This window comes from Janibacter melonis (assembly GCF_020567375.1).
In the GTDB taxonomy this organism is placed as follows: Bacteria; Actinomycetota; Actinomycetes; order Actinomycetales; family Dermatophilaceae; genus Marihabitans; species Marihabitans melonis.
Genome location: NZ_JAJBZM010000001.1, coordinates 104580 through 331005, shown reverse-complemented (window position 1 = coordinate 331005; position 226426 = coordinate 104580). Strand labels below are relative to the sequence as shown.

Sequence of the window (226426 nt, the reverse complement as noted above, 5' to 3'; positions counted from 1 at the left end):
GACGGTCCTGCGCTGGCCCAGGTGTGCGAGGCGCTCGCCGCCCCGTACCGCGACGCAGGGATCACGACGGTCGTCGGGCTGGAGGCGCGGGGCTTCATCTTCGGCACCGCGGTCGCCCTGGCCCTCGGCGCGGGTTTCGTGCCGGTGCGCAAGGCGGGCAAGCTGCCCGGCGCGACGGTGAGCCTCGACTACGCCCTCGAGTACGGCACCGCCCGGATCGAGGTCCACGAGGACTGCGTCACGCCGGGGGAGCGGGTCCTCGTCGTCGACGACGTGCTCGCGACCGGCGGCACCGCCGCTGCGGCGGCCGAGCTGCTCGAGCAGGTGGGGGCCGAGGTCGTGGCGATCGAGGTCGTCGTCGAGCTCGCGGCGCTCGCCGGCCGCTCCCGTCTGGAGGGGCGTGAGGTCGGGGCCCTGCTGACGGTCTAGGCTCTGCGCATGAGCGAGCCGAGAGCGTCGTCGGGGTCTGCCGGAGGGGGCTTCTCCCCGCGTCAGCTCGCGCGCGCCTCGCTCGCCCGGATCGGCACCCGCTCGCAGCCGACGAGCACCCCCGAGCTCGAGCCGCTGCTCCAGGTCGTGCGCTCCACGCACCCGAAGGCCGATCTGTCGATCATCGAGCAGGCCTACCAGGTCGCCGCGCGCGCCCACGAGGGCCAGCGCCGCAAGAGCGGCGACCCCTACATCACCCACCCGCTCGCGGTGACGACGATCCTCGCCGAGCTCGGCATGACGCCGGTGACGCTCGCCGCGGCCCTGCTCCACGACACCGTCGAGGACACCTCGTACTCGCTCGAGGCGCTCGAGGAGGACTTCGGCTCCGAGATCGCCAAGCTCGTCGACGGGGTGACCAAGCTCGACAAGGTCACCTATGGTGACGCCGCGCAGGCCGAGACGGTGCGCAAGATGGTCGTCGCGATGGCCCGCGACATCCGCGTCCTCGTCATCAAGCTCGCCGATCGGCTCCACAACGCCCGCACGTGGAAGTACGTCTCGCCTGGCTCGGCGCAGCGCAAGGCGCAGGAGACCCTCGAGATCTACGCGCCGCTGGCCCACCGCCTCGGCATGAACACCATCAAGTGGGAGCTCGAGGACCTCTCCTTCGCCACGCTCTACCCGAAGGTGTACGACGAGATCGTGCGCCTCGTCGCCGAGCGCGCCCCCGCCCGCGAGGAGTACCTCGCGACCGTGCGCGCCCAGGTCGTCCTCGACCTGCGCGAGGCCCGGATCAACGCGACCGTCACCGGCCGCCCGAAGCACTACTACTCCGTGTACCAGAAGATGATCGTCGGCGGTCGCGAGTTCGGCGAGATCTACGACCTCGTCGCCGTGCGCGTGCTCGTCGACACGGTCCGCGACTGCTACGCCGCGCTCGGTGCGCTGCACGCCCGGTGGAACCCCCTGCCGGGGCGCTTCAAGGACTACATCTCGCTGCCGAAGTTCAACATGTACCAGTCGTTGCACACGACGGTGATCGGGCCGCAGGGCAAGCCGGTCGAGATCCAGATCCGCACCCACGCGATGCACCGCCGCGCCGAGTACGGCGTCGCCGCGCACTGGAAGTACAAGGACGACCCGACCGCCCGCGCCGGCGCCGCCGGCAGCGAGGACACCGGGGCCGTCTCGGAGATGGCGTGGCTGCGCCAGCTGCTCGACTGGCAGCGCGAGACCGCCGACCCCGGCGAGTTCCTCGACTCGCTGCGCTACGAGATCAACGCCCGCGAGGTCTACGTCTTCACGCCGAAGGGGCAGGTCATCGCCCTGCCGGCCGGCTCGACGCCCGTCGACTTCGCCTACGCGGTCCACACCGAGGTCGGGCACCGCACGATCGGTGGACGGGTCAACGGCCGTCTCGTGCCCCTGGACTCCACGCTCGAGACCGGTGACGTCGTCGAGGTGCTCACGAGCAAGGCTGAGGGTGCCGGGCCGTCGCGTGACTGGCTGAGCTTCGTGCGCTCGCCGCGCGCCCGCAACAAGATCCGGCACTGGTTCTCGCGCGAGCGCAAGGAGGAGATGGCCGAGGCCGGCAAGGAGTCGATCGCCCGGGTCATCCGCAAGCAGAACCTGCCGCTCCAGCGCCTGCTCACCCACGAGAGCCTCGCGAGCGTCGCCGACGAGCTGCGCCACCCCGACGTCGACGGCCTGTACGCCGCGGTCGGGGAGGGCCACGTCTCGGCCCAGCACGTCGTCTCGCGGCTCATCGCGTCGGCGGGCGGCCGCGAGGGCGCTACCGAGGACCTCGCCGAGGCGACCATGCCCGGCCCGATCGCGACGCGGCGCCGCAGCTCCGGCGACCCCGGGGTCGTCGTGAAGGGCATGGACGACGTGTGGGTCAAGCTCGCGCGCTGCTGCACGCCCGTGCCCGGCGACGAGATCATGGGCTTCATCACCCGCGGCAACGGCGTCTCGGTCCACCGGACCGACTGCACGAACGCCGGCTCGCTGCGCCGCGAGGCCGAGCGCCTCATCGACGTCGAGTGGACGTCGAGCAGCAACAACCTCTTCCTCGTGCAGATCCAGGTCGAGGCGCTGGACCGCAGCCGGCTGCTCTCCGACGTCACCCGGGTGCTCTCCGACAGCTCGGTGAACATCCTCTCGGCGACGGTGCACACGAGCCGTGACCGCGTGGCCAAGCTGCGCTTCGCCTTCGAGATGGGCGACCCCACCCACCTGGCCCATGTGCTGGGCCAGGTGAAGCGGATCGACGGCGTCTTCGACGCCTACCGGCTGACCGGCGGTCGCCCGGGCGTCGAGGAGGAGTAGCCCCCTCAGCCCCCGAGCTCGTCGGCGCCGGCCTGGGCCATGGCGAGCAGCGAGCGGCTCGACTCGAGCTCGCCCTCGAGCCGGCGGCGGCGACCGGCGTCGTCGGTCGCGGCGACCTGCTCCTCGAGCTCGGCGATCTTGGCCTGGAGCTGGCTGACGAGGCTGTTCGCGCGGGCGGACAGCTCGGGGTTGCTCTTCTTCCAGCGGGTGTCCTCGGCGTCGCGCACGGACTGCTCGACGGCGCGCAGGCCCTTCTCCATCCGGTCGACGTCGCCGCGGGGCACCTTGCCGGCGGCCTCCCAGCGCTCCTGGATCGAGCGCAGCGCCCCCTTCGTCGCGCCGAGGTCCTTGATCGGCAGGAGGGCCTGGGCCTCGACGAGGAGCCGCTCCTTGACCTCGAGGTTCCCGCGGAAGCTCTCGTCCTCGCGGGCCTGCTCCTCGTCCTTGGCGGTGAAGAAGGCGTCCTGGGCGGCGCGGAAGCGCTCCCACAGGGCGTCGTCGTCCTTGCGGCCGGCGCGGCCGGCGTGACGCCACTGGTCCATGAGGCGCTTGTAGGCGCCGGCGGTCTGGCCCCAGTCGGTGCTCGTCGACAGGCGCTCGGCCTCGGCGACGAGCGCCTCCTTGGTCGCCTTGACCTCGCCGCGGCTCGACTCGAGCTCGGCGAAGTGGTGGCGGCGGCCCTTGTCGAAGGAGTTACGGGCCTTCGAGAAGCGCTGCCACAGCGCCGACTCGACGTCCTTGTCCAGGCGCACGCCGGACTTCTGGTGGGTCTTCCACGTGTCGAGCAGCTCGCGCATGCGGGCGGTCGAGGACTTCCACTGGATGCGCTCGACGGGCTGGGCGGCGATGGACTCGGCCTCGGCGACGATCGCCTCGCGCTCGGCGGCGGCGGCCTTCTTGGCCTCGGCGCGCTGGGCGCTCTCGCGGGAGCGCTTGTCGGCCAGCCCGGTCTCGACCTCCGCGACGAGGGCGGCCAGCGCCGGCAGGTCGCCGACGACGTCGGCACCCTCGGCGTGGGTCTTCAGGGCGCCCAGGCCGTCGGCGATCTCCTTGGCGGTGACCTCCGGGGCGTCGAGACGCTGGCGCAGCAGGGTGGCGGAGGCGTGCAGCTCGTCGTACTTGCGGGCGAAGTAGAGCAGCGCCTGCTCCGGCGTCGCGCCCGGGTAGGAGCCGACGGCGCGCTCGCCGTCGCCCTCGCGGACGTAGACCGTGCCCTCGTCGTCGACGCGGCCGAAGGCGGCCGACGCCGAGTGGTCCGTCTCGATCACCGGGGGGACCGGGACCGCGGCGGGTCGACGGGGCGCCATCCGTGCCATCGCGGCGGGGGAGGGGGCCGAAGGGGTGGGGCTGGGGGCGTCGTGCACCTCGGGCGTGGTGTCCGGGGCGTCAGTCGGCTCAGGGGTCTGCTCGCTCACGAGACGCGAGCCTAGCCGCACGACGCGCGCTGGGTAGGCTCACTCCTCGTGCTGACCGTGACCTTCCCTGCAGCCGCCTTCGGCACCAACTGCTACGTCGTCGCCCCGGGGCCCGGCGAGGAGTGCGTGATCGTCGACCCGGGCATCGGTGTCGAGGAGACCCTGCGCGAGGTGCTCGCCGAGCACCGGCTGCGTCCCGCGGCCGTCCTGCTCACCCACGGGCACGTCGACCACGTGTACTCCGTGACCCCGGTGTGCGGGGGCGAGCTCGCCGCCTACATCCACTCCGAGGACCGCTACCGCCTCGTCGACCCGCTCGGCGGCAGCTCGCTCGGCCCGGGCCTGCTGGGGATGCTCGAGCAGCAGTTCGGCACCCAGGCGGCGTGGCGCGAGCCGGAGCGGGTCGTCGAGGTGCACGACGCGGAGCGGGTGAGCGTCGCCGGGCTCGAGCTCGACGTCGTCCACGCGCCCGGTCATACCGAGGGCTCGGTGATGTTCGCCCTCGACGGCGTGCCCGTCGGCGTGCCCGACGAGGCGCAGGTCGACCGCACGCTCATCACCGGTGACGTCCTCTTCGCCGGCTCCATCGGGCGCACGGACCTGCCCGGCGGCAGCCACGAGGCGATGATGCGCAGCCTGCGGGACGCCGTCGCGCCGCGCGCCGACTCCAGCCTCGTCCTGCCGGGCCACGGCCCGGCGACCACCCTCGGCCGTGAGAAGGCCACCAACCCCTACCTGCAGGACATCGCGTGAGCACCTCTGGCCCCACCGCACGAGCCACCAAGATCACCCCGCTGTCGGGCTTCCCGGAGCACCTGCCCCAGGACCGGGTGGTCGAGCAGCACTTCATCGACGTCATCCGCTCGACCTTCGAGCTGCACGGCTTCCCGGGCATCGAGACCCGGGCGGTCGAGCCGGTCGAGCGGCTGCTCGGCAAGGGCGGTGACGCCGACAAGGAGATCTACGCGGTCTCGCGCCTCGCCGGCGAGCCGGGGGAGCGCGGCGACGCCGAGCTCGGTCTGCACTTCGACCTCACCGTCCCCTTCGCCCGTTACGTCGTCGAGCACGCGGGCCGGCTGAACTTCCCCTTCCGCCGCCACCAGATCCAGAAGGTGTGGCGCGGGGAGCGGCCCCAGGAGGGCCGCTTCCGCGAGTTCACGCAGTGCGACATCGACGTCGTCGACGTCGGCGAGCTCGCGCCCCACTTCGAGGCCGAGGTGCCGCTCGTCATGGCGGAGATCTTCGCCGCGCTGCCCGTCCCGCCGATGGTCATCCAGGTGAACAACCGGATGATCCCCGAGGGCTTCTACCGCGGGCTGGGCATCGAGGACGTCGCGGGCACGCTGCGCGTCGTGGACAAGCTCGACAAGATCGGCCCGGCGAAGGTCGCCGCCCTGCTCGTCGACGCCGGGCTCTCCCAGGAGCAGGCCGACGCCGTGCTGCGCCTGGCCCAGATCCGCACCGAGGACGCCTCCTTCGTCGAGCAGGTGCGCGCGCTCGGTGTCGAGCACCCCGTCCTCGACGAGGGCCTGGCGGCGCTGCGGGCCGTCATCGAGACCGGGATGGCCAACGCCCCCGGCGCGATGGTCGCCGACCTGCGGATCGCGCGCGGCCTCGACTACTACACGGGCACGGTCTACGAGACCCAGGTCGTCGGCCACGAGGACTGGGGCAGCTTCTGCTCCGGGGGGCGCTACGACACCCTCGCCACCGACGGGCGCACGACCTACCCAGGGGTGGGGATCTCCATCGGCCTGTCCCGCCTGCTCGCGCTGCTCCTGCGCGAGGGGCTCGTCACGGCCACCCGCATGTCTCCGGCGGCCGTCCTCGTCGCGGTCCTCGACGAGGAGTCACGCCCCGCCTCCGTCGCCGTCGCCACCGCCCTGCGCTCGCGCGGCATCGCCTGCGAGGTCGCCCCCTCGGCGGCCAAGCTCGGCAAGCAGATCCGGCACGCCGAGCGGCGGGGCATCCCCTTCGTGTGGTTCGTCGGCGCCGGCGAGGGCGGCGACCAGGTCAAGGACATCCGCTCGGGCGAGCAGGTCGACGCCGACCCCCTCACCTGGCAGTGCCCGCCCGAGGACCTGCGTCCCCGCGTCGTCGCCGCCGGCTGACGACCACCGCGCCGTAGTCGTCACGCTGCACGACGACGTCGGCGCTCGGCGGGGGTCGGCGGCCACGGACGTCGAGCGCGAGGAGGTCGACGTACCCCCAACGAGCGCCGTCCGCGTGGCTCGTACCGCCGGTGGGCACGACGAGCAGGTGGTGCTCGCACCGCAGCAGCACGTCGACGACGGCGGCAAGGCGCATCCGGCCGGCGTCCGACTCGACCCGGGCGACGGCCGACTTGCTCCACCCGATCTCGGCGGCGAGCTCACGCTGGCTCCAGCCCTGCGCGCCCCGGTGGTCGCGCAGGACCAGGCCGACGACGTCGCTGATGCTTAGGTTGCCTCGCGCCTCGAGGAGCTCGTCGTGGCGCAGCGGGACCTGTGGGCCCGCTCGCACCACGCGCGGGCCCAGGGGGCGCGGCTCGTCGACGACGCCCGGGCCGTAGAGGCAGTCCAGGCAGTCGTCGCACTCGCCCGGTGCGGGGCAGCGCTCGCAGTCGAACGGGCAGGGATCGAGCGCCTGCTCCGGCTCTCGCCCCGGGTGGCCCCGACCGGCGAGCGACGCCACGAGATCGATGTCCATCGACCCATCGTGGGGTGCCCATCGACCCTCGGTCGCCGCCCCGGGCCGTCTGTGGACGAGCGCCATCACGCGCAGCCGGCTGTGGAGGGCCGTGACCGCACCACCTCCCAGGGGTGCGCACCAGGTCGGACGGCTGCGTGGCTAGGGCGCTGCCCCGTCCGTACGGGGCAGCGCCCTAGTCAGCCGACGACCTCCTGCGAGTGCAGCGACAGGACGACCCGCGGCGCGGGCGGGGCGAAGGGGGCAGGCAGGGGGGAGGGCAGCGGGTTCAGCTCACGGAGTCGGTGCCGGTGGGGCGGGGCGGGCGCAGGCCTGCGTCGCGCAGCTCGAGCAGGGCGAGGGCTCGCACGACGTCGGGGTCACGGCGGCGCCAGGCGCCGACGGGGTCGGGCGAGATGGCGGCGAGCCGCGGCATCGGCTGGCCGGCCATCGCCCGCAGGGCGAAGAGGTCGAGGTCGGCGTCGGAGTCCATGAAGCGCTGGGCCGCCGTCGCGTGCCGCACGAAGCGGTAGCGCAGGGTGCCCCACACGAGCAGGACGAGGACGATCGGCACGACGGCGGTGACGAGCCCGAGCGCGGTGGAGAGGCGCTCGACGGCGTCGACGAGGTCGCGTCCCGCGGACTCGATGTCCGTGCCGGCGCCGGCCGCCTCGCGGAAGGGCGTGGCGACCTTGTCGTCGACGAGCGGCAGGTCGTCGACGCCGTTGCCGGCGCTCGTCATCTTCTCGCGGAAGCCCGAGCCGGCGCCCTCGAGCCGTCGTCCGGGCTCCGCGAGACGCATCGTCACGTCGTGCACGGTGCGGCCGGCCCAGACCCAGCCCCACACCCACGCGATCATCAGCAGGTCGGAGACGACCTGGGCGGTGCGGCGGGCCGGCAGGTCGGCGTAGAGCTTCATCGGGGCTCCCGGGGCGGGTGGGGGGCGAAGGGGGACGAGGAGCGTCGGGCCGTGCACGGAGCACCGCGCGCCGTGCATAGAATCCCACCCTGCGGCCACGGCCGCGCCGGCGGACAACGGCGTCCTGCCGGCTTCACCGACGACGAAGGGCTCACATCCCGTGAAGATCGGCATCCCCCGCGAGGTCAAGAACAACGAGTACCGGGTGGGGATCACCCCGGTCGGCGTCCACGAGCTGGTTGCGGCAGGGCACGAGGTGCTCGTCGAGTCCGGTGCGGGGCTCGGGTCGGGGCTGCCCGACGAGGACTACGTCGCGCAGGGCGCGACGATCATCGCCGACGCGGACGAGCTCTGGGGCGCCTCCGACATGGTGATGAAGGTCAAGGAGCCCGTTGCCGAGGAGTACCACCGCCTGCGCGAGGGCCTGCTGCTCTTCACCTACCTCCACCTCGCGGCCGACCAGCCGCTCACCGACGAGCTCGTCGCGAAGGGGGTCACCGCCGTCGCCTACGAGACCGTCCAGCTGCGCTCGGGGATGCTGCCCCTGCTGTACCCGATGTCCGAGGTCGCCGGCTGCCTCGCCCCGCAGGTCGGGGCCTCGGCCCTCATGCGCGCCCACGGCGGCCGCGGGGTCCTGCTCGGCGGCGTCGGCGGCGTCGCCAACGCCAAGGTCGTCGTCCTCGGTGCCGGTGTCGCCGGCCAGAACGCCGCGAACATCGCGCTGGGCATGGGGGCCGACGTCACCCTGCTCGACACCGACCTCGACAAGCTGCGGATGAGCTTCTGGCGCTACGACAACCGCGTCCACCAGATCGCCTCCTCGGCGCTCAGCGTGCGCGAGCAGGTGCTCGGGGCCGACCTCGTCATCGGCACGGTGCTCATCCCCGGGGCGAAGGCCCCCAAGCTCGTCACCGACGAGATGGTCAGCCAGATGAAGCCCGGCTCGGTCCTCGTCGACGTCGCGATCGACCAGGGCGGGTGCTTCGAGGGCAGCCGCCCGACGACCCACGCCGACCCCACCTTCGAGGTCCACGACTCGCTGTACTACTGCGTGGCCAACATGCCCGGTGCCGTCCCCTCGACGTCGACCTGGGCGCTGACCAACGCGACCCTGTCCTACGCCGCCGCGCTCGCCGACCACGGCTGGCGCGACGCGATGCGGGCCGACCCGGCGCTCGCGGCCGGCCTCAACACCCACGCAGGTGCCGTGACCTACCAGGGCGTCGCCGACGCCTTCGACATGGCGTGCACCCCCGTCTCGGAGGTCCTCGCCTGACCCAGTCGTCGGCACCGCCCGCGGCCACCGCGATGGCCCGGGCGGTGCGCACCTGGCTGACCCACCTCGACGTCGAGCGCGGGGTCAGTCGGCACACCCTCGCCGCGTACCGCCGCGACGCGCAGCGCTACGTGCGCCATCTCGAGGCGGCGGGCGTCACCGCACCCGACGAGGTACGCGAGGAGCACGTCGCGTCCTTCCTCGCCGACCTGCGCCGGGGGAGCGAGGAGCACCCGCCGCTCGCGGCGACCTCGGCGGCACGCACCCTCGTGGCCGTGCGCGGGCTGCACCGCTTCCTCGCGCTCGAGGGGCTCGCCGCGGACGACCCGGCCGCCGACGTCGCGCCGCCGCGGCCCCCGTCGCGTCTGCCGAAGGCCATCTCCGTCGCCGAGGTCTCGGCACTCATCGACGCCACCGGACCGGGGGACAGCTCGTCCTCGCTGCGCGACCGCGCCCTGCTCGAGGTGCTCTACGGCAGCGGTGCGCGGATCTCCGAGGCGGTCGGGCTCGACGTCGACGACGTCGACCTCGACGCCGGGGCGGTCCGGCTCTTCGGCAAGGGGAGCAAGGAGCGCGTCGTGCCGCTCGGCAGCTACGCCACCGAGGCGGTCTCGGCGTGGCTCGTCCGCGGGCGTCCCGAGATGCTGGCGAAAGGGCGCGGTGGCCCCGCCCTCTTCCTCAACCGCCGCGGCACCCGGCTGTCGCGGCAGAGCGCGTGGGCGATCATCAGCGCGACCGCCGGCCGGGCCCGGCTGCGAGGCGAGATCTCGCCGCACACCCTGCGCCACTCCTTCGCCACCCACCTGCTCGACGGGGGCGCCGACGTCCGGGTCGTCCAGGAGCTGCTCGGCCACGCCTCGGTGACGACGACCCAGATCTACACGATGGTCACGGTGCAGCAGCTCCGCGAGGTCTACGCGCAGAGCCACCCCCGCGCCCGGTGACACGCAGCGCTCCCGCGCCGGAGCGGACGGAGGGCCCCGGCGCTCGCCGACCAGGAGACCCACCGGCGCCGCTGGTAGGGTCGCCTCGATCAGCGTGAGGCTGACCGACGTACGGCGATGGAGTGATCAGCACGTGGCACCAGAGGTGACGCCGCCGCTCGAGCTCGAGCACGGCACGGTCCAGGTCGGCCCCACGGGTCGACCTCTCCCCGACTTCCCGGAGCCCGCTCCGCTGACCGCGCACGGCCCGGCGCGCATCATCGCGATGTGCAACCAGAAGGGCGGCGTCGGCAAGACGACGACGACGATCAACCTCGGCGCCGCGCTCGCCGAGCTCGGTCGCAAGGTCCTCCTCGTCGACTTCGACCCCCAGGGCGCGCTCTCCGTGGGTCTCGGCGTGCCGACCCACACCCTCGACGTGACGATCTACAACCTCCTCGTCGAGCGCCGTCACGACATCCGCGAGGTCATCCAGCGCACGAACGTCCAGGGCCTGGACGTCGTCCCGGCGAACATCGACCTCTCCGCGGCCGAGGTGCAGCTCGTCGGCGAGGTCGCCCGCGAGCAGATCCTCGCCCGGGTCCTGCGCCCCGTCCTCGACGACTACGACGTCGTGCTCATCGACTGCCAGCCCAGCCTCGGGCTGCTCACCGTCAACGCCCTCACGGCGGCGCACGGCGTCATCATCCCGCTCGAGACCGAGTACTTCGCGATGCGCGGGGTCGCCCTGCTCGTCGAGACCATCGAGAAGATCCAGGACCGGCTCAACCCGCGCCTGGAGATCGACGGCATCCTCGCGACGATGTACGACGGCCGGACCCTGCACAGCCGCGAGGTCGTCAGCAGCGTCGTCGACCACTTCAGCGAGCGCGTCTTCCACACCGTCATCTCGCGCACCGTGAAGTTCCCCGACGCCACGCTCGCCGCGGAGCCGATCACGACGTACGCGACGGCGCACAACGGCGCCAACGCCTACCGCCAGCTCGCCCGCGAGCTCATCGCCCGCGGTGGGGCTGCCTGAGCCGATGACCGAGCTCCCGGCATTCGACCCGGCGCTGCTCGACCCGCCCGCGGCGGTCCCCGCCGAGACCGAGGCCGTCCCGGGGGGAGTGATCACCCGGCGGGCCGCCTCGCAGGCCTTCACCGTCCACCTCGAGAACTACGAGGGTCCCTTCGACCTCCTCCTCGGGCTCATCAGCAAGCACCAGCTCGACATCACCGAGATCGCGCTGGCCAAGGTCACCGACGAGTTCATGGTGCACCTGCGGGCGATCCGCGAGAGCCAGGCCGAGCTCGACCTCGGCCAGACCTCGGAGTTCCTCCTCGTCGCCGCGACCCTGCTCGACCTCAAGGCCGCCCGGCTGCTGCCGACGAGCCGCGAGGACGACGAGGAGGACCTCGCCCTCATCGAGGCCCGCGACCTGCTCTTCGCCCGGCTGCTGCAGTACCGCGCCTTCAAGGAGGTCGCCGGTCGCTTCGCCGCCGAGCTGAGCCGCAGCGCCCGGATGACGCCCCGTCAGGCCGGGCTGGAGCCCCAGCTCGCCAGCCTGCTGCCCGAGCTCGTCATCACGATCACCCCCGAGCAACTGGCGATGATCGCCGCCCGTGCGCTCACCCCGCGCGAGGAGCCGACGGTCGGCCTGGCCCACCTCCACGCGCCGACGGTGAGCGTCGTCGAGCAGGCGGGCATCGTCGCCGAGCGGCTGCGAGAGCACGGGTCGGCGTCCTTCCGCACCCTCGTGCGCGACGCCGACTCCACGCTCGTCGTCGTCGCCCGCTTCCTCGCCCTGCTCGAGCTCTTCCGCGAGCAGGCGGTGACCTTCGAGCAGCCCGAGGCCCTCGGCGAGCTCACGGTGCGCTGGGTCGGCGCCCAGGACGGCGACGTGCAGGTGAGCGACGAGTTCGACGAGGCCGACCTCGAGCGGTCCGCCGCGCAGGAGATCCCGGCCGCTGCGACCGCCGAGGAGACCCCGGCGGGCGCGACCCCCGAGCAGGACGACGCCGGCCCTCGGCCCGTCGAGGCAGGAGACCCGCGATGAGCACGACCGACGAGATCGCCCCGGACGCACCCGACGAGGGCGGCCAGCTCGCCCTCGACGTCGACGAGCTGCCCGGTGGGGCGAAGGGGGCCGTCGAGGCGGTCCTCATGGTCGTCGAGGAGCCGGTGAGCGAGGTCGCCCTCGCCTCCGCCCTCGAGGTCACCGTCGAGACGGTGCGCGACGCCCTCGCCGAGATCGAGGCCGAGCTCGCCGACGGCACCCGCGGGTGGACCATCCGCTCCGTCGCCGGCGGCTGGCGCCTGTACTCGCACCCCGCGTACGCATCGGTCGTCGAGCGCTTCGTGCTCGACGGGCAGCAGGCCCGGCTCACCCAGGCCTCGCTGGAGACGCTCGCTGTCATCGCCTACCGCCAGCCCATCTCCCGGGCCCGGATCAGCGCGGTGCGCGGGGTGAGCGTCGACGGCGTCGTGCGCACCCTGCTCACCCGTGGGCTCATCACCGAGGTCAGCCACGACGGCGAGTCCGGCTCGACCCTGTACGGCACCACCGACTCATTCCTCGAGCGGATGGGGCTGCAGTCGCTCGACGACCTGCCGCCCATCGCTCCCTACCTGCCGGAGGCAGACATGATCGACGAGCTCGCAGAGCAGGGCCGGGCATGAGCCCCGCCGACGGACAGCGCCGCGGCGGCGGAGGCGGCGGCCGACGTCAGGGGGGTCCCGGAGGTTCCCGACCGGGTGGTCAGGGGGGCTCGCGCCAGGGCGGCGGCCCGCGCCGTGGCCGCCCCGACGGCGGCAACCGCGGCACGACCGGGCGCTCACGCCAGGGCCAGCCGACGATCGCCCCGCAGCCTCGATCTGCACCTGAGGTCGACGTCCATGCGCCCGACGGCGTGCGCCTGCAGAAGCTGCTCGCCGGGGCGGGCGTCGGCTCGCGGCGCGCCTGCGAGGAGCTCATCGCGGCGGGCCGGGTACAGGTGGACGGCCAGGTCGTCACCGAGCTCGGCATCCGCGTCGACCCCTCGAGCCAGACCGTCCACGTCGACGGGGAGCGGGTCCAGCTCGACGAGAGCCGGGTCTACCTCGCCTTCAACAAGCCCCTCGGCGTCGTCACGACGATGTCGGACGACCTCGGCCGTCCGTCGGTGGGCGACTACGTCGCGGAGCGCCCCGAGCGCCTCTTCCACGTCGGCCGGCTCGACGCCGACACCGAGGGCCTGCTGCTCCTCACCAACGACGGCGACCTCGCCCACCGCCTGCAGCACCCCCGCTACGGGGTGCTCAAGACCTACGTCGCCCAGGTCTCCGGCCCGGTGCCGCGCGACCTCGGCAAGACGCTGCGCGCCGGCGTCCAGCTCGAGGACGGACCGGTGAAGGTCGACTCCTTCTCCGTCGTCGCCTCGACCCCGGGCAAGGCGGTCGTCGAGATCGTCCTGCACGAGGGCCGCAACCACATTGTGCGCCGGCTCATGGAGGAGGTCGGGCACCCCGTGCTCACCCTCACCCGGGTGCAGGTCGGCCCCGTCGAGCTCGGGCAGACGAAGTCCGGCCGCTGGCGGGCGCTCAGCCGGCGCGAGATCGGCCAGCTGTACAAGGCGGTCGGCTTGTGAGCAGCGGCGCCGAGGCGCTCCCGCAGGTCTGGATCATCGGCACCGGTCTCATCGGCGCGTCGATCGGTCTCGCCCTGCGCCGGGCCGGCGCCGAGCCGGTCCTGCAGGACCAGTCGGTGACGGCGATGACCCTCGCCCGGGATCTCGGCGCGGGCCGGCTCGGGCCGCGCCTGGGCTACGACGACGACGGCCACCCGGAGCCCGACCTCGTCGTCGTCGCGACCCCGCCGGACATCACCCCGACGGTGGTCGCCGACGCCCTGCGCCGCTGGCCGGGGGCGACGGTCACCGACGTCGCCTCCGTCAAGGGGGTCATCCGGCACGACCTCGTGCGTCTGGGCGCACCCCTGGAGCGCTACGTCGGCTCGCACCCGATGGCCGGGCGCGAGCGCAGCGGGGCCATCGCCGCGCGACCCGACCTCTTCGAGGGTCGCGCCTGGGTCGTCTGCGCCGACGAGGGCACCGATCCCGCCGCGGTGAAGCGCGTCGAGCGCGTCGCCCGGGCCGTCGGGTCCGTCGTCAGCCGGCTCACGCCCGACGAGCACGACGCCGCCGTCGCCGCCGTCTCGCACGTGCCCCAGCTCGCCGCGAGCCTCGTAGCCGCACGCCTCGAGCCGCTGAGCGAGCACGCGGTCGGCCTGGCCGGCCAGGGCGTGCGCGACGTCACCCGGATCGCGGCGAGCGACCCCGGGCTGTGGACCCAGATCCTCGCCGGCAACGCCGGCTCCGTGCGGGCCGTGCTCACCAGCCTGCGCGACGAGCTCGACGGCGTCATCGGCGCGCTCGGAGACCTCGAGCACGGCCTCGACGAGGACGCGCCGGGGGCCCGGGCCGTCCTCGCCCGCGCCATCGCCGACGGCAACGCCGGGCACTCCCGGATCCCGGGCAAGCACGGCGCCGCGCCCACGGCCTACACGATCGTCAGCGTCGTCGTCGACGACCGGCCCGGCGAGCTCGCCCGGCTCTTCGCCGACATCGGCGAGGCCGGCATCAACCTCGAGGACCTGCGCCTCGACCACGGCCTGGGCCTGCCCTTCGGCGTCGCGGAGGTCTCCGTCGTGCCGGCCGCCGCCGGCCCGCTCGAGGACGCCCTGCTGGCCCGGGGCTGGCAGCTGCACTCCTGAGCCCCGCCTAGGATCGACACCCATGAGCGCCCCCTTCGTCGTCGCCGTCGACGGTCCCTCCGGGTCCGGCAAGTCCAGCGTCTCCCGGGCCGTCGCCGCCCACCTCGGGGGCGGCTACCTCGACACCGGGGCGATGTACCGCGCCCTCACGTGGTGGTGCCTCGAGTCCGGGGTCGACCTCACCGACCTCGACGCCGTCGCCGCGGCCGCACGGGACCTGCCGCTCGCGATGAGCGCCGACCCGGCCGAGCCCGGGGTCCTCGTCGGCGACGAGGACGTCACCGAGGCGATCCGTACCTCGCAGATCAGCGCGCAGGTCTCTGCCGTCGCCACCAACCCCGGGGTCCGCGTCGCCCTCCAGGAGCAGCAGCGCGATCTCATCACCGTCATCGGCGACGAGCAGGGCAGCGTCGTCGCCGAGGGGCGTGACGTGACGACCGTCGTCGCCCCCGACGCCGACGTGCGTCTGCTCCTCACCGCGAGCGAGGAGGCCCGACTGCGCCGGCGCACCGTCGAGCTGCACGGCGGCGCCGACGAGCAGACGCTGGAGGCGACCCGCGACGAGGTCGTGCGTCGTGACCGCGACGACTCGACGGTCTCGCAGTTCCTCGTCGCCGCCGACGGGGTGCTCACGCTCGACACCTCCGAGATGACCTTCGAGGAGAGCGTGGCGGCCGCCATCGCCGCCGTCGACGCGGTGCGTCCCGCGGGCTGACCGGGCACCGACGCGCCCGAGGGGACCGCCGAGGTCCGCGGGGCTGCGACAATGGGGGTGGACACGCGCCGACCCGGCCGGTCCGCCCCCTTCGCCTCGACCCGCCAGGAGAGACCCGTGGACAGCCAGAGCCCGAAGCCCGCCGACCTCGGCGCCGCCGACGACGAGGGCGTCGAGCGCGTGCTGCGTGCGGGGCTCGAGGACTTCGAGCTCACGCCCGAGGACCAGGCGCTCGTCGACGGATTCCAGGAGCAGCCCGACGAGCTCTACGAGGGCGAGCTGCCCGTCGTCGCGATCGTCGGCCGCCCGAACGTCGGCAAGTCGACCCTCGTCAACCGCATCCTGCGCCGCCGCGAGGCCGTCGTCGAGGACGTGCCCGGCGTCACCCGCGACCGGGTCGCCTACGAGGGCGAGTGGTCCGGGCGCCGCTTCACGATGATCGACACCGGCGGCTGGGAGGCCACCGCCACGGGCATCCACCTCAAGGTCGCCGAGCAGGCCGAGGTCGCCATCGACATGGCCGACGTCGTCCTCTTCGTCGTCGACGCGACCGTCGGCGCGACCGACGACGACGAGGCCGTCGTGCGCCTGCTGCGCCGCGCCGGCAAGCCCGTCGTCCTCGTCGCCAACAAGGTCGACGACATGCGCATGGAGGGCGAGGCGGCCGCGCTGTGGAACCTCGGCCTCGGTCAGCCCTGGCCCGTCTCCGCCCTGCACGGCCGCGGCAGCGGTGACGCCCTCGACGCCGTCCTCGAGGTGCTCCCGGACCGCTCGATGGTCGCCGAGCCGATGCCGGTCGGCGGTCCCCGGCGCGTCGCCCTCGTCGGCCGCCCGAACGTCGGCAAGTCCTCGCTGCTCAACAAGCTCGCCGGCGAGGAGCGCGTCGTCGTCGACAACGTCGCGGGCACGACCCGCGACCCGGTCGACGAGCTCGTCGAGCTCGGCGGGCGCACCTGGCGCTTCGTCGACACCGCCGGCATCCGACGCCGCGTCCACCAGACGAAGGGCGCCGACTTCTACGCCTCGCTGCGCACGCAGACCGCGCTCGAGAAGGCCGAGGTCGCCGTCGTGCTCATCGACGCCGAGGAGGCCATCGCCGAGCAGGACCTGCGCGTCATCAGCCAGGTCGTCGAGACCGGCCGAGCCCTCGTCATCGCCTACAACAAGTGGGACCTGCTCGACGAGGAGCGGCGCTACTACCTCGAGCGCGAGATCGAGCGCGAGCTCGTCCAGGTGCAGTGGGCGCCGCGCGTCAACCTCTCGGCGCGCACCGGCCGCCACGTCGACAAGCTCGTGCCGGCCCTCGACGTCGCGCTGACGTCGTGGGACACCCGCGTGCCGACCGGTCGGCTCAACGCCGTCATGGGCGAGATCGTCTCCGGGCACCCGCACCCGGTGCGCGGGGGCAAGCAGCCCCGCATCCTCTTCGCGACGCAGGCCTCGACCCGTCCGCCGCGCTTCGTCGTCTTCGCGTCCGGCTTCATCGAGGCCGGGTACCGCCGCTTCCTCGAGCGCCGGCTGCGCGAGGAGTTCGGCTTCGAGGGCACGCCCGTCGAGATCTCCGTGCGGGTGCGCGAGCGTCGTCGTCGCGAGCGCTGAGCCGGTCCGCGGCCCCCGTCGTCTCGGGCGAAGGGGGCCGGCCCGCGGCCCGACCCGGGCCGATTACGAAGACGCGGGACGGCTGAGTTAGAGTGACTTCGCTCCGGCGACGGGGCGGCTTCACAGCACACCGGGATGTGGCGCAGCTTGGTAGCGCACTTGACTGGGGGTCAAGGGGTCGCAGGTTCAAATCCTGTCATCCCGACGGCGTGCAGAGCACGAGACGAGGCCCGGTGGACCACATGGTCCACCGGGCCTCGTCGTGTCCCCGGGCGCGATCTCAGGACGTCCGCGGCGGCGCGAGGGCGCCGATGAGCCCGACCCCGGCGGCCACGAGGACGGCGGTGCGCAGCCCCGTGCCCGAGGCGAGCGCGCCGAGGGCGAGCGAGCCGGCCGCCTGGCCGAGCGCGAGCACGAGGAAGGCGATGCCGACGCCCGCGGACGGCTCGTCGGAGTACACCCGAGTGCCGCCCAGGAGGAGCAGGCCGGACATCGCGATGTAGGAGCCCCCGAAGACGGCGGCGGCGGGGTGGGTGAGTGCGGGCGTGCCGGGGGCGAGCGCGAGGACGGCGGTGGCGCCCGCCAGCGCGACCGTCGTCGTGGTCCACGCCCTCGCCGGGCCCAGCCGGGCCTCGAGGTCGCCGGCGGCCGCGCCGAGCACCCCGAGGACGCCGAGCAGCACCCAGGCGAGACGGGCGGTCGTCGGGCCCGTGCCGCCCTCAGTCACGAGGAGGTCGAGCCCGAAGGCCCACACCGCCGCGCTCGCCAGGCCCATGACGGCAGCGCCGAGGAGCAGTCGTCCGGCCCCGACCGGCAGGAGCGGGCGGGGGAGGAGGGAGGGCACCGACGCGCCGTCGTCGCGCGCCGGCGGGACGACCCGGGCCGCCCAGAAGGTCGTCGCCGCGGCGAGGAGGGCGAAGACCGCCCACGCAGCCCGCCAGCTGTCCTGCGCGACGAGCGCGACGGGGCCGGCCACGGCGACACCCAGCCCCGTGCCGGCGTTGACGACCGCCTGCGTGCGATCGCGCCGCGCCGCGCGGACGGTGCGGGCGACGGCGTGGGCCAGCGGGGGAGAGGCGACGCCCGTGCTCGCGCCGGCGAGCAGCACCCCGGCGCCGAGGACCGCCGAGGTCGGGGCCAGCGCGACGAGTGCCGTCCCAGCCGTGGCGACCGTCCCGGCGGCCACGGCCACCCTGCGGGCACCGAGGCGCGGGGTGAGCACCGTCGCGGCGACCACGGCGAGGCAGTACGCGACGTAGGAGCCGGACGCGACGGCTCCGGTGGCCGTGGGTCCGAGGTCGAAGTCCTCGCGGAAGGCCGGCACGAAGAGCCCGTAGGCGAAGCGGGCCAACCCGTAGCAGACCCCGACGAGGCACATCCCCACCGCCGCGAGCCGGATCGCCGACGGGGCATCGGGCGCGGTGCGGTGCGCCTCGTCGGTGGGTGACTTCACAGATCGGTGAACCATTGCCCCGACGCTACACCGGTCTGTGAGATGGTGGTGCGGAGGAGAGGACGGTCGGCTGGCCGTCGAGCGACGAAGGGGGAGCGATGCCACCCACGACGAGCGCGGGCGCGGATCTCACACCGGGTGCCCGCCGGATCCTCGAGACCGCCTCCGAGCTCTTCTACCGGCGCGGGATCCACGCCGTCGGGGTCGACACGATCGCCGCGGAGTCAGGCGTCACCAAGCGCACCCTCTACGACCGATTCGGGTCCAAGGACGCGCTCGTCGTCGCCTACCTCCGGGGTCGCCACGAGCAGTGGTGGGGGCGCCTGCAGGAGCGGCTGGCCGATGCCGACGCCCCCCGGGTGCTCGCCGTCGTCGAGGCCTACGCGCACGACCCGCTCCCGGTTGACCGCGGCTGCGGGTTCCTCAACGCCGCGGCCGAGCTTCCCACAAACCACGCCGGTCTCGACGTCGTGCGCGAGCACAAGCGGGCCGTGCGCGACCTCCTCGAGCGGCTGCTGCGCGAGGACGGCCTCGGCGGGGACGACCCGGCCGGTCTGGCCGAGCACGTCTTCCTCCTGCTCGAAGGGGGAGTGGCTCACCGCGGGGTGGACCCGCGGGTGCAGGAGCGGGCCGGCGAGCTCGTCCGCGCCCTCGTCGAGCCCGCCGGCTGAGTGCACCGGCTGCGTCCACCGGCTGAGTCCGCCGCCTGAGTCCGCCGGCCCCCGCGTCCCTGGCGTCGGCGCACCGGCTGCGAGGATCGCCCGATGACCGCCGCCGTGCTCGCTGCGATGTGCGCCGCCGTGATCGCCGGCGCCGCGCTGCAACGGATCTCCGGCATGGGCCTGGGGCTCGTGGTCGCCCCGAGCCTGACCCTGCTCGTCGGGCCGGCGGTCGGGGTCACCCTGAGCAACGTCGTCGCCGTCGTCACCGCGGTGCTCGTCCTCGTCGCGATGCGTGGTGACGTCGACTGGCGGCGATGGGGTCGGCTGGCCCCGCTCGTCGTCGTCGGGTCGTGCGTCGGGGCAGCCGCCGTCGGTGCCTTCCGCGAGGCCTGGCTCGACGTCGTCGTCGGCTCGAGCGTGCTGCTCGCGATGGCCGCCAGCGCGGTGCTCGCACGGCGACGTCGTCTCGACGGGCCCGGGGCAGGCGTGGCGGCCGGGCTGGCCGCCGGCTTCATGAACACGACCTCCGGTGTCGCCGGCCCGGCGATGACCGCCTACGCGCTCGCGACGAGGTGGGAGCAGCGATCCTTCGCCGCGACCCTCCAGCCGGTCTACCTCGCCGCCAACGCGACCTCCCTCCTCGTCAAGGCGAGCTCCGGCGCGGTTCCGCTGGGCGCCCTGCCCTCCGTCTGGGTGTGCGGGCTCGTCGTGGCCGCGGCACCGGTCGGGGTGGTCCTCGGCCGGGTGCTCGCCGCACGGGTCCCCGCCACGGCGGCCCGACGGCTGGCCGTCGGGGTCGCCGCAGCGGGAGGGGCGCTCGCCTGCCTGAGAGGCCTGCTCGCCCTGTGACCCCCCTCGGGCCTAGATCGTGATCCCGAGGAACCAGGTGAAGAGGGTGTAGGTGAAGCCCGTGACGAGGACGATCGCGATGAGGTTGAGCCAGAGCCCGCCCTTGATCATCGACCCGATCGTCACGTAGCCGCTGCCGTAGGCCACGGCGTTGGGCGGTGTCGCCACCGGCAGCATGAAGGCGCAGGTGGCCGACAGCGCGACCGGCACGGCGAGCAGCATCGGGTCCAGGCCGGTGCCCAGGGCGATGCCACCCGCCACCGGGAGGAAGGTGGCGGCCGTCGCCGTGTTGCTCGTGATCTCGGTGAGGAAGAGGATCGCGGTGGTCACCAGGGCGACGAGGAGCAGCGTCGGGATCCACCCGAGACCGCCGGCCTGCTGGCCGATCCACTCCGTCAGGCCGCTGGAGCTGAACTGCCCGGAGAGCGCCAGGCCCCCGCCGAAGAGCAGCAGGACGCCCCAGGGCAGCTCGAGCGCGCTCTCCCAGTCGAGCAGCCGGACCCCGGGCTCGGCCCCGGCCGGCAGGACGAAGAGCAGCAGCCCGACGACCATGGCGATGCCGGCGTCGCTGATCGGTGCGGACTCGGCGCCGAGCCAGTCGGAGACGAGCGGCACGAAGACCCAGGACAGGGCGGCGAGGACGAAGATCACGGTCACCCGGATCTCGCCGCGCGACATCGGCCCGAGGGCCTCGAGCTCGTCCCGGATGAGCTCTCGACCGCCCGGGATGTCGTCGATCTCGGGACGGAAGAAGACCTTCGTCAGCAGCACCCAGGTGATGGTGAGGAAGATGACCGCGAGCGGGAGCCCCGCGAGCATCCACTGGCCGAAGCCGATGGAGATGTCGTGGGCGTCCTCGAGGTAGCCGACGAGCAGGGTGTTCGGCGGCGTGCCGATGATCGTCGCGAGCGACCCGATGGACGCGGCGTAGGCGATGCCGAGCACGAGCGCGGTGCCGAAGGGGCTGCTGCGCACCGCCGCGCCGTCCTCGCCCGGGTCCTCGACGTCGTCGGAGAGCGTGGCGACGAGGGCGAGCACGGAGACGCCGATGGGCAGCATCATCACCGCGGTCGCGGTGTTCGACACCCACATCGACAGGAAGCCGGTGGCGATCATGAAGCCGGCGACGACCATCGCAGGGCGGGTGCCCATGAGCGACACCGTGCGCAGCGCGATGCGACGGTGGAGGTTCCAGCGCTGCATCGCCAGCGCGAGCAGGAAGCCGCCCATGAAGAGGAAGATGATGTTGTTGCCGTACGACGCCCCGACGTCGTCGACCGAGACGTCGCTCCCGAGCGTGGGGAAGACGACGAGGGGCAGCAGGGCCGTCGCCGGGATGGGGATCGCCTCGGTCATCCACCACACGCCCATGACGACGGCGACCGCGGCCGTGAGACGCGCCGGGTGGCCCGCGTCCCCGGGGATCGCCAGGTAGACGAGCAGCCCGAGCGCGACACCGGCACCCAGGCCCACCCACTGCCGACGTCGGCGGCCCTGTGGCACCCCTTCGGCTCTCTCGCCCGCCGATCTCTGCTCGATCTCAGCGCTCCGGTCGTGGGTCGTCACCGGTCCGCCGTGCCCGGCCTCGTCGCTCGGGTGCGTCATCGGGGGCCTCCTCAGCGCGGCGTGGCGGCGCGCACGGTCGGGGGACCGGCGCTCTCGTCGGTGCTCAGGGCGTCGATCTCGGCGACGAGCCGCTCGAGCTCTGCGGGCTCGACCTCGACCTGCGCCTCGTCGAGGCCCTCGCGCAGCTTGTCGGCGATCTTCGTCTCGCCGGCGCTGTAGTCCCAGGAGGTCGCGGTGTCCACGGCGTTCTGGGCGGCCTCGCGTGCGGCGTCGAGCTCTTCCGCGCTGTACTCACTCACGTCTGTCTCCTTCGGGTCGGGTGCCCCGGTGGCCCCGGGGCTGCCGACCTTACGGTCGCGCGGCGGCGCAGCGGGGCGTCAGGGGGGACCCCGGACCCGTGCTCAGCCGTCGAGCTCGAGGCGGTACCCCATGCCGGCCTCGGTGAGCAGGTGGCGCGGGTGCGCGGGGTCGGGCTCGAGCTTCTTGCGCAGCTGCGAGACGTACAGGCGCAGGTATCCGGTGTCGGCGACGTGCTCGCTGCCCCAGATGCTCGTCAGCAGGGTCTGCCGGGTGACGAGGCGGCCGGGGTTGCGCACGAGGATCTCGAGGACCTGCCACTCGGTGGGGGTGAGGCGGACGTGCTGACGGCCGCCCTCCCCTTCGCGTACGACGCTGCGGGCCGCGAGGTCGACCGTCACCTCGCCGAGGCGCACCGCCGGGGTCTCGGCGGCCTGGGGGACGCGCCGGGTGAGGGCGCGCACCCGGGCGAGCAGCTCGTCGACGGCGAAGGGCTTGGTGACGTAGTCGTCGGCGCCCGCGTCGAGCGCCTCGACCTTGTCGGCCGAGCCGGCCCGGCCGGAGACGACGAGGATCGGGGCCTGCGACCAGCCCCGGATGGCGTGGATGACCTCGACGCCGTCGAGCCGGGGCATCCCGAGGTCGAGCAGGACGAGGTCGGGCTGCTGGTCGACGGCCGCGGCGACCGCCTGGGCGCCGTCGAGCGCGGTGACGACGTCGTACCCCTTCGCCGTGAGGGTGATACGCAGCGCGCGCAGGATCTGCGGGTCGTCGTCGGCGACGAGGATCTTCACCGGGCCTCCTGCGAGGGGTCGTGGACGGGGAGCGAGACGACCATGGTGAGGCCTCCGCCGGGCGTGTCCTCCGGCGTGAGCCGGCCGTGCATGCCCTCGACGAAGCCGCGCGAGAGCGCCAGACCGAGCCCGAGACCCGTCGTGTTGTCGGTGTCGCCGAGCCGCTGGAAGGGCAGGAAGACCTCGTCGCGCCGGTCCTGCGCGATGCCCGGGCCGCGGTCGGCGACGCGGATCTCCAGCCGCCCGCCGAAGGTGCTCGTCGATACGAGCACGGGCTCGTCCGGCGGTGAGTGCCGCACCGCGTTGGTGAGGAGGTTGACGACGACCCGCTGGAGGAGCACCGGGTCGGCGAGCACCTCGACCTCGTCGTGGGCGAGCGCGAGTCGCACCTGCGCGGGGCCGAGGCCGAGCTCGTCGAGCGCCGGCGCGATCGCCTCGGCCGGGTCGGTCGGCGTCGTCGCGATGGTGAGCACGCCCGAGCTGAGCCGGCTGACGTCGAGCAGGTCGGACATGAGGGCCGAAAGCGCGGCCAGGCTCTCCTCGGCGGTGTCGAGCAGCTCGCGGCGGTCCTCCTCGCGCAGGTCCGGCCCCGCCGCCCGCACCCCGCCGACCGCGGCGGTGGCCGCCGCGAGCGGGCGGCGCAGGTCGTGGCTGAGGGCCGACAGCAGGGCGCCGCGGACCCGGTCCGAGGCGGCGATGGGCTCGATCTCGCGGGCGGTCTCGGTGAGGCGCTGGTGCTCGAGGGCCGCGGTGAGCTGGGCGGCGACGACGCCGAGCAGGCGGCGCTCGCTCGCGGCCACCTCGCCGGTGAGCTCGAGGGTCGTGCCCGGCGCGAGGTCGAGGGTGCTCACGGGCGCGGAGCCGGCGAGGTCGACCTCTCCGGCGCTCGCGAGCACCTCCTCGCCCGCGAGGACCCGGGCCCCGCGCAGGTGGAGCGCCTCGCGGGTCTGGTCGACGAGGGCCTGGACCGCGTCGTCGCCGCGCACGACGCTGCCGGCGACGGTCTGGACGAGCTCGGACTCCGCCGCCGCCCGTCGCGCCGTGCGCGAGCGTCGGGCGGCGCGGTCGACGACGACGCTCACGAGCGCCGCGATGGTCACGTAGAGGAGCAGCGCGAGGAGGTGCAGCGGGTCGGCGATCGTCACCGTGTAGAGCGGGTCGATGAAGAAGAAGTCGAGCGTGACCGCCGAGAGCACCGCGGCGAAGAGCGCGGGCCACAGCCCTCCGACGAGCGCGACGACGACGACGAGCAGCTGGTAGCTGAGGACGTCGCTCGTGATCGACTCCGGGCTGCGCAGCGCGACGAGCAGCCAGGTGAGCAGCGGGCCGCCCAGGAGCGCGAGGAGCATCCCGAGGGCCCGTCGGCGCAGGCTGAGCGCGCCCCCGACCGGCGGCAGCGCGAAGCGACCACCTGCCGCCGAGTGCGTGACGATGTGGACGTCGATGTCGCCGGACTCGCGCACCACCGTCGCGCCGATGCCCGGGCCGGTGAGCGCAGCGGCGAGCCGGCCCCGGCGGCTCACCCCGATGACGAGCTGGGTGGCGTCGACCGACCGGGCGAAGTCGACGAGCGCAGCCGGCACGTCGTCGCCCACGACCTGGTGGTAGCTGCCGCCGAGCTGCTCGACGAGGGCCCGCTGCTGCACGAGCGCCGCGGGGTCCGGGGCCCGCAGCCCGTCCTGGGCCGTGACGTGGACCGCGTGCAGCCCCCCGCCGGACGACCGTGCGGCGATCCGTGCACCGCGTCGCAGGAGCGTCTCGCCCTCCGGCCCTCCGGTGAGCGCGACGACGACGCGCTCGCGGGCCTGCCAGGTCGCGTCGATGTCGTGCTCGTCGCGGTAGCGGCGCAGCGCCTCGTCGACCTCGTCGGCCAGCCACAGCAGGGCGAGCTCGCGCAGCGCGATGAGGTTGCCGAGCCGGAAGTAGTTCGACAGCGCGGCGTCCACCCGCTCGGCCGGGTAGACGACCCCGCCGAGGAGCCGGTCGCGCAGCGCCTGCGGGGCGAGGTCGACGACCTCGACCTGGTCGGCCCGGCGCAAGAAGGCGTCGGGCGTCGTCTCGGACTGCGGCACGCCGGTGATCTGCTCGACGACGTCGTGGAGCGACTCGATGTGCTGGATGTTCACCGTCGTGATGACGTCGACCCCGGCGTCGAGCAGGGCGTCGACGTCCTGCCAGCGCTTCGCGTGGTGCGAGCCCGGGGCGTTCGTGTGCGCGAGCTCGTCGACGAGGGCGACCTGGGGGGCGCGGGCGAGCACCCCCTCGAGATCCATCTCGGCGAGCTCGAGCCCCCGGTGGGTGACGAGGGTGCGCGGCACGACCTCGAGGCCCTCGACCATCGCGGCGGTCGCCGCGCGTCCGTGCGTCTCGACGAGCCCGACGACGACGTCGCGCCCGTCGGCGCGCAGCCGGCGCCCCTCCTCGAGCATCGTGCACGTCTTGCCGACGCCGGGGGCGGCGCCGAGCAGCACCCGCAGCCGTCCCCGGGTCATCTCACTCCTCCAGCTCGTCGAGGGACAGGTTAAGCGCGAGCACGTCGACGGCGGGGTCGCCGAGATATCCGAGGTCGCGCCCGCGGGTGTGCTCGGCGACGAGCCGGCGCACCTCGGCCTGCGGCAGACCGCGCTCGCGCGCCACCCGCGGGACCTGGATCTGCGCGTACCGAGGGCTGATGTGCGGGTCGAGGCCCGAGGCGGACGCGGTGACGGCGTCGGCCGGGACGGCCGAGGGCGACACCCCTTCGCGCTCGGCGACCTCCGCACGCCGCTCGCGGATCGTCGCGACGAGACCCGGGTCCTGTGGCCCGAGGTTGGAGCCGCCGGAGGCTCTCCCGTCGTAGCCGTCACCGGCGGCCGACGGCCGCGACTGGAAGTACCCGGGCAGGGCGACGCCCCTCGCGTCGGTGAAGGACTGGCCGAGCAGGGAGGAGCCGACGACACGGCCGTCGCGGTCGTGCACGAGCGAGCCGTCGGCGCGGCCGGGCACGACGAGCTGGGCGGCCGCGGTGACGGCGCCGGTGTAGCCCAGGCCGAGGACGAGGGTGAGCAGGAGCAGGGCGCGGGTCGCGACCCACAGGGTGCGGGCGGTGCCGCGGGCGAGGAGGGGCATGAGGGGTTCCTTGGGTCTCAGAAGCCGGGCAGGAGGCGGACGAGCTGGTCGACGAGCCAGATGCCGACGAAGGGGGTGAAGACCCCGCCGATCCCGTAGACGGCGAGGTTGCGGCCGAGGACCTCGGCCGCGGGACGCGGTCGGTAGCGCACCCCGCGCAGGGCGAGGGGCACGAGCGCGACGATGACGACGGCGTTGAAGATCACCGCGGAGAGCACGGCGGAGGCGGGGGAGTGCAGGTGCAGGACGTCAAGTGCCTCGAGGCCGGGGAAGACCCCGGCGAACATCGCCGGGATGATCGCGAAGTACTTCGCGACGTCGTTGGCGATCGAGAAGGTCGTCAGGGCACCGCGGGTGAGGAGCAGCTGCTTGCCGATGGCGACGATCTCGATGAGCTTCGTTGGGTCGGAGTCGAGGTCGACCATGTTGCCGGCCTCCTTGGCCGCCGACGTGCCCGACGCCATGGCCACGCCGACGTCGGCCTGCGCGAGCGCGGGCGCGTCGTTCGTGCCGTCCCCCGTCATCGCGACGAGCTGGCCGCCCTCCTGCTCTCGGCGGATGTAGGCGAGCTTGTCCTCGGGCGTGGCCTCGGCGAGCACGTCGTCGACGCCCGCCTCGGCCGCGATCGCGGCGGCGGTGAGGGGGTTGTCGCCGGTGATCATCACCGTGCGGATGCCCATCGCCCGCAGCTCGGCGAAGCGCTCCACGAGGCCGTCCTTGACGACGTCCTTGAGGTGCACCACCCCGAGGACGCGGCCCGCACCCTGGGGCGCGAGGGTCGCGACGACGAGGGGTGTCCCGCCCGATCCCGAGATCCGCTCGACGTGGGCGTCGAGCTCGGCCCGTGCCGGCCCGACCGGGGCGGAGCCGGCCGCGTCGAGCCAGGCGAGGACCGCGCTCGCCGCGCCCTTGCGCACCTGGGTGCCGTCGGGCAGGTCCAGCCCCGACATGCGGGTCTGCGCCGTGAAGGGGACGACCTCGCCGCCGGGGACGAGGGCGGGGTCGACCCCGTCCGCGCGGGCGAGGTCGAGGATCGACGCGCCCTCGGGGGTCGGGTCGCCGCCGGAGGAGAGCACCGCGGCCTCGACGAGCGCTCCGGGCGGCACGCCGTCGAGCGCGACGAAGGCGCTCGCGCGGCGGTTGCCGTAGGTGATGGTGCCGGTCTTGTCCAGGAGCAGGGTCGTCACGTCGCCCGCTGCCTCGACGGCCCGCCCGCTCATCGCGAGGACCCCGCGCTGGACGAGCCGGTCCATGCCGGCGATGCCGATCGCCGACAGCAGCCCGCCGATGGTCGTCGGGATGAGGCAGACGAGCAGGGCGACGAGCACGGCGACGCTGGCCGGCTCGGCGACGAGGGAGGCGACGGGGTTGAGCGTCAGCACGACGACGACGAAGACGATCGACAGCGAGGCGAGGAGGATGTTCAGCGCGATCTCGTTCGGCGTGCGCTGACGTGAGGAGCCCTCGACGAGCGCGATCATCCGGTCGACGAAGGTCTCGCCCGGGCGCGAGGTGATCTGCACGACGACCCGGTCGGACAGCACGCGCGTGCCCCCGGTCACCGCGGACCGGTCGCCGCCGGACTCGCGCACGACCGGCGCCGACTCGCCGGTGATCGCCGACTCGTCGACGCTGGCGATGCCGTGGATGACGTCGCCATCACCGGGCACGAGCTCGCCGGCGCTCACGACGACGACGTCGCCGACGGTGAGGTCGGCCGAGGACACCTCGCGGGTGGCGGTGCGCTCGGCCCCGGGGTCGGCCGGGTGGTAGCCGGTGACGAGGTGGGCCGTCGTGCTCGTGCGGGTGGCCCGCAGCGAGTCCGCCTGGGCCTTGCCGCGGCCCTCCGCGACCGACTCGGCGAGCCCGGCGAAGAGAACGGTGAGCCACAGCCACAGGGCGACGAGTGCCGCGAAGGACCCGGGCATCGACGAGCCGCCGGAGCTGGCCGGTCCGCCGGTGAGCGGCTCGACGACCGCGGTGAGGGTCGTCAGCGCGGCACCGACCCATACGACGAGGATGACCGGCGTGTGCCACAGCGTCCGCGGGTCGAGCCGGCGCACCGCGCCGGGCAGGGCGGCGCGCAGCTGGGCCGGGGTGAGGGTGCGCCGAGGGGCGGGCCGTGCCGCGGGGGCGGCCGGGGCGGGGGTGCGGGTCGTGGTGGACATCAGAGCAGTCCTTCTGCGAGGGGCCCGAGGGTGAGGACGGGGAAGAAGACGAGGGCGGTGACGAGCACCGCCGTGCCGACGAGCAGTCCGACGAAGAGCGGCCGGTGCGTCGGCAGGGTGCCCGCGGTCGCCGGGACGGGGCGCTGCGCGCCGAGGGAGCCGGCGAGGGCGAGGACGAGGACGACCGGCACGAAGCGGCCGAGCAGCATCGCGACGCCGAGGGCGCCGGTGAGCCACGGCGTGCTCGCCGTGAGCCCGGCGAAGGCGGAGCCGTTGTTGTTCGCCGCCGAGGCGTAGGCGTAGACGAGCTCGGAGAGCCCGTGCGGGCCGCTGTTGGCCATCGACGCCGTGACGCTCTCGCGCGCGGCGGGGATGGCCAGGCTGAGGGCGAGACCGCCGAGGACGAGCACCGGCATGACGAGGATGTACAGGCTCGCCAGCGTCATCTCGCGCGGCCCGATCTTCTTGCCGAGGTACTCCGGCGTGCGCCCGACGAGCAGCCCGGCGACGAAGACGGCGATGACGGCGACGACGAGCATCCCGTACAGCCCCGACCCGACGCCGCCCGGCGCGATCTCGCCGAGGAGCATGTTGACCATCGGCACCATGCCGCCGAGCGCGGTGTAGCTGTCGTGCATCGAGCTCACCGCACCGGTCGAGGTGAGCGTCGTCGAGCCCGCGTAGAGGACCGACTGGGCGAGCCCGAAGCGCACCTCCTTGCCCTCCATCGGGGCGCCGGCCAGCTGCGGAGCGGCGCCGCGACCGCTCAGCTCGAGGTAGCCCAGGGCGCAGATCGAGACGGCGAAGAGGGTGGCCATCGCGGCGAGGATCGCGCGCCCCTGGCGCACGTCCCCGACCATCCGCCCGAAGGCGCGCGGCAACGAGAAGGGGATGAGCAGGATCATGAGGGCCTGCAGCATCGAGACCCAGCCGCTGGGGTTCTCGAAGGGGTGGGCCGAGTTCGCGTTGTAGTACCCACCGCCGTTGGTGCCGAGGAGCTTGATCGCCTCCTGCGAGGCGACCGGGCCGCCGGGGACGGACTGCGTGCCCCCGACCAGCGTCGTCACGTCGGTGTAGCCCGCGAGGTTCTGCACCACCCCGCCGGCGACGAGGACGAGGGCCCCGACGACGGCCAGCGGGAGCAGCACCCGCAGGCAGGAGCGCACGAGGTCGACCCAGAAGTTGCCGACGGTGCTGGCCCGGTCGCCGGCCAGGCCGCGCACGAGCGCGACCGCGACGGCGATGCCCGTGGCGGCGGAGACGAAGTTCTGCACGACGAGGCCGAGCAGCTGGACCGTCGGCGAGAGCGTCTCGCCCGAGTAGGCCTGCCAGTTCGTGTTCGTCACGAAGGAGATCGCCGTGCTCATCGCGACGGCGGGGTCGAGGGTCGTCGCCCCCTGCGAGAGCGGCAGCCACTGCTGCGAGCGCAGCAGCAGGTGCAGGCCGAGGACCCCGACGAGCGAGAAGGCGAGGACGGCGCGCAGGTAGGCCTGCCAGGTCTGCCCCTGCCGGGGGTCGACGCCGAGGACCCGGTAGACCGCCCGCTCGACGCGCCAGTCGTGCTCGCTCGTGTACGTGCGGGCGAGGTGGTCGCCGACGGGGCGGTGGAGGAGGCCGAGGACGACGACGAGGGTCGCGACGGAGGCGAGGAGGAGCCAGCCCTGCATCAGAAGCGCTCCGGTGCGAGCAGGGCGAGCAGGAGGTAGCCGAGCGCGGCGACCCCGAGCACGACGGCGAGCAGCTCGACGACGATCACAGCCGCTCCACCGCCCGGGCGAGCAGGCCCACGAGGGCGAAGAGGGCGACCGCGGCCGCCAGGTAGATGAGGTCGAGCACCGTGAGGACTCCGATGGCGAAGGGAGACCGCTCGCCGGGGGCGGGCGGGCGCCGGTCGGGCGCACCTGCGATGCAACGCCTGCGGGCCGCCCCCGCGCGCCCGTCCTCACGACATCCATACGGCTCGGGGCGATGGACCCCGGGCCGTGCTCACGGCCTGCTCACACCACCGGCGTCAGCCCGCGGACGCCGCCCGACCCATCCGCTCGACCGCCTCGACGAGGATCTCTGGCGAGGTGGCGAGGTTGAGCCGCACGTGGTCGGCGCTGTCCTGCCCGAAGTCGCGGCCACGGTTGAGCGCCACCCGGCCCTGCTCGAGGAAGACGCGCGAGGGGTCGGGCCAGCCGAGCGCCGAGCAGTCGAGCCACGCGAGGTAGGTCGCCTCCATCGGGCGCCACGTCACCTGCGGGAGGTGCTGCGCGAGCAGGTCGCCGAGCAGCGTGCGGTTGGCGTCGAGGTCGCCGACGAGCGCGGCGAGCCAGTCCTGGCCGTCGTCGAGGGCGGCGACGTGGGCGAGGACGGCGACGTGGCTGGCCTGATAGCCCGCCGAGGCCGGCAGCCGGCGCAGGACGTCGCGCACGTCCTCGCCGGCGACGAGGACGGCCGCCTTGTACCCGGCGAGGTTCCACCCCTTCGCCGCCGAGGTGACGACAAGGGCGCGGGAGCCGCCCGGTACCGCGAGGACGGAGGTGAAGCCGACGCCCGGCAGCACGAGGGGGGCGTGGATCTCGTCGCTCACGACGTGGCCGTCGTGCTCGGCGGCGAGGGCGAGGAGGGCCTCGAGCTCGGCGGGGGAGTGCACGACGCCCGTCGGGTTGTGGGGGTTCGACAGCAGCACGCTCGAGCCGGGCCCGCCCTCGACGAGCGCGGCGCGGACCGTCTCGAGGTCGAGCCGGCCGTCCGCGTCGAGCGGCGCCTCGACGCGGCGCGCGCCGACGTCGCCGACGACGCTGTGGAAGGGCGGGTAGACCGGGGTGGTGATGACGACGGCGGCGCCGGGCGCGGTGACCGCCCGCAGCGCGTGCGCCACACCGGTCATGACGTCGGCGACGAGCTGCGACGCGCCCGGGTCGACGGCGACCCCGAAGGAGCGGTCGTACCACCGCGCCACCGCCTCGGGGTAGGCCGGGCCCCACGGGTAGCCGTGGTCGCCGGTCTCGGCGACCCGGGCGAGCGCCCGCACGACCGCGGGTGCTGGCATGACGTCCATCTCGGCGACCCACAGCGGCAGCACGTCGGGGTCGTAGGCGCGCCACTTCGCCGAGGTCCGGGCGCGCAGGGTGCGAAGGGGGACGTCGAGGACGGATCGGGCCATGCCTGCACTGTGCCAGCCGGGGCACCGCCTACCCTGGCCAGGTGACGACGGATCCCAGCCCGAGCGCCGCCACCCGCGGCAGCGACGTCTGGACCCTCCCCAACGCCCTGTCGGCGATGCGGCTCGTCGGCGTCCCGATCTTCTTGTGGGCGATCCTCACCCGGCACGACGGCATCGCCCTCGCGACGCTCATGCTCTCGGGGATCACCGACTACCTCGACGGCAAGATCGCGCGGCACTTCGACCTCACGTCTCGCCTCGGCGCCGTCCTCGACCCCGTGGCCGACCGGCTCTACATCTTCACGACGGTGCTCGGTCTGGCCTACCGCGACATCATCCCGTGGTGGCTCGTCGCGATCCTCGTCGGCCGCGACCTCGTCCTCGCACTCGCCGTCATCGGCGTGCGCGACGAGGCCGCCCGTGGCCTGCCGGTGCACTTCGTCGGCAAGGCGGCGACCTTCAACCTCCTCTACGCCTTCCCGCTGCTGCTGCTCGCGGTCGGCGACGGCACGCTCGCGCAGCTCGCCCGGCCGGTGGGCTGGGCCTTCGCGTGGTGGGGCGTCGGCCTCTACCTCGTCTCCGCGGCCGTCTACCTCCTCGAGGTCTGGACGCTCGCGTCGAGGAGGTCCCGTGCCGCCTAGGACCCCCCGCGCCCCGCGCACGCCGCCGCCGGGCCCCGAGGGCTCGCGTCGCCCGGACGCCTCGATGACGCTCATCACCTCGATGCTCGAGCGCCCGCTCGACCCCGGGTACCAGGCCGCGGCGGACGCGCGCGCTGCCGAGGGGCTGCCGCCGAGCACCGGCTGGCGCACCCCGGTCCTCGTCGTCTACCTGCTCATCATCGGTCTCGTCGTCGGCATCGCCGCAGCCGACCTGCGCTCGCGCGAGACGACGCGCACGCAGACCCGCGCCGAGCTCGTCGAGCGCATCCAGGCCCGCCAGGAGGTCGTCGACGAGCGCACCCGCACGGCCCGCGCGCTTCAGGCGGAGGTCGACGCCGCGACCACCTCCGTCGACCCCGACCTCGTCCAGCAGCGCACCGCCCAGGTCGAGCGGCTGCGGGTCGCCGACGGCGGCGTCGCGGTGACCGGCCCCGGGCTGCGCGTCGTCGTCGACGACGCCGAGGGGACCGGTGCCGACGGCGACGGCGACGCCCGCTCGCAGACCTCCGACGACGGCCGGGTGCAGAGTCGCGACCTCCAGGTGCTCGTCAACGCGCTGTGGGCCTCGGGCGCCGAAGCCGTGGCGGTCAACGGCCAGCGCCTCACGAGCCGCTCGGCGATCCGCTTCGCCGGCGACGCGATCCTCGTCAACTTCCGCCCGCTGACCCGGCCGTACACGATCGAGGCCGTCGGCGACCCCCAGGCGATGCAGTCCCGCTTCGCCGCCGGCCCCGGTGGGGCCTATCTCACCGGTCTGCAGCAGAACTTCGGCATCGCCACGAGCAGCGGCACCGTCGACTCGATGACCTTGCCGAGCGTCGTGTCGACGACGCTGCGCAACGCCCGGCCCGCCACCGGCGGGCAGTCCACGAAGGAGACCCCATGATCCCCGCCCTCGGGCTCGTCGCCGGGCTGGTCATCGGGCTGGTGCTGCAGCCCGACGTCCCCCTCGGCCTGCAGCCCTACCTGCCCATCGCCGTCATCGCGGCGCTCGACGCCGTCTTCGGCGCGGTGCGCGCGACCCTCGACGGCATCTTCAACGACAAGGTCTTCGTCGTCTCCTTCCTCTCCAACGTCGTCGTCGCGGCCTTCATCGTCTTCCTCGGCGACCAGCTCGGCGTCGGCTCTCAGCTCTCCACCGGTGTCGTCGTCGTCCTCGGCGTGCGGATCTTCTCCAACGTCGCCTCGATCCGCCGGCACCTCTTCAGCGCATGAGCGAGCGCCCCGGAGACGTCGAGCCCGACGAGCCGCAGGAGCCCGCCGTGGAGGAGGCACCCGTGGAGGAGGCCGCCGCGCAGAAGGCCGCCGAGCCGCAGGAGCAGACCCGCAGCCCGTGGCGTCGCGTCTACCTCATGGCGCGCCCCCGGCCGACCCGGGCCAACCTCTTCGCGCTGCTGCTCGCCGCCCTGCTCGGCTTCGCCATCGCCACCCAGGTCAGCGAGACCCAGGAGCAGGGGCTCGAGGACCTGCGCCAGGACGAGCTCGTGCGGATCCTCGACGACGTCTCGCAGAACGGCGAGCGTCTCGACACCGAGATCGCCGAGCTCGAGTCCAGCCGTGACCAGCTGCGCAGCGAAGGGGGGTCCGTCGAGGCCGTCCGCAGCGCCCAGGAGCGGCTCGACGCCCTGGGCATCCTCGCCGGCACCGTCCCCGCGACCGGCCCGGGCGTCACCGTGACGCTCGACGGCGACGGTGACGCGATCTCGGCGACGGTCCTGCTCGACGCGATGCAGGAGCTGCGCGACGCGGGCGCCGAGGCGATGCAGGTCGACGACGTGCGGCTCGTCGCGGGCAGCTACTTCACCGACGCCGACGGCTCGATCCAGGCCGACGGGCAGACCCTGACCCGCCCGTACACCTTCACCGTCATCGGCGACGCGCAGACGCTCAGCTCGGCGATGGAGATCCCCGGCGGCATCACCGAGTCGGTGCGCGGGCGCGGGGGGCAGGTCACCGTCACCGAGCAGGACGAGGTGTCCGTCGACGCGTTGCACCGTGTCTCGAGCCCTCGTTACGCTCGCCCCGTCCCCGAGCCCTCGGCCTCCCGGTAGGGTCACGGCACGAGCGGCCCGCCGCGTCAGCGCCACCGGACGACGACCAGCCCCGCACACGAGCACGCCCCACCACGAGCACCGAGGAGAGCCATGAGCGAGTACCCCGACGACCTGCGCTACACCACCGACCACGAGTGGGTGCGCGAGACCGCCGAGGGCGTGCGCATCGGCATCACCGGCTACGCCCAGGAGGCCCTCGGCGACGTCGTCTTCGTCAGCCTGCCGACGGTCGGCGACGAGGTGAGCAAGGGCGACTCGTGCGGCGAGGTCGAGTCCACGAAGTCGGTCTCCGACCTCTACGCCCCGCTCACGGGCACCGTGACCGCCGTCAACGAGGCGCTCGAGGGCACCCCCGAGCTCGTCAACTCCGACCCCTACGGCGACGGGTGGATGTACGAGATCACCCTCGGCGACGGCGCCGACACCAGCGAGCTCATGGACGCCGAGGCGTACCAGCAGCAGCTCGGCTGAGCCCCGCACCCCCTTCGCCCGGGCGACCGACCGCACCCGCGGTCGGTCGTCTAGGCTGACCCCACGCAACGAGCAGCCAAGGAGGACTCTCGATGACCGGCTCCGACGAGCAGGTGCCCCAGCACCGTCAGGACCCCGTCACCCAGCAGTTCACGGGTGTCGACGCGGTCGCGCCCGAGGCGCACGACCAGGTCGACCACCTGCTGAGCCGCGAGGAGCAGGCGACGGTCGAGGCGCTGCGCGCCGGCACGGCGCTGCTCATCGTGCTGCGCGGCCCCAACACGGGGGCCCGCTTCCTCCTCGACGACGCCGAGGTCACCTCCGGCCGTGGTCCGAGCAGCGACATCTTCCTCGACGACGTCACCGTCTCGCGCAAGCACGCGGTCTTCAGCCGCGGCGAGCAGGGCTTCTCGGTGCGCGACGTCGGCTCGCTCAACGGCACGTACGTCAACCGCGAGCGGATCGACGACGCGCTGCTGCGCACGGGTGACGAGGTCCAGATCGGCAAGTTCCGGCTCGTCTTCTACGCAGGCACCGCGTAGGTGACGTCCGGCCGCACCGTCGGGATCGGGGCGGTCCTCGCGGCGCTGGGCGAGACCTTCCCCGACATCTCGATCTCGAAGATCCGCTACCTCGAGGCGCAGGGGCTCATCACCCCCCAGCGCACGCCGAAGGGCTCGCGCCGCTACAGCGACGCCGACGTCGAGCGGCTGCGCTTCGTCCTCTCCGCGCAGCGCGACCGCTTCTGGCCGCTCAAGGTGATCCGCGAGCACCTCGACGCGCTCGACCGTGGCCTCGTCGTCGACGAGGCCACCGGGCAGGCCCGGGCCGCGGCGCCGCCGGCGGGGGAGCGCACCGACCCCGACGTCCTCGCGCCGCGCGCCCCCCTTCGCCTCACGGCGTCCGAGCTCGCCGAGGCGGCCGGCATCGACGGGTCGACGCTGCGCGACCTCGTGAGCTACGGCCTCGTGCGCCCGGCCGGGGAGCACCACGGGCAGGACGACCTCGACGTCGCGCGCGCCGCCGCCGTCCTCGTCGCCGCGGGCATCGAGGTGCGTCACCTGCGCCCCTTCCGCACCGCCGCCGAGCGCGAGGTCGGCCTCGTCGAGCACGTGCGCGCCCAGCGCTCGGTGCACGGGCGCGGTCCGGTCGAGCCGGACCCCGGCGCACAGGCGCGGACCGTCGCGGCCGCGTGCCTCGACCTGCACACGGCGCTCGTCCGCGCGCAGCTGCAGCACCTCGACGACTGATCGAGGTCACCCCGTCGCCCACCCCGCGCGGTCACAGGTCGGCGGACTACGGTGGTCTCGTGATTGCACTCGATGTCCTCGGCGTCAGGGTCGAGATGCCGACCTCCCAGCCCATCGTCCTGCTCCGCGAGCGCGACGGCTCGCGCTACCTGCCGATCTGGATCGGCGCCGCCGAGGCGACGTCGATCGCCTACGCGCAGGAGGGCGTCGAGCCCCCGCGCCCGCTGACGCACGACCTGCTCGTCGACGTCGTCGAGGCGGTCGGGCGCCGGATCACCTCCGTCGAGATCGTCACCCTCGACGAGGGGGTCTTCTACGCCAACCTCGTCCTCGACGACGGCACCCGGGTCGACTCGCGCTCCTCCGACGCGATCGCCGTCGCGCTGCGCTGCGGCGCCGACGTCCTCGCGACCGAAGAGCTCGTCGCCCAGGCCGGGGTCGAGTCCTCGGAGGAGGAGGACGAGGTCGAGCGCTTCAAGGAGTTCCTCGAGGACATCAGCCCCGAGGACTTCGAGACGCCCGCCGGCGAGGGCGAGGGCGACGGGGGAGCCGACGCCGGGCCTGGCGCCGGTCCCGAGCCCGGGCGCTGAGGCCCGCGGCGGTCATCGCCGACACCGTTTCGTGACCGACACGCCCGGGTGCGGGGACGGCTCGGTCGTTGACCCCCTCCCGGGCCCGCCGTACCGTGGAGGAGTCGCACCACAGCGGTGTGATTCCCTCGGCGGGCCCGCAGGGGCCCGTCACGCGCAGGAGGCACGGTGGACACCACGTCCCAGGACGACAAGCCGCAGCCCTCCGTGCGCGCGCAGGGCGTCCTCTTCGATGACGACCTGCCGGACCTCAGCGAGGACATCGGCTACCGCGGTCCGGCTGCGTGCAAGGCCGCCGGCATCACCTACCGCCAGCTCGACTACTGGGCCCGCACCGGGCTCGTCGAGCCCTCCGTGCGCGGGGCGCACGGCTCGGGCAGCCAGCGGCTCTACGGCTTCCGCGACATCCTCGTGCTCAAGGTCGTCAAGCGCCTGCTCGACACCGGTGTCTCGCTCCAGCAGATCCGGGTCGCCATCCAGCACCTGCGCGAGCGCGGGGTCGAGGACCTCGCTCAGATCACCCTCATGAGCGACGGGGCGAGCGTGTACGAGTGCACCTCCGCCGACGAGGTCATCGACCTCGTCCAGGGCGGTCAGGGCGTCTTCGGCATCGCCGTCGGCCGGGTGTGGCGCGAGGTCGAGGGCTCGCTCATGGAGCTGCCCTCCGAGCGCTACGACGACGTGACCGGCGAGCTCGCCGAGGTCGCCGGTGACGAGCTCGGCGCGCGCCGCCGCGCGAAGCTCGCCTGACCGGCTCGCCCGTGACCCGGGCCGGGAGCCCGCCCGTCCGCGGGGGATCTCCTGCCTCGTCGCACCGCTGGTAGTCTGCGAGGCGCTGCTCACCCCGCGGGGGAGAGTCCCCGTCCACGTCGACGGGGCGCCGAAGGGGCAAACTCCCCGGAACCTCTCAGGCGCCAGGACCCCGCGGATCAGGCACCTCTGGAAGCGCCGTTGCGCGTGACAGATGGGGAGGCTGACCTGCCGTGCCTGACCACCGAGGGAGCCTTCGATGAGCGCACCGTCCCTGCCCGATTTCGCCGCCCGTCACATCGGACCGCGTGAGAGCGACGTCGCGGAGATGCTCTCCGTCGTCGGTCGCCCGAGTCTCGACGCCCTGTGCGACGCCGCTGTGCCGGGGGCCATCCGGATGACCGGTGCCCTCGACGTCGAGGCCGCGACGAGCGAGCTCGCCGTCCTCGAGGAGCTGCGCGAGCTCGCCGGGCGCAACCAGGTCCTCACCTCGATGATCGGCCTGGGCTACTACGGCACGATCACCCCGCCGGTCATCCAGCGCAACGTCCTCGAGAGCCCGGCCTGGTACACGGCGTACACGCCCTACCAGCCCGAGATCTCGCAGGGTCGGCTCGAGGCGCTGCTCAACTTCCAGACGATGGTGAGCGACCTCACCGCCCTCAGCGTCTCCGGCGCGTCGTTGCTCGACGAGGCCACGGCGGCCGCCGAGGCGATGACGCTCATGCGTCGCACGAGCAAGGCTCCCGACGGGGCCGTCGTCGTCCTCGACGAGGCGCTCTTCCCCCAGACCCGCGCGGTCATCGAGACCCGCGCCCGGCCGCTCGGGATCGCCGTCGCCGTCGCCGACCTCACCCAGGTGAGCACCGCGCAGGAGCTGCGCGCCGCCGCGGGCGACCGCGACGTCTTCGGCGTCGTCGTCCAGTACCCCGCGGCCGACGGACTCATCCACGACTGGAGCGCCCTGGCCACGGCCGCGCACGACGCCGGCGCCCTCGTCACCGCTGCCGCCGACCTGCTCGCCCTCACCTTGCTCACGCCTCCGGGGGAGTGGGGCGCCGATGTCGCCGTCGGCACCACGCAGCGCTTCGGCGTCCCCATGGCCTTCGGCGGCCCGCACGCCGGCTACATGGCGGTGCGCACCGGTCTCGAGCGCTCGCTGCCGGGTCGTCTCGTCGGCGTCTCCGTCGACTCCGCCGGCGCCCAGGCCTACCGCCTGGCCCTGCAGACCCGCGAGCAGCACATCCGCCGCGACCGCGCGACGAGCAACATCTGCACCGCGCAGGTGCTCCTGGCCGTCATGGCCTCGATGTACGCCGTCTACCACGGTCCCGACGGGCTGCGCCGGATCGCCGGACGTGTCCACGCGACCGCCCGTGACCTCGCCGAGCAGCTCGCCGCGCGCGGTGCCGAGGTCGCGGAGGGTCACTGGTTCGACACCCTGCGCGTCAGCGTGCCGGGTCGCGCCGACGACGTCGTCGCCGCCGCCGTCGAGGCCGGGGTCAACATCTGGCGTCACGACGCCGACACCGTCCTCGTGAGCGTCGACGAGACGACCGACCCGGGCGAGGTCGCCGCCGTCGCGTCCGCCTTCGGGCCGGGCTCGACCGACGGCCAGGAGGGTGTCGTCGACAGCTCGACGACCGCGCCGGCCGAGCCGAGCTGGCCCGAGGCGCTCGTGCGCACGAGCGAGTACCTCACCCACCCGGTCTTCCACGCCCACCGCAGCGAGACCGCGATGCTGCGCTACCTGCGCCGGCTCAGCGACCGCGACTTCGCGCTCGACCGCGGCATGATCCCGCTGGGCTCGTGCACGATGAAGCTCAACGCGACGACCGAGATGGCCGCGATCACCTGGCCCGAGTTCGCCGGGCTGCACCCCTTCGCCCCGGACGACCAGACCGAGGGCATCCGTGACCTGGTCGCCCAGCTGAGCGACTGGCTGTGCGAGATCACCGGCTACGACGCCGTCTCGCTGCAGCCCAACGCCGGCTCGCAGGGCGAGCTCGCCGGTCTGCTCGCCATCCGCGGGTACCACGACGCGCGCGGTGACCACGAGCGCACGATCTGCCTCATCCCCTCGAGCGCGCACGGCACGAACGCCGCCTCCGCGGTCATGGCGGGCATGAAGGTCGTCGTCGTCAAGACCGACAGCATCACCGGCAACGTCGACATGGACGACCTCAAGCACAAGATCGTCGAGCACGAGGAGCGTCTCGCCGCGATCATGGTCACCTACCCCTCGACTCACGGGGTGTACGAGGACACGATCAGCGACCTGTGCGCGATGGTCCACGGCGCGGGTGGTCAGGTCTACGTCGACGGCGCGAATCTCAACGCGCTCGTCGGGCTGGCCCAGCCGGGCCGTTTCGGCGCCGACGTCAGCCACCTCAACCTCCACAAGACCTTCTGCATCCCTCACGGCGGCGGTGGTCCCGGTGTCGGCCCGGTGTCGGTGCGCGAGCACCTCGCCCCGCACCTGCCCAACCACCCGCTCGCTCCGGCGGCGGGCCCCGAGTCGGGTGTCGGCCCGGTGAGCGCCGCGCCGTACGGCTCGGCGGGCATCCTGCCGATCTCGTGGGCGTACGTGCGGCTCATGGGCGGTGCGGGTCTGGCCCGGGCCACCCAGGTCGCCGTGCTCAACGCCAACTACGTCGCCGCGCGGCTGCGCGACCACTACCCGGTGCTCTACTCCGGGCACGACGGGATCGTCGCGCACGAGTGCATCCTCGACCTGCGCCAGCTGACGAAGGACACCGGTGTCAGCGTCGACGACGTCGCCAAGCGGCTCATCGACTACGGCTTCCACGCCCCGACGATGTCCTTCCCCGTCGCCGGAACGCTCATGGTCGAGCCGACCGAGAGCGAGGACAAGGGCGAGATCGACCGCTTCTGCGACGCGATGATCGCCATCCGCCGCGAGATCGACGAGGCGGTCGCCGGTGACGGCGTCGAGTCCAGCGTGCTGCGCCACGCCCCGCACACGTCCGCGACGCTCGTCGGCGAGTGGGACCGCTCCTACGACCGCGCCTCCGCCGTCTTCCCGGGCGACGTCGAGTCGGCCGACAAGTACTGGCCCCCGGTCGGTCGCATCGACGGCGCCTACGGCGACCGCAACCTCGTGTGCTCCTGCCCCTCGCCCGAGGAGCTCGCCGCCCTCTAGCCCCTTCGTCTCACCTGCCCCGAGTTTCTCGGGTCACCCGATAAACCCCGGCTTCGCATGAGCAAGAAACTCGTGCGGAGCCGGGGTTTGTCTTGCTGAGCGGTCGTCGTGAGCCTGCGGGGTCCGGCGAAGGGGGACCAGGGCGAAGGGGCAGCAGGCGCGCTCAGCGGGGCGTTCGGCTCGTCCTGGGTCGAGACGGGCGAAGGGGGAGCCTCGGTACCGGGAGGGGTGGTCGCCTGCACTCCGACCGCTGCAGCCCCCGTCTCGTCGTGCCCGTGGCCGGCGGTGCGCAGATCAGGCCGCGTCGGCGTCCTCGACGACGGAGACGCTCGACCCGTCGACCCGGCGGGTGACGGTGAGCTGGGTGGGGATGCGGTGGCGCATGTCCGCGACGTGCGAGATGACACCGACGGCCCGGCCCCCGGCGCGCAGCTCGTCGAGGACGGCCATGACCTCCTCGAGCGCGTCGTCGTCGAGCGAGCCGAAGCCCTCGTCGACGAAGAGCGTCTCGAGCTCGCTGCCACCGGACTCCTCGCGCACGGCGTCGGCGGTGCCGAGCGCCAGGGCGAGGGACACCATGAAGGTCTCGCCCCCGGACAGGGTCGTCGCCGCGCGCGTCTCGCCGCTCCACCGGTCGTGGACGAGGAGACCGAGGCCGCCGCGCCGACGGCGGTCGCCGCCACGCCCGTGGTCGACGGCGAGCTCGTAGCGGCCGGTGACCATCGCGTCGAGGCGTTCGTTGGCGATGGAGACGATGCGCTCGAGGCGGGCGGCCAGGACGTACGTCGTCAGCGAGACGCCGTCGGGGTTGTGCGGGCCGCGACCGGAGGTCAGGTCGGCGACGCTCGTCACGAGGTCGCGCCGGGAGGCCAGGTCGCCCGATGTCTGCGCGAGGGCGCGCGCACGTCGGGCTGCGGAGCGCAGCGCGCCGACCACCTGGGAGAGCTCGGCGGTGCGGTGCGTCGCCTCGGTCCACCGGGACCGGGCGTGCTGGGCCTGCTCGTCGACGGCCTCGACGTCGGGCCGGGCAGAGGCGAGGGCGGCCACGACTTCGGGCTCGTCGAGGACGGCGCGGGCCGCGGCGAGACGGGAGGCGTAGGAGGCGACGGCCCGCTCGAGCCCCGCCACCTGCTCCGCCTGGAGGAGATGGCTGTGAGCCTCGTCGACGTCCGTCAGGCCCTCGGCCTCGAGCGCTCTCGCGAGCTCCGCGGCCGCGCTGTCGTGACGCCCCGTCGCGGCGTCGTGCGCGTCGAGTGCCGACAGCAGGCGCTCGCCCGCCCGCAGGTGGCGCTCGTGCTCCTGCGCGACCTGGACGGCCGCGCGGACCGTGGTCTCGACCCGATGGACGAGCAGGTCGTCCAGGACGAGGTCACCGGCTCGCTCGGCGGCGGCGTCCACCCCGCTCGAGGAGCCCGCCGGCGACACCGCACCGCACGGGCACCCCGCGGCATGGGCCGCGAGCGAGGAGACGACGTCGTCGTGAGAGGCGACGAGGGCGGCCAGTCCGGTGTCATGACGGGTGGTCGCGGCGGTGAGGGCCTGCACGAGACGGTCCTCCTCGCCCGCGAGACGCTCCAGGCGCGTGACGAGGCCGGTGACGGCACGGCCCAGCCGCTCGGCCTCGCGGGCATGCTCGGAGCACGCCCGGGCGGCCGGCTCGGTCTGCTCGAGATCGACGGCGATCTTGTCGGCCTCGCGCACCTCCTCACCGAGCGTGGCGACGAGTGCCGCGACCTCGACCTCGACCTCGGTCTGGCGTCCCTGCGCCTCGGCGAGGGCGTCGGCGGCCAGCGTGCTCGCGGTGAGCGCGCGCTCGACGGCGACCGGCTCGACGAGCTCTCCGGTCGCGGCCGGGGCGGGGTGGGCCGTCGAGCCGCAGACGGCGCACGGCGCGTCCTCGACGAGCGCGGCGGCGAGCTCGCCCGCCATGCCGTCGAGCCGGGCCTGGAAGAGGTCGAGGTAGCGCTGCCGGGCGTCCTGCGCCCGGTCGCGCGCGTCGCGGACCACGTCCGCCGCGGCAGGCAGCGCACGCCCCCGCACGTCGTCGAGGCGCCGCCGCACGTCGAGCGCGCGACGCAGCCGAGCCGCCCGGGTGGTGATGGTCTCGAGCTCGGCGGCAGCCGCAGCGGCCGCGTCCCGGGACTGCTGGGCCGCCTCGAGCTCGGCGTGCAGCGCGTCTCGTGCCGGGGCGACCGCCGCCAGGTCGGCGGCAGCACGCTCCCGCTCGTCGACCAGCCCCGGCTGACGGTCCAGCCGTCCGACGAGCGACCGGGCCTCGTGCTGGGCGCTCGCGACGTCGGCCGAGGCGCCGGCGACGTCAGCGACCCAGCGCTCGAGATCGCCGCGGGCCGCCGGGGCGAGCGGTGGAAGCGCCGCGCGTGCGGTGCTGGTCTGCTCGTGCGCCCGGCGCAGGTCTTCCTGAGCCCGGGTCAGCGCCGGGAGGGCCCCGAGAGCGCGACGGGCCGCCGCGGAGCGCGCGAGCGACCGGGACGCGGCGTCGTGCTCGTCGGCGCGGGCGAGCAGCTCGTCGCGGGTCACGGCGGCCTGGGTCCCGCGGTCGTGGCTGGCGGCCTGCTGGTGGGCCAGGCGGGCCTGGTGCTCGTGCTGCCGCAGCGCGGCCTCGGCGAGCTCGACCGCTGCCGCGGACTCGACGTGCTCGCCCTCGGCGGCCTGCTGCGTGCGGGCGAGGAGGTCGGCGAGCCCCGCGGCGTCGAGCTGCGAGAGCGTCCCGTCGGCGGCCGCGGCGCCGGCGGGCTCGGGGTGGTCGGCCGGGGCCCCCACGGCCGGCTCGTCGCCGTCACCGGGCCCGCTCGCGAGCAGGGGGACGGCCTCCTCGCGCAGCCGGTCGAGGTCGCGAGCCGCGTCGCGGTCGACCTGCTCGACGCGGCGCCGCTCCTCGAGGAGCCAGTCCTGCACGCCGGCGTAGGTCTCGACGTCGAAGAGCCGCCGCAGCAGGTCGCCGCGGTCGTCGCTGCTCGCGTGGAGGAAGGAGGCGAAGTCGCCCTGGGGGAGCACGACGACGCGGTGGAACTGCTCGCGGGTCATCCCGAGCGCGTCCTCCATGACGCGGCCGGCCTCGTCGAGGCGCTGCGTGAGCGTCGTCCACCGCCCGCCGAGGTGCTCGTCGAGGACGATCGCGGCCTGGACCGGCGTCTTGCGGCCCGGCCGCTCGAAGGCGGGCCGCCGGGTGATCCGCAGCCGTCGCCTGGAGAGGGTGACCTCGAGGACGACCTCGGGCGGGGTGCTCGGGTCGGCGTGCTGGCTGTGCAGGGCCTTCGCCCCGCGCACCCCCGGCAGCTGACCGAAGAGCGCGAAGGAGATGGCGTCGAGCAGGCTCGTCTTGCCCGACCCGGTCGGCCCGGTGATGAGGAAGAGCCCGGTCTGGCCGAGCGCGTCGAAGTCGACGACCTGCCGTGACGCGAAGGGGCCGAAGGCCTCGACCTCGAGACGGTGCAGCCTCACGCGACGCCCCGCTCACGGGTCGTCGCGCTGCCCTCGTCGTCGTGCGCCCGCTGCACGGCCTCGACGGCCTCGCGCAGGAGCGTGCGCTCGTCGTCACCGACGGTGCCGCCGGGACGCACGTCCGCGACGAAGTCGGTGCACACCTCGACCGCGGCCCGACCGGCCACCTGGCTGGGGCGCCGGTGCTCGCGCACGACGCCGCCCCGGGGGTCGAGGACGAGCGAGAGGGTGTGCGGGAAGCGGGTGCGCAGCTGCTCCATCGCCCGTCGCGGGGCGAGGGTGTCGGTGAGGGTGGCCTGCACCCACGCGTCCCGCGCGTCCTCGAGCGTCGGGTCGGCGAGGAGGTCCTCGAGGTCGCCGCGCAGGGTGGCCAGGCGTCGGGTCACCGGGGCCGCGACCCGCTCGACGTGCGCCGTGCCGGTCTCGTCGACCTCGACGAGCAGCGAGCACTTCGTGTGCCCCGCCTCGGAGAAGGACATGGCGACGGGAGACCCGCTGTACCAGGCCCGCTCGCCGACCTGCTGCGCCCCATGGAGGTGGCCGAGGGCGACGTAGGAGACCCCGTCGAAGACCGAGGTCGGCACGGCCGAGACACCGCCGCAGGCGATGTCTCGCTCGGAGTCGCTGCTCGCCCCGCCCACGGCGAAGCAGTGCGCGGCGACGACGGTGCGCGGTCCTCGGGTCGCCGCGTCCGCGCGCACCCGGTCCATCGCGGCGGAGATGACGGCGGCGTGGCTGCGGGTGCTCACCTCGAGGGCGTCGGTGACGCTCACCGATGCGGGGTCGAGGTAGGGCAGCGCGTAGATCGCGCCGTCGCCGACGAGCACCGGCCGGGCGAGGTCGTCGACGCTCGTGCGGATGTGGACCCCGGCGTGCTCGAGCAGCCCGGACCCGAAGCCCAGCCGGCGTGCCGAGTCGTGGTTGCCGGGGGAGAGGACCACCTGGGTCCCCACCGCCTGCAGCCGGTGGAGCACGTCGGAGAGCAGCTCGACCGCGTCGGGGGCGGGGATGGCCCGGTCGTAGACGTCGCCGGCGACGACGACCGCGTCGACGCGCTCGGAGCGGGCCGTCTCGACGAGGTGGTCGAGGTAGGCGGCCTGCGCGTCGAGCAGCCGGACGCCGTGGAAGGCGCGTCCGAGGTGCCAGTCGGAGGTGTGGATCAGCCGCATGGCACGACCGTACGAGCCCGCGCCGACAACGCCCCGGACCTCGTGGGGCGTGCCGCCGCCGACCTGGCACGAGCGGCCCCGACCGACCCCCGCGCTCGCCCGTCGTGGCGCGGGTCTGACGTCTAGCCTGGGCACCCAGGTCGCGACCGCGGCGGACCGACCCCAGGAGGCCGGAGTGGGCAAGGAAGTATCGGCGCAGAGCTACTCGCGAGAGGAGCGTCAGCGCTACCGGGAGAAGGTCCACCAGGACCTCGACGTCTTCGAGCGGATGCTCGCGCAGTCGAGCTTCGAGGCCGAGCGGCCCCTCACCGGGCTCGAGATCGAGCTCAACCTCCTCGACGAGGCGGCCGATCCCGCCTTCGCCAACGCCGAGGTCCTCGCCGCCATCGACGACCCCGGCTACCAGACCGAGCTCGCTCAGTACAACATCGAGCTCAACGTCGCCCCCCGCCCGCTGCCCGGCGACGCCGCCCTCGCCCTCGAGCAGGACCTGCGCGCCTCTCTCGACGCCGCCGACGAGCGCGCGCGGGCGGTCGGCGCGCGCATCGTGCCCATCGGGATCCTGCCGACGATCCGCCCGGAGCACTTCCAGGGCGAGTGGATCAGCCGCAACAACCGCTACACCGCGCTCAACGACTCGATCTTCGAGGCGCGCGGCGAGGACATCGTCATCGACATCGAGGGGCCGACGGGGGAGCGGCTGGAGACCTTCGCCGACTCCATCGCACCCGAGTCGGCGTGCACCTCGGTCCAGCTGCACCTCCAGGTGAGCCCCTCCGACTTCGCCGACCACTGGAACGCCGCGCAGGCGGTGAGCGCCCCCCAGGTCGCGCTCGCCGCGAACTCGCCCTTCTTCTTCGGCCGCCGGCTGCACGCGGAGACCCGCATCGAGCTCTTCGCGCAGGCCACGGACACGCGCCCCATCGAGCTGAAGAACCAGGGTGTTCGCCCGCGCGTCTTCTTCGGCGAGCGCTGGATCACCTCGATCTTCGACCTCTTCGAGGAGAACGTGCGCTACTTCCCGGCGCTGCTCGCGGAGTCGACCGACGAGGACCCCGTGGCCGTCCTCGAGGAGCACGGCACCCCCGCCCTCACCGAGCTCAACCTCCACAACGGCACCGTCTACCGGTGGAACCGCCCGATCTACGACATCGCCGACGGCAAGCCCCACGTGCGGGTCGAGAACCGCGTCCTGCCCGCGGGCCCGACGATCGTCGACGTCATGGCCAACGCCGCCTTCTACTACGGGCTCGTGCGCACGCTGGCCACCGAGGAGCGTCCCGTGTGGACCCGGCTGTCCTTCGCGGCGGCGCGGGCCAACTTCGAGGCCGCGGCGCGCGGCGGCATGGACGCCCGGCTCTACTGGCCGGGCCAGGGGGAGGTCGGGGTCGACGAGCTCACCCTGCGCCACCTGCTGCCGGTCGCGGCCCGTGGGCTCGAGGACTGGGGCGTCTCACCGGCCGTGAGCGACCGCTACCTCTCCGTCATCGAGGGACGCTGCACGACGGGCCAGAACGGCGCCGTGTGGCAGACCGAGGCGGTCCGCCGGCTCGAGGAGCGCGGGGCCGACCGGGCGAGCGCCCTGTCGCAGATGCTCGAGCTGTACGTCGAGCACATGCACACCAACGAGCCGGTGCACACCTGGCCGCTGCCGTAGCGGCCCCGCCGCTGGTGGTGAGACCCACGACCGGCGAAGGGGGCGAAGGGGTGCCGGGCGAAGGGGGTCAGACGAGGGCGTCGAGACCGGTGGCGGGCACGTTCCACGCGACGACCGACGCGTCCTCGCGGTAGCGGCCGAGCAGGCTGAGCGAGCCGGGGGAGAGCTCGAGCTGGGCGGCCAGGCGGGGCGAGTGCCCGAGCCAGACCGCGGTGAGGATGCGCAGGGCGTGCCCGTGCCCGACGAGGCAGACGTCGGCCGGGGCCGCGTGCTCGCCCTCGAGCACCGGCCGCACCCGGGCGAGGACGCGCGAGGCGCGCGCGGCGACCTCCTCGACGGTCTCGCCGGGGGTCTGCCCCGGCGGCACGCCGTCGAAGACGGTCCACCGACCCCCTTCGTCCTCTCGGACCTGCTCGGTCGTGCGGCCCTCGGCCCCGCCGTAGTCCCACTCGCGCAGGTCCGGGTCGACCTCGGGCGTGAGCCCCGCGAGCTCGGCCGTGCGCAGCGCCCGCCCGAGGTCGGAGGACAGGACGACAGCGAGGTCGAGGCGGGCGAGGTACGGGCGAAGGGAGGCAGCGTCGGCCTCGCCCTCGGGCAGCAGCGGCAGGTCGGTGAGCCCGGTGTGCCGCCCGTCGCGGCTCCACTGCGTCTGGCCGTGACGGACGAGGACGAGGCGGCCGTGGCCGTGGGAGGTCATGACGCCACCGTAGGACGATCCCAGCCCTGGTCACCGGGTGGCGTGGGCGACCCGCTCTGACGAAGATGGGACGCGCACCCCGATCTCCCCTCGACCCCAGGAGCGCGATGAGCCAGCAGGACGACGCCGAGACGACCGGCGGGACCGGACCAGGGCATCGTGAGGTCTCGCTGTCTCGCACCGGGCTGGGGCGCTACGAGGCGCGCAACGCGCGTGGCGGCAGCATCGCCCTGGGCAGCGGCGAGGACGACGACTTCACGCCCGTCGAGCTGCTCCTCGCGGCCATCGCCGGGTGCAGCGCCGTCGACGTCGACCACATCACGAGCCGCCGGGCCGAGCCCGAGCACTTCGAGGTGGTCGCGAGCGGCACGAAGACCTCGACGCCGCAGGACGGCAACCACATGGTCGACCTCGACGTCACCTTCACCCTGCGCTTCCCCGCGGGCGAGGACGGCGACCGGGCCCGCGAGATGCTGCCGCGTGCCGTCGCCCAGTCGCGCGACCGGCTGTGCACGGTCTCCCGCACCGTCCAGCGCGGGACGCCGATCCGCATGCAGGAGCAGGCGCCGGAGACGGATGGCTGACCGCGCCGACGTCGTCGTCGTCGGCGGGGGCCAGGCCGGGCTGGCCACGAGCTACTGGCTGCGCCGGCACGGCGTCGACCACGTCGTGCTCGACGAGCAGGAGGAGCCCGGCGGCGCGTGGCGGCGCACGTGGCCCTCGCTGCGCCTCTTCTCCCCGTCGGGATACTCCTCGCTGCCCGGGTGGATGATGCCCGAGCACCCCGACGTCTTCCCGCCCGTCGACCACGTGCTGGCCTACCTCGCCGCCTACGAGGAGCGCTACGACGTGCCGGTCCGCCGAGGCGTCCACGTGAGCGACGTGCGTGCGGACGACGACGGCCTCGACGTCGTCACCGGCGAGGGGAGCGTGCGCGCCCGGTACGTCGTGAGCGCGACGGGGACGTGGCGGGCCCCCTTCGTCCCGCTCGTCGAGGGGGCCACCTGCTTCGAGGGCACGCAGGTGCACTCCGCCCACTACCGCGGGCCCGAGCCCTTCGTGGGGCAGCAGGTCGCCGTCGTCGGCGGCGGCAACTCCGGCGTGCAGATCACCGCCGACCTGCTCGGGCACGCCGACCGCGTGCACCTCGCCTCCCTCGGTCGGCTGCGCTTCCTGCCCGACGACGTCGACGGGCGCTACCTCTTCGAGCGGGCGAGCGCCCGGATCACCGGTGACGCCCGCGACCTCGAGTCCGAGCTCGCGGGGACGATCGTCGCGATGCCCAGCGTGCGCGAGGCCCGCGCGAAGGGGGCGCTGCGCCTGCGGGCGATGTTCGACCGGATGGACGCGACCGGGGCGGTCATCGGGCGCGAGCACGTCGACCTCGACGCGGTCGTGTGGGCGACCGGCTTCCGCCCGGCGCTGCGGCACCTGCGCTCCCTGCGCCTGCGCACCCGCGACGGCATCCCCGTCGTCGACGGGGCCCGCTCGGTCACGGACCCGCGGGTGGCCTTCGTCGGCTACGGCGACTGGACCGGCCCGGCGTCGGCGACCCTCATCGGCGTGGGGCGGCCCGCCCGTGCCCTCGCGACGACGCTCGCGCAGGAGCTGGCCCGCGACTGATCCGGTGGCGCCCCGTGCGTCCTACCCTGGCCCCATGGCCACCTTCGTCGAAGTGCACCCGGACAACCCCCAGCCGCGCACGATCGGTCAGGTCGTCGCGCGCATCCGCGAGGGCGCCCTCGTCGCCTTCCCCACCGACTCCGGCTACGCGCTCGGCGGGCGGCTCGACGACCAGAGCATCAAGGACCGCATCCGTGACATCCGGCGGCTCGACGACAAGCACCACTACACGCTGCTGTGCCGCGACTTCGCCCAGCTCGGCCAGCTCGTCCACGTCGACAACCACGTCTTCCGCACCGTGCGGGCGACGACGCCCGGGCCGTACACCTTCATCCTCCCGGCGACGAAGGAGGTGCCCCGACGCCTGCTCCACGCGAAGAAGAAGACGGTCGGCGTGCGCATCCCCGACAACCCGGTCGTCCAGGCGCTGCTCGCCGAGCTCGGCGAGCCGATGCTCTCGAGCACCCTGCTCCTGCCCGGTCAGGAGGAGACCCCGGTCTTCGGGTGGGACGTCAAGGAGGAGCTCGACCACGCCGTCGACGTCGTCATCGACGCGGGCGAGGTGAGCACCGCGCCGACGACGGTCGTCGACTACAGCTCGGGCACCGCCGAGATCGCCCGCCAGGGCGCCGGTGACGCCCACCCCTTCGTCGAGGGCTGACCGGGACGCCCCTTCGGGAAACAAGCTTCGACCTCGGGAAGGAAAGGTTCCTTCCCGAGGTCGAGCTTTCCCGCCCTGGGCGGGAAAATGGGAGTCAGGCGGCGGTGACGTCCTCGCGGGCCTGGACGAAGGCGGCGACGCACGCCCGCACGTCGTCCTCGCTGTGCGCGGCGGAGAGCTGGACGCGGATGCGGGCCTGCCCCTTCGGCACGACGGGGTAGGAGAAGGCGATGACGTAGATGCCGAGCTCGAGCATGCGGTCGGCGACCAGGCCGGCCTGGCGCGCGCCGTCCTCGCCGGGGAACATCACCGGGACGATCGCGTGCTCGCCGGGCAGCAGCTCGAAGCCGGCCTCGCCCATGAGCGCACGGAAGAGCTCGGCGTTGCGGCGCAGCACCTGGCGCGGCTCGTCGGAGTCGCGCGCGATCTCCAGCGCCCGCAGCGAGCCGGCGACGACGGCCGGCGCGACGGCGTTGGAGAAGAGGTAGGGCCGGGCGCGCTGCTTGAGCAGGTCGACGACGCCCTGACGGGCCGCGACGTAGCCGCCGCTGCCGCCGCCCAGCGCCTTGCCGAGCGTGCCGGTCATGATGTCGACGCGGTCCATGACGCCGCACGCCTCGTGCGAGCCACGGCCGCCCTCGCCGACGAAGCCGGTGGCGTGCGAGTCGTCGACCATGACGAGCGCGCCGAACTCGTCGGCGAGGTCGCAGATCTGCTCCAGCGGGGCGAGGTAGCCGTCCATGGAGAAGGCGCCGTCGGTGACGACGAGGACGCGGCGGGCCCCCTTCGCCTCCTCGAGCTGGGTGCGCAGGTCGGCCATGTCGCGGTTGGCGTAGCGGCGGCGCTGGGCCTTGCTCAGGCGCACGCCGTCGATGATCGACGCGTGGTTGAGCGCGTCGGAGATGATGACGTCCTCGGGCCCGAGCAGCACCTCGAAGATGCCGCCGTTCGCGTCGAAGCACGACGGGAAGAGGATCGCGTCCTGCGTGCCGACGAAGTCCGCGATCGCCCGCTCGAGCTCGCGGTGCCCGGTCTGGGTGCCGCAGATGAAGCGCACGCTCGCCATGCCGAAACCGGACTCGTCGAGCGCTCGGTGGGCGGCGGCGACGATCTCGGGGTGGTTGGCCAGGCCGAGGTAGTTGTTGGCGCAGAAGTTCAGCGCCTCGCCCCGCGAGGTCGCGATGTGCGCCGACTGGGCGGTCGTGATGAGCCGCTCGTGCTTGGTGAGCCCGGCGGCCTCGATCTCGGCGAGCTCGGCGGCCAGGTCGTCCTCGATGGTGTACATGCGATCAGCTCCAGTCCATGACGACCTTGCCGCACCGGCCCGATCGGGCGGTGTCGAAGGCCGTCTGCCAGTCGGTGGCGGGGTAGCGGTGGGTGATGACGGAGGTGACCGCATCACGAAGGGGGCGAGACGTCGAGAGCATCGCGCTCATGGCGTACCAGGTGTCGTACATCTCGCGGCCGTAGATGCCCTTGATGGTGATCATGTGGGTGATGACCTTGCCCCAGTCCACGGGGTAGGGCTCGCCGGGCAGCCCGAGCATCGCGATCCGCCCGCCGTGGTTCATGTGGTCGATCATCGACGCGACGGCCGGGGGAGCGCCGCTCATCTCCAGCCCGACGTCGAAGCCCTCGCGCATCCCGAGGTCGCGCATCACCTGGCTGAGGTCGGTCTGGGCCGGGTTGACGCAGATGTCGGCGCCGGCGGCACGGGCGAGCTCGAGACGCTCGTCGGAGAGGTCGGTCACCGCGATGTAGCGGGCGCCGACGTGCCGGGCGATGGCCACCGACATCACGCCGATGGGCCCGGCGCCGGTGACGACGACGTCCTCGCCGGCGAGCGGGAAGGACAGGGTCGTGTGGGTCGCGTTGCCCAGCGGGTCGAAGACCGCGGCGAGGTCGGGGTCGAAGTCCTCGGGCTGGACCCAGACGTTGGTCGCCGGGATGACGACGTAGTCGGCGAAGGCGCCGTCGCGGTTGACGCCGACGCTCGAGGTGTTGATGCACAGGTGACGGCGGCCGGCCCGGCAGCTGCGGCAGCGGCCGCACACGACGTGGCCCTCGCCCGAGACGAGCGCCCCGACCTCGACGTCGGTGACGTCGGAGCCGACCTCGGCGACGACGCCGCTGAACTCGTGGCCGAGGACGAGGGGGGTCGTGACCGTCGAGGCGGCCCAGCGGTCCCAGTCGTGCAGGTGCAGGTCGGTGCCGCACAGACCGGCGCGCAGCACGCGGATCTTGACGTCGCGCGGCCCGGGCGTCGGCTCGGGCACGTCGACCAGCTCCAGACCTGGTCCGGGACGGGTCTTGACCAGCGCACGCATCGTCGATCTCCTGACGGGTCGGGGGAGGTCTCCGCGTCGAGACCGAGGTCACGGTAGCGCGGCCGGGGGAGATCTCCCCATCGTCGCCCTGACGGCCCCCGCGTAGGGTGCGGGCATGACGCAGGAGAGCAGGGGCGACGACGTCGAGCAGGGGCCGGTCACCGGTCCGGCGGGGGCCGGCACCACGACCGAGATCCCCGCGTCACGGAGCACTCAGCCGGCACCGCAGCAGCAGGTGCCGGGTGCCGCGGCCGGCCCGTGGGCACCGCACCCCTTCCCGCAGATGGCGCAGATGCCGCCCGACCACCCCCAGGCGGTGACGATCCTCGTGCTCGGCATCGTCGGCATCATGGGGGTGTGGGTCACCTCGCCGATCGCGTGGTACCTCGGCAACCAGGCCCTGCGGGAGATCGACGCGAGCCCGGGACGCTACGGTCACCGCGACTTCGTCTCGATCGGGCGCATCCTCGGCATCGTCGGCACGGTGCTCCTCGGCGTCGGCGTCGCCGTCGTCGCGATCTTCGTCCTCTTCTACGTCGGGCTCTTCGCCGCGATGGTCGCCGGGTCCTGACCCGTCACGTCGAGGGGCGGCTGGCGTCGCCCGTCGCCGTCGTCGCCCGCAGGTACTCGGCGAAGCCAGGCATCGTGAAGCGGAGCCGGCCGTGGCCGGCCGGCTCGACGATGCCCTTGTCGATGAGCCGCTCGCGGGGCATGCCGAGCGACTGGGTCGAGCGGCCCATGCCCGCCGCGATCTCGGCGCGGGTCACGCTCGCGCTGCCCGCGTGCGCCATGACGGTCAGCAGGTGCTGCTCGAGCGGGGTGGCCGCACCCCACCGGGCGGCGAACATGGCGTCGAGCTGTGCCTCGACGAGGGGCAGCCCGGCGCGGACGTCGGCGACCCCGAGCCGGTCGCCGGCCACCGGCGAGGCGCTCTGCCAGGCCGCGTGGGCGAGCACCTGGAGCAGGTAGGGGAAGCCCTGGGCGCGCTCGACGACCTCCGTGAGCGCCGGGCCGGTCCAGCCGACGCCGAGCTCCTCGGCGGGCTCGCCCACCGCCTGGGCCGCGGCCTCGGGCGCGAGCGGCGGCAGGGTGACGAAGGTGCTGCGCTCCGCGAAGGTCGCCGCCCGGGTGAGGACGGAGACGCTCGAGGGGAGGCCGGCGCAGACGAGGGCGAAGGGGGAGTCCTCCCGCCCGCCCGTGAGGTTCTGCATCGCGTTGAGCAGGACCGCGAGGTCGGTCCGGCTCGGGGCGTGGAGCTCGTCGACGAGCACGAGCAGGCCGGACCCGCCGCGCTCGCGCACCCGGGTCGCCGTGCCGTGGAGGAGGTCCTCGAGAGCCGAGACCCGGGCGCCCGTCTCGGCGCCGTCCCCCTCGTCGGGGGCAGCCCGGGCGGAGACCTTGACCCCGGTCGGGACGCCGATCTCGACGGCGATCTCGTCGAGGCGCAGGGAGCGGCGGTCCCCCTTCGCCACGACGTCCGCCGCCCGCAGGGCGTGGTCGACCCGGCTGACGAGGTCGGGCAGGAAGGGGGCGCCGTGGTGGCAGGAGACCCAGACGGTGAGGAAACCGTGCTCGTCGGCGTCGCGCTGCGCCTCGCGCAGCAAGGAGGTCTTGCCGACGCCGCGCGGGCCGAGGAAGACGACGGGCGGGCCGCCGGTCTCGCCGTAGGCGCTCACCCGGCTGAGGACACCGCGGATGCGGTGCTGCTGGTCCTCGCGCCCGGCGAGGACGCGGGGCAGCTCACCGGGCGTGTACGGGTTGCGCATCGTCGCGTCCTCCTGTGACACCTTGTTACACATCGACCAGATGTCATCGACTGTAGGGGAGGGGTACGACACCCCCGCTGCTTTGCCCCGCTGAGGGCGCGCCTGGTTTAATGTGCAACCACGAGGGGAGTACTTCCCAGCGTGTCGCCGGTCATTCCGCGGGGTCCATGCCCCGCCCGGTGCACGGCCCGGCGTCGGGCGAAGGAGACCTCGCACCGCTCGACGATGCGAGGTCCTTGCTGTGTCTTCCTTGTCCTCGGCCGCCTCGGCCGCTCCCGGTATCGAGTCCATCGCGGACGCCACCTTGTGGTGGGTGACGATCGCCGGCGTCCTGGCGCTCGTCGCCCTCGACTTCCTGCTCACCCGGCGCCCGCACGAGGTCTCCATGAAGGAGGCCGTCGGCTGGTCGGCCTTCTACATCGCCCTGCCCCTCGCCTTCGGGCTGTGGGTGTGGAACCAGCACGGCTCCCAGATCGGCGTCGAGTACTACACGGGCTACCTCGTGGAGAAGTCGCTCTCCGTCGACAACCTCTTCATCTTCATCCTCATCCTCACGAGCTTCGCGGTGCCGCGGGTGCTGCAGCAGCGCGTCCTGCTCATCGGCATCGTCGGGGCCCTCGTCATGCGGGGTGCCTTCATCGCCGTCGGCGCGGCGCTCATCGCGCGCTTCTCGTGGATGTTCCTCCTCTTCGGCGCGATCCTGCTCTTCACCGCGTGGACCGTCCTGCGCGACGCCCGCTCCGGCGAGCACAGCGTCGACGTCGACGAGCTGAAGATCGTGCGCCTCGCCCGTCGCCTCTACCCGGTGACCGACGACTACCGGGGCACGAAGATGGTCGTCGGTGAGCGCGGTCGCAAGGCGCTGACCCCGCTCGCGCTCGTCGTCCTCGCCATCCTCGGCACCGACCTCATCTTCGCGATCGACTCCGTGCCCGCCGTGTACGGCATCACCGGCGACCCCTACCTCGTCTTCGTCACCAACGCCTTCGCCCTGCTCGGCCTGCGCGCCCTGTACTTCGTCCTCGAGGGGATGATCGGCAAGCTGCGCCACCTCGGCTACGGTCTCGCGGCGATCCTCGCCTTCATCTCCGTCAAGCTCATCCTCCACTGGGCGCACGGGGTGTGGGAGTCGGTCCCGACGATCCCGACGCTCGCCTCTCTCGGCGTGATCGTCGGCGCGCTGACGATCACGACGATCACGAGCCTCATGGCCAACCGTCGCGACGCCCGGGACGAGGAGCCGACGACGCAGGAGGCCGGCAGCTCGCACTGACCGCCTCTACCCACCCGGTGCCGGCCGAGCCGCCAGCACCGATGCCCGTCCCCGTCGCACCTGCCCGTGCGGCGGGGCCGGGCTAGCGTGGCGGGCATGGAGCAGCGCGCGAACTTCGTCACCCTGGCCGTCGCCGACGTCGGGCGGTCGCACGACTTCTACGTCGACGGGCTCGGCTGGGAGCCGGTCCTCCACGAGCCGGGGGAGGTGCTCTTCCTGCCCCTCGCCCACGGCCTCGTCCTCTCGCTGTGGGACCGCGCGGGCTTCGTCGCCGAGGTCGGCGAGCCGGCCGAGGGGATCGCGCCGATCACCCTCGCGCACAACGTCACCGACGCCGACCAGGTCGACGCGGTGCTCGCCGACGCGGCCGCGGCCGGTGCGCAGGTCACCGCGGGGCAGCGCCGGGAGTGGGGCGGGTACTCGGGCTACTTCGCCGACCCGGACGGCTACCGCTGGGAGGTTGCCCACAACCCGACGCCGCTCGGTGACTCTCTCGTCGAGGCGAGCCGGCGCTGGCTGGGCACCCGGCGGGCCGAGGTCGACGGCACCGCTGCCGCCACGGCCGACGAGGGACCGGCTGTCCAGGACCACTACCCCGCCGACGCGGCCCACTGCTACGGCTGCGGGGCGCGCAACCCCTTCGGGCACCACCTGAAGACCCGGTGGGCCGACGGGTCGCGCACCGAGACGATCACCCGATTCACCCCTGGCCCCGAGCAGACGGCGATGCCGGGCTACGTCTACGGAGGGCTCGTCGCCTCGATCCTTGACTGCTCGGGCACGGGGTCGGCCGCGCTCGCCGGGACGCACGCCGCCGGTCTCGACCTCGAGGGCGACGGGTCGCTGCGCTACGTCACCGGCACGCTCGAGGTGCGCTACCAGCGCCCCACCCCGATGGGCGTCGAGCTCGTCGTCCGCGGGCGGGTCGAGGAGGTCAAGGGCCGCAAGGTCACCGTCGCGCTGACGATGACCGCCGGTGAGGACGAGGTCGCGTCGGGGCGGGTCGTCGCCCTGCAGCTGCCCGACGAGATGAGGTCGTCGTGAGCCGCGACCGCGACGACGAGGGCCGCCCGCGCCAGTCCCGCCCGCGCGACGCCCTCGGACGTCCGCTGCCGTACGGCGCGACCGGGGTCGAGCCGGTGAGCGAGGACCCCCTGCCGCCGCTGGAGACGGTCGAGGAGGCCCGTCGGCTGCTGCGCGAGGGGCGCCCCTTCTCGGCGCACGAGGTGCTCGAGGCGAGGTGGAAGGCCGCCCCGTCGTCGGAGCGCGACCTCTGGCAGGGGCTGGCGCAGGTCTGCGTCGGCGTCACCCATCTCGCCCGGGGCAACGAGACCGGCGGGCGGCGGCTCGTCGAGCGTGGGGGCGAGCGGGTCGAGGCCTACCAGCACGCCGGCGGGCCCACCTACGGGCTGGACCTCGACGAGGTGCTCGCGTGGGCCCGGGGGCCGCACCCGGGCCCGCCGGCCGGCTAGTCGTCCCCGTGCGGCCGGGAGCGGGCGCGCTTGGTCGACGAGCGCTCCCGCTTGGCCGCCAGCCGGCGCTCCTGCGAGCCACGGGTGCGCCGGGTCGCCCGCCGTGGCGGCGGGGGAGGGGCGAGCGCCTCGCGCAGCAGGGCCGCGAGGCGGTCGCGTGCCGCCGACCTGTTCTGGCGCTGCGAGCGGTGCTCGGAGGCGTCGACCGTGAGCACCCCGTCGACGAGCCGGCCGGAGAGCCGGTCGAGCAGCCGGCGACGCTGCGACGCGGTCAGAGCCGTCGTCGTGGACACGTCGAAGGAGAGCTGCGTGCGCGAGTCGGTCGTGTTGACGCCCTGCCCTCCCGGTCCGGAGCTGCGCGAGAAGCGCTCGCGCAGCTCGCCGCCGGGGATGACGAGACCGCCGGGGATCCCAGGCCCCGGCGGCACCCGCAGGTCGGCGTCGCTCACGCCTGCATCATCTCCGACCCGTGCGGTGCCCCGCGTCCGCCGTCAGCTCTTGCGCCGCCGCGGCCTCGGGGTCGGGCGCACGACAAGGACCGGGCACGGCGCCGACGCCTGCACACGGGCCGCGGTGCTGCCGATGAGGATGCTCTCGCTCAGCCCGCGGTTGCCGTTGGCGAGCACGACGAGGCCGACGTCGGCGAGCTTGGCCGCCCGGATGATCTCCGTCGACGGGGTGCCGCTGCGCACGCTGCGCTTGACCGTCGTGCCCTCCCAGTCGTCGAACTCGGCGGCGACGACCTTGACCGCCGCCTCGGCCTCGGCGCGGAAGGACGCCTCGGCCATCGGCTTGGGCCGGCGCGCGTCGGGCGAGATCTCGTCGTGGAAGGACAGCGCCGCGAGGGGGCGGGTGACGGCGAGGACGGTGATCGTGTCGATCTTCGCGGGGTCGGCGAAGGTCTTGAGGTGGCGGGCGGCCCGCAGCGACTGCTTCGAGCCGTCGGTGGCGATGAGGACGTGCATCTCGGGGGCTCCTCGGTGAGGTGGGTGGCGGGATCGCGCGAGCACCAGCGCGGGGCGACCCGTCCTGCATGTCCCACGTCAGCGTAGCGGCGCCGACGGCCCGGGCGCCGGTCAGCCGCCGCCCTGCTCGGTCGCGCCGCCGGGGAAGGTCGCGCGGTGCTCCGGCACTCCGCCCAGCCGGTCCAGGAGCGCGACGGCGTCGTGGGGCGCGTGACCTCGCGCGTCGTTGTCGAGGTAGACGTGCACGTCGCCCCCCTGGTCGTGCCACTCGCGGCACAGCTCGGCCCAGCGGTCCAGCGAGCTCGGCGGGTACGCGCTCGTGTAGAGCTCGGTCTCGCCGTGCAGGCGCACGTAGTGCAGGTCGGTCGTCGAGTCCTCCATGCGCGGCCACCGACCGGCGCTGTCGGCGACGACCATGGCGACGTCGTGGGCTCGCAGCAGCTCACGGGCCTCGTCGGTGTCGAAGCTCGGGTGCCGCGGCTCGAGGGCGTGCCGGACCCTCCGGCGCCCGTCGAGGCCGTCGGGCAGGTCGACGAGCGCGTGACCCTCGGCGAGCTTGTCGTCGTGCCCGCGGGCGAGCCGCGCGGTCTCGTCGACGGTGCGGGGGAGCATCGCGAGGAAGTCCCCGACGCGGCCCGGCTCGAAGGTCGTCCGCGCGGGCAGCTGCCACAGCACCGGTCCGAGCTTGCGGCCGAGCGCGAGCACCCCGGACGCGAAGAAGTTCGCCAGCGGCGTCTCGACGTCGCGCAGCTTCTTCATGTGCGTGATGAAGCGCCCGCCCTTGACGGCGAAGACGAAGTCGTCGGGCGTCTCGTCGTGCCAGGACGCGAACGACGACGGGCGCTGCAGGGAGTAGAAGGAGCCGTTGATCTCCGCCGAGGTCATCCGCTGCGCGACGTACTCGAGCTCGCGGCGCTGGACGAGCCCCTTCGGGTAGAAGTCGCCCCGCCACGCGCGGTAGCGCCACCCGGACACCCCGACGTAGTACGTCATGGCTACGGCACCAGCGAGATCGTCCGGCCGCGCTCGACGACCCGCAGGTCGCCGGGCAGCGCGTCGCGGGCGAAGCGGGCGACGAAGTCCTCGCGCGGCGACCGGAAGACCCGGTAGTCGTCGAAGTGCACCGGCACGGTGACCTTCGGGCGGATCGTCTGCACGAGACGGGCGCCCTGCTCGTCGTCCATCGTCACGAGCAGGCCGAGCACGCGGGTGCCCCCGAGGTGGACGACCATGGCGTCGACCGGGCCGCACCGCTCCACGACCTCGCGCAGCGACTCGCGGTAGAGGGTGTCCCCGGTGACGTAGACCCGCAGGGGCTCGCCGCTGCCGGTGTCGAGGGTGAGCACCGAGCCCATGACCGCCGGCAGCAGCGCCTGCGCGAGACCCGGGGCGTGCCGTCCGGGCGTCGAGGTGATGCTCAGCCCGACCCCGTCACGCTCGAGCTCGTGGCTGCTCCACGTGCTCAGCCCGACCGCGTCGAACCCCCACCGGTCGAGGCGAGGCGCGGCCTGCGGCGTCGTGAGCAACGGCGGGTCCCGCGTCAGCTCGCGGCGGGCCACCCGGTCGAAGTGGTCGCCGTGCAGGTGCGACAGGACGATCGCGTCGAGCTCGGGCAGGCTGGCCGGGGTGCGGGTGGGCTCGGTGAGACGTCGGCTGGCGAGCCCCTTGCCGAGGTAGGCCAGCTGCCCGCGGTGCAGGAAGTTGGGGTCGGTGAGGATCGTGAAGGGACCCAGCCGCAGCAGGCTCGTCGCGGTCCCGACGAACTCGAGCGTGGCGTCGGTCATGTCAGCTCCTCTCGGGTGTCTCCTCCTCGGCGGCGGTGCCGGGGCGAAGGGAGCGCAGCGCCTCGTCCTCGAGGCGGATGCGGTGGCGCAGGAGGACGGTGTTGAGGACGGTGAAGACGGTGGCGGTGACGCCCGCGGAGTGCGCGAGGGGGAGGGCCACCCCTTCGGTCGCGACGGCGACGTAGTTCGGGTGCGGGATGACGCGGTAGGGGCCGGAGGTCACCCGCTGGGCGCCCGGGATGACGACGATGCGCGTGCTCCACTGGCGCCCGAGGGTGCGGATGCACCACCAGCGCAGGCCCTGCGCCGCGACGACACCCGCGACCGCCGGCCAGCCGACGGCGGGGACGAAGGGGCGTCGGGCCCTCGACACCTCGAGGACGCACCCGGCGAGCAGCCCGGTGTGGAGGGCCACCATCGCCGGGTAGTGGCCGACGCCGGTCTCGACACCGCCCTGCTCGGCCGCCCAGCGGCGGTTGCGGCGGTCCACGACGAGCTCGACGAGGCGCTCGACCCCGACGGCGGCGACGAGCCCGTAGTAGGCGGTCGTGGACCTCATCGTGACTCCTCCGCGTGCAGCAGGACCATCTCGAGGCAGAAGCCGGGGCCCATGGCGAGCAGCATCCCGTGGGTCCCCGGGACCGGGGGACGGTCGCGCAGGGTGTCGGCGAGGACGTGCAGGACCGACGCCGAGGAGAGGTTGCCGATGCGGTCGAGCGAGGACCACGTCATGCCGAGGGCCTCACGGGGCACCTCGAGCGCGTCCTGCATCGCCTCGAGGACCTTCGGCCCGCCCGGGTGGGCGACCCACCAGCCGATGTCGTCGCGGGTCAACCCGTGGTCGGCGAGGAAGCCGTCGACGTCGCCGCGCAGGTTGGCCAGGACGAGTCCGGGCACCTCGGCGCCGAGGACGATCTTCAGCCCGGTCTGCCCGATGTCCCAGCCCATGGCGCGCTCCGTGCCGGCGTACATCCGGCTGCGCGACTCGACGACGACGACGTCGCTGCCCGGGCTCGTCGACGGCGAGGGCGCCTCGCGCTCGGCGCCCGTGAGGACGACCGCGGCCGCCCCGTCGCCGAAGAGACCGCTCGCGACGACGTTGGCCATCGACGCGTCGTCGCGCTGCACGGTGAGGCTGCACAGCTCGACGGCCACGAGGACGGCGACGTCCTGCGGGTGCCCGAGGAGGTAGTCGTGCACGCGGGCGACACCCGCGGCCCCCGCGACGCAGCCGAGGCCGACGAGCGGCACCCGCTTGACGTCGGGGCGCAGCCCGATCCGCGCCGCGATCCGGGCCTCGAGCGAGGGCACGGCCAGCCCGGTGACGGTCGTCGACATGACGAGGTCGACGTCGGAGGGGGTGAGCCCGGCCTGAGAGAGCGCGTCGAGCATGGCGGCCGCGCCGAGCTCGACGGCGGCCTCGATGAAGGCGTCGTTGGCCGCCCCGAAGTCCTCGAGCGCGGCGTAGCGCTCGGCGGGGATCGCGAGGTGGCGCTGGCTTACGCCGGCGTTGGCGTGGGTGCGCCGCACGACCTCGGGGTGGATGTCCTGCTCGCCGAGGATGTCGAGGAACATCGTCGTGAGCTCGGTCTGGTCGTAGCGGTACGGGGGCAGGACGGCGCCGACCGAGCGGAGCCTGCTGGCGCGGTCGAGCGGGGATGCGGTCATCTACGGGGATCCTTCCGGGGTCGGCCCCTGCCGAGCAGGGCGACGTCGACGCCCGCGATCGCGACGACCGCGGCGAGCGAGGAGCGGCCGCGGGTGCGGACCGCCGGGGGCACGAGGGCGAGCGTCGCCGCGAGGGGCGCGAGATCGGCCCGGCGAAGGGGGCGACGCCCGGCGAGCAGGACGAGCGTGGATCCGAGCAGGACGGCGCCGACGAGCTGTCGGGTGCGGCGCTCGCCGAGGCGGTGCGGCAGCCCGGCGACGCCGGTCGCCTCGTCGTCCTCGAGGTCGGGCAGGGCGTTGACGAGGTGGGCCCCGACCCCGAGCAGCGCCGCCCCGGCCGTCGTCGGCCACGGCGCGACGGCGGGGGAGGGGGCCGCGAGGGTCGCGACGGAGGGCAACGAGCCGAAGGCGAGAGCGTACGGCGCGAAGGACCACCACGTGCTCTTGAGGCCGAGGTTGTAGGCGACCCCGCAGCCGACGAGCCCGAGATGGGTCAGGCCCGAGCGGCGCCCGCAGCCGAGCGAGGCGACGACGCAGCTCACGGCGGCGAGGGTGGCCGCCGACCCCACGGCGACGGGGGAGACGTCCCCCTTCGCCAGCGGCTTGTCGGCTCGCGCGACGGCCCGGTCTCGCTGGACGTCGACGAGGTCGTTCGTCCACCCGATGACGAGCTGACCGCACGCCACGGCGGTGACCACGCGGCTGCCGCGCGAGAGGGGGAGGGAGGCCGCGCGGGAGAGCAGGGCGCTCAGGGCCGTGACCGCCACGGCGGGGCCCGGGTGGGTCGTCAGGGCCAGGCCGCGTGCTGCCCGCAGGACGGGTCGTCGAGGGGTCTGCGGCACCACGCCACGGTAACCGGGCGGGCCGCGCAGGCGCCGTCTGCGAGGTGGGCAGTCATGATGGGTCGGTGCTCGACGTCGTCATCATCGGAGGCGGGCCCGTCGGCCTGGCCACCGCGCTCCACGCGCGGCGTGCCGGCCTGTCGTGCGCCCTCGTCGAGCAGCGCGTCGGGGTCGTCGACAAGGCGTGCGGCGAGGGGCTCATGCCGGCGGGCCTTCAGGCCCTGCGCGCGCTCGGCGTCGACCCCGCGGGGGTGCCCATCGAGGGGATCCGCTACGTGGCGGGGGAGCGGTCCGCGCAGGCCGGCTTCGGCAGCGGCCCCGGGCGGGGCGTGCGGCGCACGACCCTGCACGCTGCGCTCGCCGACCGCGTCGGCGCGGCCGACGTCGAGCTCGTCACCGGGCGGGCCGGCGAGATCACCCAGGACGCCGACGGGGTCACCGTGCGGGTGACCCGCGACGGGAGCCAGACCCGGGTGCGCGCGCGCTACCTCCTGGCCGCCGACGGCCTGCACTCGCCGACGCGCCGTGCGCTGGGGCTCGAGCGCCCCGCCTCCGGCACGCCGCGCTACGGCCTGCGCCAGCACTTCGCCGTCGCGCCGTGGAGCGACCACGTCGAGGTCCACTGGGGCCGTGACGCCGAGGCCTACGTCACCCCGGTCGACGGCACGATGGTGGGGGTCGCGGTCCTCACCCGGCGGCGGGCCCCCTTCGAGACCCATCTCGCCGGCTTCCCGGCGCTGCTCGAGCGGGTCGGCGACGCCACGGCCGCGAGCTCGGCCCGGGGTGCCGGGCCGCTGCGCCAGCGCACCCGGCGGCGGGTCGCCGGGCGCGTGCTGCTCGTCGGCGACGCGTCCGGCTACGTCGACGCGCTCACGGGGGAGGGGACGATGCTCGGGGTCGCCCAGGGGGCCGCCGCCGTCGCCGCCGCCCGCCGGGACGACCCGCAGGCGTACGAAGGGGACTGGCGCACCATCACCCGCCGGCACACCCTGCTCACCCAGGGCCTCGTCACCGCCACCCGGGCTCGGCCGGTCCGGCGGCTGCTCGTGCCGGCCGCCGCGACGGTGCCGTGGGTCTTCGGCGCAGCCGTGCGCTCCATCGGCTCTGCCTGACCGGCTCGACCGACCCGACCGAGCCCAACCCGACATAACCCAGCCCCCACCCGACCCCACACCTCCCACCCCACAGCTCCTACCCGCCGAGACCCGCTCGGAGTCCGCGAGACCCGGTCGTCGCGGGCCGGCGGTGACCGGGTCTCGCGGACCACGAGCGGGGCTCAGCGCAGGACGTCGCGCAGGACGGCGGCGAGATCGGCCGGGTCGTGCTGCGGCAGCCCGTGGGTGCCGCCGGGCAGGACGAGCGAGCGCCCGTCCTCGACCGCGGCGGCGAGGTCGGCGCACCACCGGCGGCCCGCCACCGCGTCGCGGCCCCCGCGCAGCACGGTCGTCGGGGCCACGACCCCGGCCATGAGCTCGGTCGCGCTCGTGCCGATCTGCGCGACGAAGGCGGGCAGCAGCGCGGGGCTGGCCCGGACGTAGTCGGTCGCGGCCTGCACGAGCACTCGCGGCCGCTCGCGGCGCGCGTCGCCCACGAGGGCCCGGAGGTGGTCGCGGACGTGCGGCAGGTGCGGGTCGGGGGAGGGACCGACGAGCACGACCCGCCGGGCGAGGTCCGGCCGCGAGCCCGCGAGCCGCGCCACGGTGAGGGCGCCGAGCGAGTGGCCGACGAGGTCGACGCCTCGGATCCCGAGGTGGTCGAGCAAGGCCGCGACGTGCGTCGCCTGCGCGTCGGCGTCGAGACCGCGCTGCGGACGTCCCGTGCGACCGGACGCCGGCGGGTCGACGGCGACGACCACGCGGTCCCGGGGCAGGTGCTCGAGGAGCCACTGGTAGGCCCGCCACGACATCGACAGGCCGGGCACGAGGACGAGCGCAGGAGCCGTCGGCGGCCCCTCGGGCGCCCGCTCGACCCAGGCGGTGGTGGTGCCCATGACGTCGACGCGGTGACGGACGACCCCGTCGTGCCGGCGGCGGTGGACGCGCTCGACGAGCCGGGCGAAGGGGGTCACCCGCGCAGTCTCACACCCCGCCTCGTGCGAGGGTGGCAGCTGCCACCGCTCGAGCGCCGAACCGGCAGCCGAGCCTCCGGGCCCGAGACCCGACGAGGAGGACCGTGCAGACCTTCCTGCCGTACGCCGACTTCGCCGCCTCCGCGCAGGCTCTCGACGACAAGCGTCTGGGCAAGCAGCGCGTCGAGTGCATCCAGGTGGTGCGAGGACTCACCGTGCCGGGCTACGGGTGGCGCAACCACCCCGCCGTGACGATGTGGCGCGGCTGCCTCGAGGCGCTCGGGCGGTACTCGCTCACGTGCTGCGAGGTGTGGGTCGCGCGGGGCTTCGCCGACACCTGCGCCGCGACGATCCGGGCCGATCTGGCGGGATCGGGTGTGGAGGCCGTGCGCACCCAAGACGAGCTCGCCGCGGCGGGCGCGCTGCCGTCATGGCTCGGCGACGAGGCCTTCCACCGCAGCCACCGCTCCTCGCTCCTCTCCAAGCTCCCCGCGCACTACGGGGCGCTCTTCGACGACGTCGAGCCGGGTCTGCCGTATGTGTGGCCGCCCGGTCGAGAGGACGGGGGAGCGGTCATCCCTCCTGGCGGGCCCACCAGCGGCGCACCGCCGCGCTGACCTGCGCTGATCGCGGCGCCCTGACGTCACGGGGTGCGTCGGGCGAGCCGGGGTGGACGCCGGCGACCACCTCGAGCGGCGCAGGGCCCTCAGGCGTCGACATCCAGGCCACGGGCCCGCAGCACGTCGAGCGTCTCGTCGTCCGGGGTGAGCGAGACGAAGTCGAGGCTCGTGAGGTGGGGGAGGAGGTCGAGGTCGGCCCACGACCCGATGTCGAAGGTGTCGTCCTCCCCGTCCCACAGCGGGGCGACCTCGCGGTAGACGTCGTTGCCCGCGTCGATGACGAGCTCGTGCACGAGCGCGGCCTCGCTGCGGTCGATCTGGAGGTCCTGGAGGTAGGCGAGGATCTCCGGGACGGGCCGGTGACCCTCGGCGTCGAGGTCGATGGTCCGCCCGGTGTAGGACCGGGCGAAGTCACGGGCGTCGAGCCGGGGCTGGATCACCTCCTGCTGGTACATCAGCTCGTCGACGACGGCCAGCTTGAGCCCCAGGTCGGTGAAGCGCACGGGGTCGGCGACCCGCCGCGGCGCGTAGCGCTCGACCGGCACGGCCGGGGTCGTCCTCGGCACGGTCATCTCGACGGACTCGAGGTGGTCGCCCTCGTAGCTCGCGTGCAGACGCACGCCGTGACGCTCGGTCGTCGCGGTCCCGGCGACGCGACGTGCGTCGACGCCGGCCCCGGGCAGCTCGTCGGTGACGACCTCGCCGTCGACGACCAGACGGCCGGTGAAGGCCGACCGGGGGACGAAGGCCGGGGCGTCCGCCTCGGGACGCAGCTGCACGCAGAGCGTCTTGACGTGCGTCTCGTCGAGACGGTGCGCGAAGACCCCGAGCTCGTGCCACGTGACGACGGACCCGGCCGTGCCGACCCAGAGCTCGGGCTCGCCCCAGGCCGCGACGAGGGTGCCGATGGGGATGGGCAGCACGACGGGGGTGCCCTCGACGAGGAGAGCGTCTGGTCCGAGCTCGATGACAGGTGTCGACATGCGGGGGACCCTAACCGAGTGCGCTACTTGACATAATGTCGATTATCGGCGAAAGACGAGGGAGCGCCCACATCCTGCAGAAGAGGCTCAGGTGGAAGCGTCCCGAGCCGCCCGGGCGCGCGCCTTGATCGCCTCGATGACCTCGGTCTTCGCGTCGGCGTAGTGGTTCATGCTCGGCCAGTCCCTGCTGACGAGCTCACGCTTCGTGCACTCGTACAGCGCCCGGTCGTCGGCGTCACGGCGCAGGTGGTCGCGCAGCAGCAGGTAGTCGTCAGCCGCCGGGTCGTCCGGCTCGAGCACGTGGATGAAGACGTCGCGCTCCGGCGTGCGGACCAGCCGGTGGCCGGGCTCGCGCACCCGCAGCTGGTACCCGGCGGCCACCAGCGCGTCGAGGTAGTCCTCCTCGGCGGTGATGTCGGGCACGGTGACGAGGACGTCGACGATCGGCTTGGCCGCGAGGCCCGGCACGGAGGTCGAGCCGATGTGCTCGACCGAGCGTGCGACTCCCCCGAGGGCCGTTCGAACACGTGTCTCATGACGGGCGTACGCCTGCGCCCATGCCGGGTCGTGCTCGACGAGGTGCAGCCGCACCTTCTCCGTCCCGCCGACGAGCTCGACGTCGGTGACGTCGGGGCGTCGTCGGGTGCTGCCTGCTGGTGACTCGTCCACGGCCGCAGGCTACGTCGAGCGGGCTCGCTCGAAGCGCGAGCCGCCGTACTTGCGGTGCACCGCCTGCCGGCTGACGCCCAGCTCGTGGGCGATCTCCGCCCACGACAGGCCGGCGCTGCGGGCTCGCCGCACGAGCACGGCCTCGCGCCGCTCGACACCGCGCCGCAGCTCTGCTCCCCCGCGCAGCGCGGCACGGGGGTCCTCGTCGTCCATGAAGGTCACGACCATGTCGACCATCTCCTGGGTCATCGTCCGGCCACCTCGCCTCGTCCACAGGTGTTGACACGATGGCACCACGCGCCCCGGCTGTCAACATGTGATGACACGCACCCTCTCGCGCATGAGACGGCGTACCTCGACCTCGTACCGGCTGGCCGCCCCGCCGGGCGTACCTCGACCTCGTACCGGCTGGCCGCCCCGCCGGGCGTGCGGTAGAAGCGCCGCCGCAGCGACCCCTCGACCTCGACGCGGGTGCCGTCGGCGAGGTGCTGCGCGGCCCGTCGTGAGCGCGCGGACCAGCACGCGAGGTCGATGGTGTCCACCGGCCGCCCGTCCGTGCGCGACACGACGACCCGCAGGGTCACCACCTCGTCCCCGCTCGGCAGCGTGCGTACGGTCGGCTCGCCGCTCACTCGCCCGACGAGCCGGACCTCGTTGACGTCCGTGCCGCTGCCCTGACCCTGCTCGTCCATCTCTGCTCCTCCTGCGCTCGGCCTGCGATGCCCCCACGGTCCGCCGCCGTACGACCGAGGGCACGGGCCCGGCGGCGGCTGTGGACGGCGACCGCCGCGACGGCCCAGCTGTGGACGGGTGGCACGATGAGGGCGTGCAGTGCGACTACTTCGACGCGGGGGCGTGCCGGTCCTGCACCTTCATGGGCATCCCCTACGAGGTCCAGCTGCGGCGCAAGCAGCAGGACGTGCAGGAGCGGTTGGCCCGCGTCGCGCCCGAGGTCGTGTGGCGCTCCCCCTTCGCCTCCCCCGAGGCCGGCTTCCGCAACAAGGCCAAGCTCGTCGTCGGCGGCTCCCCAGGCGCCCTGACCCTCGGCATCCTCGACCGGGAGGGTCGCGGCGTCGACCTCCAGGGGTGCGGCCTCTACCCGCAGGCCCTCTCGGCCGCCTTCGACCCGGTCGCCCGCTGGCTCGAGCGGCTGCAGGTGCCGCCCTACGACGTGCCGCGTCGGCGCGGCGAGCTCAAGCACGTGCTCCTCACCGTGAGCCCCGACGAGGAGCTCATGCTCCGTCTCGTCCTGCGCAGCGACCGCCACCTGCCGCGTCTGCGCGACGCGCTGCCCCGCCTGCTCGAGGAGCTGCCCTCCCTCGTCGTCGTGAGCGTCAACCTCCAGCCCGAGCACAAGGCCGTCCTCGAGGGAGAGCACGAGGTGCTCCTGACGGAGCAGGAGCACCTGACGATGAGCATCGGCGGGGTGCCGCTGCACCTGCGACCCGGCGGCTTCTTCCAGACCAACACCGCGGCCGCCGCCGCGCTCTACGAGACCGCCACGGGTTGGGTCCGCGACGTCGCCCCGCGGTCGGTGCTCGACCTGTACTGCGGGGTCGGCGGTTTCGCCCTCCACGCGGCGCGGGTGCTGCCCGCCGGAACGCCGGTCCGAGGCCTGGAGATCTCGGCCGAGGCCGTCGCCGCGGCCCGGACCACCGCGGCAGAGCTGGGCCTGGCCGCGGACTTCGGGAGCGGCGACGCCGAGGTCGCGACGGCGGAGGCCGACCTCGTCGTCGTCAACCCGCCGCGGCGCGGCATCGGGGCGCTGACGCAGGCCCTCGAGCGTTCCTCGGCGCGTCACCTCGTCTACTCGAGCTGCGACGTCGCCTCGCTGGCCCGCGACCTCGCCGACCTGCCGTCGTGGGTCGCGCAGGAGGCGCGCCTCGTCGACATGTTCCCGCAGACCGGCCACCACGAGGTCCTCGTGCGGCTGCAGCGGGGCTGATCCGAGAGGGCTGTCGCAGATGTCTGGGGATCCCCTCCCCACGGGCCGGTGCCGTACGTATCATGGGGGCCGTGCCATCTGGCACCAGCGACAGTCAAGGGGACACACCGAGTGGGGACCATCTCGTGGCGCCGATGCGCTCAGGCCGTGGCCGTGTGCACCGTCGCCGGGTCGCTGACCGCCCCCGCCGCGGTCGCCGACCCCTCCCCCGTCGCGCCGACGAGCACCACCCCCGCCCCGACGAGCACCACCGAGCCGGCACCCACGGGCACGACGGCCCCGACCACCGGTGACCCGGCCGGCGAGCCCGCAGACCCCACCTCTCCCGGTGCGAGCGGCAGCGAGAGCTCGAGCGACCCCTTCGCCTACGACGAAAGCGCGAAGGGGGAGGAGGACGACGCCCTCTCCCCCGCCGAGGTCAAGAAGCAGGTCGACGAGGCCAACGCGCTCGCCGCGAGCATCCTGAAGAACAACAAGGAGATCGGCTCCCTCGTCACCGAGCTGCGCCGTCACTCCACCCGGGCCAACACCCTCCTCGAGCGCTACTCCGAGGCCACCTCGAAGCACCGCGCCGCGAAGAAGGAGGCCGACGAGGCGCGTCGTGCGTCCACCCGGCTGAAGAACCGGCTCGACGCGGGCCGCGAGGACCTGCGCGACTGGGCCTTCGGCACCTACACCGAGGCCGGCGGCTACACCGACACCATGGCCTTCCTCAACATCATGACGAAGTCACCGGCCAAGGCCGGCGACTCCGCCGGTGACCTCAGCTATCTCACCGACGAGCGCATCCACAGCGTCGACCTCGTGCGGGTCGACACGATCACCGCCGCCCAGCTCTCCCGCAAGCGGGCGAAGGCGGAGAAGCGCGCCAAGAGCGAGAAGGCCAAGGCCGACAAGGCCCGCAAGGACCTCACCGCCGTCATCACCGAGCGCAAGGCGACGCTGGAGACGCTGCGCAAGGAGTACGCCTCCGAGCTCAAGGAGGCCGGGCCGCTCGTGAAGTCCCTCCTCGGGCTCACCGACCCCGACGCGCAGGACGCCCAGGAGAGCCTCACCGCGGCGATGGAGAAGGCCGGGCAGGACGTCAGCGCCTTCGAGGGCGCCGCACCGTGCTCGGACAACGAGGGCACCTACCCCAACGGCCAGGTGCCCCCGAACGCCCTGTGCCCGCTCATCGGGGCGGCCGGCGAGATGCTGCGCCCCAAGGCCGCGGCCGCCTTCAACGAGATGAGCAAGGCCTACGCCCGCGACACCGGCTCGCCGATCTGCATCACGGACAGCTACCGCTCCTACGCCGAGCAGGTCATCGTCAAGCAGCAGCGCGGCGGCTGGGCGGCCACGCCGGGCCGCTCGAACCACGGGCTCGGGCTCGCCCTCGACCTGTGCGGCGGGATCAACAGCTTCGGCACCGCCGCGCACGCGTGGATGCAGCAGAACGCCGCGCTCTACGGGTGGTTCCACCCGGCGTGGGCGCAGGCCGGTGGCAGCCTGCCCGAGCCCTGGCACTGGGAGTACGCGGGCTGATCAGCCCCGCACCTGCTCCTCGTGCGACTTCACGGGGATGAGCACGACGAGCCCGGCGAGCAGCACGAGCGCGACGCCGAGGATCCCCCAGTACTGCGTGTTGTCATCTCCGGTCACCGCTGCGCCGAGGGCGATGAAGGCGGCGAAGGCGAGCGGGCTGAGGAAGGACACGGCCCGCCCGGTCGTCGCGTACAGCCCGAAGATCTCACCGCTGCGGCCCTCGGGGATGACCCGCGCGAGATAGCTGCGCGAGGCCGCCTGCGCCGGTCCGACGAAGGCGGTCATGACGAGCCCGAGGCTCCAGAAGACGGGCTTGCCGCCGTCGTGGAGGACGAAGATGCCCAGGCCGATGACGACGAGCGCGACGAGGCTGATGATGATGACCCGCTTCGGGCCGATCCGGTCGTCGAGCACACCCATCGCCATCGTGCTCAGCCCCGCGACGACGTTGGCCACGGCGCCGAAGATGATGACCTCGCCCGCGGTGAGCCCGAAGGTCCCCGCGGCGAGGATCGCCCCGAAGGCGAAGACCCCGGCCAGCCCGTCGCGGAAGAGCGCGGAGGCGAGCAGGAAGTACACCGTGTGCGGCGAGCTCGCGTAGAGCGCCCGCAGCGAGGCGAAGAGCAGCCGGTAGGACTCGGCGATGCCCACGCGCGGGGCCCGCTCGCGCGGCTCGTCGCGCAGGACGAGGAAGGCGGGCACGGTGAAGACGGCGATCCACAGCCCGCAGACGAGCATCGAGACGCGGATGTCGAGGCCGTCGGCGCCGGTGACGCCGAAGAGGCCGCGCTCCGGTGCGATGAGGGTGAAGTTGAGCAGCAGGAGCACGAGGATGCCGCCGAGGTAGCCCATCCCCCACCCGAAGCCGGACACCCGGCCGACGGTGCGCGGCGTGGCCACCTGCTCGATCGTCGCGTTGTACGTCACCCCGGCGACCTCGGAGACGATCGACCCGACGCCGAGCAGGACGAGGCCGAGCAGGAGGAAGCCCGGCTCGGGACGCACGAGGAAGAGCGAGGCGGCCAGGGCCGCCATGAGCCAGGTCTGCACCCGCAGGTTGCGCACGGTGCGACCGCTGCGATCCGCGTTCTGCCCGAGGACGGGGGCGACGAGGGCGACGACGAGGCCGGAGATGCCGGTGGCGATCGCCAGGGCGGTCGACGTCGCGTTCGTCGCGCCGAAGCTCGAGCTCGTGATGTAGACGGAGAAGACGAAGGTGATGATGACCGTGTTGTACGGCTGGGCTCCCCAGTCCCACATCGCCCAGGACACGACCGTGCGACGTGGCGTCCGGGAGTCCCCGTGCCGCAGCGCGGAGCCGGGCGGCGCGAGGGGCAGGTCGGCGTCGACGTCGCTTCGGTGCTGGGTCACAGGGGGACCGTACCCTCGCCCCGTGGGCCGATGTGCGCGACACGGGTACGACGCGGTAACCTGACGGACTGCCGACATCGCTCGCTCGCCGAAGAGCGCAGATCGACCCCCTCATGTGATCTGAGTCGCAGGCGACGTACCTCACGCCTGCCGCGGAGCCGGAACAAACTGGACGCCCCCGGGCGTTCTTCATGTGTGCCCGACAGCAGGGCGGGCGCACCCCCTGATCGACGAGGAGTACTGAGATGGCAGAGCGCACACTTCGCGGCACCCGCATGGTGTCGTTCAGCATGGAGACCACCGCGAACGTCGTCCCCAGCGAGCGGCAGATCACCACCTACGTGTGTGACGACGGCCACCGCACGGAGCTGCCCTTCTCGGTCGAGGCCGAGATCCCCAGCACCTGGGAGTGCCGTTGCGGCAAGCTCGGCAAGCTGCTCGACGGCCCCGAGCCCGAGCTCAAGCCCACCAAGCCCGCCCGCACCCACTGGGACATGCTGCTCGAGCGCCGTTCCGTCCCCGAGCTCGAGGAGCTCCTCGAGGAGCGTCTGGCGCTCCTGCGCGAGCGTCGCGGCGAGAAGCCGCGCAAGCGCTCCGCCTGACCGCACCCTCCTCGTACGAGAGCCGCCCCGGCACGACCGGGGCGGCTCTCGTCGTGCGGGGACGGCACGTCGCGCGGGGGTTGGCGGGCGAAGGGGGACCCCTCCCCCGTCGGACCGTGCTCGGCGTCTCTCAGTCCACGATCTCGCCCTCGACGACCTCGTCGCCGGGGTCGGGGCCGTCGTGGCGCGTGCGCCCGTCGCGGTGGGTGGCCGTGCGCACCCGGATCACCCCGAGGTCGCCGAAGACGCGGCGCCGGATGCCCGCCTCGAGCAGCGGCCGGGCGAGGGGGCGGGTGACGGGCAGGACGAGCAGCAGCCCGACGACGTCGGTGACGAAGCCCGGCAGCACGAGCAGCAGACCGCCGACGAGCACGAGGATCCCGTCAGCCAGCGCCCGGCTGGGCATCTCGCCCGTGCGGGCGGACGTGCGCAGGGCGCGCATCGCCCGGGCGCCTTCGCGCCGCAGCAGCCACACGCCGGCGACCGAGAGCGCGACGAGCGAGACGATCGTCCACAGGACCCCGATCCGGCGGCCGACGGCGATGATGACCGCGAGCTCGAGGACGACGAGCAGCAGCAGGGCCACCGGCACCCACGGCAGGACGCGGCGCCGCCGTCGCGGCGCTCCGGGCTGGCCGTGGATCTGGCTCACAGCTGGTGCCACCGCCGCTCGCGGTGCAGGAGGGAGGCGGCCTGGTCACGGCGGTGGCGCACGCCCCACCCGGTGATGCGCCGCATCGACTCCTTGACGACGTCGCCGTCCATCTTCGACTCGCCGATCTCGCGCTCGACGAAGGTGATGGGCACCTCGACGACGCGCATCCCGGCGCGCACCGTGCGCACGGTGAGGTCGGTCTGGAAGACGTAGCCGGCGCTCTCGACCTGGTCGAGGCCGATCTCGCGCAGGGTGTCGGCGCGGTAGACCCGGTAGCCGGCCGTCGCGTCGTTGACCGGCATGCCGAGGATCGCGCGGATGTAGAGGTTGCCGCCCATGGAGATCGCCTTGCGCGACAGCGGCCAGTTGACGACGCTGCCGCCGCGCACGTACCGCGAGCCGATGACGAGGTCGGCGTCACGCGCGGCCTCGAGCATCGCCGGCAGGTCCTCCGGGCGGTGCGAGCCGTCGGCGTCCATCTCGACGACGGCGTCGTAGCCGGCGTCGAGCGCCCAGCGGAAGCCGGCGAGGTAGGCCGCGCCCAGGCCCTCCTTGCCCTGGCGGTGCAGGACGTGGACCTGGTCGTCGGCGGCGGCGAGCTCGTCGGCGACCGCGCCGGTGCCGTCGGGGCTGTTGTCGTCGAGGACGACGACGTCGGCGCTCGGCACGCTGTCGCGCACGCGCTGCACGACGCGCGGGAGGTTCTCGCGCTCGTTGTAGGTCGGGATGAGCACGGCCACCCGGGTGATGGGGGGCCGCAGGGGGGCGTCAGGCACGGGCACTCGACTCCAGCTTCGTCTTCGGTGAGGTGTCGACTTTATCCGCCCGGCGCCCGCGCAGTCGCCCCGCCACGACGAGCAGGACGAGGGCCAGGGCGCTGCCGATCTCCACCCACGGGCCGAGCCGGTCGGAGGGGGTGAGCCCGGTGCGGGCGTCGAAGGTGCCGACGACCTGGGCCGCGGTGAAGAGCTCGGTGGGCTGGGTGACGGACCCGTCGGGGGCGATGACGGCGCTCACGCCGACGGTCGAGACGTGGGCGACGGGTCGGCCGTGCTCGATGGCCCGGATCCGCGAGATCGCGAGCTGCTGGGTCGACTCGGCCGTGTACCCGAAGGTCGCGTTGTTCGTCTGCACGAGCAGCACGCTGGGCAGCCCGCCGTCCTCGGCGTGGTGGACCGCCTCGCGCATGAGCCCGTCGTAGGCCACCTCGAAGCAGATCGTCGGCACGACGGAGAAGCCGCCCGCGGACCCCTCGACGGGGAAGGCCTGCGGCCCGGGCCCCTTCGCGAAGCCGACCCGCACGAGGTCGACCTTGTCGGAGAAGAGGCGGAAGAAGTCCCGGTACGGGACGTACTCGGCGAAGGGGACGGGGTGCTGCTTGACGTAGCGGGCCGTCGGGACGTCGCGACCGGGCTCGTAGAGCAGGCTGGCGTTGCTCACCTCCGGGCTCGGCTCGTCGAGGATCGCGCCGACGACGACGGGCACGTCGACGGCGTCGAGCGCGCGCTGCACCTGGGCGGCGGCGTCGGGGTTGCGCAGCGGGTCGATGTCGCTGGAGTTCTCCGGCCACACGACGAGGTCGAGGCGCTCACCGGAGCGGCCGAGCTCCTCGGTGCCCGTGACGTGGTTGTCGAGGACCTGACGCCGCTCGGCGTTGAAGTCGAGACCGGCGCGCGGCACGTTGCCCTGCACCATCCCGATCCGGGCCGGCGTCGAGCCCTCGGGCGCCTCGGCGTGGACCGGGAGGAGCAGGCCGGTCAGCCCGAGGGCGACGGCGACCGGCACGAGGAGAGCGGCGCGCAGCGTGCGGCGCACGACGAGCAGCACGAGCGGCACCGCGAGGAGAGCGACGACGAGGCTGATCAGCGGCGCCCCGCCGAGCCAGGCCCACCGCGCGAGCGGGCTGTCGGCCTGCCCGAAGGCGAGACGGGCCCACGGGAAGCCGCCGAAGGGGACGGTGCCGCGGACGAGCTCCTGCAGCACCCACAGCACGGGCAGGGCGAGCGCGGCGAGCACCTCACGGCCCCGGGCGAGCAGCGGGCGCTGCACGGCCGCGAGGACCGCTCCCATGACGGCGACGTAGAGGGCCTGCACGGTCGACAGCGCCACCCACGGCATCGCGCCGACGAAGATGCCCGACCAGTGCAGCGTCGGCAGGAAGGTCGCCCAGCCGGCGAGCATCCCCAGCCCGAAGCCCGCGCGTGCCCGCACGCCCCACAGGGCGAGGCCGACGAGGGCGACGCCGGGCACCCCGGCGAGGTGGATCCCGTGGTCGGGGAAGGTGAGCCAGACGAGCAGCCCGCCGGCGACCGCGAGGACGGCGCGCACCCAGGCGGGCGGGGCGAAGGGGGTCTCGGGCACGTCCGAGCCTAACCCGGGGACGTCCATCCCTTCGCCGTCGACCCGGTGCGCTCAGTCCTCCCAGGGGGTCGACAGCACGACCGTCGTGCGGGTCGAGACCTCCGCCTTGGCACGGATGGTCGCGATGAGCGCCTCGAGGTCCTGGGGGGTGCCGACGCGCACCTTGAGCAGGTAGTTGGCGTCGCCGGCGACGCTGTAGCAGGACTCGACGTCGGCGACGTCGCGCAGCCGCTGCGGGATGTCGTCGGGAGCACGGTGGTCGAGCGGCTCGACGGCGATGAAGGCGGTGAGCGGACGACCGGCCTGCGCGTGGTCGACCTGGGCGGTGAAGCCGCGGATCACCCCGCGCTCCTCGAGCCGGCGCACGCGCTGGTGCACCGCCGACGTCGACATGCCGATGGCGCGCCCGAGGTCGGTGTAGCTCATCCGGCCGTCGACGACGAGCAGGTCGACGATGCGCTGGTCAGCCTCTTCCATGCGGGTGACGATAGGCGACGGGGCGCCGTGGCGCCGGACGCATAGGCTTCGGCCATGCCGTCTGCGACGCCGCGCCTGCTCCTCCTCGACTCCGCGAGCCTGTACTTCCGCGCCTTCTACGGCGTCCCGGCCCGGGCGGAGGCGCCGTCGGGCATCCCGACGAACGCGGTCGCCGGCTTCGTCGACATGATCGCGACCCTCGTCGGGCGCTACCGGCCGACGCACGTCGCGGCCTGCTGGGACGACGACTGGCGCCCGCAGTGGCGGGTCGACGCGATCCCCACGTACAAGGCCCACCGCGTCGCCGAGGACGCCGCAGAGGGCGAGGAGGTGCCCGACGAGCTCGGGCCCCAGGTGCCCGTCATCGCGCAGTGCCTCGAGGTGCTGGGCGTGCCCAAGGTCGGAGCCGCCCACTACGAGGCCGACGACGTCATCGGCACCCTCGCCCACCACTACCGCGGAGTCATGCCCGTCGACGTCGTCACGGGCGACCGCGACCTCTTCCAGCTCGTCGACGACGCCTCGGGCACGCGGGTCATCTACACCGCACGCGGCGGCGTGCGCGACCCCGACGTCGTCGACCAGGGCTACCTGCGCACGAAGTACGACGTCCCTACCGGCGACGCGTACGCCGACATGGCGGTGCTGCGCGGCGACACGAGCGACGGGCTGCCCGGCGTCGCCGGGATCGGCGAGAAGACCGCGGCCAGGCTCATCGCCGCCCACGGCTCGCTCGAGGGCATCCGCGCGGCGATCGCGAGCGGCGACCCGTCGATCAAGGGCGCGCAGCGTGCCCGGCTCGAGGCGGGCAGCGACTACCTCGACGCCGCCCCGCGCGTCGTCGCCGTGGCGCGGGACGTGCCGGTGACGGACGTCGACCTGACGATCGGCCCGGAGCTGCCCGACCCGGCGGGGATGAGCCGGCTCGCGCTCGACCACGGCATCGCCGGTCCCCTCGGCCGGGCGGCGGCCGCGCTGTACCCGCAGGCCGACTGACCCGGCCCCGCTCCCCCTTCGCCCTGCCCGCGGCGTCCCGGTGCCGGCCGCGTCAGTCGATGCGGTCGGCGGCGACGACCCCGCGCATGACGGTGTCGATCGCCTTGCGGGCGGTGCTGCGCAGCCGGTCCTCCTCGGAGGCCTTCGCGATCTGGTCGAGCAGGTCGACGATCTGCTTGCAGCGGCGCACGAAGTCGCCCGCGGTGAGGTCGGAGTCGAGGAGCACCTCGTCGAGCCGGCGGCCGCTCGCCCAGCGGTGCACCTGCCAGGCGATCCCGGCGTCGGGCGGGTCGGTCGGGTCGAGCCCGGCGGTGTGCTCGCGGGCCTCGATGTCGCGCCAGCGCTCCTGCATGTCCTCCCAGGCGATGGCGAGGCCGTCGGTCGGGATCCGCGGCATGAGGTCGGCGTCGTCGCGCCGCGGCTCGTAGACGAGCATCGAGACGGCGGCGGCGAGCTCGGCCGGGGTGAGCTGCTTCCACGTTCCCGCGCGCAGGCACTCGGCGGCGAGGAGGTCCTTCTCGGAGTACAGCCGGCGCAGCCGGGCGCCGTCCGCGCTCACGGCGTCGCCGCCCTCGTCGAGGTAGCCGAGGTCGACGAGCACGGACACGACCCGGTCGAAGCGGGCCGCGACCGAGCCGGTCCGGGAGTCGACGGTGCGCTGCAGGGCGCTCTGCTCGCGCTTGAGGCGCCACCAGCGCTCGGACCACCGCGCGTGCTCCTCGCGGTCCGGGCACGCGTGGCACGGGTGCGCCCGCAGCTCCTGGCGCAGGCGGACCAGCCGGGCGTCCTCTCCCCCGGCGGCCTCCTTCGCCTCGCGCCGGATCGACGGCGCCCCCTCGTGGGGCGCCTTGACCCGCAGCGTCGTCGCGAGATCGGTCCGGTGCCGGGCCGAGCGCGGGTTGAAGGACCGGGGCACCGCGAGCTTGCCGAAGGGGGTGACCGGCCCGTCGAGGTCGGAGGTCGTGAGCCGGCGCACCTGCTTGTGCTCGGTGAGCACCATGGGCTCGCCGGACTGCCCCTTGTAGGGCCGGGCCGGGATGACGACGACGGCCAGGCCGGAGCGGCGGCCCCCGATGCGGATGATGTCGCCGGTCTCGAGGGAGTCGAGGGAGACGGCGGTCTCGGCGCGACGGGTCGCCGAGCGCTGCTTGCGCCCGGACTTCTCGAGGTCGCTGATGCGGTGGCGGATCTGCGCGTACTCGCGGAAGTCGCCGAGCTCGCAGTGCATCGCCTCGGCGTAGCCCTCGAGCGACTCCTGCTGGGAGCGGACCTTCGAGGCCAGGCCGACGACGGCCCGGTCTGCCTGGAACTGCGCGAAAGAGCTCTCGAGGATCTCGCGGGCGGTCTGGCGCCCGACGGTCGCCACGAGGTTGACCGCCATGTTGTACGTCGGGGCGAAGGAGCTGCGCAACGGGTAGGTGCGGGTCGAGGCCAGGCCCGCCACAGAGAGCGGGTCCATGCCGCGCGACCACACGACAACGGCGTGGCCCTCGACGTCGATGCCGCGTCGGCCGGCCCGGCCGGTCAGCTGGGTGTACTCGGCGGGGGTGATCTCGACGTGGGCCTCGCCGTTGAACTTCACGAGCTTCTCGAGCACGACGGTGCGGGCGGGCATGTTGATGCCCAGGGCCAGGGTCTCGGTCGCGAAGACCGCCTTGACCCGGCCCGCGGTGAAGAGCTCCTCGACGACCTCGCGGAAGATCGGCAGCATGCCCGCGTGGTGGGGCGCGTACCCGCGCTCGAGGCCGGCGAGCAGCTGGTGGTAGCCGAGGACCGTGAGGTCCTCGCCCTCGAGCACGGCCGAGCGCTCCTCGAGGGTGCGCCGGTTGCGCTCGCCCTCGGCGGCGCTGATGAGCCGGACGTCGTTGCCGAGGAGCTGCCCGACGGCGCCCTCGCAGCCGACCCGGCTGAAGATGAAGGTGATCGCGGGGAGCAGCCCCTCGCGGTCGAGCTGGGTGATGACCTCGGTGCGCGAGGCTCCGCCGCCGAAGCGCTGACGCGCCCCGCCCTGGGGCCGCCCGCCCCGGCCGCGCCGGTCGCGGTCCCGCCCGCCCCGGCCCCGGGCCGGGCCGTCCTCGCCGGAGCGCGAGGCGCTGCGCACGGCGTCCATGAGCAGCGGGTTGACCCGCCACCGGTCGGCATCGTCGCTCGGCGTCGCGCCGTCGACGAAGATGTCGTAGACCTCCTTGCCGACCTGCATGTGCTGCCACAGCGGCACCGGCCGCTCCTCGGAGACGACGACGACGTTGCCGCCGCGCACCTCGTCGAGCCAGTCGCCGAACTCCTCGGCGTTGCTCACCGTCGCCGAGAGCGAGACGAGCTGCACGGACGGCGCGAGGTGGATGATGACCTCCTCCCACACCGCCCCGCGGAAGCGGTCGGCGAGGTAGTGCACCTCGTCCATGACGACGAAGCCCAGGCCCTCGAGCGTGCTGCTGCCCGCGTAGATCATGTTGCGCAGCACCTCGGTCGTCATGACGACGACCGGCGCCTCGCCGTTGATCGAGGTGTCGCCGGTGAGCAGACCGACCTGCGCGTGCCCGTGGCGGGCCGCGAGCTCGTGGTACTTCTGGTTCGACAGGGCCTTGATGGGGGTCGTGTAGAAGGCCTTCTGCCCGCGCTGGAGCGCGAGGTGCACGGCGAACTCCCCGACGATCGTCTTGCCGGCTCCCGTCGGCGCCGCGACGAGCACGCCGTGCCCGGCTGCGATGGCCTCGCAGCCCTCGATCTGGAAGGGGTCGAGCGGGAAGTCGACCCCGGCGGCGAAGGCGTCCACGGCGTCTGACATGTCGTCAGGCTAACCGGGCGGGTGGGTCAGATCAGGATGCGCACCGCGCCGGGCACGACGTCGACGTCCACGGGCAGGGGGTAGAGGCGCTCCCCGTCGGCGTAGGCGACGACGCCGGGCGCGTCGAGACGCACGGAGCGCGCCCGGTGCACGCTCACCGCGGGGTGCCCGAGATGGGCGCCGCGGAAGACCTTGGGGAAGACGCGCAGGAGCTCCGGGACGCTGATCTCGTCGACGACGAGCACGTCGAGCAGGCCGTCGGCCATGTCGGCGTCGGGTGTGACGCGCATGCCCCCGCCGTAGGCGCGCCCGTTGCCGACGCACACGAGCATCGCGCGCGGGTGCGACAGCTCGCCGTCGAGGGTGAGCGTGTACGGGATCGGGGCGAAGGTGGGCAGCTCCCGGGCGATCGCGAGGTTGTACCGGGCCGGCCCGCGGGGCCACCGCATCGTGTTCGCCCGCTCGTTGACCAGGGCGTCGAAGCCGCCGCACAGGACGCCGAGGTACCACCGCTGCTGGCTGGCGTCGGTGCTGCGCACCCGGCCGAGGTCGACCGCGCGGGCCGAGCCGTGCAGCACCCGCTCGACCGCGGCCTCGACGTCGCGCACCGGCAGCCCGAGCTCACGGGCGTTGTCGTTGCCGGTCCCGACGGCGACGACGCCGAGGGGCACCTCGGTCTCCGCGCAGATGTTGACCCCGAGGCCGACGGCCCCGTCACCACCGGCGACGACGAGGGTGTCGACCTCGCCGTCGCGGACCGCACGGCGGGCCTTGGCCTCGGCCCGGCGGGCGTCGAGCCCGGTGAGGTCGACGACCTCGGCACCGCCGCGCTCGAGCAGGTCGGCGACGGTCGTGCCGACCCGGGCGCCGGCGTTCTTGCCGGCCGTGGGGTTGACGAGCAGACCGATGCGGCGAGAGCTCATGACGCCAGCCCGCGTCTCAGTCGAGCGCGGAGGCCTGGTCCTCCGGCGTGTCGAGCCAGGCCGGTCGGGCCTGCTCCCGCTTGCGGGTGATGAGCATGCCGATCCCGCAGGCGCCGAAGTACAGCACGACGAGCGGACCCGCGAGCAGGAACATCGTGAAGGGGTCCGGCGTCGGCGTGATGACCGCCGCGGCGACGAAGATGAGCAGCACCGCCGGGCGCCACGCCCTGAGCATCTGGCGGCCGGTGAGCACACCGATGGCGCACAGCGCGACGAGGACGACCGGCAGCAGCCACGACGCCCCGAAGGCGAAGATGAAGCGCATGACGAAGGTGAAGTAGTCCGTCGTGCTCTGGATGTTCGAGCTCGTGTCCTCGTCGGGGGTGAAGCCGTAGAGGATGATGAGGGCCTTCGGCAGCGTGTAGTAGCCGAAGGCGCAGCCCGCCGCGAAGAGCGGCACGGTGGCGCTGAAGAAGGCTCCGGAGATGCGCTTCTCGCGCCTGGTCAGGCCCGGGACGACGAAGGCCCAGATCTGCCACAGCCAGATCGGGCTCGTCATGAGGATGCCGGCGAAGATCGAGATCGACAGCTGCTGGCTGAAGGCCGCCGTCGGGTTGCCGAAGTTCAGCGCGATGACGCTCTCGGGGTGCAGCCGCTTGTACTCGCGGAAGGGCGAGGAGAGGTGCTCGTAGATCGGCGTGTAGTAGATCCAGCCGACGACCGTCCCGACGACGACGGCGGCCGCCGCGATCATCAGCCGGCGCCTCAGCTCGATGAAGTGCGCCTTGAGGGGCATCCGCCCCTCGGGGTCCTTGGGCGTGCGTCGTCGGGTGGCCACGGCGGCGTGCGAGAGCGGTGCGAAGGGGGTGTCGTCAGACGACCGGGCCGGAGGTGTTGTCCGTGCGCGGCTTCGTCTCGTCGATGAGGGCGTCGCCCTGGCGGTGGGTGACGTCGTCACGCACCGGGGTGCCGGCGGAGGTGATGGTGCCGGACTCGCGGGCCTTCTTGGCCTCCTCGCGAGCGCGGTCCTCCTCCTTCATCTCGTTGACCTCGGACTTGAAGACACGAGCGGACTTGCCCAGGCTGCGGGCGGCGTCGGGGAGCTTCTTGAAGCCGAAGAGGAGCAGGATGAGCAGAGCGATGATGAGCAGTTCGCCGGGACCGAGCCACTGAGGCATGGCGGACGCCTTTCACGAGATGGTTGGACGCCTGCGAGTGTACGCCCGTCAGGCTGAGTAGCCGCTGAGCGCGGCGAGCGCCCGGGCGCGCACCGCGTCGACGGCGGGCTGCGGCGCCTCGAGCACCGCGTGCCCCCCGCAGCCGAGGACGAGCCGGGCCAGCCAGGCGTCGTCACGGGCCGTGAGCCGCACCCGCAGGTCCTCGCCGACCTCCTCCTGCGACAGCGTCGGGTAGTACTCGGCGACCCAGCGGGCGCGGGGCAGCAGCAGCAGGGTGACGACACGATCGTCGGGCGCTCCCGAGTACGGCCCCTGGGACAGGTCGCGCGAGACCGCCTGCGGCGGCGGGGTGCCGTCGACGTCGAGCAGCTCGATCGCCTCGACGCGGTCGAGGCGGAAGAGGCGTGTGTCCTGGGCGAGGTGGCACCAGCCCTCGAGGTACCAGTGGCCGTCGAGCGCGACGACCCGCATGGGGTCGACGTCGCGCTCGGTGCGCTCGTCGCGCGAGGGCACGAGGTAGGTGAGGTGGACCCGGCGGCGCTGCTGCACGGCGCTGCTCGCTCTCTGGAGCACCTCGTGGTCGCGCTCGCCCTCGGCGACGACCCCGACCCGGTCGATGCCGGGCAGGGACCCGGTCGCCTGCTCGAGGGTGGCCAGGGCGCGCCGCACGGCGTCGGAGGGGCCGACGCCGGAGGCCTCGAGCGCGCGCAGGCCGACGATGATCGTCGTGGCCTCCGCGACCCCGAGGCGCAGCGGGCGGCTGATCGTCTCGGCGTTGTCGATGTAGACGTGGCCCTGCTCGTAGCTGACGTCGATGAGCTCGTCGGTCATCGGCCCGTACCCGCACATGAAGAGCAGGTCGAGGTCGTCGCGCAGCTGCTGCTCGCTGACCCCGAGGCCCTCGGCGGCCTCGGAGAGCGCGATGCCCTGGCGCGAGACGAGCCACGGGACCATCGTCAGCAGCCGCGAGACCCGGGTGGTCGCCGGCTCGGCGGGCGTGCGGGGGCTCATCGGGCTCCTCCGAGGCTGGCGAGCACGCCCTCGAGGCGTGACCGGACGGCGGTGACCAGCTCCTCGGGCGACTCGGCCACGACGTCGCCGCCGTACCCGGCGAGCTCGTCGGCCAGGGCGTGCGTCGAGGAGTGCTCGACCTCGAGACGGTCCCACCCCTCCCCCGCGTCGGTGCTCGCGCGGGCTCGCCGGCGCAGCGCGTGACCGGCGCCGGTGCGCACGCGCACGACGGCCACGGTCGTCGGGCGGTCACCCTGGGCGAAGCGCGCGACCGCGCCCTGCGGGTCGAGGTCCTCGGGGCGCTGGTGGGTGATCTCTCCCCCGGTGCGCACGGCGGACGAGATCCGCGAGAGGCGGTAGATCCGCTGGCCCGCGCGGTCGAGGTCGTACCCGGTGAGGTACCACCGGCCGTGCCACGACGTGAGCGCCCACGGGTCGACCCGTCGGGTCTGCGGCTCCGCGGCCCCGGAGCGGGTGTAGTCGAAGGTCACCGTGCGGGCGGCGACGGTCGCCTCCTGCAGCGCGGGGAAGGAGGGCTCGGAGCCGCCGAGGGTGGGCTCGATGCCGACGAAGGGGTCCTCCGTCGCCCCGTCGCCGGGCTCGAGCGAGGCGACCTTGCGCCAGGCCGTCGCGGCGCTGGGCGCCATCGCCGCGTGGGTCCACACGCGGCTGGCCAGGCCGATGACCGCGAGCTCGTCGGGGGCGAAGGAGAGGTCGGGCAGCGCGTAGTCGCGCTGGTCGATCCGGTAGCCCGGCTCGTCCTCGAAGGCTCCGCCGATCTGCTCGGTGACGAGCGGGATGCCCAGACCGCGCAGCTCGTCCTTGTCGCGCTCGAACATGCGGTCGAAGGCCTCGTCGGACTCGACGCCCTGGTACGCCTCGACCATCGTGCGGATGCGCGCCTTGGGCAGGGCCCGGCGGGTCGAGAGCAGGCACATCGTGAGGTTCATCAGCCGCTCGGTCTTGGCCCGAGGGGTGTTGCTGACGGCCACGCGCTCTCCCTTCGCCGCTCGCGCCGCTGCGGCGCACGCCCGACGCTACCCGAGGGTCGCGAGGCGGGCAGATAGCCTTCGCGCCATGATCCACTGGCGCCGCGGCACGGTCTCGTCCGTCACGGGCGGCTGGGGGCCGGTGGTCACCGTCGACGTCGAGCTCGACGAGGGCGGGGTCATGGCCGCGCTCGCCGACACCCCGCTCGTCGGCACCCCGCGGGTGGGCGACACGGTGCTGCTCAACGCGAGCGCGCTCCTCAAGGGGCTGGGCACCGGGGGCCAGGCCCTCGTCGTCGCGATCCCCGACGCGCTGCCCCCGGACCCCGTCGACGCCGACGGCGCCCGACCGCCCGGCCACATCGTCAAGGCGCGCTACGCGCCGCTGCAGACGATGGTCCTCGCGCTCGAGGAGCAGGAGTCCGCGCACCACGAGGCGATGGCCGGTCACCCCCAGGTCGTCGCCGGCGACCTCGAGGGCATGCCCGTCGTCGCCGCCGAGCTGCACTCGGCCCTGCCGGCCGTCGTCGCCGGCGTCCACGCCGACCGCCCCGGTGCTCGCGTCGCCTACGTCATGACCGACACGGGCTCGCTGCCGCTCGGCCACTCCCGTCTCGTCGCCGCGATGCGCGAGAGCGGGATGCTCACGAGCACGACGAGCGTCGGCCAGGCGTACGGCGGGGAGCACGAGGCGATCACCCTGCACTCGGCGCTGCTCGCGGCGCGCTACGTCCTCGGCGCCGACGTCGTCGTCGTGGCCCAGGGGCCGGGCAACGCCGGCTCGGCGACGCCATGGGGCTACTCCGGCATCAGCCAGGGCGAGGTGCTCAACACCGTGCACACGCTGCGCGGTCGTGGGGTCGCGGTCCTGAGGGTCTCCGCGGCCGACCCGCGCGGTCGTCATCGCGGGCTGTCGCACCACACGGCGACGACGCTGGGCCGGGTGGTCCTCGGGTCGGCCGACGTGCCGCTCGCCGACGACGACCACCTCTCCCCCGGTCTGCGCGAGGCGGTCGAGGCCGTCTGCGCGTCCGCGACCGGTCGCCTCTCCCCCGTCCTCGTCCCCGCCGGTGGTCTCGACGAGGCGCTGCGCGCCTGCCCGGTGCCGCTCGCGACGATGGGCCGCGGCTACGCGTCCGAGCGCGCCGCCTTCGTCACCGCCGCCGCCGCCGGCCGCCACGCCGCCGCCCTCCTCTGACCCCCTTCGCCCTCGTCCCCACTTTCCCGCCCAGGGCGGGAAAGTGCGACCTCGGGAAGGAAATGTTCTCGCCCGAGGTCGAATGTTCCCGCCCAGGGCGGGAAAGCTGAGACAGCCCCCGGACGCACCACGGGCCCCCGACCGGCGTACCGGTGGGGGCCCGAGGCGTGGGGCGAAGGGGGTGTCAGCCGACTCCTCAGCCGACGGAGACGAGGTCGACGACGAAGATCAGGGTCTCGCCGCCCTTGATCGCGCCGCCGGCGCCGCGGTCGCCGTAGCCGAGGTGCGGCGGGATGGTGATCTTGCGACGACCACCCTCCTTCATGCCGAGCAGGCCCTGGTCCCAGCCCTGGATGACCTGGCCGACGCCGACGGTGAAGGCGAGCGGGGCGCCGCGGTTCCACGAGGCGTCGAACTCCTCGCCGGTGCTGTGGGCGACGCCGACGTAGTGCGCCTTGATGGGGTCGCCGGGGGTGGCCTCGCGGCCGTCGCCGACGGTGATGTCCTCGAGCACGAGCTCGCTCGGCGGGGTGTCGCCGGGGAACTCGATCTCGGGCTTGGTCGTGCTCGGGTCGAAGGGCATGCGGACCTCCTGGGGTCTGGGGTTGCGGGTGGCGTGGCAGGTCGTCGCGGCGCGAGCGCCGGGTCAGACCTTGCCGAGGACGTCGATGACGAAGACGATCGTGTCGTCCTTGGTGATGCTGCCGTCGGGGCTGCCGGTCTTGCCGTAGCCGTCCTTCGGGGGCACGACGAGCAGGACGCGGTCTCCGACCTTCGTGCCGGCGAGCTCCTCGTCCCAGGCCTTGATGACCTGGCCGCCGCCGACCGGCACGGCGAAGGGGCGACGCCCCTCCTGCTTGCTGGAGTCGAAGACCTTGCCGTTCTTCCACAGCGCGCCGGTGTAGCTGACGTAGGCGGTGTCGCCCTTCTTGACCGTCGCGCCGTCGCCCTGGACGAGCGTCTGGGCCGTCGTGGAGCTCGGAGCCTTGCCCTTGGGCATCTCGAAGGTCGCGGCCTTGTCGGTCGAGTAGGTGACCTTCGGCAGGCCGGACTTCGCGGCGACCTCCTTGCCCTCGGCCTCCTTGAGCATGACGTCCTTGACGTCGTAGACCATGACGACGGAGTCGGTCGCGGCGACGCCGAGCTGCTCGTTGCCGGTCTCGCCGAACATCTCCTTCGGCGGGACGACGGCGGTCGCGGTGCTGCCGACCTTCTGGCCGACGATGCCGTTGCGCAGCCCGGGGAAGATCTGCTCGTTGCCGAGGTCGATCGCGATGGGGTCCGCGGTGTAGGTCTCGGTGTTGGGGATCGGCTTGCCGCTGGTGCCGTTGTAGAGGGCGATGTCGACGGTGACGACGTCGTCCTTGCTCACCGGGGCGCCCTTGCCCTCCTTGACCGTCTTGACCTCGGTCTTCGAGGTGGAGACGCTCTTGTCCTCGAGGGCGATCTTCGGGGCGGCCTTCTCGGTGCCGGCGGTGACCTTCACCTGGTCCACCGCCCCCGAGGAGGCGGCCTCCGGGGCCTCGGTGTCGTCACCGCCGCAGGCGGTGAGGGTCAGTGCAGCGGCCGCGGTCAGCGCCACGGTCGCGCGGGCACGTGAGATCACGAGGAGTCCTTCGTCTTGGGGGTGACTTCTCCTCCACCATAACCACAGCCCCCTGAGAGACGCCTGACCGAGCCGTCCGACGGCCCTGGTCGGCGGGCCCTGCTCAGGGCGCGGCGGCGGGCTCCGGCGAAGCGGGGCGCATCGAGGCGATGAGGGCGTCGACCCGCTCGTCGACGGCGGCGAAGGGGTCCTTGCACAGGATCGTGCGCTGGGTCGCGTCGTTGAGCTTGAGGTGGACCCAGTCGACGGTGAAGTCGCGGCCGTGCTCGCGCGCGGCCCGCACGAAGTCGCCGCGCAGCCGGGCCCGCGTGGTCTGAGGAGGGGTGTCCACGGCCGCGGCGACGCGGGCGTCGTCGACGACGCGGGCGACCCGCCCGGCCCGCTGGAGCACGTGGTGCACCCCGCGCTGCGGGTCGATGTCGTGGTAGGCGAGGTCGAGCTGGGCGATGCGGGGGTCCTCCATGCCCACTCCCCTGCTCGCGGCGTAGGCGTCGAGCAGCCGGTGCTTGACGACCCAGTCGACCTCGGTCGCGACGAGGTCGAGCCGGTCGGTCTCGATCGCGGTGAGCGTGCGCTGCCACAGCTCGACGACCTGGGTGGTCACCGCGTCGTCGATCCCCTCGCGCTCGACGAGCTCGAGGACTCCGGCCAGATAGGCCTGCTGCAGCTCCAGGCCGCTCATCTGACGACCGTCGGCCAGCCGGACCGTGGCTCGCCCGGTGATGTCGAGGCTGATGTCGCGGATCGCCCGGATGGGGTTCTCGAGCCGCAGGTGGTCCATCCGCACGCCGGACTCGAGCATCCGCAGGACGAGCGAGGCGGACCCCACCTTGAGCAGCGTCGTCGTCTCGGTCATCGTCGAGTCGCCGACGATGACGTGCATCCGGCGGTAGCGCTCGGCATCGGCGTGGGGCTCGTCGCGGGTGTTGATGATGGGGCGCGAGCGCGTCGTCGCCGACGAGACGCCCTCCCAGATGTGGTCGGCCCGCTGGCTCACCGAGAAGACCGGTCCCTGGCTCGTCGACATCACCTTGCCCGTGCCGGCGACGAGCTGGCGCGAGATGAGGAAGGGCAGCAGCCCCTCGGTGATCGCGCCGAAGTCGTCGGTGCGGGCGACGAGGAAGTTCTCGTGGCAGCCGTAGGAGTTGCCGGCGGAGTCGACGTTGTTCTTGAAGACGTAGATCTCGCCGTCGACCTCGTCCTCGGCCAGACGTGTCTGCGCGTCGTCGACGAGCTGCTGGACGACGAGCTCGCCGGCGCGGTCGTGCGCGATGAGGTCGAGCAGGTCGTCGCACTCGGCGGTCGCGTACTCGGGGTGGCTGCCGACGTCGAGGTAGAGCCGCGCGCCGTTGCCGAGGAAGACGTTGCTCGAGCGGCCCCACCGCACGACCGAGCGGAACATGTACCGCGCGACCTCGTCGGGCGTGAGGCGCCGCCTGCCCTGCGACGTGCACGTCACGCCGAACTCGGTCTCGATGCCGTAGATGCGCCGCTCCATGGCGCCCAGGCTAGGGGCAGCGCCCCCGGCCCGGACCGGCGGCTACTCGCCGCCCTTCTGCACGAAGCTCTTGACGAACTCCTCGGCGTTGGTCTCGAGCACGCCGTCGATGTCGGAGAGCACCGAGTCCAGCCCCTCGTCGCGCGCGGCGTTGCTCGCGCTCACCTGGCCGAAGGCGTCGTCGCCGGGGGTCTCGTCCCCGCCGCCGCCACCGCTGCGCCGCACCTGCTCCTGACCGGCCATCACCGGCTCCTCTCGTCGACGGGTCGAGCCCCCAACCTATGCCCCGAGCGCCTCGACGACCTCGCTGACCGTGTCGTGGGCGAGCGCGGCCGCGGTCGCGTCACGACCCAGGGCGGTCGGCTCGGGCATCGAGATGCGCGCGACCCCGCGGGGGACGCGCAGCACGACGGAGTCCCAGGACGCGGAGATGACGTCGGGGGCGTGGTCGCGCACGAGCCGCCCGCGCAGCCAGGCACGGGTGTCGGCCGGCGGCGTGGTCACCGCCGCCTCGACCTCTTCGGGCGTCGTCAGCCGGGTGATCCGGCCGGCCGCCTCGAGGCGGGCGAAGACCCCCTTCGCCGGGCGGATGTCGCTGTACTGGATGTCGACCGCCTGCAGCCGCGGGTCGCCCCACGCGAGCCCGTCGCGGTCGCGGTAGCCCTGGAGGATCGAGAGCTTGGCGACCCAGTCGAGGTCCTTCGCCGCCGACATCGGGTCGCTCTCGAGGAGCGTGAGGACCCGGTCGAGATGGGCGAGGACCTCGTCGGTCGCCTCGTCGCTGCCGTGCCGCCCGAGGTGCTCTCCGATGAGCTCGCGGTAGGCCCATAGGAGCTGGACGGCGGTCATCCGCCGACCGTCGGCGAGCTCGACGAGCGCGGTGCACGTCGGGTCGTGCGAGACCTCGCGCAGGGCCCGAAGGGGGTCGCGGAGGGCGAGCCGGCCGCGCACCGCGTCGGCCTCGACGAGGGCGAGGACGAGCGAGGTCGAGCCCATCTTCAGCAGGTTGGCGACGTCGGCGAGGTTGGCGTCGCCGACGATGACGTGGAGCCGCCGGTAGCGGTCGGGGTCGGCGTGCGGCTCGTCCCGGGTGTTGATGATCGGGCGGCGGAAGGTCGTCTCCAGGCCCACCTCGGCCTCGAAGAAGTCGGCCCGGGAGCAGATCTGGTAGCCCGCGCCCTCGCTCTCGCGGCCCAGGCCGACGCGGCCCGCCCCGATGACCACCTGACGCGCGACGAAGAAGGGCGTGAGGTCGCGCACGACCCGGGCGAAGGGGGTGGCGCGGTCGAGCAGGTAGTTCTCGTGGGTGCCGTAGGAGGCGCCCTTGCCGTCGGTGTTGTTCTTGTAGAGCGTCACGCCCGGCGGCCGGGTCGACAGCAGCTCGACGGCCTCGCGCATGACGAGCTCGCCGGCCCGGTCGTGCACGACGGCGTCGCGGGGGGTCATCACCTCGGGCGAGGAGTACTCGGGGTGGGCGTGGTCGACGTAGAGGCGCGCGCCGTTGGTGAGCACGACGTTGGCCAGGCCCGGCTGCTCCTCGTCGGTGAGCTGGGTCGGGTCGGCCTCGTCGCGGGGCATCGAGAAGCCGCGGGCGTCGTGCAGCGGCTGCTCGTCGGAGTAGTCCCACGCCCCGTGCGTCGCGCGCAGCCCGTGCTCCCTCGCGTAGCGCGAGACGACGAGACCGGAGGTCTGGACGGGGTCGGCCCACGGCTGACCGGGCACGGAGATGCCGTACTCGGTCTCGATCCCCATGACTCTGCGCACGCTCATGTCCCCCAGCGTAGGAGGGCGCGGTTCAATGGCCGCATGCCCTCCGCGACGCCCTCTGCCTGGATGCCGCTGCGGACGAGGGCGCTGGCCGCCCTGCTGCGCGCGACGAGCGGCCCGGTCGACACGATCAGCCCGGCCCGGCTGGCCCGCACCCGTCGACGGGTGCCCCTGCACCGGCCCCTGACGTGGGCGATCGGCACCCCGACGAAGGGGGTGACGACGACGGTCCGCGAGGTCCCGGTCCGCGACGGGGCCCGCGTGCGGGTCCGGGTGCACCGGCCGGACTACGTCGAGGGGGCGCTGCCGGTCGTCATGCACTTCCACGGCGGCGGCTTCGCGATGGGTCACCCCACCGCCTTCGACCCCGTGTGCACGCGCGTCGCCCAGGTCGCCGGCGCCGTCGTCGTCTCGGTGGGCTACCGCATGGCGCCCGAGCACCGCGCGCCGACCGCCGTGCACGACTGCGCCGACGTCACCCGGTGGGTGCTCGCGCACGCCGCCGAGCTGGGCGCGGACCCCGACCGGCTGGCCCTCACCGGCGACAGCGCGGGCGGCAACCTCGCCGCGGCGGTGGCCCAGGGGCTCGTCGCCGACGGCGTGAGCGCCCTGCGCCACCTCGCCCTCACCTACCCCGCGCCCGACCTCACCGAGCGCGAGGTCGACCTCGTCCTCGAGCAGGAGGACGTCGAGGTGCCGCCGCACGGCTTCCCCGTCATCACCCCCGACATGCTGCGCGCCTTCCGCAGCCTCTACCTCGGCGACCTCGACGGCAGCGACCCGATCGTCTCCCCCGCCCGCGGCGAGCTCGCCGGGCTGCCCCCGACCCTCGTGCAGACCGCCGAGCTCGACCCGCTCCGTCTCGACGGCGAGGCCTTCGCCCAGGCCCTGCGCGACGCGGGCGTGCCCGTGCGGCACACCCGCTACCGCGGCTCGCCCCACGGCTTCCTCTCCCTGCCCGGGCTCACGGCCGCCGGGCACCCCGCCCTCGAGGAGCTCGCCGCCGAGATGGCCCACCACCTGCGCCCGACGAAGGAGCCCGCATGACCGCGCGTCCCCACCTGGCCCGTCCCCGCCCGGCTCGTGCCCCACGACCGGCGCTGCGCACCCGGGTGGTGACCGACCTCCTCGAGCGGCTGGGGCGCCGCCCGGTGGAGGACTCCGACCTCGACGACATCCGGGCCAAGCGCGAGACCGTCTACCCGACCCGGGCCCCCTTCACGTGGATCACCGGGCCCGTCGGCCGCGGTGTGCGGGTCGAGACGGCGAGCGCGCCCGTGCGCGACGGGGCGCGCATCCCCCTTCGCTGCTACCTGCCCGCGATGCCGGGCCCGCTGCCCCTCCTCGTCTTCTTCCACGGTGGCGGGTGGGTGCAGGGCTCGACCGCGATGTACGACCCGTTGTGCTCGCGCCTGGCCGAGCAGGTCGGGGCGGTCGTCGTCAGCGTCGACTACCGGATGGCCCCGGAGCACCTCTTCCCCACCGCCGCCCACGACGCCGTCGACGTCGTCTCCTGGCTCGTCGAGCACGGGGCGAGCCTGCCGGTGCTCGCCGACGCCGACCTCACGAGGGTCGCTCTCGCGGGCGACAGCGCGGGCGGCAACCTCAGCGCCATCGTCGCCCAGCAGCTGCGCGACCTGCGCGGTCCCGACGGCGAACCCGTCCTGCGCCACCAGGCCCTGATCTACCCGGCGACCGACCTCACGATGAGCTCGCCGTCGATCGACGAGCACGCCGACGGCCCGGTGCTCACCCGCGCGGGCATCACGGCCTTCCGCGCCCTCTACCTCGACGGCACCCTCGGCGTGCGCGAGGACCACCGACCCGACCCGCGCCACCGCGACCCGCTCGCCTCTCCTCTGGCCGGAGACGCGACCGGGGTCGCCCCGGCGCTCGTGCAGGCCGGCGAGCTCGACCCCCTTCGCGACGACGCGACGCGGTACGCGGAGCACCTTGCCGAGGCCGGTGTGCCGGTGCGGTGCACGACCTACCGCCGGCTGCCGCACGGCTTCGCCTCGATGCCCGGCGCCTGCCCGGGGGCCGACGCCGCGCACGCCGAGCTCGTGGGCGAGATCGCGCACCACCTGCACGCGTCGGTAGGCTCGCAGCGCCCGCTCGCCGTCGGCGACGCCGAGGACCAGGAGCACGCGCAGTGAGAGAGATCGTCGTCTTCTCCGGTAGCGCCCACCGAGAGCTCGCCGAGCGGATCTGCGACCAGCTCGGCGTGCCGCTCTCGCCGAGCCGCACGACCCGATTCAGCAACGACTGCCTCCAGACCCAGCTGCTGGCGAACTGCCGCCAGCGCGACGTCTACGTCGTCCAGCCGCTCGTCGCGCCGACGCAGGACCACCTCATGGAGCTGCTCCTCATGCTCGACGCCGCCCGGGGCGCCTCGGCCGCGCGGGTGACCGCCGTCGTGCCGCACTACGCGTACGCGCGCTCGGACAAGAAGGACGCCTCGCGCATCTCGATCGGCGGGCGGCTCGTCGCCGACATGATCACCGCCGCCGGGGCCGACCGCGTCATCACGATGGCGCTGCACGCACCCCAGGTCCACGGCTTCTTCTCGGTGCCGGTCGACCACCTCACCGCGCTCGGCGTGCTCGCCGAGCACTTCCGCGGGCGTGATCTCGACGACGCCGTGGTCGTCTCGCCCGACCTCGGCAACGCCAAGGAGGCGACGCAGTTCGCCCGTCTCCTCGGCCTGCCGGTCGCCGCCGGCAGCAAGCAGCGCACGTCTGACGACACGGTCGTCGTCGAGTCGGTCGTCGGCGACGTGCGGGGCCGGCACGCGATCGTCCTCGACGACGAGATCGCCACCGGCGGCTCGATCGTCGAGCTGCTCGCCAAGCTCGAGGAGCTCGGCTGCACCGGTGCCTCCGTCGCGTGCACGCACGGGCTCTTCGCCGGCCGTGCGGTCGAGCGGCTGCGTGAGCACCCGATGGTCGACGAGGTCGTGACGACCGACACGGTGCCGGCGCCGGACGGCTGGCCGCAGCTCCAGGTGCGCTCGGTGAGCGGCCTCTTCGCCCAGGCGATCTCGCGCATCCACGCCGGGGAGTCGGTCTCGAGCCTCTTCGACGGCGTCGACCCGACGCACGCCCCGCCCCAGCCCTCCCTCTTCGACCGTGCCTGAGCGCGACACCGCGCGCTCCGCCGCGACCGCGCTCGCGCTCGACGTCCTCGTCGTCGCGGTCTTCGTCGTCGTCGGTCGGCGCAGCCATGCCGAAGGGGTGACCCTCGCCGGGTGGCTCGAGACCGCCTGGCCCTTCCTCGCCGGTCTCGTCCTGGGCTGGGTCGGCGTCGTCGCGGGCCTGGGCCGCGCCCCCGTCACGCTCGCCACCGGTCTGCCGGTGTGGGTCGCGACGGTCTTCGGCGGGATGGCGCTGCGCGACATGTCCGGTCAGGGCACCGCGCTCCCCTTCGTCGTCGTCGCGACGCTCTCGCTCGCCCTCGGGCTGCTCGGCTGGCGGGCCGCCGCGACCCTGCTCGGCCGACGGCGCGCGGCTGCTCCCTCGTCTCCGACGTCTCACCGCGGCGTCGCCGTCGGCGAGCCCACCCCCGACCCCCTCGGCCAGCGCGAGCTCGGCGAGCAGGACATCACGACACCGGGACGCGGGGTCGTCCCCCCGCAGGAGCGCGCCCGCTACGGCCGCCGTCCCGACGCCGAGGCGGACCGCCCGGACGCCGGCGAGTAGCCGGCCTCAGCCGAGGTCGATGGACTTGCCGGCGCTCGTGCCCGAGGCGGTGCCGACGAGGGTGCGGATGTAGACGATCCGCTCCCCCTTCTTGCCCGAGACCCGAGCCCAGTCGTCCGGGTTCGTCGTGTTCGGCAGGTCCTCGTTCTCGCGCAGCTCGGCCAGGCAGCTGGCGAGGAGGTGCTCCTCGCGCAGGCCCTCGACGCCGGAGGTGAGGTACTCCTTGATCGCGAGCTTCTTCGCGCGGTCGACGACGTTCTGGATCATCGCGCCGGAGCTGAAGTCCTTGAAGTACAGGACCTCCTTGTCGCCGCCGGCGTAGGTGACCTCGAGGAACTGGTTCTCGGGGATCTGGGCGTACATCCGCTCGACGACGGCGTCGATCATCGCGACGACCGTGCGCTCGTGCGAGCCGTCGTGGTCGCCGAGGTCGTGCGGGTGCAGCGGCAGGTCGGCGGTGAGGTACTTCGCGAAGATCTCTCGCGCGGCCTGGGCGTCCGGGCGCTCGATCTTGATCTTCACGTCGAGGCGACCGGGTCGCAGGATCGCGGGGTCGATCATGTCCTCGCGGTTCGTCGCGCCGATGACGATGACGTTCTCGAGGCCCTCGACGCCGTCGATCTCGGCGAGCAGCTGCGGGACGATCGTCGTCTCGACGTCGGAGGACACGCCCGAGCCCCGGGTGCGGAAGAGGCTGTCCATCTCGTCGAAGAAGACGACGACGGGGGTGCCGTCGCTGCTCTTCTCACGGGCCCGGTGGAAGATGAGGCGGATGTGCCGCTCGGTCTCGCCGACGTACTTGTTGAGCAGCTCCGGGCCCTTGATGTTGAGGAAGTAGGCGTTCGTCGCCGTCGCCGCGTCGCGCCCGTCGCGCTCGGCGACCTTGCGGGCCAGCGAGGAGGCGACGGCCTTGGCGATCATCGTCTTGCCGCACCCGGGCGGGCCGTAGAGCAGGACCCCCTTCGGGGGCTTGAGCTGGTGGCGCTCGTAGAGCTCGGCGTGCAGGTAGGGCAGCTCGACGGAGTCGCGGATCGTCTCGATCTGGCCGGACAGGCCACCGATGTCCTCGTAGGAGAGGTCGGGCACCTCCTCGAGCACGAGATCGGCGACCTCGGCCTTGGGGATGAGCTCGAGGGCGATGTTGCTGCGGGCCTCGAGGAGCACGGCGTCGCCGACGCGGACGCGCTCGCGGCGCAGGGCCGCGCCCTGGCGCACGACGCGCTCTTCGTCCTGGCGGGCGAGGACGAGCAGACGGCCGTCGTCGAGCAGCTCCTTGACGAGCACGACGTCGCCGGCGACGTCGGGGTCGTGGACCGACACGACGTTCATCGCCTCGTTGAGCAGAACCTCGCGCCCGACCTCGAGCGCGTCGGCCTCGATCGTCGGCGAGACGGCGACGTGCATCTTGCGCCCGTTGCTCAGGACGTCGACGGTGCCGTCGTCGTGGACCCCGACGAGCTGCGCGTAGGCCGACGGCGGCTGGGCCAGGCGGTCGATCTCGGCGCGCAGGGTGACGATCTGCTCCCGGGCGTCCTTGAGCGTGCGCACGAGGCGCTCGTTCTGCGAGGACAGCGTGCTCAGCTGCGAGGTCTTCGTGCTCAGCTCGCGCTGGGTGGTGCGCAGCTGCTCCGCGGGGCTCGGCCCCTGCGGGACCGCGCCGGTGGCTCCGGTGCTCATCGGGTCGTCCTCCTAGGTCGCGTCAGCCCATCCTCGCTCACGACGTCAGCGCGGCGTCGGGGGCACCACACCCCGGACGAGCTTGCGCATCTTCTTCTCCGACGCGACCCGCTCGCCGAGCGCCTCGCTGCTCCAGTCCTGGCCCTCGGGTCCCAGGTGGCTCGTCGCGTCGAGCATGGCCCCCGTGGGAGCGCCGTCCTGGTCCTCCTCGGCCGGCACGTAGCCGCGGCCGGGGCGGCGCTTGCGCAGGGGCGGGGTGGTGCCCGGCGCGAGGCGCCGGGTGGTGATGAGGAAGCCGGTGTGACCGTGCATGCGGTGCTGGGGACGCACCGCGAGGCCCTCGAGGTGCCAGCCGCGCACGAGGGACTCCCACGCCTCGGGCTCGGTGAAGGTCCCGAAGTCGCGCATCGCCTCGGCGACCTTGCTCAGCTGGGTGGCGGTCGCGACGTAGCAGATGAGCACGCCGCCGGGCGCGAGCGCGTCGGCGACGACCTCGAGGCACTCCCACGGGGCGAGCATGTCGAGCACGACGCGGTCGACGGTGCCGGGCTCGACGGCGCCGGGCAGGGACTCGACGAGGTCGCCGACGGTGACGGTCCACGCGGGGTGGTCCTCGCCGAAGAAGGCCCGGGCGTTCGCGACCGCGATGTCGGCGAAGTCGGCGCGGCGCTCGAAGGACAGCACCCGCCCGCTCTCGCCGACCGCGCGCAGCAGCGACATCGACAGCGCGCCCGACCCGACACCGGCCTCGACGACGGTCGCACCGGGGAAGACGTCGGCCATGGTGACGATCTGACCGGCGTCCTTGGGGTAGACGACGGCCGCGCCGCGCGGCATCGACATGACGTAGTCCGACAGCAGCGGGCGCAGGGCGAGGTACTCGGTGCCGGCGGTGTTGGTGATCGTCGAGCCGTCGGGCGAGCCGATGAGGTCGTCGTGCTTCACGTGGCCGCGGTGGGTGTGGAACTGCTTGCCCGGGGTGAGGGTGATCGTGTGCATCCGCCCCTTCGGGTCCGTCAGCTGGACGCGGTCGCCCTCACGGAAGGGGCCGCGGCGGTACTGGGATCCGGTGGCAGTCATAGCCCGCGAGTCTACGGACCCGCGGGCGGTGCTCCGGACGGCGTCACGGGCGGGGCGGTCGTCCCTGGACCTCGTCGAGCGCCGCGCCGAGCTCGTGGACGGACACGACGCCGGCGAGGACCCCGCCCCGCGTCACCGCGAGATGGCTGGCACGGGTGTCCTGGAAGGTCCGCACGAGCGCGATGAGGTCCTCCTCGGGGTCGCCCTCGAGCGGGACGACCCACTCGGAGGGCTGACGCGCCATGACGGCGGAGACGGGGGTGCGCTCGCGCAGCTCCTCGGGCACGCCGCCCATCGCGGCGGCCGAGAGCAGGGCGAGCGGGCGGCCGAGGGCGTCGACGACGACGGGCACGCCGTGGGCGGCCTGCGGGTCGACGTCGGCGAGGACGGCGCGCTCCGAGACCGCCCGGGCGGGGCGGATGACGCGGGCCGGGTCGAGGCGGGCGAGCACGCCGAGGGACTGACCGGCGGCGATGGCGGCCGTCGCGCCCTGCCAGAGGAAGGCGCAGATGAGCACGGTCCACACGACGCGGAAGAGGTCGGGCCTGGCCCCGGAGAGCAGCGGCAGGCCGATCGCCCACACGACGACCACGACGACGACGGCCCGCCCGCACCATCCGGCGACGACCCGGCCGCGCGGACGGCTGCCGGTGAGCCGCCACACAGCGGCCTCGACGAGCTGCCCGCCGTCGAGCGGCAGACCGGGCAGGAGGTTGAAGGCGGCGAGGAGGACGTTGACGAAGGCGAACGCCCCGAGCAGGCCCGAGGGCACCCCTTCGGGCGCGAAGGGGTGGACCCCCCAGGCGAGCAGACCGAGGACGAGGTTGCTCAGCGGCCCGACGACGGCGATGGCGGCCGCGCTCCCGGGGGTGCCCCGGGAGGGGTCGTACGTCGTGTGCCCGCCCCAGATGTCGGCGACGACGGCGTGGACGCGGTGCCCGACGCCGCGGGCGACGACCGCGTGGGCGGCCTCGTGGACGAGGACGGCGACGAGCAGGCCGACGGCGTAGAGGGCGCCGACGCCGTAGGCGAGGGCCCCGAGGTCGGGGCGGTCCGCGGCGATGCCCGGACCGACGAGGGCGATGACGACGACGGCGAGGATCAGCCACGACGAGCCGACGTAGACCGGCACGCCGCCGACCGACGCGACTCGAAGGCCGGACGGTCGATCAGGGGATGCGGCCATGCGAGGCACCCTAGGCGATAATGAGCACCTCCCCCGATGGCCCTGCCGACAGGACTCCCCCAGACGTGACCTCCCCCGCCCACCGCCCTGATGCCTCCGACGCGCTCGCCGCTCTCATGAGCGAGCGCGTCCTGCTGCTGGACGGCTCGATGGGTGTCTTCATCCAACGCCGGGGCCTGAGCGAGGCGGACTTCCGCGGCGAGCGCTTCGCGGACTGGGAGCGCGAGCTCAAGGGCAACAACGACCTGCTCTCGATCACCGCGCCCGACGTCATCCGCTCGATCCACGACGACTACCTCGCCGCCGGCGCGGACATCATCGAGACCAACACCTTCAGCGCGCAGCGCATCTCCATGGCCGACTACGGCATGGAGGAGCTGTCCTACGAGATCAACTACGAGGCGGCCCGGCTGGCGCGCGCGGCGTGCGACGCCGTCGAGACCCCCGAGCGCCCGCGCTACGTCGCCGGCGCCCTCGGCCCGACGAACCGCACCGCGTCGATCTCGCCGGACGTCAACGACCCGGCGGCGCGCAACATCACCTTCGTCGAGCTCGTCGAGGCCTACCTCGAGCAGGCCCGCGGCCTCGTCGACGGCGGCAGCGACATCCTGCTCGTCGAGACGATCTTCGACACCCTCAACGCCAAGGCCGCGATCTTCGCCCTCGAGACCCTCTTCGACGAGCAGTGCCGCCGCTGGCCGGTCATCATCTCCGGCACGATCACCGACGCCTCGGGCCGCACCCTCACCGGGCAGACGACCGAGGCCTTCTGGAACAGCGTCCGGCACGCCCAGCCGCTGGCCGTCGGGCTCAACTGCGCGCTCGGCGCGGCGGAGATGCGTCCCTACGTCGCCGAGATCTCCCGGGTCGCCGACTGCTTCGTGTCGATCTACCCCAACGCCGGCCTGCCCAACGCCTTCGGCGAGTACGACGAGACGGCCGAGCAGATGGCCGAGGTCGTCGACGGCTTCGTGCGCGACGGCCTCGTCAACATCATCGGCGGCTGCTGCGGCACGACGCCCGAGCACATCGCCGAGCTCGGCCGACGGGTCGAGGGCGTGCCGCCGCGGGTGCCCCCGACCGTCGAGCCGGCGATGCGCCTGTCGGGGCTCGAGCCCTTCACCATCACCGCCGACTCCCTCTTCGTCAACGTCGGCGAGCGCACCAACGTCACCGGCTCGGCCCGCTTCCGCAAGCTCATCCAGGCCGAGGACTACCCGGCGGCGCTGTCCGTCGCCCGCCAGCAGGTCGAGTCTGGCGCCCAGGTGATCGACATCAACATGGACGAGGGGATGCTCGACGGCGTCGCCGCGATGTCGACCTTCGTCAACCTCGTCGGCTCCGAGCCCGACATCTGCCGCGTCCCGCTGATGATCGACTCCTCGAAGTGGGAGGTCATCGAGGCCGGGCTGCAGCGCGCCCAGGGCAAGTGCATCGTCAACTCGATCTCCATGAAAGAGGGCGTGGAGCCCTTCGTCGAGCACGCTCGCCTGTGCCGTAAGTACGGCGCGGCGATCGTCGTCATGGGCTTCGACGAGGACGGCCAGGCCGACACCTACGAGCGCCGTCTCGAGATCGCGCAGCGCGCGTACACGATCCTCACGCAGGAGGTCGGCTTCCCGGCCGAGGACGTCGTCTTCGACCCCAACATCTTCGCCGTGGCGACGGGCATCGAGGAGCACGCGGCCTACGGGACCGACTTCATCGAGGCGACGCGCTGGATCAAGGAGAACCTCCCCCACGCCCTCGTGTCCGGTGGCGTCTCAAACGTCTCCTTCAGCTTCCGCGGCAACAACCCCGTGCGCGAGGCGATCCACGCCGTCTTCCTCTACCACGCGATCGCCGCGGGCATGGACATGGGCATCGTCAACGCCGGCGCGCTCGTGCCCTACGACACCCTCGACGCCGAGCTGCGCGAGCGGATCGAGGACGTCGTGCTCAACCGTCGCGAGGACGCGACCGAGCGGCTGCTCGAGATCGCCGAGGCCCACCGCGGCAGCGGCGAGGTCGAGGCCAAGCAGCTCGACGAGTGGCGCTCCCTGCCGGTCTCCGAGCGGATCACTCACGCGCTCGTCAAGGGCATCGACGACTACGCCGAGAGCGACACCGAGGAGCTGCGGCGCGAGATCTCCGAGCGCGGCGGCAAGCCGATCGAGGTCATCGAGGGCCCGCTCATGGACGGGATGAACGTCGTCGGCGACCTCTTCGGCAGCGGCAAGATGTTCTTGCCCCAGGTCGTGAAGTCGGCCCGCGTCATGAAGAAGGCCGTCGCCTACCTCATCCCCTACATCGAGGCCGAGAAGGACCCGGACGCCCCCGAGCGCAGCAAGGGCAAGGTCGTCATGGCCACGGTGCGGGGCGACGTGCACGACATCGGCAAGAACATCGTCGGGGTCGTCCTCCAGTGCAACAACTACGACGTCGTCGACCTCGGCGTCATGGTCCAGACGCAGAAGATCCTCGACGCCGCCCGCGAGGAGAAGGCCGACATCATCGGCCTGTCCGGGCTCATCACGCCGAGCCTGGACGAGATGGTCGGCGTCGCCGAGGAGATGCAGCGTCAGGGGCTGAGCATCCCGCTCATGCTCGGTGGCGCGACGACCTCGCGCGCCCACACGGCCGTCAAGGTCGACCAGCGCTACGACGGCCCCGTCATCTGGGTCAAGGACGCCTCGCGCTCGGTGCCGGTCGTCGCCGCCCTGCTGTCCGACGAGGGGCGCGAGCGCCTCATGGACGAGGTCAAGGCCGACTTCGACTCGATCCGGGCGCGGCACGCGGCGAAGCAGAACGACCGCCCGCTGCTGTCCCTCGAGCAGGCCCGCGAGCGGGCGACGCCGATGCAGTGGGACGAGGGCTCGGTCCCGCCGGCGCCCAAGGTGCCCGGGCGCACCGTGCTGCGCGACGTGCCGCTCGCCGACATCGTGCCGTACGTCGACTGGCAGCCCTTCTTCAACGCCTGGGAGATGAAGGGCTCCTTCCCCGACATCCTCAACGCCCCGTCGACCGGCCCGGCGGCCCGCAAGCTCTTCGAGGACGCGCAGGACATGCTGCGCCGCGTCATCGACGAGCGCTGGCTCACCGCGAACGCCGTCGTCGGGCTCTTCCCGGCCAACGCCGTCGGCGACTCCGTCGAGGTCTACACGGACGAGTCGCGCACCGAGGTGGCCCACCGGCTGCACATGCTGCGCCAGCAGGGCCAGCACCGCGAGGGCGTCCCCAACCGCAGCCTGGCCGACTTCGTCGCGCCCAAGGAGAGCGGGCTGCCCGACCACGTCGGCGCCTTCGCCGTGACCGGCGGCCTGGGCTCGGCGGAGCACGTGGCCCGCCTCAAGGCCGAGCTCGACGACTACTCGGCGATCCTCCTCGAGTCGCTCGCCGACCGTCTCGCCGAGGGCCTGGCCGAGATGCTCCACGAGCGCGTGCGTCGCGAGCTGTGGGGCTACTCCCCCGACGAGCAGCTCGACAACCGCCAGCTCATCAAGGAGCAGTACGACGGCATCCGTCCGGCTCCCGGCTACCCCGCGTGCCCCGAGCACACCGAGAAGGCGACGCTGTGGGAGATGCTCGACGTCGACGAGATCGGCATCGAGCTCACCGACCGCATGGCGATGTGGCCCGGGGCCTCCGTCTCCGGCTGGTACCTCGGGCACCCCGACAGCCAGTACTTCGTCGTCGGCCGGATCGGCCGCGACCAGGTCGAGGACTACGCGCAGCGCAAGGGGTGGACGCTCAAGGAGGCCGAGACCTGGCTCTCGCCGAACCTCGGCTACCACCCCGAGGACTGATCGGCGATCACGACGCCCCTGCCCTCGCTCTCGCCGTCGCGGGCGGCGGACTTCAAGGCGTGCCCGCTGAGGTACCGCTTCCGGGCCGTCGACCGGCTCGACGAGGCACCGTCGGCCGCGGCGGCCCGGGGCACGCTCGTGCACGCGGTGCTCGAGGCGCTCTTCGACCTGCCCGCGCCCGAGCGCACCCCGGACGCCGCCGTGGCCCTCGTGCCCGGCCGCTGGGCGGCGATGCTCGCCGAGCGTCCTGAGCTCGCGACGCTCGTGGGCACCGACGACGGGCCCGACGAGCAGGCCTGGTACGCCCAGGCGGAGGCGCTCGTCCACCGGTGGTTCACCCTCGAGGACCCGACCCGGCTGGAGCCGCACGAGCGCGAGAGCCGGGTCGAGGTGGAGGTCGACGGGCTGCGGCTGCGCGGCATCATCGACCGGCTCGACGTCGCACCGACCGGCGAGGTGCGGGTCGTCGACTACAAGACCGGGCGGTCCCCCTCGGAGCGCTTCGAGGGCCGGGCGCTCTTCCAGATGCGCTTCTACGCGCTCATCATCTGGCGCAGCACGGGCCGGGTGCCCGACCTGCTCCAGCTCGTCTACCTGCGCGACGCCCAGGTCATCCGCTACTCCCCCGACGAGGCGGACCTGCTCGCGCTCGAGCGCAACGTGCGGGCGGTCTCGGCCGCGATCCAGCGCGCCCACGAGAGCGGTGACTGGCGACCGAGCCCGTCGCGGCTGTGCTCGTGGTGCGACTTCCGAGCGCTGTGCCCCGCCTTCGGCGGCACGCCGCCCCCGCTGCCACCTCGTGACGGCGTCACCGCCGGGTCGGGCGACCTCGTCCTCGACGCGGTGGACCTCTAGGTCCGGCTCAGCGGCGGGTCGCGGTGACGAGCAGGTACTCCCACGGCAGCACCGTCGTGCCGTCGCCGACGTCGAAGCGCTCGGCGAGACCGATCAGCTCTGCGTCGAGCGCCGCGGCCCGCTCGGACCCCTCCCCCAGCGCCCGGTAGACCGCGATGGTCGGCCCGTAGCTGCTCTTGAAGAGGTCGAGGAAGTCCTGCGGGCCGGCGAAACGGTCGACGACGAGGTCCTGCTGGACCGCCGTGGTGATCTCCGCCCGGTCGCCGAGCAGGTCACGGACGTGGTCGAGGTGCCCCCACAGCGGCGGCGGCTGGGAGCCGGCCGGCGGCGGGGGCGCGTAGGGCCGCATCGTGGCGAACATCTGCCCGATGAAGCCCTCGGGCGTCCAGCTGATCAGCCCGATGGTCCCCCCGGGCCGCACGACCCGTGCCAGCTGGTCGGCGACCGCCTGGTGGTGCGGGGCGAACATCACGCCGACGCACGACAGGGCGACGTCGAACTCGCCGGTGTCGCACGGCAGGTGCTCCGCGTCCGCGACGACCCACCGGATGTCGAGCCCCTCGGCCTCGGCGGCCGCCCGGCCCGCATCGAGCAGCTCCGGCGTGAGATCCGTCGCGACGACCTCGGCGCCGGTGCGGGCGGCCGGGATGGCCACGGTGCCGGGACCCGCGGCGACGTCGTGGACCCGCTGCCCGGCGTGGACCCCCGCGGCCTCGACGAGGACCGGCCCCAGAGGGGCGACGACCTCTCGCGCGACGGCGGGGTAGTCGCCGAGCGCCCACATGGCGCGGTGGCGTGCCTTGAGGGCGGTGTCCGCGTCCTCGGCGGGCGGGTCGACGGGTGCGGGCCCGTCGGGTGCGATGGTGCTCATGTCGCTCTCCTTCGTGCGTGCCGACCTGACAGGTCGACGCTAGGAGCGCACCGGGGCGCGCCGCATCGGTGCGTGCACGTAGCCCGCGGGGACGCGGACGACCTCGGCCGTCTGCCGTGGCGGGGGTGCGCGCAGCGGCGAAGGGGGTCTCAGCGGGCGGTGAGCAGGCGGGCGACGGCCGCCGTGCGGGCCGACTTCCCGTGCAGGTCGAGCTTGGCGTAGACGTTGCTCAGGTGACGCTCGACGGTGCGGGTGCTCAGCACGAGGGAGCGGGCGATCTCGTCGTTGTCGCGGCCCTGCGCGGCGAGAGCGAGGATCTCTCGCTCGCGGGGCGAGAGGTCCTCGAGCCCCTCCGAGCGGCCTCCACCGGGTGCCGTGCCCCCGCGGACCGGCACGGGCTCGGCGAGGAAGCGCCTCAGCTCTGCCCGGTAGACCGGCCAGGCGTCATCGTCCTCGAGGACGATGTGGTTCTCGCTCTCGAGCGCCACCAGCCGGGCGCCGGCGACGTGGGCGGCGAGGTAGCGGGCCTCGGAGAAGTCGTTCATCCGGTCACCCCGCGAGTGGATGACGAGGGTCGGCACGTCGAGCTGCGCGAGCAGGTGCGACGCGTCGGCGACGAGTCGCTGGCGGCGCGACTCCCGGGCGGTCTCGGCGCTCGTCGAGGTGCGCTGCAGCTCGTCGAGCCAGACCCGCTGCTCCTCGCTCGCGCCGGGGATCATCAACGAGGTGAAAACCCGGCGGAAGGTCGAGTCGGGCCGCGCCCACCCCACCGCGATGAGGGCGTCGAGGGTGTCGTCCATCGCCGCCTCGGTCGGGTCCTTCGACTGCTGCCCCGAGTAGCTGCCGTAGAAGACGAGCCGCGAGACCCGCTGCGGGTGGCGGGCGGTGTAGCTGATGGCGACCGGCCCGCCCTGCGCCATGGCGAGCAGGTCGAAGTGCTCGAGCCCGGCGTCGTCGACGACCGCCTCGAGGTCGGCGACCCGCACCTCGAGGCCGTGGTCGGTGACGTCGCGGTCGGAGAGCCCGTGCCCGCGCTCGTCGAAGCGCACGACCATGTGCTCACGGCCCCATTCGAGCAGGTGGTGACGCCACACCGGCGAGGACCAGTCGTGCTGGAGGTGGCTGAGCCAGCAGGAGTCCACGACGAGCGGCGGGCCTGACCCGTGCACGGCGTAGGCGATCTGGGTCCCGTCGACGGAGCGGCAGAAGCGGATCTGCTGACGGGGCGCGGGCGCGTTCGCAGCCACACCCCATCGTAGGACCGGGCGCCCCGCGGGCGCACCGGTCTAGGCGGAGGCGAAGGGGGACCGAGCCCGCGTCACGAGGTCGGCCAGCGACACCCCTTCGAGCGTCTCGAGCTGCACCGAGCCCTCGACCGGCGGGACGGGCACGACGTGCGGGACCGCGATCGTCGGCACGCCGGCGGCGGTCGCCGAGCGCACCCCGGTCGGGCTGTCCTCGACGGCGACGGCATCGGCCGGGTCGACGCCGAGCAGCGCCGCGGCCCGCTCGTAGGGCTCGGGGTGCGGCTTGCCGTGGGTCACCTCGTCACCGGTGACGACGGCGGCGAAGCACCCGGGCTCGAGGGTGTCGAGGACTGCGGTGACGAGGGGGCGCCATGACATCGTCACGAGCGCGTTGGGCACCCCGGCGGCGACGGCCTCGGCGAGCAGCTCCTGCGCGCCCGGCCGCCACGGGACGTGGTCGTGCACCTGGGCGATGACCGAGCTCATGAGCTCCTCGACGACCTCGTGCGGGGAGAGCGTCACCGAGGAGCGCTCGATGATGAAGTCCGCGCTCACGAGGAGCGGGTTGCCGACGAGCTCGTGGGCCAGCTCGTCGCTCCACCGCCCGCCGAAGCGCTCGACGAGCTCGTGCTCGGCGCGGATCCAGTAGGGCTCGGTGTCGACGAGGGTGCCGTCCATGTCCCACAGGACCGCGGCGGGGATGATGCTCACGCCTCGACACTGTAACGAGCGCCGTCCGACGACGAGCACGGCGACATAGGCTGGCGGGTGACCGGTAGGACGAGCGAGCAGGAGCCGACGTGATCGAGCTGCAGGACATCCCCGAGCTGCACGACCCGGTGATGATCCTCGCCTTCGAGGGGTGGAACGACGCCGGTGAGGCGGCGACCTCGACCCTCCTCCACCTCGCCGAGGCGTGGGACGCCGACCCGGTGGCCGCCCTCGACCCGGAGGACTACTACGACTTCCAGGTCACCCGCCCGGTCGTCATGGGCCGACCGGGGCAGCGCCGCGTCGACTGGCGCACGACCCGGGTCCTGCTCGCCTCCCCCGACGAGCTCGACCGCGACGTCGTCCTCGTCCTGGGCATCGAGCCGTCCTTCCGCTGGCGGACCTTCTGCGAGGAGATCGTCGACCTCGCCTCCGACCTCGGCGTGCGCACGGTCGTCTCCATCGGCGCGCTGCTCGCCGACGTGCCGCACACCCGGCCCATCCCGGTGAGCGCGACGAGCGACGACGAGCGCACGATCCACCGCTACGACCTCGAGGCGAGCACCTACGAGGGCCCCACCGGCATCATCGGCGTCGTGGCCGACGCCGCCCGGCGCGAGGACATGGCCTCGATCTCGTTGTGGGCGGGCATCCCCCACTACGCCGGGCACGTGCCCTCGCCGAAGGCGACGTACGCGGTGCTGCGAGCCCTCGAGCGCCTCCTCGACGTCTCCCTGCCCCACGGCACGCTCGAGGAGGAGGCCCGGGCCTGGGAGCGCGGTGTCGACGAGGCGGCCGAGGCCGACGAGGACATCCGCGAGTACGTCGAGCAGCTCGAGCAGGCGCAGGACACCGCCCAGCTGCCCGAGGCGAGCGGCGACGCGATCGCCAAGGAGTTCGAGCGCTACCTGCGGCGTCGCCGCGACGACCCGCCTGCCGCGGGCTGAGCGGCGCCCGGACCGCGATGATCCTCCCGGAAGTGCGCGACCCGCGTCTGGTGTCGGTGCGGCGCGGCGGCACCCTCACCGACGCGGACCACCGGCTGCTCGCGCTGTGGGCGGCGCTGTGCGCCGAGCACGTGCTCGGGCTCGTCGAGGAGGAGGTGCCCGGCGACCCGCGGCCCCGGGCGGCCGTCGAGGCGGTCCGGTCCTGGGCCGGTGGCGAGCTGCCCATGATGCGTGCCCGGGCCGTCGGCGGTCACGCCATGGGCGCCGCACGACCGCTCACCGGTCCGGCCCGGCTCGCGGCCTACGCAGCCGGCCAGGCTGCCTGCGTGCCACACGTAGCGGAGCACGACCTCGGTGCCGCGGCCTACGCGATCCGCGCCGTGCATCACGCTCACCCGCAGGACCCGTCGGCGGGGGTCGGCGAGCGCGACTGGCAGCGCGAGCAGCTGCCCGCCGCCGTCCGTGACCTCGTCCTCGAGGACCAGGCGCGGCGCGACGCGATCTGCTGGGGCGCCTTCGGCGACGCCGGCCCCCGCCGCTGACCTGTGTGCTCCCCCCTTCGCCCGCTCCTCCTCGCCCCACCTACTGACGAAACCCTGCTGGCTGCCTCTTGATGTGGCAGGACCGTCTCGACAGGGTCCTGGCACGTCGAAGGGCTGCTGGCAGGGTCTTGTCGGAGGAGGTCTACAGCTCGACGCCCAGCAGGGCGTCGACGACGTCGACGACGAGCGCCGGGGCGTCCTCGTCGGCGCCCTCGCCGGACTCCGCCTGCTCGCACCAGCGGTCGACCGCGTCGAGCGCGGCCGCGGTGTCGAGGTCGTCGGCGAGCGCGGTGCGCACCTCGTCGGCGAGCGTCCCGACACCCGGGCCGCTCGGCAGCGAGGTCGCGCGGCGCCAGCGGTCGAGGCGGCGCTGGGCGTGGCGCAGGGAGTCCTCGGTCCACGACCACTCGGTGCGGTAGTGGTGGGCGAGCAGCACGAGCCGGATCGCCGCCGGGTCGACGCCCTCACGGCGCAGGTCGGAGACCCGCACGAGGTTGCCCTTGGACTTGCTCATCTTCTCGCCGTCGAGACCCACCATCGCCTGGTGGGTCGTGTGGGTGGCGAAGGGGGACCGCCGCGTCGCGGCGACCGCCTGGAGCGCGGTCATCGGGTGGTGCGGGAACTCGAGGTCGGACCCGCCGCCCTGCACGCCGACGGTCTCGCCGAGGTGGTCGAGGGCGATCGCCGTGCACTCGATGTGCCAGCCGGGGCGTCCCCGGCCGAGGACGGCGCTCTCCCACGCGGGCTCGCCGTCACGCTCGCCGCGCCACAGCATCGGGTCGAGACGGTGGCGCTTGCCGGCGCGGTCGGGGTCTCCCCCGCGCTCGGCGGAGTACTCGAGCATCGTCGCCTCGGGCAGCGGGCTCACCTGCTCGACACCGCCGACGGCGGTGACGTCGAGATAGGTGTCCTGGGCGCCGGTGGCGTCCTCGGTGAGGGTGTAGGTCACCCCGGCGTCGACGAGCCGCTCGACGACGGCGACGATGCGCGGCATCGCCTCGACGACGCCGACGTAGGCCTTCGGCGGGATGACGCGCAGCGCGGCCATGTCCTGCGAGAAGAGCTCGATCTGGCTCGTCGCGAGGTCGCGCCAGTCCACGCCGTCGCGCTCGGCGCGCTCGAGGAGCGGGTCGTCGACGTCGGTGACGTTCTGCACGTAGTCGACGCCGAGCCCGCTGTCGAGGGCGGCGCGGTGGAGCACGTCGAAGGTGACGTAGGTGGCGGCGTGCCCCATGTGGGTCGTGTCGTAGGGGGTGACGCCGCAGACGTAGAGGCTGAGCCGGCCCTGCTCGGGACGCACCTCGGCCACGGCGTCCGTGAGGGTGTCGTGCAGCCGCGGGGTGGGACCGCTGCCTGGGAGAGTGGGGACGGCGGGCGCGGACCAGGACTTCACGCGCCCATCCTAAGGTGGCTCAGACGGGCGGCCACGGCACGCTCGGCCAGCCGTGCCCGGGCCGGGGATGACGACCCGCCCGCAGCAGCCGCTCGCACCGCGCGACGAGCGCGTCGACCTCGGTCACGGTGAGCAGCTCGTCGAGCTCACCGGCCTCCGGCGAGCCTTCGATCGCCTCGACGAGGCGCTCCACACGGGCCCGGTCCGCGTCCGTGAGGGGGTCCCCCGCCCACCCCCACAGGACGGTGCGCAGCTTGGGCTCGACGGACAGGCTCACGCCGTTGTCGATGCCGTAGACGCCGTCGCCCTCGAGGAGCACGTGGCTGCCCTTGCGGTCGCTGTTGTTGATGACGGCGTCGAGCACCGACAGCGACCTCAGCACCGGGTCGTCGGGGTGGCTGAGCACGACGCCCGTGCCGCGCTCGTCCTCGCCCGAGAGCACCCGCAGGTAGCCCGGTGGGATCTGGCCCGGACGGGTGACGGCGACGGGGCTGTCGGCGGGCTCGTCGAGGGTGCCGACCCATCGCTGCACGGAGCCCTCGCCGAGGGGCCCGGCCCGCAGGACGGTCGCCGGGACGCAGTCGAATCCGCCGAGCCGGGCGACGAGGTAGGCCGCCCGCTCGCGATGGGCGAGGTGCCCGTCGGGGTAGTCCCACAGGGGCCGCTCGCCCTGCACCGGCTTGTAGATCGCGGTGAGCGTGCCGCCCTCGTGCTCGACCTCGCAGACGATCGCGAGGTTGCTCGCCTCGGGGTGGGCACCGAGCATCGTCAGCTCGCCCTCGGCGAGGTGGGTCTCGATCTCGCAGGGCTGCGGGGCCAGCCGCTCGGTCAGCGCCGGTAGCCGTTCGCGCGGGGGCAGATGTGCCCCTCGGGGTCGAGCGGGCCACCGCAGAAGGGGCAGGACGGGCGCCCGGCGGACACGACGGTCTCGCACCGGCGGGCGAAGGCGCGGGCCTTCGCGGGCGAGAGGACCACGCGCAGGGTGCTCGGGCCGCCGACGAGCGGCTCGCCCTGCGGGTCGCCCTCCTCGGCGAGCTCGTCGGGGTCGTGGTCGTGGCACTCGATGACGACGACCCGGCGCTCCTCGTCCCAGGCGAGGGAGAGCGCGAGGACGCGGAAGTCCTCGGTGATCGGGGTGTCGAGGGGCGCGTTGTCGGCCGACCCGACGGCCGCGGCCACTCCCCCTTCGAGCCCGCCCACCTCGTCGAGGAGGGTCTCGATCCGCTCCGCGAGGACGCCGACGTGGACCTTCTCGACGGCGATCTGGTGACGGCGATGACCGTCGCTGGCCTGGAGGTAGAACGTCCGGTCCCCGGGAGGGCCGACGGTGCCGACGACGAATCGCTCCGGCGGGTCGTACTCGAAGACGCTCATGACCCGACCCTAGCCCGCTCCCCCGCCGACGACGGCGTCTCCCGGCGGGGTCGTCTCGGGGGTGGTCGTCGAGGGCTGCGGCACCGGTCGCAGCGGCCCGCTGTCGTTGACCCGCAGGACGAAGGGGCGCTCGGGCGTGTAGCGCAGGACGCTCACCGACGCGGGGTCGACGACGAAGCGCTGGAAGTCGTCGAGCGGTGTCGCCGAGGCGTCGGCGACGACCGACTTGATGATGTCGCCGTGGCTCACGGCGAGCCACATCGCGTGCGCCCCGTGCTCCTCCTCGACCTGCGCGTCGACCCGGCGGATCGCGGCGACGGCGCGCTGGGCCATCGTCGCGATCGACTCGTGGGCGTGCTCGTCCGAGGGCGGGAAGACGGCCTGGCTCGGGGTGCTCTGCACGGTGCGCCACAACGGCTCCTTCGCGAGCTCGACGAGCGGGCGCCCCGTCCACCCCCCGTAGTGCGCCTCTCCGATGTCGGGCTCGACCTCGAGGTCGAGCCCGAGGCGGGCCCGCAGGGGCTCGACGGTCTCGAGGCAGCGGTCGAGGGGGCTGGTGACGACGCGCACGAGCGGCAGCTCGCCGAGCCGGTCGACCACCTCCTGCGCCTGGGCGCGGCCGGTGTCGTCGAGGGAGACGCCCGCGGACCAGCCGGCGAGGAGGCCGGCGGCGTTGGCGCTGGATCGGGCATGTCGGAGCAGCAGGCAGTAGGCCACGACGTCAGGCTACGTGCGCGATGATGACGCGGTGATCGTCGACCAGGCCCGATATCGCGACGGGGTGCGCCTCCCGTGCGAGGACATCAGCACAGAGATCGCCCGGCTGCGGGCCGAGGCACCCGGTCGTCCGGAGGGCTCGGCGGACTTCGTGTGGATCGGGCTGAAGGACCCGAGCCCGCAGACCTTCCAGCGGGTCGTCGGCGACGAGCTCGAGCTGCACCACCTCGCGATCGAGGACGCCGTCGCCGGGGACCAGCGCGCGAAGGTCGAGCGCTACGGCGACACGTGGTTCGCCGTCCTCAAGCCGCTGCGCTACCTCGACGAGACCTCCGACGTCGAGACCGGCGAGCTCATGGTCTTCGTCGGGCCCGACTTCGTGCTCACGGTGCGGCGGGGCGAGGCGAGCCCGCTCGCGGACCTGCGTCACCGTCTCGAGGAGGACCCGGCCCCGCTGCGGCACGGCCCGTGGGGTGTCTTCCACGCCGTGCTCGACACCGTCGTCGACGAGTACCTCGCCATCGAGGACGAGCTGCAGGTCGATCTCGAGGGCATCGAGACCGCGGTCTTCGAGCCGAGCTCAGGGCTGACCTCGGAGGAGATCTACACCCTCAAGCGCGAGGTCCTCGAGTTCAAGCGGGCCGCCCTGCCGCTCGCGCGGCCGATGGGCTTCCTCACCTCGCCGTCCTCGCCGGTGGCCCACGGCGAGCTGCGCCTGCTCTTCCGCGACGTGTCCGACCACCTCACCCAGGCGCTGGAGAGCCTCGAGTCGATGGACCGGCTCCTCACCGACGTGCTGAGCGCCCACCTCGCGCAGGTCGGGGTGGAGCAGAACAGGGTCTCGATGAAGCAGAACGAGGACATGCGCCGCATCTCGGCGTGGGTGGCGATCGCCGCCCTGCCGACGATGATCGCCGGCGTCTACGGCATGAACTTCGAGCGGATGCCCGAGCTCACGGCGAGCGTGCGGGTGAGCGGGCACGAGGTCTACTACGGCTACTACGTCGTGCTCGCCGTCATGGTGGCGGCCTGCCTCGTGCTCTACCGGCTCTTCAAGCGCTCCGGCTGGCTGTAGGTCGCCGGGTCAGCGACGGCCGGGGGCCTGCTCGTCGCCGGCCTTGTCCTCGTCGTCGTACTCCTCGTCGTCGAGACCGGAGTAGCCCTCGTCGTCCTCGTCGTCGTCGTACTCCTCGTCGCCGCTGTCGTCGAGGTCGGCGTCGTCGACGACGATGAGCGGGGTCATCTCGCCGTAGGCCTCGTTGAGGGCGTCGTCGTAGGCCTCGAAGGCGTCGGCGAGGTCCTCGTACGCGGCGACCACGCGCGGGTCGTCCTCGCCGTTACGACCGGAGGACGCCTCGAGGTGCCGCTCAAAGGTGGCGATGAGCTTGGTCAGCGCGGCGCGCGGGTCGGCGGTCATGGCACGACCGTACCGTCAGGGGTGAGAATGGCGCACGATGGTCGAGTACGAGTTCCAGGTCCTCAGCTTCCCCCGCGAGACCACCCGTGGGCAGATCCGCGCTGCGCTTGCCGAGCACGCCGAGTACGGCCGCTGGGAGCTGCACCGCACGGTGCGCTACGTCGGCGGTCAGCAGCGCTCGTGGCTGCGGCGCAAGATCATCCGTGTCCCGCGCCGCGACGACCCGCTGGGGCTCAGCAGGTCTCGATGAGCCGCAGCAGGACCTTCGCCCCGAACTCCAGGGACTCGGTGGGCACGCGCTCGTCGATGCCGTGGAACATCGGCGCGAAGTCGAGATCGGCGGGCAGGCGCAGCGGCGCGAAGCCGTAGCCGGTGATGCCCATCGTCGACAGCGCCTTGTTGTCCGTGCCGCCGGACAGGCAGTAGGGCAGGATCGCCGCCTCGGGGTCCTCGGCGAGCAGGGCGGCCTTCATCGCGTCGACGAGCGGTCCCTCGAAGGGGGAGTCCAGGGCGATGTCGCGGTGCTCGACCTCGACGACGACCCGGTCGCCGGCGAGCTCGGCGATCGTCGCCATGAGCGACTCCTCGTGCCCGGGCAGGAAGCGGCAGTCGACGGCGGCGACGGCCTCCTGGGGGATGACGTTGTGCTTGTACCCGGCGGTGAGCATCGTCGGGTTGGCCGTGTCCTGGAGCGACCCGCGCACGAAGCCCGCGGCCCCGCCGAGGTGCTCGACGAGCTCCTCGAGGTCCTCGTCGCTGTACCCGGTGCCGGTGATCTCGGAGAGCCCGTCGAGCAGGCCGCGCACGGAGGCGATGTACTCGCGCGGCCACTTGTGCTCGGCGATGCGCGAGAGGGCCTGGGCGAGGTGGAGCACGGCGTTGTCGTCGTTGGGCACCGAGCCGTGGCCGGCCCGGCCCGAGGCGCGCAGCCGGAGCCAGACGATGCCCTTCTCGGCGGTCTGCAGCAGGTAGGCGCGGCGGTCGCCGCCCTCGGGCGTCGGCACGGTGACGCTGTAGCCGCCGACCTCGCTGATCGCCTCGGTCACGCCCTCGAAGAGCTCGGGGTGGTGCTCGACGAGCCACTGGCTGCCGTGGACTCCCCCGGCCTCCTCGTCGGCGAAGAAGACGACGACGAGGTCGCGCGGCGGCACCGTGCCGGTGCGCGCGAGGTGGCGCACGCACGCGAGGATCATCGCGTCCATGTCCTTCATGTCGACGGCGCCGCGGCCCCAGACGCAGCCGTCCTTGATGACCCCTTCGAAGGGGTCGACCGACCAGTCCTGGGCGTTCGCCGGCACGACGTCGAGATGGCCGTGGATGCACAGCGCCCCGCGCTCCCGGTCGGCGCCGGGGATGCGCAGCACGACGCTCGCGCGGCCGGGCTGCGACTCGAAGAGCTGGGGCTCGTAGCCCACCTCGCGCAGCTGCTCCACGACGTAGTCGGCGGCCTCGCGCTCCCCCGGGCCCTCCCCGTCGGGCCCGTAGTTCGTCGTGTCGATCCGGATGAGGTCCTGGCAGAGCCGGACCACCTCGTCCTGCGGCGCGCTGATCTCCATGGACCCACCCTAGGGGCCGGGCGGGACGAGCCCGCCGGAAGCTTGTGACCGACGGGTAGCGAGGCGCTAGCGTCGCGAGCAGGCGACGCAGCCGTCCGCACGAGCGGCCCCGGCGGCGCGCGAACCCGCTGTCGACAAGGAGATCTCATGACCATCCACGGGCACACCGACCCACGCCTGACGGGCCTGCGCGACGCCCTCGCAGCCATGGTCGACTCGGGCGAGGAGCTCGGCGCCGCGATCAGCGTCGACCTCGACGGCGAGACCCTCGCCGACATCTGGGGCGGGCACGCCGACGTCGCCTGCACCCGCCCGTGGGAGCGCGACACGATCGTCAACGTCTGGTCGACGACGAAGGAGGTCACGGCGCTCGCCGTCCTCCTGCTCGTCGAGCGCGGTCTCGTCGACCTCGACGCGCCGGTCGCGACGTACTGGCCCGAGTTCGCCGCGAACGGCAAGGAGGGCGTGCTCGTGCGCCACGTCATGTCGCACACGTCGGGCGTCTCGGGCTGGGACCAGCCCTTCGTCCTCACGGACATGTACGACCGCGAGACGGCGACGGCACGGCTGGCGGCCCAGGCCCCGTGGTGGGAGCCCGGGACGGCCTCGGGCTACCACGCCCAGAACCAGGGGCACCTCCTCGGCGAGATCATCCGCCGGGCCAGCGGACGCACGCTGACTCAGCTCGTCGCCGAGGAGATCGCGGGGCCGCTCGGCGTCGACCTGCAGATCGGCGCCACGGAGCGCGACGACGACCGCGTCGCCGAGATCGTGCCGCCTCCCCCGCTGCCGATGGACCTCAGCCAGGTCCCCGCCGACTCCCCCATGGTGCGCACCTTCACCGGACCGGTCGCCAGCGCGGCCGCGGCGAACACCGTCCCCTGGCGCCGGGCCGAGCTCGGCGCGCTCAACGCCCACACGAACGCCCGGGCGCTCGCCCGCACCTTCTCGGTGATCTCGCGCGGGGGTGCTGTCGGCGACGTGCGGCTGCTCTCGCCGGGGACGATCGAGCAGATCTTCCGCGAGCAGTCCCGCGGCGTCGACCTCGTCCTCGGCGTCCCGCTGCGCTTCGGCATCGGCTTCGCGCTGCCCGAGCCGCAGACCGTGCCCTACATTCCCGACGGCCGGGTCTGCTTCTGGGGCGGCTGGGGCGGGTCGATGACGGTGATGTTCCCCGAGCGCTCCCTCACCGTCTCGTACGTCATGAACAAGATGGCGCCGGGGATCATCGGCTCGGACCGGGCGGCGCGCTACCTCACCGAGGTCCTCGACGCCGTCGGCTGACCGGCGCGGGGACGACGAAGGGCGGACCCGACCGGGTCCGCCCTTCGTCGACCACTCCTGGTCGACCTGTGTCCGAGGGGGGACTTGAACCCCCATGCCCTAATACGGGCACTAGCACCTCAAGCTAGCGCGTCTGCCAATTCCGCCACCCGGACGAGTGGTGCATCCGGCGGTCTGGGGGACCACCGGGGCAACGTCGAGGACTCTACACCGGGTGCGACGCGGACCGAAATCGGGTTGGCCGTAGGCGTGCTCGAGCCGCCGGAGGTCCTCGGCGCGGGCCGTAGGCTGCCGCCGTGACCCCCCTTCGCCACGTCCGTGCCACCCGGTACGCCGTCCCCCTGCGCGAAGGGGGATCCATGCCCGGCCTCGTCGAGGCCGACGACCTCGGCATGTACGTCGTGAAGATGCGTGGCGCCGGTCAGGGCCTGCCGGTGCTCGTCGCCGAGGTGCTCGTCGGCGAGATGGGGCGGGCGCTCGGCGTCGCCGTCCCCGAGCTCGTCGAGGTCGACCTGTCCGGCGAGATCGCCCGCTTCGAGGCCGACGAGGAGGTCCAGGACCTGCTCACCGCGTCGGTCGGGCTCAACCTCGGCATGGACTACCTGCCGGGTGCCTTCGGCTACGACGGCTCGCAGCCCGCGGACCCCGAGGTCGCCGCGCTCGTCCTGTGGCTGGACGCCTGCACCTCGAACGTCGACCGCACGTGGGCGAACCCCAACCTCCTGCGGTGGGGTGGCCAGGTGTGGGCCATCGACCACGGTGCGGCGCTGTGGTTCCACCACGCGTGGGCACGTAAGGCACCGAGCGCGGATCGCTTCGCCGCCCAGCCCTTCGACGCGTCGACCCACGTCCTGCGCGACCTCGTCGGTGACCTCGGCGAGGTGCACGAGCGGGCCTGCGCCGTGCTCACGCAGGACCGACTCGTCGAGATCGTCGACCTCGTGCCCGACGAGTGGCTCACCCCCGGTGAGCACCTGCCGACGACGCAGGCCATCCGTGACGAGTACGTGGACCACCTCGTCGCCCGCCTCGCCTCCCCCGACGCCTGGTTGCCGGGGGCCTCCCGATGACCCTGCAGACCTACCAGTACGTCGTGCTGCGCTGCGTGCCGCGGGCCGAGCGCGAGGAGTTCGTCAACGTCGGCGTCGTGCTGCGCAGCCAGGGGCACGACTACCTGCGCGCCGCCTTCGCCCTCGACGAGGAGCGGCTGCGTGCCCTGTGGCCCGATCTCGACGTCGCCGCGGTGCACGCGGCGCTCGAGGTCGTCTGCGACGTCGCCCTCGGCCGCACCGGCGGCGGGCGGCCCGATCTCGACGGCGACGGGCGGCGCTTCGGGTGGATCAGCGCCCCCCGCTCGACCGTCGTGCGTCCGGGACCGGTGCACGGCGGCCTCACGCAGGACCCCGCCGCCGAGCTCGAGCGGCTGCTCGACGAGCTCGTGCGCTGAGGTGCCCGCGACCGGCCCCGACGCGTCGCTCGCGTCCTAGGGTCGGGCGCATGGATCTCGACTCCCGCCCCACCGCTCCCGAGCCCTACGACCTCCTGCCGCAGGTGCCGCCCTTCGAGGTGCGCAGCGACACCTTCGCCGACGGGCAGGCGCTGCCCGAGGCGCAGGTCTTCGACGACTGGGGCTTCGAGGGCGGCAACCGCAGCCCGCACCTCGCGTGGTCCGGCGCCCCGGAGGGCACGAAGAGCTACGCCGTCTCCTGCTTCGACCCCGACGCGCCGACGCCCGCGGGCTTCTGGCACTGGACCGTGCTCGGCATCCCGGCCGATGTCACCGAGCTCGCCGAGGACGCGGGCGCCGAGGGCGGCGCGGGCTTGCCCGACGGCGCCTTCATGACGGCGACCGACTACGGCACGAAGGCCTTCGGCGGTGCCGCCCCGCCGGCCGGCGACCGCCCCCACCGCTACGTCTTCGCCGTCCACGCCCTCGACGTCGAGCCCGACGCCCTGCCCGTCGACGACTCCGTGACGTGCACGGTCGCCGCCTTCAACTACCTCGGCGCGACCATCGCCCGCGCCGTCGTCACCGGGACCTACCAGACCCCCGCCTGACCTCCCCCTTCGAAACCCTGCTGGCTGCCCTTCGACGAGCCAGGACCCTGTCGAAGGGGTCCTGGCTCGTCAAGACCCTGCTGGCAGGGTTTTGTCGGAGCGAGGGGGCGTGCACGGCGGGGCGAAGGGGGGTCGGCTCGCTCAGGTGCGCAGGGCCCACGCGGCGACGGCGCTGGCCGCCGCGGCGTTGAGCGAGTCCACTCCCCCGCGCATCGGGATCGTCACGGTGAGGTCGGCCTGCGCGAGCGTGCGCCGCGAGAGCCCGTCGCCCTCGGTGCCGACGACGAGCGCCAGCCGGTCCGGCGGGTCGGCGGCGAGGTCGTCGAGCGAGACGGCGTCGTCGGCGAGCGCGAGCGCGGCGACGACGAGCCCCAGCTCCTGCAGAGCGCCGACGTCCGCCGGCCACTGGTCGAGCCGGGTCCACGGCACCTGGAAGACGGTCCCCATCGACACGCGCACCGAGCGCCGGTAGAGCGGGTCGGCGCAGCGCGGGGTGACGAGCACCGCGTCGACCCCGAGGGCGGCGGCGGAGCGGAAGACGGCTCCGACGTTCGTGTGGTCGACGAGGTCCTCGAGGACGAGCACCCGGCGGGCGTCGCGGCAGACCTCGGCGACGGAGGGCAGGTCGGGCCGGTGCATCGAGGCGAGCGCGCCGCGATGGAGGTTGAAGCCGGTGATGCCCTCGACGACCTCGGGCTCGCCGACGTACACCGGCACCCCGTCCTCCTCGCACGCGGCGACGACGTCGGCGAGGTCGTCGAGCCAGCGCGGCGACATGAGCAGCGAGCGCGGGCGGTGGCCTGCTGCGAGCGCACGCCGGATGACCTTCTCGGACTCGGCGAGGTAGAGACCGCCCTCGGGCTCGAGGACGCGGCGCAGCGCGACGTCGGTGAGGCCGACGTAGTCGCGCAGGCGCGGGTCGGCGGGGTCGGTGATCGTCTCGGGCACGGCGCGAGCCTAGGTGAGCAGCGCGCGGCCGGTGACGACGACGCTGGAGACGACGCACAGCGCGAGGACTCCGTGGCGCATCGCCGTGCGCGGCAGGCGGTCCTGGACCGGCCGGGCGAGCAGCATGCCCGCGACGACGAAGGGGACCCACACGGCCGAGGTCGTCATCTGCTCGCGAGTCACCTGGCCGCTCACGGCGAGCGAGAGCAGGGAGGCCGACGAGCCGACGACGAAGAAGGCCGACAGCGTCGAGCGGATCCGTACGGGGTCCTCGTGCTGGAGGACGATCGCGAGGAAGGGCCCGCCGATCGAGGCGGCCGTGCCGGAGACACCGGTGATGGCCCCGGCCCCGAGCGCGGTCGAGGGCCGGGCGGTCGTCTCGACCGTGCGGATGCTCAGCACCGTCGAGACGAGCACGAGCAGGCCGACGGCGACGGCGATGCCGCGCGTGGGCAGGACATGGACGAGCCAGGCCCCGACCGGGGTGAGCGCGAGCCGCCCGCCCAGGGCCCAGCCGAGCAGTCGTCGGTCGACGTCGCGCGGGCCCGAGAGCAGCTGCAGGAGCGGCAGGACGAGACCGAGCACGAGGAGCGAGGCCGGCATGAGCTCGGGCTCGAGCAGGACGACGAAGGGGGCGGCGACCACCGCGATCCCGAAGCCGAGGCTGGCCTGGACGAAGGAGCCCACGAGCACGACGACGCCGAGCAGGAGCGTCGTCGTCACGAGGGGGCGGTCGTCACGGGAAGAAGACCATCTTGACGATGCCGACGACCCCGATGACGACGATGACCGAGCGCAGCACGACGGGCGGCAGGCGCCGTCCGACCCGCGCCCCGACGAGCCCCCCGACGAGGGCGCCGCAGCCCACCGCGAGGACGATCGTCCACGAGACGAGCTCGGGCGAGACGACGACGAAGACGAGCGAGCCGACGGCGTTGACGACCGTGCCCAGGGCGTTCTTCACGCCGTTGAGCCGCTGCAGCGGCTCGGGGCTCAGCGAGCTGAGCAGGCCGATGAGGATGACACCCTGGGCCGCACCGAAGTAGCCGCCGTACACACCGGCGACGAGGACCCCGGACATGAGGGCGACGACCTGCCAGCGCGGCTCGACGCCGTCGTGGTGCTGGCGGGCGGCCCAGCGCTGCATGCGCGGGCCGAAGATCACGAGCAGCAGGCCGATCCCGATGAGGACCGGCACGATGGTCTCGAAGGCCTCCGCGGGCAGCCACAGCAGCAGCAGGGCCCCGATGACGGCACCGAGGAGCGACATCGGCACGAGGCGCAGGACGAGCCGCTTCGCCCCGCGCAGCTCGGGCAGGTAGCCCCACGTGCCGGTGATGCCCCCGGCGACGAGGCCGATGGAGTTCGAGACGTTGGCGGTGACGGGCGGCACGCCCATGGCGAGCAGCGTCGGGAAGGTCACGAGCGTCCCGGAGCCGACGACGGTGTTGATCCCCCCGGCCCAGACGCCCGCGAGGACGACGAGCAGCACCTCCCACCACGACACCCGGACAGCCTAGGTGGCTGCCCGGGTGTCGTCGGCACGGGGTGGGGCGAAGGGGTGTCGCTCAGAGCGGGGGACGCCCCGGCGCCGGGGGCCCGGCCGGTCCGGCGGGCGGGCCCTCGGACTCCGGGGGCTCCGGGGCGACCGGGGGCGGCGGGCTCGCCGGCGCCGTCGCGTCGCTCTCGGCCGGTGCACCTGCGCCCGTCGCGTCCTCGCTCGCCGGACGGGGCTGCGGCAGCCGCACGCCCTGGCCCTGACCGCTCGAGGGCTGCACCCGGCTGGCGGGCGTCGCGTGCTCACTCGCCTCGCGGCTGGCCTGCCCGGCCTGGCCGCGGGCCTCCTTGAGGGCCTCGGCCGGGTCCTCGAGCGCGGTCTCGGCGAAGGCGTTGTCCTCGGGTCCGTCGACCTCGACGAAGGGCTCGTCGTCCAGCCCGCCGTCGCTGCCGGGGGCCGCGCCGCCGCCGAGCATGCCGCCCATCGCCTTGAGGGCGTCGGTGACCTCCGAGGGGATGATCCACATCTTGTTGCTGTCGCCGCGCGCGATCTGCGGCAGGACCTGGAGGTACTGGTAGGCGAGCAGCTTCTGCGTCGGCTTGCCGCGGTGGATCGCGTCGAAGACCTGCTGGATGGCGCGGGCCTGTCCCTGGGCCTCGAGGATGCGGGCCTGGGCCGAGCCCTCGGCGCGCAGGATCTGGCTCTGCTTCTCGCCCTCGGCGGTGAGGATCGCCGACTGCTTCGTGCCCTCGGCGTTGAGGATGGCCGCGCGGCGGTCGCGCTCGGCCTTCATCTGCTTCTCCATCGACTCCTGGATCGACATCGGCGGGTCGATCGCCTTGAGCTCGACGCGGTTGACGCGGATGCCCCAGCGCCCGGTCGCCTCGTCGAGGGCGCCACGGAGCTGGCCGTTGATCTGGTCGCGCGACGTGAGCGTCTGCTCGAGGTCGAGCGAGCCGATGACGTTGCGCAGGGTGGTCACCGTCAGCTGCTCGATGCCCTGGATGAAGTTGGCGATCTCGTACACCGCGCTCTTGGCGTCGATGACCGTGTAGTAGATGACGGTGTCGATGTTGACGACGAGGTTGTCGCTCGTGATGACCGGCTGCGGCGGGAAGCTGACGACCTGCTCGCGCAGGTCGATGTTCGCGCGGACCTTGTCGACGAAGGGCACGAGGATGTGGATGCCGCCCTCGAGGGTGCGCGAGTAGCGACCCAGCCGCTCGATGATGAGCGCCGTCTGCTGCGGCACGATGCGCACGGTCTTGAAGAGGATGACCAGCGCGAAGGCGACGAGCGCGGCCAGGAAGACGAGGATGGGGATGCTCTCCATGTCGTGTCCTTTGGGTGGGGTGGGTGGCCCCGGCGGTGACCGGGTCCCCCTGCGGTGCCCGTCAGGCGGGCTGGTTGGTGACGACGACGGTGGCGCCGTCGATCTGCAGGACTCGGACCTCCTCGCCGGGCTCGCAGGCGGGAGCGCCGTCGGGGACCCGCGCGCTCCACACCTCGCCGGCGAGCTTGACGCGGCCGTCGGTCTCGGTCACGGTCTCGATGACCCGGGCGAGCCTCCCCTGCAGCGCCGCGGACCCGATGGACCCGGAGGCCTCGGACGTCGCGAACTGGCGCTTGACGAGGGGCCGGACGAGCCCGATGAGCAGCATGGCGACGAGGACCGCGAGGACGACCTGGAGGGAGAAGACCACCCCGGAGCCGGCGGCGAGCGCGCCGGCGAGGGCGCCCCCGGCGAGCATGATGAAGACGAAGTCGGCGGTGGCCGCCTCGACGGCGACGAAGATCATCGCCAGCGCGATCCAGGCCAGCCACAGGTTGTCGCTCAACCACTCCATGTCAGCGTCCTCTCGTGTGCCCGGCCAGGTCCGGCGCGGTCATCGTCGTGCTCGGGCGGCCCATCGCTCGCCGTGCTGCTCGAGCTCGAGCGGCAGGCCGAAGGTGTCGGTGAGGTTCTGCGCGGTGAGGGTGATCTCGATCGGGCCCTGGGCGACGACCTGGCCCTCGCGCAGCAGGAGGATGTCGGTGAAGTGCGGCGGGATCTCCTCGACGTGGTGGGTCACCATGACGAGGGCCGGCGACGCGAGGTCCTCGGCGATGGCGCCGAGCCGGGCGACGAGATCCTCACGACCACCGAGGTCGAGGCCCGCGGCGGGCTCGTCGAGGAGCATGAGCTCGGGGTCGGTCATGAGCGCGCGGGCGATCTGGACCCGCTTGCGCTCCCCCTCCGACAGGGTGCCGAAGGTGCGCTGCGCGAGGTGGGCCGCCCCGAGCGCGTCGAGCAGCTCGGTCGCGCGCTCGTGGTCGAGCTCGTGGTACTCCTCGCGCCAGCGCCCGGTGACGCCCCACGACGCCGTGACGACGACGTCACGGACGAGCTCCTGGGGCGGGATCGCGGAGGCGAGCGCTGACGACGCGAGACCGATGCGGGGCCGCAGCTCGAAGACGTCGACCGCGCCGAGGACCTCGCCGAGGACACCGGCGACACCGGTCGTCGGGTGGATGCGGCCGGCGGCGAGCTGGAGCAGCGTGGTCTTGCCGGCGCCGTTGGGTCCGAGGACGACCCAGCGCTGGCCCTCCTCGACCTCCCAGTCGACCCCGTCGAGCAGATCGGTGCGCCCACGGCGCACCCCTACTCCGGCGAAGGCGAGGACATCACTCATGACCTGACCCTATCTGCCTACGATGCCCAGGTGTTCGAGCTCCCCGGCAGTGTGCGCGTCGCCCTCTGGGCGACGGTCGTCATCGGCAGCGGCGGCGACCTCGCCGGCGTCGCCCCTCGGGCCCTGCCCGACGTCGACCACGTCGCCGGGCTGCTCGACCGGCTCACCCTGTGGCGCGACCTCGGCGAGGGCGCGGTCCTCGTCGCGCTGCCGAGCGCCGGTCACGTCGCCTCGCTCCCCCGCACCGACGACGAGGCGCGCGACGCCGCCGTCGAGGCCGGCGAGGCGCTCTTCGTCGCGGGCATCGGCGGCGTGCTCGTCCCCGAGCACTCGACGTACGGGTCGTCCGGCCGACGGGTCGACTGGCACGCCTTCGACGCCGAGCCGGTGCCGGTGCACCGGGTCGAGGCCCTCTCGCACCGCCAGCTCGAGCGCGACCTCATGGAGCTCGTGACGACCGCCCGCGACGACCTCGAGCGGGTGGGCGGGCAGCCCTTCGCCGACTCCCTCGCACGCGAGATCGCCGACAACCGGCTCGGCGGCGCGTGGGGCCTGCCCGACGCGCTCGACGACCGTGCCTACCGGGTCATCACGCTCGCGGGCACCGTGGGTGCGGCCGCCCGGATCGGCACGGAGCACTCCGGTGCGATCGACGCGCGGACCGCGGCCGACCGAGACGCGACGCTGCTCGCGCTGGCGCGCGGTGCCGACCGGCTCCTAGCGGACGCGACGAACGCCGCGTGCGCCCAGCTCGCCGGCTGGGTCCCCGCCCGCTGACGCCTGAGCGGACCTAGCGCAGGACCGAGCCGTACACCTCGAGGGTGCGCTCGGCGATGCTGCCCCAGGAGAACTCCTCGACCGCACGCCGACGGCCCGCCTCGCCGCGCTGACGCGCGCGCTCGGGGTCGCTCACCGCGTCGGTGAGAGCCGCCGCGAGGTCGCGCACGAAGCCGTCCGGGTCGACCGGGGTGCCGGTGCCGTCCTGGACCTGCTCGATGGGCACGAGCCAGCCGGTCGTGCCGTCGGCGACGACCTCGGGGATGCCACCGGTCGCGGTGCCGACGACGGGCAGGCCGCAGGCCATCGCCTCGAGGTTGACGATCCCGAGGGGCTCGTACACCGACGGGCAGACGAAGACGGTGCCGGAGGTGAGGACGGCGACGACCTCGTGACGCGGGAGCATCTCGGCGATCCAGACGACGCCGTCGCGCACCTCGCGCAGCTCGGCGATGAGGCCCTCGACCTCGGCCTGGATCTCGGGGGTGTCGGGCGCGCCGGCGCACAGGACGAGCTGGACCTCGGGCGGCAGCAGCCGGGCGGCGCGCAGCAGGTGGGGCAGGCCCTTCTGCCGGGTGATCCGCCCGACGAAGACGACGCTCGGGCGCGCCGGGTCGATCCCGTGCCGGGCGAGCACCGCCTCGTCGGCGCGGGGCTGCCACTGCTCGGCGTCGATGCCGTTGTGCACGACCCGCACCCGGTCGGGCTCGACCTGGGGGTAGGAGCGCAGGATGTCGGCCCGCATCCCGTGGCTCACGGCGATGATCGCGGCGGCGGACTCGTAGGCGGTGCGCTCGACCCACGAGCTGAGGGCGTAGCCGCCCCCGAGCTGCTCGGCCTTCCACGGCCGCAGGGGCTCGAGGCTGTGGGCGCTCACGACGTGGGGCACCCCGTGGAGCAGGCTCGCGAGATGACCGCCGAGGTTGGCGTACCAGGTGTGCGAGTGCACGAGGTCGGCGCCGGCGCAGTCCTGGGCCATCGTGAGGTCGACGCCCATCGTCTGCAGCGCGGGGTTCGCCCCCGAGAGCTCGGCGAGGTCCGGGTAGCCGGTGGTCCCCCCTTCGTCCCTCGGGTCGCCGAAGCAGCGCACCTGGACATCGAGGTCACCCCGCCCCCGCAGGGCGCGGGTGAGCTCGGCGACGTGCACACCGGCTCCCCCGTAGATCGCCGGCGGGTACTCCTTGCTCAAGATGTCGACGCGCACGTGCCCACCGTAGGGCGAAGGCGATAGGTTCGTCACCCGAGCCCACACCCAGACAAGGGAGCCGGTATGTCTCGCCGCGGAGCACCGAAGGTCCTCGTCATCGTCCTCGCCGGCGGGGAGGGCAAGCGGCTCATGCCGCTCACCGCCGACCGGGCCAAGCCCGCCGTCCCCTTCGGCGGCAACTACCGCCTCATCGACTACGCCCTGAGCAACGTCATCAACTCCGGCTACCGGCAGGTGGTCGTGCTCACGCAGTACAAGTCGCACAGCCTCGACCGGCACGTCTCCCAGGCCTGGCGGATGTCGACGATGCTGGGCAGCTACGTCGCGGCGATCCCGGCGCAGCAGCGTCTCGACAAGTCCTGGTACACGGGCAGCGCCAACGCGATCTACCAGTCGCTCAACGCGATCCGCGACGAGCGGCCCGACATCGTCGTCGTCGTCGGCGCCGACCACGTCTACCGCATGGACTTCTCGCAGATGGTCGACCAGCACCTCGAGAGCGGCGCCGGGTGCACCGTCGCGGCCATCCGTCAGCCCATCGGGCTCAGCGACCAGTTCGGCGTCATCGAGGTCGACGCAGCGGACCCGACGCGCATCTCGGCCTTCCGGGAGAAGCCGACCGACGCGATCGGCTTGCCGGACTCCCCCGGCGAGGTCTACGCGTCCATGGGCAACTACGTCTTCACCACCGACGCGCTCGTCGACGCGGTGACACGCGACGACACCGTCGAGGGCAGCAAGCACGACATGGGCGGCGACATCGTCCCCGACTTCGTCAGCCGCCAGGACGCCTACGCCTACGACTTCAACGCCAACGAGGTGCCCGGTGCGACCGAGCGCGACCGCGCGTACTGGCGTGACGTCGGGACGCTGGACAGCTACTACGAGGCCCACATGGACCTCACCTCGATCCACCCGATCTTCAACCTCTACAACTACGACTGGCCGATCTACACCCACCAGCAGCCCCACCCGCCGGCGAAGTTCGTCCACGGCGACCAGGGCCGCTTCGGCGAGGCGCTCAACAGCTGCGTCGCCCCCGGCGTCGTCGTCTCCGGGGCCCGGGTCAACAACTCGATCCTGTCGCCGCAGGTGCACCTGCACAGCTACACGACCGTCGAGGACTCGGTGCTGCTCGACCGGGTCGACGTCGGCCGGCACGTGCAGCTCCAGCGGGTCATCGTCGACAAGGACGTGACGATCCCCGAGGGCACGAAGATCGGCGTCGACCGCGAGCACGACGAGGCCCGCGGCTTCGTCGTCACCGAGAGCGGGCTGACGGTCGTCGGCAAGGGCCAGGTCGTCACGCCCTGACGGTCCGCGCCGCGGACGGGTGGTCGGCCGGCGCGACGGCTCGGCTAGCGTCGCCGCTCGTGGACACCACCGCCCCGATGCTGCTCGTCATGGACGTCGACTCCACCCTCATCCAGGCCGAGGTCATCGAGCTCGTCGCCGAGCACGCCGGCACGCGTGACGAGGTCGCCGCGGTGACCGAGGCAGCGATGCGCGGCGAGCTCGACTTCGCGCAGAGCCTGCACGCCCGGGTCGCGACCCTCGCCGGCCTGCCGGTCTCGGTCCTCAACGACGTCCGCGCCGCTGTGCCGCTCACCCCGGGTGCCCGCACTCTCGTCGGCGCCTTCCGCGAGCGCGGCTGGCCGGTCGGGCTGGTCTCCGGGGGCTTCGTCGAGGTTGTCGAGCCGCTCGCCGCGGCGCTGGGCATCGAGCACGTGCGGGCCAACCGCCTCGAGGCCGAAGGGGGCCGTCTCACCGGCCGCGTCGACGGCCCGGTCGTCGACCGGGAGGCCAAGGCCGACTTCCTGCGCGAGCTCGCGGCCGCCTCGGGCGTGCCGCTCGAGCGCACGGTCGCCGTGGGCGACGGGGCCAACGACCTCGACATGATCGCGGCGGCAGGCACCGGTGTGGCCTTCTGCGCCAAGCCGGCGCTGCGCGACGCCGCTGACGTGCGGGTCGACGAGCCCGACCTCGCCCTCGTCCTGGACGCCCTGGGCCTCACCGCAGAGCGGTCCCCCGACGACGAGGGCTCGCTCCCCCTTCGCTGACGGGGCTCCACTTTCCCGCCCAGGGCGGGAAAGCTCGACCTCGGGAAAGAACATTTCCTTCCCGAGGTCGCATGTTCCCGCCCTGGGCGGGAAAGCTGAGGTCTCGCGCGGGGGCTACAGGCCCATCGCGTGGACGCCGCCGTCGACGTGGAGGATCTCGCCGGTCGTCGCGGGGAACCAGTCGGAGAGCAGCGCGGCGCACGCACGGGCGGTGGGCACCGGGTCGCCGACGTCCCAGCCGAGCGGCGCACGGCTGTCCCAGCTCTCCTCGAACTGCTCGAAGCCGGGGATCGACTTCGCGGCGGTCGTGCGGATCGGGCCGGCGGCGACGAGGTTGCAGCGCACGCCCTTCGGGCCGAGGTCACGCGCGAGGTAGCGGTTGGTCGACTCGAAGGCCGCCTTCGCGACGCCCATCCAGTCGTAGACCGGCCAGGCGAAGGAGGCGTCGAAGGTGAGCCCGACGACCGAGCCGCCCGCGCTCATCCGCGGCAGCGCCGCGACGGCGAGCGCCTTGAGCGAGTAGGCGGAGACGTGCAGCGCCGTGCTCACGTCCTCCCACCCGGCCTCGAGGAAGTTGAAGGCACCTTCGGGCGCGAAGCCGATCGAGTGCAGCACCCCGTCGAGCTGCTCGCAGTGCTCGCCCAGACGCTCGGCGAGGCTGTCGAGGTGCTCCTGGTCGGTGACGTCGAGCTCGATGACCGGTGCGGTCTCGGGCAGGCGCCGCGCGATGGTCTGGGTGATGCGCATCGTGCGCCCGAAGCTCGTGAGGATGACCTTCGCCCCCTGCTCCTGCGCGATCTTCGCGACGTGGAAGGCGATGGAGGACTCCATGAGGACGCCGGTGATGAGGAAGGTCTTGCCGGTGAGCATGGTGCGCCTTTCGCAGGGGGGTGGGTCGGTGACGAAGGGGGTGGGTCGGGTGGCGCGGGTCAGTGACCCATGCCGAGGCCGCCGTCGACGGGGATGACCGCGCCGGAGATGTACCCGGCGTCGTCGGAGGCGAGGAAAGAGACCGCCCCGGCGATCTCGCCCGGCTGGGCGAAGCGGCGGGCCGGGATGGCCGCCTTGTACTCGGCCTGGGTCTTCTCGGCGAGCTCGGCGGTCATGTCGGTCTCGACGAAGCCCGGTGCGACGACGTTGGCGGTGATGCCCCGGGCGCCGAGCTCGCGGGTGATGGACCGGGCCATGCCGACGAGGCCGGCCTTGCTCGCGGCGTAGTTGACCTGCCCGGGAGAGCCGTAGAGGCCGACGACGCTCGAGACGAGGACGACCCGGCCGAAGCGGCCCTTGACCATCCCCGTCGTCGCGCGGCGCACGCAGCGGAAGGCGCCGGTGAGGTTGGTGTCGACCACCCGCGAGAAGTCGTCCTCGGTCATCCGCATGAGGAGGGTGTCGTTCGTGATGCCGGCGTTGGCGACGAGCACCTCGACGCTGCCCCCGAGGATCTCCTCGGCCGCGGTGAAGGCGGCGTCGACCGAGCTGCTGTCGCCGACCTCGCAGGCCACGACGTCGAGGCCCTCTACGACGTCGCCGGAGCGCGAGGTGACGACGACGTGGTGACCGTCGGCGACGAGCCGGTCGGCGACCGCCCGTCCGATGCCTCGGTTGCCACCGGTCACCAGGACCCGCCTCGGGGTGGGTGTCGCTGCCATGGCGGCGCTCCGCCTCGCTCTCGTGTCGCGGTCAGGTCGATGACGCACCGCCTGTGCCGTGCGTCACTGCCCGACGCTAGAGCACTACCGCCTGGTAGGTGAAGCCGCCTCGCGCCGTGGACGCCCAGGATCGCGGCGTACGCTGACGAGGTGCCCCACGCCCCCGACGTCGCCTCGGTCACGAGCGCGGCCCCGCCCGCCTCGGTGGACCGGCGTCGCCGCACCCGCAACTACCTGCTGACGATGGCGCTGCGCACCGCGTGCTTCGTCATGGCCTACCTCTTCGAGGGCTGGCTGCGATGGACCTGCGTCGTCCTCGCCGTGCTGCTGCCCTACGTCGCCGTCGTCATCGCCAACGCCGTCGGCCCGCGTCGTGGCACCCCGATGTCCTCGGCGGGACCGGTCGACCGGGCACAGATCACCCGATGAGCCTCGCGGACGAGCCGCTCGTCTGCAGCGCGAAGGGGTGTCGCCGGACGGCGGTGCGCGCCGTCGTGTGGCGCAACCCCCGCCTGCACGACGAGACGCGGCGCAAGGTCTGGCTGGCCTGCGAGGAGCACACGAGCACGCTGCACGAGCACCTCTCGGTACGTGGCTTCCCCGTCCGGCTCGCCGAGCTCGACGCGATCCCGCCCGAGGGGCACCCGTGGGCATGAGCGTCGCCGAGCACCGGGCCGTGCTGCGCCGGGCCGTCACCCCGCCGTGGCTGCGGTGGTGGCTCGTCGCGGTCCTCGTGGCCGTCGCCTGCTACTACCTCGGGCAGTGGCAGTGGGGCCGCTACGAGGACAAGGCCGCCCGGGCCGACCGCATCGAGCGCCACTATGCAGCACCCGCACAGCCGGTGGGCGAGGTGCTCGCTACCTCACCGATGCCCCTCGAGCGCGAGTGGACCCGGGTGCAGGCCCGCGGCGAGTACCTCGACGGCGACCTGCTCGCCCGCAACCGGCCCCGGGACGGCGTGTACGGCTACGAGGTGCTCTCCCGGCTCGAGCTCGACGACGGCTCGGTGCTCGTCGTCGACCGCGGCTGGATCCCCAACTCCGACGAGGGGGCCGAGGTGCGTCCCGACGTGCCGGCCCCGCCCTCGGGGCAGGTCGAGGTGACGGGGTGGGTGCGTCAGGGCGAGCGATCCCTCGACCGCGACCCGATCCCCGGCCAGCTGTCGAGCATCAACCTCGCCGAGGCATCGCAGGAGTGGGGCGACCAGGCCCTGCTCGGCGGGTACGTCGTGCGGCAGCAGGAGCAGCCCGCTGCGGACCCGACGCCCCTCGACCTCGACGCCCCCGACACGGGCACGGGCCCGCACATGGCCTACGCGATCCAGTGGTGGCTCGTCATCCCCGCGGTCTTCGTCCTCATCTGGTTCTTCGTGCGGCGCGAGGAGCGCGACGCCGTGGCGGCGCTCGAGGACGCGCAGGTGCCCGACGAGACCGCCCCCGCTCCCCCGCCCCGCCGCGCGAAGGTGCGGATCTGGGACGAGGAGGACGGCTGAGCGCTCAGCCTCGGCGCGGGTAGAGGTATCCGGACGAGTCCCAGCACTCCCGGATACCTCGACCCGGGCTCACGAGGACCTCCGGGCGTGCCGGAGCTGCGGCGAAGGGGGTGCCGGGCAGGCGGGCGTCCCGTCAGCCGACAGGGGCGTCGGCCTCGGCGAACTGGGTGCGGTAGAGGTCGGCGTACAGCCCGCCCCGGGCGAGCAGCTCGTGGTGCGTGCCGCGCTCGGCGATCTCGCCGCCGTCGACGACGAGGATCTGGTCGGCGCCGCGGATCGTGCTCAGCCGGTGGGCGATGACGATCGACGTGCGCCCGGCCAGGGCGATCTCGAGCGCCCGCTGGACCGCCGCCTCGGACTCGCTGTCGAGGTGGGCCGTGGCCTCGTCGAGGACGACGACCGCCGGCGCCTTGAGCAGCAGGCGGGCGATCGCCAGGCGCTGCTTCTCGCCGCCGGAGAGGCGGTGCCCGCGGTCGCCGACGACCGTGTCGAGCCCCGACGGCAGCGACTCGACGAGGTGCCAGATCTGCGCGGCCCGCAGCGCCTGCTCCATCTGCTCGTCGGTGGCCTCGGGCCGCACGAAGAGCAGATTGCCGCGGATGGTGTCGTGGAAGAGGTGGGCGTCCTGGGTGACGACGGCGACGCTGTCGTGCAGCGAGCGCAGCGTGGCGTCGCGCAGGTCGACCCCGCCGACCCGGACCGCGCCCGCCGTCGGGTCGTAGAGGCGGGCGACGAGCGCCGTGAGCGTCGTCTTGCCCGCCCCGCTCGGCCCGACGAGGGCGGTGAGGGTGCCGGCCGGGGCGTCGAGGCTCACGCCGCGCAGGATCTCGCCGGACCCGGCACGGTCCCCGGTCGCCCGGGCCTCGAGCGAGGCGAGCGAGACCTCGTCGGCGGAGGGGTAGGCGAAGTGGACGTCGTCGAGCTCGACGTCGAGGGCGTCACCCTGCGGGAGGTCCCGCGCGCCCTCGCGCTCCTGGATGCTCGGACGCAGGTCGAGCACCTCGAAGAGGCGGGCGAAGGAGACGAGGGTCGTGAGGATGTCGACGCGCACGTTGGAGATCGCCGTCAGCGGGCCGTAGAGGCGTCCGAGCAGGGCGGCGAGCGCGAGGAGCGTGCCGACCGACAGCGTGCCGTCGACCGCCATGATCCCGCCGACCCCGTAGACCATCGCCGTCGCCAGCGCGGCGATGAAGGTGAGCAGGACGAAGAAGAGCGCGCGGTTGACGGCGATGACGACGCCGATGTCGCGCACCCGGGACGCCCGGCTGTCGTACTCGGCGAGCTCGTGCTCGGGGTGGCCGAAGATCTTCACGAGCAGGGCCCCGCCGACGTTGAAGCGCTCGGTCATCTGGGTGCCGAGGTCGGCGTTGTGCCCCATCTGCTCGGCGGTGAGCACGGCCAGCCGCCGGCCCATCCACCGCGCCGGCAGGATGAAGAAGGGCACGAGCGCGAGCGAGGCGAGGGTGAGCTGCCACGACAGGAGCGCCATCGCGCCGATGATGAGCACGAGCGAGATGACGTTGCTCACGACGCTCGACAGCACGGAGGTGAAGGCGCTCTGCGCGCCGATGACGTCGGTGTTGAGCCGGGTGACGAGCGCCCCGGTCTGCGCCCGGGTGAAGAAGGCGATGGGCTGGGCGAGCACGTGCTCGAAGACCTGGGTGCGCAGCCGGTAGATGAGCCCCTCGCCGATCCGCGCGGAGTACCAGCGCTGGGCGATCGTCGTCACCGCCTCGACGACGGCGACGAGCGCGACGAGCAGGGCGAGCCCGACGACGACGTCGCGCCGCTGGGGGGTGATGCCGTCGTCGACGAGACGCCCGAGGATGAGCGGAGCCGCGACCACCGTGCTCGAGGACAGCGCGACGAGCACGAGGAAGGCGGCGATGGTGCCGCTCATGCCCCGCGCGTACGAGAGCACCCGACGACCCGTGCCGGGCGGGAGCGGCGATCGTGTCGCGCCCGCGTCCTGGGTCATCGAGCGCATCAGCTGCCAGCTCGTCATGCTCACCCGCTCATCATCCCTCTCACCACCGACGACGCCGACCAGCGTGCGACCTCAGGTGCAGGTGAGGTCAAGCCGGGGTGGCGCGCAGCGCGACGAGCTCGACGACCGAGCGGGTCCGGCCCAGGCCCCCGCGCACGAAGTCGGCCCCGTGCTCGCCGGCGAGGCGCTCGGCGGCGTCGTGCAGGACGCCCTCGGCGAGGGTGAAGGCGAGGACGACGAGCCGGTGACCGGCCTGCGCGGCCTGACCGACCGCCTCCGCGACGACCTCCGGCTCGCGCAACGTCGTGCCCCGCCACCGGCCCCAGCCGGGCCGCGGGTGGTCGACGAGCAGCTCGTCGAGGGACCGCCTCGCGGTGCCGTCGGAGCTGCCGCCGGCGACGAGCAGGACGTCGGTGCCCGGGTCGGGAGCGTGCCCCGCCGAGGCGAGCCGCTCGACGACCGCGTCGAGGAGCAGGGGGTGCGGTGCGAGGGGGTCGGTGACCCGGACCTGGGCACCCCCGGTGGCGAGCTCACGCGCCGCCCGGGGCACGTCGGTGCGCGCGTGGTAGGCCGGGGTGATGAGCATCGGCACGACGACGACCTCGCCGGTGAGCTCGCGGCCGAGCGCGGCCGCGGACGGCTCGTCGGTCTCGAGGTAGGCCAGGCGGACCGGCGTGCCGGGCCGCGCCGAGCGCAGGCCGTCGGCGACCGCCTCGATCCCCTGGCGGTGACGCGGGTCGGGCGAGCCGTGGGCGAGCAGGACGGTGGTCATGCCGTCGAGCCTGCCAGGAGCCGCGCCACATGCTCCGGCACGGTGACCACCTCGCCGACGACGACGACGGCGGGGGCTCGCACCCCTTCGGCCTCGGCGTCCGCGGCCGCCCGCGACAGGGTGGTGCGGGTGACCCGCTGGCCGGACATCCACCCGCGCTCGACGATCGCGACGGGCGTGCCGGGGGCGCGTCCCGCGGCGACGAGGTCGGCGGCGGTCCGGCCCAGCGCGGTGACCCCCATGAGCAGGACGAGGGTCGCGTCCTGCGGCGCGTCGCGCAGCCCGTCGAGCGACGGGCCGGCCCCCTCGTGCGCCGACGCGACGACGAAGGAGGTCGTGATGCCGCGATGGGTCACCGGGATGCCGACGGCGGCGGGGACGGAGATCGCGCTCGTGATCCCGGGGACGACCTCGACGGCGATGCCGTGGGCGGCGCAGTGCAGCGCCTCCTCTCCCCCGCGGCCGAGGACGAAGGGGTCGCCCCCCTTGAGCCGCACGACGTCGAGCCCGCGGCGGGCACGGTCGACGAGGATCTCGTTGATCCGGTCCTGCGGGACGGGGTGGCGGTCGCGGTGCTTGCCGACGTCGACGACCTCGACGTGGGCCGGCAGGTCGTCGAGGAGGTCGACCGGCCCGAGCCGGTCGGTGACGACGACGTCGGCCTGCGCGAGCAGACGGGCGCCGCGCACGGTGATGAGGTCCGGTGCGCCCGGACCGCCGCCGACGAGGGCGACCCGCCCGACCCGCCCGTCCCCGTGATTACGAGCCGCCCGGGGCTGGTGCTCGGCGCGCACGCACCACACGCCCGCCTCCTCGGCAGCCCGGGCCACGGCGCCGTCGGTCGCCGGGTCGCCGGTCGCCGCGTGGACGAGCCAGACGCGGTCCGGCCCGGAGAGGTCGGCGGGTTCGAAGGGGGCAGCACGCCAGGTGAGCCCGGCCCGTCCGGCGAGCCCGGGGTCGACCTCGGGCGCGAGGAGGAGCACCCGGGCGCCCGCCACCAGGCAGCCCTCGGCCTCGCGCACCGCAGCCGGCCCGCCCCCGACGACGAGGACGAGCCGGTCGGTGAGGTCCAGGCCGAGGCGGTAGCCGCCCGCGCTCACGTGTGCAGGCCGCACTCGACCTTGTCGGTGCCCGACCAGCGCCCGGCGCGGGCGTCCTCGCCCTCGGCGACCGGTCGGGTGCACGGCGCGCAGCCGATCGAGGCGTAGCCGCTCTGACGAAGGGGGTTGAGGAAGACCCCGTGCTCGTCGACGTAGCGGTCGACGTCGTCCTGGGTCCACCCGGCGATGGGGTTGAGCTTGGCCATGCCGCGGCGGTCGTCCCAGCCGACGAGCTCGATGTCGGAGCGGGTCGGGGCGTCCTCACGGCGCATGCCGGTCACCCAGGCGTCGTAGCCCTCGAGGGCGCGGTTCATCGGCTCGACCTTCCGCATCGCGCAGCACGCGTTGGGGTCGCGGTCGTGCAGCCGCGGGCCGTGCTCCGCGTCCTGCTCGGCGACGGTGAGCCGCGGCAGGATCGTGCGGATCTGCACCGGGAGCATCGCCTCGTAGGCGTCGCGGGTGCCGAGGGTCTCGGCGAAGTGGTACCCGGTGTCGAGGAAGAAGACGTCGGCGCCCGTGAGGGTCGTGCCGAGGAGGTGCACGAGCACCTCGTCGCCCATCGACGACGCAGTCGTCAGACCTGCGCCGTACGTCTCGTGCGCCCAGCGCAGGGTCTCGCGGGCGAGCTCGACGCGGCCCTCGTAGGTGTCCCCGCGCTCGGCCTCGAGCGCGGCGAAGCGGTGCTGCGCCTCGTCGGCGGCACTGCGGGCGGGCGGCTCGGGGGTGCGGACGGGCTCGGTCATGACGGCTCCTCGGGGGTCGAGCTGAGCGGCGCCGCGAGGTCGCGGTCGCTGCCGTGGAGGGTGACGGAGAAGACGCGCACGCACGACCCGCAGACCCAGGCGCCCGAGGGCTCGGGCGCGGGACGCAGGTCCTGCTCGGCGCAGAACGGGCAGTGGTAGACGGGGGTGACCCGGCTCACCGGATGTCGTCCTCGTCGGCGCGGCGCGCCCACAGGGCGAAGGACTCGCCCGGCTCGCGCTGCGCGAGGTAGGTGCGCGAGACCCGCTCGACGTAGTCGGGCAGCTCGTCGGCGCGCACCTTGAGGGCGCGGGTCTTGCGGGCCAGCGCGGGCTCGACGCCGAGCGCTCCGCCGAGGTGGACCTGGTAGAGCTCGACGACCTCGCCGTCCTCCCCCTTCGCCACCATGCCCTTGAGGCCGATGTCGGCGACCTGGCTGCGGGCGCACGAGTTGGGGCACCCGTTGAGGTGGATCGAGAAGGGCACCTCCATCTCGGGCAGACGCTCCTCGAGCTGCTCGACGGTCCACCGGGCGCGTGCCTTGGTCTCGGTGAGCGCGAGCTTGCAGAACTCGATGCCCGTGCACGCCATGACGCCCCGCCGCCACTCGCTGGGCCGCGCGGGCAGGCCGAGCCCGTCGAGGGTCGCGACGAGCTCGTCGGAGGCAGCCGGGTCGACGTCGAGGACGAGCAGCTTCTGGTGCGGGGTGAGGCGCACCCGGCCCGAGCCGGCCGCCTCGGCGGCGTCCGCGACGGCGTGCAGGGTCGTGCCGCTCACGCGGCCGCCGACCGGCGCGACGCCGACCCAGACCCGACCGTCCTGCTGCTCGTGGACGCCGACGTGGTCGCGGCGCAGGTCGCCGGGCACCTCGGGGGCCGGGCCGTCGGGCAGCGCACGGCCGAGGTAGTCCTGCTCGAGGACCTCGCGGAAGCGCTCGGGGCCCCAGTCGGCCATGAGGAACTTCAGCCGGGCGCGGTTGCGCAGCCGGCGGTAGCCGTGGTCGCGGAAGATGCCGCAGACGCCGGCCCAGACCTCCGGGACCTCCTCGAGGGTGACGAAGGTGCCCAGCCGCTGCGAGAACATCGGGTTCGTCGACAGCCCGCCGCCGACCCACAGGTCGAAACCGGGGCCGAGCTCGGGGTGCTCCACCCCGACGAAGGACACGTCGTTGATCTCGTGCGCGACGTCGAGGCTCGGGCTGCCGGAGATCGCGGTCTTGAACTTGCGCGGCAGGTTCGAGTACTCCGGGCTGCCGAGGTAGCGCGAGAGGATCTCCTCGACCGCGGGGGTGCCGTCGACCACCTCGTCGGCGGCGATGCCCGCGACGGGCGAGCCGAGGACGACGCGGGGCACGTCGCCGCACGCCTGGGTCGAGCCGAGGCCGACGGTCTCGAGGCGCTCCCAGATCGCGGGCACGTCCTCGACCCGGATCCAGTGCAGCTGGATGTTCTGCCGGTCGGAGATGTCGGCGGTGTCGCGGGCGAAGTCGGTGCTGATGTCGGCGACGGCTCGCAGCTGCTCGACCGACAGGGCGCCGCCGTCGGAGCGGATGCGCATCATGAAGTACTCGTCGTCGAGCCCGTCCTCACCCGTGTGGGTGCCGTCGAGGCCCTGCTTGCGCTGGGTGTACAGGCCCCACCAGCGCATCCGCCCGGTGAGGTCGTCCGGCGCGATCGAGGCGAAGCCCTCGCGGCTGTACGTGTCGAGGATCCGCTGGCGGACGTTGAGGCCGTCGTCCGCCTGCTTGAACTCCTCGTTGTGGTTGAGCGGGGTGCGGTCCCCGTCGGCCCAGGCACCGGTGGCCTTCGTGCGGGTCGGTCGCTCGGGTCGCGTCACAGTCACCGCCTCAGGATAAACCTCGTGTTATGCCACCCATAATCGCGTCTTATGCGCTGGACGGCCGCTGGACGACCTCTGGCCGGACGTCAGGCGAGGCCCACGAGGTCGCGGTAGTCCGCGCCCCAGAGGTCCTCGACGCCGTCCGGGAGCAGCAGGATCCGCTCGGGCTGGAGGGCGTCGACGGCCCCCTCGTCGTGAGTCACGAGGACGACCGCGCCCTTGTACGTCGAGAGCGCGCCGAGGATCTCGGCCCGGCTCGCCGGGTCCAGGTTGTTCGTCGGCTCGTCGAGGAGCAGGACGTTGGCGCTCGAGACGACGAGCAGCGCGAGCGAGAGCCGGGTCTTCTCGCCGCCGGAGAGCACACCGGCCGGCTTCTCGACGTCCTCGCCGGTGAAGAGGAAGGAGCCGAGCACCTTGCGCACATCGGTCTCGCCGAGGTCCGGCGCTGCCGACTTCATGTTGTCGAGCACCGAGCGGTCGACGTCGAGGTTCTCGTGCTCCTGGGCGTAGTAGCCGAGCTTGAGCCCGTGCCCGGGCTCGACCTGTCCGGTGTCGGGCGCGTCGACGCCCGCGAGCATCCGCAGCAGGGTCGTTTTGCCCGCGCCGTTGAGTCCGAGCACGACGACCTTGCTCCCCCGGTCGATGGCGAGGTCGACGTCGGTGAAGATCTCCTGGCTGCCGTAGCTGCGCGACAGCCCGCTCGCCCGCAGCGGGGTGCGCCCGCACGCCGCCGGCTCGGGGAAGCGCAGCTTGGCGACCTTGTCCTGGGTCCGCTCCCCCTCGACACCGGCGAGCATCCGCTCGGCGCGCCGGATCATCTGCTGGGCGGCGACGGCCTTCGTCGCCTTGGCCCGCATCTTCTCGGCCTGCTCCATGAGGGCGCCGGCCTTCTTCTGGGCGTTGGCGACCTCGCGCTTGCGGCGCCGCTCGTCGGTCTCGCGGGCCTGGATGTAGGCCTTCCAGCCCATGTTGTACTGGTCGAGCTCGCAGCGGTTGGCGTCGAGGTGGAAGACGCGGTTGACGACGACCTCGAGCAGCTCGACATCGTGGCTGATGATGATCAGCCCGCCCTTGTAGCCCTTGAGGTGGTCGCGCAGCCAGGCGATGGAGTCGGCGTCGAGGTGGTTCGTCGGCTCGTCGAGCAGCAGCGTCTCGGCCCCGCTGAAGAGGATCCGCGCGAGCTCGACGCGACGGCGCTGACCACCGGAGAGGGTCTCCAGCGGCTGGTCCATCCGGTGCGCGTCGATGTTGAGGGCGGAGGCGATCGCGCTCGCCTCCGACTCGGCGGCGTACCCGCCGGCGGCGTCGAACTCCGCGTCGAGACGGGCGTAGGCGCGCATCGCCTTCTCCATCGTCTCGGTGTCGGCGCTGGCCATCCGCTGCTCGGCGCGCGAGCGCTCGGTGACGATCGTGTCGAGCCCGCGGGCCGAGAGGATGCGCTGGCGCGCGGTGATGCTCAGGTCTCCGGTGCGGGGGTCCTGCGGCAGGTAGCCGACCTCGCCGCTGGAGTGGATCGTCCCCGCCGCCGCCTGCGTCTGCCCCGCGATGACCTTCGTCAGGGTGGTCTTGCCGGCGCCGTTGCGCCCGACGAGACCGACGCGGTCGCCCGCGGCGACCCGGAAGCTCGCCTCCTCGAGGAGGATGCGCGAGCCGGCGCGCAGCTCCACGGACGTGGCGGTGATCATGGGTCTCCTGGCGGGGGCGAAGGGGGACCCGCGCCCCCTTCGTCGGCGGTGCGGGCGGGTCGGCGGACGGCGGGGCTGCAAGCCTCGTCACGGGTCCACCGAGGTCTAGTCTAAGCGGCACTCACGGCGGGCCGACCGGCCTGGCCGCAGCCTCGGAAGGGCACCCTCGATGAGCTTCAACGACAACGCGTCCCTCGACACCTCCCGGATGGGCGGCGGAGGGGGCGGCGGCCGCGGTCCGGTGGTCGCCGGCGGTGGGCTCCTCGGGCTCATCGTGCTCGTGCTCTCGCTCTTCTTCGGCGGCGGTCTGCCCGGGGGCGACGGCGGCACCGACTCCCAGGGCGGCGGCCAGAGCCAGGGCTTCGAGGAGTGCAAGACCGGCGCCGACGCCAACCGCAGCGCGAAGTGCCGCATGGTCGGCGGCGAGAACAGCCTCTACGACTTCTGGAGCAACCAGCCGCAGGTCAAGGCGGCTCTGGAGAAGCAGGGCCAGGACTTCCCGCCCGCGACGCTCAACGTCTACTCCGGCACGACCCAGTCGCAGTGCGGCACCGCGAGCAACCAGGTCGGCCCCTTCTACTGCCCCCTCGACCGCGGCATCTACATCGACACCGACTTCTTCTCGATCATGGAGAGCCAGCTCGGCGCGCAGGACGGCCCGCTCGCCGAGCTGTATATCCTCGCCCACGAGTACGGGCACCACGTGCAGAACCTCTACGGCGTCCTCGAGGAGTCGCAGAAGGACCCGCGCGGCGCCGACTCCGGCGCGGTGCGCGTCGAGCTCATGGCCGACTGCTTCGCCGGCATGTGGGTCCAGGACGCGAGCGGCACGAAGGACGCGAACGGCGTCACGCTGCTGAAGGAGCCCACGGACGAGCAGATCCGCAACGCGCTCGGCGCCGCGAAGTCCGTCGGCGACGACGAGATCCAGAAGAAGTCGAGCGGCCAGGTCAACCCCGAGGACTGGACCCACGGGTCGGCCAAGGCCCGCCAGGGCTGGTTCATCAAGGGGATGAAGGCCCAGAGCATCAACGACTGCGACACCTTCGAGGTCAGCGACCCCGAGAACCCGTGAGGGCGCGGGGCCGCGGCGCGTGACGTCTCGGCTCACTGCCCGTCCGGTGCGACGAGCTCGTGGCCGAGCCCCAGGGCGCCTGGGCCGGCACGTGGAGGCGCACGCGCGTCCCCTTCGGGTAGTACCGGTTCACCGGGAGGTGGACCGACCCGGCCGCGTCGGTGAGCCGGCTGCCCGTGCGGAACTCCTGCTGGTCCGTGCCCGGCTTGCGCACGAGGAGCCAGGCGGGGGTGCCGGCGCGCGGCGAGCCGTCGCGCCGGGCGGTGACGGAGGCGGAGACGCCGACCCCGCGGTCCCAGCCGGTGCGCCACGTCGAGTCGAGGTCGATCGCCGTCGTGTCGGTCTCGACGGCCGCAGCCGTCGTCGTCGCGCTCCCCCAGCCGCCGGCGGACGGCACGTCGACGCGCACGCGGGTGCCCCGAGGGTAGTAGCGGTTGACGGCGAGGTGCACGCTCCCGTCGGCACCGGTGAGCCGGCTGCTCATCGCCCGCTCCGGCTGCCCCGGCAGCCGGGCCATGAGCCGGGCGCGCACCCCGGGCAGGCCGCGGCCGCCGACGCCCTCGGTGATCGTGCTCGTGATCCCCTTCCCACGGGCCCACCCGATCGGCCAGGTCGAGGTGAGGTCGACCGGGGCGGGGTCGCTCGTCGACATCGTCACCGTGGTGTCCCACAGGCCGTTGTTGAAGGTCGTGTACGGACCGGCCAGCCAGGCGACGTCGACCGGCCCGTCCTGGGCTCCCCAGGGGGTCGCCGGCGTGCGGTTGCCCTGGGTCGAGCCGGACGTCACCGGTCGTCGCTGCCAGGTCTGGCCCTCGTCCGCCGTGCGGTACTCGACGAGCTCGCGCTCCCCGACCGACCCGGGTCCCTGGACGAGGAAGACCCGACCGGGGTCGTCGTGGCGCATCGTGATGCCGGACGGCTGCGGGCCGGGGGCCCGGTCGAGGGTCGTCGCGGCCCAGCCGCCGGCGCCGAGGCGGAACCACTTGTAGGTCCACATGTCGGTGGCGACGTCGCCCGTCGTGAGGACGAGCGCCGGCCGCCCCGCGGCGTCGAGGGCGATGTCGTAGATCCGGGCCCGGCCGTCGGCGCTGCGCCCGTCGTAGACGAGCGTGGCCTCGCGCGGGTCGATCGGCCGCGGCGCCGTGCCGCCGGACCCGGCGACCTCGCTCAGCGTGCGGATCGTCGAGCCGTCGCTGCGACGGAAGACCCCGTCGGCGAGCGTGAGGTGGTACATCGAGCTCAGCTGGGTCGGCGTCGCCATCGTGTCGGAGACGGCGACGTGGATGGTGCGCCGCCCGTCGGTGACGAACTTCGGGTAGGGCGCGTTCTCGCGGGTGGGGTGGTCGAAGAGGCGCACCGCGGGGGTCCACCGCACGAGGTCCTTGCTGCGGGTCATCACCCAGGCGTTGTCCACCGCCCGGCGGGTGAAGAGGTGGTAGCGGTAGGCGCCCTCGCTCAGCTGGAGCATCACCGTGTACGTCACCCGGTCGCGCTCCAGCCCGGAGCCGACGAGGCGCTGGGTGGGTCCGAAGGTCGTGACGTCCCCCGCCTGCTCGGTGACCCGGTAGCGCGCCGGCACCGCCGCGTGACCGTTCCAGAAGGCGGCGATGCGGCCGTCCGGCAGCTCGGTGAGCGACGGGGCGTTGTGGTCGTCGGGCTGGAAGCGGGCGTGCAGGACGGCGTGGGAGAGCTCGGCGCTGCCGCGCGCGACGCGCGTCACCTGGATGTCGCCGTTGTTGCGCACGCTCGAGAGGTAGGTCGCCGTCGACGTGCCGAGCACCCGGGGGTCCATGTACCACGACCACGCCGAGGACGTGACGACCCGGGCGGTCCGCGTCGACGTCGCGGTGCGCCGGGGCGCGACCGTCCGCGCGCGGACGACCGGCTGGCGGGTCGAGCTCAGCGCGCCGCGGGCGACGTCACCTCGGGTCATGTACGGCTCGGGCAGCGGGTCCGGCCCGGCTGCCCGACCGGGCGCCGCCGGCGCGAGGCCGAGCAGCGCGGTGCCGAGCACGGCGACGAGCATGGTGGTGGTCCGACGGCGCACTGCGTGATCTCCCCTGGCTGCGGCCGCGACCGTCCCAGGTCGTCGGCTCCGCAGGGCACGGTAGTGCGTGCCCCGTGGCCCTCGTCGTCAGGGGTCGCGGATCGTGATCCTCACGTGACGTGCCCGGCGCAGGGCGGCCTGCAGGACGGTCAGGCGGGGGTCGGGCAGGTCGGGCAGCTCACGACGTGGCAGCTCGCGAAGGGGGCGCAGCCGCGGGTCCTCGAGGAGCTGGGCGAGCAGCGCCCGGTCTCCCCCGAGGACGAGACCGCGGACCCCCTTCGCCCCGTCGGGCAGGGCGGCCAGGACCCGGGCCGCGTGGTCGCCGCAGGCGCCGACCAGCTCGTCGGCCTGGTTGCCCCGGCGGCGGGCGTAGCGCTGCTGCGACCACCCGCCCTTCTTCGTGCGGGACTGCACGTAGCGGGTGCCGACCTTGTGCGCGACGAGCTCGGGACCGACGGCCACGCCGACGCCGTAGCCGCCGCGGCGCACGAGGAGCAGCGCGAGCGGGTCGTGCTCGAAGACCTCGACCGCGACGACCTCCTGGTGCTCGTCCTGCGCCCGCTGGGCGTTGCTCTCCTCGAAGCGCTCGCGCCACCGCGGGTAGCGCTGCGGGTCGACCTCGACGACGCGGTCAGGCACGGGGGTCGGCGATCGCGTCGACGTCGCCCAGCAGCCCCATGACGGGGGGCGACATCTCGGTCTGGACGAGCGCGACGCCGCACCAGCCCGAGGGGTCGAGCCAGCAGTCGGTGCCCAGCCCACCGGTCCAGCCGAAGCGCCCCGCACCGGGGCCGGCGGTGCGGATGCCGACGCCCAGCCCCCAGCCGGTGCCCTCCCAGAAGCGCTCGGAGTACGGGAAGCTCTCGGGGGTCTTGGCCCGGTCGGGGACGGCGTCGGTGCGCATGAGACGGCGCAGCTCGTCACCGACGAAGGGGTGCCCCTGGGCGTCTCGGCCGTCGTGGAGCATGCGCAGCAGCGCGAGGACGTCGGCGGTCGTGGAGACGAGCTCGCCGTGGCTCACGTCGTGGCCGGGGTCTCCCGCGTACGAGCCGCCGTGGAGGGGGTCGGTCTCGACGAGGGCGTCGTCCCACCGGTAGGCGGCGGGGAGCCGGTGCAGCTGGTCCTGCGGCACCCACGAGCCGGTGTCGGGCATCTCCAGCGGGTCGAGGAGGACCTCGCGGAGGTGCTCGTGGAGGGGACGGCCGGCGCGCCGCGACAGCAGCACGCCGAGCAGCCCGAAGGAGTGGTGGTAGCGCCAGACCTCGCCGGGCTGCCCGACGAGCGGGAGCGCACCGAGGCGCTCCACCCAGGTGCTCGCGTCGAGCGCCCACGGCCGAGGGCCGGCGGCGAGCTCGGAGCGCTCCATCGCCGCTCCGAGCGGGCTGGTCTCGTCGACGATGCCGTAGCCGCTCGTGCACGTGAGGAGGTGGCGCACGGTGATCGCGCGCTCGGCCGGGACCGTCCGGTCCAGGGTCGCACCGGGGTGCTCGAGCACCTGGGGGTCGGCGAGCTCGGGCAGCCAGCGGGCGACCTCGTCCTCGAGGCGCAGCCCGTCGGTCTCGACGAGCCGCAGCACGGCCGCCGCGAGGACGACCTTCGTCATCGACTGCACCCTCATGACCGCGTCCGGCGGCATGGGCGGGCCGTCGAGCGCCATCCGACCGGCGCCGACCGGCCGGGCTCCCCCGTCGCGCGTCGGGGCGGCGGGGCCGACGGCCGCCACCGCCCCGACGAGGACGCCGTCGTCGACGTGGCGCTGCAGGACGTCGGCGAGCTCGCTCATCCGCTCAGCCTGCCAGCGCCACGCGCGCGGGGCGAGCGCTCAGATGTTGAAGCCGAGGGCGCGCAGCTGCTCGCGGCCGTCGTCGGTGATCTTGTCCGGGCCCCACGGCGGCATCCACACCCAGTTGATGCGATGCCCGGTGACGAGCCCGTCGACGGCCTGGGCTACCTGGTCCTCGATGACGTCGGTCAGCGGGCAGGCCGCCGAGGTGAGCGTCATGTCGACGACGGCGTGGTTCTGCGGGTCGACGGTGATGCCGTAGACGAGGCCGAGGTCGACGACGTTGATGCCGAGCTCGGGGTCGACGACGTCGCGCAGGGCCTCCTCGACGTCGGCCACGTTGGCGGGGGTCTGCGTCGTGCTCATGCCTGCTCTCCTTCGGTCGCGGTGACGTCGACGCCCGCCTGGGCGAGGGCGTCGGTGAGGGCCATCCAGCCCAGCAGCGCGCACTTGACGCGCGCGGGGTACTTCGCGACGCCGGCCAGGGCGACGCCGTCGCCGATGACCTCCTCGTCGCCGGGGTCCTGCCCCTTGCTCGTGAGCATGTGCCGCATCGCGGCATGGGTGCGCATCGCCTCGGCGATCTCCTCCCCGGTCACCTCGGTGGCCAGGATCGAGGTCGACGCGGTCGAGATCGAGCACCCGGTCGCCTCGTAGGAGATGTCGGCGATCCGGGCGTCGGCACCGGCGCCCTCGACGTGCACCCGCAGGGTGACCTCGTCACCGCACGTGGGGTTGACGTGGTGCACCTCGGCGTCGTGCCCCTCGCGCAGCCCGGCGCCGTGCGGGCGCTTGCTGTGCTCGAGGATCAGCTCTTGGTAGAGGTCCATCAGACGGAGACGCTCCCTGTCGTCGTGTCGAGGCCGAAGACCGCGGGGATGCGGTCGAGGGCGGTGAGGAAGGCCGCGACCTCGCCGGGGGTGTTGTAGACGGCGAGCGAGACCCGCGCGGAGGCCGCGATGCCGTAGCGGCGGTGCAGCGGCCAGGCGCAGTGGTGACCCACACGCACTGCAACACCGGAGTCGTCGAGGATCTGCCCGACGTCGTGCGCGTGGACGCCGTCGACGACGAAGGCCACGGCCGCGCCGCGGTGCATCATGTCCGTCGGGCCGACGACGCGGACCCAGGGGCGCTCGGCGAGACCGTCGAGGACGAGCCGGGTCAGGGCCTGCTCGTGTGCCGCGATGCGGTCCATGCCGATGCCCTCGACCCAGCGCAGCGCGGCGCCGAGACCGATCGCCTGGCTCGTCATGGGCACGCCGGCCTCGAAGCGGGTGGGCGGGGGCGCGTACGTCGAGCGCTCCATGTGGACGGTCTCGATCATCGAGCCGCCGGTGAGGAAGGGCGGCATCGCCGCGAGCAGCTCCGAGCGGCCCCACAGCACGCCGATGCCGGACGGCCCGTAGACCTTGTGCCCGGAGAAGGCGATGTAGTCGGCGCCGAGCGTGCTCACGTCGATGCTCAGGTGCGGCACCGACTGGCAGGCGTCGACGACGACGAGCGCGCCCACGGCATGCGCGGCGTCGGCGACCTCGCGCACGGGGTTGACCGTGCCGAGGACGTTGCTCACGTGGGTGAGGGCGACGACCTTCGTGCGCTCGGTGACGAGCTCGCCGAGGTCGGTGAGGTCGAGCCGGCCCTCGTCGGTGACGCCGATCCAGCGCAGGGTCGCCCCGGTGCGCCGGCACAGCTCCTGCCACGGCACGAGGTTCGCGTGGTGCTCCATCTCGGTGACGAGGACCTCGTCGCCGGGCCCGAGCACGAAGCGCTCGTGACCGGGGATGTCGCTGTGCGCGGCGTTGCTGAAGGCGTACGCGACGAGGTTGAGCGCCTCGGTCGCGTTCTTGGTGAAGACGACCTCGTCCTCACGGCCGCCGACGAAGCGGGCGACGACGCGCCGGGCGTCCTCGTAGGCCTCGGTGGCCTCCTCCGAGAGCGCGTGCGCCCCACGGTGCGGGGCCGAGTTGGCCGTGACGAGGAAGTCGCGCTCGGCGTCGAGGACGGCGAGCGGCTTGTGCGAGGTCGCGCCGGAGTCGAGGTAGACCAGCGGCTTGTCGTCGCGCACCGTCCGCCCGAGGATGGGGAACTCGCCGCGCAGGGCGGCGAGCTCCCGCTCGTCGAGGAGGCCGGTCATCAGGCGCTCGCGGTGATGAACCGGTCGTAGCCGTTCGCCTCGAGCTCGTCGGCGAGCTCGGGGCCACCCTGCTCGGCGATCGCGCCGTCGACGAAGACGTGGACGTGGTCCGGCGTGATGTAGCGCAGGATCCGGGTGTAGTGCGTGATGAGCAGGACACCGGAGCCGGTGGCCTCCTTGGCGCGGTTGACGCCCTCGGAGACGATGCGCAGCGCGTCGACGTCGAGACCGGAGTCGGTCTCGTCGAGGACGGCGAACTTCGGCTCGAGCAGCTCCATCTGGAGGATCTCGTGGCGCTTCTTCTCACCGCCGGAGAAGCCCTCGTTGACGTTGCGCTCGGCGAAGGCGGAGTCCATCTTCAGACCCTCCATCGCGCCCTTGACGTCCTTGACCCAGGTGCGCAGCTTCGGCGCCTCACCGGTGACGGCGGTCTTCGCGGTGCGCAGGAAGTTGCTCACCGTGACGCCGGGGACCTCGACGGGGTACTGCATCGCGAGGAAGAGCCCGGCGCGGGCGCGCTCGTCGACCGACATCGCGAGGACGTCGTCGCCGTCGAGGGTCACGGTGCCGGAGGTGACGGTGTACTTCGGGTGCCCGGCGATGGAGTACGCCAGGGTGGACTTGCCCGAGCCGTTGGGGCCCATGATCGCGTGGGTCTCGCCGCTGCGGATCGTCAGCGTGACGCCCTTGAGGATCTCCTTGGGGCCGTCCTCGGTGTCGACGCTGACGTGCAGGTCGCGGATCTCGAGGGTGCTCATGCGGTGCTCACTTCTCTCGTGTCGTGCGAAGGGGGATGTCGGTGGGCCGCTCAGCGGCGGCCGGTGGCCAGGGCGACGTAGACCGCACCGGTCTCGTCGACGCTGACCTGGTGGACGGCGACGGGGATCGTCGCCGGCAGCCCGGAGGGCTGGCCGGTGCGCACGTCGAAGGTCGAGCCGTGGAGCCAGCACTCGAGCTGGCAGCCCTCGAGCTCGCCCTCGGACAGCGACACGGCCGCGTGGGTGCACGTGTCGTCGATCGCGTGGATCGCGCCGTCCTCGGTGCGGATCATCGCGACGAGCCGGCCGTCGACCTCGGCCTGGGCGGCCCCGGTCTCGGGCAGGTCGTCCCGGTGGCAGACGTGGACGGGCTCGCCGTACGTCGGCTCGGCGACGGCGCTCACGACGCGTCCGCGGGGGCGAGCGAGCTGAGGTCGACCCCGGCGAGCTCGGCCTCGATCGCACCCATGATGCGCTCGGTGACCTCGGGGACGCCGATCCGCCCGATGGTGCTCGCGAAGAAGCCGCGCACGACGAGCTGACGGGCCTCCTCCACCGGGATCCCGCGGGACTGGAGGTAGAAGAGGTGCTGCGCGTCGAGCCGGCCGGTCGTCGAGGCGTGGCCGGCGCCGGCGATCTCGCCGGTCTCGATCTCGAGGTTGGGGACCGAGTCGGCGCGCGCGCCGTCGGTGAGCACGAGGTTGCGGTTGAGCTCGTAGGTGTCGGTGCCCTCGGCCGCCGCGCGGATGAGGACGTCGCCGACCCACACGGTGCGGGCGGTCTCGCCCTGCAGGGCGCCCTTGTACTCGACGTTGCTCGTGCAGTGCGGCGCCTCGTGGTCGACGAAGAGCCGGTGCTCGAGGTGCTGGCCGCTGTCGGCGAAGTAGACGCCCAGACCCTCGAAGCTGGCACCCGGGCCGGCGTAGGTCGCGTTCGTGCTCAGCCGCACGACACCGCCGCCGAGGGTGACGGCGATGTGACGCACGCGGGCGTCACGGCCGACGACGACGTCGTGCTGCGCCAGGTGCTGGGCGCTGTCGGCCCACTCCTGGGTGCTCACGAGGGTGAGGTCGGAGCCGTCGCCGGTGACGACGCTCAGCAGCTCGCTGTAGCGCGCGTCGCCGGTGTGCTCGACGACGACCGTCGCGCGGGCGAAGCGGCCGACGGTGACGAGGACGTGGCCGTAGGCGGTGCCGCCGTCGCCGGACAGGCGCAGGTGCACCGGCGCGGAGACGTCGGCATCGGCGGGGACCTGCAGGTGCAGGACCCCGTCGGACCCGCTGGCGGCGAGGACCGCGGCGCGGTCGGCCGGCTCGGGCGCGCCGAGCTCACGGGCCTGCTCGGAGGTGATGACCGAGGTGGTCACGCCCTCGGGCAGCGACTCCTCGCGGGAGAGCGCACCGCCCGTCGTCTCGCCGCCGAGCAGCGAGTGCAGGTCGGCGACCGGCGTGAAGCGCCAGTCTTCCTCGCGGCCCGTGGGGACCGCGAAGTCCGTGGGGTCGAAGGAGCGCGTGCGCTCCGCCCGCGACTGGTCGGGGACGACCGGGCCGCCGTGGCTGTGCGCCCTCGGGTTGGGGGTGCTCGGGTTCTGCGTCAGCAGGCTCAACCCACTGCTCCTTCCATCTGCAGCTCGATGAGGCGGTTGAGCTCGAGGGCGTACTCCATCGGCAGCTCCTTGGCGATGGGCTCGACGAAGCCGCGCACGATCATCGCCATCGCCTCCTCCTCGCTCATCCCGCGGGACATGAGGTAGAAGAGCTGGTCGTCGGAGACCTTCGAGACGGTCGCCTCGTGACCCATCTGCACGTCGTCCTCGCGGACGTCGACGTAGGGGTAGGTGTCGGACCGGCTGATCGTGTCGACGAGCAGCGCGTCGCAGACCACGGAGGCCTTCGAGTTCGTCGCGCCCTCGAGGACCTGGACGAGACCGCGGTAGCTCGTGCGGCCGCCGCCACGGGCGACGGACTTGCTGACGATCGTGCTCGAGGTGTTCGGGGCGGCGTGGACCATCTTGCTGCCCGCGTCCTGGTGCTGGCCCTCGCCGGCGAAGGCGATGGACAGGGTCTCGCCCCGGGCGTGCTCGCCCATGAGGAAGACGGCCGGGTACTTCATCGTCACCTTGGAGCCGATGTTGCCGTCGATCCACTCCATCGTCGCGCCCTCGGCGCACGTCGCGCGCTTGGTGACGAGGTTGTAGACGTTGTTGCTCCAGTTCTGGATCGTCGTGTAGCGCACGCGGGCGTTCTTCTTCACGACGATCTCGACGACGGCGCTGTGCAGGCTGTCGGTCTTGTAGATCGGGGCGGTGCAGCCCTCGACGTAGTGCACGTAGCTGCCCTCGTCGGCGATGATCAGCGTGCGCTCGAACTGACCCATGTTCTCGGTGTTGATCCGGAAGTAGGCCTGCAGCGGGATGTCGACGTGGACGCCCGGGGGCACGTAGATGAAGGAGCCGCCCGACCACACCGCGGTGTTGAGCGCGGCGAACTTGTTGTCGCCGGCGGGGATGACGGTGCCGAAGTACTCGCGGAAGAGGTCTTCGTGCTCGCGCAGCCCGCTGTCGGTGTCGACGAAGATGACGCCCTTCTCCTCCAGGTCCTCGCGGATCTGGTGGTAGACGACCTCGGACTCGTACTGCGCGGCGACACCGGCGACGAGACGCTGCTTCTCCGCCTCGGGGATGCCGAGTCGGTCGTAGGTCGCCTTGATGTCCTCGGGCAGGTCCTCCCAGCTCGTGGCCTGCTTCTCCGTCGACTTCACGAAGTACTTGATGTTCTGGAAGTCGATGCCCGTGAGGTCGCTGCCCCAGCTCGGCATCGGCTTCTTCTCGAACAGGCCGAGGGACTTGCGGCGCAGGGCCTGCATCCACTCGGGCTCGTTCTTGCGCCCGGAGATGTCGTCGACGACGGCCTGGCTCAGACCGCGCTGCGCGGAGGCGCCGGCGGTGTCGGAGTCGGCCCAGCCGTACTCGTAGCGGCCGATGTCCTTGAGGCCGGGGTTGAGGTCTTCGATGTTCGTGGTCATCGTGAGCCCCTCTCTTCAGGGTGGGTGGACGAGCTGGTGGACGGGGGGATGTCGGGGGTGGGCACGAAGGTCGTGCACACGTGGTCGCCCTGCGCGAGCGTGGCGAGCCGCTGGACGTGCACGCCGAGCAGTCGGGAGAAGGACTCGCGCTCGGCCTCGCAGAAGTCGGGGAACTCGGCGGCGACGTGCTGCACCGGGCAGTGACCCTGGCACAGCTGGACGCCGGCGAGACCACCGGCCCCCACCGGACGGGCGGAGGCGGCGAAGCCCTCGCGGCGCAGCGCGGAGACGAGCGCCTCGGTGCGAGCGCGGGGGTCGGGACCGGCCGCGGTGACGTCTGCCTCGTAGCGCTCCTCGACCCGGGTCATCCGGGCGCGGGCGAAGTCGGCGACGGCCTGCGGGCCGGCCGCGGCGGCGAGGAATCGGACCGCGTCGCCGGCGAGGGTCTCGTAGCCCGCGGGCAGGACGTCGTGCCCGGCGCCGGTGACGACCCACTCGCGGGCGGGCCGACCGCGGCCGCGCTTGCTGGCCGCGGGGTCGCGGTCCTCGACGAGACCGTCGAGGGCGAGCTGGTCGAGGTGCCGGCGCACGCCGGGCGGGGTGAGGCCGAGATCGGCGGCGAGACGAGCCGCGGTGATCGGTCCTCGCTCGCTCACGGTCGCGAGGACGCGGTCGCGGGTACGCGCGTCGCTCTCGGCAGGGCCGAGGTCGTGCGGCTGGGCCGCGCGTCGCGTATTAACCACACACCCATGTTACGTAAATCGGGAGAGCGTCACAAAGGAAGGCGACCCTTACCGTCCGCGGCCCGGGCAGGGGGTGCGAAGGGGTGCCCCCGACGACCGTAGACTGCCCTCCCGTGACCGCCGTAGCCGTGACCGACCTCCACCGGTCCTTCGGCTCCGTGCGCGCGGTCGACGGGGCCACCCTCACCGCCGAGCTCGGCGAGATCACGTGCGTCCTCGGGCCGAACGGCGCCGGCAAGACGACGACCGTCGAGTGCCTCGAGGGCCTGCAGCGCCCCGACTCCGGCACGGTCCGCGTCCTCGGCACCGACCCCTGGCACGCCGATGCCGCGCACCGCGCGCGGGTCGGCGTCATGCTCCAGGACGGCGGGCTGCCCCAGTCGGTCTCGCCGCAGCGCCTGCTCGCCCATCTCGAGCGGCTGCACGGCAGCGTCAGCCGTCGCGACGAGCTCGTCGAGTCCCTGGGCATCGCCCCCTTCGCGCGCACCGCCGTGCGCCGGCTCAGCGGGGGCCAGCGCCAGCGCCTCGCCCTCGCGGCCGCGCTCGTCGGCCGCCCCGAGGTGGCTTTCCTCGACGAGCCGGCCGCCGGGCTCGACCCCCACGCCCAGCGCGAGGTGCACGCCCTCCTGCGCCGCGTGAGCGACGAGGGCGCGGCGCTCCTCGTGACGACGCACTCCTTCGCCGAGGCCGAGCGCCTCGCCGACCGCGTCGTCATCATGCACGCGGGCCGCGTCGTCGCGGCCGGCACGCTCGCCGAGGTCGGCGGCGACTCCCTCGAGGAGCGCTACTTCGCCCTGACGAGCGGGGAGGCCGCATGAGCACCGCGCCGCCGCCGTCCGCGCGTCCCTCCCCCGCCCCGGCGTCCCGCCGGGTGCTCGCCCAGGCCGGCTACGAGGCCGGCGTGCTGCTGCGCAACGGCGAGCAGCTCCTCGTCTCGCTCGTCCTGCCCCTCCTCGCGCTCGTCGGGCTGGTCCTCGCGCCCTACCCCGACCTGCCCGAGCCCCGCGTCGACGCCGTCGCCCCGGGGGTCCTCGCCCTCGTCGTCGTGAGCACCGCCTTCACCGGGCAGGCCATCCAGACCGGCTTCGACCGGCGCTACGGCGTCCTGCGGCTGCTCGGCACGACGCCGCTCGGCCGCGACGGCCTGCTCCTGGGCAAGGCGCTCGCGGTGCTCGCCGCGCTCGTCGGTCAGCTCGTCGTCGTCGGGGCGGCCGCCCTGACCATGGGCTGGCGGCCGGCCTGGTCGGGCCTGCCCACCGGCGTGGTCAGCGTCGCCCTCGGGGCCTGGGCCTTCGTCGCCCTCGCCCTCGTGCTCGCAGGGACGCTGCGGGCCGAGGCCGTCCTCGCGCTCGCCAACCTCGTGTGGGTCCTCCTCGCGGGTGCCGGCGGGCTGCTGCTCGCCTCCGAGGTCTTCTCCCCCGGCCTGGCGGCCGTGACTCGCTGGCTCCCCTCGGGCGCGCTCGGCGACGCGATGCGCGTGTCCGCCGACGGCGGGCTGCCGTGGGCGCCGTGGCTCGTGCTCCTCGGCTGGGCGCTCGGCCTGAGCGCGGTCGCCGTGCGCACCTTCCGCTGGGACGACTGAGCCGGGCGGTCGGCACCCGGTCACGGGCGTCAGGACTCACAGGTCCTCCACAGCGGGTCCACCGGGTCGGCACGGCCTGGCAGCCCTAGGTTCGAGACGTCCACGGCCCTGCTCCTCGGAGGTCCCCCATGCTCGACACCGTCGCCGGTCTGCCCGTCCACGTCCTCGTCATCCACGCGGTCGTCGTGCTCGCCCCCCTGGCCGCCCTCGCGGCCGCGGCCTACGCCCTCGTGCCCCGGTGGCGCTCGGCGCTCACCTGGCCCACCCTCTCCCTCGCGGTCGTCTCCGCGCTGAGCGCCGTCGTCGCCGCCTCGAGCGGCGAGGCGCTCGAGGGCCGGCTGCGGGCGCTGGGGCTGCAGGACCCCGCGCTCGAGACGCACACGCAGGCCGGCGACCTCGCCCGTACCGTCATCGCCGTCTTCGCCGTGGTCGTCGTCCTCGCCGTGCTGTGGCTCCTGCCCTCGCGCTCCGGCCGCGTGCCCCGGCTGCCCGTGGTCGACAGCCCCGCGGTCGCGCTGGCCGTCCGGGTGGCCCTCGTCCTCGTCTCGCTCTCCGCGCTGTGGTTCGTCGTCCGCGCAGGCCACACCGGGGCCCAGGTCGCGTGGAGCGACGTCGTGCAGCAGAGCCAGGGTCTCCCGCACGGCGGGGAGTGAGCCCCCGGTCGGCGGACCCGATGCGGTCCTGCGGCCCGCGTCGGCCTACCGTTGGGGGGTGCCCGTGCAGACCGCCCCGATCGCCCCGACCTCTCCGGCGAAGGGGGTCGTCCACCCCCTCCTGAGGGTGCTGCTCGTCGCCAACCTCGTCTGCCAGGTCGGCATCGTCGTCACCGGCGGGCTCGTCCGGCTCACCGGGTCGGGCCTCGGGTGCCCGACCTGGCCGCAGTGCGTCCCCGGCTCCTACGTGCCGACCGTGGAGCAGGAGGAGGGCATCCACAAGCTCATCGAGTTCGGCAACCGGACCCTCACGGGGCTGCTCGGGTTCGTCGCGCTCGGCCTGCTGTGGGCGCTCTTCCGGTACGCGCGCGAGCGTCGCGACCTGCGCACGGGTGCGCTCGTCGTGCTCGCGGGCATCGCCGCCCAGGCGGTCGTCGGGGGGATCACCGTCCTCACCGGGCTCAACCCGTGGATCGTCGCCTTCCACTTCCTCGCCTCGATGGTGCTCGTCGCCACCGCGTCGTGGATGCTGTGGCGCTCGACCCATCCGGCCGGGCCGGCGCAGGTGCACCCCCTCGTCGACCGGGCCCAGGTCGCGGTCGTCGCCGTGCTCGTCGTCGTCCTCGCGCTCGGCACGGTCGTCACCGGCTCGGGCCCGCACTCCGGTGACGCCGACACCCCGGCCCGCACCGGCTTCGACCCCCGGACGATCTCCTGGCTCCACGCCGACTCCGTCATGCTCCTCGTCGGCCTCGTGGCCGCCGTGTGGCTCGGGGCCGCGGTCACCGGGCGCAGGAGCCGGGCCAGCCGCGCCTGGGGCGTCGTCATGGCGGTGACCCTCGCCCAGGGGCTCATCGGCTACGTGCAGTACCTCACGAAGCTGCCCGAGGCGCTCGTGCTCGCGCACATGCTCGGCGCCTCGCTCCTCGTCGTCGCCGTGACCCGCGCCGTCGTGCTCACGCGCACCGCCGTCGACGAGGACTGACCCCACCCGCACCTCCACCCCCGTCGCACCCGGGGAGACCTACAAGATGTCTTGTGCAACCACTCTTGTGGGTCTAGTGTCGGTGACATGGACGAGCCCACCCCGCAGACCCGGCGTGCCCGTGAGGGGATCCGCACCCTCACCGAGGCGCGCGCCCTGTCCGCCCTGGCCCACCCCCTTCGCTCCCGCATCCTCGACGCCCTCAAGGCCGACGGACCCGCGACGGCGAGCCGGCTCGCCGAGGCGACCGACCAGGCCGTCGGCAGCGCGAGCCACCACCTCAAGGTCCTCGCCGAGGCGGGGCTCGTCGAGGAGGCGCCGGAGCTCGCGCGCGACCGGCGCGAGCGCTGGTGGCGCCTCGTCGGGCGCGGCACCCGGTGGTCCCGGTCGGAGATCTCGGACCCCGCGGCCCTGGCCGCCGCCGATGCCGCGGAGGCCCTCGTGTGGCGCCGGACCTCCGAGCGGGTCCAGGAGTGGCTCGCCGCCGACGACGGCACTGGCGAGTGGACCGACGCCGCCTTCGCCACGCAGAACTGGCTGCGCCTGAGCCCCGACGAGCTGCGGCAGGTCGCCGAGGAGGTCATGGACGTCCTCGAGCGGTGGAGCACCCGCGAGACCCCCGACGACGACGTGCGGCGCGAGTCGATCTACGTCGCCGCGCGCGGCTTCCCCAGCCGGCCATGACCACCGCACCCGCACCGGTTGCCCCCGCTCCCCCGCTGAGCCGCAACCGGGACTTCGCCCTGCTCTGGTCCGGCGAGGCGGTCTCCGTCCTCGGCTCGATGACGACCCTAGTCGTCCTGCCCGTCCTCGCCGTCTCCCTGGGCGCCTCGGCGGGCTGGATGGGCGTCCTCACCGCTGCCGTGTGGCTGCCCTGGCTGGTCCTCGGGCTGCCCGCCGGCGCCTGGGTCGACCGCGGCGACAACCGGCGCCTCATGATCGCCGCCGACCTGCTCGGCGCGCTCGTCCTCGCCTCCGTCCCGCTCGCCTGGGCCCTCGGCGTGCTCGGCCTGCCCCATCTCGTGCTCGCCGCGCTCGGCAGCGGGGTCAAGGACGTCGTCTTCCGCACCGCCTACCCCGGGCTGCTCACCCGGCTCGTGCGCCCGCAGGACCTCGAGGCGGCGAACGGGCGGGTCTACGGCACGGAGTCGGCGATGCAGGTCGCCGGCCCCGGGGCGGGCGGTCTGCTCGTCCAGCTCGTCGGCGGCGCGCTCGCCCTCGTCGTCGACGTCGTGAGCTTCCTCGTCTCCGCGCTCTGCCTGTGGCGGATCCGGGGCGGCCGGCCCGAGCGGGCCGCCCCGGACCAGGAGCGCGAGCGGGTCGGGCCGATGGTGCGCGAGGGGCTGCGGGTGACCTTCGGCGACCGCTATCTCGCGTGGTTCACCGTCCAGGGCGGGGCGAGCAACTTCGCGCTCACCGGATACCAGACGCTGCTGGTGCTCTTCCTGCTGCGCGACCTGGAGGCCACCCCGGGCTCGGTCGGGCTGCTCCTCGCCCTCGGGGCGACCGGGGGCCTCGTCGGCGCGGTGGTCGCCGCCCGGGTGTCGCGCCTGCTGGGCAGCGCCCGGGCGATGCTCGTGCTCCAGCTCGCCGGTGGCCCGCCCGCGCTGCTCGTCGGCCTGGCCGGCCCGGGGCACGGGATCTGGCTGGTGCCGCTCGGCTCCGCCCTCGTGGGCCTGGGTCTCGTCGGGGCCAACGTCGTGCGCGGGGCCTTCCGCCAGCGCTGGGTGCCGGCCGACCTGCTCGGTCGCACCTCGGGCGCCGCGGCCGTGGTGAACTTCGGCACCATGCCGCTCGGCGCCCTCGTCGCGGGCGGCCTCGGCGGTGCCGTCGGGCTGCGTCAGACGATCCTGCTCATGGCGGGGCTGCACGTCGTCGCGACCCTGGCGACCCTGCTCTCGCCCTGGGCGAGGCTGCGGGACCTGCCGTCCGGCCGGCTCGACGACCCGGGTCACCGGGACCCGGGACGGGGCCGCGGTGGGCTCAGGCCAGACCGGGCAGCGGCAGGTGCAGCAGGGGGTCGAGCGCCACGCCGAGGAAGAGCAGCGAGACGTAGGTGATGGAGAAGTGGAAGAGGCGCATCGGGCGCATCTTCGCCTGCGAGAGGCCGGCGCGCGCGGCGGAGAGCAGCCGGTGCGCCTCGCGCAGGAAGAGCGCGCCGGACAGCAGCGCGGCGCCGAGGTAGAGCCATCCCATGTCGGCGACGGGCACGAGGGCCAGCGAGGTCGCGACCATGACCCACGAGTACGCGACGATCTGGCGCGCGACGGTGACGTTGCCCTCGACGACCGGGAGCATGGGCACGCCGGCGCGGGCGTAGTCCTCGGTGAAGCGCATGGACAGCGGCCAGTAGTGCGGCGGCGTCCAGAAGAAGATGACGAGGAAGAGGATGATCGCCGGCCACTGGACGCTGTTCGTCACGGCGGACCAGCCGATGAGCGTCGGCATGCACCCGGCGATGCCGCCCCACACGATGTTCTGCGCGGTGCGGCGCTTGAGGATCATCGTGTAGCCGACGGCGTAGAGGAGGATCGCGCCGAGCGAGAGCGCCGCGGAGAGCGGGTTGACGAGCAGGCCGAGCCACGCGGTGGAGGCGATCGTCAGCAGGACCCCGAAGACCATCGCCGCCCGCGGCGTCACCTCGCCGGTGACGAGCGGACGGTGCGCCGTGCGACCCATCTGCGCGTCGATGTCGCGGTCGTAGACCATGTTGAAGGTGTTCGCCGCGCCGGCGCTCAGCGAGCCGCCGACGAGCGTGGCCACGACGAGCCACAGGTCCGGCAGGCCCCGCTGGGCGAGGAACATCACGGGCACGGTCGTCACGAGCAGCAGCTCGATGATCCGGGGCTTGGTGAGCGCGACGTAGGCCGCTGCCTTGCGTCGACGAGATGACGTCACGGGCACGGGCGCGTGCGTCCGGTCGATCGTCGTCAAGGGGTCCTCGATGAGCGTGGGGAGCAGAACCTCCATGGTATCGCCCGTGCGTCGGGCTCGAGACCGCCGGGTCGACGACGAGACGACGGGGAACGGCCCTGGACGGCACGTGCGACCTGTGTCACCACCCGGTCTAGGCTGGATCAGGTCTGGCAGCCCCCCGAGAGAGAAGGCATCCTTGACCCCCTCGCAGACCGCGAAGAAGGCGGCGAAGAAGACCACGACGAAGGTCACGAGCGTGAGCAGGCGCAGCCCGGAGCTGAAGAAGCCCGTCGCGCGCACGGCCGGCTGGGACGACCTCGACATCGCCGCGGTCGACACCGCGCGCCTGCTCGCCGCCGACGCCGTCCAGCACAAGGGCGACGGCCACCCCGGCACCGCGATGAGCCTGGCCCCCGTCGCCTACCTGCTCTACCAGCAGGTCATGCGCCACGACCCCGCCGACCCGGCGTGGCTCGGCCGTGACCGCTTCGTCCTGTCGTGCGGCCACTCCTCGCTCACGCAGTACGTCCAGCTCTACCTCAGCGGGTACGGCCTCGAGCTCGACGACCTCAGGGCGCTGCGCACCTGGGGCAGCCAGACCCCGGGCCACCCCGAGGTCCACCACACGAAGGGCGTCGAGGTGACGACCGGCCCGCTCGGCTCCGGTCTGGCCACCGCCGTCGGCATGGCGATGGCGCAGCGCCGCCAGCGCGGCCTGCTCGACCCCGACGCGAAGGCGGGCGAGTCCCCCTTCGACCACCACATCTGGGTCATCGCCTCCGACGGCGACATCATGGAGGGCGTGGCGTCCGAGGCGAGCTCGCTCGCCGGTCACCAGGAGCTCGGCAACCTCACGGTGATCTACGACAACAACCAGATCTCCATCGAGGACGACACCGACATCTCCTTCAGCGAGGACGTGCCGAAGCGCTACGAGGCCTACGGCTGGGAGACGGTCACGGTCGACTGGCGCAAGGACGGAGACGGCTCGGCGTACGTCGAGGACGTCGACGCACTGCTCAAGGCGCTGGAGAAGTCCCGTCGCTCGCGCAAGCCCACGCTCGTCGAGCTGCGCACGATCATCGCGTGGCCGGCCCCGGGCAAGCAGGACACCGGCTCGGCCCACGGCTCGGCGCTCGGCGCCGACGAGGTCGCGGCGACCAAGGAGGTCCTCGGCTTCGACCCGGCGAAGTCCTTCGCCGTCGACCGCTCCGTCATCGCCCACGCCCGCAAGGTCGGGGCGCGCGGCAAGGCGGCGCACAAGGAGTGGGACAAGACCTACGCCGCGTGGCGCAAGGCCCAGCCGGAGCGCGCCGAGCTGCTCGACCGCCTCGTCGCCCACGAGCTGCCCAAGGGGCTGCGCCGTGCGCTGCCGACCTTCCCCGCCGACAGCGAGAAGGGCATGGCCACGCGCGCCGCGTCCGGCAAGGTGCTCACCGCCCTCGCCGACCTCGTGCCCGAGCTGTGGGGCGGCTCCGCCGACCTCGCCGGCAGCAACAACACGACGATGGACGGCCAGCCCTCCTTCGTCCCCAAGAGCAAGCAGACCGACATGTGGTCCGGCGGGCCCTACGGCCGCACGCTGCACTTCGGCATCCGTGAGAACGGCATGGGCATGATCCTCAACGGGATCGCGCTCGAGGGGCTCACCCGCCCCTACGGCGGCACCTTCCTCGTCTTCAGCGACTACATGCGCCCCGCCGTGCGGCTCGCGGCCCTGCAGCAGCTGCCCGTGACCTTCGTGTGGACGCACGACTCCATCGGCCTCGGCGAGGACGGCCCGACCCACCAGCCGATCGAGCACCTCGCGACGCTGCGCGCCATGCCCGGCCTCGACGTCGTGCGCCCCGCCGACGCCAACGAGACCGCGGTCGTATGGGGCCAGGTCCTCGAGAACGACCGGACCGCGGCCCTCGCGCTCTCGCGCCAGAACCTCCCGGTCCTCGACCGGGAGCGCTACGGCAAGGCCGCCGGCGCCGCGAAGGGCGCCTACGTCCTGTCCGAGGCGAAGGGGGGCACCCCGGAGGTCATCATCATCGCCACCGGCTCCGAGGTCTCCATCGCCCTGGAGGCCCAGGAGAAGCTCGAGCGCTCGGGCACCGCGACCCGGGTCGTGTCGATGCCCTGCCGCGAGTGGTTCGAGCGGCAGTCCCGTCGCTACCGCGACGAGGTCCTCCCCCCGGCCGTCACCGCGCGCGTCAGCGTCGAGGCGTCGGTCGCCATGGGCTGGCACGACCTCGTCGGCGACTCCGGCCGCTGCGTGAGCATCGAGCACTTCGGCGCGAGCGCCGACTACCAGACCCTGTACGAGAAGTTCGGCTTCACGCCCGCCGCGGTCGTCAAGGCCGCGAAGGACTCCCTCAAGGCGTCCCGCAACCGGGCCGTCGTCCCCGACCTCGACGCCACCGCGCCCCGGCGCGACGTCGGGACCGGCACGGACGTCGGCACCCCGGAGCCGGCGAGCACCAAGGCCGACGTCGAGAGCGGAAAGTGAGCGACATGAGCACCTCCAGCAAGCCCGCACCCATCCAGGACCTCGAGGAGGTCGGCGTCAGCGTCTGGCTCGACGACCTCTCGCGCGAGCGGCTGCGCTCGGGCAACCTCGTCGAGCTCGTCGAGACCAAGGGCATCGTCGGCGTGACGACGAACCCCTCGATCTTCCAGGCCGCGCTCGCCCAGGGCGACGCCTACGACGAGCAGCTGCGCGAGCTCGCCGCGTCCGGCACGGACGTCGACGACGCGGTCTTCGCGCTGACGACCGACGACGTGCGCGAGGCGTGCGACGTCTTCCGCCCGATCTACGAGTCCACCGACGGCGTCGACGGCCGGGTGTCGATCGAGGTCGACCCCCGCGCGGCCCGCGACACGGCGCGCACGGTCGAGCTCGCCCAGGCGCTGTCCGACACCGTCGACCGCCCGCAGGTCTTCATCAAGATCCCGGCGACCCAGGAGGGCCTGTCGGCGATCACCGACACCCTCGGCGCGGGGATCAGCGTCAACGTCACCCTGATCTTCAGCCTCGAGCGCTACCGCGCGGTGATGAACGCCTACCTCGAGGGTCTCGAGAAGGCCCTCGCGGCCGGCGAGGACATCTCGACGATCCACTCGGTCGCCTCCTTCTTCGTCTCCCGCGTCGACAGCGAGATCGACGGGCGTCTCGAGAAGATCGGCACCGACGAGGCCCTCGCCCTGCGGGGCAAGGCCGGCGTCGCGAACGCCCGGCTCGCCTACCAGGCCTACGAGGAGGTCTTCTCGACCCCGCGCTGGGAGCGCCTCGAGGCCGAGGGCGGGCGCAAGCAGCGTCCGCTGTGGGCCTCGACGGGTGTGAAGAACCCCGACTACAGCGACACGCTGTACGTCGTCGACCTCGCCGCCCCGAACACCGTCAACACCATGCCGGAGAAGACGCTCGACGCGGTCCTCGACCACGGCGAGGTCCGCGGCGACCAGGTGAGCGGCACCTACGAGGAGGCGCAGCAGGTCCTCGACCGGCTCGCCGAGCTCGGCGTCGACTACACGGAGGTCACCGACCAGCTCGAGCGCGAGGGCGTCGAGAAGTTCGAGGCGTCCTGGGCCGAGCTGCTCGACGGCGTGCGCATCGAGCTCGACAAGGCCGGCACGAAGTGAGCAGCCTGTCCGTCTCCGCCGCGGGCGCGGCGGCGAAGGCGATCGCCTCCGCCGTGCCTGCCCTCGTCGAGGAGCGCTTCGCGAGCCGGCTCTTCGCGCAGGACGCGACCCTGTGGGGCGCCGAGGCCCAGGACGAGGCGTCCAAGCGCCTGTCCTGGGTGGGCCTGGCCCGCTCCTCACGCCCCCTCGTCGGCGAGATCGCCGCGCTGCGCGACGAGCTGCGCGCCGACGGCGTCGACCGGGTCGTCCTGTGCGGCATGGGCGGCAGCTCGCTGGCGCCCGAGGTCATCTGCGCCACCGCGGGCGTCCCGCTCGTCGTCCTCGACTCGAGCCACCCCGACGTCGTGCGCGCCGCCGTGACCGACCTCGAGCGCACGGTCGTCGTCGTCTCGAGCAAGTCCGGCTCCACCGTCGAGACCGACAGCCAGCGCCGGGTCTTCGAGCAGGCCTTCGCCGACGCCGGCATCGACGCGGCGCGTCGCATCGTCGTCGTCACCGACCCGGGCAGCCCGCTCGAGCAGGAGGCCCGCGACGCGGGCTACCGCGTCGTCTCGGCCGACCCGCAGGTCGGCGGGCGCTACTCGGCGCTGACCGCCTTCGGCCTCGTGCCCTCCGGTCTGGCCGGAGCCGAGGGGGGGGGGGGGCGCGCCCGCGCACCCGCGGGGTCCGACCTGCGCCCCCGCGTCGGCGGGGGCCCCCCCCCCCCGCGCCGCCGGGCGGCGGGGGGGCGAGACGCGGCGCGCCCCGGCTGCGCCCTGGGCCCCGCGGGTGGCGCGGGCCCCCCCCCCGCCGCCCCCCCCCCCGACGCCGAGTCGGTGACCGACCTGCTCGCCGAGGACGACGAGGCCAACCCCGGCCTGCGCCTCGGCGCGGCGATGGCCGCCACCGACCCGCTGCGCGACAAGCTCTACCTCCTCGAGCACGGCACGCAGGCCGCCGGCTTCGGCGACTGGGCCGAGCAGCTCATCGCGGAGTCCACCGGCAAGCAGGGGCGCGGGATCCTGCCCGTCGTCCTGCCCTCGCCCGGTGACCGGGCCCTGCCGGACGACGCGACGCTCGTGCGCCTCGTCGGCACCGACCACGAGGAGGAGCCGGACAGCTCCGCCCCGTCCGTCGTCGACGTCGGCGGGACCCTCGGCGCCCAGCTGCTCCTGTGGGAGGTCGCGACCGCGGCCGCCGGCCGTCTGCTGAGCATCAACCCCTTCGACCAGCCCGACGTCGAGTCCGCCAAGGCGGCCGCCCGCGGCCTGCTCGAGGCGAAGGGGGACGCCCCCGCCTCCCCCGACGTCACCGACGGAGACGTCGAGGTGCGCGCACTCGGCGGCGACTGGCTCGGCGACGCGAGCACCGTGAGCGACGCGGTCGACGCGCTGCTCGCCCAGCTCGACCCCGAGCACGGCTACGTCGCCGTCATGGCCTACCTCGACCGGGCGGAGCACGCCGGGCTCGCGCAGGTCGCGACGACCCTCGCCGAGCGCACGGGTCGTCCGACGACCTTCGGCTGGGGCCCGCGCTTCCTGCACTCGACCGGTCAGTACCACAAGGGCGGGCCCGCGACCGGGGTCTTCCTCCAGGTCACCGACACACCGCGCGAGGACCTGCCGGTCCCGGGCCGCGACTTCACCCTCGGCGAGTTCGTCGCCGCGCAGGCCGGGGGCGACGCCTCGGTCCTCGTCGACCACGGGCGTCCGGTCCTCGTCCTGCACCTCACCGGTGACGGCGGTGTCGCCGCCGTGACCTCGGCGGTCTCGCAGGGCGACGCATGAAGCCCGCCAAGGTGACCGCGACGGACAACCCCCTTCGCGACCCACGGGACAAGCGCCTGCCGAAGATCGCCGGGCCGTGCAGCCTCGTGCTCTTCGGCGTCACGGGCGACCTCGCCCGCAAGAAGCTCCTGCCGGCGATCTACGACCTCGCCAACCGCGGTCTGCTGCCGCCCGGCTTCAGCCTCGTCGGCTTCGCCCGTCGCGACTGGGAGGACCAGGACTTCGGCAAGATCGTCCACGAGGCGGTGCGAGCCCACGCCCGTACCCCCTTCCGCGAGGAGGTGTGGCGGGCCCTGTCCGAGGGCTTCCGCTTCGTGCCGGGCGTCTTCGACGACGACGCGGCCTTCGACCTGCTCGCCGAGACCGTCCACGAGCTCGACGAGCAGCGGGGCACCGACGGCAACCACGCCTTCTACCTCTCCATCCCCCCGGGCTCCTTCTCGACGGTCTGCCAGCAGCTCGAGCGCAGCGGTCTGACCCACGGCGAGGGCGACTCGTGGCGACGCGTCGTCATCGAGAAGCCCTTCGGGCACGACCTCAAGAGCGCGCGCGAGCTCAACGACGTCGTCGAGTCGGTCTTCCCGGCCGACTCGATCTTCCGGATCGACCACTACCTCGGCAAGGAGACGGTCCAGAACCTCCTGGCGCTGCGCTTCGCGAACCAGATGTTCGAGCCGGTGTGGAACAGCCACTACGTCGACCACGTGCAGATCACCATGGCCGAGGACATCGGCATCGGTGGTCGTGCGGGGTACTACGACGGCATCGGCGCGGCCCGTGACGTCATCCAGAACCACCTCCTGCAGCTGCTCGCCCTCACCGCGATGGAGGAGCCGACGAGCTTCACCGCTGACGCGCTGCGGGCCGAGAAGGAGAAGATCCTCGCCGCGGTGCGCATCCCCAAGGACCTCGGCAAGCACACCGCCCGCGGGCAGTACGCCGAGGGCTGGCAGGGCGGCGAGCACGTCATCGGGTACCGCGACGAGGACGGGGTCGGCGAGTCCTCGACGACCGAGACCTACGCCGCGGTGCGCCTCGACATCGACACGCGGCGCTGGGCGAACGTGCCCTTCTACCTGCGCACGGGCAAGCGCCTGGGCAAGCGGGTGACGGAGATCGCCGTCGTCTTCAAGCGGGCGCCGCACCTGCCCTTCAACGACACCGAGACCGAGGAGCTGGGGCAGAACGCCGTCGTCATCCGGGTCCAGCCCGACGAGGGCATCACGATGCGCTTCGGGGCGAAGGTGCCCGGCAACCAGATGGAGGTGCGCGACGTCTCGATGGACTTCGGCTACGGGCGCGCCTTCACCGAGGTGAGCCCCGAGGCCTACGAGCGGCTCATCCTCGACGTGCTGCTCGGCGACCCCCCGCTCTTCCCCCGGCACGAGGAGGTCGAGCTGTCCTGGCAGATCCTCGACCCCATCGAGAAGTACTGGGCCAAGCAGCGCTCCATCGATCAGTACCCCGCGGGCACGTGGGGCCCGACGAGCGCTGACGCGATGATGCACCGTGACGGCCGCGAGTGGAGGATGCCGTGATCATCGACCTGCCGAGCACGACGACCCAGGCGATCTCGAAGAAGCTCGTCCGGCTGCGTCAGGACGTGGGGTCGATGGCGCTCTCGCGCGTCCTCACCCTCGTCGTCATCGCCGACGAGGCCGACATCGACGACGCCGTCGAGATCGCCAACGACGCGAGCCACCAGCATCCGTGCCGCATCGTCGCGGTTGCCTCGGGCAACACCCGCGGCAAGGCGCGCCTCGACGCGCAGATCCGTCTGGGCGGGGACGCCGGGGCCAGCGAGGTCGTCGTCCTGCGGCTCTACGGGCCGCTCGTCGCCCATGCCCGCAGCGTCGTCATCCCGCTGCTGCTGCCCGACTCCCCCGTCGTCGCGTGGTGGCCGAAGGACCCGCCGAAGTCACCCGCGCACGACCCCGTCGGCGCGATGGCCCAGCGGCGGATCACCGACGTGGCCCAGCTGGAGAGCATCGGGCCGGCGCTGAAGACCCTGGCCCGCTCCTACAGCCCCGGCGACACCGACCTCGCGTGGTCGCGCGTCACCCTGTGGCGAGGGCTGCTCGCCTCGGCGCTGGACCGGGCCCCCTTCGAGCCCGTGACGAGCGCGACGGTCACCGGTGCCGGCGACTCGCCCTCGACCGACCTGCTCGCGGGCTGGCTCCAGCACCGGCTGCGCTGCCCGGTGTCGGTCGTGCGATCGCGCGACCGCAGCGGGATCATCTCGGTACGCCTGGAGCGGCGCTCGGGGATCATCGACCTCGTGCGCCCTCAGGACGGCGAGACGGCGACGATGGACCAGACAGGGCAGCCGCAGCGCGCGATCGCCCTGGCCCACCGCAGCGACGCCGAGTGCCTCGCCGACGAGCTGCGGCGGCTCGACGCGGACGAGGTCTACGAGGACGCCCTCACCAAGGGCCTCCCCCTGGTGACGATGCGTCGTCTGACGATGACCGAGGCCGTGGCGAAGGGGGAGGTCCCCTCCCCCTCGTCGAGCCGCAAGACCCAGGAGCGCCTGGAGAAGCAGGCCCGGGCGACCCGCAGCTCGGCGATGGTCCAGGCCGAGCCCGAGAAGAAGTCGGCAGAGCCGGCAGCGGTGAAGCAGGCCGCACGCCGCAAGCTCGCGGACAAGAGCGAGGGCTCGTGAGCAGCGCGCCGGTCGAGGTCGTCGTCGAGCCCGGCAAGACCGAGCTCGCGGCGGCCGTCGGCCGGCGCCTGCGCGCGGTGGTCGAGGAGGCCACCGCCGCCGGGCGACCGGTCGAGATCGGTCTCACCGGGGGCTCGATGGGGGGCGCGAGCGTCGCGGCCCTCGTGGCGGAGCACGAGCGCGAGCCGCTCGACCTCTCCGCCGTCGGGCTGTGGTGGGGCGACGAGCGCTACCTCCCGTCCGGGGACCCCGAGCGCAATGACACCCAGGCCGACGAGGCCGGCCTGCCGCGGCTCGGGCTGCCGGACGATCGCGTCCATCGCGTGCCGGGGCCGGATGGCTCGGACGACGTCGAGGACGCCGCCGGCCGGTACGCCGAGGAGCTGCGCTCCGTCGGCCGAGGCGGCTTCGAGGTGCTCATGCTCGGGGTCGGCCCCGACGGGCACGTCGCCTCGCTCTTCCCCGGTCACCCGGCGCAGATGACGCAGGACGCGATGACGGTCGCGGTGCACGACTCCCCCAAGCCGCCGCCGGAGCGGGTCTCGCTGACCTTCGAGGCGATGGAGCGCACCCGCGAGGTGTGGTTCGTCGTCGCGGGCGCGGACAAGGCTCAGGCCGTCCGCGACGGCCTCGACGGCGCCGGCCCCGACGTGTCCTCGGCGGCGCAGGTCCGCGGGACCGTCCGCACCGTGTGGTTCCTCGACGAGGACGCCGCGCAGGCAGCCGGCCTCAGCCGCTGACGCGGCGGGCGACTACTCGGTGCCGCGGCGGCGGCGCAGCTCGCCGAGCCGCTCGGCGAGGATCTCCTCGCCCTCGCTGTCGCTGCGGCGCTCCTTGACGTACGCGAGGTGGGTCTTGTAGACCTCGGCCCGCGGCGGGGCAGGAGGGTTGTCCTTGTCCTGCCCGGCGGGCAGACCGCACCGGGTGCACTCCCACTGCTCGGGGATCTCGACCCCGGGCTCGAGGGCGAAGCTCGGGCGCACCTCGTGGCCCTTGCCGCACCAGTACGAGACGAAGGTCCGCGGGGCGCTCTCGCCCCGCTCGGCCTCGCCCATCGGTCCGGCGCCCACGCGGCTGCCCCGGATCGCGTTCCCTCCACCAGCCATGTGCTGCTCCTCAGACGTCGAAGCGGTCGATGACGCCGATGCCGACGACGGAGACGAACCACAGCAGCCCCACGACGACCGTGAAGCGCGTGAGGTTGCGCTCGGCCACCGACGAGCTGCCGAGGGACGCGGTCATGCCACCGCCGAACATGTCGGAGATGCCGCCGCCCTTGCCCTTGTGCATGAGGATGAGGAGGGTGAGGATCAGCCCGGTGATCACGAGGATCACCTGGAGGGCGATGCGTACTGCGTCCACGTCTGTCGGCCTTCGGGTCGGTCGTGCGGTCGGTCTGACACGGCAGGATACCTGCCCGCGCCGGATCAGGTGGTGAGGTGCGCCTGGTAGCGGCAGATGGCGGCGAACTCCTCGGCGTCGAGCGAGGCCCCCCCGACGAGCGCGCCGTCGACGTCGGCACCGGCCATGATCGCCGCGACGTTGCCGGACTTGACCGATCCGCCGTAGAGGACCCGGACCGCGTCGGCGACCTCGGGCGAGGCGATCTGCGCGAGCTCCTCGCGGATCGCGGCGCACACCTCCTGGGCGTCCTCGGGCGTGGCGACCTCGCCGGTGCCGATGGCCCACACGGGCTCGTAGGCGACGACGACGGTGGCCAGCTGCTCGGCGCTCAGGCCCGCGAGCGATCCGCGCACCTGCTCGACGACGTGCGAGACGTGCTCGCCGGCCTGGCGGACCTCGAGGCCCTCGCCGACGCACACGACGGGGGTGAGCCCGTGGCGGTAGGCGGCGGCGGCCTTCGCCGCGACGACCTCGTCGCTCTCGCCGTGGTGCTCACGTCGCTCGCTGTGGCCGACGACGACGTAGGTGCAGCCGAGGCGCGCGAGGAAGGCGCCGGAGATCTCGCCGGTGTACGCGCCGCTGTCGTGCTGCGAGAGGTCCTGCGCGCCGTAGCGCAGGGCGAGCTTGTCGCCGTCGACGAGGGTCTGCACGGAGCGCAGGTCGGTGTAGGGCGGCACGACGACGACCTCGACGGCCGCGTGGTCGTGCTTGGCGTCGCGCAGCGTCCAGTCGAGCTTCTGCACGAGGTGCGCGGCCTGCATGTGGTCGAGGTTCATCTTCCAGTTGCCCGCCATGAGCGGGGTGCGGCCGGTCATCGCGTGCCCTCCTGGGTCTCGTGGACCTGCAGCCCCGGGAGCTCCTTGCCCTCGAGGTACTCCAGGGACGCGCCGCCCCCGGTGCTGATGTGCCCGAAGTCGGCGTCCTCGAAGCCGAGCTGACGGACCGCGGCGGCCGAGTCGCCACCGCCGACGACGGTGAGCGCGCCGGTCGCGGTGACGTCGACGAGCGCCTGGGCGACCGCCTTCGTCCCGGCGGCGTAGGGGGCCATCTCGAAGGCCCCCATCGGGCCGTTCCAGAAGACGGTGCGGCAGTCGGCCAGACGCGAGGCGAAGAGCTCGCCGGAGCGCGGGCCGATGTCGAGACCCATGCGGTCGGCGGGGATCGCGTCCGCGGCGACGACCTCGTGGTCGGCCTCCGCGGAGAACTCCGTGGCCGCGACGACGTCGACGGGCAGGACGATCTCGACCCCGTCGCGCTCGGCCCGCTCGAGGTACTCGCGGACCCGGTCCACCTGGTCGGCCTCGAGCAGGCTCGTGCCGACCTCGTGGCCCTGGGCGGCGAGGAAGGTGAAGACCATCCCGCCGCCGACGAGCAGGCGGTCGGCGGTGCCGAGGAGGTTGTCGATGACGCCGAGCTTGTCGGAGACCTTCGCGCCGCCGAGGACGACCGCGTACGGCCGCTCGGGCTCGCTCGTCAGGCGGCGCAGCACGTCGACCTCGGTGCGCACGAGACCGCCGACGGCCGCCGGCAGGCGGGTCGCGACGTCGTAGACCGAGGCCTGCTTGCGGTGCACGACGCCGAAGCCGTCGCTGACGTAGGCGTCGGCGAGGGCGGCGAGCTCGTCGGCGAAGGCACCGCGCTCGCTCTCGTCCTTGCTCGTCTCGCCCGGGTTGAAGCGCAGGTTCTCCAGGACGGCGACGTCGCCGTCCTGGAGGTCCGCGACGACCCCCTTCGCCGACTCCCCCACCGTGTCGGTGGCGAAGGCGACGTCCTGGCCGAGCAGCTCGCCCAGGCGCTGCGCCACGGGGCGCAGCGAGTAGCGCTCCTCGGGAGCGCCCTTGGGCCGACCGAGGTGGGCGCACACGACGACGCGCGCACCCGCCTCGGTCAGCTCGCGGATCGTCGGCAGCGAGGCACGGATCCGTCCGTCGTCGGTGATGGTGCTCCCGTCGAGCGGGACGTTGAGGTCGGACCGCAGGAGCACGCGCTGGCCGCGCAGCTCTCCGAGGTCGGCGATGGTCTTCACGATCCGTGCGTCCTTGTCAGCCGAGGTGGGTCAGAGGCTCTGGCCGACGAGCAGGCAGAGGTCGGCGAGGCGGTTGGAGTAGCCCCACTCGTTGTCGTACCAGCCGACGACCTTGACCTGGTCGCCGATGACCTTGGTCAGGCCCGCGTCGAAGATGCAGCTCGCCGGGTCGGTCTCGATGTCCTTGGAGACGATCGGGTCCTCGGTGTAGACGAGACGGCCGGCCATCGGGCCGGACTCCGCGGCCTTGCGCACGATCTCGTTGACCTCCTCGACGGTCGTCTCGCGACCGGCGGTGAAGGTGAGGTCGGTGGCCGAGCCGGTGGGGACCGGCACGCGCAGGGCGTAGCCGTCGAGCTTGCCCTTGAGCTCGGGCAGGACGAGGGCGACGGCCTTGGCCGCACCGGTCGAGGTGGGGACGATGTTGAGCGCGGCGGCGCGGGCGCGACGCAGGTCGCTGTGCGGGGCGTCGTGGAGGCGCTGGTCACCGGTGTAGGCGTGGATGGTCGTCATGAGACCGCGCTCGATGCCCAGACCGTCGTTGAGCGCCTTGGCCATGGGGGCCAGGCAGTTCGTCGTGCACGACGCGTTGGAGATGATCGTGTGCTTCTGCGGGTCGTACAGGTCGTCGTTGACGCCCATGACGATGGTGATGTCCTCGTTCTTGGCCGGGGCCGAGATGATGACCTTCTTCGCACCGCCGTCGATGTGGGCCTTGGCCTTCGTCGCGTCGGTGAAGAAGCCGGTGGACTCGACGACGACGTCGACGCCCTCGCTCGCCCAGTCGATCTTCGCCGGGTCCTTCTCCTCGAAGATGCGGATGCGCTTGCCGCCGACGCTGATGGAGTCGTCGTCGTAGGTGACGTCCTGGCCGAGACGACCGAGGATCGAGTCGTACTTCAGCAGGTGCGCGTGGGTCTTGTTGTCCATGAGGTCGTTCGCGGCGACGACCTCGATGTCGGCGCCGGACGCCAGCACGGCGCGGTAGAAGTTCTTGCCGATGCGGCCGAAGCCGTTGATCCCAACACGAACGGTCACTGTGATGCCTCTCAGGTGGTCGAGTCGGCCGCCTCAGCGCGGCCCAGGGTGCCCCTCCACCCTAGGGGGTCGCGGTGAGGTGCGTCGCACCGGTCGGCGATGCGGACGCCGGGTGGTCGGGAGGTGCTCGGCGGGTGGCCGACAGGGGGTGGGCAGGGGCGCGAAGGGGGTGTCAGCCGTCGAGGAGGTCGGCCGAGAGCGAGGCCTCGGTGTCGGGGATCCCGAGCTCGGCGGCGCGCTTGTCGGCCATGGCGAGCAGACGGCGGATCCGGCCGGCGACGGCGTCCTTGGTCATCGGCGGGTCGGCGAGACGGCCGAGCTCCTCGAGCGAGGCCTGCTTGTGCTCGACGCGCAGCGAGCCGGCCTGCTCGAGGTGGTCGGGGATGTCCTCGCCGAGGATCTCCATCGCGCGCTGCACCCGTGCCCCGGCGGCGACGGCCGCCCGGGCGGAGCGTCGCAGGTTGGCGTCGTCGAAGTTGGCCAGCCGGTTGGCGGTCGCCCGGACCTCGCGGCGCATCCGCCGCTCCTCCCAGGCGAGGACGGCGTCGTGGGCCCCGAGGCGCACGAGGAGGGCGCTGATGGCGTCGCCGTCCCGGATGACGACGCGGTCGACACCGCGCACCTCCCGCGCCTTGGCCGGCACGCCGAGGCGGCGGGCGGCCCCGACAAGGGCGAGGGCCGACTCGGGACCGGGGCAGGTGACCTCGAGGGAGGAGGACCGGCCGGGCTCGGTGAGGCTGCCGTGGGCGATGAAGGCGCCGCGCCAGGCGGCGACCGCGTCGCACTGCGAGCCGCCGACGACCTTGGGGGGCAGACCACGCACGGGCCGCCCGCGGCCGTCGACGAGACCGGTCTGGCGGGCGAGGGCCTCGCCCTCCCGGGCGACCCGCACGACGTAGCGGGTGCCGCGGCGCAGGCCGCCGGCGGCGAGGACGAGCAGCTCGGACTCGTGGCCGTAGACCTCGGCGATGTCGCGGCGCAGGCGACGCGCGGCGTGAGCGGTGTCCAGCTCGGCCTCGACGACGATCCGCCCGCCGACGATGTGCAGACCGCCCGCGAAGCGCAGCACCGAGGCGATCTCGGCCTTGCGGCAGCAGGTCTTCGTCACCTCGTGCCGGCTCAGCTCGTCCTTGACCCGTGCGGTCATCGCCATGCGTGCGTCCTACCTCTCGCGGCTCCCCCGGGATCTCCGGGGCAGCTCGAGGATGTCACGGTACGCCGCACCCAGTCGCAGCGCATCGTGCTGCCCCGGACGCCCCGGCTGCGCGACCTCGTAGAGGGCGAGCTCGGCGCCGATGCTCGCGCAGGCCCGCTCGAGGCCCTCGCGGTCGTCGACGACCGAGGGGTCGGCGAGCACCGTCTCGACGTGGAGCTCGGGCGCCGTGCTGCGCAGGCGCTCGATGTGCTCGACGGCGGAGAAGCCCTGGGTCTCGTCGGTGCTCATCTCGAGGTTGAGGGTGAGGATGCGGTGCGCGTCGGTCTCGACGAGCGCCTGGCGCAGCTCGGGCACGAGCAGGTGCGTGAGGACGGACGTGAACCACGACCCCGGGCCGAGGATGACGGCGTCGGCCCCGCGGACGGCCTCGACGGCCTCCGGGCGGGCCGGCGGGTCGTGCGGGAGGACGGCGATCGACTCGACGACCCCCGTCGTGCGCGCGATCTCGACCTGACCGACGACGGTCGAGCGGTCGTCGGGGTCGGCCGGGTCGACGCCGCGCACCTGGGCCATGAGCTCGAGCGGGACGGCCGACATCGGCAGCACCCGCCCCCGGGCCTGGAGCAGTCGTCCGACGAGGTCGAGACCGGCGACCGGGTCGTCGATGAGCTGCCAGAGCGAGACGATGAGGAGGTTGCCCAGGGCGTGGCCACCGAGGTCGCCGTCGCCGTCGAAGCGGTGCTGCAGGACCGCCGACCACATGTGGCCCCAGTCGCTGTCGTCGCACAGCGCGGTGAGAGCCATCCGCAGGTCGCCCGGGGGCAGCACGGAGAAGTCCTCGCGCAGCCGCCCGCTCGAGCCGCCGTCGTCGGCGACGGTGACGACGGCGGTCACGGCGTCGCTGATGTGGCGCAGCGCGGTGAGCGAGGCAGCCAGGCCGTGGCCGCCGCCGAGGGCGACGACCTCGAGGTGACGCTCGGGGGTGATGGACGCGGGGAGGGTGAATGCGGCCGTCATCTCACTCCTGCCCGAGGTCGCGGTGGACGACGAAGGTCTCGACGTCCTCGCCGGCGAGCCGGGAGGCCAGCTCCTCGGCGACGGCGACGCTGCGGTGCTTGCCGCCCGTGCACCCGACGGCGAGGGTCACGTACTTGCGGTTCTCGCGCAGGTAGCCGGCGATCACCGGCTCGAGGAGCCGCTCGACGGAGTCGAGGAAGTCGCCGGCTCCCTCCTGACGCAGGACGTACTCGGCGACCGGGGCCTCGCGGCCGGTGTGCGATCGCAGCTCGGGGACCCAGTAGGGGTTGGGCAGGAAGCGCATGTCGAAGACGTAGTCCGCGTCGAGCGGGACGCCGTACTTGAAGCCGAAGGACATGAGCGCGAGGCGCACCTTGTGACCGGCCGTCGTCGTGAAGAGCGGGTGGATCTTGCGCGACAGCTGGTGGACGTTCAGGCCCGAGGTGTCGATGACGAGGTCGGCCGACGAGCGCAGGTCCGCCAGGCGCGCGCGCTCCTGCTGGATCCCGTCGAGCAGCCGGCCCGTGCCCTGGAGCGGGTGCGGGCGCCGCACCGACTCGAAGCGGCGAACGAGCGCCTCGTCGGTCGCGTCGAGGAAGAGCAGCCGCAGGGTCCAGCCGCTCGCCCGCAGCTTCTCCACCGACTCGTGGAGGTCGGCGAAACCTCGCGCGCGGATGTCGAGGACGATGGCGACCTTGCGCGGGCGCAGGCCCTGCGCGCGGCCGTCGTCGGCCTCGGTGGCCAGCTCGACGAGCTGGGGCAGCATGATCGTCGGCAGGTTGTCGATGACGTACCAGCCGAGGTCCTCCATGACGTTGGCGACCGTCGAGCGACCCGCGCCGCTCATGCCGGTGACGACGAAGACCTCCGGCAGCTCGTCGGCGCCCTGGCCCTGCTCCTGCGGCCCGTCGCTGCTCATCGTGCGTCCTCCTGCTCTCGGGTGGGGACCTGCTCTGCCGCGGCCCCGGCGTCGGCGCCCGCCACCGGGGCGGGCGCGTCGTCGAGCACCTCGCCGGTGCGCGGGTCGACGGCCGGCTCGGGGGCCTGCGCGCCCAACTCTGCCGCAATCCGGGCTGCGGTCGCCGGGCCGATGCCGGGCACCTCGGCGAGCTCCTCGACGCTCGCCGCACGGATCCGCTTCACCGAGCCGAAGCGGCCCAGCAGCGCGGCCTTGCGCGTCTGCCCCAGCCCCGGGACCGAGTCGAGGGCGGAGACGGTCATCGCCTTGCTGCGGCGCTGACGGTGGAAGGTGATGGCGAAGCGGTGCGCCTCGTCGCGCACCCGCTGCAGGAGGTAGAGCCCCTCGGAGCTGCGCGGCAGGATCACCGGGTGCTCCTCGCCGGGCAGCCACAGCTCCTCGAGCCGCTTGGCCAGGCCGACGAGGGCGACGTCCTCGATGCCGAGCCGGTCGACGACCGCCTGGGCGGCGGCCACCTGCGGCGCGCCGCCGTCGACGACGACGAGGTTGGGCGGGTAGGCGAAGCGCCGGGGTCGGCCGGTCTCCTCGTCGATGCCCAGGCGGTCGCCGCCGTGCTCGTCGACGGAGACGAGATGACGCAGGCGTCGCGTGAGCACCTCGTGCATCGCCGCGGTGTCGTCGGTGCGCCCGTCGACGTCGCCCCGCACGACGAAGCGGCGGTACTCGGACTTGCGGGGCAGGCCGTCCTCGAAGACGACCATCGAGCCGACGACCTCCTGGCCCTGGATGTGAGAGATGTCGAAGCACTCGATGCGCAGAGGCGCGTCGTCGAGGCCGAGCGCCTCCTGGACGTCGTGGAGGGCCTGGCTGCGCGCCGTGAGGTCGCCGGCGCGGGCGACCTTGTGGCGGGCGAGCGCCTGGGTGGCGTTGCGCTCGACGGTCTCCATGAGCGCGCGCTTGTCGCCACGCTGCGGGACGCGCAGGTCGGCGTGCGAGCCGCGCCGGGTCCGCAGCCACTGCGTCATCGCGTCGGGGTCGTCCGGCAGCACCGGGACGAGGACCTCGCGCGGCACCTCCTCCTCGCCGTAGACGCGCTGCAGGAGGTGGGCGACGACCTCGGGCAGGGTCTCGGCGTCCTTCTCCGCGACCCAGCCCCGCTGGCCGCGGATGCGACCGCCGCGGACGTGGAAGACCTGGATGGCGACCTCGAGCTCGTCGTCGGCGAGGGCGAAGACGTCGGCGTCGGTGCCGTCGGGCAGGACGACCGCGGACTTCTCGAGGGCCTTGGTGAGCGCGCCGATGTCGTCGCGCAGCCGTGCGGCGGCCTCGAAGTCGAGCTCGGCGGAGGCCTCGCGCATCCGGGCCTGGAGCCGGCGCACGAAGCGGTCGGAGCTGCCGGCCATGAAGTCGCACAGCTCCTCGGCGATGGCGCGGTGCTCGTCGGGGTCGACCCGGCCGACGCACGGCGCCGAGCACTTGTCGATGTAGCCGAGCAGGCAGGGACGCCCGACCTGCTGGGCGCGCCGGAAGACGCCGTTGCTGCACGTGCGCACCGGGAAGACGCGCAGGAGCAGGTCGAGGGTCTCGCGGATCGCCCACGCGTGGGTGTACGGCCCGAAGTAGCGGGTCCCCTTGCGCTTGCTCCCCCGCATGACCATCGCCCGCGGGAACTCCTCGGACATCGTCACCGCGAGGTAGGGGTAGGACTTGTCGTCGCGGTACTTGACGTTGAAGCGCGGGTCGAACTCCTTGATCCACGCGTACTCGAGCTGGAGCGCCTCGACCTCGGTCGACACGACGGTCCACTCGACGGAGGCGCCGGTGCGCACCATCCGCGCGGTGCGGGGGTGCAGCCCGGAGATGTCCTGGAAGTAGGACGACAGCCGCGAGCGCAGCGACTTCGCCTTGCCGACGTAGATGACCCGGCCGTGGGCGTCACGGAACCGGTAGACGCCGGGGTCGGTCGGGATCGACCCCGGGGCAGGGCGGTAGGTCGCTGGGTCGGCCACCCGCTCACCCTAGGCGGGCGGGCTGACAGCGAAGGGGGTGACCCTCAGGCGACGGTGACGGTGTCCCCGTCGACCGTGGCCTCCTTCGCGGTGAGCCCCTTCTGCGCGGGCCCGCCCGTGACGTCGCCCGTGCTGGCGTCGAAGGTGCTGCCGTGGCACGGGCAGGTGATCGTGCCGGACTCGACCTTCGCCACCGCGCAGCCCTGGTGCGGGCAGGTCGCGTCGAAGGCCTTGAACTCGCCCTCGGTGGGCTGGGTGACGACGACGCGGTCCTGGACGACCCCGCCGCCGACGGGCACGTCCGCCGTCGGCACCGACATCCCGCCCGCGGCGGCCCCGTCACCGGAGCCGGCCGAGGAGCTCGTGCTCTCGCCCGAGCCCCCGCCGTCACCCCCGCACGCGGAGAGGGCGAGGACGCCGCCGGCGGGCACGACGAGGGCGGCACGACGGGTCAGGGGCTGCTCGTGGATGCTCACGCCGCCACCCTGGCAGTGCTGTCAAGGGACGAGCCCCGAACGGCCTGTGCAGGTCCTGGGAGGACGTCGCTGGTAACAGGTCGGACACGGTGCGTGCATGGGGAGGTCAGCCCGACGACGAACCGCACTACCTTGACGCCAGCCCACGAGCCAGTCGTGGATCACCGGGCACGACCCGGCATCTCTTCATCTGGAGGAAACGTGACCAAGCGATCCGTCATCTCAGCAGGGGCCACGCTCCTCGCGATGTCGATGGCACTGTCCGCCTGCGGGACCCGCGGTGGCGACGGTGGCGGCGACGGCGCGGGCAGCGGCGGCGGTGGCGACGAGAAGGTCGTCAAGATCGGTGTCATCGCGCCCCTGTCGGGCGACCTGTCCGCCCTCGGCAAGGGCATCGAGAACTCCGTCGACCTCGCGGTCAAGGAGGCCAACGAGTCCGGTGAGCTCGAGGGCTGGAAGATCGAGGTCGCGGCCGAGGACGACCAGGCCAACCCCGACGTCGGCAAGAACGCCGCCTCCAAGCTCGCGGGCGACAAGGACGTCATCGGCGTCGTCGGCACGCTCAACTCCTCGGTCGCCGGCACGGTCGCCCCGGTCCTCAACACCGCGAAGATCGTCGAGGTCTCCCCGGCGAACACCGGTGTCTCCCTCACCAAGGGCGAGGACCCCGACAACCCGCAGCGGCCGTACGCGAACTACTTCCGCACCTGCACCACCGACGCCGTCCAGGGCCCCTTCGCCGCGCGCTACCTCTTCGAGAAGGCGGGCATCAAGGAGGTCGCGACGATCCACGACAAGAAGGCCTACGGCCAGGGTCTCGTCGAGTCCTTCACCTCCGAGTTCGAGAAGCTCGGCGGCAAGGTCGTGGCGGCCGAGACGATCAACCCCGACGACGACAAGTACGACGCCGTCGTCACCTCGGTCAAGGCCAAGAACCCCAAGGCCGTGTACTACGGCGGCGAGTACCCCCAGGCCGGCCCGCTGAGCCAGCAGATGAAGGCCCAGGGCCTCGACGTCCCGCTCATGGGTGGCGACGGCATCTTCAGCCCCGAGTTCGTCAAGCTCGCCGGCAAGAACAGCAACGGCGACCTCGCGACCTCGATCGGCGCCCCGACCGAGAAGCTCGACTCGGCCAAGGCCTTCGTCGACGCCTACGAGGCCGGTGGCTACTCCGACCCCTACGAGGCCTACGGCGCCCAGTCCTACGACGCGGCCAACGCGATCATCGAGGCGATGAAGGTCTCCCTCAAGGACGCCGACGACGTCGAGGGCGCTCGCCAGGCCACGATCGACGCGATGAAGGACGTCTCCTTCGACGGCGCGACCGGCAAGGTCGCCTTCGACGAGTTCGGCGACACGACGACCCGCGTCCTCACGGCCTACGAGGTCAAGGACGGCAAGTGGACCGACGTCTCCACCGAGGAGTTCACCGAGAAGTGATCCCGCGCGACGGCATCTCGCCGTCGAGCAGGTGACGGGGCGGGGGCGCACAGCCCTCGCCCCGTCCCCGGGTCGCCACGGCGACCTCGCGGGGCCACCCTCGCCCCCTCCCCCGTCCCTCCCCACACCCAGGAGGCCTCGTGGACCTGTTCCTGCAGCAGCTCGTGAACGGGCTGACGATCGGCTCGCTCTACGCGCTGATCGCCGTCGGGTACACCGTCGTCTACGGCATCGTCCAGCTCATCAACTTCGCTCACGGCGAGATCTTCATGATCGGCGCCTTCGGCGCGCTGAGCACCTACCTCATCCTCTTCCAGGGCCAGACCGCCCTGTGGATCCTGCCAGTCATGGTCATCGGCGCGATCATCGCCTCGGTCGGCGTCGCCGTCCTCACCGAGCGCGTCGCCTACCGGCCGCTGCGCGGCGCCCCGCGTCTCGCCCCGCTCATCACGGCCATCGGCATCTCGGTCTTCCTCCAGGAGTTCGTCCGGCTCTTCTACAACCGGCCGTTCATCGTCTCCGAGGCCAACCCGCTCGACTTCCCGAGCGCGAAGCAGAAGATCCCCTTCCCGCAGATCGACGTCGTCACCGGCCCGGCCTTCGAGATCTTCGGCGTGACGATCCAGCGCGCGGCGATCTTCACCATCGCCTGCCTCGTCATCTGCGGCGCCCTGCTCTACTACTTCGTCACCAAGACCCGCACGGGTCGTGGCATGCAGGCCGTCTCGCAGGACCCCGACACCGCCCGCCTCATGGGCATCAACGTCGACCGCACCATCGTCGTGGCCTTCGCCATCGGCGCCGCGCTCGCCGCCATCGCCGGCGTCTCGCAGGGCCTGCTCAACACGAACATCAACTTCAAGATGGGCTTCATCGCCGGTCTCAAGGCCTTCACGGCCGCGGTCCTCGGCGGCATCGGCAACATCTGGGGCGCGATCGTCGGCGGGCTCGTGCTCGGCGTCGTCGAGACCCTCGTGACCCAGTACACGACCCTCCTGCCCTTCGGCCTCGACCAGTTCGGCGGCTCCAGCTGGAAGGACGTGTGGGCCTTCGCCCTGCTCATCCTCATCCTCGTCTTCCGGCCGCAGGGCCTCCTCGGCGCAAAGGTGGTCGACCGCGCATGAGCACCGCAACCACAGCTCCTCAGCACCCCCAGCACGCCGAGGCCTCGGCCACGGCGGACCGCTCCGGCCTCGGGGTGATCCTCGGTCTCGTCGGCGGCGCCCTGCTGCTCGTCTCGGGTCTGCTGTCCTGGTCCTACGAGCCGATCTTCGGCGACATCAGCATCCGCTTCTGGCCGGTGAGCCTGCAGATCTTCGCGATGCTGCTCGGCATCACCGTGCTCGTCGTCGCGCTCTCGCGCAGCCTGCTCGCCCCCGTCCTCGGCTGGTTCTCGGCCGGGCCGGCGCTGCTGGCGCTCGGCATCGGGTCGACGGCCTTCGCCGCGCTCTCCCTCGTCGGGGTCGCGGTCCAGGCGGGCGGTCTCATCAACGCCAACGAAGGGGTGTACGTCGCCCTCGTCGGTGCCCTCGTCACCCTCGCCGGCGGCGTCCTCGCCCGGCCGCTCGTCGCCACCCGTGACGCCTTCACGGTCAAGGCGCCGAGCACGGTCGAGATCGCGCTCATCGCGATCATCTGCGCGGTGGCCCTGGCCATCGCCGCGTACGCCCTCGGGCGCGACGACGCGTGGGTCTTCGTCCTCTTCCTCGTCACCGTCGGGGTCATCGGGACGGGTCTGGCCAAGGCCGGCTTCTTCGGGTACGTCGGGGCGGCCGCGCAGCGGCACCGCCACGTCCTCACCCTGGGCGCCTTCGCCGCGGCCTTCCTCTTCCCGTTCACCCAGGACGGGTCCGAGATCAACATGTCGATCGCGACGGGCGTGCTCATCTTCGCCACGACCGCCATCGGCCTCAACATCGTCGTCGGCCTCGCCGGTCTGCTCGACCTCGGCTACATCGCCTTCCTCGGCGCCGGTGCCTACGTCGGCGCGATCCTGTCCGGCGCGGCGTCCTCGCAGATCGACTGGCACCCGCCCTTCATCGTCACCGCGCTCATCGGCGGGCTCTTCTCGGCCTTCCTCGGCCTCATCGTCGGCTCGCCGACGCTGCGGGTCAGCGGCGACTACCTCGCCATCGTCACCCTGGCGTTCGGCGAGATCTTCCGTCTGACGATGTTCAACCTCGACGGCAACAACGGCCCCGACCTCACGAACGGGCCCAACGGCGTCACCGCGATCCCGAACCTGAAGATCTTCGGGTTCGACTTCGGGGCGACCCACACCGTCGCGGGCATCGAGCTGAGCCGGGCGGCGAACTACTACCTGCTCATGCTCCTGCTCACCGGCATCTTCATCCTCGTCTTCGCGCGGATGAACAACAGCCGGATCGGGCGCGGCTGGGTCGCCATCCGCGAGGACGAGCGCGCGGCGGAGGCCATGGGCGTCAACGTCTTCGGCCTCAAGCTGCTCGCCTTCGCCGGCGGTGCCTTCCTCGCCGGCATCGCGGGCACGGTCAAGGCGCACTACGACACCTCGGTGACGCCCGACCAGTACCAGTTCCTCGAGTCGGCCTTCCTGCTCGCCGCGGTCGTGCTCGGCGGCATGGGCACGATCGCCGGCGTCATCCTCGGCGCGGTGGTCCTCAAGCTCATGCCGGAGAAGCTGCGCTTCTTCAGCGAGTACCGGCTGCTGCTCTTCGGGCTGCTGCTCGTGCTCATGATGCGCTTCCGCCCCGAGGGCCTCGTCGCGAGCAGGCGCCGCCAGCTCGAGTTCCACGAGGACGACGAGGAGCTGGCCGAGGTCCTCGAGGACCGCAATCTCGCGATCGAGGAGGAGACCCGATGAGCACCACCGTGAGCGACACTCCGCAGCGCACCCCCGCCGAGACCGGCGAGGTCGTGCTCGAGGCGCGCGACATCGTCATGAGGTTCGGCGGTCTCACGGCCGTGAACAACGTCTCCTTCACCGTCCACGAGGGCGAGATCGTCGGTCTCATCGGACCCAACGGTGCCGGCAAGACGACCTTCTTCAACTGCCTCACCGGCATGTACAAGCCCACCTCGGGCGAGGTGACCCTCCAGGGCAAGCGGCTCCCGCCGCGACCCCGTGAGGTCGTCACCGCCGGCATGGCGCGCACCTTCCAGAACATCCGGCTCTTCAACAACATGACGGCGCTCGAGAACGTCATGGTCGGGCGGTACTGCCGCACGACCTCGATGGCCTTCACGTCGATCATCCGGGGACCGAAGTTCCGCAAGGAGGAGGCGGAGAGCCTGCGTCGCGCGCACGAGCTGCTCGACTTCGTCGGGCTCGACCACAAGGCGGAGAGCCTCGCGCGCAACCTGCCCTACGGCGAGCAGCGCAAGCTCGAGATCGCGCGCGCCCTGGCGACCGACCCGCAGGTCATCCTGCTCGACGAGCCGACGGCGGGCATGAACCCCAAGGAGACGGAAGAGGCGATGCACCTCATCTTCCGGATCCGCGACCTCGGCATGGCCGTCGTCGTCATCGAGCACGACATGCGGTTCATCTTCAACCTCTGCGACCGGGTGCTCTGCCTGGTCCGGGGCGAGACCCTCATCGAGGGCTCCCCCGGTGAGGTCCAGTCCGACCCGCGCGTCATCGAGGCCTACATCGGCGGTGCGGACGACGACGAGATCGACACGTCCGACCTCACCGACGAGGAGATCGAGGTGCTGCGCGCCGAGGGCGAGCTGCCCGAGCAGAACGAGGGGCACGAGCCCGAGGAGGAGCGCCGATGAGCCCCATGCTCGAGGTCAAGGACCTCAAGGTCGCCTACGGCAAGATCCAGGCGGTCAAGGGCATCTCCTTCACCGTCGACGAGGGCGACGTCGTCTCGCTCATCGGCACCAACGGTGCCGGCAAGACGACGACGCTGCGCACGATCTCGGGCCTGCTGCGCCCGGTGGCTGGCCAGATCCTCTACCAGGGTCAGGACATCTCCACCGTGCCCGCGCACGACATCGTGGGTCTGGGCCTGGCCCACTCCCCCGAGGGCCGGCGGATCTTCCCCCGGATGAGCGTCGAGGAGAACCTCCTCCTCGGTGCCTACGGGCGCAAGGACGACGGCATCCGCAAGGACCTCAAGGCCGCCTACGAGCTCTTCCCCATCCTCGGGGAGCGCTCGAAGCAGCCGGCGGGCACCTTCTCCGGCGGCGAGCAGCAGATGCTCGCCATGGGCCGGGCGATGATGAGCCGCCCCAAGCTGCTCATGCTCGACGAGCCCTCGATGGGTCTGTCGCCGTTGATGATGAAGCGCATCATGAGCACGGTGACGACCCTGCAGGAGCAGGGCACGACGATCCTGCTCGTCGAGCAGAACGCCCGGGCCGCCCTGAAGATCGCGACGAAGGGCTACGTGCTCGAGGTCGGCAAGATCGTCACCGAGGGCACCGGCGAGGAGCTGCTGACGAGCGACGAGGTGCGCAAGGCCTACCTCGGCGAGGACTGAGCACCCGCACCGCTGACGACGGGGCCCCACCGGATCATCCGGTGGGGCCCCGTCGTCGTGCCCGCTGGTCGGGTCCGGGCGGTCGTGACGAGGCGGGGTCAGCCGGCCTTGCGGGCGCGACGGGCCGCGGCCTGGGCCCGGCCGGAGATCTGCGCCGGGGCCGGGGTGGCCGTCGTCGCCGCCTTCTTCGTCGCGGCGGTCTTCGCCGTCGCCTTCTTCGGGGCGGTCTTCGTGGCCGTCGCCTTCTTCGCGGCCACCTTCTTCGTCGCGGTCTTCTTCGCCCCCTTCGCCGGCGTCGTCTCGACCGGCTCGGGGAGCTCGCCGACCTCGACGACGTCGTGCCGGGCGAGGACCTTGGCGAGGAAGCGGCCGGTGTGGGACCCGGTGCGCTCGTGCTGCGCCGCGACGCTCTCCGGCGTGCCGGTCGCGACGACCTGCCCGCCGCCGTCGCCGCCCTCGGGACCCATGTCGATGACCCAGTCGGCGTTCTTGATGACGTCGAGGTTGTGCTCGATGACGATGACGGTGTTGCCCTTGTCGACGAGGCCCTGCAGGACGAGGAGCAGCTTGCGGATGTCCTCGAAGTGCAGACCGGTCGTCGGCTCGTCGAGGACGTAGACCGTGCGCCCGTTGGAGCGCTTCTGCAGCTCCGAGGCGAGCTTGACGCGCTGCGCCTCGCCGCCGGACAGGGTCGTCGCCGGCTGGCCGAGACGCACGTAGCCCAGACCCACGGAGTTGAGGGTCTTCATGTGCCGGGCAATGGCCGGGACCGCGGCGAAGAAGTCCTCCGCCTCCTCGATCGGCATGTCGAGCACGTCGGCGATCGTCTTGCCCTTGAAGTGGACCTCGAGGGTCTCGCGGTTGTAGCGCCCGCCGTTGCACACCTCGCAGGGCACATAGACGTCGGGCAGGAAGTTCATCTCGATCTTGATCGTGCCGTCGCCCGAGCACGCGTCGCAGCGCCCGCCCTTGACGTTGAAGGAGAAGCGACCGGGCTGGTAGCCGCGGACCTTCGCCTCCTCGGTGTCGGCGAAGAGCTTGCGGACGTTGTCGAAGACGCCCGTGTACGTCGCGGGGTTCGAGCGCGGGGTGCGACCGATGGGGCTCTGGTCGACGTGGACCACCTTGTCGAGGTTCTCGACGAGCCCGGTGACGGTCTTGTGCCGTCCCGGCACGCGGCGGGCGCCGTTGAGCTTGTTGGCCATGACCGTGTAGAGGATGTCGTTGACGAGGGTCGACTTGCCCGAGCCCGACACACCGGTGACGGCGATGAGGTTGCCGAGGGGGAAGGTGACGTCGACGCCCTGGAGGTTGTTCTCGCGGGCGCCGCGCACGGTGACCTCGCGGCCCGGCTGCTGGGGCCGGCGCACGTCCGGCACGGGGATCTGCAGGCGGCCGGAGAGGTACTTGCCGGTGAGCGACTCCTCGCTCTCGAGCAGCCCGGCGACCTCGCCGCTGTGGACGACGCGACCGCCGTGCTCGCCGGCACCGGGGCCGATGTCGACGACCCAGTCGGCGACCTCGATGGTGTCCTCGTCGTGCTCGACGACGATGAGGGTGTTGCCGAGGTCGCGCAGGCGGGTGAGGGTCTCGATGAGCCGGTGGTTGTCGCGCTGGTGCAGCCCGATGCTCGGCTCGTCGAGGACGTAGAGCACGCCGACGAGACCGGACCCGATCTGCGTCGCGAGCCGGATCCGCTGGGCCTCGCCGCCGGAGAGAGTCGCTGCGGCCCGGGACAGCGAGAGGTAGTCCAGGCCGACGTCGAGCAGGAAGCCCAGCCGGGCGTTGATCTCCTTGATGACCTGCTCGGCGATGGCCCGCTCGCGCTGGGTGAAGTCGACGTCGTGGAGGAAGGTCGCCGCCTGGGCGATCGAGAGCGAGGACACCTCGGCGATGCTGCGACCGCCGACGAGGACCGCGAGGGCCTCGGGCTTCAGGCGCGTGCCGCGGCAGTGCGGGCAGGGGATCTCGCGCATGTAGCCCTGGTACTTCTCGCGGCTCCACTCGGACTCGGTCTCGCCGTGGCGGCGCCGGATGAAGGAGATCGCCCCCTCGAAGCCCGTCGAGTACGAGCGCTCGCGGCCGAAGCGGTTGCGGTAGCGCACGTGCACCTTGTGGTTCTGGCCGTGGAGCAGCGCGGTGCGCGCCCGCTCCGGCAGGGCCCGCCACGGCGTGCTCATGTCGAAGCCGAGGTCGTCGCCGAGGGCGCTCATCGTGCGCTGGAAGTACTGGGCGGACTGGGTGCCCGCCGCCCACGGGGCGATCGCGCCCTCCTCGAGGGTGAGGTCCTCGTCGGGGACGACGAGCTCGGGGTCGACCTCGAGCTCGGTGCCGATGCCGGTGCAGTGCGGGCAGGCGCCGAAGGGGGAGTTGAAGGAGAAGGAGCGCGGCTCGACCTCGTCCATCTCGATGGGGTGGTCGTTCGGGCAGGCCATCCGCTCGGAGTAGCGGCGCTCGCGCGGCAGCGGCTCGCCCTGCGCGTCGAGCGGTGCGGGTCGCTCCCCCGGCTCGTCGGCGTCGACCGGCGCGTCGACGAACTCGACGACGACGATGCCGTCGGCGAGGCGCAGCGCGGTCTCGACGGAGTCGGTGAGGCGACGCTGGGCGGTGCGCTCCGCCCCCTTCGCCACGAGACGGTCGACGACGACCTCGATGGTGTGCTTGACCTGCTTCTCGAGCTTCGGCGGGTCGGTGAGGCTGACGACGGTGCCGTCGACGCGGGCGCGGCTGTACCCCTTCGTCTGCAGCTCGGAGAAGAGGTCGACGAACTCGCCCTTGCGCGCGCGGACGACGGGCGCGAGGACCTGGAAGCGGGTGCCCTCGGGCAGCTCGAGGAGGCGGTCGACGATCTGCTGCGGGCTCTGCCGGGTGATCGGCTCGCCGCAGCGGGGGCAGTGCGGGCGGCCGGCGCGGGCGAAGAGCAGGCGCAGGTAGTCGTAGACCTCGGTGATCGTGCCGACGGTGGAGCGGGGGTTGCGGTTCGTCGACTTCTGGTCGATCGAGACCGCCGGGGACAGGCCCTCGATGAAGTCGACGTCGGGCTTGTCCATCTGGCCGAGGAACTGACGGGCGTAGGCGGACAGGGACTCGACGTAGCGGCGCTGGCCCTCGGCGAAGATCGTGTCGAAGGCCATCGAGGACTTGCCCGACCCGGACAGACCGGTGAAGACGACGAGGCTGTCCCGCGGGATCTCGATCGAGACGTCCTTGAGGTTGTGCTCGCGGGCGCCTCGCACGACGAGCTGGTCGTGCAGGGCAGAGCCGTGCCGGGCGTGGGGTGCGGAAGTCACGGCCACAACTTTATGTCTCGCCACCGACAGCGTTGCGTCTGCGGCCCCCTCGGCGGCCCCCCGTAGGGTGAGCGGATGAGCACACCGATCGAGGAGTACGCCGTCATCGGCGACACCGAGACCGTCGCCCTCGTCAGCCGCGGGGGGTCGATCGACTGGCTCTGCTTCCCCCGCTTCGACTCGCCGTCGTGCTTCACCGCGCTGCTCGGCACCCCCGAGCACGGCCGCTGGCTCATCGGCCCGGTCGGCGAGGCGCGCACCACGCGCAGCTATCGCGGCGACTCCTTCGTCCTCGAGACGACCCACGAGACGGCGTCCGGGACCGTCCGGGTGACCGATCTCATGCCGCTCGGCGACAACCGGGCCGACATCATCCGCCGGGTCGAAGGGGTGTCCGGCACCGTCGAGATGGAGCACGAGTGGGTCGTGCGCTTCGCCTACGGCAAGGTCACCCCGTGGGTGACCCACACGACGCACCACGGCGACGACCTCCTCACGGCGATCGCCGGGCCCGACATGCTCGTCCTGCGCGGCAGCCGGCTGCCGCACCCCGACGACCACCACCACCGCGACCGCTTCGAGGTGCGCGCGGGCGAGACGCTGGACTTCACGCTCACGTGGTTCTCGTCGTGGAAGCAGGTGCCCCCGGCGCTCGACGTCGGCGGACGGGTCGAGGCGACCGTCGCGCGGTCGAGCGAGTGGGCGAGCCGGTGCACCTACGAAGGGCCGCACCGCGAGGCCGTCGTCCGCTCGCTGCTCGTGCTGCGCCTGCTCACCGACACCCGTCGCGGCGGCATCGTCGCGGCGCCGACGACGAGCCTGCCCGAGGACTTCGGCGGGGTGCGCAACTGGGACTACCGCTACTGCTGGCTGCGTGACGCCTCGCTCACCCTCGAGGCGCTCCTGCAGTCGGGCTACGTCGGCACGGCGAAGCTGTGGCGCGACTGGCTCGTGCGTGCCGTCGCCGGCGACCCCGAGGACATGCAGATCATGTACGCGGTCGACGGCGGCCGCGAGCTGCCCGAGCGCGAGCTCGACCACCTGCCCGGGTACGCGGGCAGCCGGCCGGTGCGCATCGGCAACGGGGCCGTCGACCAGAAGCAGACCGACGTCCTCGGCGAGGTGATGATCGCCCTGGAGGACGCCCGCGAGCTCGGGCTCGAGGAGTCGCACCAGTCCTGGGCCATCCAGCGGGCCCTCGTCGACACCCTGGCCACCCACTGGGACGAGCCGGACAACGGGCTGTGGGAGATCCGCGGCCCGCTGCGGCACTTCACCCACAGCCGGGTCATGGTCTGGGCCGCCTTCGACCGCGCCATCCGCGCCGTCGAGGAGCACGGGCTGAGCGGCGACGTCGAGACCTGGCGGACGCTGCGCGACCGCGTGCACGCCGAGGTGTGCGAGCGGGGGTGGAGCGAGGAGCGCCAGACCTTCACCCAGCACTACGACACCGACGAGGTCGACGCCTCGCTGCTGCTCATCCCGCTCGTCGGCTTCCTGCCGCCGGAGGACCCGCGGGTGCACGGCACGATCGCGGCGGTCGAGCACGACCTCATGCGCGGCGGATTCCTCCTGCGCTACCGCACGGAGACCGGTGTCGACGGGCTCGCCGGCGACGAGCACCCCTTCCTCGCCTGCTCGTGGTGGCTCGTCAGCGCGCTCGCGGTGACCGGCCAGGTGGAGCGGGCCGAGGAGCTCATGGGCCGGCTCGTCGGGCTGCTCAACGACGTCGGCCTCGTCGCGGAGGAGTACGACACCGAGCACGACAGGCAGGCGGGCAACTTCCCCCAGGCCTTCTCGCACCTCACCCTCATCGGCGCGGCCTACCACCTCGCCGACGCGAAGGCCCGGGCCACCGCGACCGCCTGAGGCTCCCCCTTCGCCCGGGTCCTCGGCCCGGCAGGGCGGGCGCCGGACGCCCGGTCCCACGGCCGGGCGGGCGGCGGTAGCGTGCCGCCATGAGCGAGACGCTGACCGAGACCCACGAGTACACCGGCGAGGTCACCCCGGGCGGGCCCGTGCACGTGCGCGAGCTGCCGGCGCTGACGATCCGCAAGATGTCGGTGTCGCAGATGCACAACAACGTCTACCTGCTCACCTGCCGCTCGACCGGCGAGCAGCTGCTCGTCGACGCCGCCGACGAGGCCGAGCGCTGCCTCGCGCTCGTCGCGCTCGGCGGGGGCTCGCTCGGGCACCTCGTGACGACCCACCAGCACTGGGACCACCACCGGGCCCTGCCCGAGGTGGCCCGTGAGACCGGCGCCGAGACCTACGCCGGCGTCGACGACGCCGTCGGGCTGCCCGTGGCCCCCGACCACCTGCTGCGCCATGGCGACGAGGTGCGCTTCGGCGACGTCGTGCTCGAGGTCTCGCACCTGCGCGGGCACACCCCCGGCTCGGTCGCCCTGGCCTACCGCGACCCGCAGGGCTCGACCCACCTCTTCACCGGCGACACGCTCTTCCCCGGCGGGGTGGGCAACACGAAGATGGAGGGGCAGAGCTTCGAGCTGCTCTACGGCGACGTCGTCGAGCGGCTCTTCGGGGTCTACGACGACGACACGCACTTCTACCCCGGGCACGGTGCCGACTCGACGATCGGTGCCGAGCGGCCCCACCTCGACGATTGGCGCGAGCGGGGCTGGTGAGCCGCGCCGACGCCGTCCCGGCACCTCTCCTCGTCCTCGGCGGGGTCCTGTCCGTCCAGTTCGGCGGGGCCCTTGCCGCGACCCTCGTCCCCGAGGTCGGCGCGAGCACGTCCGTGCTCCTGCGCCTCGTCTTCGCCGCGGCGATCATGCTCGTCCTCGCCCGGCCCCGCCTGCTCGGCCACTCCCCCGCAGCCTGGCGCACCGTGCTGCTCTTCGGTGTCGCGCTCGGCGGGATGAACTGGGCCTTCTACGCCTCGCTGGCCTACCTGCCGATCGGGGTCGCCGTGACCTTCGAGTTCGTCGGCCCGCTGCTCCTCGCCGCTGCCGGGTCGCGCCGCGTCCGTGACCTCGGTGCGGTCGCCGTCGCGGCGGTCGGCGTCGTCCTCGTCTCCGAGGTCACCCACCTGCCGCTGTCCGAGCTCAGCTGGCGGGGCATCGGTCTCGCCCTGCTCGCGGGAGGCTTCTGGGCGGCGTACATCGTGTGCTCTTCACGGACCGGCGCCGTCTTCGACCGGCTCGACGGGCTGAGCCTGGCCATGGTCGTCGCCATGGTCGTCGTGCTGCCCGCGGGTGCCCTCGGGTGGCACACGGTCACCGCGGAGCACCTGCTCAAGGGGCTGGGCCTGGCGCTGCTCAGCTCGGTGCTGCCGTACTCGCTGGAGCTGCTCGCGCTGCGTCGGATGAGCGCGACGGTCTTCGGGATCCTGCTCAGCCTCGAGCCTGCGGTCGCGGCCCTCGCGGGCCTCGTCGTCCTCGGCCAGGTCCTCTCAGGGCCGCAGCTCGTCGGCATGTCGCTCGTCGTCGTCGCCAGCGTCCTCGTCCTCGGCCGACCTCGGGAGCGCTCCGAGGGCGAGACCCCCGCCCACCTCACCGAGACCGGCGCCTAGCCGTCCCGGGCGAAGGGGGTGCCCGTCGCCGGGTCGGTCCGCCTGCCCCTTCGGTCGGACAGATGGGCTCGCTCCCCCTCGGCCGGACAGGTGAGTTCCTTCCCCTTCGCTCGGTCGGGCGGGCCCCTCCCCCTTCGTCCGCTCGACATGACAAACCCCGGCTTCGCACGAGTTTCTTTCTCTTGCCGAGCCGGGGTTTATCGGGTCACCCGAGAAACTGGTGACCGGTGAGGCTCGCTGGCAGGTGAGCTCCAGCGTCGGGCGTCCGCACCCACCTCCTCGCGCGCTCGACATGACAAACCCCGGCTCAGCACGAGTTCCTTACCCATGCTGAGCCGGGGTTTATCGGGTCACCCGAGAAACTGGTGACGGGTGGGGCGGGTCAGCTCTCGACGCCCTGACGCTCGTCCTTGCGGGTCTTCAGCAGGCTCGCGACGGTCGTGATGCCGAGGATGACGACGATGGCGCCCAGGGAGACCGAGATCGGGATCTCGGGGACCGGGATGTGCTCGCCGCCGTTGATGAAGGGCAGCTCGTTCTCGTGCAGGGCGTGGAGGATGAGCTTGACGCCGATGAAGGCGAGCAGCACCGCCAGGCCGATGCTCAGGTAGACGAGCTTCTTCAGCAGACCACCGATGAGGAAGTACAGCTGCCGCAGACCCATGAGGGCGAAGAGGTTGGCCGTGAGGACGATGTACGGCTCCTTGGTCAGGCCGTAGATCGCCGGGATGGAGTCCAGCGCGAAGAGCAGGTCGGTCATGCCCAGCGCGAGGATGACGAAGAAGATCGGGGTGGCGACCCGCTTGCCGTTCTCCTTGGTGAAGACCTTCGCGCTCCACTCCTTGGTGGAGGGGATCGTCTTCTCCATGTACTTGAGGAAACGGTTCTCCTCGAACTCCTCGTCGTCGTCGTCCTTCTGCACCGCGAGCTTGATCGCCGTGTAGATGAGAAAGGCGCCGAAGATGTAGAAGACCCAGGAGAAGCGGTTGATCGCCGCGGCGCCGACGAAGATGAAGATCGTGCGCAGCACGATGGCGATGATGATGCCCCACATGAGGGCGATCTGCTGGTACTTCGCCGGCACCTGGAAGCTCGCCATGATGATGAGGAAGATGAAGAGGTTGTCGATCGACAACGAGTACTCGGTGAGCCAGCCGGCGTAGAACTCACCCGCGCGGGTGCTGCCCTCGGCCCACCAGATGCCCAGGCCGAAGAGGATGGCGGCCGAGACGTACACGGCGAGGGTCGTGCCGACCTCCTTGTTCGACGGCACGTGCGGCCGGCGAGCGATGAGGACGACGTCGAACATCAGCACCGCTGCGGCCACGCCGAGGGTGAGGAGCCAGACCCAGGTCGGCACGTCCATGGTGCCGCCGCTGATGATGCTCGGTGCGATGCCAGGGATGCTGGCGGGGATCGATGTCACGTGCTGGGGTCGCCTTCCGGACAGGGTTCGGTCATGTCCGGAGGTCTCTCCCACCCAGGGGCCGGTACCCCGGGCCTCCCGGCCGAAGGGGGCCGAGGTGCCGTGCTGACGAGGACACCGCGTGGGGATACTCCCCTCCGCGCAGACCATCGTCGCAGATGCGTCGGGCCCGTGACGACCGGAGCCCACCCCGTGGGCCCGACGGTCGGGCCCGGCTCACCTGTGCGAAGTCCCCTCAGCCGGTCGCCTGCGTCATCTGACGCAGCTCCTTCTTGAGGTCGGAGATCTCGTCGCGCAGGCGGGCCGCGAGCTCGAAGTGAAGGTCGGTCGCCGCCTGGTGCATCTGGTCGGTGAGGTCCTGGATGAGGCTGGCGAGCTCGCCGCTGGGCAGGTCCTTGCCGCGGTTGCCGCCGGCGGGCGCCCCCTTCGCGCTGCGCGAGGTCTTGCCGCGCGACTGGGTGCGACCCGAGCCGATGAGGGCGTCGGTGTCGGCGTCCTCACGGCCCAGGATGTCGGTGATGTCGGCGATCTTCTTGCGCAGCGGCTGCGGGTCGATGCCGCGCTCGGTGTTGTAGGCGATCTGCTTCTCGCGCCGCCGGTGGGTCTCGTCGATCGCGTGCTGCATCGAGTCGGTGATGTTGTCGGCGTACATGTGCACCTGACCGGAGACGTTGCGCGCCGCGCGACCGATCGTCTGGATGAGCGAGCGGCTGCTGCGCAGGAAGCCCTCCTTGTCGGCGTCGAGGATGGCGACGAGCGAGACCTCGGGCAGGTCGAGACCCTCGCGCAGGAGGTTGATGCCGACGAGGACGTCGTACTCGCCGAGCCGCAGCTCGCGCAGCAGCTCGACGCGGCGCAGGGTGTCGATGTCGGAGTGCAGGTAGCGCACCCGCACGCCCTTGTCGAGGAGGTAGTCGGTGAGGTCCTCGGCCATCTTCTTCGTCAGCGTCGTGACGAGCACGCGCTCGTCACGCTCGGTGCGGGTGCGGATCTCGTCGAGGAGGTCGTCGATCTGCCCCTTCGTCGGCTTGAGGACGATCTCGGGGTCGACGAGCCCGGTCGGGCGGATGATCTGCTCGACGACGCCGTCGCTCTTGGCCATCTCGTAGTCGCCGGGGGTCGCCGAGAGGTAGACGGTCTGACCGGTGCGCTCGAGGAACTCCTCCCACGTCAGCGGTCGGTTGTCCATGGCGCTCGGCAGCCGGAAGCCGTGGTCGACGAGGGTGCGCTTGCGCGAGGCGTCGCCCTCGTACATCGCGCCGATCTGGGGCACGGTGACGTGCGACTCGTCGATGACGAGTGCGAAGTCCTCGGGGAAGTAGTCGAGCAGGCAGTTCGGCGCGGACCCGGGCTGGCGGCCGTCGATGTGCATCGAGTAGTTCTCGATGCCCGAGCAGCTGCCGACCTGGCGCATCATCTCGATGTCGTACGTCGTGCGCATGCGCAACCGCTGCGCCTCGAGCATCTTGCCCTGGCTCTCGAAGACCTTGAGCTGCTCCTCGAGCTCGTGCTCGATGCCGACGATCGCGCGCTCCATGCGCTCGGGCCCGGCGACGTAGTGGGTCGCCGGGAAGACGTACATCTCCTGCTCCTCGCGGATCACCTCGCCGGTCAGCGGGTGGAGGGTGTAGACGCGCTCCACCTCGTCGCCGAAGAGCTCGATGCGGATCGCGTGCTCCTCGTAGACCGGGATGATCTCGATGGTGTCCCCGCGCACCCGGAAGGTGCCGCGGGTGAAGGCGAGGTCGTTGCGGGTGTACTGCATCGTGACGAACTGGCGCAGCAGGGTGTCGCGGTCGACCTGGTCGCCGACGGACAGGCGGACCATGCGGTCGACGTACTCCTGCGGGGTGCCGAGGCCGTAGATGCACGAGACCGACGCGACCACCACGACGTCACGCCGGGTGAGCAGGCTGTTGGTCGCCGAGTGACGCAGCCGCTCGACCTCCTCGTTGATCGAGCTGTCCTTCTCGATGTACGTGTCCGACTGCGGGACGTAGGCCTCGGGCTGGAAGTAGTCGTAGTAGCTGACGAAGTACTCGACGGCGTTGTTGGGCAGCAGCTCGCGGAACTCGTTGGCCAGCTGGGCGGCGAGCGTCTTGTTCGGCGCCATGACGAGCGTCGGGCGCTGGATCTGCTCGATGAGCCAGGCCGTCGTCGCCGACTTGCCGGTGCCGGTGGCGCCGAGGAGGACGACGTCCTGCTCCCCCGCGTTGACCCGGCGGGCCAGCTCGGCAATGGCCGCGGGCTGGTCGCCGGCGGGCTCGAACTCGGAGACCACCTGGAAGGGGGCCACCGTGCGCTGCAGATCGGTCACGGGACGCATATGGACAACCTAAGCGCCCGCACCGACAACGTATTCCGGTAGGGCCGGGTCAGGGTCGCGTCGGCACGTCCGACGCCGGCGGGTCGACGCTCACCGAGCGCCCGTCGAAGGTCACCTCGCTGAGCCACATCGTGCGCCCGGGCACCTCGGAGCCCACCGCGTCCGGCGCCCACGCGTGGTAGACCATCCACACCCGGCCGTCGCGCTCGACGAGGGAGTTGTGCCCCGGCCCGGCGGCCACCTCGTTGCTCACGAGGACCGGCTCGTCGTCCTTGACGAAGGGGCCCGTCGGCGCCTCCGCGGTCGCGTGCCCCACCGCGTACCGGTCCGAGCCGAAGTCGTTGGCGGAGTAGAAGAGGTGGTAGACGCCGTCCTCCTCCCGCACGAAGGGTCCCTCGACGAGGTCGCCCTCCCACGCGAGGTCCTGGCGGATGACCCGCTCGGGCTCGCCGAGCAGCGTCGTCCCGTCCGGGCCGAGGCGCTGCACCGAGATCCACGTGTCGACCCCGACGGCGTTGCCGTCGTTCTTCCAGTACAGGTAGGCCTGGCCGTCCGTGTCGACGAAGGGGTGGGCGTCGATCGACCCGCCCGCGTCCTCCTCGCACACGAGAGGTCCGTCGCTGTCGTCGACGTAGGGCCCCTCGGGCTGCGCGGAGACGGCGACGCCGATGCACTGGATCTCGGGGTCCGGGGCGCGGGTCGTGTAGTACATGACCCACTGCTCCCCGATCTGCACGGCCTCGGGCGCCCACACCTTGCCCGGCGACGTCCAGCTCGCGAGCTCGGGCATCGCGTCCGAGCCCTGGCTCCAGTCGACGAGATCGGTGCTCGTCAGGGTCTGGACGTTCATCCCGTTGCCGTTCGTCGCGATCGCGACGTACGAGCCGTCGGCGTCGAGCACCTGCGGGTCGGGGAAGTTGCTCGCCCACACGGGGTTGGTGAAGCCGGTCATGCTCTCGCTCTCCTGCCGCGGGGCGGCGTCGGGTGTCGGGGACTGGCAGGCGCCCAGGGCGAGGGACGCGCCCGCGAGGACGGCGGCGGTGCGCCGTCCTCGCGAGCGGGCCCGTGGCACCCGCGGCCGGCTCACCCGGCGCCGGGGTCGGAGGGCCACCGGGTGCGGTAGAAGCGCAGGTGGTCGAAAGAGGCCACGGCGGCCGGGGACGCCCCGCCGTGAGAGTAGAGCCCGATCCTCGGCTCGGTGCCGGCGCCGAGCGCCCAGGTCGCGCCCCACGTCCACGTCCGGCCGTCCCGGCTCGTCCCCGCGCGGTAGAGGTGCTCCCCCTCCGCCGTGCGGTGGTGCGCCAGGCGCAGCCACATGGTGGGGGCGGCGGTCCCCACGAGTGCACCGCCGTACGACGTCCGGCCGTCGGGAGCCGCGGCGACCTCACGACCGAACTCCGTCTGCCGGGTGTTCCAGATCGCGACGGTGCCGAGCCGGGCGAAGTCGTCGTCGGTGGCGTGCGCGACGAGGCCCGCCTGCTGGTAGTTGCGGATCTCGTCGGTGCCGAGGTCGAGGTGGACCTTCGTCTGCGCGATCCAGTCGCCGTCGTCGGGCGCGTCGTGGAGCAGCAGCCCGGCCTGGTTGCCCCCGCCGGTGAGGTCGGTGCCCTCTACCGGCCAGCGCAGCTGCCCGTCCTCGACGCGGGCCTGGGGGTTCTCACGCACCCAGGTCAGCGCCGGGGTCGAGGCGTCGTCGAACTCCTCGCCCGTGATGAGGGCACCCGCCTGGGGCACCGGAGCGAGCTCACGGGCGTCCTGCGCCGCCGGGGTCACGACGACGTTGTCGACGACCGTGCCCCCGCTGCTCAGGCGCACCGGGGCGGACCCGACGCGGAGCCGGTCGCGCTCGAGCGTCACCTCGGCGTACGGGTCATGGAGGTCGTCCTCGGACAGCGAGGCCCGGACCTGCCCGTCCGTGGCCCGCACGGTGAGCGTCTGCCACCCGCTCGTGCTCGGCAGCGCGGTCGAGTCGCGCAGCGGTCGGCCGGCGCCGCTCGTGCTCATCCCGAGCGTGCGGCCCCGGGGGTCGACCGTCACGGTGACCCCGGGAGCGCGGCCAAGGGTGACACGCAGGGGTTTGTCCCCTCGGATGTCGAGCCGCACGTGCACGTCGCCGGCGGGCGCGGCCCGCCGGGTGCTCGCCGTGCCGCGCACGAGCCCGGTGGCTCCGCCGAGCCGGTCGCGGGGGCCGACGCGCATCCCGGTGAAGCCACCGGCCGCGGGGTCCTCGGGCGTGATGCCGAGCGAGGAGCCGAGGGTGGGGCCGGGCTGCGGGGTGTCGCTCGGCCCGGCGCCGGCCCGGGTGCGGGGGAAGCCGTCGACCCAGTCCAGCCGGTCGGCGAGCATCGGGCGCCGGTTGATGCCGAAGGGCTCGGCCAGCCACGGGTCGTGCCGGTCGATGCCGTGGTAGACGACGAAGTCCGCACCCGTGCTGTCGGTGACGACCGCGTGGTGGCCGACGCCGACGAAGCGGTTGCCGTTCTGGGTGAGCGCGATGGTCCCGCCCACCGCGGAGGTGTCGAGGGAGGTGCCCTCGGCGTCGACGAAGGGGCCCATGGGGCTGCGGGAGCGCCCGGCGAAGACCGAGTAGCCGGTCGAGGGGCCCGCGCAGCAGTTGGCGGCCGAGGCCATGAGGACGTACCAGCCGTCCCGACGCACGACGTACGCCCCTTCGTAGCGGTTGTCCACGGCGACCCGGACCGGCTCGCCGACCGCAGTGAGGCCGTCGTCGGCGACCTTCGTCACCCAGATGCCGCCGAAGTAGCTGCCGTAGTAGAGGTAGCGCTGCCCGTCGAGGTCGGTGAAGCCCGACGGGTCGAAGGTCCACCACCAGCCGCCGCCCGGGGCGGCTCGCGGCGGCACGACCGGGCCGTCCGTGGCCGTCCACGGCCCCGCCGGGGTGGGCGCCGTCGCCGCGCCGATCGCCGAGTCGTCGCCCTGCGGGTGCTGGGTCGAGTCCGTCACGGTGAAGTACATGACGTACCGGTCGCCGATCTTGCGCACGTCGGGCGCCCACAGCCCCGAGGTCCGCGTCGCCCACGTCGGCCGGGTCGCGTCGGTGAAGACCGTGCCGAGGTACTCGAAGGAGGACCAGTCCTTCGTCCGGGCCATGTGCATGAGCCCGGGGGTGCCACCGGACACGAGCGGGTCGGAGGTCGCGTAGGTGTACCACCACCCGTCCTTCCCCCGGATGACCGAGGGGTCGGCGTAGGTGTCGGAGAAGCTGTCCGACACCGCGTTCTGCGTCACGGGTCGCGGCGGGGCGGGGTCGTCCGGCCGGGTGGCGCCGGAGGACGGCCCGGCGACGAGCCCGACGGCGGCGAGCAGGGCGGTCGTGACGACGGCGAGGCGGTGCTTCGTGGTGCGCATGGTGCTCCTGACGGGGGTCAGCCCTTGACGCCGCTGCTCGCGACGCCCTCGATGACGTAGCGCTGCACGAAGACGTAGAGCGCGAGGACGGGGATGGCGGCGAGCATCGCGCCGGCCATGACCACCGGGTAGTCGATCGTGTACGCGCCCTGCAGCCGGCTCAGGCCGGCGGGCAGGGTGAGGCGCTCCGGGGAGAAGAGCACGTAGATCGGCCAGATGAAGTCGTTCCAGTTGGTGAGGAAGCTGAGCACCCCGAGGGTGACGAGGGCCGGCCGGGCGTTGGGCAGGACGATGCTCGCGAAGGTGCGGAAGGGGCCCGCCCCGTCGAGCCGGGCGCTCTCCTCGAGCTCCTTGGGCAGCCCGAGGAAGAACTGGCGCATGAAGAAGACGCCGAAGGCTCCCGCCGCCCCGGGCACGACGAGCGCCCAGATCGTGTCGAGCCAGCCCAGCCGGTCGAGGATGATGAAGTTCGGCATGAGGAAGATGAAGCCCGGCACGAAGAGCGTGGCGATGATCATCGCGAAGATCGCCCGCTTGAAGGGGAACTCGAGCCGCGCCAGCGCGTAGCCGGCCATCGCGCAGACGGTGACGACGAGGATCGCGTGCAGGCTCGCCGCGAGCAACGAGTTGGCGAACCACCGCACGACGGGGCTCGCGTCGTCCTGGAAGAAGAGGACGTCGTAGGCCCGGGCGGTCCACTCCGAGGGCAGGTAGGTCGGCGGCACGCTGCGCGCCTCGCCCTGCGACTTCAGCGACGTGAGCAGGACGAGGAGGAGCGGCCCGACGAAGACCAGGCTGAGCACTCCCATGGTGACCCAGAAGAGGGGTCCGCGGCGACGGGTCATCGGGTCACCTCCTCTCTCGCAGGGCCCAGAAGTTCAGCAGCGAGACGAGGCACAGGAAGAGCGCGAGCACGTAGCTCATCGCCGAGGCCTGACCCATCCGGAACTGCGTGAGACCGAGCTCGGTGATGGTGATGATGGCGGTCCGGGTGCTGTCGCCCGGCCCGCCCTGGGTGAGCAGGTAGCTCTGGCCGAACATGTTGGCGCTGGCCAGGAAGGTCGTGACGACGACGAAGATGAGGACCGGCCGCAGGGCCGGCAGCGTGATGTAGCGCAGCCGCTGCCAGGCGTTGACGCCGTCGAGCTCGGCGGCCTCGTAGTGCTCGGCGGGGATGTCGGCGAGCCCGGCGAGGTAGATGACGGCGTTGAAGCCGACCGTCCACCACACGGTGACGCCGATGAGCGAGATCCACGCCCACGGCTGGTCGGTCGTCCACGGGATGTCGTCGGGCAGCCCGATCGCGCCGAGCATGCCGTTGACGAGACCGAAGCTCGGGTCGAGCAGGTAGCGCCACATGAGGCCGACGACCGCGACGCCGAGGACGAAGGGGGCGAAGAAGACGGCCCGGAAGAAGGTCCGGCCCGGGAAGGACCGGTTGAGCGCGATGGCGAGGAGCAGCGGCAGGACGACGAGGAAGGGCACGCTGCCGACGACGAAGATCGCCGTCGCCCGCATGCTCGCCCAGAAGGCCCCGTACTGCACCGAGCTGCTGTCGAAGAGGTCGGCGTAGTTCTGCAGACCGACGAAGGGCTTGCCCGGCAGCAGGAAGTCCCAGTCGTGCAACGAGATCCAGATGCCGAAGACCCCCGGCACGAGGACGAAGCAGACGAAGAGGAAGAGGAAGGGCGCGAGGAAGAGGTAGGGCGTGAGCACCGACCCGTGGATCCCGGAGCGCCGGCGCCGCGGCGCCGCCGCGGTGGGCGGCGCCACGGGCACGGGCTCGGTCGTCGTCGTGGCCATCGCTCAGCCGTACTTCTTCTGGTTGGCCTCCAGGATCTTGTTGGCCCGGCCGGCCGCCTCCTCGAGGGCGGTCTTGGGGTCCTTCGAGCCGAGCACGGCGAGGTTGAGCGCCTTGTCGAACTCGGGCATCGCGTCGCCGATACCGGCGACGGCCGGCGGGAAGCGCAGGTCGTCGATCTGGGCGGCGAGGGTCGACTGCTCGGGCAGGGCCTCGAAGTCCGCGGACTCGCGCACCTCGTTGCGCACGGGCACCTGGCCCCCCTTCGCCCACTCGAGGCTCTTCGTGCTGATCCAGTTGAGGAAGACCCGGGCGGCGGTGGACTTGTCCTCGTCCGGGGTCTTCAGGGTCGGCAGGACGAACTGGTGCGAGCCCGCCCACGCGGCGGCCTGGCCGCCGATGTTCGGCAGCGCCGCGACGCCCCACTGGAGGTCCTTCTTCTCCTTGAGGGTGTTGATCGTCCAGATGCCGTTCCAGTTGAAGGCGGTCTTGCCGTTCTCGAGCGCGACGATGTCGGCGTCCTGGGCGATCTTGCCCGGCGAGTGGCCGTCGGTGACGAGCTTCGAGAACCACGTGAGGGCCTCGACCCCGGCCTCGTCCGCCCACAGGACCTCGCTGCCGTCCTCGGCGAACATCGAGCCGCCGAACTGGTAGACGAGCGACTGCACGGTGAGCCCGCCGGTGAAGGGGAAGGGGCTGGCCCAGTGGCCCTGCAGCCCCTTGGACTTCATCGACTCCAGCGCCGACATGTAGGACTCGGCGTCGGTCGGCGGCTTCTCGGGGTCCAGGCCCCCCTTCTCCATGACGTCCTTGTTGTAGAAGAAGCCGAGGGGGTGCACGTCGAGCGGGATCGAGAAGCGCTGGTCCTGGTAGACGCCGGCGTCCCACGGGACCTTCGCGAAGTCGGCCTCGGTGAGCTTGAGCGCCGAGGCGACGTCGTCGAGCGGCTGGATGACGCGCCGTGCAGCGTTCGTCGCGACGGAGTCGACGTGCATGATCGCGATCTCGGGGCCCTTGCCGGCCGAGACGGCCGACGGCAGCTTCGCGTAGTAGTCCGCCCACTGCATCGTGTTCATCGTCACGGCGATGTTCTCGTGCTCGCCGTTGAACTCGTCGACGAGCTTCTTCATGAAGGGGCCGTCGCCGCCGGTGAAGCCGTTCCAGAACTGCAGGGTGACCTTCGGGCCGTCGTAGCCCGTGGCCCCGCCCCCGCCGGTGGCCGAGCTGCGGCCCGGCACGCTGCTCGAGCCGCCGCCGCCGCAGGCGGAGAGCCCGAGCGCGGTGCCCGCGCCGAGCGCCCCGGTGAGCAGGCTGCGCCGGCTCAGCGGCGCTCGGCTGGGTCCTCGTGGTGTGAAGCTGGTCATCGCGGTGTCCCTTCGGTGAGGCGGATGCAGTGCCAGGAGATGGCGGGCAGGACGGAGCGCAGGGTCGCGCCGTCGAGGGTGCTGGTGCCGGCACCGGGCACGACCCGCTCGGGGTCGTCCTCGGTGTTGCGGGCGTGGGGGTCCTCGTCGGAGATCACGAGGTGCTCGACGAGGCGGTAGCCCGCCCCGCCCGCGGCCGACCCGGCGAGGCCGACGACGTCGAGGGTGAGCTCGCAGGGCTCCGTGCGCGAGCGGTTGACCGCGAAGATCACGAGGTCACCGCTGCCCTCGTCGAGGGTCGCGGTGAGCAGGAGCTGGTCGAGCGCGCCGTACTCCGCCGTCTCCACGGCGGTGCTCACCACCGCGGGCCGCAGGACCGTGCCGCGGGCGTGCCGGGCGGTGAGGGCGAAGGGGTAGAAGATGCTCTGCCGCCACGACGCGCCACCCGGTCGGGTGGAGATGGGGGCGATGACGTTGACGAGCTGGGCCTGGCAGGCCATGGCGACCCGGTCGGTGTGCTGCATGAGCGTGATGAGCAGGCTGCCGACGACGACGGCGTCCATGACGTCGTAGACGTCCTCGATGAGCTCGGGGGCCTCGCGGATCGCCAGGCTGCTCTCGCCGTCGAAGCGGGCCTGGAACCACACGTTCCACTCGTCGAAGCTCACGCCGATCCGCTTGTCGCTGCCGCGGACCGCGGCGACGTGGTCGGCCGTCGCGACGACCGAGCGGATGAAGCGGTCCATGTCCTCGGCGCACGCGAGGTAGGAGTCGAGGTCGCCGTCGTGCGGCTCGTAGTAGGCGTGCGCCGAGATGTGGTCGACGAGGTCGAAGCAGCGCTCGAGGACGACCCGCTCCCACGTCCCGAAGGTCGGCATCCCCCGGTTGCTCGAGCCGCACGCGACGAGCTCGAGGTCGGGCTGGAGGCGGCGCATCGCCCGGGCGGTCTCCTCGGCGAGCCGCGCGTACTCCTCGGCGGTCTTGTGGCCCATCTGCCACGGGCCGTCCATCTCGTTGCCGAGGCACCAGACGCGGATGTCGTGCGGCTGCTCGTGGCCGTGGGCGACCCGGCGCTCGCTCACCTGCGTGCCGTCGTCGCCGTTGCAGTACTCGAGCAGCTCGACCGCCTCGGCGATCCCGCGCGTGCCGAGGTTGACGGCCATCATCGGCTCGACGTCGACCGAGCGGCACCAGTCGACGAAGTCGTCGGTGCCCACCTGGTTGGTCTCGATCGAGCGCCAGGCGAGGTCGAGGCGGACCGGGCGCTCCCCCTTCGGGCCGACGCCGTCCTCCCACCGGTAGTTGGAGACGAAGTTGCCGCCCGGGTAGCGCACGACGGTGACGCCGAGCTCGCGGACGAGGTCGGCGACGTCGCGACGGAAGCCGAGGGCGTCGGCGCTGGGGTGCTCGGGCTCGTAGATCCCCGTGTACACGCACCGCCCCATGTGCTCGACGAACGAGCCGAAGAGACGCCGGTTGAGCGGCCCGACGGCGAACGCCGGGTCGACCCTGACGGTGGCATGGCCCATGCGGTGGTCCTCCTCGACCGTTCGGCGACATTGCCGTGACCTGCACCGATGCTCTTGCCGTCGCCTTTGCAACGGTGGAAACGCGGGTGCTGGGCGCCATCTTTACAACGGATGACATGCTTGTCCAGAGGTCGGGACGAAAATGCACCCGACGGGGTGCGCCGGTCCCGAGGGTGCAGGCGCACCCGTGATGCGGTACGAGTGAGGACGGCACGACCACGTGCCGCGGAGGAGGTCGGGCGTGGCAGCACGGTTGCGGGACGTCGCGGAGCGGGCCGGGGTGTCGGTCAAGACGGTCTCGAACGTCGTCAACAATCATCCCCACGTCACTGAGGCGACCCGGGCGAAGGTCTCCGCCGCCATCGAGGAGCTGCGCTACCGGCCCAACCTCTCGGCCCGCAACCTCAAGCACGGGCGCGCGGGCTTCCTCGCCCTCGCCGTGCCGGCGATGGACTCGCCGTACTTCGCCGAGCTCGCCGCGAAGGTGACGAGCGAGGCGGCCGCGATGGGCTTCATCGTGCTGCTCGACGCCACCGGGGGCGACGAGCACGCGGAGCGCGTCGTCCTCGAGGGGATGCGCTCGCACGTCATCGACGGCGTGATCTTCTCGCCGCTCGCGCTCTCGGCCGACGAGATCGCCGGTCGCGACGACGACCTGCCGATGGTCCTGCTCGGCGAGCGGCCGACCCCCACCGGCTACGACCACATCGCCGTCGACTCGGTCGCGGCGGGCCGCGCGGCCACCGAGCACCTCCTGACGCTCGGCCGGCGGCGCGTCGCGGCGATCGGGCGGGAGACCGTGCGCGGCACCGCGTCGGAGCGCCTGCGCGGCTACCGGCAGGCGCTGCGCGCGGCCGGTCTCGCCTACGACCCCGAGCTCGTCGTCGGGGTGCCCCACTTCGAGCGGGGCGACGGGTACGCGGCGATGCAGCAGCTCCTCGCCCTGCCCTCGCCCCCGGACGCCGTCTTCTGCTTCAACGACCTCATGGCGGTCGGCGCCGTGCGGGCGTGCGCCGAGGCCGGCGTGCGGGTGCCCGAGGACGTCGCGGTCATCGGCTTCGACGGCATCGCCGAGACGCGGTACGCGAACCCCTCGATCTCGACCATCTCCCCCGACCTCACCCATCTCGCGCGACGGGCGCTGGAGATGCTCGTCTCGCGCATCGACGGCGACACCTCCCCCAGCCAGGAGGTCGCGGTGCCGTGGACCCTCGTGGCCCGCGAGTCCACCACCGGGCGCGCCGCGCAGACCTGATCAGAAGTCGACGGGCACGTCCGGCGGCTCCGGGGCGACCCCCTCGCGCACGACCCGCCAGTGCCCGCCGGGTCCCCGGCGCAGGACCCACCGCCCGAGCACGGCGGACGCCGTGAGATCGGCGACGAGGCGGCGCACGGCGCCCTCGGCCTCGTCGTCCTCCTGGCCGTCGGTGCTCGTCTCGACGAGGAAACGCATGTGGATCTGCGGCTGCATCCGGACGAGCTCGACCGACCGGTCCTCGACGCGGTGGGTGCGCGCGAGGAGCTCCTCGGCGAGCGGGAGCAGGCTCGGCGGGGAGACACCCGGGTGGGTCTCGTGGACGTCGATCGCGACCCGGTAGGACGGCATGGCCGCAGCGTAGGCGAGCGGGCCGACGACGCCGGAGGTCTACGATCACGTCCATGGCACGGGGGGACGGACGCGGACCCGGTCGGCGGGCGCTGCTCGCCGCCGCACCGCTCGGCCTGCTCGCGGCCTGCGCACCGGTCGCCGCGACGCAGCGGCCGGCCCGACCCACCCTCGGCCAGGTCGACCCGGACTTCCCGGCGATCCCCCGCGGGCTGCCGCCCACGCGTCGCCGCGTCCTCACGACGGCACGGGCCGAGCACGCCGACCAGGGACCCGGCACGAGGTACGCCGAGGGGGTCGTCGAGCCGTGGTGCGCCGACTTCGCCTCGTGGGTCCTGCGCGAGGCCGGGGTCCCTCTGCGCAACCCGGCCTCGGGCGGCTGGCGCATCCCGGGCGTCCTCACCCTCACCGATCACCTGCGCGGCACCGGGCGCTTCCGCGAGGCCGGGAGCGGGTACGTGCCCGTCCCCGGTGACCTGCTCGTCTGGGCGAAGGGGTCGATGCCCGGCGAACACGTCCACTTCCTCGTCACCCGGCGCGGGCACGACGTCGTCACCGTCGGCGGCAATGAGGGCGACGCCATCAAGGTCCGTCACCTCTCGCTCACCCAGCCCGGTCTCGTCGGCTACGGCCTGCCCGGCCGCGGCGAGGGGACGAGCCGCAGCCGCACCGTCTGACCGGGGTCGCACCCGAGGTAGACGTGCTCCTCCGCCGAGGTGTCGTCGCGCACGTATCCCGCGGCGGCCAGCAGGCCGACGAGGTCGCCCTCGGCGCCCCCTGGCCGCAGGGCGGCCTCGAGCTCGACGCCCCTGGTCGACGGCACCGGCACGACCTGCGCGGACCGCTCCCCCAGCACGTGCGCGACGCGATCGGCGAGCCGTGCACCGCGGTGCTCGTCGGGGCCGTCGTGCGCCGGCTGGTCGTCCCGCGCGGCCGGGGTCCCTGTGCGCAGGTTCTCGGCGAAGGGGGCGAGCCGCTCGCGCCAGAGGCGGTCGACCTGCTCCACGAGCTCATGCGGGGTGCCGTCGTTGTCGAGCACGACGTCGGCGGCGGCGCGGCGGGCCTCGTCGTCGGCTTGCGACCTCATCCGGGCGCGCGCGTCCTCCTCGGGCATCCCCCGGTGCTCGACGAGCCGGCGCGCCCGCGTCTCCACGGGGGTCTCGACGACGACGACGAGGTGGTACTCGGGCGACATCTGCTTCTCGACGAGCAACGGCATGTCGTGGACGAGCACCGCGGCTCCCGCGCCCGCGGCCTCTTCGCGCAGCAGTGCGGTGCGCTCCCACACGGCGGGGTGGGTGATGCCCTCGAGGGCGCGCAGCGCCTCGGGGTCGGCGAAGACGACCCGTCCGAGCGCCGGCCGGTCGAGCTCGCCGTCGGGGCGCAGGACCTGCGGGCCGAAGCGCTGGACGACCGCGGCGAGGGCGGGCTCCCCCTTCGCCACGACGTCGCGGGCCACCTGGTCCGCGTCGACGACGACCGTGCCGAGCTCCGCGAGCCGTCGCGCGACGCTCGACTTGCCCGACCCGATCCCACCGGTGAGTCCCACGTGCAGCATGGCCGCCACTGTAGGCGGGCTCGCGGGGACGACGAAGGGGGCCACGCACCGAGCGGTGCGCGGCCCCCTTCGCACGGGGTGACCTGAGGTCAGTTGCCGGTGAGCTTCTCGCGCAGAGCCGCGAGCGCCTCGTCGGAGGCGAGGGTGCCCCCGGCGGAGCCGCCGGAGGACGCCGGGGCGGCCTGGCTGCTCGTGGACGGGGCGCTGTCCGAGGAGTACGAGCTCGTCGACTCGCCCGACTCGGCGGCAGCCGCGTCGTCGGCGGCCGACTTCTCGACCTGGGCGCGGTGCGCCTCCCAGCGGGCGTGCGCCTCGGCGTACTGCTTCTCCCAGGCCTCGCGCTGCGTCTCGTAGCCCTCGAGCCACTCGTTGGTCTCCGAGTCGAAGCCCTCGGGGTACTTGTAGTTGCCCTGCTCGTCGTACTCGGCGGCCATGCCGTAGAGCGTCGGGTCGAACTCGGTGAGGTTGGCGCCGTCCTCGTTGGCCTGCTTGAGGCTCAGCGAGATGCGGCGACGCTCGAGGTCGATGTCGATGACCTTGACGAAGATCTCGGCGCCGACCTGGACGACCTGCTCCGGCAGCTCCACGTGGCGCTCGGCCAGCTCGGAGATGTGCACGAGGCCCTCGATGCCGTCCTCGACGCGCACGAACGCACCGAAGGGGACGAGCTTGGTGACCTTGCCCGGGACGACCTGACCGATCGCGTGGGTCCGGGCGAAGTGCTGCCACGGGTCCTCCTGCGTCGCCTTGAGCGACAGGGAGACACGCTCGCGGTCCATGTCGACGTCGAGGACCTCGACGGTGACCTCGTCGCCGACCTCGACGACCTCGCCCGGGTGGTCGATGTGCTTCCAGGACAGCTCGGAGACGTGGACGAGACCGTCGACGCCACCGAGGTCCACGAAGGCACCGAAGTTGACGATCGAGGAGACGACGCCGGTGCGGACCTGGCCCTTCTGCAGCTCCTTGAGGAAGGTGGTGCGCACCTCGGACTGGGTCTGCTCGAGCCACGCACGACGCGAGAGCACGACGTTGTTGCGGTTCTTGTCGAGCTCGATGATCTTGGCCTCGATCTCCTTGCCGACGTACGGCTGGAGGTCGCGGACGCGACGCATCTCGACGAGGGAGGCGGGGAGGAAGCCACGCAGGCCGATGTCGAGGATGAGACCACCCTTGACGACCTCGATGACGGAGCCGGTGACGACGCCGTCCTCCTCCTTGATCTTCTCGATCGTGCCCCAGGCGCGCTCGTACTGCGCACGCTTCTTGGACAGGATGAGACGACCCTCCTTGTCCTCCTTCTGGAGGACGAGGGCCTCGACGGCGTCACCGACGGCGACGACCTCGCCGGGGTCGACGTCGTGCTTGATGCTCAGCTCGCGCGAGGGGATGACGCCCTCGGTCTTGTAGCCGATGTCGAGCAGCACCTCGTCGCGGTCCACCTTGACGATGTGGCCCTCGACGATGTCGCCATCGTTGAAGTCCTTGATCGTGGCGTCGATGGCAGCGAGGAGGTCTTCCTGAGATCCGATGTCGTTGACAGCGATCTCGGGGGCGGTCGCGGGGACCGTGGTGGCAGTCATGTAGTAGGAGCTCCGTTGCGGACAGGTTCGTTGTGCGGACAGGTGGTGCGGGGTGCGCCTGCAGCAGGTGGTGCGTGTGCCACAGTTGCGATGTCCCCGTGGGCTGCGCCGGCGATCCGAGGAGGATCGGGGCGGAGCACAGGAAAGACCCCTCCATCCTAGCCACACGAGGACCCACCACCAAAAGCCGCCCGAGCGCACGAGGAGAGCGATGACCCACGGCGTCGACCGTCGCCCGTCCGACCCCGACGAGACCTCCGTCGCCAACCGCGGGTGGTGGGACGCCGAGGCCCTCGACTACTACCTCGAGCACGGCGCCTTCCTCGGCGACCGCGACCTCGTGTGGGGCCCCGAGGGCTGGCACGAGCACGAGCTCGGCTGCATCGAGCGCGACCTCGACGGCCTCGACGTCCTCGAGTTCGGCTGCGGCGGCGCGCAAGGCGGGCGCTGGGCCGCCGACCAGGGGGCGCGCGTCGTGTCCACCGACCTGTCGATGGGGATGCTGCGCACGGCGGCGCTCATCGACGCGGCGTCCCCGGAGCGACCCCGCCCGCTCCTCGTCCAGTGCCCGGCGGAGCGGCTCCCCTTCGCCGACAACTCCTTCGACGTCGTCCTCAGCGCGTACGGCGCGACCCCCTTCGTCGCCGACAGCCAGGCCCTCGTCGACGAGCTCGCGCGGGTCCTGCGCCCCGGCGGCCGGCTGGCCTTCTCCACGAGCCACCCCGTGCGGTGGGCCTTCCCCGACGTCCCCGGCCCGGAGGGGCTGGTCGCGCACGGCTCCTACTTCGACCGCACGCCGTACGTCGAGAGCGACGACCTCGGCGAGGTGAGCTACGTCGAGCACCACCGCACCGTCGGCGACCGCGTCCGTGAGGTCATCAGCGCCGGGCTGACCCTCGTCGATCTCGTCGAGCCGGAGTGGCCGGCGCGCAACAAGCAGACGTGGGGCGGCTGGTCGCCCCTGCGCGGCGAGCACCTGCCGGGCACGCTCGTCGTCGTCGCCGACAAGCCGCTCTGAGACCGACCGGGTCAGTGGCCCGAGAGGATGTGCTCGGTGTCGTCGGGCGTGAGCGGCGGCAGGTCGAGGCCGTGGGCGGCCTCCTGGCGGAACCACTCGATGGTGCGCTGCAGCGCGTCCTCGATCTCGACCCGCGGCTGCCAGCCGAGGAGCTCGACAGCGAGGGTCGTGTCGGGCTGGCGCACGGTGGGGTCGTCGACGGGTCGGACGATGTGCTCGACGCTCGAGCTCGAGCCGGTGAGCTCGATGACCCAGCGGGCCAGGGCGAGCATCGAGATCTCGTGCGGGTTGCCGATGTTGACCGGACCGGCATGCCCGGAGTCGGCCATCGCGAGGATGCCGTCGACGAGGTCGTCGACGTAGCAGATGGAGCGGGTCTGGCTGCCGTCCCCGGCGACGGTCACCGGCTCGCCGGCGAGGGCCTGACGGATGAAGTTGGGGATGGCCCGACCGTCGTTGGGCCGCATCCGCGGACCGAAGGTGTTGAAGATCCGCACGATCCCCGTGTCGACCCCGTGGGTCGTGCGGTAGGCGAGCGTGATCGCCTCGGCGAAGCGCTTGGCCTCGTCGTACACCCCGCGGGGCCCGACGGGGTTGACGTTGCCCCAGTAGCTCTCCGGCTGCGGGTGCACCGCCGGGTCGCCGTAGACCTCGGAGGTCGACGCGAGCACGAAGCGGGCGCCGGTGCGCTGGGCGAGGTCGAGCGCGTGGAGCGTCCCGATCGAGCCCACCTTGAGCGTCTCGATCGGCAGCTTGAGGTAGTCGACCGGGCTGGCCGGCGACGCGAAGTGCAGGACGAGGTCGACCTCGCCGGCCACGTCGATGTCGTCGGTGACGTCGACCTCGACGACCTCGAGGCGCGGGTCGTGCGCGAGGTGGGCGAGGTTGGCCGCCGACCCCGTGACGAAGTTGTCGAGGCAGACGACCGAGTCACCGCGTGCGAGCAGCCGCTCGCACAGGTGGGAGCCGAGGAACCCGGCGCCACCCGTGACGACGACCCGCACGTCAGCCGTCGCGCCGCAGGTCCGAGCGCCGCACGGTGTCCTGGTCGGGGTCGACCGGCGCGGGGGCGTCCCCGTGGGCCGGGCTGTCGTAGTAGGCCGGGGTGCCGGCGTAGGCGGGCTGCGCGTGGGCGGCGTCCTCGCGGCGGCGACGTCCGAGGACGAGCGAGAGGAGCACGCCGGCGAGCAGCAGCAGCACCCCGAGGACGATCATCGCGTAGGACGCCGGGCCGTTGACGGCGGCGAGGAGCGCGCCCTTGGACTTGTACTCCTCGACGTTGGCGTCGACCGTCTCCTGGGTGAAGCGCGACGTCGTGTCGAGCGCGTCGAGAGTCTCCGCACCCGGGGCGCGGAACTCCTGGTGCTGCTCCTCGACGCGGTCGATGATGACGCCGGTCGCGGGCTGGACGTAGAAGGTGCGCTTGTTCGAGTAGTAGCGGTCGGCCTGGATGGGGCCGGCGTCCTTGAGACCCAGCGCGTAGTCGGGCAGCTCGCGGGTGGCGTACTTCGTCAGCGGCACGTCGGTCGTGAACTTGTACACGCCCATGCCCTGCACCTCGTCCTCGCCCTCGTACTTCACGGGGTAGGCCGCCTTGGTGTTGCCGTCCCACCAGCGGTAGGTGTCGACCGGCTGGGTGTCGAAGGGGAACTTCACGACGAGGCCCTCGTGGGTCACCTGGGTGCCGTCGACGTTCTCCTCGCAGCAGTTGATCGCCTCGCCGGTGGTCCGGTCGAAGGCGACGCGCTCGGTGCTCGCGGACATCGGGTAGTTGTCGTCGTTGTTGTCCGACTTCTGCCCGAGCTCCCACACCGCGACCTTGCGCCCGGTCTGCTCCGAGGCGTCCTCGGAGGCCTGCGGGTCGCCGATGACGGTGGAGATCGTCGTCAGCTTGCCCGTGGCGGGCTTGACGTTGTCGGCGTCGAAGAAGCTCGCGTCGTCGTCGACGACGACGGCCTGCGTGTTCATGTCGAGGGGGACGACGGCCAGGCGCGGGTAGGCCACGAACTTGAGCAGCAGACCCATCGTCAGCAGGAATGCACCGAGCCCGATGACCACTGCCGGAAGAACCTTGCGCACGTGTGAACCCTCCTTGGTCCGCCAGCAAAACCTACCGGACAGTAGCACTGAGATCGCGCGGCCCGGAACCTGCGCACAGCGTAGGGGACGTCACACCGCCGCACCGGTCGTCGGAGCGGTGCGCCGCCCGCGGGATCACCCGTCGCGCCCCTGGAGGAGGTCGGTGACGACGTCGAGCAACGACGGGGCCGCGCCGGCCGGCCCGACCCGACGAGCCGGGACGCCGGCGGCGCGCGCCGCGGCGAGGTCGGAGCCGCTGTCGCCGACGAGGACGCTGCGCTCGCGCGCGGCCCACGGGGCGCGCCGGAAGGCCTCGTCGAGGAGACCGGGCGCGGGCTTGCGGCACCCGCACTCCCCCGCCGCGTGCACGCAGGACAGGACGGCGTCGAGCGCGGCGCCCCGCGCGGCCAGCTCCTCCTCGAGACGCTCGTGCACGGCGTCGAGGTCGGTCAGCGTCATCAGCCCGCGCGAGACGCCGCGCTGGTTGGTGACCACGACGACCCGGCAGCCCGCGGCACGCAGCCGCCCTACGGCCGCCGCCGCACCGGGCAGCAGGCGCAGCGCCCCCGGCTCCCTCACGTAGTCGTCGACGACCTGGACGTTGAGCGTCCCGTCACGGTCGAGGAGCACGAGGTCGAAGGGGGCGCCCTCCCCTGCCGGCGGGATCGGCGGCCCGTCGGCCGGGTGCGGGCCGGTCACGGACCGCGCGTCCCCGCCTCGTCGGCGAGGACCTCGTCGACCGCCTCGCACCACGCGTGGGCCCACAGCATGTGGACCTCCTGGATGCGCGGGGTCTCGTCCGAGGGCACGACGAGCGTGTGCTCGGCCAGGCCGCGGCGTCCTTCGCCCCGCTCCCCGACCATGAGGACCGTGCGCAGACCGCGGGCGCGGGCCTCCTCGACGGCGAGCAGGACGTTCGGGCTCGCTCCCGAGGTCGACATCGCGAGCAGCACGTCGCCCTCGCGGCCGAAGGCCTGCACCCCGCGCAGGAAGACCTGCTCGAAGCCGTAGTCGTTGCCGATCGCGGTGAGCGAGCTGTGCGACTCGGCGAGCGAGATCGCCGGGAGCGGGTGGCGGTCGTGGACGCACTTGCCGAGGAACTCCGCCGCGACGTGGCTGGCGATGGCCGCCGAGCCGCCGTTGCCGGCGACGAGGAGGGTCCGGCCCTCGCGCAGCGCCTCGACGACCACCGAGCCGGCCGCCTCGACCTGGGCGACGAGCGCGGGCTCGGCGAGGTCTTCGGCGAGGCGGGACCAGGCGAGCGTCCCGGCCCGCAGCCGGGCGGCGACGACGTCGGCGCTCATCGCCGCCCCCGCCACGTCGTCACGCCGTGCTGGGTGAAGGTGAACTCCGAGACCGAGAGCCCCATGCCGATGAGGGTGTCGGCGACGATGTGCCGCCGCTCGAACTCGCAGATGAAGATCATGTGCCCACCGCCGCCGGCGCCGGTCACCTTGCCGCCGAGCGCGCCGACCTCGAGCGCCCTCTCGACCGCCTCGGAGATGAGAGGCGTCGCGATGCGCGTCGACATCCGCTGCTTCTCGCGCCAGGCCTCGCCGAGGAGGCGGCCCACCTCGTCGACCCGGCCGCGCAGCAGGGCGATCTTCATCGCGTCGGCGAGGTCGCGCTGGGCGCGCAGCCCGGCGACCGCCTCGTGCTCGCCGCTCTCGTAGCGCGTCACCTGGTCCTCGATGATGTGGTCGCTCACGCGGGTGCGACCCGTGTAGGCGAGGAGCATGTTGTGCTCGAGCTCGTGCACCGTGTCGGCCTGGACGCGCAGCGGGTTGACGACGACATCGCCCTCGCCGCGGAACTCCATGAAGTTGAAGCCGCCGAAGGCTGCCGCGTACTGGTCCTGGTAGCCCCCGGGGATGCCGAGGTCGTCGCGCTCGAGCCGGTAGGCCAGGGCGGCGATCTCGTAGGGGTCGAGGTGGATGCCGCAGTGGCGGGCGACGAGGTCGATGACGGCGACCATGACCGCGCTCGAGCTCCCCAGACCGGAGCCGGGCGGGGCGTTCGTGTGCAGGAAGAGGTCGAAGCCCTGGGACTCCATCGCCCCGTCGAAGGCCATGATCCGGCTGATCGCGGCCTTGGGCAGGTCGAGGTGCCCGTCGAAGACCACCGGCCCGCCGACCTCGTAGCCGATGGAGGTGCCGTAGTCGTGGGACTCGACGGTGATCCGCCCGTCCGATCGCGGCCGCAGCGTCGCGTAGGCGTAGCTGCTGATCGTCGCGGAGAGGACCGCTCCCCCTTCGCGCTCGGGGAAGGGGGAGACGTCGGTGCCGCCTCCGGCGAAGGAGACGCGAAGGGGGGCGCGGGCGCGCAGCACCGGCCGGACCGCATCCATGACGTCCCTCTCTCGTAGTCCACACTGGCTCGTGACTACCGAAGAGTAGGTGAGGACGACGGGGTGGTGGGACACGTGCAGCGGCATCGGGTGGTGACCTTGGACGCGCTGCGCGGCGTCGGCGCCCTGCTCGTCCTCGTCTCGCACGTCGGCTTCTGGTCGGGCGCGTCCCGCGACGGCGTGCTCGGGGCGCTCGCCGCCCGCGGCGACAGCGGCGTCGCGGTCTTCTTCGCGATCTCCGCCTACCTCCTGGGGCGCCCCGCGGTCGCCCGGGCGCTGGCCGACGACCCGCCCCCCGCTCGGGTCGCGCGCTACGCCCGCCACCGAGCCGTGCGGATCCTGCCCGCCTACCTGCTCGTCCTCGCGGCCGTGGTCCTCGCCGCGCTCGTCATCGGCGGTCGTGCCGCCGACCCAGTGTCGGTGCGCACGGTGCTCGTGCACCTCGTCGTCGGGCAGGGCCTCGTCGGCCCGACCTTCCAGTCCTTCACCCAGACGTGGTCGTTGACGACCGAGGTGTGCTTCTACCTGCTCCTCCCCCTCGCGGCGGGCGCCCTCGGCGTCCTCCTGCGCCGCCTGCCCGGCGCGGCGCGCGGGCGGGCCGTCCTCTGCGGTGTCCTCGTCCTCGCTCTCGTCGGTCTCGCCGTCCAGGCCCTGGCCGCCTCGGCCCCCGGCGCCGGGTGGTCCGGGCCGCTCGCGACGTCGGTCGTCGGGCACGCCGCGTGGTTCGCCGTCGGGCTGGTGGCCGCGGTCGTCTCGCTGGACGGCGCAGCCCTGCCCGCGCGCTGGGGCGCGCTGCGCGAGACGGTCGCGACGAGCCCCGGCACGCTCGTGCTCACGGCCGGTATCGTCCTGCTCGTCGCGTGCACCCCCCTCGCCGGCCCCCGCGACCTCGCCGCGCCGTCACCGGCCGAGGCCGTCGTCAAGGAGCTGCTCTACGCGGTGCTCGCCGCGCTGCTCCTCGCGGCAGCGCTCGCCCGCGGTGCCGACGAGCGCGTCCAGAGGTCTCCCGCCGCCGGGGCCGCCCGCTGGGCCGGCGACCTGTCGTACGGCGTCTTCCTGTGGCACGTCCTCGTGCTGCAGGTGCTCTTCGCCACGCTCTCGCTGCCGCTCTTCGCCGTCCCCGCGGGGTGGTTGCTCGTCGCGGTGCTCGTCATCAGCCTCGGGCTCGCGGCGCTCACCTGGGTGGGGGTGGAGCGTCCGGCCCTGCGGCGCCTGCGGCAGGAGCCGGTCGGGTCGCCCGCGGGCGCAGCAGCCCCGCGCTGACGAGCCCGAGCACGGCGCTGCCGAGGAGCTGGGCGACGAGCGCGCCGAGGGACTGCCGCTCGGCGACCCCGAGCACCGACAGGGCCACCCCCGCGACGCCGAGGAGGGTGACGACGGCAGCGCTGCGCGCCCGCGCGGGCACGAGCGAGGCGGCCGCCGCCGCGAGCAGGCCGAGAGGCCCGGCGACGAGGAGCCCGACGAGGGCGGCGAGGAGCGGCGCCCCCCACACCGGCGCGGGTCCCGCGGTGGTGCGCCCGTCGGTCATGGGCCGTCCTGGGTCGGGCCCGGCGAACGAGACGGGCGCCGCTGCGGCCGAGACGGACCGGCGACGCCCGCCGAGCAGGCTCGCCGCCCCGGCGAGGAGCGCGACGACGGCGAGCACCCCGCCGACCGCGAGGCCGACCCGATGGGTCGTCGACGGCACGAAGTCCACCCGGACGGCACCGGCCTCCCCTGCCGGCACGACGAAGCCCTGGCGCCACCCGTCCACCGTCACCGGGCGCAGCACCCGGCCCTCCGCGTCGGTCGCTCGCCACCCGCGGTTGGCTCCCTGGTCGGTCGTCACGACGCTGTCACCGCCTGCGCCGAGGGTGATCGTCCGGTCCTCGGCCTCGCCGCTCACGCCCTCGACGGCGCGGGCCGGCGTCGGCGTGGTGCCGGGCTGGGCCCCGGGGGTGCGCAGGAGCACCCGCTCGGGCACGAAGGCCTCGCCGGCGACGGCCTCGACGGCGATGCCCTCCGGGCGCGCGACGGGCGCCGCTGCCGGGCAGGTCCGGGCGGGCAGGACCGTCCCGGCGATCAGCTGGTCCGGGCTCGCTGTCACCTCGAGGTCGACGGCCGCGCCGTCCACGCGCACGCGACCGGCCTGCCCGCACGCCGTCGTCACCGGTCCCGCCGCCGAACGGGCCGGACCGACGAGCTCGACCTCCGGCGCCACCCACTCGCCGGATCGCTCGAAGACGAGCTCGACGCGCCGCGTCGTGCCCGCCGGCACGTCGAGAGCCCCGGCCTGCGCGGGCACGAGCCACGCGCCGGTGTCGGTGTTGACCCGCACGAGGCCACCCAGGCGTGCTCCGAGCCTGATCTGGCTCACCGGCTGGGCCGAGCCGAGGTCGACGACGAGGCGGGGCCGGTCCTCACCCGCGTCGGGCTGCCACCGCGTCTGCGGGTCGCCGTCGAGTGCCGCCCCCGGCCTGGAGCGCAGCGACGCGCCGACGTCTTCCTGGTCGCCGCGCGTGCTGCCCGCGAGGTCCCACCCGCGGTCGAGGAGGTGCTCGAGGGCCGCACCGGGGCGCGGGCGCAGCCAGGCCGTCACCGCGAGATCGCCCTCGAGGCCGGAGACGCTGCGCCGCAGGCTCGCCGGGTCCTCGCCCTGGGCGGTCGACGCGGCCGCCCGCGGGTCCCGGGTGAGCAGCGCGGCCTCGGCCCCGGGCGCGGCGGGCAGGGTGAGCGCGGTCCCCGCGCGCCGGGTCCACGGGTAGGTCGGCGTCGCACCGAGGTCGACCTCGCTCAGCCCGACGACGGAGCTGCCCGCGGCGCGCTGCGGGGCGATCTCGACGCGCTGCCCGCCGGAGGGCACCGTGAGGGTGACCCGCCGGCCGGTCGCCGGCACGGCCACGTCGTCGCGGTAGCCCGCAGCACCCCCGCCGGGGATGCTCACCGCGAGCCGTGCGGGCCGCGCGGGGCCGTCGGGCACCGTGACGACGACGGGGGTCGCGCCCCCGTCGAGAGGGCGGTCGGGCTCGAGGACGACTCGAGGGTCGGGGTCGTCCGGGTCGCTGACCCAGGTCGTCGTGAGGTCGCCGTCGACGAGGGCACCCGGGCCCGCCGAGGCAGGGGCGCGGGCCCCGGCGAAGGGGTCGGCACCCGTCGAGCTGACCTCGACGGAGCGGTAGCCCGGCCAGGTCCGGGTCGTCGCCCGGCCGAGGACGTCGCCGGGGGGCAGGGCCCGGGCCCCGGTCGTCCCTGGCCGGGGGTCGTCCTGGGCGACGGTCGGGGAGGTCGCGGAGGCCGCGGGCCGCCCGGCGTTGTAGAGCTGCCACCGCAGGGTGTCGGTGACCACCTGCGGGTCCCGGCCCAGCGGCCCGGCGTCACCGGCGAGCACGACCGGCGCACCGGGGCGGACCACGCCGGTGGCCTCGAGGTCGAGCACGCCCTCGGGCGAGGCGGCGGCCACGGTGACCGCGCCCACGGGGTCGCTGCGCACCCCCTCCGTCACCGCCGGGTCGGGGTCGACCGCCCACTGGGTGAGGGCGGTGCGACCGGCCCCTCGGGTGCGCACGTGCTCGATCCCCGGGCTCGCGACGAGCGCGGCCTCCATGGCGAAGGGGTCGGACGTCGGCTCGTCGGGCGCACCGTCGTAGCGCAGGACGACCCGGCTCACGCCGAGCCGGCGCAGCGCCGACGCGAGCTCGGGCTGGGCCCGCCCGGAGGACGCGAGGCGGTCGACCCGGTCGACGAGGCGGGTCGACCCGGGGTGGCCGAGCGGCGCGGCCGCCCGGACGAGGACCGGGCTCTCGGCGAGGGCGCTGAGCGGCTCGTCGTTCGTGCGTCCCCAGGACAGGTGGGCCATCCGGGCCGAGGGCAGGACGAGGGTGCTCCCCCCGTCGCGCTGCGCGGCGCGGTCGAGGTCGCCCGCCGTCTGGCGCACCTCGAGCGGGATGCGCTCGTACCCCCAGGCGTCGGCCACCCGCCCCTGCCACACCGGCAGCACCGACCCGACGACGGCCAGGGTGAGTGCGACCGCGCCGGCCTGGCGCAGGACCCGCCGGCCCGGGACCGGCGAGCCGACCCGGGCGGCGAGGAGCGCCGCGCCGAGCGCGAGCGGGAGGCGGACGAGCAGGTCGGCCTTGTGGACGTTGCGCAGCGGCGCCGCCGGCCCGTCGAGCAGGTCCTGCACGAGCGGCGCGAGGGGCCCCGAGGCGGTGCCCGTGCGACCGACCGCCATGACGACGACGCCGAGGAGCAGGCACACGAGCGCCCATCGACGCGAGGCAGCGGCGACGGGGTCGCGGTCCGGCGCGACGTCGCGGTCTGCCCCGCGTCCGACGTCCGGCGCGGCCCGGTGGGCGAGCAGCCCGGCGAGCGCGAGCCCGGCGAGCACGCACGTGGCGACGACGGCCACCGCGCTCTGCGCGAGGACCCAGCCCGACTGCCACACCGGGTGGTCGGCGTCGGTGAGGATGTAGGCCAGCCAGTGGTCCGCTCCGCGGAGCACGTTGACGACGCCGGTCACCCCGGTCGTCGTCGCCGCGAGCTCGATGTAGTCCAGGAAGGGGTAGGAGTACCGGCCGAGCACGAGCAGCGGGGCGAGCCACCAGGCGGACCCGACGAGCACGGCGAGCAGCCACAGCCCGGCGGCCCTCCGCCGGGTGCGACCTCGCGCGGCGGCGAGGACCCACAGCGCCGCCGGGGCGAGGGCGAAGAGGTCGACCGTCGCGTTGACCCCGCCGAGGCAGACCGTGAGCGCGCAGGTGCGCACCGCCGAGCGACGCAGCTCGGGCCACCCCGCGGCCGGGTCGGCGAGGGGCAGCACGACGAGGACCAGCCAGGGGGCGAGCGCGTAGGGCCACAGCTCGACCGAGCTCTCCGAGAGCATGGTGAGCACCCGGGGCGAGAGCGCGTAGAGCGCACCCCCGAGCAGGGCCGGCACCGTGCCGGGGACGCCGAGGCGACGCAGCAGGCGCTCGGCGCCGAGGACGGCGACGACGAGCACGAGCGCCCACCACACCCGTTGCACCCCCCAGGCGGGCATCCCCAGGCTCGTGAGCACCCCGTGCACCGGCCCCATGGGGAAGAGGTAGCCGTACGCCTGGTTCTGCAGCTCGCCGACGCCGTTGTGGGTGCTCCAGGCGTGGGTGGAGCGCTCGAGGTAGCGCCACGGCGAGACGGTGAGGTCGAGCTTCGTGTCCGGCTGCACCCGCCCCGGGGCGACGAGCCACGGCAGGAGCGCGAGCCCGGCGACGACGAGCAGGCGGTGCCACCGGGCGCGCAGCACCGCGACGCGCTCGTCGTGGGCGGCGCTCATCGCCGGCGCAGGACGAGCAGGAGGTTCCACGTGAGCACCTCGCGCAGCCCCGGGACGCGCAGGAGGTGACGGGCCGCGTCGGGCAGGTAGCGCGGGCGGGCCACGAGGACCTCGGCGCCGCTCGCGCGCGCCCACCGCAGTCCGTCGGCGACGCTCACCCGGTGCAGGGTCTCGCCCACCCTGTTCTTCGGCGGGTGGCCGTGGCGCCGGGCGTAGCGGCGGACGGCGCGCTCCCCGCCGAGCCAGTGCCACGGCGAGGTCTCGTGACCGCCCCACGGGGACAGCCAGTTCGTGTAGCTGAGGAGGACCACCCCGCCCGGCCGGGTGACCCGCAGCATCTCGTCGGCCACCCCGCGCGGGTCGCGCACGTGCTCCCAGACGTTGGAGGAGAAGACGACGTCGACGCTGCCGTCGGCGAGCGGCAGCCGGGACGCGTCGCCCACGACGCCCCCGTCGCGCACCGAGGCCACCGTCGGGTCATGGTCGAGCGGGACGTAGCGGGCGCCGGCCCCGCGGAAGACCCGCGCGAAGTCGGCCGGGCCCGCGCCGACGTCGACGAGGCTCGCGCCGTCGAGCTCGACCCACTCGGCGAGGAGGTCGCGCGAGTCGTGCGCGAGAGCGGAGTAGAAGACGTCGGGCTCGCTCTGCTCGAGCAGGAACACGCGGAAGAGCCGCACCGAGCGGCGCAGGCCGCGCCGGGGCACGGGTCGCCGCACGTCGTCGCTCACGGCGCCATCATCACGCAGGCGCGTGGGCCACGAGCTGCAGGGTCGGGCGCAGCGCCGGGCGCGCCAGCCGGGCGGCGACGACGGCCGGCACGCTCGCCACCGACGCCGCGAGCATCGGGCGCGAGGCCAGGACGCCACCGGGCGCCGGCCGCCCCCGGCGTCGAGCCAGGCTCGCGACCTCGACGCTCAGGCTGTCGAGGACCGGGCGACGCACCTCGACGTCGACGAGGCCCGCGTCATGAGCGGCCCGGGCGAGCGAGCGCGCCGTGAAGAAGCGGACGTGGGTGGGGTCCTCGAGCATCCACCAGTGCTCGCCGTGCAGGCGCAGACCGCTCGAGTCTCCGGCAGGGGTGATGAGGCTGAGCGTGCCGCCGGGTCGCAGCAGGGCGCGGGCCGTCGCGAAGGTCGCCGCCGGGTCGGCGACGTGCTCGACGACATGGATGCCGTAGACGAGGTCGTGGCGGCCGAGGTCCTCGCCGGCCATCTCCTCGACACCGCCACGGTGCAGGCGTCCGCGGCGGGTCACCTCCGGGTCGACGTGGACCCCCAGCTGGTCGGGGTCGACGCCGGCGACCTGGGCGCCGTCGTCGAGGAATCGGCGCAGCAGGTGCCCGGCGCCGTAGCCGATCTCGAAGACCGACGCGGGGACGCCGCCGCGTACGAGCAGCCGGTAGGTGAGGTCGAGACGGACCCGGTCGAGGGTGGCCTCCCCTCCGTAGGCGAGGTCGCGGTGCGACGCCGGGCAGTGCTCGAGGTCGCGCTCGAGGTGGCCGCACTCCTCGCAGCGCCACAGGACCTGGTCGCGGCCGATCGCCCAGCCCCGGCTCCACGAGCGGCAGATCTCACACGCCCGCGACCGCCCTTCGCCTACCGTCCGGTAACCCACGGGGTTACCCTAACCGTCGCACCGGGGGCGCCCCGGTGGCCGAACGGGAGGACGAGGGCCAGGTGGCACGACGGAGCTCGACGACGAGCCGCGCCGACGGGGCGCTGCGCATCCTCTACCTGTCCTGGCGCGACCGGGAGAACCCCGAGGCCGGGGGTGCGGAGACCTTCACCGAGCGCACCTCCGAGGTCCTCACGGCCCAGGGGCACGAGGTCGTCATCCACACCGCCCGCTTCCCCGGGGCCCGACGCGAGGACCGGCACGGCGACGTCGTCGTGCGCCGCCGCGGCGGCCGTTTCACCTGCTACCTCCACGGGCTGTGGCACGTCCTGCGCCGCGGTCACGAGTACGACGTCGTCCTCGACGTCCAGAACGGCGTGCCCTTCTGGTCGCCGCTCGTCTCGCCCGTCCCGGTCATCGACGTCGTCCACCACGTCCACAAGGACCAGTGGTCGGCGGTCTTCGGCCCCCGGCTGGCCCGGCTCGGCTGGGCGCTCGAGTCGCGCCTGGCCCCGTGGGTCTACCGGCGCAGCCGGTACGTCACCGTCTCGCGCTCGACCCGGGACGAGCTCGTCGGTCTCGGCGTCGACCGCGAGCGGGTCGACCTCGTGTACTCGGGCAACGACCGCCCCGCGGACCTCGACACCTACGCCGCGCTCCCCCGCACCGCGGAGCCGAGCCTGCTCTTCCTCGGCCGCCTCGTCCCGCACAAGCACGTCGAGCAGGCCGTCGACCTCCTCGCCGAGCTCGAGGTCGACCACCCCGGTCTCGTGCTCCACGTCGTCGGCGACGGCTACTGGGCCGACGAGATCGTCGCGCACGCCCGCGAGCGCGGGGTCGCCGACCGGGTGCGGATGCACGGCTTCGTCAGCGAGGAGGACAAGCACCGGCTGCTCGCGACCTCCTGGGTCGTCGTCATGCCCTCGCACAAGGAGGGCTGGGGCCTGACGATCGTCGAGGCCGGGCTGCACGGCACGCCCGCGGTCGCGTACTCCTTCGCCGGCGGGCCGAGCGAGTCGATGGTCCACGGCCGCACCGGCCTGCTCGCGGACGACCGGGCCCAGCTCGAGGAGCACGTGCGCACCCTGCTCGACGACCCGTGCCTGCGCGAGGACCTCGGTCGGGCGGCGCGCACCTACGCCGCGTCCTTCGACTGGCACCGCACCGGGCTGCGCCTCGAGCACGTCATCGCCTCGGTCCTCGGGCTGGCCCCGCGCCACCAGGACGACGTCATCGACCTCGACGCCCTCCTCGCGCCCCGCGACGCGGCGCTGGAGCACCGTCTGCCCGAGCCGGAGCCGCTGCGGGCCTGACCGCCGGGCACGACGAAGGGGGAGGACCGGCCCGGTCCTCCCCCTTCGTGATGCGTGGGACTCAGCTGTCGTACGAGATCAGCCGGGTGTGCTCCTGCGGCGTCTGGGCGCTGCTCTGGACCTGGACGATCGAGAAGATCGCGACGGCGGCGAGCAACGCGCCGATGACAGCGCCGGCGACGTTGTAGGCGACCTTGTTGTCGTTGTTCACTGCACGTCCTCTCGTGGGTTCCGGCGTCAGTGTAGCCGTGGCGTCGCGCCCGCGAGGGCGATGCTCGTCACGATGTTACCCGCGCGTCGCGTCGTCCGCGCGACGCCGTGCGGGCGCCCGCCGGTGCGCCCGGGCCGCGCCGACGAGGACGAGGAGCGACCCGAGAACGGCCAGGACGAGGCCGACCGGCGCATCACGTCGCGGCGCGACCGAGGTCGGCCCGAGATCGGTGAGGGTGAGCCCGCCCTCGCTCACGACGACGGCTCCGCCGAGGTCGGTGCTCGTCGTGGGGTCGCCGGGCTGGCTCGCGTCGAGCAGGACGTAGCGCACGCCGAGCGCACGCAGCCGCTCGCGCTGCTCGGCCGCGGGGGCGTCGCCGCGGAGCAGCTCGCCGACCTCGGCCGCCCGCGGGTCCTCCCCGACCACCCGTCTCCCCGACACGGGCAGGTCGTCGCTGCGCACGACGTCGCGCCGCACGAGCCGGTCCCACGGGTCGAGCACGACCCGACCTGCGTCCCAGGGGTAGGCCCGGTAGGTGCTCCACGGCAGGACGAGGACGGCGCCCTGCCCGGGTGCGTCGTCGACGGCGGCCGCGGCCGAGACGTACGCGGCCGGGTAGTCGACGCTCCCCCAGGCGCCCGCGCTCCCGAGGGCGAGACCCGGCAGCGTCGCGACCGGCCACACGACCGCGGCGACGACGAGGACGACGCCGGCCCGTGCTCGCACGAGGCCGTCGACGACGGCGCCCGCGGCGACGGCCAGGAGCAGGACGGCGGGGGCGAGGAGCTTCTGCGAGTCGCGGAGCAGGCCGGCGCCGGGCACGTGCTCGACGAGCGCCGTCGTCAGGGCGGCACCGGGCCCGGTGGCCGGGACCACGGCGAGGACCAGCGCGAGCAGCCCGACGAGGGCCGCCGAGCGACGGCGGGGGTCGGCCCACCACGACCGCCGCGCGAGGGCGGCGACGAGCACGGCGAGGGTGAGCAGGAGGGCGACCCCGGAGACGAGCACCCCGGTGCGCTCGACCGGCCACGACGGCTCGTGCCAGATGCCGCCGCCGAGCAGGGCCGAGCCGAGGAGGCCGAAGGGGGTGTCGGCGGTCGTCGCGAAGGCCTCGACCCCGGAGGGGTCGGCGCTCCACGGGGCCGCGGTGAGGAAGGGCCACCACCACGCGGCGGAGACCACGAGGCTCACCACGGCGACGACGGCGAGACCGCGCGCCCGGTCTCGTCGTCCGGTGCCGGCCGCGACGACGGCGACCGCCGCGACGATCGCGGCGAGCAGGGTGGTGGTCGACCCGCCGAGCCCGGCGAGCACGAGGAGGACGGGCAGCGCCCAGCGCTCGCGCGCCGGACCGTCAGCGCGGGCCCGCACGTGGGCCACGGCTGCGCCCAGCACCCACGGGAGCAGAGCGAGGCCGGCGACGTAGACCCAGTGCCCGATGGCCAGCCGCTCGGCCACCCACGGGTTCCACGTCATGAGAGCGGCGGCGGCGACGCTGCCCGGCCGGGTCGTCGCGAGACGCCCCGCACCGGCGCCGGCGACGACGAAGGACCCGAGCAGCACGACCTTCTGCACCACCCAGCCGGGCACGAGCGTCGAGACGAGCGCGACGACGAGATCGCTCGGGACCGCGCGCGGGACCGAGCCGTCCACCCCCAGCGTGCGCGCCGACAGCGGCAGCTGCGGGGTGAAGACCATGTCGTAGTGCAGCGTGTACCCGGGGGCCAGGGCCGGCCCGAGCGCGAGCACCCCGAGGACGAGGCCGACGAGGGCCCCGAGACGGGCGCCGCGCAGCGTGCTCACGAGCGGTGCAGCGCCTCGACCTCGGCGAACGCCTCGCCCATCGCCGCGCACTGGGTCGGCAGGTCGTGCTCGGCAAGCATCCGAGAGCGGTTGAGCGCCCCGACCTCGGCTCGCCGGGCGGGGTCCTCGAGCCATCCGACGAGCGCGTCGGCGATCGCCTCGACGGAGTCCTCGACGAGAGAGTTCGGGGCGTGGACCGCCTCGTCGTTCGTGCCGCACGCCGTCGTGACGACGGGCAGCCCGCTCGCCTGGGCCTCGAGGTAGGCCAGCCCGAGCTGCTCGGTCCACTTCCACGTCGGGCGCGGTGCGGTGACGAAGACCGCGGCCGAGCGCAGCAGAGCCGCGACGCCGGGCGCGTCCAGGGTGCCCACGTGCTCGACCCCCGAGCCGGGTCGCGCGGCCGCCTCGTGGACGAGGTGCTCGAGCGGGCCGCGGCCGGCGACGAGGAGCCGGGCGTCGGGCACCCGCGCCCGCACGACCCGCATCGCCTCGAGCACCCGGTCGATGCCCTTGTTCGCCGCGAGCGGCGAGGCGAAGACGACGACGGGCTCGCTCACGGGCTGCTCGGCGGGCACGAAGAGCTCAGTGTCGACGCCGGGCTTGACGACACGGATGAGCTCGTCGTCGAAGCCGCGCGCGAGGAGGTGGTCTCGCGCCGCGTCGACCATGCACAGGAGCAGGTCGGCGTCACGACAGCTCTCGAGGGCCTGCCGGTAGGGCGGCACCCGGTACAACGGCTGGTCGGGCAGGTTCTCCCACGTGATGACGGCCTGGAGGGGGTGGGCCCCGCGAGCCCGGGCCCGCCGACGCCACGCCGAGGCCTGGCCGGTGACGAGCGAGCACAGCTCGAGCGAGGTCACCCAGTCGTGGTCCTCGGCGCGCTGCTCGTCGAGCCCGCGGACCCAGGCGAGCGCGCCGGCCTCGACGAAGCGGCGCACCGGGCGCACGTAGGTGCTCGGCACCCAGGTGATGTCGCCGACCGGCTCCTGCTGGGCGAGCGCGGTGACGTGCGTGCCGGGCATGCGCGACATCCAGTACAGCTCGCGCCGGGCCCGCTGGTCGGGCAGAGAGACCCACAGGAGGCGACGGGTCACCCCTTCGTCCCCCGCGCCCGGTCGGCCCGCCCGCGGCGGGCGCCGAGGGCGTACCCGACGACCTCGAGCGATCGCATCGCGACCATCCCGGCGGCGTGCCCGGGGTCGCGCAGCAGCCGCCGGTGGTTGCGGGCGTACGAGCGCAGGACGGCGCGGCCCTGCGCCGAGACCGCGCCCTCGTGCTGCGCGGCGAAGGCGGGGATGCTGCGGCCGTAGTAGTAGCGTTTGCGCAGGACGTCGGCGATCGTCAGCCGCCCCTCGTCGTGGTCGACGATCACCGGGGCGAGCTCGATGTGGCGACCTGCGTCGCGCAGCCGCATCCGCAGGTCGGCGTCCTCCGGGCCGGACATCGACAGGTCGAAGCCCGCGTCGCCGAGGAGCAGCTCGCGACGCACGAGACGCGGGTTGTGCAGCCACGGGTCGTCGAGGTAGCACTCGCGCTCCAGCGCGCGGCAGGCCGTCCAGAAGCCCTCGCCGACGGTGCGCTCGGGCAGCGCGACGGCCGACGCACCGGTCGCCAGGGCGGTGTCGACGGCGACGTCGATCGTGCGCGCCGGCAGGACCATGTCGCTGTCGAGCCACAGCACCCACTCGCCGCGGGCCGCCGCGATCCCGGTGTTGCGCTGCGCGCTGCGCTCGGGCCCGGCGACGACGACGGTGCCGGCGAGCTCCCGCGCGATGCGCGGGGTCGCGTCGCTGCTGTGGTTGTCGACGACGACGAGCTCGACGTGCTCGTAGGTCTGCGCGACGACGGAGCTCAGGCAGGCGCGGATCGTGCGCTCGTTGTCCCGGGTCGGCACGACCACGGTGACGAGCGGTCGCTCAGAGCTCGACGGGCTCATCGCTGTCCTCCTTCTCGACGGAGCGCCACAGGGCGCCGGTGACGGCCCACACGAGGCCGGCGGCCACGACGTGGTGGGGCACGAGCGAGCGGGCGACGACGTCGGCGCTCACGGTCGGCCACACGTCGCGGCCGAGGACGACGTAGAGCACGACCCCGGCGAGCACGAGGGCGACGCCGCCGAGGATCAGCATGCCCGACCGGGCCCGGGGGTGCCGGGCGAGGGCGACGGCGGCGAGCCCGCCGAGCAGACCGCCGACGCCGAGGAAGAAGCCACCGACGAGGACGACCGCGACCTCCGCCGCGACCCGGGTCCGCAGCGCGGCCGGCAGGCGCCGGTGCGAGGCCGTCGCACCGGGCGGCGCGTCCACGACGGCGCCGGTCGAGGGCGTGTCGTCCGGCGTTGGGTCGACCCGCTCCCCCGCGTCCGGGTCCTCGAAGACGTCGTGGTGCTCGCGCGTCACCCCCGCGAGCGCGGGGGCCTGGTCGTCGCGTCGCCGCCACCGGGCGAAGGGGGACCCCTCGCGGCCCGGTCGCACGGCGCGCGGCACGACGGCGCGGTAGAGGAGGACGAGGCAGACGAGCAGGGTGAGCAGGCTCACGCCGAGCGCGACGTTGGCCCAGCGCTGCGGCGCAAAGTCGATGTGCACCGTGTGGGCGGCGTTGTCCTCGACGACCCAGCCGACCGCGTAGCCGTCGACGACGACGGGGTCGCCGAGGTCCTCGCCGTCGATGCTCGCCCGCCACCGCGGGTCGAAGCCCTGCCCGGTGCTCAGGACGTAGGGGCCGAAGGCGGGGCCGACCTCGACGGTCGTGCCGAGGTCAAGGTCGTCGTGGACCTGGGTCACCGGAGGGGGCGTGGGTCGGGCCACCGTGCGGCCCTGGACGTCGCGCAGGGTGAGGTCGTCGAGCTGCCAGCCCCCGACGGGACGCAGCTGGTGCTCACCGGCGGAGAGCTCGACCCGCTCGCACGCACGCCACGTCGTGCCGTCCGAGCCGGGGCCGGCGAGCGGCGCTGCCGGGTCGCTCGGGCGCATCCGCACCGGCTCGCCGTCGAGGGTCGCGACGCTCACGCACGAGGCGGAGCCGTCACCGGGCTCGACCCGGACGTCGCGGCCCGTGTCGATCGTCGTGAAACGGGCGGGGCGACCCGCGAGGCGGCCGTCGACCCGGGTGATCGTCACCCGCACGGTCCGGCCCCGCGTGCCCTCGGGCAGGTCGAGACGGGTCCGTCCGCGCCCGACGTCGTAGCGCCCGACGCTCTCGCCGTCGACGCTCACCTCGACCTGCGACGCGTACTGCGTCTCGTCCTCGCCCTCGGCGTCGGCCTCCTGCCTGATGACCACGCGGTCGACCGCGCGGGAGGGCCCGGAGACCTGCCACCACGCGTCCTGCATGTCCTGCGAGGGGACCCAGGCGGTGCCGGCGTCGCCGTCGGCGGCCCGGGACGCCCGCACGAGGGGGTTGTAGAAGTCGTAGGCGCTCGACGTCATCGTCCACCCGCGGGTGTCGTCGAGGAGCTCGTCGTAGACCGGCTCCACGTCCCCGTCGACCCGCACGTGCGCGCTCGCGCGGTACTCGCGGTCGTCGGGCACGGAGAGGTCCCGGACGAGGAAGCGCTCGGTGTCGTCGCTGGCCGACGCGGAGCCCGTCACCCGGCGCAGCAGCACGTCAAGCGGCATCTGCGCGAACTCCGCTCGCTCCGCGCTGCTCAGCTCGCCGTACAGCCGGTCGAAGGTCTGCGGCGTGCGGACGGTGCGCTCGGCGACGAGGTCGTCGCCGAGGTCGATCTCGGAGATCCCGACGAGGCTGAAGCCGTCGCCGGTGATCCCCGTGACCTCGACGCGCACCTCGTCGGCCTCCACTCCCCCGAGGTCGACGCTCACCGGGCGGGTGCCCTCCACCGGCACCCGACGGGTCGTGCCGCCCGCGGAGACCTCGAGCTCGCTGATCCGCACGTCGCCGAGGGCCGTCGGGGTGATCCGGACCCGGCCGATCTCGCGGGCCTGCGGCAGGCTCGCGGTGAGAGAGGTCCCCTCTGCCCGGCGGAAGTCGCCGAAGAGCCAGGAGGTGCTCGGGTCGCCGTCCACGGCGTTCTGCGGGACGCCGTACGGCAGGTCGAAGAAGGCCCCGCCCTGCGAGGTCGCGCTCACCTGCACCCCGCTCGTCACGAGGACGCTCTGGTCGGCCGGGTCGTCGCCGAGGGTGCGGCTGATGCCCAGGGGCACGTCGGCGGGGAGCGGGGCACCCTGCCCGGCGGTGAGCCGGTTGGGGATCGCGTCACGCCGCTGGTTGGTGTCGGTGAGCACGAGGCGCGAGCGCTCCTGCTGCAGGGTCGAGCGCAGCTCGTCGACGCTCACGTCCTGCGCGTAGCGGAAGCCCGGGTTCTCCTCGAGCAGACCGGCCGCGGCCATCGACGCGACGGCCCACCCGTCGCCGGCGACGAGGTACTGGCCGTCGAGGGCCGTCGCGCGCACGACCGGACGGGCGTCCTGGACGCCGTACAGCTGCAGCGGGGGCAGCAGCGCCTCGGCCTGGCTGGCCGGGGTCGACCCGGGCGCGAGGGTGTTCTCGCCGGGGCGGCCGAAGTTCGCCACGCCGCTCAGCCCGGGGTCCCCGGACAGCGCGTCCGCCGTCTGCCCCGGCCGGGCCCCGCCCCACGGCTCCCAGCGCACGTCGTGGCGCAGGAGGACCTGGTCGGCCCCGAGGTAGCGCGCGTAGACCGAGGTCTCGTGGCGCGGCTCGGTCCCGGACTGGAGGGTGTCGTCGAGGGCGGCGAGGAAGTTCGCGCCGGGCGCGGAGGTGTTCGGCGTCGTCTCGGGGATGACGGCGTCACGGGTGAAGAGGGAGTTCGGCAGGTCGTCGGGGCGCTCCAGGCTCCAGCGGTAGGCGCTGCGGGTCTGCCCCGGCAGCACGAGCACCCGCCCGCGGTCGTCGCCGGCGTCGACCTGCCGGGCGGCGTCGTGCCAGTAGCCCGGGACGTCGAGGGGCGAGATGTAGAGGTTGCCGGTGAAGGCCGGTGCGGTCCACGCGAAGAGCGCGACGAGCGTGCCCGAGACGGCGACCGGTGCGAGACCGGGCGTGCGCAGCACGCGGGGCACGACCTGGACGGCGGCCAGGCCGAGCGCGAGGGCGAAGAAGAGGGCCAGGCCCGCGCCGATCTTGTTCGTCGTGCGGAAGGCGAGGAGCGCCGGCACGAGGTCGAAGGAGCGGGCGAGCAGCCAGGCGAAGGGGGAGCTGCCCGACGCGGGGAAGAGGCCGACCATGACGACCGCGACGAGACCGGTCGTCACGGCGATGAGCCGCTCCATGCGCCGCGGCACCCACCGCAGCGAGGCCAGGGCGGCCGCCGGCCACAGGGCGGTGAGCAGGACGAAGACGGGCTGGGCGACGTAGGCGGCGTACTGGGGCACCCACGGACCGCTCGCGTCCCGGCCGTAGATCGCCCACAGGCCCAGCCCGCGCAGGACCTCGGTGAGCGAGGACACCTTCGCGATGCCCTCGAGGGTCTCCGAGCTCTCGACGATCTGCCCACCGGTGGTCAGGGCGGCGGCGGCCGGCACCAGCCAGTAGAGCGAGAGCAGCACGACGAGCAGCCCGCAGCGAGCGGTGACGGCGAGCACCTGGCGCCAGCGCAGCCCCTGCTCGTGCCGGACGGTGATCGCCAGCGGCAGCAGCAGGAGGAGCTGGAGCACCGGCACGATCGCGACGTTCATCCCGCTCATCGCGGCGAAGACGAGGGCGAAGGCCGCCGGCCAGCCCCACGAGCGGGGGGCGCGCAGGGCGCGCACGTAGGCGACGAGCAGGACGGGCAGGAGGGCCAGCGGCAACGCGATCGCCAGGGTCGACCCGGCCGTCACGGTGTAGGGGTTGGCGACGTACGCGACGCCGGTGACGAGACCGGCCCAGCGCGAGGCGCTCGGCACGAGGGTGCGCAGCAGACGTGACGCGCCCCAGGCGGCGAGCACCCAGAGCCCGAGGTGGAAGAGCTTGAAGGAGAGCTCGGGGTCGAGGCCGAGCGCCCCGAGAGCCGTCGTCACGAGGAGCACCGGGACGAGCCCGACGTTGAAGTTCGGGGAGCCGAGGTAGGGCGAGCTCGTCCACGACGAGAGGTAGTGACGCAGCATCTCGCCGGGCGCGAGGTACACCTCGGGCTTGATGTCGGTCTGGAAGACCCCCCAGCTGTTCGCGAGCACGACCGTCGAGAGGAGGGCCAGGAGGAGCGCCACGGTCAGGCGGTAGCCGGTCACAGCTCGGCGCACTGATGGACTCCACGGGCTGTCGGGGCTCGGACGAACCGTGCGAGCATAACCGACGTCCCCGGGAGGGGTACTGGCGAGTAGCCTCGCCCGTCAGCAGCCCACGCAGCCCGGGAGGAGGGGTCGTGACACGGATCCTGCCCGCCCGGTCGACCCGTGCGGCGAGCGCCCTGCTCGGCGTCGCCATGGGTGCGGCGAACGTCATGAGTTATCTCTTCGTCGCGTTGCTCTCCTCGACGCTCGGGCCGGCCGACTTCGGCGGCTTCTCGGCGCTCAACACCGTGGGGATCCTCTGCGCGATGCCCGCCGGGGCGATGCAGCTCGTCGTCGCCCGGCGTCAGGGCGAGGGCGCCCGCCGCGACGGGCGGTCTACCTCCGGTGCCGCGCTGTCCGCCGTCGTCGGTCTCGTCCTCGCGACCGCCGTCGTGCTCCTCGCGCCCGCCCTGCGCGACGCCTTCCACCTCGAGAGCGCGGCCTCCGCGGTGTGGCTGGGGCTCACGCTCGTCCCGATGACGATCACCGGGGCCCAGCAGGGCGTCCTGCTCGGGCAGGGCCGCCTCGGCCGGCTGTCCGTGCTCTACCTCGTCACCGCCGGCACCCGGGTCGTCGCGGGCGCCGTCGCGGTGCTCGCGGATCTCGCCGTCCACGAGGTCTTCGCCGCCACCTGCACCGCGGCGGTCCTCACCTGGGCGGCGGGGACGCTCCTCCTGCGTGGCCTGGCCACCCCGTCCGGGGCGGGTGCTCGCGAGGTGCTCGCCGAGCTCGTGCGCTCCAACGCCGCGCTCGCCGCGCTCATGGCCCTGACGAGCCTCGACCTGCTCCTCGCCCGCCACCTGCTGACCCGCGAGGAGTCGGGGGCCTACGCCCTCGCCGCCCTCTTCGGCAGGGTCGTCTTCTGGGGCACCCAGTTCGTCGCGCTGAGCGTCGTGCCCGTCGCCGCCGGCAGCGGCGCCGGCCGGCAGCGCACCGTCCGGGGCGCGGGTGCGGTCGTCGTCGTCCTCGGTCTGCTCGTCGCCCTCGTGTGCGCCGTCGTGCCGGGCCTGCTCGTGCGGGTGACGGGCGGTGCGCAGTACGCCGACGCCGAGCCGCTGCTCGTGTGGTTCGCCGTCGTCGGCACGATGTGGGCGCTCGTCCAGCTGTGGCTCTTCGCCGAGATCGGCGCCGGGCGCAGCGCCCTGGGCTGGCTCACGCTCGCCGTCGTCGTCGTCGAGGTCGCCGCGATCTGGTTCGTCTGGCACGACAGCCCGGGCCAGGTCCTCCTCGTCGCCGGACTGGGTGCGGGCGTCGTCGCCGTCGTCGGGGCGCTCCTCGTGCCCCGCGACGAGCAGACCCCGGGCCCGGACAGCCCCGAGACGGCCGAAGCCCTCCACGCGACGAGCGAGTAGACGCTCAGTCGATCGTGCTCGCCTTCTTGCTCGGGTAGAGCTTCTTGGCGAGGGGCACGAGACCGGGGTAGGTGTGGATCGCCTTCCACGCGGCCTTCTGCCCCGGGCCGAGGGCACCGGCGTACGCGAGACGACGCCAGCGCACGTCGAAGGTCTCCGCGCTGCCCCGGGCGCTCGCCGCGTCGCGGCGGAAGCTCAGGGCGTGCAGGCCGTTGGCCCACAGCGGGTCGTCGTTGGACCGCGCATCCCAGCGGCGCTCGACCCGCCACTGCGGGTGCCGCGCGATGTACGCGTCGTGGGCGTCGCTCACCATCGGGTAGGTCGCGTCGTCGACGAGCACGAGCGCCTCGTCGGCCAGCCACGGCTCGATCATGCCCAGGGCGAGGTAGTGCGAGGTCGCCGTGTGCTCGCCGTCGTAGAAGTAGACCCCGACCGGGCGGTCGAGCAGCCCCGGGCGGCGCAGCAGCTCGAAGCAGTTGCCCTCGAGCAGCCGGACGTCGGCGTGCGCGGCGTGGCGCGCGAGGTTGTCGTGCAGCTCCTGGCGGGCCTGCTCCCCCTGCATGCCGAACTCGAGGTAGTTCTCGAGGACGTAGAAGACGCGGTCGTCGACGCCCTGCACCGCCCCGCACATCGAGCGCCCCTTGTAGGAGCCGACCTCGAGGTAGCACTCGTCGGGCGGCAGCAGCCGGGCGGCGACGTTGAGCACGGCCAGCTCGGCCGCCGAGGTGTACCCCGCGACGTCCTGCACGAGCTGCCCGTAGCGGGCGTCGACCGGCTCGTTGTCCTGCGGGTCGCCGGCGAAGGCCTCCTCGACCCCGTCGAGGAAGCGGGCGAGGTCCATCAGCGGTCCCAGTCGTCGTCGGAGCGACGACGCGCCCGACGGGGCTCGTCGTCGAGGTCGAGCGAGTCGACGTCGTCCTCCTCGTCGCGTCGCCGCGCGGTGCGCCCGCGCGCCGGCTCGTCGCGCCGACGCTCGTCGTCGAACGGGGAGCGCCGGCCCCGCCGCTCGTGGCGGGCCTCACGCTCGTCGCGGCGCAGGCCGTCACGGTCCTCGTCGAGGTCGTCGTCGTGCCGGAGGTCGATGTCGCGCGCCGACTGCGTGCGGCGGGTCGTGCCGAAGAGGACGAGGCCGAGCACCGGCACGCCCAGCCCGGCGCCGAGAGCCGCGGCCGCCTTGTAGCGGTTGGAGGTCTCCGGGCCGTCGCACGTCTTGGCCGCCTCGACGTTCGGGCTGGCCGCCGAGCCGCAGAAGAAGTACCCGCCCTCGCGCCCGCCCTGGGCCAGGGAGATCGGGGTGAGGTAGAAGTAGGCCGCCAGCATGAGGAAGGGCAGGCCCAGGACGATCGACCATCGCGCGCCGTTCGACAGCGAGGTCAGGGTGCGCGATTCGCCGGTGGAGTCAGACATGCCGCGAAGACTACCCATCGGTCACGACCGCTTCGCGCCGGACGCGAGGTGGGTCATACTGGCCGCCACTGACCCGAAGCAGGGAGCATGACCTCGGCCTCTCCAGCGCGCACCCCTCATCCGCACCGGTCCCTGACCTACCGTCCCGCCGTGGACGGCCTGCGGGCGCTCGCCGTCCTCGCGGTCGTCGTCTACCACGGGGTGGAGCGCGCGCTCCCCGGCGGGTGGTTCGGCGTCGACGTCTTCTTCGTCATCTCCGGCTTCCTCATCACCTCGCTGCTGCTCGCCGAGCACCGCCGGTGGGGCTCGATCCACCTCGCCGGCTTCTGGCTGGCCCGCATGCGCCGCCTGCTGCCGGCCCTCTTCCTCGTCCTGCTCGCGGTCGTCGCGCTCACCGCCCTCCTCTCCCCCGTCGGGCAGCGGGCCTCCGTCGGCACCGACGTCCTCGCGACGCTCGGCTACGTCGCCAACTGGCGCTTCCTGCTCGGCGACGAGGCCTACTTCGCCCAGATCGCGGTGCCCTCCCCCCTTCGCCACACGTGGTCGCTCGCGGTCGAGGAGCAGTTCTACCTCCTCTTCCCCCTCGTGCTCTCGCTCCTGCTCGTCTGGACCCGGCGCCGGGTGCGGATCGCCCTCGTCCTCGGCGGTCTCGCCCTCGTCTCGGCCGCTCTCATGGCCGGTCTGCACACCCCGGGCGCGGACGTGAGCCGGGTCTACTACGGCACCGACACCCGGGCCCACGAGCTGCTGGCCGGCGCGATGGTCGCCGCGCTCGTGGCCCGCGGGCCCGGAGCCCTGCCGGCCGCCGCCGCCCGCCGCGTCGACCAGGCCGCCCGGGTCGCGGCGCTGCCGGCGCTGCTCCTCGTCCTGTCCTGCTTCTGGTGGGCCACGGCCGCCCAGGACGCCCTGCTCGGCGGGCTCCTTCTGCCGATGTGCCTCGCGGTGGCCGTCGTCGTCCTCGCCGCGGCGAGCAGCACCCCGTCGCCGACCCAGCGTCTGCTCGCCCTCGAGCCGCTGCGCCGGGTCGGCCTCGTCTCCTACGGGCTGTACCTGTGGCACTGGCCGGTGATGATCTTCCTCACCCCCGCGCGCACCGGGCTGCCCGAGCTCGCGACCTTCGCCCTCCAGGTCGTCCTCAGCCTCGCGCTCGCCGCCGCCTCCTACCTGTGGGTCGAGCAGCCGGTGCGCCACCACGGCGTCCGGGCCCTCGTCCCGCGGGTGCCCGCGCTGGGG

The 226426-nt window shown here is 73.3% G+C and carries 212 protein-coding genes, 2 tRNA genes and 1 riboswitch (2 of these 215 only partly in view); of the genes, 89 read left to right on the top strand and 125 right to left on the bottom strand.

What is annotated here, in order from left to right; all coding sequences use genetic code 11:
- Positions 1–429, top strand: the 3' portion of a protein-coding gene (locus LIV55_RS01555; RefSeq protein WP_229298972.1) for an adenine phosphoribosyltransferase. 123 nt of this gene lie to the left of the window's left edge; the window shows 429 of its 552 coding nt (coding positions 124–552); its start codon lies off the left edge, out of view; the stop codon is at positions 427–429.
- Between the two features lie 9 nt (positions 430–438).
- Positions 439–2760, top strand: coding sequence for a RelA/SpoT family protein (locus tag LIV55_RS01550; protein ID WP_229298971.1), 2322 nt, complete (start codon positions 439–441; stop codon positions 2758–2760).
- 5 nt (positions 2761–2765) lie between these two features.
- Here the strand turns inward: LIV55_RS01550 and LIV55_RS01545 are convergent, their stop codons facing one another.
- Positions 2766–4175, bottom strand: coding sequence for a DUF349 domain-containing protein (locus tag LIV55_RS01545; RefSeq protein WP_229298970.1), 1410 nt, complete (start codon positions 4173–4175; stop codon positions 2766–2768).
- Positions 4176–4223: 48 nt separating this feature from the next.
- On the opposite strand from LIV55_RS01545, the gene LIV55_RS01540 reads away from it, so the two are divergent.
- Both LIV55_RS01540 and hisS read left to right on the top strand, forming a co-directional pair.
- Positions 4224–4928, top strand: coding sequence for an MBL fold metallo-hydrolase (locus LIV55_RS01540; RefSeq protein ID WP_229298969.1), 705 nt, complete (start codon positions 4224–4226; stop codon positions 4926–4928).
- Positions 4925–6286, top strand: coding sequence for a histidine--tRNA ligase (gene hisS / locus LIV55_RS01535; protein ID WP_229298968.1), 1362 nt, complete (start codon positions 4925–4927; stop codon positions 6284–6286). Before LIV55_RS01540 ends, hisS begins: the two co-directional genes overlap by 4 nt.
- Here hisS and LIV55_RS01530 read toward each other — a convergent pair.
- A complete protein-coding gene (locus LIV55_RS01530; protein WP_229298967.1) occupies positions 6231–6863 on the bottom strand; it encodes a helix-turn-helix domain-containing protein in 633 nt (210 codons plus the stop codon). The two genes, hisS and LIV55_RS01530, sit on opposite strands and share 56 nt — an antisense overlap.
- A 268-nt stretch (positions 6864–7131) precedes the next feature.
- A complete protein-coding gene (locus LIV55_RS01525; protein WP_123091820.1) occupies positions 7132–7761 on the bottom strand; it encodes a hypothetical protein in 630 nt (209 codons plus the stop codon).
- A gap of 160 nt (positions 7762–7921) precedes the next feature.
- On the opposite strand from LIV55_RS01525, the gene ald reads away from it, so the two are divergent.
- The 10 genes from ald to LIV55_RS01475 all read left to right on the top strand — a co-directional run bounded on the left by ald (position 7922) and on the right by LIV55_RS01475 (position 17233).
- Positions 7922–9037: an alanine dehydrogenase gene (gene ald, locus LIV55_RS01520; protein WP_229298966.1), complete on the top strand. Its 1116-nt coding sequence runs from the start codon at positions 7922–7924 to the stop codon at positions 9035–9037.
- Positions 9038–9069: 32 nt separating this feature from the next.
- The gene (xerD, locus tag LIV55_RS01515) at positions 9070–9981 is read left to right on the top strand and encodes a site-specific tyrosine recombinase XerD (protein ID WP_229298965.1); all 912 of its coding nucleotides are present in this window, start codon (positions 9070–9072) and stop codon (positions 9979–9981) included.
- A 133-nt stretch (positions 9982–10114) separates the two neighbouring features.
- Positions 10115–11002, top strand: coding sequence for a ParA family protein (locus LIV55_RS01510; RefSeq protein ID WP_068275639.1), 888 nt, complete (start codon positions 10115–10117; stop codon positions 11000–11002).
- 4 nt (positions 11003–11006) lie between these two features.
- Positions 11007–12020 carry a segregation and condensation protein A gene (locus tag LIV55_RS01505; RefSeq protein ID WP_229298964.1) on the top strand — a complete coding sequence of 338 codons (1014 nt, stop codon included), beginning with the start codon at positions 11007–11009 and terminating at the stop codon, positions 12018–12020.
- Positions 12017–12643, top strand: a complete 627-nt coding sequence (scpB, locus tag LIV55_RS01500; RefSeq protein WP_229298963.1) for an SMC-Scp complex subunit ScpB — start codon at positions 12017–12019, stop codon at positions 12641–12643. The genes LIV55_RS01505 and scpB overlap by 4 nt, the downstream gene beginning before the upstream one ends.
- Positions 12640–13590, top strand: coding sequence for a pseudouridine synthase (locus LIV55_RS01495; RefSeq protein WP_068275647.1), 951 nt, complete (start codon positions 12640–12642; stop codon positions 13588–13590). Before scpB ends, LIV55_RS01495 begins: the two co-directional genes overlap by 4 nt.
- On the top strand, positions 13587–14714 hold the full coding sequence (locus LIV55_RS01490; RefSeq protein WP_123091816.1) for a prephenate dehydrogenase: 1128 nt from the start codon (positions 13587–13589) through the stop codon (positions 14712–14714). Before LIV55_RS01495 ends, LIV55_RS01490 begins: the two co-directional genes overlap by 4 nt.
- A 22-nt stretch (positions 14715–14736) precedes the next feature.
- Complete coding sequence (gene cmk, locus LIV55_RS01485; RefSeq protein ID WP_123091815.1) at positions 14737–15429, top strand: (d)CMP kinase; 693 nt, start codon at positions 14737–14739, stop codon at positions 15427–15429.
- A gap of 51 nt (positions 15430–15480) precedes the next feature.
- Positions 15481–17028, top strand: a complete 1548-nt coding sequence (gene der, locus LIV55_RS01480) for a ribosome biogenesis GTPase Der (RefSeq protein ID WP_123091814.1) — start codon at positions 15481–15483, stop codon at positions 17026–17028.
- A gap of 131 nt (positions 17029–17159) precedes the next feature.
- Positions 17160–17233: transfer RNA gene (locus LIV55_RS01475), tRNA-Pro, on the top strand.
- Positions 17234–17308: 75 nt separating this feature from the next.
- Here the strand turns inward: LIV55_RS01475 and LIV55_RS01470 are convergent.
- On the bottom strand, positions 17309–18481 hold the full coding sequence (locus LIV55_RS01470) for an MFS transporter (RefSeq protein ID WP_229298962.1): 1173 nt from the start codon (positions 18479–18481) through the stop codon (positions 17309–17311).
- Positions 18482–18579: 98 nt separating this feature from the next.
- On the opposite strand from LIV55_RS01470, the gene LIV55_RS01465 reads away from it, so the two are divergent.
- Positions 18580–19152: a TetR/AcrR family transcriptional regulator gene (locus LIV55_RS01465; protein ID WP_229298961.1), complete on the top strand. Its 573-nt coding sequence runs from the start codon at positions 18580–18582 to the stop codon at positions 19150–19152.
- 93 nt (positions 19153–19245) lie between these two features.
- Positions 19246–19992, top strand: coding sequence for a sulfite exporter TauE/SafE family protein (locus LIV55_RS01460; RefSeq protein ID WP_229298960.1), 747 nt, complete (start codon positions 19246–19248; stop codon positions 19990–19992).
- Positions 19993–20004: 12 nt separating this feature from the next.
- Here the strand turns inward: LIV55_RS01460 and LIV55_RS01455 are convergent, their stop codons facing one another.
- From LIV55_RS01455 to LIV55_RS01415, 9 genes are all read right to left on the bottom strand, one after another.
- Positions 20005–21597, bottom strand: a complete 1593-nt coding sequence (locus LIV55_RS01455; RefSeq protein ID WP_123091810.1) for an SLC13 family permease — start codon at positions 21595–21597, stop codon at positions 20005–20007.
- A gap of 11 nt (positions 21598–21608) precedes the next feature.
- The gene (locus tag LIV55_RS01450; RefSeq protein ID WP_123091809.1) at positions 21609–21857 is read right to left on the bottom strand and encodes a DUF3775 domain-containing protein; all 249 of its coding nucleotides are present in this window, start codon (positions 21855–21857) and stop codon (positions 21609–21611) included.
- Between the two features lie 102 nt (positions 21858–21959).
- On the bottom strand, positions 21960–22649 hold the full coding sequence (locus tag LIV55_RS01445; RefSeq protein WP_068275672.1) for a response regulator: 690 nt from the start codon (positions 22647–22649) through the stop codon (positions 21960–21962).
- On the bottom strand, positions 22646–25141 hold the full coding sequence (locus LIV55_RS01440; RefSeq protein WP_229298959.1) for a DUF4118 domain-containing protein: 2496 nt from the start codon (positions 25139–25141) through the stop codon (positions 22646–22648). Before LIV55_RS01440 ends, LIV55_RS01445 begins: the two co-directional genes overlap by 4 nt.
- Before the next feature lies 1 nt (position 25142).
- Positions 25143–25757, bottom strand: coding sequence for a potassium-transporting ATPase subunit KdpC (kdpC, locus tag LIV55_RS01435; RefSeq protein WP_191563690.1), 615 nt, complete (start codon positions 25755–25757; stop codon positions 25143–25145).
- A 17-nt stretch (positions 25758–25774) separates the two neighbouring features.
- The gene (gene kdpB / locus LIV55_RS01430; protein ID WP_229298958.1) at positions 25775–27925 is read right to left on the bottom strand and encodes a potassium-transporting ATPase subunit KdpB; all 2151 of its coding nucleotides are present in this window, start codon (positions 27923–27925) and stop codon (positions 25775–25777) included.
- Positions 27925–29592 carry a potassium-transporting ATPase subunit KdpA gene (gene kdpA, locus LIV55_RS01425; protein ID WP_229298957.1) on the bottom strand — a complete coding sequence of 556 codons (1668 nt, stop codon included), beginning with the start codon at positions 29590–29592 and terminating at the stop codon, positions 27925–27927. The genes kdpB and kdpA overlap by 1 nt, the downstream gene beginning before the upstream one ends.
- Positions 29592–29681: a potassium-transporting ATPase subunit F gene (locus tag LIV55_RS01420; RefSeq protein WP_068275687.1), complete on the bottom strand. Its 90-nt coding sequence runs from the start codon at positions 29679–29681 to the stop codon at positions 29592–29594. Before LIV55_RS01420 ends, kdpA begins: the two co-directional genes overlap by 1 nt.
- Positions 29682–29936: 255 nt before the next feature.
- On the bottom strand, positions 29937–31076 hold the full coding sequence (locus LIV55_RS01415; protein ID WP_229298956.1) for a MalY/PatB family protein: 1140 nt from the start codon (positions 31074–31076) through the stop codon (positions 29937–29939).
- Positions 31077–31117: 41 nt separating this feature from the next.
- On the opposite strand from LIV55_RS01415, the gene LIV55_RS01410 reads away from it, so the two are divergent.
- The 10 genes from LIV55_RS01410 (at position 31118) to gcvP (ending at position 40016) form a co-directional block, all read left to right on the top strand.
- On the top strand, positions 31118–31717 hold the full coding sequence (locus LIV55_RS01410) for a CDP-alcohol phosphatidyltransferase family protein (RefSeq protein WP_068275695.1): 600 nt from the start codon (positions 31118–31120) through the stop codon (positions 31715–31717).
- Positions 31718–31781: 64 nt separating this feature from the next.
- Entirely contained in the window at positions 31782–32624 is an 843-nt protein-coding gene (locus LIV55_RS01405; RefSeq protein WP_068276582.1) for a DUF881 domain-containing protein, read from the top strand.
- Entirely contained in the window at positions 32621–32953 is a 333-nt protein-coding gene (locus LIV55_RS01400) for a small basic family protein (protein WP_068275698.1), read from the top strand. The genes LIV55_RS01405 and LIV55_RS01400 overlap by 4 nt, the downstream gene beginning before the upstream one ends.
- Positions 32950–33789 (top strand): DUF881 domain-containing protein, encoded by an 840-nt coding sequence (locus LIV55_RS01395; RefSeq protein ID WP_083968839.1) that lies wholly within the window; start codon positions 32950–32952, stop codon positions 33787–33789. Before LIV55_RS01400 ends, LIV55_RS01395 begins: the two co-directional genes overlap by 4 nt.
- Before the next feature lie 93 nt (positions 33790–33882).
- Positions 33883–34263 carry a glycine cleavage system protein GcvH gene (gene gcvH, locus LIV55_RS01390; protein WP_068275701.1) on the top strand — a complete coding sequence of 127 codons (381 nt, stop codon included), beginning with the start codon at positions 33883–33885 and terminating at the stop codon, positions 34261–34263.
- Between the two features lie 92 nt (positions 34264–34355).
- Positions 34356–34805, top strand: a complete 450-nt coding sequence (locus LIV55_RS01385) for an FHA domain-containing protein (protein WP_068275705.1) — start codon at positions 34356–34358, stop codon at positions 34803–34805.
- Entirely contained in the window at positions 34806–35513 is a 708-nt protein-coding gene (gene ftsR, locus LIV55_RS01380; RefSeq protein WP_191563687.1) for a transcriptional regulator FtsR, read from the top strand. It abuts the gene before it with no gap.
- A gap of 59 nt (positions 35514–35572) precedes the next feature.
- Entirely contained in the window at positions 35573–36103 is a 531-nt protein-coding gene (locus LIV55_RS01375) for a bifunctional nuclease family protein (protein ID WP_083968841.1), read from the top strand.
- A 168-nt stretch (positions 36104–36271) separates the two neighbouring features.
- A complete protein-coding gene (locus LIV55_RS01370) occupies positions 36272–36853 on the top strand; it encodes a MerR family transcriptional regulator (RefSeq protein ID WP_191563686.1) in 582 nt (193 codons plus the stop codon).
- Positions 36854–36942: 89 nt separating this feature from the next.
- Positions 36943–37036, top strand: a riboswitch (glycine riboswitch).
- 76 nt (positions 37037–37112) lie between these two features.
- Positions 37113–40016, top strand: a complete 2904-nt coding sequence (gene gcvP, locus LIV55_RS01365) for an aminomethyl-transferring glycine dehydrogenase (protein WP_229298955.1) — start codon at positions 37113–37115, stop codon at positions 40014–40016.
- Between the two features lie 294 nt (positions 40017–40310).
- Here gcvP and LIV55_RS01360 read toward each other — a convergent pair whose 3' ends face one another.
- The gene (locus tag LIV55_RS01360) at positions 40311–43478 is read right to left on the bottom strand and encodes an AAA family ATPase (RefSeq protein WP_229298954.1); all 3168 of its coding nucleotides are present in this window, start codon (positions 43476–43478) and stop codon (positions 40311–40313) included.
- Positions 43475–44647: an exonuclease SbcCD subunit D gene (locus tag LIV55_RS01355; protein ID WP_229298953.1), complete on the bottom strand. Its 1173-nt coding sequence runs from the start codon at positions 44645–44647 to the stop codon at positions 43475–43477. The genes LIV55_RS01360 and LIV55_RS01355 overlap by 4 nt, the downstream gene beginning before the upstream one ends.
- Before the next feature lie 175 nt (positions 44648–44822).
- On the opposite strand from LIV55_RS01355, the gene LIV55_RS01350 reads away from it, so the two are divergent.
- Complete coding sequence (locus LIV55_RS01350) at positions 44823–46304, top strand: glutamate-cysteine ligase family protein (RefSeq protein ID WP_123091796.1); 1482 nt, start codon at positions 44823–44825, stop codon at positions 46302–46304.
- Between the two features lie 67 nt (positions 46305–46371).
- On the opposite strand, the gene LIV55_RS01345 is transcribed toward LIV55_RS01350, so the two are convergent.
- Positions 46372–47001, bottom strand: a complete 630-nt coding sequence (locus tag LIV55_RS01345) for a histidine phosphatase family protein (RefSeq protein WP_229298952.1) — start codon at positions 46999–47001, stop codon at positions 46372–46374.
- Between the two features lie 107 nt (positions 47002–47108).
- Between LIV55_RS01345 and LIV55_RS01340 the strand changes: the two genes are divergently transcribed.
- The 3 genes from LIV55_RS01340 to LIV55_RS01330 are packed head-to-tail and all read left to right on the top strand — an operon-like array spanning position 47109 to position 49285.
- Positions 47109–47585 carry an OsmC family protein gene (locus tag LIV55_RS01340; RefSeq protein WP_229298951.1) on the top strand — a complete coding sequence of 159 codons (477 nt, stop codon included), beginning with the start codon at positions 47109–47111 and terminating at the stop codon, positions 47583–47585.
- Positions 47578–48624, top strand: coding sequence for an ArsO family NAD(P)H-dependent flavin-containing monooxygenase (locus tag LIV55_RS01335; RefSeq protein ID WP_191563681.1), 1047 nt, complete (start codon positions 47578–47580; stop codon positions 48622–48624). The genes LIV55_RS01340 and LIV55_RS01335 overlap by 8 nt, the downstream gene beginning before the upstream one ends.
- 34 nt (positions 48625–48658) lie before the next feature.
- A complete protein-coding gene (locus tag LIV55_RS01330) occupies positions 48659–49285 on the top strand; it encodes an L-threonylcarbamoyladenylate synthase (protein WP_123091792.1) in 627 nt (208 codons plus the stop codon).
- A gap of 94 nt (positions 49286–49379) precedes the next feature.
- On the opposite strand, the gene LIV55_RS01325 is transcribed toward LIV55_RS01330, so the two are convergent.
- The gene (locus LIV55_RS01325; protein WP_191563680.1) at positions 49380–50570 is read right to left on the bottom strand and encodes a glycine C-acetyltransferase; all 1191 of its coding nucleotides are present in this window, start codon (positions 50568–50570) and stop codon (positions 49380–49382) included.
- A gap of 4 nt (positions 50571–50574) precedes the next feature.
- On the bottom strand, positions 50575–51612 hold the full coding sequence (gene tdh, locus LIV55_RS01320) for an L-threonine 3-dehydrogenase (protein ID WP_123091791.1): 1038 nt from the start codon (positions 51610–51612) through the stop codon (positions 50575–50577).
- Between the two features lie 115 nt (positions 51613–51727).
- Between tdh and LIV55_RS01315 the strand changes: the two genes are divergently transcribed.
- Positions 51728–52183, top strand: coding sequence for a DUF4190 domain-containing protein (locus LIV55_RS01315; protein ID WP_229298950.1), 456 nt, complete (start codon positions 51728–51730; stop codon positions 52181–52183).
- Positions 52184–52187: 4 nt separating this feature from the next.
- On the opposite strand, the gene LIV55_RS01310 is transcribed toward LIV55_RS01315, so the two are convergent.
- A complete protein-coding gene (locus LIV55_RS01310) occupies positions 52188–53399 on the bottom strand; it encodes an ATP-binding protein (protein WP_229298949.1) in 1212 nt (403 codons plus the stop codon).
- Positions 53400–53619: 220 nt separating this feature from the next.
- Here LIV55_RS01310 and LIV55_RS01305 point away from each other — a divergent pair, with 220 nt between their 5' ends.
- From LIV55_RS01305 to LIV55_RS01290, 3 genes are all read left to right on the top strand, one after another.
- Positions 53620–54651: a TerC family protein gene (locus tag LIV55_RS01305; RefSeq protein ID WP_229298948.1), complete on the top strand. Its 1032-nt coding sequence runs from the start codon at positions 53620–53622 to the stop codon at positions 54649–54651.
- 96 nt (positions 54652–54747) lie between these two features.
- Complete coding sequence (locus tag LIV55_RS17075; RefSeq protein ID WP_308012861.1) at positions 54748–55695, top strand: VOC family protein; 948 nt, start codon at positions 54748–54750, stop codon at positions 55693–55695.
- Positions 55692–56123 carry a DUF309 domain-containing protein gene (locus LIV55_RS01290; protein WP_229298947.1) on the top strand — a complete coding sequence of 144 codons (432 nt, stop codon included), beginning with the start codon at positions 55692–55694 and terminating at the stop codon, positions 56121–56123. Before LIV55_RS17075 ends, LIV55_RS01290 begins: the two co-directional genes overlap by 4 nt.
- On the opposite strand, the gene arfB is transcribed toward LIV55_RS01290, so the two are convergent.
- The 7 genes from arfB to LIV55_RS01255 form a co-directional block, all read right to left on the bottom strand.
- Complete coding sequence (arfB, locus tag LIV55_RS01285; protein ID WP_229298946.1) at positions 56120–56572, bottom strand: alternative ribosome rescue aminoacyl-tRNA hydrolase ArfB; 453 nt, start codon at positions 56570–56572, stop codon at positions 56120–56122. The two genes, LIV55_RS01290 and arfB, sit on opposite strands and share 4 nt — an antisense overlap.
- Positions 56573–56614: 42 nt before the next feature.
- Positions 56615–57088 carry a universal stress protein gene (locus LIV55_RS01280; RefSeq protein ID WP_068275753.1) on the bottom strand — a complete coding sequence of 158 codons (474 nt, stop codon included), beginning with the start codon at positions 57086–57088 and terminating at the stop codon, positions 56615–56617.
- Between the two features lie 111 nt (positions 57089–57199).
- On the bottom strand, positions 57200–58081 hold the full coding sequence (locus LIV55_RS01275) for a DUF72 domain-containing protein (protein ID WP_229298945.1): 882 nt from the start codon (positions 58079–58081) through the stop codon (positions 57200–57202).
- 2 nt (positions 58082–58083) lie between these two features.
- Positions 58084–58872: an MBL fold metallo-hydrolase gene (locus LIV55_RS01270; protein WP_229298944.1), complete on the bottom strand. Its 789-nt coding sequence runs from the start codon at positions 58870–58872 to the stop codon at positions 58084–58086.
- A gap of 1 nt (position 58873) precedes the next feature.
- Positions 58874–59431, bottom strand: a complete 558-nt coding sequence (locus tag LIV55_RS01265; RefSeq protein WP_229298943.1) for an isoprenylcysteine carboxyl methyltransferase family protein — start codon at positions 59429–59431, stop codon at positions 58874–58876.
- Positions 59428–60540, bottom strand: coding sequence for a type III polyketide synthase (locus tag LIV55_RS01260; RefSeq protein WP_191563672.1), 1113 nt, complete (start codon positions 60538–60540; stop codon positions 59428–59430). The genes LIV55_RS01265 and LIV55_RS01260 overlap by 4 nt, the downstream gene beginning before the upstream one ends.
- Positions 60537–61382, bottom strand: coding sequence for a UbiA family prenyltransferase (locus tag LIV55_RS01255; RefSeq protein WP_229298942.1), 846 nt, complete (start codon positions 61380–61382; stop codon positions 60537–60539). The genes LIV55_RS01260 and LIV55_RS01255 overlap by 4 nt, the downstream gene beginning before the upstream one ends.
- 65 nt (positions 61383–61447) lie before the next feature.
- On the opposite strand from LIV55_RS01255, the gene LIV55_RS01250 reads away from it, so the two are divergent.
- Positions 61448–62494, top strand: coding sequence for an NAD(P)/FAD-dependent oxidoreductase (locus tag LIV55_RS01250; protein WP_229298941.1), 1047 nt, complete (start codon positions 61448–61450; stop codon positions 62492–62494).
- Between the two features lie 164 nt (positions 62495–62658).
- Here the strand turns inward: LIV55_RS01250 and LIV55_RS01245 are convergent, their stop codons facing one another.
- Positions 62659–63450 (bottom strand): alpha/beta fold hydrolase, encoded by a 792-nt coding sequence (locus tag LIV55_RS01245; protein WP_123091780.1) that lies wholly within the window; start codon positions 63448–63450, stop codon positions 62659–62661.
- 104 nt (positions 63451–63554) lie between these two features.
- On the opposite strand from LIV55_RS01245, the gene LIV55_RS01240 reads away from it, so the two are divergent.
- A complete protein-coding gene (locus tag LIV55_RS01240) occupies positions 63555–64067 on the top strand; it encodes an MSMEG_6728 family protein (RefSeq protein ID WP_192826125.1) in 513 nt (170 codons plus the stop codon).
- Positions 64068–64156: 89 nt separating this feature from the next.
- On the opposite strand, the gene LIV55_RS01235 is transcribed toward LIV55_RS01240, so the two are convergent.
- From LIV55_RS01235 to LIV55_RS01220, 4 genes are all read right to left on the bottom strand, one after another.
- Positions 64157–65053, bottom strand: a complete 897-nt coding sequence (locus LIV55_RS01235; protein WP_123091779.1) for a DUF6892 domain-containing protein — start codon at positions 65051–65053, stop codon at positions 64157–64159.
- 87 nt (positions 65054–65140) lie between these two features.
- On the bottom strand, positions 65141–65722 hold the full coding sequence (locus tag LIV55_RS01230; RefSeq protein WP_229298940.1) for a GrpB family protein: 582 nt from the start codon (positions 65720–65722) through the stop codon (positions 65141–65143).
- A gap of 9 nt (positions 65723–65731) precedes the next feature.
- Positions 65732–65971, bottom strand: a complete 240-nt coding sequence (locus tag LIV55_RS01225) for an HTH domain-containing protein (RefSeq protein ID WP_123091777.1) — start codon at positions 65969–65971, stop codon at positions 65732–65734.
- Entirely contained in the window at positions 65968–66414 is a 447-nt protein-coding gene (locus tag LIV55_RS01220; RefSeq protein WP_229298939.1) for a single-stranded DNA-binding protein, read from the bottom strand. The genes LIV55_RS01225 and LIV55_RS01220 overlap by 4 nt, the downstream gene beginning before the upstream one ends.
- Before the next feature lie 134 nt (positions 66415–66548).
- Between LIV55_RS01220 and LIV55_RS01215 the strand changes: the two genes are divergently transcribed.
- Both LIV55_RS01215 and LIV55_RS01210 read left to right on the top strand, forming a co-directional pair.
- On the top strand, positions 66549–67667 hold the full coding sequence (locus LIV55_RS01215) for a methyltransferase domain-containing protein (RefSeq protein ID WP_229298938.1): 1119 nt from the start codon (positions 66549–66551) through the stop codon (positions 67665–67667).
- A 147-nt stretch (positions 67668–67814) separates the two neighbouring features.
- On the top strand, positions 67815–69191 hold the full coding sequence (locus LIV55_RS01210; protein WP_229298937.1) for a M15 family metallopeptidase: 1377 nt from the start codon (positions 67815–67817) through the stop codon (positions 69189–69191).
- Here the strand turns inward: LIV55_RS01210 and LIV55_RS01205 are convergent, their stop codons facing one another.
- A complete protein-coding gene (locus LIV55_RS01205) occupies positions 69192–70562 on the bottom strand; it encodes an MFS transporter (RefSeq protein WP_229298936.1) in 1371 nt (456 codons plus the stop codon).
- Between the two features lie 245 nt (positions 70563–70807).
- Here LIV55_RS01205 and LIV55_RS01200 point away from each other — a divergent pair, with 245 nt between their 5' ends.
- Positions 70808–71164 (top strand): RNA polymerase-binding protein RbpA, encoded by a 357-nt coding sequence (locus LIV55_RS01200; protein WP_068275780.1) that lies wholly within the window; start codon positions 70808–70810, stop codon positions 71162–71164.
- 130 nt (positions 71165–71294) lie between these two features.
- Here the strand turns inward: LIV55_RS01200 and LIV55_RS01195 are convergent, their stop codons facing one another.
- Genes LIV55_RS01195 through LIV55_RS01180 form a run of 4 tightly spaced genes read right to left on the bottom strand, consistent with a single transcriptional unit; the run spans position 71295 to position 74657 of the window.
- Positions 71295–71816, bottom strand: a complete 522-nt coding sequence (locus LIV55_RS01195; protein WP_229298935.1) for an FxsA family protein — start codon at positions 71814–71816, stop codon at positions 71295–71297.
- Positions 71813–72595, bottom strand: coding sequence for a polyprenol monophosphomannose synthase (locus LIV55_RS01190; protein ID WP_191564383.1), 783 nt, complete (start codon positions 72593–72595; stop codon positions 71813–71815). The genes LIV55_RS01195 and LIV55_RS01190 overlap by 4 nt, the downstream gene beginning before the upstream one ends.
- Entirely contained in the window at positions 72588–74180 is a 1593-nt protein-coding gene (lnt, locus tag LIV55_RS01185) for an apolipoprotein N-acyltransferase (RefSeq protein WP_229298934.1), read from the bottom strand. Before lnt ends, LIV55_RS01190 begins: the two co-directional genes overlap by 8 nt.
- A 51-nt stretch (positions 74181–74231) precedes the next feature.
- Positions 74232–74657 (bottom strand): Lrp/AsnC family transcriptional regulator, encoded by a 426-nt coding sequence (locus LIV55_RS01180; protein ID WP_068275787.1) that lies wholly within the window; start codon positions 74655–74657, stop codon positions 74232–74234.
- Between the two features lie 54 nt (positions 74658–74711).
- On the opposite strand from LIV55_RS01180, the gene LIV55_RS01175 reads away from it, so the two are divergent.
- Positions 74712–75653: a 5'-3' exonuclease gene (locus tag LIV55_RS01175; RefSeq protein ID WP_229298933.1), complete on the top strand. Its 942-nt coding sequence runs from the start codon at positions 74712–74714 to the stop codon at positions 75651–75653.
- 52 nt (positions 75654–75705) lie between these two features.
- On the opposite strand, the gene LIV55_RS01170 is transcribed toward LIV55_RS01175, so the two are convergent.
- Genes LIV55_RS01170 through LIV55_RS01145 form a run of 6 tightly spaced genes read right to left on the bottom strand, consistent with a single transcriptional unit; the run spans position 75706 to position 82545 of the window.
- Positions 75706–78441, bottom strand: a complete 2736-nt coding sequence (locus tag LIV55_RS01170; protein WP_229298932.1) for a DEAD/DEAH box helicase — start codon at positions 78439–78441, stop codon at positions 75706–75708.
- A 26-nt stretch (positions 78442–78467) separates the two neighbouring features.
- Complete coding sequence (locus LIV55_RS01165; protein ID WP_123091772.1) at positions 78468–79364, bottom strand: diacylglycerol kinase; 897 nt, start codon at positions 79362–79364, stop codon at positions 78468–78470.
- Between the two features lie 16 nt (positions 79365–79380).
- Entirely contained in the window at positions 79381–80202 is an 822-nt protein-coding gene (gene tatC / locus LIV55_RS01160) for a twin-arginine translocase subunit TatC (protein WP_229298931.1), read from the bottom strand.
- A gap of 34 nt (positions 80203–80236) precedes the next feature.
- Entirely contained in the window at positions 80237–80542 is a 306-nt protein-coding gene (gene tatA / locus LIV55_RS01155; RefSeq protein WP_229298930.1) for a Sec-independent protein translocase subunit TatA, read from the bottom strand.
- A gap of 48 nt (positions 80543–80590) precedes the next feature.
- Positions 80591–81553 (bottom strand): helix-turn-helix transcriptional regulator, encoded by a 963-nt coding sequence (locus LIV55_RS01150; RefSeq protein WP_229298929.1) that lies wholly within the window; start codon positions 81551–81553, stop codon positions 80591–80593.
- A complete protein-coding gene (locus tag LIV55_RS01145) occupies positions 81550–82545 on the bottom strand; it encodes a helix-turn-helix transcriptional regulator (protein WP_224767039.1) in 996 nt (331 codons plus the stop codon). Before LIV55_RS01145 ends, LIV55_RS01150 begins: the two co-directional genes overlap by 4 nt.
- Positions 82546–82630: 85 nt before the next feature.
- Between LIV55_RS01145 and LIV55_RS01140 the strand changes: the two genes are divergently transcribed.
- Complete coding sequence (locus tag LIV55_RS01140; protein ID WP_229298928.1) at positions 82631–83740, top strand: DUF3866 family protein; 1110 nt, start codon at positions 82631–82633, stop codon at positions 83738–83740.
- A 196-nt stretch (positions 83741–83936) separates the two neighbouring features.
- On the opposite strand, the gene LIV55_RS01135 is transcribed toward LIV55_RS01140, so the two are convergent.
- The 5 genes from LIV55_RS01135 to dop all read right to left on the bottom strand — a co-directional run bounded on the left by LIV55_RS01135 (position 83937) and on the right by dop (position 88614).
- Positions 83937–84323, bottom strand: coding sequence for an FKBP-type peptidyl-prolyl cis-trans isomerase (locus tag LIV55_RS01135; RefSeq protein ID WP_068275809.1), 387 nt, complete (start codon positions 84321–84323; stop codon positions 83937–83939).
- Positions 84324–84386: 63 nt separating this feature from the next.
- Complete coding sequence (locus LIV55_RS01130) at positions 84387–85346, bottom strand: FKBP-type peptidyl-prolyl cis-trans isomerase (protein WP_163562370.1); 960 nt, start codon at positions 85344–85346, stop codon at positions 84387–84389.
- Between the two features lie 103 nt (positions 85347–85449).
- Positions 85450–86844 carry a Pup--protein ligase gene (gene pafA, locus LIV55_RS01125; RefSeq protein ID WP_229298927.1) on the bottom strand — a complete coding sequence of 465 codons (1395 nt, stop codon included), beginning with the start codon at positions 86842–86844 and terminating at the stop codon, positions 85450–85452.
- A gap of 42 nt (positions 86845–86886) precedes the next feature.
- A complete protein-coding gene (locus tag LIV55_RS01120; protein WP_068275815.1) occupies positions 86887–87087 on the bottom strand; it encodes a ubiquitin-like protein Pup in 201 nt (66 codons plus the stop codon).
- 36 nt (positions 87088–87123) lie between these two features.
- The gene (gene dop / locus LIV55_RS01115) at positions 87124–88614 is read right to left on the bottom strand and encodes a depupylase/deamidase Dop (RefSeq protein ID WP_229298926.1); all 1491 of its coding nucleotides are present in this window, start codon (positions 88612–88614) and stop codon (positions 87124–87126) included.
- A 36-nt stretch (positions 88615–88650) separates the two neighbouring features.
- Between dop and LIV55_RS01110 the strand changes: the two genes are divergently transcribed.
- The 4 genes from LIV55_RS01110 to LIV55_RS17070 are packed head-to-tail and all read left to right on the top strand — an operon-like array spanning position 88651 to position 92309.
- On the top strand, positions 88651–89658 hold the full coding sequence (locus LIV55_RS01110) for an alpha/beta hydrolase (RefSeq protein WP_083968853.1): 1008 nt from the start codon (positions 88651–88653) through the stop codon (positions 89656–89658).
- Positions 89655–90767 (top strand): alpha/beta hydrolase, encoded by a 1113-nt coding sequence (locus LIV55_RS01105; protein WP_229298925.1) that lies wholly within the window; start codon positions 89655–89657, stop codon positions 90765–90767. The genes LIV55_RS01110 and LIV55_RS01105 overlap by 4 nt, the downstream gene beginning before the upstream one ends.
- Complete coding sequence (locus LIV55_RS01100) at positions 90764–91747, top strand: ribose-phosphate diphosphokinase (protein ID WP_123091762.1); 984 nt, start codon at positions 90764–90766, stop codon at positions 91745–91747. The genes LIV55_RS01105 and LIV55_RS01100 overlap by 4 nt, the downstream gene beginning before the upstream one ends.
- Positions 91740–92309, top strand: coding sequence for a DUF3054 domain-containing protein (locus tag LIV55_RS17070; protein WP_308012860.1), 570 nt, complete (start codon positions 91740–91742; stop codon positions 92307–92309). Before LIV55_RS01100 ends, LIV55_RS17070 begins: the two co-directional genes overlap by 8 nt.
- 6 nt (positions 92310–92315) lie before the next feature.
- On the opposite strand, the gene arc is transcribed toward LIV55_RS17070, so the two are convergent.
- Genes arc through LIV55_RS01080 form a run of 3 tightly spaced genes read right to left on the bottom strand, consistent with a single transcriptional unit; the run spans position 92316 to position 96252 of the window.
- Positions 92316–93986 carry a proteasome ATPase gene (gene arc, locus LIV55_RS01090; RefSeq protein WP_083968855.1) on the bottom strand — a complete coding sequence of 557 codons (1671 nt, stop codon included), beginning with the start codon at positions 93984–93986 and terminating at the stop codon, positions 92316–92318.
- Positions 93987–94031: 45 nt separating this feature from the next.
- Complete coding sequence (locus LIV55_RS01085) at positions 94032–95066, bottom strand: tRNA (adenine-N1)-methyltransferase (RefSeq protein WP_123091759.1); 1035 nt, start codon at positions 95064–95066, stop codon at positions 94032–94034.
- 43 nt (positions 95067–95109) lie between these two features.
- Positions 95110–96252 carry a site-2 protease family protein gene (locus LIV55_RS01080; RefSeq protein WP_148041565.1) on the bottom strand — a complete coding sequence of 381 codons (1143 nt, stop codon included), beginning with the start codon at positions 96250–96252 and terminating at the stop codon, positions 95110–95112.
- Between the two features lie 20 nt (positions 96253–96272).
- On the opposite strand from LIV55_RS01080, the gene metH reads away from it, so the two are divergent.
- On the top strand, positions 96273–100037 hold the full coding sequence (gene metH, locus LIV55_RS01075) for a methionine synthase (protein WP_425551775.1): 3765 nt from the start codon (positions 96273–96275) through the stop codon (positions 100035–100037).
- Between the two features lie 18 nt (positions 100038–100055).
- Entirely contained in the window at positions 100056–100892 is an 837-nt protein-coding gene (locus LIV55_RS01070) for a RecB family exonuclease (RefSeq protein WP_123091756.1), read from the top strand.
- A 7-nt stretch (positions 100893–100899) separates the two neighbouring features.
- On the opposite strand, the gene LIV55_RS01065 is transcribed toward LIV55_RS01070, so the two are convergent.
- From LIV55_RS01065 to LIV55_RS01055, 3 genes are all read right to left on the bottom strand, one after another.
- Positions 100900–101763: a class I SAM-dependent methyltransferase gene (locus LIV55_RS01065; protein WP_229298924.1), complete on the bottom strand. Its 864-nt coding sequence runs from the start codon at positions 101761–101763 to the stop codon at positions 100900–100902.
- Between the two features lie 149 nt (positions 101764–101912).
- Positions 101913–103010, bottom strand: a complete 1098-nt coding sequence (locus LIV55_RS01060; protein ID WP_229298923.1) for an alpha/beta fold hydrolase — start codon at positions 103008–103010, stop codon at positions 101913–101915.
- 39 nt (positions 103011–103049) lie between these two features.
- Positions 103050–103721: an HAD family hydrolase gene (locus LIV55_RS01055; RefSeq protein WP_308012859.1), complete on the bottom strand. Its 672-nt coding sequence runs from the start codon at positions 103719–103721 to the stop codon at positions 103050–103052.
- Between the two features lie 89 nt (positions 103722–103810).
- On the opposite strand from LIV55_RS01055, the gene LIV55_RS01050 reads away from it, so the two are divergent.
- On the top strand, positions 103811–104668 hold the full coding sequence (locus tag LIV55_RS01050; RefSeq protein WP_123091753.1) for a PAC2 family protein: 858 nt from the start codon (positions 103811–103813) through the stop codon (positions 104666–104668).
- Positions 104669–104685: 17 nt separating this feature from the next.
- Complete coding sequence (locus LIV55_RS01045; protein ID WP_229298922.1) at positions 104686–105210, top strand: putative immunity protein; 525 nt, start codon at positions 104686–104688, stop codon at positions 105208–105210.
- A gap of 142 nt (positions 105211–105352) precedes the next feature.
- On the opposite strand, the gene mshC is transcribed toward LIV55_RS01045, so the two are convergent.
- From mshC to LIV55_RS01025, 4 genes are read right to left on the bottom strand one after another with little or no spacing between them, the layout of a single operon-like run.
- Complete coding sequence (mshC, locus tag LIV55_RS01040) at positions 105353–106603, bottom strand: cysteine--1-D-myo-inosityl 2-amino-2-deoxy-alpha-D-glucopyranoside ligase (protein ID WP_229298921.1); 1251 nt, start codon at positions 106601–106603, stop codon at positions 105353–105355.
- A gap of 19 nt (positions 106604–106622) precedes the next feature.
- Positions 106623–107402 (bottom strand): SCO1664 family protein, encoded by a 780-nt coding sequence (locus tag LIV55_RS01035; RefSeq protein ID WP_308012876.1) that lies wholly within the window; start codon positions 107400–107402, stop codon positions 106623–106625.
- A gap of 29 nt (positions 107403–107431) precedes the next feature.
- On the bottom strand, positions 107432–107977 hold the full coding sequence (locus LIV55_RS01030; RefSeq protein ID WP_123091750.1) for a DUF3090 family protein: 546 nt from the start codon (positions 107975–107977) through the stop codon (positions 107432–107434).
- Between the two features lie 9 nt (positions 107978–107986).
- Entirely contained in the window at positions 107987–108694 is a 708-nt protein-coding gene (locus tag LIV55_RS01025) for an MSMEG_4193 family putative phosphomutase (RefSeq protein WP_191564736.1), read from the bottom strand.
- 31 nt (positions 108695–108725) lie between these two features.
- Here LIV55_RS01025 and LIV55_RS01020 point away from each other — a divergent pair, with 31 nt between their 5' ends.
- Positions 108726–109769: a magnesium and cobalt transport protein CorA gene (locus tag LIV55_RS01020; protein WP_068275869.1), complete on the top strand. Its 1044-nt coding sequence runs from the start codon at positions 108726–108728 to the stop codon at positions 109767–109769.
- A 9-nt stretch (positions 109770–109778) separates the two neighbouring features.
- On the opposite strand, the gene LIV55_RS01015 is transcribed toward LIV55_RS01020, so the two are convergent.
- A complete protein-coding gene (locus LIV55_RS01015; protein WP_229298919.1) occupies positions 109779–110111 on the bottom strand; it encodes a primosomal protein in 333 nt (110 codons plus the stop codon).
- A gap of 37 nt (positions 110112–110148) precedes the next feature.
- Between LIV55_RS01015 and LIV55_RS01010 the strand changes: the two genes are divergently transcribed.
- Entirely contained in the window at positions 110149–110361 is a 213-nt protein-coding gene (locus LIV55_RS01010; protein WP_123091748.1) for a DUF5703 family protein, read from the top strand.
- On the opposite strand, the gene LIV55_RS01005 is transcribed toward LIV55_RS01010, so the two are convergent.
- Positions 110345–111667, bottom strand: a complete 1323-nt coding sequence (locus LIV55_RS01005; protein WP_068275876.1) for a M20/M25/M40 family metallo-hydrolase — start codon at positions 111665–111667, stop codon at positions 110345–110347. The genes LIV55_RS01010 and LIV55_RS01005 overlap by 17 nt on opposite strands.
- A 147-nt stretch (positions 111668–111814) precedes the next feature.
- Between LIV55_RS01005 and LIV55_RS01000 the strand changes: the two genes are divergently transcribed.
- Positions 111815–112951 carry a serine hydrolase domain-containing protein gene (locus LIV55_RS01000; RefSeq protein WP_229298918.1) on the top strand — a complete coding sequence of 379 codons (1137 nt, stop codon included), beginning with the start codon at positions 111815–111817 and terminating at the stop codon, positions 112949–112951.
- A 69-nt stretch (positions 112952–113020) separates the two neighbouring features.
- On the opposite strand, the gene LIV55_RS00995 is transcribed toward LIV55_RS01000, so the two are convergent.
- Positions 113021–113106 (bottom strand) — tRNA-Leu (locus LIV55_RS00995).
- A 141-nt stretch (positions 113107–113247) separates the two neighbouring features.
- On the opposite strand from LIV55_RS00995, the gene LIV55_RS00990 reads away from it, so the two are divergent.
- From LIV55_RS00990 to LIV55_RS00980, 3 genes are read left to right on the top strand one after another with little or no spacing between them, the layout of a single operon-like run.
- Positions 113248–114021, top strand: a complete 774-nt coding sequence (locus tag LIV55_RS00990; RefSeq protein WP_229298917.1) for a HipA family kinase — start codon at positions 113248–113250, stop codon at positions 114019–114021.
- Positions 114018–114398 (top strand): DUF3037 domain-containing protein, encoded by a 381-nt coding sequence (locus LIV55_RS00985; RefSeq protein ID WP_229298916.1) that lies wholly within the window; start codon positions 114018–114020, stop codon positions 114396–114398. The genes LIV55_RS00990 and LIV55_RS00985 overlap by 4 nt, the downstream gene beginning before the upstream one ends.
- A gap of 50 nt (positions 114399–114448) precedes the next feature.
- Complete coding sequence (locus LIV55_RS00980; protein ID WP_229298915.1) at positions 114449–115009, top strand: YbhB/YbcL family Raf kinase inhibitor-like protein; 561 nt, start codon at positions 114449–114451, stop codon at positions 115007–115009.
- Positions 115010–115150: 141 nt separating this feature from the next.
- On the opposite strand, the gene LIV55_RS00975 is transcribed toward LIV55_RS00980, so the two are convergent.
- The 6 genes from LIV55_RS00975 to LIV55_RS00950 all read right to left on the bottom strand — a co-directional run bounded on the left by LIV55_RS00975 (position 115151) and on the right by LIV55_RS00950 (position 120127).
- Complete coding sequence (locus tag LIV55_RS00975) at positions 115151–115957, bottom strand: TrmH family RNA methyltransferase (protein WP_229298914.1); 807 nt, start codon at positions 115955–115957, stop codon at positions 115151–115153.
- Positions 115958–115966: 9 nt separating this feature from the next.
- A complete protein-coding gene (locus LIV55_RS00970; protein WP_123091741.1) occupies positions 115967–116680 on the bottom strand; it encodes a sulfite exporter TauE/SafE family protein in 714 nt (237 codons plus the stop codon).
- Between the two features lie 13 nt (positions 116681–116693).
- Positions 116694–117464 (bottom strand): sulfite exporter TauE/SafE family protein, encoded by a 771-nt coding sequence (locus LIV55_RS00965; protein ID WP_123091740.1) that lies wholly within the window; start codon positions 117462–117464, stop codon positions 116694–116696.
- 61 nt (positions 117465–117525) lie between these two features.
- Positions 117526–118788, bottom strand: coding sequence for an SPFH domain-containing protein (locus LIV55_RS00960; RefSeq protein WP_229298913.1), 1263 nt, complete (start codon positions 118786–118788; stop codon positions 117526–117528).
- Between the two features lie 61 nt (positions 118789–118849).
- Entirely contained in the window at positions 118850–119302 is a 453-nt protein-coding gene (locus tag LIV55_RS00955) for an NfeD family protein (protein WP_123091738.1), read from the bottom strand.
- Between the two features lie 39 nt (positions 119303–119341).
- Positions 119342–120127 (bottom strand): ABC transporter ATP-binding protein, encoded by a 786-nt coding sequence (locus tag LIV55_RS00950; RefSeq protein ID WP_191564882.1) that lies wholly within the window; start codon positions 120125–120127, stop codon positions 119342–119344.
- Positions 120128–120157: 30 nt separating this feature from the next.
- On the opposite strand from LIV55_RS00950, the gene LIV55_RS00945 reads away from it, so the two are divergent.
- Positions 120158–120904 carry an Rv1486c family protein gene (locus LIV55_RS00945; RefSeq protein WP_201466886.1) on the top strand — a complete coding sequence of 249 codons (747 nt, stop codon included), beginning with the start codon at positions 120158–120160 and terminating at the stop codon, positions 120902–120904.
- A 13-nt stretch (positions 120905–120917) separates the two neighbouring features.
- Here LIV55_RS00945 and glgA read toward each other — a convergent pair whose 3' ends face one another.
- Positions 120918–122108 carry a glycogen synthase gene (gene glgA / locus LIV55_RS00940; RefSeq protein WP_123091735.1) on the bottom strand — a complete coding sequence of 397 codons (1191 nt, stop codon included), beginning with the start codon at positions 122106–122108 and terminating at the stop codon, positions 120918–120920.
- A gap of 66 nt (positions 122109–122174) precedes the next feature.
- On the opposite strand from glgA, the gene glgC reads away from it, so the two are divergent.
- Entirely contained in the window at positions 122175–123425 is a 1251-nt protein-coding gene (gene glgC / locus LIV55_RS00935) for a glucose-1-phosphate adenylyltransferase (RefSeq protein WP_229298912.1), read from the top strand.
- A 59-nt stretch (positions 123426–123484) separates the two neighbouring features.
- Positions 123485–124171, top strand: coding sequence for a phosphoserine phosphatase SerB (gene serB, locus LIV55_RS00930; RefSeq protein WP_372456480.1), 687 nt, complete (start codon positions 123485–123487; stop codon positions 124169–124171).
- A 114-nt stretch (positions 124172–124285) separates the two neighbouring features.
- Here the strand turns inward: serB and fabI are convergent, their stop codons facing one another.
- Positions 124286–125041 (bottom strand): enoyl-ACP reductase FabI, encoded by a 756-nt coding sequence (gene fabI / locus LIV55_RS00925; RefSeq protein WP_229298911.1) that lies wholly within the window; start codon positions 125039–125041, stop codon positions 124286–124288.
- 59 nt (positions 125042–125100) lie between these two features.
- On the bottom strand, positions 125101–125823 hold the full coding sequence (gene fabG / locus LIV55_RS00920; protein WP_229298910.1) for a 3-oxoacyl-ACP reductase FabG: 723 nt from the start codon (positions 125821–125823) through the stop codon (positions 125101–125103).
- A gap of 150 nt (positions 125824–125973) precedes the next feature.
- On the opposite strand from fabG, the gene LIV55_RS00915 reads away from it, so the two are divergent.
- From LIV55_RS00915 to LIV55_RS00905, 3 genes are read left to right on the top strand one after another with little or no spacing between them, the layout of a single operon-like run.
- Positions 125974–126252: a DUF3099 domain-containing protein gene (locus tag LIV55_RS00915; RefSeq protein WP_123091731.1), complete on the top strand. Its 279-nt coding sequence runs from the start codon at positions 125974–125976 to the stop codon at positions 126250–126252.
- On the top strand, positions 126249–126479 hold the full coding sequence (locus LIV55_RS00910) for a hypothetical protein (protein WP_191564886.1): 231 nt from the start codon (positions 126249–126251) through the stop codon (positions 126477–126479). Before LIV55_RS00915 ends, LIV55_RS00910 begins: the two co-directional genes overlap by 4 nt.
- Entirely contained in the window at positions 126476–127315 is an 840-nt protein-coding gene (locus tag LIV55_RS00905) for an SURF1 family cytochrome oxidase biogenesis protein (RefSeq protein ID WP_229298909.1), read from the top strand. The genes LIV55_RS00910 and LIV55_RS00905 overlap by 4 nt, the downstream gene beginning before the upstream one ends.
- A gap of 133 nt (positions 127316–127448) precedes the next feature.
- On the opposite strand, the gene LIV55_RS00900 is transcribed toward LIV55_RS00905, so the two are convergent.
- From LIV55_RS00900 to LIV55_RS00870, 7 genes are all read right to left on the bottom strand, one after another.
- Positions 127449–129320 carry an ABC transporter ATP-binding protein gene (locus LIV55_RS00900; protein ID WP_123091973.1) on the bottom strand — a complete coding sequence of 624 codons (1872 nt, stop codon included), beginning with the start codon at positions 129318–129320 and terminating at the stop codon, positions 127449–127451.
- 70 nt (positions 129321–129390) lie between these two features.
- The gene (locus tag LIV55_RS00895) at positions 129391–130074 is read right to left on the bottom strand and encodes a sirohydrochlorin chelatase (RefSeq protein ID WP_191564888.1); all 684 of its coding nucleotides are present in this window, start codon (positions 130072–130074) and stop codon (positions 129391–129393) included.
- On the bottom strand, positions 130071–131189 hold the full coding sequence (cobA, locus tag LIV55_RS00890; protein WP_229298908.1) for a uroporphyrinogen-III C-methyltransferase: 1119 nt from the start codon (positions 131187–131189) through the stop codon (positions 130071–130073). The genes LIV55_RS00895 and cobA overlap by 4 nt, the downstream gene beginning before the upstream one ends.
- Positions 131171–131917, bottom strand: coding sequence for a phosphoadenylyl-sulfate reductase (locus LIV55_RS00885; protein ID WP_123091727.1), 747 nt, complete (start codon positions 131915–131917; stop codon positions 131171–131173). Before LIV55_RS00885 ends, cobA begins: the two co-directional genes overlap by 19 nt.
- On the bottom strand, positions 131914–132096 hold the full coding sequence (locus tag LIV55_RS00880) for a hypothetical protein (protein WP_191563893.1): 183 nt from the start codon (positions 132094–132096) through the stop codon (positions 131914–131916). Before LIV55_RS00880 ends, LIV55_RS00885 begins: the two co-directional genes overlap by 4 nt.
- Positions 132093–133757: a nitrite/sulfite reductase gene (locus tag LIV55_RS00875; protein WP_372456479.1), complete on the bottom strand. Its 1665-nt coding sequence runs from the start codon at positions 133755–133757 to the stop codon at positions 132093–132095. The genes LIV55_RS00880 and LIV55_RS00875 overlap by 4 nt, the downstream gene beginning before the upstream one ends.
- An 83-nt stretch (positions 133758–133840) precedes the next feature.
- Complete coding sequence (locus LIV55_RS00870; RefSeq protein WP_191681759.1) at positions 133841–135439, bottom strand: ABC-F family ATP-binding cassette domain-containing protein; 1599 nt, start codon at positions 135437–135439, stop codon at positions 133841–133843.
- Between the two features lie 169 nt (positions 135440–135608).
- Between LIV55_RS00870 and ypfJ the strand changes: the two genes are divergently transcribed.
- Positions 135609–136514: a KPN_02809 family neutral zinc metallopeptidase gene (gene ypfJ / locus LIV55_RS00865; protein WP_229298907.1), complete on the top strand. Its 906-nt coding sequence runs from the start codon at positions 135609–135611 to the stop codon at positions 136512–136514.
- On the opposite strand, the gene LIV55_RS00860 is transcribed toward ypfJ, so the two are convergent.
- The 11 genes from LIV55_RS00860 to LIV55_RS00810 form a co-directional block, all read right to left on the bottom strand.
- A complete protein-coding gene (locus LIV55_RS00860) occupies positions 136492–138561 on the bottom strand; it encodes a BNR-4 repeat-containing protein (RefSeq protein ID WP_229298906.1) in 2070 nt (689 codons plus the stop codon). The genes ypfJ and LIV55_RS00860 overlap by 23 nt on opposite strands.
- Positions 138562–138648: 87 nt before the next feature.
- Positions 138649–139200, bottom strand: a complete 552-nt coding sequence (locus LIV55_RS00855) for an acVLRF1 family peptidyl-tRNA hydrolase (RefSeq protein ID WP_229298905.1) — start codon at positions 139198–139200, stop codon at positions 138649–138651.
- Positions 139193–140344 carry a serine hydrolase domain-containing protein gene (locus tag LIV55_RS00850; protein WP_229298904.1) on the bottom strand — a complete coding sequence of 384 codons (1152 nt, stop codon included), beginning with the start codon at positions 140342–140344 and terminating at the stop codon, positions 139193–139195. The genes LIV55_RS00855 and LIV55_RS00850 overlap by 8 nt, the downstream gene beginning before the upstream one ends.
- Positions 140345–140383: 39 nt before the next feature.
- Positions 140384–140710, bottom strand: a complete 327-nt coding sequence (locus LIV55_RS00845; RefSeq protein WP_123091719.1) for a metal-sulfur cluster assembly factor — start codon at positions 140708–140710, stop codon at positions 140384–140386.
- Complete coding sequence (gene sufU / locus LIV55_RS00840) at positions 140707–141174, bottom strand: Fe-S cluster assembly sulfur transfer protein SufU (protein WP_123091718.1); 468 nt, start codon at positions 141172–141174, stop codon at positions 140707–140709. The genes LIV55_RS00845 and sufU overlap by 4 nt, the downstream gene beginning before the upstream one ends.
- Positions 141174–142478 (bottom strand): aminotransferase class V-fold PLP-dependent enzyme, encoded by a 1305-nt coding sequence (locus tag LIV55_RS00835; protein ID WP_123091717.1) that lies wholly within the window; start codon positions 142476–142478, stop codon positions 141174–141176. The genes sufU and LIV55_RS00835 overlap by 1 nt, the downstream gene beginning before the upstream one ends.
- Entirely contained in the window at positions 142478–143236 is a 759-nt protein-coding gene (gene sufC, locus LIV55_RS00830) for a Fe-S cluster assembly ATPase SufC (RefSeq protein ID WP_068275960.1), read from the bottom strand. Before sufC ends, LIV55_RS00835 begins: the two co-directional genes overlap by 1 nt.
- A gap of 50 nt (positions 143237–143286) precedes the next feature.
- Complete coding sequence (locus LIV55_RS00825) at positions 143287–143640, bottom strand: non-heme iron oxygenase ferredoxin subunit (protein ID WP_123091716.1); 354 nt, start codon at positions 143638–143640, stop codon at positions 143287–143289.
- On the bottom strand, positions 143637–144842 hold the full coding sequence (sufD, locus tag LIV55_RS00820; RefSeq protein ID WP_372456478.1) for a Fe-S cluster assembly protein SufD: 1206 nt from the start codon (positions 144840–144842) through the stop codon (positions 143637–143639). Before sufD ends, LIV55_RS00825 begins: the two co-directional genes overlap by 4 nt.
- The gene (gene sufB / locus LIV55_RS00815) at positions 144839–146260 is read right to left on the bottom strand and encodes a Fe-S cluster assembly protein SufB (protein WP_123091714.1); all 1422 of its coding nucleotides are present in this window, start codon (positions 146258–146260) and stop codon (positions 144839–144841) included. Before sufB ends, sufD begins: the two co-directional genes overlap by 4 nt.
- Positions 146257–147003 (bottom strand): helix-turn-helix transcriptional regulator, encoded by a 747-nt coding sequence (locus LIV55_RS00810; RefSeq protein ID WP_123091713.1) that lies wholly within the window; start codon positions 147001–147003, stop codon positions 146257–146259. Before LIV55_RS00810 ends, sufB begins: the two co-directional genes overlap by 4 nt.
- Before the next feature lie 113 nt (positions 147004–147116).
- Here LIV55_RS00810 and LIV55_RS00805 point away from each other — a divergent pair, with 113 nt between their 5' ends.
- The 6 genes from LIV55_RS00805 (at position 147117) to LIV55_RS00780 (ending at position 152283) form a co-directional block, all read left to right on the top strand.
- A complete protein-coding gene (locus LIV55_RS00805; RefSeq protein WP_123091712.1) occupies positions 147117–147821 on the top strand; it encodes an ABC transporter ATP-binding protein in 705 nt (234 codons plus the stop codon).
- A complete protein-coding gene (locus LIV55_RS00800) occupies positions 147818–148585 on the top strand; it encodes an ABC-2 transporter permease (protein ID WP_229298903.1) in 768 nt (255 codons plus the stop codon). Before LIV55_RS00805 ends, LIV55_RS00800 begins: the two co-directional genes overlap by 4 nt.
- A 128-nt stretch (positions 148586–148713) precedes the next feature.
- The gene (locus LIV55_RS00795; protein WP_229298902.1) at positions 148714–149238 is read left to right on the top strand and encodes a DUF2231 domain-containing protein; all 525 of its coding nucleotides are present in this window, start codon (positions 148714–148716) and stop codon (positions 149236–149238) included.
- A gap of 58 nt (positions 149239–149296) precedes the next feature.
- Positions 149297–150223: a COX15/CtaA family protein gene (locus LIV55_RS00790; RefSeq protein WP_229298901.1), complete on the top strand. Its 927-nt coding sequence runs from the start codon at positions 149297–149299 to the stop codon at positions 150221–150223.
- Between the two features lie 87 nt (positions 150224–150310).
- Positions 150311–150907: an ArsR/SmtB family transcription factor gene (locus LIV55_RS00785; RefSeq protein WP_229298900.1), complete on the top strand. Its 597-nt coding sequence runs from the start codon at positions 150311–150313 to the stop codon at positions 150905–150907.
- Complete coding sequence (locus tag LIV55_RS00780; protein ID WP_229298899.1) at positions 150904–152283, top strand: MFS transporter; 1380 nt, start codon at positions 150904–150906, stop codon at positions 152281–152283. The genes LIV55_RS00785 and LIV55_RS00780 overlap by 4 nt, the downstream gene beginning before the upstream one ends.
- Here the strand turns inward: LIV55_RS00780 and LIV55_RS00775 are convergent.
- A complete protein-coding gene (locus LIV55_RS00775; protein ID WP_123091707.1) occupies positions 152207–153193 on the bottom strand; it encodes a heme o synthase in 987 nt (328 codons plus the stop codon). The genes LIV55_RS00780 and LIV55_RS00775 overlap by 77 nt on opposite strands.
- Before the next feature lie 202 nt (positions 153194–153395).
- Here LIV55_RS00775 and tkt point away from each other — a divergent pair, with 202 nt between their 5' ends.
- From tkt to pgl, 6 genes are read left to right on the top strand one after another with little or no spacing between them, the layout of a single operon-like run.
- Positions 153396–155633 (top strand): transketolase, encoded by a 2238-nt coding sequence (gene tkt, locus LIV55_RS00770; protein ID WP_229299543.1) that lies wholly within the window; start codon positions 153396–153398, stop codon positions 155631–155633.
- 5 nt (positions 155634–155638) lie between these two features.
- A complete protein-coding gene (gene tal / locus LIV55_RS00765) occupies positions 155639–156766 on the top strand; it encodes a transaldolase (protein WP_229298898.1) in 1128 nt (375 codons plus the stop codon).
- Complete coding sequence (locus LIV55_RS00760; protein WP_229298897.1) at positions 156763–158532, top strand: glucose-6-phosphate isomerase; 1770 nt, start codon at positions 156763–156765, stop codon at positions 158530–158532. Before tal ends, LIV55_RS00760 begins: the two co-directional genes overlap by 4 nt.
- Complete coding sequence (zwf, locus tag LIV55_RS00755) at positions 158529–160070, top strand: glucose-6-phosphate dehydrogenase (protein WP_123091704.1); 1542 nt, start codon at positions 158529–158531, stop codon at positions 160068–160070. Before LIV55_RS00760 ends, zwf begins: the two co-directional genes overlap by 4 nt.
- The gene (gene opcA, locus LIV55_RS00750) at positions 160067–161194 is read left to right on the top strand and encodes a glucose-6-phosphate dehydrogenase assembly protein OpcA (RefSeq protein WP_123091703.1); all 1128 of its coding nucleotides are present in this window, start codon (positions 160067–160069) and stop codon (positions 161192–161194) included. Before zwf ends, opcA begins: the two co-directional genes overlap by 4 nt.
- Positions 161191–161934 (top strand): 6-phosphogluconolactonase, encoded by a 744-nt coding sequence (pgl, locus tag LIV55_RS00745; RefSeq protein ID WP_229298896.1) that lies wholly within the window; start codon positions 161191–161193, stop codon positions 161932–161934. Before opcA ends, pgl begins: the two co-directional genes overlap by 4 nt.
- Before the next feature lie 12 nt (positions 161935–161946).
- Here pgl and LIV55_RS00740 read toward each other — a convergent pair whose 3' ends face one another.
- The 10 genes from LIV55_RS00740 to LIV55_RS00695 form a co-directional block, all read right to left on the bottom strand.
- Positions 161947–162300: an RNA polymerase-binding protein RbpA gene (locus LIV55_RS00740; RefSeq protein ID WP_083968861.1), complete on the bottom strand. Its 354-nt coding sequence runs from the start codon at positions 162298–162300 to the stop codon at positions 161947–161949.
- 10 nt (positions 162301–162310) lie between these two features.
- Positions 162311–162556, bottom strand: a complete 246-nt coding sequence (gene secG, locus LIV55_RS00735; RefSeq protein WP_123091700.1) for a preprotein translocase subunit SecG — start codon at positions 162554–162556, stop codon at positions 162311–162313.
- A gap of 65 nt (positions 162557–162621) precedes the next feature.
- Positions 162622–163413, bottom strand: coding sequence for a triose-phosphate isomerase (gene tpiA / locus LIV55_RS00730; protein WP_229298895.1), 792 nt, complete (start codon positions 163411–163413; stop codon positions 162622–162624).
- Positions 163410–164624, bottom strand: a complete 1215-nt coding sequence (locus LIV55_RS00725) for a phosphoglycerate kinase (RefSeq protein ID WP_068276006.1) — start codon at positions 164622–164624, stop codon at positions 163410–163412. Before LIV55_RS00725 ends, tpiA begins: the two co-directional genes overlap by 4 nt.
- 30 nt (positions 164625–164654) lie before the next feature.
- On the bottom strand, positions 164655–165662 hold the full coding sequence (gene gap, locus LIV55_RS00720; RefSeq protein WP_068276008.1) for a type I glyceraldehyde-3-phosphate dehydrogenase: 1008 nt from the start codon (positions 165660–165662) through the stop codon (positions 164655–164657).
- A 172-nt stretch (positions 165663–165834) separates the two neighbouring features.
- Entirely contained in the window at positions 165835–166815 is a 981-nt protein-coding gene (gene whiA / locus LIV55_RS00715) for a DNA-binding protein WhiA (protein WP_068276011.1), read from the bottom strand.
- A gap of 9 nt (positions 166816–166824) precedes the next feature.
- Positions 166825–167835, bottom strand: coding sequence for a gluconeogenesis factor YvcK family protein (locus LIV55_RS00710; protein ID WP_123091698.1), 1011 nt, complete (start codon positions 167833–167835; stop codon positions 166825–166827).
- A 1-nt stretch (position 167836) separates the two neighbouring features.
- Positions 167837–168754, bottom strand: a complete 918-nt coding sequence (rapZ, locus tag LIV55_RS00705) for an RNase adapter RapZ (protein WP_123091697.1) — start codon at positions 168752–168754, stop codon at positions 167837–167839.
- The gene (uvrC, locus tag LIV55_RS00700; protein WP_229298894.1) at positions 168751–170763 is read right to left on the bottom strand and encodes an excinuclease ABC subunit UvrC; all 2013 of its coding nucleotides are present in this window, start codon (positions 170761–170763) and stop codon (positions 168751–168753) included. The genes rapZ and uvrC overlap by 4 nt, the downstream gene beginning before the upstream one ends.
- 44 nt (positions 170764–170807) lie before the next feature.
- The gene (locus LIV55_RS00695; protein ID WP_224767063.1) at positions 170808–171239 is read right to left on the bottom strand and encodes a Rieske (2Fe-2S) protein; all 432 of its coding nucleotides are present in this window, start codon (positions 171237–171239) and stop codon (positions 170808–170810) included.
- 201 nt (positions 171240–171440) lie between these two features.
- Between LIV55_RS00695 and LIV55_RS00690 the strand changes: the two genes are divergently transcribed.
- The 5 genes from LIV55_RS00690 (at position 171441) to LIV55_RS00670 (ending at position 177148) form a co-directional block, all read left to right on the top strand.
- Complete coding sequence (locus tag LIV55_RS00690) at positions 171441–172679, top strand: branched-chain amino acid ABC transporter substrate-binding protein (protein ID WP_068276026.1); 1239 nt, start codon at positions 171441–171443, stop codon at positions 172677–172679.
- Between the two features lie 140 nt (positions 172680–172819).
- Complete coding sequence (locus tag LIV55_RS00685) at positions 172820–173803, top strand: branched-chain amino acid ABC transporter permease (protein WP_123091694.1); 984 nt, start codon at positions 172820–172822, stop codon at positions 173801–173803.
- Positions 173800–175521, top strand: a complete 1722-nt coding sequence (locus LIV55_RS00680; RefSeq protein WP_229298893.1) for a branched-chain amino acid ABC transporter permease — start codon at positions 173800–173802, stop codon at positions 175519–175521. The genes LIV55_RS00685 and LIV55_RS00680 overlap by 4 nt, the downstream gene beginning before the upstream one ends.
- Complete coding sequence (locus LIV55_RS00675; protein WP_083968863.1) at positions 175518–176438, top strand: ABC transporter ATP-binding protein; 921 nt, start codon at positions 175518–175520, stop codon at positions 176436–176438. The genes LIV55_RS00680 and LIV55_RS00675 overlap by 4 nt, the downstream gene beginning before the upstream one ends.
- Before the next feature lie 5 nt (positions 176439–176443).
- Positions 176444–177148, top strand: coding sequence for an ABC transporter ATP-binding protein (locus LIV55_RS00670; protein WP_240341679.1), 705 nt, complete (start codon positions 176444–176446; stop codon positions 177146–177148).
- Between the two features lie 98 nt (positions 177149–177246).
- Here the strand turns inward: LIV55_RS00670 and uvrA are convergent, their stop codons facing one another.
- The gene (gene uvrA, locus LIV55_RS00665; RefSeq protein ID WP_229298892.1) at positions 177247–180438 is read right to left on the bottom strand and encodes an excinuclease ABC subunit UvrA; all 3192 of its coding nucleotides are present in this window, start codon (positions 180436–180438) and stop codon (positions 177247–177249) included.
- Positions 180439–180513: 75 nt separating this feature from the next.
- Here uvrA and LIV55_RS00660 point away from each other — a divergent pair, with 75 nt between their 5' ends.
- The 3 genes from LIV55_RS00660 to LIV55_RS00650 all read left to right on the top strand — a co-directional run bounded on the left by LIV55_RS00660 (position 180514) and on the right by LIV55_RS00650 (position 183970).
- Positions 180514–182307 carry a glycoside hydrolase family 15 protein gene (locus LIV55_RS00660; protein ID WP_229298891.1) on the top strand — a complete coding sequence of 598 codons (1794 nt, stop codon included), beginning with the start codon at positions 180514–180516 and terminating at the stop codon, positions 182305–182307.
- Between the two features lie 89 nt (positions 182308–182396).
- On the top strand, positions 182397–183083 hold the full coding sequence (locus LIV55_RS00655; protein WP_229298890.1) for an MBL fold metallo-hydrolase: 687 nt from the start codon (positions 182397–182399) through the stop codon (positions 183081–183083).
- On the top strand, positions 183080–183970 hold the full coding sequence (locus tag LIV55_RS00650) for an EamA family transporter (RefSeq protein WP_229298889.1): 891 nt from the start codon (positions 183080–183082) through the stop codon (positions 183968–183970). Before LIV55_RS00655 ends, LIV55_RS00650 begins: the two co-directional genes overlap by 4 nt.
- A gap of 382 nt (positions 183971–184352) precedes the next feature.
- Here LIV55_RS00650 and LIV55_RS00645 read toward each other — a convergent pair whose 3' ends face one another.
- From LIV55_RS00645 to arfA, 8 genes are all read right to left on the bottom strand, one after another.
- Complete coding sequence (locus LIV55_RS00645; RefSeq protein ID WP_229299541.1) at positions 184353–185336, bottom strand: TerC family protein; 984 nt, start codon at positions 185334–185336, stop codon at positions 184353–184355.
- 295 nt (positions 185337–185631) lie between these two features.
- A complete protein-coding gene (uvrB, locus tag LIV55_RS00640) occupies positions 185632–187722 on the bottom strand; it encodes an excinuclease ABC subunit UvrB (RefSeq protein ID WP_068276044.1) in 2091 nt (696 codons plus the stop codon).
- A gap of 49 nt (positions 187723–187771) precedes the next feature.
- Entirely contained in the window at positions 187772–188833 is a 1062-nt protein-coding gene (locus tag LIV55_RS00635; protein ID WP_229298888.1) for a glycoside hydrolase family 43 protein, read from the bottom strand.
- Positions 188806–191091, bottom strand: a complete 2286-nt coding sequence (locus LIV55_RS00630; RefSeq protein ID WP_229298887.1) for a glycoside hydrolase family 43 protein — start codon at positions 191089–191091, stop codon at positions 188806–188808. Before LIV55_RS00630 ends, LIV55_RS00635 begins: the two co-directional genes overlap by 28 nt.
- A 17-nt stretch (positions 191092–191108) precedes the next feature.
- Positions 191109–191936 carry a carbohydrate ABC transporter permease gene (locus LIV55_RS00625; RefSeq protein ID WP_123091688.1) on the bottom strand — a complete coding sequence of 276 codons (828 nt, stop codon included), beginning with the start codon at positions 191934–191936 and terminating at the stop codon, positions 191109–191111.
- Between the two features lie 4 nt (positions 191937–191940).
- Positions 191941–192894 carry a carbohydrate ABC transporter permease gene (locus LIV55_RS00620; RefSeq protein WP_123091687.1) on the bottom strand — a complete coding sequence of 318 codons (954 nt, stop codon included), beginning with the start codon at positions 192892–192894 and terminating at the stop codon, positions 191941–191943.
- 3 nt (positions 192895–192897) lie between these two features.
- Entirely contained in the window at positions 192898–194256 is a 1359-nt protein-coding gene (locus tag LIV55_RS00615) for an ABC transporter substrate-binding protein (protein ID WP_123091686.1), read from the bottom strand.
- The gene (gene arfA, locus LIV55_RS00610; RefSeq protein WP_123091685.1) at positions 194253–195785 is read right to left on the bottom strand and encodes an arabinosylfuranosidase ArfA; all 1533 of its coding nucleotides are present in this window, start codon (positions 195783–195785) and stop codon (positions 194253–194255) included. The genes LIV55_RS00615 and arfA overlap by 4 nt, the downstream gene beginning before the upstream one ends.
- A gap of 241 nt (positions 195786–196026) precedes the next feature.
- On the opposite strand from arfA, the gene LIV55_RS00605 reads away from it, so the two are divergent.
- Complete coding sequence (locus tag LIV55_RS00605) at positions 196027–197040, top strand: LacI family DNA-binding transcriptional regulator (protein ID WP_229298886.1); 1014 nt, start codon at positions 196027–196029, stop codon at positions 197038–197040.
- On the opposite strand, the gene LIV55_RS00600 is transcribed toward LIV55_RS00605, so the two are convergent.
- Positions 197041–197391 carry a hypothetical protein gene (locus LIV55_RS00600; RefSeq protein ID WP_229298885.1) on the bottom strand — a complete coding sequence of 117 codons (351 nt, stop codon included), beginning with the start codon at positions 197389–197391 and terminating at the stop codon, positions 197041–197043.
- Positions 197392–197444: 53 nt separating this feature from the next.
- Here LIV55_RS00600 and LIV55_RS00595 point away from each other — a divergent pair, with 53 nt between their 5' ends.
- Positions 197445–198068: a CHAP domain-containing protein gene (locus tag LIV55_RS00595; protein ID WP_229298884.1), complete on the top strand. Its 624-nt coding sequence runs from the start codon at positions 197445–197447 to the stop codon at positions 198066–198068.
- On the opposite strand, the gene coaE is transcribed toward LIV55_RS00595, so the two are convergent.
- Both coaE and rpsA read right to left on the bottom strand, forming a co-directional pair.
- Positions 198017–198949 (bottom strand): dephospho-CoA kinase, encoded by a 933-nt coding sequence (gene coaE, locus LIV55_RS00590; RefSeq protein ID WP_229298883.1) that lies wholly within the window; start codon positions 198947–198949, stop codon positions 198017–198019. The genes LIV55_RS00595 and coaE overlap by 52 nt on opposite strands.
- An 89-nt stretch (positions 198950–199038) precedes the next feature.
- Entirely contained in the window at positions 199039–200532 is a 1494-nt protein-coding gene (gene rpsA, locus LIV55_RS00585; RefSeq protein WP_068276069.1) for a 30S ribosomal protein S1, read from the bottom strand.
- A 211-nt stretch (positions 200533–200743) separates the two neighbouring features.
- Between rpsA and LIV55_RS00580 the strand changes: the two genes are divergently transcribed.
- Positions 200744–201550, top strand: coding sequence for a class I SAM-dependent methyltransferase (locus tag LIV55_RS00580; protein ID WP_229298882.1), 807 nt, complete (start codon positions 200744–200746; stop codon positions 201548–201550).
- An 11-nt stretch (positions 201551–201561) separates the two neighbouring features.
- Here the strand turns inward: LIV55_RS00580 and LIV55_RS00575 are convergent, their stop codons facing one another.
- From LIV55_RS00575 to LIV55_RS00555, 5 genes are all read right to left on the bottom strand, one after another.
- Positions 201562–202554 (bottom strand): UDP-glucuronic acid decarboxylase family protein, encoded by a 993-nt coding sequence (locus LIV55_RS00575; RefSeq protein WP_229298881.1) that lies wholly within the window; start codon positions 202552–202554, stop codon positions 201562–201564.
- 1 nt (position 202555) lies between these two features.
- The gene (gene pgfA / locus LIV55_RS00570; protein ID WP_148041564.1) at positions 202556–203629 is read right to left on the bottom strand and encodes a cell envelope lipid trafficking protein PgfA; all 1074 of its coding nucleotides are present in this window, start codon (positions 203627–203629) and stop codon (positions 202556–202558) included.
- Between the two features lie 135 nt (positions 203630–203764).
- Complete coding sequence (locus tag LIV55_RS00565; protein WP_163562369.1) at positions 203765–204328, bottom strand: D-glycero-alpha-D-manno-heptose-1,7-bisphosphate 7-phosphatase; 564 nt, start codon at positions 204326–204328, stop codon at positions 203765–203767.
- Positions 204325–204933 (bottom strand): D-sedoheptulose-7-phosphate isomerase, encoded by a 609-nt coding sequence (locus LIV55_RS00560; protein WP_123091966.1) that lies wholly within the window; start codon positions 204931–204933, stop codon positions 204325–204327. The genes LIV55_RS00565 and LIV55_RS00560 overlap by 4 nt, the downstream gene beginning before the upstream one ends.
- Positions 204930–205976, bottom strand: a complete 1047-nt coding sequence (locus tag LIV55_RS00555) for a GHMP family kinase ATP-binding protein (protein WP_123091676.1) — start codon at positions 205974–205976, stop codon at positions 204930–204932. The genes LIV55_RS00560 and LIV55_RS00555 overlap by 4 nt, the downstream gene beginning before the upstream one ends.
- A gap of 90 nt (positions 205977–206066) precedes the next feature.
- On the opposite strand from LIV55_RS00555, the gene LIV55_RS00550 reads away from it, so the two are divergent.
- Positions 206067–207239: an acyltransferase family protein gene (locus LIV55_RS00550; RefSeq protein ID WP_229298880.1), complete on the top strand. Its 1173-nt coding sequence runs from the start codon at positions 206067–206069 to the stop codon at positions 207237–207239.
- On the opposite strand, the gene LIV55_RS00545 is transcribed toward LIV55_RS00550, so the two are convergent.
- From LIV55_RS00545 to LIV55_RS00535, 3 genes are read right to left on the bottom strand one after another with little or no spacing between them, the layout of a single operon-like run.
- On the bottom strand, positions 207151–211296 hold the full coding sequence (locus tag LIV55_RS00545; protein ID WP_229298879.1) for an alpha-(1->3)-arabinofuranosyltransferase domain-containing protein: 4146 nt from the start codon (positions 211294–211296) through the stop codon (positions 207151–207153). The genes LIV55_RS00550 and LIV55_RS00545 overlap by 89 nt on opposite strands.
- Positions 211263–211994, bottom strand: coding sequence for a class I SAM-dependent methyltransferase (locus LIV55_RS00540; protein WP_229298878.1), 732 nt, complete (start codon positions 211992–211994; stop codon positions 211263–211265). The genes LIV55_RS00545 and LIV55_RS00540 overlap by 34 nt, the downstream gene beginning before the upstream one ends.
- A gap of 10 nt (positions 211995–212004) precedes the next feature.
- Positions 212005–212880, bottom strand: a complete 876-nt coding sequence (locus tag LIV55_RS00535; RefSeq protein ID WP_229298877.1) for a class I SAM-dependent methyltransferase — start codon at positions 212878–212880, stop codon at positions 212005–212007.
- A 62-nt stretch (positions 212881–212942) separates the two neighbouring features.
- Between LIV55_RS00535 and LIV55_RS00530 the strand changes: the two genes are divergently transcribed.
- On the top strand, positions 212943–214193 hold the full coding sequence (locus LIV55_RS00530) for a glycosyltransferase family 4 protein (RefSeq protein ID WP_229298876.1): 1251 nt from the start codon (positions 212943–212945) through the stop codon (positions 214191–214193).
- Positions 214194–214254: 61 nt separating this feature from the next.
- Here LIV55_RS00530 and LIV55_RS00525 read toward each other — a convergent pair whose 3' ends face one another.
- The 5 genes from LIV55_RS00525 to LIV55_RS00505 all read right to left on the bottom strand — a co-directional run bounded on the left by LIV55_RS00525 (position 214255) and on the right by LIV55_RS00505 (position 222404).
- The gene (locus LIV55_RS00525) at positions 214255–214404 is read right to left on the bottom strand and encodes a DUF2613 family protein (RefSeq protein WP_163562367.1); all 150 of its coding nucleotides are present in this window, start codon (positions 214402–214404) and stop codon (positions 214255–214257) included.
- Between the two features lie 75 nt (positions 214405–214479).
- Entirely contained in the window at positions 214480–216207 is a 1728-nt protein-coding gene (locus LIV55_RS00520) for an MmpA family trehalose lipid delivery protein (protein WP_229298875.1), read from the bottom strand.
- Positions 216204–217301: a glycosyltransferase gene (locus LIV55_RS00515; RefSeq protein ID WP_229298874.1), complete on the bottom strand. Its 1098-nt coding sequence runs from the start codon at positions 217299–217301 to the stop codon at positions 216204–216206. The genes LIV55_RS00520 and LIV55_RS00515 overlap by 4 nt, the downstream gene beginning before the upstream one ends.
- Complete coding sequence (locus LIV55_RS00510) at positions 217298–218143, bottom strand: glycosyltransferase family 2 protein (RefSeq protein WP_123091671.1); 846 nt, start codon at positions 218141–218143, stop codon at positions 217298–217300. Before LIV55_RS00510 ends, LIV55_RS00515 begins: the two co-directional genes overlap by 4 nt.
- Positions 218124–222404, bottom strand: a complete 4281-nt coding sequence (locus LIV55_RS00505; protein WP_229298873.1) for an alpha-(1->3)-arabinofuranosyltransferase domain-containing protein — start codon at positions 222402–222404, stop codon at positions 218124–218126. Before LIV55_RS00505 ends, LIV55_RS00510 begins: the two co-directional genes overlap by 20 nt.
- 122 nt (positions 222405–222526) lie before the next feature.
- Between LIV55_RS00505 and LIV55_RS00500 the strand changes: the two genes are divergently transcribed.
- A complete protein-coding gene (locus tag LIV55_RS00500; protein WP_229298872.1) occupies positions 222527–223786 on the top strand; it encodes a lipopolysaccharide biosynthesis protein in 1260 nt (419 codons plus the stop codon).
- A 4-nt stretch (positions 223787–223790) separates the two neighbouring features.
- On the opposite strand, the gene LIV55_RS00495 is transcribed toward LIV55_RS00500, so the two are convergent.
- Together LIV55_RS00495 and LIV55_RS00490 are read right to left on the bottom strand one after the other, a co-directional pair.
- Positions 223791–224627: a class I SAM-dependent methyltransferase gene (locus tag LIV55_RS00495; protein ID WP_229298871.1), complete on the bottom strand. Its 837-nt coding sequence runs from the start codon at positions 224625–224627 to the stop codon at positions 223791–223793.
- Positions 224627–225193, bottom strand: a complete 567-nt coding sequence (locus LIV55_RS00490) for a hypothetical protein (RefSeq protein WP_201466761.1) — start codon at positions 225191–225193, stop codon at positions 224627–224629. Before LIV55_RS00490 ends, LIV55_RS00495 begins: the two co-directional genes overlap by 1 nt.
- Before the next feature lie 150 nt (positions 225194–225343).
- Between LIV55_RS00490 and LIV55_RS00485 the strand changes: the two genes are divergently transcribed.
- Positions 225344–226426: the 5' portion of an acyltransferase family protein gene (locus LIV55_RS00485; RefSeq protein WP_229298870.1), read on the top strand. 834 nt of this gene lie beyond the right edge of the window; the window shows 1083 of its 1917 coding nt (coding positions 1–1083); the start codon lies at positions 225344–225346; its stop codon lies beyond the right edge, outside the window.

Coding starts and splice junctions, on each gene's coding strand:
- LIV55_RS01550 (WP_229298971.1), top strand. CDS start 439: ATGAGCGAGCCGAGAGCGTCGTCGGGGTCTGCCGGAGGGGGCTTCTCC.
- LIV55_RS01530 (WP_229298967.1), bottom strand. CDS start 6,863: ATGGACATCGATCTCGTGGCGTCGCTCGCCGGTCGGGGCCACCCGGGG.
- LIV55_RS01525 (WP_123091820.1), bottom strand. CDS start 7,761: ATGAAGCTCTACGCCGACCTGCCGGCCCGCCGCACCGCCCAGGTCGTC.
- xerD (WP_229298965.1), top strand. CDS start 9,070: ATGGCCCGGGCGGTGCGCACCTGGCTGACCCACCTCGACGTCGAGCGC.
- LIV55_RS01505 (WP_229298964.1), top strand. CDS start 11,007: ATGACCGAGCTCCCGGCATTCGACCCGGCGCTGCTCGACCCGCCCGCG.
- scpB (WP_229298963.1), top strand. CDS start 12,017: ATGAGCACGACCGACGAGATCGCCCCGGACGCACCCGACGAGGGCGGC.
- LIV55_RS01495 (WP_068275647.1), top strand. CDS start 12,640: ATGAGCCCCGCCGACGGACAGCGCCGCGGCGGCGGAGGCGGCGGCCGA.
- cmk (WP_123091815.1), top strand. CDS start 14,737: ATGAGCGCCCCCTTCGTCGTCGCCGTCGACGGTCCCTCCGGGTCCGGC.
- der (WP_123091814.1), top strand. CDS start 15,481: ATGGGGGTGGACACGCGCCGACCCGGCCGGTCCGCCCCCTTCGCCTCG.
- LIV55_RS01465 (WP_229298961.1), top strand. CDS start 18,580: ATGCCACCCACGACGAGCGCGGGCGCGGATCTCACACCGGGTGCCCGC.
- LIV55_RS01460 (WP_229298960.1), top strand. CDS start 19,246: ATGACCGCCGCCGTGCTCGCTGCGATGTGCGCCGCCGTGATCGCCGGC.
- LIV55_RS01455 (WP_123091810.1), bottom strand. CDS start 21,597: ATGACGCACCCGAGCGACGAGGCCGGGCACGGCGGACCGGTGACGACC.
- LIV55_RS01440 (WP_229298959.1), bottom strand. CDS start 25,141: ATGACCCGGGGACGGCTGCGGGTGCTGCTCGGCGCCGCCCCCGGCGTC.
- kdpC (WP_191563690.1), bottom strand. CDS start 25,757: ATGCCCCTCCTCGCCCGCGGCACCGCCCGCACCCTGTGGGTCGCGACC.
- kdpB (WP_229298958.1), bottom strand. CDS start 27,925: ATGTCCACCACGACCCGCACCCCCGCCCCGGCCGCCCCCGCGGCACGG.
- kdpA (WP_229298957.1), bottom strand. CDS start 29,592: ATGCAGGGCTGGCTCCTCCTCGCCTCCGTCGCGACCCTCGTCGTCGTC.
- LIV55_RS01415 (WP_229298956.1), bottom strand. CDS start 31,076: ATGGCCCGATCCGTCCTCGACGTCCCCCTTCGCACCCTGCGCGCCCGG.
- LIV55_RS01405 (WP_068276582.1), top strand. CDS start 31,782: ATGACGCTCATCACCTCGATGCTCGAGCGCCCGCTCGACCCCGGGTAC.
- LIV55_RS01400 (WP_068275698.1), top strand. CDS start 32,621: ATGATCCCCGCCCTCGGGCTCGTCGCCGGGCTGGTCATCGGGCTGGTG.
- LIV55_RS01395 (WP_083968839.1), top strand. CDS start 32,950: ATGAGCGAGCGCCCCGGAGACGTCGAGCCCGACGAGCCGCAGGAGCCC.
- gcvH (WP_068275701.1), top strand. CDS start 33,883: ATGAGCGAGTACCCCGACGACCTGCGCTACACCACCGACCACGAGTGG.
- LIV55_RS01385 (WP_068275705.1), top strand. CDS start 34,356: ATGACCGGCTCCGACGAGCAGGTGCCCCAGCACCGTCAGGACCCCGTC.
- gcvP (WP_229298955.1), top strand. CDS start 37,113: ATGAGCGCACCGTCCCTGCCCGATTTCGCCGCCCGTCACATCGGACCG.
- LIV55_RS01355 (WP_229298953.1), bottom strand. CDS start 44,647: ATGCGGCTGATCCACACCTCCGACTGGCACCTCGGACGCGCCTTCCAC.
- LIV55_RS01345 (WP_229298952.1), bottom strand. CDS start 47,001: ATGACCTCCCACGGCCACGGCCGCCTCGTCCTCGTCCGTCACGGCCAG.
- LIV55_RS01340 (WP_229298951.1), top strand. CDS start 47,109: ATGAGCCAGCAGGACGACGCCGAGACGACCGGCGGGACCGGACCAGGG.
- LIV55_RS01335 (WP_191563681.1), top strand. CDS start 47,578: ATGGCTGACCGCGCCGACGTCGTCGTCGTCGGCGGGGGCCAGGCCGGG.
- LIV55_RS01330 (WP_123091792.1), top strand. CDS start 48,659: ATGGCCACCTTCGTCGAAGTGCACCCGGACAACCCCCAGCCGCGCACG.
- LIV55_RS01325 (WP_191563680.1), bottom strand. CDS start 50,570: ATGTACACCATCGAGGACGACCTGGCCGCCGAGCTCGCCGAGATCGAG.
- tdh (WP_123091791.1), bottom strand. CDS start 51,612: ATGCGTGCGCTGGTCAAGACCCGTCCCGGACCAGGTCTGGAGCTGGTC.
- LIV55_RS01315 (WP_229298950.1), top strand. CDS start 51,728: ATGACGCAGGAGAGCAGGGGCGACGACGTCGAGCAGGGGCCGGTCACC.
- LIV55_RS17075 (WP_308012861.1), top strand. CDS start 54,748: ATGGAGCAGCGCGCGAACTTCGTCACCCTGGCCGTCGCCGACGTCGGG.
- LIV55_RS01280 (WP_068275753.1), bottom strand. CDS start 57,088: ATGCACGTCCTCATCGCCACCGACGGCTCGAAGCAGTCGCTGCGGGCC.
- LIV55_RS01275 (WP_229298945.1), bottom strand. CDS start 58,081: ATGACGTACTACGTCGGGGTGTCCGGGTGGCGCTACCGCGCGTGGCGG.
- LIV55_RS01270 (WP_229298944.1), bottom strand. CDS start 58,872: ATGACCGACGCCACGCTCGAGTTCGTCGGGACCGCGACGAGCCTGCTG.
- LIV55_RS01265 (WP_229298943.1), bottom strand. CDS start 59,431: ATGAGGTCCACGACCGCCTACTACGGGCTCGTCGCCGCCGTCGGGGTC.
- LIV55_RS01260 (WP_191563672.1), bottom strand. CDS start 60,540: ATGACCGCATCCCCGCTCGACCGCGCCAGCAGGCTCCGCTCGGTCGGC.
- LIV55_RS01235 (WP_123091779.1), bottom strand. CDS start 65,053: ATGTCGACACCTGTCATCGAGCTCGGACCAGACGCTCTCCTCGTCGAG.
- LIV55_RS01225 (WP_123091777.1), bottom strand. CDS start 65,971: ATGACCCAGGAGATGGTCGACATGGTCGTGACCTTCATGGACGACGAG.
- LIV55_RS01220 (WP_229298939.1), bottom strand. CDS start 66,414: ATGGACGAGCAGGGTCAGGGCAGCGGCACGGACGTCAACGAGGTCCGG.
- LIV55_RS01200 (WP_068275780.1), top strand. CDS start 70,808: ATGGCAGAGCGCACACTTCGCGGCACCCGCATGGTGTCGTTCAGCATG.
- LIV55_RS01180 (WP_068275787.1), bottom strand. CDS start 74,657: ATGGAAGAGGCTGACCAGCGCATCGTCGACCTGCTCGTCGTCGACGGC.
- LIV55_RS01175 (WP_229298933.1), top strand. CDS start 74,712: ATGCCGTCTGCGACGCCGCGCCTGCTCCTCCTCGACTCCGCGAGCCTG.
- LIV55_RS01170 (WP_229298932.1), bottom strand. CDS start 78,441: ATGTCAGACGCCGTGGACGCCTTCGCCGCCGGGGTCGACTTCCCGCTC.
- LIV55_RS01165 (WP_123091772.1), bottom strand. CDS start 79,364: ATGAGCTCTCGCCGCATCGGTCTGCTCGTCAACCCCACGGCCGGCAAG.
- tatA (WP_229298930.1), bottom strand. CDS start 80,542: ATGCCTCAGTGGCTCGGTCCCGGCGAACTGCTCATCATCGCTCTGCTC.
- LIV55_RS01150 (WP_229298929.1), bottom strand. CDS start 81,553: ATGAGCCCCCGCACGCCCGCCGAGCCGGCGACCACCCGGGTCTCGCGG.
- LIV55_RS01140 (WP_229298928.1), top strand. CDS start 82,631: ATGATCCACTGGCGCCGCGGCACGGTCTCGTCCGTCACGGGCGGCTGG.
- LIV55_RS01135 (WP_068275809.1), bottom strand. CDS start 84,323: ATGCCCTTCGACCCGAGCACGACCAAGCCCGAGATCGAGTTCCCCGGC.
- pafA (WP_229298927.1), bottom strand. CDS start 86,844: ATGGAGCGGCGCATCTACGGCATCGAGACCGAGTTCGGCGTGACGTGC.
- LIV55_RS01120 (WP_068275815.1), bottom strand. CDS start 87,087: ATGGCCGGTCAGGAGCAGGTGCGGCGCAGCGGTGGCGGCGGCGGGGAC.
- dop (WP_229298926.1), bottom strand. CDS start 88,614: ATGAGCGTGCGCAGAGTCATGGGGATCGAGACCGAGTACGGCATCTCC.
- LIV55_RS01110 (WP_083968853.1), top strand. CDS start 88,651: ATGCCCTCCGCGACGCCCTCTGCCTGGATGCCGCTGCGGACGAGGGCG.
- LIV55_RS01105 (WP_229298925.1), top strand. CDS start 89,655: ATGACCGCGCGTCCCCACCTGGCCCGTCCCCGCCCGGCTCGTGCCCCA.
- arc (WP_083968855.1), bottom strand. CDS start 93,986: ATGAGCACCGGAGCCACCGGCGCGGTCCCGCAGGGGCCGAGCCCCGCG.
- LIV55_RS01085 (WP_123091759.1), bottom strand. CDS start 95,066: ATGACTGCCACCGGATCCCAGTACCGCCGCGGCCCCTTCCGTGAGGGC.
- LIV55_RS01080 (WP_148041565.1), bottom strand. CDS start 96,252: ATGGCCGCATCCCCTGATCGACCGTCCGGCCTTCGAGTCGCGTCGGTC.
- metH (WP_425551775.1), top strand. CDS start 96,273: ATGAGCACCTCCCCCGATGGCCCTGCCGACAGGACTCCCCCAGACGTG.
- LIV55_RS01065 (WP_229298924.1), bottom strand. CDS start 101,763: ATGAGCACCATCGCACCCGACGGGCCCGCACCCGTCGACCCGCCCGCC.
- LIV55_RS01045 (WP_229298922.1), top strand. CDS start 104,686: ATGATCCTCCCGGAAGTGCGCGACCCGCGTCTGGTGTCGGTGCGGCGC.
- LIV55_RS01030 (WP_123091750.1), bottom strand. CDS start 107,977: ATGAGCGTCTTCGAGTACGACCCGCCGGAGCGATTCGTCGTCGGCACC.
- LIV55_RS01015 (WP_229298919.1), bottom strand. CDS start 110,111: ATGACCGCCGACCCGCGCGCCGCGCTGACCAAGCTCATCGCCACCTTT.
- LIV55_RS01010 (WP_123091748.1), top strand. CDS start 110,149: ATGGTCGAGTACGAGTTCCAGGTCCTCAGCTTCCCCCGCGAGACCACC.
- LIV55_RS01005 (WP_068275876.1), bottom strand. CDS start 111,667: ATGGAGATCAGCGCGCCGCAGGACGAGGTGGTCCGGCTCTGCCAGGAC.
- LIV55_RS01000 (WP_229298918.1), top strand. CDS start 111,815: ATGACCATCCACGGGCACACCGACCCACGCCTGACGGGCCTGCGCGAC.
- LIV55_RS00985 (WP_229298916.1), top strand. CDS start 114,018: ATGACCCTGCAGACCTACCAGTACGTCGTGCTGCGCTGCGTGCCGCGG.
- LIV55_RS00980 (WP_229298915.1), top strand. CDS start 114,449: ATGGATCTCGACTCCCGCCCCACCGCTCCCGAGCCCTACGACCTCCTG.
- LIV55_RS00960 (WP_229298913.1), bottom strand. CDS start 118,788: ATGGAGAGCATCCCCATCCTCGTCTTCCTGGCCGCGCTCGTCGCCTTC.
- LIV55_RS00955 (WP_123091738.1), bottom strand. CDS start 119,302: ATGGAGTGGTTGAGCGACAACCTGTGGCTGGCCTGGATCGCGCTGGCG.
- LIV55_RS00950 (WP_191564882.1), bottom strand. CDS start 120,127: ATGAGTGATGTCCTCGCCTTCGCCGGAGTAGGGGTGCGCCGTGGGCGC.
- glgC (WP_229298912.1), top strand. CDS start 122,175: ATGTCTCGCCGCGGAGCACCGAAGGTCCTCGTCATCGTCCTCGCCGGC.
- fabI (WP_229298911.1), bottom strand. CDS start 125,041: ATGCTCACCGGCAAGACCTTCCTCATCACCGGCGTCCTCATGGAGTCC.
- fabG (WP_229298910.1), bottom strand. CDS start 125,823: ATGGCAGCGACACCCACCCCGAGGCGGGTCCTGGTGACCGGTGGCAAC.
- LIV55_RS00910 (WP_191564886.1), top strand. CDS start 126,249: ATGAGCCTCGCGGACGAGCCGCTCGTCTGCAGCGCGAAGGGGTGTCGC.
- LIV55_RS00905 (WP_229298909.1), top strand. CDS start 126,476: ATGAGCGTCGCCGAGCACCGGGCCGTGCTGCGCCGGGCCGTCACCCCG.
- LIV55_RS00900 (WP_123091973.1), bottom strand. CDS start 129,320: ATGACGAGCTGGCAGCTGATGCGCTCGATGACCCAGGACGCGGGCGCG.
- LIV55_RS00895 (WP_191564888.1), bottom strand. CDS start 130,074: ATGACCACCGTCCTGCTCGCCCACGGCTCGCCCGACCCGCGTCACCGC.
- LIV55_RS00885 (WP_123091727.1), bottom strand. CDS start 131,917: ATGACCGAGCCCGTCCGCACCCCCGAGCCGCCCGCCCGCAGTGCCGCC.
- LIV55_RS00870 (WP_191681759.1), bottom strand. CDS start 135,439: ATGATCACCGCCACGTCCGTGGAGCTGCGCGCCGGCTCGCGCATCCTC.
- ypfJ (WP_229298907.1), top strand. CDS start 135,609: ATGAGCTTCAACGACAACGCGTCCCTCGACACCTCCCGGATGGGCGGC.
- LIV55_RS00850 (WP_229298904.1), bottom strand. CDS start 140,344: ATGAGCGAGCTCGCCGACGTCCTGCAGCGCCACGTCGACGACGGCGTC.
- LIV55_RS00845 (WP_123091719.1), bottom strand. CDS start 140,710: ATGAGCACGACGCAGACCCCCGCCAACGTGGCCGACGTCGAGGAGGCC.
- sufU (WP_123091718.1), bottom strand. CDS start 141,174: ATGGACCTCTACCAAGAGCTGATCCTCGAGCACAGCAAGCGCCCGCAC.
- LIV55_RS00835 (WP_123091717.1), bottom strand. CDS start 142,478: ATGACCGGCCTCCTCGACGAGCGGGAGCTCGCCGCCCTGCGCGGCGAG.
- sufC (WP_068275960.1), bottom strand. CDS start 143,236: ATGAGCACCCTCGAGATCCGCGACCTGCACGTCAGCGTCGACACCGAG.
- sufB (WP_123091714.1), bottom strand. CDS start 146,260: ATGACCACGAACATCGAAGACCTCAACCCCGGCCTCAAGGACATCGGC.
- LIV55_RS00800 (WP_229298903.1), top strand. CDS start 147,818: ATGAGCACCGCGCCGCCGCCGTCCGCGCGTCCCTCCCCCGCCCCGGCG.
- LIV55_RS00795 (WP_229298902.1), top strand. CDS start 148,714: ATGCTCGACACCGTCGCCGGTCTGCCCGTCCACGTCCTCGTCATCCAC.
- LIV55_RS00785 (WP_229298900.1), top strand. CDS start 150,311: ATGGACGAGCCCACCCCGCAGACCCGGCGTGCCCGTGAGGGGATCCGC.
- LIV55_RS00780 (WP_229298899.1), top strand. CDS start 150,904: ATGACCACCGCACCCGCACCGGTTGCCCCCGCTCCCCCGCTGAGCCGC.
- LIV55_RS00775 (WP_123091707.1), bottom strand. CDS start 153,193: ATGGAGGTTCTGCTCCCCACGCTCATCGAGGACCCCTTGACGACGATC.
- tal (WP_229298898.1), top strand. CDS start 155,639: ATGAGCACCTCCAGCAAGCCCGCACCCATCCAGGACCTCGAGGAGGTC.
- zwf (WP_123091704.1), top strand. CDS start 158,529: ATGAAGCCCGCCAAGGTGACCGCGACGGACAACCCCCTTCGCGACCCA.
- LIV55_RS00740 (WP_083968861.1), bottom strand. CDS start 162,300: ATGGCTGGTGGAGGGAACGCGATCCGGGGCAGCCGCGTGGGCGCCGGA.
- tpiA (WP_229298895.1), bottom strand. CDS start 163,413: ATGACCGGCCGCACCCCGCTCATGGCGGGCAACTGGAAGATGAACCTC.
- whiA (WP_068276011.1), bottom strand. CDS start 166,815: ATGGCGATGACCGCACGGGTCAAGGACGAGCTGAGCCGGCACGAGGTG.
- LIV55_RS00710 (WP_123091698.1), bottom strand. CDS start 167,835: ATGACGGCCGCATTCACCCTCCCCGCGTCCATCACCCCCGAGCGTCAC.
- rapZ (WP_123091697.1), bottom strand. CDS start 168,754: ATGAGCAGCGACGGGCCGCAGGAGCAGGGCCAGGGCGCCGACGAGCTG.
- LIV55_RS00680 (WP_229298893.1), top strand. CDS start 173,800: ATGAGCACCGCAACCACAGCTCCTCAGCACCCCCAGCACGCCGAGGCC.
- LIV55_RS00675 (WP_083968863.1), top strand. CDS start 175,518: ATGAGCACCACCGTGAGCGACACTCCGCAGCGCACCCCCGCCGAGACC.
- LIV55_RS00670 (WP_240341679.1), top strand. CDS start 176,444: ATGCTCGAGGTCAAGGACCTCAAGGTCGCCTACGGCAAGATCCAGGCG.
- LIV55_RS00660 (WP_229298891.1), top strand. CDS start 180,514: ATGAGCACACCGATCGAGGAGTACGCCGTCATCGGCGACACCGAGACC.
- LIV55_RS00655 (WP_229298890.1), top strand. CDS start 182,397: ATGAGCGAGACGCTGACCGAGACCCACGAGTACACCGGCGAGGTCACC.
- LIV55_RS00645 (WP_229299541.1), bottom strand. CDS start 185,336: ATGGACGTGCCGACCTGGGTCTGGCTCCTCACCCTCGGCGTGGCCGCA.
- uvrB (WP_068276044.1), bottom strand. CDS start 187,722: ATGCGTCCCGTGACCGATCTGCAGCGCACGGTGGCCCCCTTCCAGGTG.
- LIV55_RS00630 (WP_229298887.1), bottom strand. CDS start 191,091: ATGCGCACCACGAAGCACCGCCTCGCCGTCGTCACGACCGCCCTGCTC.
- LIV55_RS00625 (WP_123091688.1), bottom strand. CDS start 191,936: ATGACCCGTCGCCGCGGACCCCTCTTCTGGGTCACCATGGGAGTGCTC.
- LIV55_RS00620 (WP_123091687.1), bottom strand. CDS start 192,894: ATGGCCACGACGACGACCGAGCCCGTGCCCGTGGCGCCGCCCACCGCG.
- LIV55_RS00615 (WP_123091686.1), bottom strand. CDS start 194,256: ATGACCAGCTTCACACCACGAGGACCCAGCCGAGCGCCGCTGAGCCGG.
- arfA (WP_123091685.1), bottom strand. CDS start 195,785: ATGGGCCATGCCACCGTCAGGGTCGACCCGGCGTTCGCCGTCGGGCCG.
- LIV55_RS00600 (WP_229298885.1), bottom strand. CDS start 197,391: ATGCCGTCCTACCGGGTCGCGATCGACGTCCACGAGACCCACCCGGGT.
- LIV55_RS00595 (WP_229298884.1), top strand. CDS start 197,445: ATGGCACGGGGGGACGGACGCGGACCCGGTCGGCGGGCGCTGCTCGCC.
- coaE (WP_229298883.1), bottom strand. CDS start 198,949: ATGCTGCACGTGGGACTCACCGGTGGGATCGGGTCGGGCAAGTCGAGC.
- rpsA (WP_068276069.1), bottom strand. CDS start 200,532: ATGACTGCCACCACGGTCCCCGCGACCGCCCCCGAGATCGCTGTCAAC.
- LIV55_RS00580 (WP_229298882.1), top strand. CDS start 200,744: ATGACCCACGGCGTCGACCGTCGCCCGTCCGACCCCGACGAGACCTCC.
- LIV55_RS00560 (WP_123091966.1), bottom strand. CDS start 204,933: ATGAGCGCCGACGTCGTCGCCGCCCGGCTGCGGGCCGGGACGCTCGCC.
- LIV55_RS00555 (WP_123091676.1), bottom strand. CDS start 205,976: ATGGATGCGGTCCGGCCGGTGCTGCGCGCCCGCGCCCCCCTTCGCGTC.
- LIV55_RS00510 (WP_123091671.1), bottom strand. CDS start 218,143: ATGAGCCCGTCGAGCTCTGAGCGACCGCTCGTCACCGTGGTCGTGCCG.
- LIV55_RS00495 (WP_229298871.1), bottom strand. CDS start 224,627: ATGGACCTCGCCCGCTTCCTCGACGGGGTCGAGGAGGCCTTCGCCGGC.
- LIV55_RS00490 (WP_201466761.1), bottom strand. CDS start 225,193: ATGTCTGACTCCACCGGCGAATCGCGCACCCTGACCTCGCTGTCGAAC.